Annotated in this window: 72 protein-coding genes, 1 tRNA gene and 4 pseudogenes; 23 read left to right on the top strand and 54 right to left on the bottom strand. The window is 74.0% G+C overall.

The annotated features are described in order from the left end of the window. Window positions 1-248, bottom strand: a 248-nt coding sequence (locus ACZ6AA_RS33765; RefSeq protein ID WP_397622248.1) for a hypothetical protein, incomplete at its 3' end; no start/stop codon positions are given. A 389-nt stretch (window positions 249-637) separates the two neighbouring features. Here ACZ6AA_RS33765 and ACZ6AA_RS33760 point away from each other — a divergent pair. Then, window positions 638-838: a hypothetical protein gene (locus tag ACZ6AA_RS33760; RefSeq protein ID WP_289943839.1), complete on the top strand. Its 201-nt coding sequence runs from the start codon at window positions 638-640 to the stop codon at window positions 836-838. A 210-nt stretch (window positions 839-1,048) separates the two neighbouring features. Here the strand turns inward: ACZ6AA_RS33760 and ACZ6AA_RS33755 are convergent, their stop codons facing one another. From ACZ6AA_RS33755 to ACZ6AA_RS33735, 5 genes are all read right to left on the bottom strand, one after another. After that, window positions 1,049-1,798 (bottom strand): thioesterase II family protein, encoded by a 750-nt coding sequence (locus tag ACZ6AA_RS33755; protein WP_468458790.1) that lies wholly within the window; start codon window positions 1,796-1,798, stop codon window positions 1,049-1,051. A 127-nt stretch (window positions 1,799-1,925) separates the two neighbouring features. Continuing rightward, the gene (locus ACZ6AA_RS33750; protein WP_468458787.1) at window positions 1,926-3,044 is read right to left on the bottom strand and encodes an agmatinase family protein; all 1,119 of its coding nucleotides are present in this window, start codon (window positions 3,042-3,044) and stop codon (window positions 1,926-1,928) included. A 123-nt stretch (window positions 3,045-3,167) separates the two neighbouring features. Continuing rightward, entirely contained in the window at window positions 3,168-4,439 is a 1,272-nt protein-coding gene (locus ACZ6AA_RS33745) for a cytochrome P450 (RefSeq protein WP_468458785.1), read from the bottom strand. Beyond that, on the bottom strand, window positions 4,439-5,392 hold the full coding sequence (locus ACZ6AA_RS33740) for an ACP S-malonyltransferase (protein ID WP_468458783.1): 954 nt from the start codon (window positions 5,390-5,392) through the stop codon (window positions 4,439-4,441). Before ACZ6AA_RS33740 ends, ACZ6AA_RS33745 begins: the two co-directional genes overlap by 1 nt. A gap of 83 nt (window positions 5,393-5,475) precedes the next feature. Beyond that, window positions 5,476-6,912 carry a class I adenylate-forming enzyme family protein gene (locus tag ACZ6AA_RS33735; protein ID WP_468458781.1) on the bottom strand — a complete coding sequence of 479 codons (1,437 nt, stop codon included), beginning with the start codon at window positions 6,910-6,912 and terminating at the stop codon, window positions 5,476-5,478. A 446-nt stretch (window positions 6,913-7,358) separates the two neighbouring features. On the opposite strand from ACZ6AA_RS33735, the gene ACZ6AA_RS33730 reads away from it, so the two are divergent. After that, the gene (locus tag ACZ6AA_RS33730) at window positions 7,359-8,801 is read left to right on the top strand and encodes an ArnT family glycosyltransferase (RefSeq protein ID WP_468458779.1); all 1,443 of its coding nucleotides are present in this window, start codon (window positions 7,359-7,361) and stop codon (window positions 8,799-8,801) included. A 244-nt stretch (window positions 8,802-9,045) separates the two neighbouring features. Here the strand turns inward: ACZ6AA_RS33730 and ACZ6AA_RS33725 are convergent. From ACZ6AA_RS33725 to ACZ6AA_RS33685, 9 genes and pseudogenes are all read right to left on the bottom strand, one after another. Beyond that, window positions 9,046-9,675: pseudogene (locus ACZ6AA_RS33725) on the bottom strand (alpha/beta fold hydrolase); the annotation flags it as partial. A gap of 369 nt (window positions 9,676-10,044) precedes the next feature. Then, window positions 10,045-21,990, bottom strand: a pseudogene (locus tag ACZ6AA_RS33720) (SDR family NAD(P)-dependent oxidoreductase); the annotation flags it as partial. 138 nt (window positions 21,991-22,128) lie between these two features. Next, window positions 22,129-38,166, bottom strand: coding sequence for a type I polyketide synthase (locus ACZ6AA_RS33715; protein WP_471462303.1), 16,038 nt, complete (start codon window positions 38,164-38,166; stop codon window positions 22,129-22,131). 131 nt (window positions 38,167-38,297) lie between these two features. Continuing rightward, window positions 38,298-48,731: a type I polyketide synthase gene (locus tag ACZ6AA_RS33710; RefSeq protein WP_471462307.1), complete on the bottom strand. Its 10,434-nt coding sequence runs from the start codon at window positions 48,729-48,731 to the stop codon at window positions 38,298-38,300. Between the two features lie 30 nt (window positions 48,732-48,761). Next, window positions 48,762-64,574: a type I polyketide synthase gene (locus tag ACZ6AA_RS33705; protein ID WP_471462301.1), complete on the bottom strand. Its 15,813-nt coding sequence runs from the start codon at window positions 64,572-64,574 to the stop codon at window positions 48,762-48,764. A 269-nt stretch (window positions 64,575-64,843) separates the two neighbouring features. Next, entirely contained in the window at window positions 64,844-79,546 is a 14,703-nt protein-coding gene (locus ACZ6AA_RS33700) for a type I polyketide synthase (RefSeq protein ID WP_471462299.1), read from the bottom strand. 125 nt (window positions 79,547-79,671) lie between these two features. Continuing rightward, window positions 79,672-94,794 carry a type I polyketide synthase gene (locus ACZ6AA_RS33695; protein WP_471462297.1) on the bottom strand — a complete coding sequence of 5,041 codons (15,123 nt, stop codon included), beginning with the start codon at window positions 94,792-94,794 and terminating at the stop codon, window positions 79,672-79,674. 150 nt (window positions 94,795-94,944) lie between these two features. Continuing rightward, a complete protein-coding gene (locus ACZ6AA_RS33690) occupies window positions 94,945-104,820 on the bottom strand; it encodes a type I polyketide synthase (protein ID WP_471462295.1) in 9,876 nt (3,291 codons plus the stop codon). Window positions 104,821-104,935: 115 nt separating this feature from the next. Continuing rightward, window positions 104,936-120,697, bottom strand: a pseudogene (locus ACZ6AA_RS33685) (type I polyketide synthase); the annotation flags it as partial. A 530-nt stretch (window positions 120,698-121,227) separates the two neighbouring features. On the opposite strand from ACZ6AA_RS33685, the gene ACZ6AA_RS33680 reads away from it, so the two are divergent. Together ACZ6AA_RS33680 and ACZ6AA_RS33675 are read left to right on the top strand one after the other, a co-directional pair. After that, a complete protein-coding gene (locus tag ACZ6AA_RS33680) occupies window positions 121,228-122,175 on the top strand; it encodes an ABC transporter ATP-binding protein (RefSeq protein ID WP_468458767.1) in 948 nt (315 codons plus the stop codon). Next, entirely contained in the window at window positions 122,172-122,969 is a 798-nt protein-coding gene (locus ACZ6AA_RS33675) for an ABC transporter permease (protein WP_468458765.1), read from the top strand. Before ACZ6AA_RS33680 ends, ACZ6AA_RS33675 begins: the two co-directional genes overlap by 4 nt. Before the next feature lie 124 nt (window positions 122,970-123,093). Here ACZ6AA_RS33675 and ACZ6AA_RS33670 read toward each other — a convergent pair whose 3' ends face one another. Next, a complete protein-coding gene (locus tag ACZ6AA_RS33670) occupies window positions 123,094-124,722 on the bottom strand; it encodes a flavin monoamine oxidase family protein (protein WP_468458763.1) in 1,629 nt (542 codons plus the stop codon). 592 nt (window positions 124,723-125,314) lie between these two features. Between ACZ6AA_RS33670 and ACZ6AA_RS33665 the strand changes: the two genes are divergently transcribed. Continuing rightward, complete coding sequence (locus ACZ6AA_RS33665) at window positions 125,315-125,980, top strand: P-loop NTPase family protein (RefSeq protein WP_468458761.1); 666 nt, start codon at window positions 125,315-125,317, stop codon at window positions 125,978-125,980. A gap of 216 nt (window positions 125,981-126,196) precedes the next feature. On the opposite strand, the gene ACZ6AA_RS33660 is transcribed toward ACZ6AA_RS33665, so the two are convergent. Next, window positions 126,197-129,070 (bottom strand): helix-turn-helix transcriptional regulator, encoded by a 2,874-nt coding sequence (locus ACZ6AA_RS33660; protein ID WP_468458759.1) that lies wholly within the window; start codon window positions 129,068-129,070, stop codon window positions 126,197-126,199. 1,305 nt (window positions 129,071-130,375) lie between these two features. Between ACZ6AA_RS33660 and ACZ6AA_RS33655 the strand changes: the two genes are divergently transcribed. Then, entirely contained in the window at window positions 130,376-131,740 is a 1,365-nt protein-coding gene (locus ACZ6AA_RS33655) for a glycosyltransferase (RefSeq protein ID WP_468458757.1), read from the top strand. After that, entirely contained in the window at window positions 131,737-132,531 is a 795-nt protein-coding gene (locus ACZ6AA_RS33650; protein WP_471462292.1) for a 4'-phosphopantetheinyl transferase family protein, read from the top strand. The genes ACZ6AA_RS33655 and ACZ6AA_RS33650 overlap by 4 nt, the downstream gene beginning before the upstream one ends. Window positions 132,532-132,594: 63 nt before the next feature. On the opposite strand, the gene ACZ6AA_RS33645 is transcribed toward ACZ6AA_RS33650, so the two are convergent. From ACZ6AA_RS33645 to ACZ6AA_RS33635, 3 genes are all read right to left on the bottom strand, one after another. Further along, a complete protein-coding gene (locus ACZ6AA_RS33645) occupies window positions 132,595-133,164 on the bottom strand; it encodes a TetR/AcrR family transcriptional regulator (protein ID WP_471462290.1) in 570 nt (189 codons plus the stop codon). Between the two features lie 136 nt (window positions 133,165-133,300). Then, window positions 133,301-133,819, bottom strand: coding sequence for a helix-turn-helix domain-containing protein (locus ACZ6AA_RS33640; protein WP_468482812.1), 519 nt, complete (start codon window positions 133,817-133,819; stop codon window positions 133,301-133,303). After that, window positions 133,812-135,035, bottom strand: a complete 1,224-nt coding sequence (locus ACZ6AA_RS33635) for an MFS transporter (protein WP_471462288.1) — start codon at window positions 135,033-135,035, stop codon at window positions 133,812-133,814. Before ACZ6AA_RS33635 ends, ACZ6AA_RS33640 begins: the two co-directional genes overlap by 8 nt. Window positions 135,036-135,306: 271 nt before the next feature. On the opposite strand from ACZ6AA_RS33635, the gene ACZ6AA_RS33630 reads away from it, so the two are divergent. Further along, complete coding sequence (locus ACZ6AA_RS33630) at window positions 135,307-136,245, top strand: LysR family transcriptional regulator (protein WP_471462286.1); 939 nt, start codon at window positions 135,307-135,309, stop codon at window positions 136,243-136,245. Between the two features lie 63 nt (window positions 136,246-136,308). On the opposite strand, the gene ACZ6AA_RS33625 is transcribed toward ACZ6AA_RS33630, so the two are convergent. After that, entirely contained in the window at window positions 136,309-138,273 is a 1,965-nt protein-coding gene (locus ACZ6AA_RS33625; RefSeq protein WP_471462284.1) for an ABC transporter ATP-binding protein, read from the bottom strand. 167 nt (window positions 138,274-138,440) lie between these two features. Between ACZ6AA_RS33625 and bglX the strand changes: the two genes are divergently transcribed. Then, window positions 138,441-140,759, top strand: a complete 2,319-nt coding sequence (gene bglX / locus ACZ6AA_RS33620; protein WP_471462282.1) for a beta-glucosidase BglX — start codon at window positions 138,441-138,443, stop codon at window positions 140,757-140,759. 48 nt (window positions 140,760-140,807) lie between these two features. On the opposite strand, the gene ACZ6AA_RS33615 is transcribed toward bglX, so the two are convergent. Both ACZ6AA_RS33615 and ACZ6AA_RS33610 read right to left on the bottom strand, forming a co-directional pair. Further along, complete coding sequence (locus ACZ6AA_RS33615) at window positions 140,808-141,665, bottom strand: GNAT family N-acetyltransferase (RefSeq protein ID WP_471462280.1); 858 nt, start codon at window positions 141,663-141,665, stop codon at window positions 140,808-140,810. A 208-nt stretch (window positions 141,666-141,873) separates the two neighbouring features. Further along, the gene (locus ACZ6AA_RS33610; RefSeq protein WP_468458740.1) at window positions 141,874-142,587 is read right to left on the bottom strand and encodes a TetR/AcrR family transcriptional regulator; all 714 of its coding nucleotides are present in this window, start codon (window positions 142,585-142,587) and stop codon (window positions 141,874-141,876) included. Window positions 142,588-142,742: 155 nt separating this feature from the next. Here ACZ6AA_RS33610 and ACZ6AA_RS33605 point away from each other — a divergent pair, with 155 nt between their 5' ends. Continuing rightward, complete coding sequence (locus ACZ6AA_RS33605) at window positions 142,743-143,924, top strand: medium chain dehydrogenase/reductase family protein (RefSeq protein WP_471462278.1); 1,182 nt, start codon at window positions 142,743-142,745, stop codon at window positions 143,922-143,924. On the opposite strand, the gene ACZ6AA_RS33600 is transcribed toward ACZ6AA_RS33605, so the two are convergent. After that, entirely contained in the window at window positions 143,909-145,366 is a 1,458-nt protein-coding gene (locus ACZ6AA_RS33600; protein WP_471462276.1) for an MFS transporter, read from the bottom strand. The two genes, ACZ6AA_RS33605 and ACZ6AA_RS33600, sit on opposite strands and share 16 nt — an antisense overlap. Before the next feature lie 26 nt (window positions 145,367-145,392). Between ACZ6AA_RS33600 and ACZ6AA_RS33595 the strand changes: the two genes are divergently transcribed. After that, window positions 145,393-145,914, top strand: coding sequence for a CGNR zinc finger domain-containing protein (locus tag ACZ6AA_RS33595; RefSeq protein WP_468458734.1), 522 nt, complete (start codon window positions 145,393-145,395; stop codon window positions 145,912-145,914). Window positions 145,915-146,122: 208 nt separating this feature from the next. Further along, window positions 146,123-148,141 (top strand): ABC transporter ATP-binding protein, encoded by a 2,019-nt coding sequence (locus ACZ6AA_RS33590; RefSeq protein ID WP_471462274.1) that lies wholly within the window; start codon window positions 146,123-146,125, stop codon window positions 148,139-148,141. Here the strand turns inward: ACZ6AA_RS33590 and ACZ6AA_RS33585 are convergent. The 3 genes from ACZ6AA_RS33585 to ACZ6AA_RS33575 all read right to left on the bottom strand — a co-directional run bounded on the left by ACZ6AA_RS33585 (window position 148,101) and on the right by ACZ6AA_RS33575 (window position 152,403). Then, complete coding sequence (locus ACZ6AA_RS33585; protein ID WP_471462272.1) at window positions 148,101-150,059, bottom strand: helix-turn-helix domain-containing protein; 1,959 nt, start codon at window positions 150,057-150,059, stop codon at window positions 148,101-148,103. The genes ACZ6AA_RS33590 and ACZ6AA_RS33585 overlap by 41 nt on opposite strands. Before the next feature lie 36 nt (window positions 150,060-150,095). After that, window positions 150,096-151,526, bottom strand: coding sequence for an MFS transporter (locus ACZ6AA_RS33580; protein ID WP_471462270.1), 1,431 nt, complete (start codon window positions 151,524-151,526; stop codon window positions 150,096-150,098). A 76-nt stretch (window positions 151,527-151,602) separates the two neighbouring features. Then, window positions 151,603-152,403: a 3-hydroxybutyrate dehydrogenase gene (locus ACZ6AA_RS33575; RefSeq protein ID WP_471462268.1), complete on the bottom strand. Its 801-nt coding sequence runs from the start codon at window positions 152,401-152,403 to the stop codon at window positions 151,603-151,605. 203 nt (window positions 152,404-152,606) lie between these two features. Between ACZ6AA_RS33575 and ACZ6AA_RS33570 the strand changes: the two genes are divergently transcribed. Both ACZ6AA_RS33570 and ACZ6AA_RS33565 read left to right on the top strand, forming a co-directional pair. Beyond that, entirely contained in the window at window positions 152,607-154,154 is a 1,548-nt protein-coding gene (locus ACZ6AA_RS33570) for an amidase (protein WP_471462266.1), read from the top strand. Continuing rightward, complete coding sequence (locus tag ACZ6AA_RS33565) at window positions 154,151-154,372, top strand: hypothetical protein (protein ID WP_468458722.1); 222 nt, start codon at window positions 154,151-154,153, stop codon at window positions 154,370-154,372. Before ACZ6AA_RS33570 ends, ACZ6AA_RS33565 begins: the two co-directional genes overlap by 4 nt. Here the strand turns inward: ACZ6AA_RS33565 and ACZ6AA_RS33560 are convergent. The 13 genes from ACZ6AA_RS33560 to ACZ6AA_RS33500 form a co-directional block, all read right to left on the bottom strand. Continuing rightward, on the bottom strand, window positions 154,369-154,782 hold the full coding sequence (locus tag ACZ6AA_RS33560) for a MerR family transcriptional regulator (RefSeq protein ID WP_471462263.1): 414 nt from the start codon (window positions 154,780-154,782) through the stop codon (window positions 154,369-154,371). The genes ACZ6AA_RS33565 and ACZ6AA_RS33560 overlap by 4 nt on opposite strands. Window positions 154,783-154,873: 91 nt before the next feature. Then, complete coding sequence (locus ACZ6AA_RS33555) at window positions 154,874-155,359, bottom strand: phospholipase (protein ID WP_468458719.1); 486 nt, start codon at window positions 155,357-155,359, stop codon at window positions 154,874-154,876. A 220-nt stretch (window positions 155,360-155,579) separates the two neighbouring features. After that, a complete protein-coding gene (locus ACZ6AA_RS33550; RefSeq protein ID WP_471462261.1) occupies window positions 155,580-156,269 on the bottom strand; it encodes a hypothetical protein in 690 nt (229 codons plus the stop codon). 110 nt (window positions 156,270-156,379) lie between these two features. Further along, on the bottom strand, window positions 156,380-157,378 hold the full coding sequence (locus ACZ6AA_RS33545) for a trypsin-like serine peptidase (RefSeq protein WP_468458716.1): 999 nt from the start codon (window positions 157,376-157,378) through the stop codon (window positions 156,380-156,382). After that, window positions 157,371-158,549: an NAD(P)/FAD-dependent oxidoreductase gene (locus ACZ6AA_RS33540; RefSeq protein WP_468458714.1), complete on the bottom strand. Its 1,179-nt coding sequence runs from the start codon at window positions 158,547-158,549 to the stop codon at window positions 157,371-157,373. Before ACZ6AA_RS33540 ends, ACZ6AA_RS33545 begins: the two co-directional genes overlap by 8 nt. Then, window positions 158,549-159,298 carry a thioesterase II family protein gene (locus ACZ6AA_RS33535; RefSeq protein WP_468482798.1) on the bottom strand — a complete coding sequence of 250 codons (750 nt, stop codon included), beginning with the start codon at window positions 159,296-159,298 and terminating at the stop codon, window positions 158,549-158,551. The genes ACZ6AA_RS33540 and ACZ6AA_RS33535 overlap by 1 nt, the downstream gene beginning before the upstream one ends. Beyond that, window positions 159,295-160,620 (bottom strand): L-lysine 6-transaminase, encoded by a 1,326-nt coding sequence (gene lat, locus ACZ6AA_RS33530; protein WP_471462259.1) that lies wholly within the window; start codon window positions 160,618-160,620, stop codon window positions 159,295-159,297. The genes ACZ6AA_RS33535 and lat overlap by 4 nt, the downstream gene beginning before the upstream one ends. A 148-nt stretch (window positions 160,621-160,768) precedes the next feature. Continuing rightward, entirely contained in the window at window positions 160,769-160,972 is a 204-nt protein-coding gene (locus ACZ6AA_RS33525) for an MbtH family protein (RefSeq protein WP_385713736.1), read from the bottom strand. A gap of 88 nt (window positions 160,973-161,060) precedes the next feature. Then, window positions 161,061-162,701 carry a cyclic peptide export ABC transporter gene (locus tag ACZ6AA_RS33520; protein WP_471462257.1) on the bottom strand — a complete coding sequence of 547 codons (1,641 nt, stop codon included), beginning with the start codon at window positions 162,699-162,701 and terminating at the stop codon, window positions 161,061-161,063. Then, window positions 162,698-169,222: an amino acid adenylation domain-containing protein gene (locus tag ACZ6AA_RS33515; RefSeq protein WP_471462255.1), complete on the bottom strand. Its 6,525-nt coding sequence runs from the start codon at window positions 169,220-169,222 to the stop codon at window positions 162,698-162,700. Before ACZ6AA_RS33515 ends, ACZ6AA_RS33520 begins: the two co-directional genes overlap by 4 nt. Continuing rightward, window positions 169,219-172,410, bottom strand: a complete 3,192-nt coding sequence (locus tag ACZ6AA_RS33510; protein WP_471462253.1) for an amino acid adenylation domain-containing protein — start codon at window positions 172,408-172,410, stop codon at window positions 169,219-169,221. The genes ACZ6AA_RS33515 and ACZ6AA_RS33510 overlap by 4 nt, the downstream gene beginning before the upstream one ends. 5 nt (window positions 172,411-172,415) lie before the next feature. Continuing rightward, a complete protein-coding gene (locus ACZ6AA_RS33505; RefSeq protein ID WP_468458702.1) occupies window positions 172,416-173,513 on the bottom strand; it encodes a TauD/TfdA family dioxygenase in 1,098 nt (365 codons plus the stop codon). A gap of 280 nt (window positions 173,514-173,793) precedes the next feature. Next, a complete protein-coding gene (locus tag ACZ6AA_RS33500) occupies window positions 173,794-183,135 on the bottom strand; it encodes an amino acid adenylation domain-containing protein (RefSeq protein WP_471462251.1) in 9,342 nt (3,113 codons plus the stop codon). Between the two features lie 357 nt (window positions 183,136-183,492). On the opposite strand from ACZ6AA_RS33500, the gene ACZ6AA_RS33495 reads away from it, so the two are divergent. Beyond that, window positions 183,493-184,782: a helix-turn-helix domain-containing protein gene (locus ACZ6AA_RS33495; protein ID WP_471462248.1), complete on the top strand. Its 1,290-nt coding sequence runs from the start codon at window positions 183,493-183,495 to the stop codon at window positions 184,780-184,782. Between the two features lie 126 nt (window positions 184,783-184,908). On the opposite strand, the gene ACZ6AA_RS33490 is transcribed toward ACZ6AA_RS33495, so the two are convergent. Together ACZ6AA_RS33490 and ACZ6AA_RS33485 are read right to left on the bottom strand one after the other, a co-directional pair. Then, window positions 184,909-185,649, bottom strand: a complete 741-nt coding sequence (locus ACZ6AA_RS33490; RefSeq protein WP_468458696.1) for a 4'-phosphopantetheinyl transferase family protein — start codon at window positions 185,647-185,649, stop codon at window positions 184,909-184,911. An 84-nt stretch (window positions 185,650-185,733) separates the two neighbouring features. Next, complete coding sequence (locus ACZ6AA_RS33485) at window positions 185,734-187,965, bottom strand: MMPL family transporter (RefSeq protein WP_471462245.1); 2,232 nt, start codon at window positions 187,963-187,965, stop codon at window positions 185,734-185,736. Window positions 187,966-188,194: 229 nt separating this feature from the next. On the opposite strand from ACZ6AA_RS33485, the gene ACZ6AA_RS33480 reads away from it, so the two are divergent. The 3 genes from ACZ6AA_RS33480 to ACZ6AA_RS33470 are packed head-to-tail and all read left to right on the top strand — an operon-like array spanning window position 188,195 to window position 190,979. After that, entirely contained in the window at window positions 188,195-189,427 is a 1,233-nt protein-coding gene (locus ACZ6AA_RS33480) for a sensor histidine kinase (protein ID WP_471462243.1), read from the top strand. A gap of 11 nt (window positions 189,428-189,438) precedes the next feature. Beyond that, window positions 189,439-190,110: a response regulator transcription factor gene (locus ACZ6AA_RS33475; protein WP_405657045.1), complete on the top strand. Its 672-nt coding sequence runs from the start codon at window positions 189,439-189,441 to the stop codon at window positions 190,108-190,110. 44 nt (window positions 190,111-190,154) lie between these two features. Further along, on the top strand, window positions 190,155-190,979 hold the full coding sequence (locus ACZ6AA_RS33470; RefSeq protein WP_468458690.1) for a DUF4097 family beta strand repeat-containing protein: 825 nt from the start codon (window positions 190,155-190,157) through the stop codon (window positions 190,977-190,979). 171 nt (window positions 190,980-191,150) lie between these two features. Here ACZ6AA_RS33470 and ACZ6AA_RS33465 read toward each other — a convergent pair whose 3' ends face one another. The 5 genes from ACZ6AA_RS33465 to ACZ6AA_RS33445 all read right to left on the bottom strand — a co-directional run bounded on the left by ACZ6AA_RS33465 (window position 191,151) and on the right by ACZ6AA_RS33445 (window position 198,335). Continuing rightward, complete coding sequence (locus tag ACZ6AA_RS33465) at window positions 191,151-192,680, bottom strand: aldehyde dehydrogenase family protein (RefSeq protein ID WP_471462241.1); 1,530 nt, start codon at window positions 192,678-192,680, stop codon at window positions 191,151-191,153. A 152-nt stretch (window positions 192,681-192,832) separates the two neighbouring features. Next, on the bottom strand, window positions 192,833-193,117 hold the full coding sequence (locus ACZ6AA_RS33460; protein ID WP_405652595.1) for an acyl carrier protein: 285 nt from the start codon (window positions 193,115-193,117) through the stop codon (window positions 192,833-192,835). Between the two features lie 90 nt (window positions 193,118-193,207). Beyond that, the gene (locus ACZ6AA_RS33455) at window positions 193,208-194,893 is read right to left on the bottom strand and encodes an acyl-CoA dehydrogenase (RefSeq protein ID WP_468458686.1); all 1,686 of its coding nucleotides are present in this window, start codon (window positions 194,891-194,893) and stop codon (window positions 193,208-193,210) included. Then, window positions 194,890-196,575, bottom strand: coding sequence for an acyl-CoA dehydrogenase (locus tag ACZ6AA_RS33450; RefSeq protein ID WP_471462238.1), 1,686 nt, complete (start codon window positions 196,573-196,575; stop codon window positions 194,890-194,892). The genes ACZ6AA_RS33455 and ACZ6AA_RS33450 overlap by 4 nt, the downstream gene beginning before the upstream one ends. Beyond that, the gene (locus tag ACZ6AA_RS33445; RefSeq protein WP_471462236.1) at window positions 196,572-198,335 is read right to left on the bottom strand and encodes a fatty acyl-AMP ligase; all 1,764 of its coding nucleotides are present in this window, start codon (window positions 198,333-198,335) and stop codon (window positions 196,572-196,574) included. Before ACZ6AA_RS33445 ends, ACZ6AA_RS33450 begins: the two co-directional genes overlap by 4 nt. 329 nt (window positions 198,336-198,664) lie before the next feature. Here ACZ6AA_RS33445 and ACZ6AA_RS33440 point away from each other — a divergent pair, with 329 nt between their 5' ends. Continuing rightward, window positions 198,665-200,671, top strand: coding sequence for an AfsR/SARP family transcriptional regulator (locus ACZ6AA_RS33440; protein ID WP_471462234.1), 2,007 nt, complete (start codon window positions 198,665-198,667; stop codon window positions 200,669-200,671). A 14-nt stretch (window positions 200,672-200,685) separates the two neighbouring features. Beyond that, window positions 200,686-201,123, top strand: coding sequence for a DUF6336 family protein (locus ACZ6AA_RS33435; protein WP_468458678.1), 438 nt, complete (start codon window positions 200,686-200,688; stop codon window positions 201,121-201,123). A 91-nt stretch (window positions 201,124-201,214) separates the two neighbouring features. On the opposite strand, the gene ACZ6AA_RS33430 is transcribed toward ACZ6AA_RS33435, so the two are convergent. After that, window positions 201,215-201,288, bottom strand: a tRNA-Pro gene (locus ACZ6AA_RS33430). A gap of 145 nt (window positions 201,289-201,433) precedes the next feature. On the opposite strand from ACZ6AA_RS33430, the gene ACZ6AA_RS33425 reads away from it, so the two are divergent. From ACZ6AA_RS33425 to ACZ6AA_RS33415, 3 genes are all read left to right on the top strand, one after another. Beyond that, a complete protein-coding gene (locus ACZ6AA_RS33425; protein ID WP_468482784.1) occupies window positions 201,434-202,057 on the top strand; it encodes a DUF309 domain-containing protein in 624 nt (207 codons plus the stop codon). 117 nt (window positions 202,058-202,174) lie between these two features. Then, on the top strand, window positions 202,175-202,951 hold the full coding sequence (cobF, locus tag ACZ6AA_RS33420; RefSeq protein ID WP_468458674.1) for a precorrin-6A synthase (deacetylating): 777 nt from the start codon (window positions 202,175-202,177) through the stop codon (window positions 202,949-202,951). Between the two features lie 120 nt (window positions 202,952-203,071). Beyond that, window positions 203,072-205,177 carry an MDR family MFS transporter gene (locus ACZ6AA_RS33415; RefSeq protein ID WP_471462231.1) on the top strand — a complete coding sequence of 702 codons (2,106 nt, stop codon included), beginning with the start codon at window positions 203,072-203,074 and terminating at the stop codon, window positions 205,175-205,177. Window positions 205,178-205,227: 50 nt separating this feature from the next. Here the strand turns inward: ACZ6AA_RS33415 and ACZ6AA_RS33410 are convergent, their stop codons facing one another. From ACZ6AA_RS33410 to ACZ6AA_RS33385, 6 genes and pseudogenes are all read right to left on the bottom strand, one after another. Next, a complete protein-coding gene (locus ACZ6AA_RS33410; RefSeq protein ID WP_471462229.1) occupies window positions 205,228-205,971 on the bottom strand; it encodes a cobalt-precorrin-6A reductase in 744 nt (247 codons plus the stop codon). Between the two features lie 44 nt (window positions 205,972-206,015). Further along, a complete protein-coding gene (locus ACZ6AA_RS33405) occupies window positions 206,016-206,810 on the bottom strand; it encodes a sulfite exporter TauE/SafE family protein (protein WP_471462227.1) in 795 nt (264 codons plus the stop codon). A gap of 98 nt (window positions 206,811-206,908) precedes the next feature. Beyond that, window positions 206,909-208,096, bottom strand: a complete 1,188-nt coding sequence (locus ACZ6AA_RS33400; protein WP_468458668.1) for a thiolase family protein — start codon at window positions 208,094-208,096, stop codon at window positions 206,909-206,911. Between the two features lie 63 nt (window positions 208,097-208,159). Next, a complete protein-coding gene (locus ACZ6AA_RS33395; RefSeq protein ID WP_471462225.1) occupies window positions 208,160-208,852 on the bottom strand; it encodes a class I SAM-dependent methyltransferase in 693 nt (230 codons plus the stop codon). Window positions 208,853-208,941: 89 nt separating this feature from the next. Next, window positions 208,942-216,111, bottom strand: a pseudogene (locus tag ACZ6AA_RS33390) (type I polyketide synthase); the annotation flags it as partial. A gap of 61 nt (window positions 216,112-216,172) precedes the next feature. Then, window positions 216,173-220,198, bottom strand: coding sequence for an SDR family NAD(P)-dependent oxidoreductase (locus ACZ6AA_RS33385; protein ID WP_471462223.1), 4,026 nt, complete (start codon window positions 220,196-220,198; stop codon window positions 216,173-216,175). Window positions 220,199-220,305: the final 107 nt, after the last annotated feature.

Below are 220,305 nucleotides of genomic sequence, written 5' to 3'. Positions count from 1 at the left end.
CCCAACACAAACAACGGCCACACCCGCCGCACCACCAACACCACCACCACAACCACCTGCAACCCCAACCCCGCCCACGGCCCAAACCGCGGATGGCCTTCGTGATGGGTTTCGTTCCAGACGGCCACGACGACGTTGAGGACGATCAGGGCTGTCAGCAGGGTGATGTCGGTCGCCGTCGGGCGGAAAACGGATGGCTTGCCGGACTCGTCGTCGGACTTTTCTCCGGACGTCCTGGCTGGCTGCACGACAAGCCCACCCCCGTACATGTCGGCTTCGCGCTCTGTGGGTCGTCCAGAGCTTAATGCGTGCGGCGGCTGGGCCCTACCCGCAGCCCTGACCTGGGGCTTTAACGTCCCCTTAGCGGCTTTCGCGACCCCTGGCCAACGCATCAGGGGCGAGAGTCGTGCACCTCGCGCCCTCGGCACACCAGGTCCACGAGAGGGGGAACGCCGGAGTCGGTCACTACTTTCGTCGGTAGTGGTACCAACGTTTCCCTCTGCCTCACCACCGGCGTCAACCGGTTGAATAAGTCTTGTTGGCAGCCCGGCAGGAGCAACACACAAGCAACACCGGCCGGGGCGCGGCGCGAGAAGCAACAAGACTGCTCACCCGAACAGATCATTTGAGGAGCGACATGCTGTGGGTCGGCATCGTCCTGGCGGTTCAGGGATTCGGTTCATTCCTGACCGAGCGTATTTGGGACACAAAATTCGGTGTCACGGCACTCCTGGGTGACGACAGCCCCTCGTGGGTGAGCCTGGCGATCGGCGTGGTCGGTCTGGTCATCCTCGCGTTCTGCGCGAGTTCACGTACCCGTAAGTCCGTACACAACTGAAATCCCCCTCCCCCGGGTGTTTTTCACTCCCCTGCTGCCGCAGGGGGACAAGCTCCCGGTGGCCGGTTCTCCCCCGTAACCGGCCACCGGGTTTCTTCATGCCCGAAAACGGCCGGGTCCACGGACGCCCCGGCCCGGAAACGACCCGGAAACGACATGGCGGGTCGGTCCGCGCGATGACACGCGCCGACCGACCCGCCATGTGCTGTTCTACGACGTGAAGTGCGCCTTGAGGACGGCGATGACGTCCTGGGCGTGGTCGGTCAGGTAGAAGTGACCGCCGGGGAACACCTTCATGTCGAAGGTGCCCAGGGTGTGCGGCTCCCAGGCCCGGGCCTCGTCGAGGGTCGTGCGCGGGTCGTCGTCGCCGACCAGGACGGTGATGGGGCTGCCGATCTGCGCGCCGGGCTCGGCGCGGTAGGTCTCGATCGCGGTGTAGTCGCTGCGGATGGCGGGCAGCACCATGCGCAGCACCTCGTCGTCGCCGAGGACCCGCGGGTCGGTGCCGCTGAGCTTGCGCATCTCGGCGATGACGCCGTCGTCGTCGCGCTGGTGGACGTTCTCCGGGCGGTGGCTGGAGGGGGCGCGGCGGCCGGAGGCGAAGACGTGCACGGGGGCACGGCCGTCGCGCTCCAGGCGGCGAGCCACCTCGAAGGCGAGCACGGCGCCCATGCTGTGGCCGAAGAAGGTCAGCGGCAGCGAGTCGTCGTACGCGCGCAGGGCATCCGCGGCGCGGTCGGCCAGCTCGGCGATGGACTCGATGCCCTTCTCCGTGTGCCGGTCCTGGCGGCCCGGGTACTGCACGGCGACGACGTCGGCGACCGTGCTCAGGGCGGCCGACACGGGGAAGTAGAAGCTGGCCGAGCCGCCCGCGTGCGGGAAGCAGACCAGTCGGGCGGTGGCGCCGGGGGCCGGGTGATAGCTGCGGACCCACAGGTCGGCGGAGGCGGCGGTCGTCATGACGGGGTTCCATCCATGGTCTTCGACGGGCTTGAGAAGGGCCTGAGAAGGGCTGGTGAACGGGTCGAAGGCGGGCCGTGGCCCGCCTTCGACGCGTGCGCGGTACGCGCCCGGGATCCCGCCGCGCTCAGCGCAGCGGGAAGCGGACCTCACCGGCCACGATCGGGTTCGCGTAGTTCTTGCTGGAGATCTTGATGCGGTTCAGGGCGAGGCCGGTCAGCGCCTCGAAGACGGCCCTGCGGGCGTTCATGGCGGTGGAGTAGCCCGCGTCCAGGTGCGGGGCGACCTCGACCACGTCCATGCCGATCAGGTCGGTCTCGTGGGCGATCCGGCGCAGGGCCATGAACAGTTCGCGGGTGTTGAGCCCGGCGGGCTCGGGGGTGCCGGTGCCCGGGGCGTACGCGGGGTCGAGGACGTCGATGTCCAGGGACAGATAGACGTGGTCGGCGACCGCCTTGGCCTCCTCGATGACCTTGTCGACGACCGCCGCGAAGCCGATGCGCTCGATCTCCGCCATGAAGTGCGAGCGCATGCCGGCCCGTCGCATCCAGTTGAACAGCTGGTCGTCGGGTCCCGAGATGGTGCGGATGCCGACCTGGATGATGTTCGGGCCGGGCACCATCTCCTCGTCGATGAGGCGGCGGATCGGCGTGGTGTGGGTGGCGCGGTGCCCGAACAGCTCCTCGTGGCAGTCGGGGTGCGCGTCGAAGTGGATGACGGCGATGGAGCCGCGCCCGTGCACCTCCGAGAGCGCGCCGACGCTCGGCCACAGCAGCGAGTGGTCGCCGCCGAGGACGACGGGCCTGGCCCCGACCTCGGCGATCTCGCGGACCAGGCCGCGGATGGGCTCCATGGACCGGGTGATGTCGAAGGGGTCGACGGCCGCGTCGCCGTAGTCGACGACCTTCAGGACGTTGAACGGGTTGACGCGGGTCGCGGAGTGCACGAACCCCTCGGGCGTGGCGTACAGGTAGCGCTCGTCGGCGCGGATGGCGCGGGGGCCGTAGGCGGCGCCGCGGTGTCCGCTGGAGACGTCCACGGGGCAGCCCACCACGGCCACGTCCACGCCGCCCGCGCGCAGGTCCTCCTGGTTGAGGGCCAGGGGGACGCCCATGAAGGTGGGCACGCCCGAGTAGGACGGCTGGACGTAGTAGCGGCGCAGGTCGATGGGGCCGGGGTCGCGCCGCGGGAAGGTGGAGCGATCGACCTCCCGCCGCCAGGCCTCGGACTCGGGTGTCTCGCTCATCTCTCTCCTCGGATACGCGGGTTCGTCCCCGGCGCGGCGACGCCCGTGGGCGCGGCCCCGCCGGTACTGCGGGTGGTCCTCTGGCACCCGGGGGTGCTCACGCGGGGTGGCCGGTGCCCGGTCTCACCCGGGGGTGCCGCTGACGGGCAGCCGGGTGCAGCCGCTGATCACGGGCGAGCTGCGGCGCACCACGGGCCCGGCGACGCGCAGGTCCGGCAGCCGTTCGGCGAGGACGCGCAGCGCGGTCTCGCCCTCCATGCGGGCCAGCGGGGCGCCGATGCAGTAGTGGATGCCGCCGGAGAACGACAGGTGCTCGGCCGGGTTCTCGCGGGTGAGGTCGAAGCGGTCCGGCTCGTCGTACACCTCGGGGTCGCGGTTGGCGGCGCCGATGAGGACGACCACGGAGCTGTTGGCCCGGATGTGGTGGCCGGCGAGCGCGATGTCGCCGTGCGGGACGCGCTGGGCCTGGAGGGCGGGCGAGTCGTAGCGCAGGGTCTCCTCGACGGCGCGCGGCGCCAGGTCGGGGTCCTCGCGCAGCAGGTCCCACTGGGCGCGGTCGCCGGTCATCGCGAGGACGGCGTTGCCGATGAGGTTGGTGGTGGTCTCGAAGCCGGTGACGGCGAGGACGGTACAGAAGGCGAGGAGTTCCTCGGTGCTGAGCTTGCCTTCCTCGTTGGCCACGGTGAGGCGGCTGATGAGGTCGTCGCCGGGGTCCTTGGAGCGCAGCTCGATCAGCTCGGTGAAGACCTGGTCGAGGTCGTCGACGGCGCCGCGGAAGTCCCGTGCCATCTTCAGGGACTTGACTCCGTCGATGACGGGCCCGACCTTGCGTCCGGCGCGGATGAACCGGTCGTGGTACTCCTCGGGGACGCCGAGGAGCTCCCCGATCACCAACAGCGGCAGGGGTCCGGCGAAGTCCTCGATGAGGTCGAAGCCGTCGCGGGTGGACAGGTCGTCGAGCAGGCCGTTGCAGAGCTTCTCCACCTGGACCCGGTACTTGCTGATCATCCGGGGGCCGAAGGCGGGCTGCGCGAGACGGCGCAGGCGGGTGTGGTCGGGCGGGTCGAGACCGAGGATGGAGCTGTTCCAGGGGATCTCGGCCATCATCTCGTGGCCCGGCACACCGCCCTGTTCGCGGTTGAGGAACAGGGTGCGGTCCCGCAGGATCCGGCTGCCCAGCTCGTGGCTGCCGGTGACCCAGGTGCCCAGGTGGCTGCGGTGCACGGGGCCCCGCTGACGTACCTTCGCATACAGCGGGTACGGGTCCTCCTGGCCCTGGAGCAGGCGGGTGAAGGGGTCTCCGAACACGCCGAAGGCGCGCAGGATCGCGCGGGTCGCGCCGAGCTTGGCGCTGAACTTGAACCCGGCCGACTTGCTGTCCATGAGCGTGGTCATCACTGCTCCTTGCGAGAGGCGGTCCTGGCGGGCCGGAGGGCCTGCTCCGGTCCCAGTGCCACCACGTCGAAGGCGCGGGTGGTGACGTCGAGGCGGTGGATGAGCCGGTCCGGGCCGGTGACGTGGACCGTGCGCACGTCCATGCCGCGCAGGGTGTCCACGACCGGGTGCCAGCGGACCGGGTGGTCGAAGGTGTCGAGGAGCAGGGTGCGCAGCTGGTCGGCGCGGGTGATCAGGGAGCCGTCGTGGTCGGCGACCAGGGGCAGTTCGGGGTCGGCGACGTCGAACTTGGCGAGGACCTCCTCCTCGACGCGGGCCCGCAGGCCGGTGAGGACGCGGCAGTGCGCGGGCGGCTTCATGGAGTACAGCGAGTAGCCGCCGACGGCGCTGATGCGGCGCTGGAAGGACTCCAGGACCTGCTCGCGCATCGTGACCATGTGCATGCCCTCGTCGAGGTGGCCGGAGACCTCGTGGAACTCACCGCGCTCGGCCAGCTCGCCGAGGACCTCGTCGAGTGCCGCCGGGGGCACCCGGGTGATGGTGAGCGTCACCAGGTCCTGGTGCTCCTCCTCGAAGAACCGCTGTTCGCACAGGGCGAGTTCATGGGTGAGGCGGACGGCCTCGGCGAACGGCAGGGCACCGCTGAAGGCGGTCGCGGCCTTCTGGCCGAAGCTGAAGCCGACGCAGACGTCCGGGGCGAGGCCCTGGGTCTCGACGGCCCGGTCCGCCAGGGCCACCGAGTTGATGAAGAAGGCGACCTGGGCGAACGCCCCGAAGTCCGTTCCCGCGGTGCGGAATTCGTCCAGGACGGAGCGGCCCAGCGCGTCGTCGGCGGCGGCGAGGCGCTTCCGCACGAAGGGGTCGATCATCATGAACTTGCCCACGTCGGTGAAGCGCGAGGGCCCCATGCCCGGAAACACCACGGCGCTGCGTGCCTGGTCGGTCGTCATCATGTCCGCTCTGTCTGGTCTGGCTGGTCAAGCTGGTCTGGCTGGTGTGGCTGCTCTGGCTGGTCGGTCCGCCGCCCCTGCGGGGCTCAGGCCGAGGTGGCGAGTTCCGCAGTGCTCCGCTCGGCCGCCCGCTGCTCAAGGGCGCGGCGGTCGGGCTTGCCGTTGCGGTTGAGGGGGAAGCTGTCGATGACGACGACCCGGTTGGGGTGTTCGTACGAGGGCAGGGCGTCCTTGATGCGGGTGCGCCACTCGGCGACGTCCCGGCCGCTCGCGTCCTCGACGAAGAAGACGAGTTCGGCGCCGCGCGCGTCGTCCGGCAGGGCGATCACCTTGACGGCGCAGCCCGCAGCGGCGGCCCTCCGCTCGATGATCTCCGGGTAGAGGGTGTAGCCCATGCGGTGCACGGCGAGTTTGCGGCCCGCGACGAAGAGGTTGCCGTCGGCGTCGACGTGACCGAGGTCGCCGGTGCGGTACCAGCCCTGGTCGACGGGGTCGACGGTGCCGTCCTCGGCGAGGTAACCGGCCATCATGTCGGGGGTGTTGACGACGAGTTCGCCCATCTCCCCGGCGGGCAGGGCGTTGCCGTCGTCGTCCTGCACGCTCAGGCGCAGGCCGTTCATGACACGGCCGCAGGCGACGGGGTTGTCGATGGTGGCGAAGGCGATGTTGCCCAGCTCGGTGCTGCCGTAGCTGTCGAGCAGCGGCTGCCCGAAGGAGTCGACGTAGGCGTCGGACAGGGCCGGGTCGAGGGGGGCCGCGCCGCTGCAGAACATGCGGACGCCGCCCAGGGCGGCGCGCACGTCGCTCTGGCGCCGGGCGAGGTTGAGCATGCTGCGGTACGTGGCCGGGGTGGCGTCGATGACGGTGACGCCGCACTGCCCGGCCATCAGCAGGGACCGGTCGAGGCGCCGGTGGGGCGCGACGACGAGGGAGCACTTGGCGAGCCAGGCGATGAGGACCATCGACAGGCCGTACTGGTGGGCGAAGGGCAGCAGCGGAAGCAGGACGTCGCCGGGGCCGTGGCCCATGTGGTCGGCGTTGCGCCGCAGGTTCTCCAGGAAGCGGCCGCCGTTCTTCACCACGCCCTTGGGGGTGCCGGTGGAGCCGGAGGACCACATGATCAGGCCGTCGGGCAGGGCGCACCAGGCGTCGAAGTCGAGGGCCTGCTCGGTCGGGACCAGGCCGGACGCCTCGACGAGCAGCTTGTACAGGTAGACGGCGTCGCGCGTCTCGGCCGGTACGGGGGCGTCGTCGTCGTACAGACAGAGCCGGGCGCGGGTGCGCTCGACGATGCGGCCGGTCTCGCGCGCGTGCTCCTGCTGGTCGACGAGGACGATGGAGGCGCCGACGTGCATCAGCGCGAAGAAGGCGTTCAGCCAGGCCGCAGAGTTGCCGGCCTTGAGCAGGACCCGGTCTCCCGGTCGGACGCCCTCCGCGCGCAGGACCATCGCGACCCGCAAGGTCTCCTGCTCGAATTCGGCGAAGGTCCGCGCCGAATCCCCGGTGAATATGTGAGGTGTCATCAAAGCCGCCCCCTTTCCCAAACTTGAGAATCATCGGGCTCGATAGGCACGATAAGGTCGAGCATTTCTCCCGCCCCGGTCGGCTCCGCGCGCAGCCGAGCCTTCCGAGGACCTACGGTAGAAGCTATTCAGCGTGCCTGAGCAGCAGAACCCCTATCTTCCCCCTAGTCCCCCCTGAGCAGCCAACTTGCCGGTTGCAGGGGCAAGCTGACGGGCCATGTCAAGCGCTACCTTCGACGGTGATTACGCCATGTACCGCATAAGCCGCGGAGGTCCCGGTGGGAGTTCGGACAGAGACCGGTCACGTACCGGAACAGGAACACGAACAGGATATTAAAGACCAGCAGACGCCATCGGTACCCGAGGCGGAAAAAACCGCACGGCGGGAACGGGAGGAAGGTGCGGCGCCGGATGTCGCCACACCGCCGCCGTTCGCCGGGCGCTGGGTGGGCGCGGTCGCGGGCACGGCCGGTCTCGCGCTGCTCCTGGTCAGCACGCGGTACGGGTTCCAGGGCGACGAGCTGTACTTCCTCGGCGCCGGACAGCACCTGGACTGGGGGTACGCGGACCAGCCGGTGCTGCTTCCGCTGCTCGCCCACGGCATCGACGCGGTGACGGGCGGCTCGCTGTTCGCACTGCGGCTGCTCCCGGTGCTGCTCACGGTGGCGGGCGCGCTCGTCGCCGCCCTCGTCGCCCGGGAGTTCGGCGGCGAGCGCCGGGCGCAGGTCCTCACGGCCGCCGCGTACGGCTTCGCCCCCGCCGTCCTGATCAGCGGGCACGCGCTGTCGACGATGGCGCTCGACCTGTTCCTGTGGACGGTCGTCAACTGGCTCCTGATCCGCTGGGTGCGCACCCGCGAGGACCGGCTGCTGCTGTTCGCGGGGCTGGCGACGGCTCTGGCACTGCAGGGCAAGTATCTGATCGTCGGCTTCTGGGCCGTCCTCGCCGTGTGCCTCTTCGTGGCCGGCCCGCGCGAGCTGCTGCGCCGCAAGGCGCTGTGGCTGGGCGCCGCCGTCGCGGCCGTCACGTCGCTGCCGGGTCTGATCTGGCAGGCGCAGAACGACTGGCCGCAGATGGAGATGTCCCAGGTCCTCGCCGACGAGGGGATACTCGGCGGCCGCGCGGGCTTCCTGCCGTATCTGATCGTGCTGTCCGGCGGTGTGTTCACCGTCGTCCTGGTGTACGGGCTCGTCCGCCTGCTGCGGTCGCCGCAGCTCGCCCCCTACCGCTTCCTGGCCTGGACGTTCCTCGGTCTGACGGCCGTGTTCCTGGTCACCGGCGGCCGTCCCGCGTACGTGGTGGGCGCCTTCGCGCCGCTGTGGGCCGCGGGCGCGGTGGAGCTGGCGCGCGGGGGCGGGGCCCGCTGGTGGCGGTGGCTGGCGACGTGGCCGGTGGTGGCCCTGACGGCGCTGGTGTGCGTGGCGCTCTCGCTGCCGGTGTATCCGGTGTCGCAGGTCACGAAGACCGAACAGCCGAAGAACAACCCGATGACCGCCGAGACCCTGCGCTGGCCGCACCTCATCGACGCGGTCGACAAGGCCAACAAGGCGCTGCCCGCCGCCGAGCGGAAGCGTGCCGTGGTGGTCACGCAGTACTACCAGGAGGCGGGCGCCGTCGACCACTTCGGCCCCGACCGCGATCTGCCGCCCGCCTACAGCGGCCACCGCGGCTACTGGTACTTCGGCGCACCGGCCGACTCCTCGGGCCCGGTCCTGTACGTGGGCTCCGACGTCGCGAAGCTCAAGCCGTACTTCACGAAGGTCCGCAAGGCCGCGACGGCCGAGGGCGGCCCCGGCGAGAGCTTCGTCGACGGCGTCCCGGTGTGGATCCTCGAGGGCCGCACCAAGCCCTGGTCCAAGATCTGGCCGGACTACGGCCACTTGTCCTGAGGTCTCGCTGTCTGAGGGCCCGTCCCCGCGGAGGAACGCGGGGGCGGGCCTTCGTCGTGCGTGCGGTGCGGGTGCGCGTGTGTGGGCGTGAGCGTGTGCGCGGCCGGGGTGGCTGGGTGCGTGTGCGGGGGTGCTGGTACGACGACGGGCCTGCCCGGTATGCGGGGCGACGGCCCGCCCTCATCGGTGTACGGCGACGGCCCCGCCCCCCGGTGTGCGGGGGCGGGGCCGTCGTGCCGCTCGGTCAGAGGCGGTCCAGCCACTCCTCGACGGCGCGGGCCGTGGTGTGCGAGTGCTCCTCCATCACCGTGAAGTGCGTGCCGGGCACGTCCACCGCGGTGTGCTCCAGCTTCCAGGAGGGCCGCCAGTCGTACTCCTGCGTCCACTCCATGAGGGGCTCGCTCGCCCGGACCAGGAGCGTCGGCGCCTCGATGGCGTCGGGCAGCAGGCCGAGGAACATGTAGCGGGCCATGGCGGTGACCCAGGCGTCGCCCCAGTCGTCGCCGTCGGCGTCCGCGGCCGCCGTGCCCTCGGCGTCCGGCGCGGAGTCGTAGCGGTCGCTGAGCTGCTTGCCCATGGCGGCGGCCATGTCGCCGAGCGCCTTCTCCTCGACGTACGTGTCCACCAGGACCACGCCCGCCGGACCGGCGCCGCGCTCCTCCAACTCCCGTGCCACGGCGTGCGCGACGAGCCCGCCGGAGGAGTGGCCGGCGAGCACGTACGGCTTGCCTCCGGTGTGCCGCAGCACGGTGTCGGCGTGCAGCCGCACCAGCGCCTCCTTGTCGGCGGGCAGCAACTCGCCCTCCAGGAAGCCGGGGTGGGTGATGACGCTGACGTCGCGCCGGTCGCGGAAGTACGCGCCGAAGCGGGCGTAGTCGTACGCGCTGGAGCGGCCGACGTACGACGTGAACAGGACCACGCCGACCGGCTCCTCGCCGCGCGCCAGCGTGAACGGGGCGCGGGGCGCGTCGAGTTCGGCCTCGCCCGTGAACGAGGCACGGAACTGGGCCATGGTCCGCAGCAGCGGGATCAGGTCGTCGGCCCGGCCCTGCCGCGCGGCCTCGTCGTACAGCTCGGCGAGACCGGTCGCGGGCCGGGGCGCGGCGACGGGGAGCGGGGCCGGGGTGGCCTGCCCCACGGCGGTGGCGGCCGTCGGCGCCGTGGCCGTCCGGGCGGGCTGCGCCTGCCCGGCGGTCCGCTCGCGCGGGGGCGTCGTGTCCTGGCCCGCGGGCGCGGCCTGGTCCAGGTCGGTGGCGAGGCGGTCGGCGAGCGCCCTCGGCGTGCGGTTCTGGAAGACCAGGGTCGCCGGGAGCCGCAGGCCGGTCGCGGCCATGAGGCGGTTGCGCAGCTCGACGCCGGTGAGGGAGTCGAAGCCCAGCTCCAGGAAGCCGCGTTCGTCCTCGACCCGGTCGGCGGACGCGTGCCCGAGCACGGCCGCGGCCTGGTCCCGCACCAGGGCGATGAGCAGCTTCGCCCGCTCGTCGGCGGACGCCGCGGCCAGGCGGCGCGCGAAGGCCTCCGCCTCCGATGCCGCGGCCCCGGCGGCGGCCCGGCGGGCCTGGGCCCGCACCAGGCGCCGCAGCAGCGGCGGCACGGCCTCGCCCTGGCGCGCTCCCGCCCGCAGGGCCGCCGTGTCGAGGCGCACGGGAAGGAGCAGGGGTGCGCCCGACGAGCGGGCCGCGTCGAAGAGTTCGACGCCCTCCCGCGACGACAGCGGCAGGACACCGCCGCGCGAGATGCGGGTGCGGCGTGCCTCGTCGAGGTGGCCTGTCATCTCGCTGCTCTCGGCCCACAGGCCCCAGGCGAGCGCCGTGGCGGGGACGCCCCGGGACCGCAGGTGGTGCGCGAAGGCGTCGAGGAAGGCGTTGGCCGCCGCGTAGTTGCCCTGGCCGGGGCTGCCGAAGGTGGCGGCCGCCGAGGAGAACAGGACGAACTCCGCCAGGTCCTGACCTACCGTCAGCTCGGCCAGGTTGAGGACGGCGTCCAGCTTGGGCCGCAGGACCGTGTCCAGGCGCTCGGGCGTCAGGGACCCCACGAGGGCGTCGTCGAGGACTCCGGCCGTGTGCACGACCGCGGTCAGCGGGTGCGCTGCGGGGACCGAGGCGAGCACGGCGGCCAGCGCCCCCCGGTCGGCGACGTCACAGGCGACCACGCGGGCCTCGGCGCCGAGTCCTTCGAGTGCGGCGACCAGCTCGGCGGCGCCCGGCGCGTCGGGGCCCCGGCGCCCGGTCAGGAGCAGGTGCCGGGCCCCGTGCTCGGTCACCAGGTGGCGGGCGACGAGGGCGCCCAGGGTGCCGGTGGCGCCGGTGATGAGGACGGTGCCGTGGGGGTCGGGGGTGCGGGGCGCGGTGGACGCCGCGCCCTTGGGGATGCCGGCCTCGGCGGCGTCGGCCTCGGTGGCGCCGCCGTCGACGGCCGGTGTCGTCGCCGGAGCCGGGGCGGGCACGAGCCGGGGTGCGAGCAGCACCCCTTCGCGTACCGCCAACTGCGGCTCGTCCAGGGCAAGCCCGGCGAGGAGCAGGGCGGCGGCGGAGGGCCGGTCGGCCGGGTGGGCGTGGCCCTCGGCGCTCGCGTCGCCCTCGGCACCCGCGCTGCCCGCACCGTCGACACCGTGCACCGCGTCCCCGCCGTGCACCGCGTCCAGGTCGAACAGCACGCACCCCGCCCCGTCCGGGCCACCGGCCTGCTCGGACTGGGCCGAGCGTGCCAGGCCCCACAGCGGGGCGTGTGCGAGGTCCGGCACGTCGCCGTCGTCGGCGGCGACCGCGCCCCGCGTCACCAGGACGAGCCGGGTGCCGGAAAGGCGCGCGTCGGTCTGCCAGGTCTGGAGCAGGGCGAGGGCCCGGCCCAGGGCGGCGCGGGCACGCCCGGCGGTGCCTTCGGCGTCCAGGGAGTCGGCCGTCCCGACCGGCCCCTCGGCATCGGCCCCGTCGGTGTCCGACCCTTCCGTGAAGGACACGAGCAGCGTGCCCGGTGCGTCGGCGCCCTCGTCGAGGGCCGCGTACAGCGCGTCGATGTCCTCGTACGCCGCCACGTGCGCGCCGGACGAGGCGAGTTCGGCACCGGCCCGCAGCGGGTCGGGGCCGACCGTCGCCCAGGTGGTGCCGGTCGCGTCGGCCGTGCCCGTGGGCAGCGGTGTCCACTCGACCTGGAAGAGGGCGTCGCGGTGGCCGCCGCCGGAGGCCGCGCGCAGTTGCCCGGGGGCGACGGGGCGCAGTTCGAGGGAGTCGGCGCGGGCGACCGGAGCGCCGGTGTCGTCGGCGAACAGCAGGGCCACTCCCCCGGTGCCGTCGGGGCGTATCCGGACCCGCAGGACGGTGGCGCCCTGTGCGGCCAGGGTGACGCCGCTCCAGGCGAACGGCAGCCGCACCCCGTCGGTCTCCGCGAAGGGCGCGAGGGCGACGGCGTGCAGGGCGGCGTCGAGGAGCGCCGGGTGCACGCCGAACGCGCGGGCGTCCCGGTGCGCGTCCTCGGGCAGGTGGACCTCGGCGTAGACGGCGTCCCCCGCAGGGTCCCGCCAGGCGGCGCGCAGCCCCTGGAACGCCGGGCCGTAGGCGAGCCCGCCCTCGGCGAGGCGCTCGTAGAACCCGTCGACGGCGACCGCTTCGGCGCCCTCGGGCGGCCACACGGCCAGTGTCCCGTCCTCCTGCGCGGACGCGGGCTCGGCCGGCGCCTCGCCGAGGGTGCCGGTGGCGTGCCGCGTCCACGGGGCGTCGGTGGCGCCCTGGGACCGCGAGGACACGGTGAGCGGGCGGCGGCCCGCGGTGTCGGGGGCGCCGACCCACACCTGGAGGGTGACGGTGTCGTCCTCGGCGACGACGAGGGGCGCCTGGAGGGTCAGCTCCTCGACGAGGCCGCAGCCGACCTCGTCCCCGGCGCGCAGCGCCATCTCGACGTACGCGGTGCCGGGCAGCAGCACGGTGTCGCCCACCGCATGGTCCGCGAGCCAGGGGTGGGTGCGGCGGGTGAGCCGTCCGGTGAGCAGGTGCTGGTCGGCGTCGGCGAGTTCCACGCTGGCGCCGAGCAGCGGGTGTCCCGCGGACTCGATGCCGACGGCGGTGACGTCGCCGGTGCCCGCGGCGGCGGGCGCGGGCCAGAAGCGCTGCCGCTGGAAGGCGTACGTGGGCAGGTCGACGACGGTGCGCTCGCCGGGCAGGAGGGCCCGCCAGTCGAGTGCGGCGCCGTGGACGTGTGCTGCGGCGAGTGCGGCGTACAGCTGCTCGGGGCCGCCCTCGTCGCGCCGCAGCGAGCCGAGCGCGATCGCGCCGGTGTGCGGCGTGGCGTCGATGGTCTCCTGCACCGGGACGGTGAGGACCGGGTGCGGGCTCATCTCCAGGAACAGCCCGTGCCCTTCGGCGAGCAGGCCGCGGGTGGCCTGCTCGAAGAGGACGGTGTGGCGCAGGTTGCGGTACCAGTAGCCCGCGTCCATGGGCGTGTCGGCGTCCAGCCAGGTGCCGGTGAGGGTCGAGTACAGCGGGGTCCGGGCGGCGCTCGGCGCCACCTCGGCCAGCGCCTCGTCGATACGGGCCTCGATCTGCTCGACGTACGAGGAGTGGGAGGCGTAGTCGACGGGGATGGCGCGGGCGCGCAGTTCCCGCGCGGCGCACTCGGCGATCAGCTCCTGGAGGGCTTCGGGGTCGCCGGAGACGACCACTTGGGAGGGCCCGTTGACGGCCGCGATCTCGATGCGGCCGTCCCAGGCCTCCAGGAGCGCCGCGGTCTCGTCCTGCGGCAGGACGAGGGAGACCATGCCGCCCTTGCCGGACAGCTCTCGGATGGCCCGGCTGCGCAGGGCCACGACGCGGGCGGCGTCGCGCAGGCTCAGGACGCCCGCGACGCACGCGGCGGCGATCTCGCCCTGGCTGTGCCCGACGACGGCGGCGGGTTCGACACCGGCGGCCTGCCAGGTGGCGGCCAGGGAGACCATCACGGCGAACAGGACCGGCTGGACCACGTCCACCTGGTCGAAGTTGTCCCCGCTCAGCTCGTCGAAGAGATTCCACTCGACGAACTCCGAAAGCGCGTCACCGCACTCCCTCATCCGCTCCGCGAACACCGGTGAGGCGTCGAGGAGTTCACGGGCCATCCCGGCCCACTGGGAGCCCTGGCCGGGGAAGACGAACACCGGGCGGACCGTGCCTCCCTGCGCGCGGCCCGAGGCCACGTTCCGCGCGGTCGTGTCGCCCTGCGCCAGCGCCTCAAGTCCGCTGAGGAGCTCGTCCCGGCCCTGGCCGAGGACGACGCCCCGGTGCTCGAAGCGGGACCGCGCCACCGCCAACGACCAGGCCACATCGCCGAGTTCGAGGTCGGGGTGCGCCAGGAGGTGCTCCCGCAGGCGGGCGGCCTGGCCCGGGAGTGACTCCGGGGTCTTGGCGGTGAGGGTGAGGGGGATGACGGGGGGCTGGGACAGCTCGGGGGTGCCGGTGGATCCGGCAGTCCCCGCGGCGGTCTCCTGAGCAGCCTCGGCCGCCTCGGAGACCTCAGAGACCTCAGAGACCTCGGGGGCCTGCTCCAGGATGACGTGGGCGTTCGTCCCACTGATGCCGAACGAGGACACGCCCGCGCGGCGCGGCGCCCCGTCCTCCCGTGCGGGCCAGTCGCGGGCCTCGGTCAGCAGCTCGACGCCCGCGCCGGACCAGTCGACCTCGGGGGTCGGGGCGTCCACGTACAGCGTCTTCGGCAGGGTGCCGTGGCGCATCGCCATGACCGTCTTGATGACGCCGCCGACTCCGGCGGCGGCCTGGGTGTGGGCGATGTTGGACTTCAGCGAGCCGAGCCACAGGGGCCGGTCCTCGGGGTGGTCCTTGCCGTAGGTGGCGATGAGGGCCTGGGCCTCGATGGGGTCGCCGAGGACCGTGCCGGTGCCGTGGGCCTCGACGGCGTCGACGTCGGCGGGTGTGAGGCGGGCGTTGGCGAGGGCGGCACGGATGACGCGCTGCTGGGACGGGCCGTTGGGGGCGGTGAGGCCGTTGCTGGCACCGTCCTGGTTGATCGCCGAGCCGCGGACGACGGCGAGGACCTGGTGGCCGTTGCGCTGGGCGTCGGACAGGCGCTCCAGGACGAGCATGCCCACGCCCTCGCCCCAGCCGGTGCCGTCCGCGCCCGCGGCGAAGGACTTGCAGCGGCCGTCGGGGGCCAGGCCGCGCTGGCGGCTGAACTCGGCGAACGAGGTGGGTGTCGGCATGACCGCCGCGCCGCCCGCGAGCGCCATCGCGCACTCGCCCTGGCGCAGCGCCTGCACAGCCAGGTGCAGGGCGACGAGCGAGGAGGAGCAGGCCGTGTCGACGGTGACGGCCGGGCCCTCGAAGCCGAAGGAGTACGAGAGGCGGCCGGAGGCGACGCTCGCCGCGTCGCCGGTCATGACGTAGCCCTCGACGCCCTCGGCGCCGTTCAGGGTGGTCGAGTAGCCCTGTGTCGACAGGCCGACGAAGACGCCGGTGTCGCTGGCCCGCACGGACGCCGGGACGATGCCCGCGCGTTCGACGGCCTCCCAGGAGGTCTCCAGGAGGAGCCGCTGCTGCGGGTCCATGGCCAGGGCCTCGCGGTGGTTGATGCCGAAGAAGTCCGGGTCGAACTCGTCGGCGTCGTGCAGGAAGGCGCCGGTCGTGACGTACGTCAGGCCGTCGTCGCCGTCCGTGCCGTCGAGGCCCGCGGGGGCGGCGACGTCCCAGCCCCGGTTGACCGGGAACCCGGACAGGCCGTCCGCACCGGCGGCCACCATGCGCCACAGGTCCTCGGGGGACCGTACGCCGCCGGGGTAGCGGCAGCTCATCGCGACGATGGCGATGGGCTCGTCGGCCGCGTCCCGCGGGGTGTCCTCTCGGCCCGCGGGGGCGGCGCTCGGGGCGGCCGACTCGGGGAGCGAGCCGAGCAGTTCCGTGCGCAGGTGGGCGGCGAGGGCGACGGGCGTGGGGTAGTCGAAGACGAGGCTTGCGGGGAGCCGCAGGGCGGTGGCGCCGCCGAGCCGGTTGCGGAGTTCGACGGAGGTCAGCGAGTCGAAGCCCAGCTCCTTGAACGCCTTGGCGGCGTCGACGGATTCGGGCGACGGGTAGCCGAGGACGGCGGCCACGTTGGCGCGTACGACGTCGACGAGGAACTGTTCGCGGTCCTCCGCGGCGAGCCCGGCGAGGCGCTCGGCCAGGGGCTCCTGGCCGTCGGCGGCCGAGCCGCCCGCCTGCGCGGTGACGGCCTTGCGGACCTGGGCGCGGATGAGGGCGCGGAAGAGCGGGGGCACGTCGGCGCCGAACTGCTGCCGCAGGACGTCCGTGTCGAGCTTCATCGGGACGAGGGCGCCGTCGGGCTGCGCGAGGGAGGCGTCGAGGAGCGCGAGACCTTCCTCGGCCGACAGGGCGGCGACACCGGCCCGGTTCATCCGGTCGATGTCCTCGTCCGCCAGCGCTCCGGCCATACCGCCCTGGTCCGCCCACAAACCCCACGCGAGAGACGTCGCAGGCAGACCCTGAGCACGGCGATGCTGAGCCAGAGCATCCAGGAAGGCATTCGCAGCCGCGTAGTTGGCCTGCCCCGCACTGCCCAGCACACCCGCAGCCGACGAGAACAACACAAACGCCGACAGATCCAGACCCGCCGTCAGCTCATGCAAGTTGACCGCCGCGTCCACCTTCGGACGCAGCACCGTGTCCAACCGCTCCGGCGTCAGCGACGTCAACACACCGTCGTCCACCACACCCGCCACATGCACGACCGCGCTCAGGTCATCACGTACGGAGTCGATCAGTCCGGCGAGCGCCGCACGATCCGCGACATCACAAGCCGCGATCGTGACCGAAGCACCCAACTCCTCCAACTCCGCGCGCACTTCACCCGCACCCGGGGTGTCCTCACCCCGACGCGACACCAGCAGCAGGTCCCGCACCCCGTGCCGCTCCGCCAGATGCCGGGCCACGACCCGGCCGAGACCGCCAAGGGCTCCGGTGACGAGCACCGTGCCCCGCGCGTCGAAGACGGGCGGCAGCGTCAGCACGACCTTGCCCACGTGCCGGGCCTGGCTCAGGAAGCGGAACGCCTCCGGCGCCCGCCGTACGTCCCACGCCTGCACCGGCAGCGGCGTCAGCACGCCCCGCTCGAACAGTTCCAGGACCTCCGCCAGCATCTCCTTGATGCGGTCGTGTCCGGCGTCGATCAGGTCGAAGCTCTGGTACGTGACGCCGGGGTGGTCCTCGGCGACGGCGCTCGGGTCGCGGAGGTCGGTCTTGCCCATCTCCACGAACCGGCCGCCACGCGGCAGCAACCGCAGCGACGCGTCCACGAACTCCCGCGCGAGGGAATTCAGAACCACGTCCACGCCCCGGCCGTCGGTCTCCGCGAGCACCGACGTCTCGAAGTCGAGGGTCCGGGAGGAGGCGATACGGGAGTCGGCGAGGCCGAGGCCCCGCAGGACGTCCCACTTGCCGGTGCTGGCCGTCGCGTGCACGTCGGCGCCGAAGTGCCGGGCGAGCTGCACCGCGGCCATGCCCACACCACCGGCGGCGGCGTGCACGAGGACGGACTCCCCGGCTTCGAGTCCGGCGAGGTCCCGCAGCGCGTAGTACGCGGTGAGGAACACCGTCGGCACCGACGCGGCCTGCGCGAAGGACCAGCCCCGAGGCATGCGTGCCAGCATCCGAGCGTCGGCGACCGCCAGCGGCCCGAAGCCGCCCTCCAGCAGGCCGAGGACACGGTCGCCGACGGCCAGGTCCGTGACGTCGGACCCGACCTCGACGACAACTCCTGCGCCCTCGGTGCCCATCACCGCGTCGCCGGGGTACATGCCGAGCGCGATCAGCGGGTCGCGGAAGTTGACGCCCGCCGCGCGGACCGCGACCCGTACCTCTCCGGCCTCCAGGGCCCGGCCGCCGGACACCTCGGCGTCGTCGGCCACGGGCAGCAGCGCCAGGTTCTCCAGGGTGCCCCGGCCGGTGACGCCCAACTGCCAGGTGTCGCCCGTCGGGACCGGCAGCGCGCCCCCACCGGCACGCACGAGGCGCGGCACCCACACCACGTCCCCGCGCACCGCCACCTGCGGCTCGTCCAGACCGAGCACACCCGGAAGCAGCCCGAGCGCCTGCTCGCCGCCGTCGACGTCCACCAGGACGAGACGCCCCGGGTTCTCCGACTGCGCGGACCGCATCAGGCCCCACACCGGGGCGTCCACGAGGCCCGCCGCCGCCACGACGTCACCGGCGCCGACGCCCACGGCGCCGGAGGTCACCACGACCAGACGGGACTCGTCGCCGCGCTCGAAGGCCAGCCACTCCCCCACGGCGCGCAAGGCGTCGTTGAGGGAGGCGCGCACGTTCCCGGCGACGCCCGGCGCGCGGTCGGCGGCCGTGACGCAGGCGACGAGGACGGACTCCGGGACCGCCGCACCGCTGTCGACCGCCGCCGCGAGGGCGGCCACGTCCGGGTACGCCGCGACCGTCGCTCCGGCGCGCTCCAGGGCCGCGCGCAGCCCCGACTCGTCCGCGCCCAGGACCGCGTAGGACCCGCCCGGCACGGGAGCCGGCGTGGACGCCACGCTCCAGTCGACGCGGTACAGCGAGTCGTGGCGACCGCCCTGTTCGGCGCCCGCGTCCGGCACCGCGAGGGGACGCAGGACGAGGGAGTCGACGGCGGCCACCGGCTCGCCGGAGGCATCGGCGACGACGAGGGCCACACCGTCGGTCCCGGCGGCGGTGAGGCGCACCCGCAGCGCGGACGCGCCCGTGGCGTGCAGCGTCACACCGGTCCAGGAGAAGGGCATGCGGCCCTGCTCGGTGTCGGACACGAAGGTGCCGAGGCCCAGCGGGTGCAGGGCGGCGTCGAGGAGCGCGGGGTGCAGGCCGTACGCGGCGGCGTCGTCCTGGTCGTCCTCCGGCAGCGCGACCTCGGCGAAGAGTTCGTCGCCGCGCCGCCACACCGACCGCAGGCCCCGGAACGCCGAGCCGTAGCTGAATCCGGCGGCGGCGAGGCTGTCGTACAGCGCCTCGGTGTCGGCCCGTTCGGCGTCGGCCGGGGGCCACTGGGTGAGGTCGGCTTCGGCGGGGGCGGCGGCCGGGGCGGGGGCGAGCGTGCCGGTGGCGTGGCGCTGCCAGGGCTCGTCGGACCACAGCTCGTCGGAGGTCGTCTGCTGAGGGCGCGAGTAGAGGTTCACCGGGCGGCGCCCGAAGGTGTCGGCTGCGCCCACGGCGAGCTGCACCTGCACTGCGCCGCGCTGGGGCAGGACCAGGGGCGCCTGGAGGGTCAGCTCCTCCAGGTGGGCGCAGCCCACGCGGTGCCCGGCGTGCAGGGCGAGTTCGACGAAGGCCGTGGCGGGCAGCAGGACCGTGCCGCCGAGGGCGTGGCCCGCGAGCCACGGGTGGGTCGTCAGGGAGAGTCTGCCCGTGAAGAGGTAGCCGTCCATGTCGGCGAGCGCGACGGCGGCGCCGAACAGCGGGTGCTCCGCCGGGCTCAGCCCGGTCGCGTGCACATCACCGGTGCCGCCGACGCCGGGGCGCGGCCAGTAGCGCTCGTGCTGGAAGGCGTACGTGGGCAGGTCGACGCGGGCGCGCGACGCGACGGGGGCGTACAGCGGCGTCCAGTCGACGTCGGCTCCGCGCACGTGCGCCTTGGCGAGGGCCGTCAGGAACGTGTCCGGCTCGGGGCGGTCCTTGCGCAGGGCGCCGATCAGGCCGACCTGGGCGTCCGTCTCGGCGAGGGTGTCGTGCGCCATGGCCGTCAGGACCGAGTCCGGGCCCAGCTCCAGGAGGGTCGCCACGCCGAAGCCGGTGAGCGCGCCCACTCCGTCGTGGAAGCGGACGGCCTCACGGATGTGGCGGACCCAGTAGCCGGGGTCCTTCAGCTCGCTCGCGGTGGCGAGGCGCCCGGTGACGTTGGAGACGACCGGGAGGACGGTGTCCTGGTAGGTCAGGTTCGCGGCGACCTTGCGGAAGTCGTCCAGGATCGGGTCCATGAGCGGGGAGTGGAAGGCGTGGGAGACCTTCAGCCAGCGGACCTTGCGGCCCTCGCCGCGAAGCTTCTCCTCCAGGCCCTCCAGGATGGTGCGGTCACCGGAGAGGACCACCTGGGCGGGGCCGTTCACGGCCGCCACACCGGCACGGTCCTCCAGACCCGCCAGCAGCGGCAGTACGTCCGCCTCGGCGGCCTGGACCGCGAGCATCGCCCCGCCCTCGGGCAGGGACTGCATCAACCGGCCACGTGCGGCGACCAGTCGAGCCGCGTCCTCCAAGGACCACAATCCCGCTACGTACGCGGCGGCCAGCTCGCCGATCGAGTGCCCGCCGACGATCTCCGGCCGGACCCCGAAGGACTCGGCCAGGCGGAACAGCGCCACCTCCACGGCGAACAGCGCGGGCTGCGTGTACCCCGTCTGCTCCAACAGCTCGGCGTCCGAGCCGAACATGACGTCCTTCAAGGGGCGTTCCAGGTGCCCGTCCAGGTGCGCGCACACCTCGTCCAGGGCCGTGGCGAAGGCCGGGAACGTCTCGTACAGCTCACGCCCCATACCGACCCGCTGGCTGCCCTGGCCGGTGAAGACAACGCCGAGACGGCCCTCGGCCACCGAGCCCGACACCACTCCGGGGCCTTCGCCGCCGGAGGCGACCGTCTCCAGGCCGGACAGGAACGCGTCCCGGTCCTGGCCGAAGAGCACGGCGCGGTGTTCGAGGGAGGAGCGGCCGGAGAGGAGGGACCAGCCCACGTCGACGGGCCGGAGGTCCTCGTCTGCGGTGACGTGGTCACGTATCCGTTCGGCCTGGGCGCGCAGGGCCTGGGCGCTGCGGCCCGACACCAGCCACGGTGCGGCGGCCTTGGGCGTCACGGCCGCCGTCGGGTCCGTCGCGGCGGGTGCGGATTCGTCCGTGGGGGCCTGTTCCACGATGACGTGGGCGTTCGTGCCGCTCACGCCGAAGGACGAGACGCCCGCGCGGCGGGGGCGTCCGGCGTCGGGCCAGTCGCGGGCACTGTCGAGGAGTTCGACGGCGCCCGCCGTCCAGTCGACGTGGGTGCTGGGGCGGTCCGTGTGGAGGTTCTCGGGCAGGATGCCGTGGCGCATGGCCATGACCATCTTGATGACTCCGGCGACGCCCGAAGCGGCCTGGGTGTGGCCGATGTTGGACTTCACGGAGCCGAGGAGCAGCGGGCGGTCGGCGGGGCGGTCCTGGCCGTAGGTGGCGAGGAGGGCCTGGGCCTCGATGGGGTCGCCGAGGACCGTGCCGGTGCCGTGGCCCTCGACGGCGTCGATGTCGTCGGTGGCGAGGCGGGCGGCCGCGAGGGCCTGGCGGATGACGCGCTGCTGCGAGGGGCCGTTGGGGGCGGTCAGGCCGTTGCTCGCGCCGTCCTGGTTCACGGCGGAGCCGCGGACGACGGCGAGGACCTGGTGGCCGTTGCGGCGGGCGTCCGAGAGGCGTTCCAGGGCGAGGACGCCGACGCCCTCGCCCCAGCCGGTGCCGTCGGCGGCCTCGGCGAAGGGCTTGCAGCGGCCGTCGGAGGCGAGGCCGCCCTGGCGGCTGAACTCCGCGAACGCGCCGGAGGTGACCATGACGGCGACACCGGCGGCGACGGCGAGGTCGCACTCGCCCTGCCGCAGGGCCTGCGCGGCCAGGTGCAGCGCGACGAGGGAGGACGAGCAGGCCGTGTCGACGGTGACGGCCGGGCCTTCGAGGCCGAAGACGTACGACACGCGGCCGGAGATGACACTGGAGACGTCACCGGTGAGCAGGTAGCCGTCGACGTTGTCGGGCGACGCCATGAGGGCGGGGCCGTAGCCCTGCGCGGTGGCGCCGACGAAGACGCCGGTGCGGCTGCCGCGCAGGGAGGTCGGCGGGATGGCGGCCCGCTCGAAGGTCTCCCAGACGGACTCCAGGAGGAGGCGCTGCTGGGGGTCCATGGCCATGGCCTCGCGGGGCGAGATCCCGAAGAAGGCGGCGTCGAAGTCACCGGCGTCGTAGACGAAGCCGCCGCCGCGCTCGGGCCGCTCCGGGTCGCCGTCGCCGTCCGCCGTGCGGCCGCCGAGGGCTTCGACGTCCCAGCCGCGGTCGGCGGGGAAGGCGGAGAGCGCGTCGCGACCCTCGGCCACGAGCCGCCACAGGTCCTCCGGGCTGCTGACGTCGCCGGGGTAGCGGCAGCTCATTCCGACGATGGCGATGGGCTCGGGCTCCTCCGCCTCGGCGTCGCGCAGCCGCTGGCGCGTCTCGTGGAGGTCGGCGGTCACCCGCTTGAGGTAGTCGAGGAGCTTTTGCTGGTCCGCCATCGGAAACTCACCTGTTCGCGTAGTCACAAGAAAAACCGCACCGGTCGGGCCGACCGGGCCGCTGCACGGCCCGGTCGGACTGATTCAGGCTGTGCTGATTCAAGACATGCCGAGTTCTTTGTCGATGAAGTCGAAGACCTCATCGGCGGACGCCGACTCGAGTCGCGAGGAGACCTCCTCGCCGTCGGCCGGCGTCTCGGCGTCCGCGCCCTTCCACTTCGACATCAGTGCCTCCAGGCGCATCGTGATGCGCATGCGGGCGCTGTCGTCGGGCGCGATGGAGCTGAGGCCCGCCTCCAGGCGGTCCAGCTCCTGGAGGGTGGAGTCCACCCCGGCGGTGTCGTCCTGGAGCAGCTGCGTACGCAGGTACTGGGCCAGGACGACGGACGTCGGGTAGTCGAACACGAGGGTGGCGGGCAGCCGCAGCCCCGTGGCCTTGTTGAGGCGGTTGCGGACCTCCACGGCCGTCAGGGAGTCGAAGCCCAGCTCCCGGAAGGCGCGGTGGGCGTCGACGGACTCCGCTCCGGTGTAGCCGAGCACGGCGGCCGCGTGCGTGCGCACGATGTCGAGCAGGATCACCTCGCGCTCCGGCTCGGTGAGCGGGGCCAGGCGGCGGCGCAGACCGGCGGCCGCGTCGTCGCCGGTGCCCGCGTCGGCCTCCGGCTCGGCGGCCAGGGACCGCGTGTAGCGGCGCACCTCGGGCAGGTCCCCGATGAACGGGCTCGTCCGCGCCGAGGTGAAGGCGGGCGCGAACCGCGCCCAGTCCAGGTCGGCGACGGCCACGAACGTCTCGTCGTGCGCGACGGCCCGGGCGAGCGCGGCGACCGCGAGGTCCGGTGCCATCGGCCGCAGGCCACGGCGGCGGAACTGCTCCTCGCCGTCGTCCCCGGCCATGCCGCCCCCGGCCCACAGGCCCCACGCCACGGAGGTGGCGGTCAGGCCGCGCGCCCGGCGCCGCTCCGCGAGGGCGTCGAGGTGCGCGTTGGCGGCCGCGTAGGCGCCCTGGCTGCCGCTGCCCCACACGCCCGCGTTGGACGAGAACAGCACGAACGCGTCCAGCGCGTCGGTGTCGAGCAGCGCGTCCAGGTGCGCGGCGCCCGCGACCTTCGCCTCCAGGACGGCGGCGATGTCGGCGGCCGTGGTCTCCGCGAGGGGCTGGCCCTGGCCGACGCCCGCCGCGTGGAACACGGAGCGCAGCGTGTGCCCGTCCTCGACGAGTCGGCCGAGGAGCCCGGCGACGGCGTCCCGGTCGGCCACGTCGCAGGCCGCGACGGTCACCTTGGCGCCCAGCTCCTCCAGTTCCGCCTGGAGTTCACCGGCGCCGGGGGCGTCCGGGCCGCGACGGCTGGTGAGCACCAGGTGCTCGACGCCCTCGCGGGCCAGCCAGCGGGCGACATGCCCGCCGATCGCACCCGTACCGCCGGTGACGAGCGCCGTGCCGCGTGCCGTCCACTGCGGTGTCGCGCCCGCGCCGAGCGGCGCCCGCACGAACCGGCGCACGAGGACGCCCGACTGCCGCACCGCGAGCTGGTCCTCGTCCCCGGCACCGGCGAGGATCCCGACGAGCTGGGACAGGGCCCGCTGGTCGGGGTCCTGCGGCAGGTCGACGAGGCCGCCCCAGCGGTCGGGGCACTCCAGGGCCGCGACCCGGCCGAGGCCCCACACCTGCGCCTGCGCGGGCAGGGCGGCGTGGTCGGCGGGACCGGTGGCGACGGCGCCGCTGGTCACCGCCCACATCCGCGCGCCGATCCCGGCGTCGCCGAGGGCCTGCACGAGGGTGAAGGTGCCGGCGAGACCGGCGGATACGCCCGGCTGGTCGGCGGGCGCGGACCCGTCGAGGGCGAGGAGGCTGAGCACACCGGACAGTTCCGCGTCCGGTCCGGCGGCGTGCTCGCGCAGCCGCTCGGCCAGTGCCTCGCGCGTCATCCCGCCTGCGGCGACGCGGAGTTCGGCCGTCTGGGCGCCGGAGCGCGCCAGGGCCTCGGTGACGGCCGCGGTCCACGCGAGCGGCCCGGCGGCACCGGGATCCGACGACTCCTCCGGTACGACGACCAGCCAGCGGCCCGTCGGACCGGCGGCCGGAAGCTCGCCCGCGAGGGGCTCCCAGGCGACCTGGTAGCGCCAGCTGTCGAGCGTGGACCGCTCGCGTCGCTGCCGCCGCCAGGACGAGAGGGCGGGCAGGACCGCGCCCAGCTCGGCGGCGGGGCCGTCGGCCACGTCCAGCTCGGCCGCGAGGCCTTCCAGGTCCTCGCGCTCCACGGCGTCCCAGAACCGCGATTCCACCTCGTCGGTGGCGAGCGGCGCGCCTTCCGGCCGCTCCTCCTCCTGCGGGGCGAGCAGCCAGTAGTGGTCGCGCTGGAAGGCGTAGGTGGGGAGGTCGACGGTGGCGTGGGCGCCCGGGTAGAGGGCTGCCCAGTCCAACTCGGCGCCGTGCACGTGTGCCTCGGCGAGGGAGGCGGCGAGGCGGTCGGCGCCGCCTTCGTCGCGACGCAGGGAGCCGAGGGTGACGGCGGGGCTGTCGGTCGCGTCGATGGTCGCCTGCACCGGGACGGTGAGCACCGGGTGGGGGCTCATCTCCAGGAACAGGCCGTGACCCTCGGCCAGCAGGCCTCGGGTGGCGTGCTCGAAGAGGACCGTCTGGCGCAGGTTGCGGTACCAATACCCGGCATCCATCGGGGTGTCGGCGTCCAGCCACTCCCCCGTGAGCGTCGAGAACAGCGGCACCTCGGCGGCCTGCGGGGTCACCCCGGCCAAGGCCTCGCCGATCTGGGCCTCGATCTGCTCCACGTACGAGGAATGCGAGGCGTAGTCCACCGGGATCGTCCGCGCACGGATGTCCTGGGCCACGCACTGGGCGACCAGTTCCTCCAGCGCCTCCGGCTCGCCCGAGACGACGACCTGGGCCGGACCGTTCACGGCAGCGAGTTCGATCCGGCCGTCCCAGGCGGCGATCAGCTCCCGGACCTCCTGCTCGGGAAGCGGCACGGACACCATCCCGCCCTTGCCCGACAGCTCACGAATGGCGAGGCTCCGCAGGGCCACCACACGAGCCGCGTCCCGCAGCGACAACGCACCCGCCACACAGGCGGCGGCGATCTCACCCTGGCTGTGACCCACCACAGCAGCGGGCTGAACTCCAACCGCCTGCCACGTGGCAGCCAGCGACACCATCACCGCGAACAACACCGGCTGGACCACATCCACCCGGTCGAAGTTGTCCCCGCTCAGCTCCGCGAACAGGTCCCAGTCCACGAACTCGGACAGGGCCTCCGCGCACTCCCGCATCCGCTCCGCGAACACCGGGCTGGAGTCAAGCAGTTCACGGGCCATCCCGGCCCACTGCGACCCCTGCCCCGGGAACACGAACACCGGCCGGACGATGCCACCCAGGGCCCGACCTGACACCACCTGCGTGGCCGCCGCGTCCTCCTGAGTCAGCGCTTCGAGCCCGGCAAGCAGTTCGTCCCGGTCCCGCCCGAGGACGACGCCCCGGTGTTCGAACCGCGACCGCGACACCGCCAACGACCAAGCCACATCGCCCAGTTCGAGGCTGCCCCGCGTGACGAGGTGTTCCCGCAGGCGCGCGGCCTGGTCCCGCAGGGCGCCCTCGGTCTTCGCCGAGAGGGCCAGCGGCACGACCCCGGCCACCACCGGCGACGGCACGGCAGCACCGTCGTCGCTGTCGGCCCCGACGGGCCCCGGCTGCTCGGCGGCCGGGAGCTGTTCCAGGATGACGTGGGCGTTCGTACCGCTCATGCCGAAGGAGGAGACACCGGCGCGGCGGGGCGCGTCGCCCCGTGCGGGCCAGTCCCGGGCCTCGGTCAGCAGCTCGACGGCACCCTCGGTCCAGTCGACCTCGGGGGTCGGCTCGTCGATGTGGAGGGTCTGGGGCAGTACGCCGTGGTGCATGGCGAGGACCATCTTCATGACGCCCGCGACGCCGGACGCGGCCTGGCTGTGCCCGATGTTGGACTTGATGGAGCCCAGCCACAGGGGTTCGCCGGTCTCCGGGCGCTCCTGCCCGTAGGTGGCGAGCAGGGCCTGGGCCTCGATGGGGTCGCCGAGGGTCGTGCCGGTGCCGTGGGCCTCGACGGCGTCGACGTCGGCGGGTGTGAGGCGGGCGTTGGCGAGGGCGGCACGGATGACGCGCTGCTGGGACGGGCCGTTCGGGGCGGTGAGGCCGTTGCTGGCGCCGTCCTGGTTGATCGCGGAGCCGCGGACGACGGCGAGGACCTTGTGGCCGTTGCGCTGGGCGTCGGACAGGCGCTCCAGGAGCACCATACCGACGCCCTCGGCCATGCCCATGCCGTCGGCGGCGGCCGCGAAGGCCTTGCAGCGGCCGTCGTCGGCGAGGCCGCGCTGCTGGCTGAAGGCGATCAGCGCGCCGGGCGACGACATGACGGCGACGCCTCCGGCGAGCGCGAGGGAGCACTCGCCCTGGCGCAGCGCCTGGGCCGCCAGGTGCATGGCGACGAGCGACGACGAGCAGGCCGTGTCGACGGTGACGGCCGGGCCCTCCAGGCCGAAGGTGTAGGCGATGCGCCCGGAGATGACGCTGGGCGCGCTGCCGGTGAGGATGTGGCCCTCGGATCCGGCGGACACCTGGCCGGGGCCGGTGCCGTAGTCCTGGTAGTTGGTGCCGACGAACACTCCGGCGGCCTCGCCGCGGACCGCGCGCGGGTCGACCCCGGCGCGCTCGAACGCCTCCCAGGAGGTCTCCAGGAGCAGGCGCTGCTGCGGGTCCATGGCCAGGGCCTCGCGCGGCGAGATGCCGAAGAAGGCCGGGTCGAAGGCGCCCGCGTCGTGCAGGAAGCCGCCGCCCCTGGTCGTGGTGGTACCGGGGGTCTCCGGGTCCGGGTCGTAGAGGTGGGCGATGTCCCAGCCGCGGTTGGCGGGGTAGCCGCCGACGACGTCGGCGCGCCCTTCCAGGACCTCCCACATGCGCTCGGGGCTGCTGATGCCACCGGGGTAGCGGCAGCTCATCGCGACGATGGCGATGGGCTCGTCGGTGGCCGCGGCGACAGGTGCGACCGGCGCCGCGGTGGCGGCCTTGTCGGCGCCGAGGACCTGGGTGCGCAGGAACGCGGCCAGGGCGGTGCCGTTGGGGTGGTCGAAGACGACCGTGGTGGGCAGCTTGAGGCCGGTGGCGGCGCCGAGCCGGTTGCGCAGGTCGACGGCGGTGAGCGAGTCGAAGCCGAACTCGCGGAAGGCCCGCTCGGGGTCGAGGGCCTGCGCTGACTCGTAGCCGAGCACCGCGGCCGCGTGGGTGAGGACGAGGTCGAGCAGGATCCGGTTCTGCTCGGGTCCGGCGAGGCCGGTCAGGCGCTCCCGCAGCGCGGCCGCCTTGGACGACGTGTCGCCGCCGTCCGCCTCCGCCTCGGTGCCGCCCTGGGCCGCGAGGACGCGCTGGGCGTCGGGCAGGTCGGCGAGGAGCGGGCGGGCGCGCCGCGAGGTGAACACGGGCACGAACTGGTCCCAGTCCACGTCGGCGAGCGCCAGGAACGTCTCGTCGTCGTCGAGGGTCTGCCGCATGCCCGCGAACGCGAGGTCCGGGTCGAGGAACGGCAGGCCCTGGCGGCGCAGTTGCTCCGGGTCGACGTCGATGGGCGCGCTGCCGCTCAGGTACGGGTTGACGACGTTCCACACGCCCCAGGCGATGGAGGTCGCGGTCAGTCCGCGCGCCCTGCGGTGCTCGGCGAGGGCGTCGAGGTGCGCGTTGGCGGCGGCGTACGCGGCGTGGTCGCCGCTGCCCCAGACGCCCGCGATGGACGAGAACAGCACGAACGCGTCGAGCTGCACGTCGTCCAGGAGTTCGTCGAGGACGACGGCGCCCGCGACCTTCGCGGCGACGATCTCGGCGAACTCGTCGAGCGTGGTGGTGGCGATCGGCGCCAGCTCGATGAGCGCGGCCGCGTGGATGACGGCGCGCAGGGTGTGGCCGTCTGCGGTGAGCCGGTCGAGCAGCGTGGCGACGGCGTCGCGGTCGGCGACGTCGCAGGCCGCGATGGTGACCTGGACGCCGAGGTCCTCCAGTTCGGCGCGGAGTTCGGCGGCGCCGGGCGCGTCCGGGCCGCGGCGGCTGGTCAGGACGAGGTGCTCGGCGCCCTCGCGGGCGAGCCAGCGGGCCATGTGGGGGCCGAGGGCGCCGGTGCCGCCGGTGATGAGGACGGTGCCGCGGGGGGTCCACCTGTCCTGCGCGGACGCGGCGGCCTTGTCCTTCGTGGCCGCGGTGGGCTCGGCGCGGACGAGGCGGCGTACGAAGACCCCGGAGCCGCGCACGGCGAGCTGGTCCTCGTCGCCGACGCCCGCGAGGATCCCGGCGAGCCGGGCCGCGGCGCGGCTGTCGGGCGTGGCGGGCAGGTCGACGAGGCCGCCCCAGCGCTCGGGGTGCTCCAGGGCCACGACGCGGCCGAGGCCCCAGGTCTGCGCCTGGGCGGGGCTCTCCACCTGGTCGTTGCGTCCGGTGGAGACGGCGCCGCTGGAGATCACCCACAGCTTCGCGTCGGTCCCGGCGTCGCCCAGGGCCTGGACGAGCGCCACGGAGCCCGCGAGACCGGCGGGCAGCACGGGCTGCTCCGGGTGCGGGTCCTCGGCGAGGGCCAGCAGGGACACCACGCCGACGGGCTCCGACCCGTCGGGGGTGCCGGTGATCTCCTCGCGCAGCCGCCCGGCCAGCGCCTCCCTGTTCAACTCCGCGCCGCTCACGCGGACTTCGGCGACCTCCGCACCGGCCTGCGCCAGCGCGTCGGTGACGCCCGCGGTCCACGGGTGCGCGGCGGCCTCCTCCGGTACGACGACGAGCCAGCGGCCCGTCAGGACCGGCCCGGGCAGCGCGCCGCTCGCCAGCGACTTCCAGGTGACCCGGTAGCGCCAGCTGTCCACGGTGGACTTCTCACGCCGCTGCCGCCGCCACGACGACAGGACGGGCAGGACCTCGCCGAGCCCGGCGGCGGAACCGTCCGCCACCTCCAGCTCGGCCGCGAGGCCCGCCAGGTCCTCGCGCTCCACGGCCTCCCAGAAGCGTGCCTCCACCTCGTCCACGACCGGGGCGGGCTCGGCACCCGCCTCCTGCTCCGGGGACAGGAGCCAGTAGTGCTGACGCTGGAAGGCGTACGTGGGCAGGTCGACGGTGGTACGGGCGCCCGGGAAGAGCGCCTTCCAGTCCAGTTCGGCGCCGTGGGCGTGGGCCTCGGCGAAGGAGGCGGCGAGGCGGTCGGCGCCGCCTTCGTCGCGGCGCAGGGAGCCGAGGGACGCGGCCGCGCCCTCGCGCCCGGCGGCCTCGATGGTGGCCTGGACGGGGACGGTGAGCACCGGGTGCGGGCTCATCTCCAGGAACAGGTCATGGCCCTCGGTGATGAGCCCGCGGGTGGCGTGCTCGAAGAGGACGGTCTGGCGGAGGTTGCGGTACCAATACCCGGCATCCATCGGGGTGTCGGCGTCCAGCCACTCCCCGGTCAGGGTCGAGTACAGCGGGACCTCGGCGGCCTGCGGGGTCACCCCGGCCAGGGCCTCGGCCGTCTGGGCCTCGATCTGCTCGACGTACGCGGAGTGCGAGGCGTAGTCGACGGGGATGGTGCGGGCGCGGACATCGCGGGCCACGCACTGCGCGACCAGCTCCTCCAGCGCGTCCGGCTCACCGGAGACGACGACCTGGGCGGGGCCGTTGACGGCGGCGACCGAGATGCGGTCGTCCCAGGCGGTGATCAGCTCGCGCACGTCGGCCTCGGGCAGCGGTACGGACACCATGCCGCCCTTGCCGGACAGCTCACGAATCGCCAGGCTCCGCAGGGCCACCACACGAGCGGCATCCCGCAGGCTCAGCACACCCGCGACGCACGCGGCGGCGATCTCGCCCTGGCTGTGGCCAACGACGGCGGCGGGTTCGACACCGGCGGCCTGCCAGGTGGCGGCCAGGGAGACCATCACGGCGAACAGGACCGGCTGGACCACGTCCACCTGGTCGAAGTTGTCCCCGCTCAGCTCGTCGAAGAGATTCCACTCGACGAACTCCGAAAGCGCGTCACCGCACTCCCGCATCCGCTCCGCGAACACCGGTGAGGCGTCGAGGAGTTCACGGGCCATCCCGGCCCACTGGGAGCCCTGCCCGGGGAAGACGAACACCGGGCGGACCGTGCCTCCCTGCGCGCGCCCTGTGACCACGTTCTGCGCGCTCGCGTCGTCCTGGGCCAGCTCGGCGAGCCCGGTGAGGAGCTCGTCCCGGTCCCGGCCGAGGACGACGCCCCGGTACTCGAACCGCGACCGCGCGACCGCCAACGACCAGGCCACATCGCCCAGTTCGAGGCCTTCGCCCGCGATCAGGTGGTCCCGGAGGCGCGCGGCCTGGTCCCGCAGCGCGCCCTCGTTCTTCGCCGAGAGCGCCAGCGGTACGACGCCCGCGAGCACCGGCGACGGCGCGCCATCGGCGGCCTCCGGCTCCGCGGCCGCCGGGCCCTGCTCCAGGATCACGTGCGCGTTCGTGCCGCTGACGCCGAACGAGGACACGCCCGCGCGGCGCGGCGCGCCGCCGTCACGCTCGGGCCAGGCACGGGACTCCGCCAGGAGTTCCACGGTGCCCGCCGACCAGTCGACCTCGGGGGTCGGCGCGTCCATGTTCAGCGTGCGCGGCAGGACGCCGTGGCGCATCGCCATGACCATCTTGATGACACCGGCGACACCGGCGGCGGCCTGCGTGTGGCCGATGTTGGACTTCACGGAACCGAGGAGCAGCGGCCGGTCGGCCGGGCGCTCCTTGCCGTACGTGGCGATGAGGGCCTGCGCCTCGATGGGGTCACCGAGGGGCGTGCCGGTGCCGTGGGCCTCGACCGCGTCCACGTCCGTGGTGGTGAGGCGGGCGTTGGCGAGGGCCTGGGTGATGACGCGCTGCTGGGACGGGCCGTTCGGCGCGGTCAGGCCGTTGCTCGCGCCGTCCTGGTTGATCGCGGAGCCTCGTACGACCGCGAGGACCTGGTGGCCGTTGCGCTGGGCGTCGGACAGGCGCTCCAGGACGAGCATGCCCACGCCCTCGCCCCAGCTGGTGCCGTCGGCGGCGGCCGCGAACGGCTTGCAGCGGCCGTCGGGGGCCAGGCCGCGCTGGCGGCTGAACTCCAGGAAGGTGCCCGCCGTGGGCATGACCGTCACACCGCCCGCGAGGGCCAGCGAGCACTCGCCCTGGCGCAGCGCCTGCGCGGCGAGGTGCAGGGCGACGAGGGAGGAGGAGCAGGCCGTGTCGACGGTGACGGCCGGTCCTTCGAGGCCGAAGGAGTACGAGATGCGGCCCGACGCGATGGCGCCGGAGCTGCCGGTGCCGAGGTAGCCGCCGAGGTCCTCGGGGACGCTCGCGAGCTGGGAGCCGTACTCGTGGTAGATGAGTCCGGCGAAGACGCCCGTGGGGCTGCCGTGCAGCGTGGCGGGGTCGATTCCGGCGCGCTCGATGGCCTCCCAGGAGGTCTCCAGGAGCAGGCGCTGCTGCGGGTCCATGGCGAGGGCCTCGCGGGGCGAGATGCCGAAGAAGGAGGCGTCGAACTCGCCCGCGTCGTGCAGGAATCCGCCCTCGCGGGCGTAGCTGGTGCCGACGCGGTTGGGGTCGGGGTCGTAGAGGGACGCGGTGTCCCAGCCGCGGCCCTCCGGGAACTCGGTGATGGCCTCTTCGCCGTCGGTGAGCAGCCGCCACAGGTCTTCGGGGGTGTGGACGCCGCCGGGGAAGCGGCAGCTCATCGCGACGATGGCGATGGGCTCGTCCTGGGCCGCGACCGCCACCTGCGCGCTGCGGCCGGCGGCCGCGCCCGGGGCGGCCGCGAGGTCGCCGAGGATCTCGGTGCCGAGGTACTGGGCGAGGACCTTGGGCGTCGGGTAGTCGAAGACGAGGCTGGCGGGCAGCCGCAGTTCGGTCGCGGAGTTGAGGCGGTTGCGGAGTTCGACGGAGGTCAGCGAGTCGAAGCCCAGCTCCTTGAACGCCTTGGTGGGCGCCACGTCGTCGCCGGAGGCGTAGCCGAGCACGGCGGCCACCTGGGCGCGGACGAGGTCGAGGAGGGCGCGCTCTCGGTTCTCGGGGGCCAGCGCGGTCAGTTGGTCGGCGAGCGAGGTCCCGGCCGCCGCGGGTCCGGACTCGACCACGCGGCGGGTACGCCCGCCGCCGCGGATGAGGGCGCGGAAGAGCGGGGGCACGTCCGCGCCGAACTGGCGGCGGAGCGTGTCGAGGTGCAGCTTCATCGGGACGAGGGCGCCGTCGGGCTGCGCGAGGGAGGCGTCGAGGAGCGCGAGACCTTCCTCGGCCGACAGGGCGGCGACACCGGCCCGGTTCATCCGGTCGATGTCCTCGTCCGCCAGCGCTCCGGCCATACCGCCCTGGTCCGCCCACAAACCCCACGCGAGAGACGTCGCAGGCAGACCCTGAGCACGGCGATGCTGAGCCAGAGCATCCAGGAAGGCATTCGCAGCCGCGTAGTTGGCCTGCCCCGCACTGCCCAGCACACCCGCAGCCGACGAGAACAACACAAACGCCGACAGATCCAGACCCACCGTCAGCTCATGCAAGTTGACCGCCGCGTCCACCTTCGGACGCAGCACCGTGTCCAACCGCTCCGGCGTCAGCGACGTCAACACACCGTCGTCCACCACACCCGCCACATGCACGACCGCGCCAAGGTCATCACGTACAGACCCAAGGAGCGTCTCAAGTGCCGTGCGGTCGGCGACATCGCATGCCGCGATCGTGACCGAAGCGCCCAACTCCTCCAGCTCGGCGCGCACTTCACCCGCACCCGGGGTGTCCTCACCCCGACGCGACACCAGCAGCAGGTCCCGCACCCCGTGCCGCCCCGCCAGATGCCGGGCCACGACCCGGCCGAGACCGCCAAGGGCTCCGGTGACGAGCACCGTGCCCCGCGCGTCGAAGACGGGCGGCAGCGTCAGGACGACCTTGCCGACGTGCCGGGCCTGGCTCAGGAAGCGGAAGGCCTCCGGCGCCCGCCGTACGTCCCACGCCTTGACGGGCAGCGGCGTCAGCACACCCCGCTCGAACAGTTCCAGGACCTCCGCCAGCATCTCCTGGACGCGGTCGGGGGACAGTTCGGCGAGGTCGAAGTTGCGGTACTCCACGCCCGGGTGGGCGTCGGCCACGGCGCTGGGGTCGCGGAGGTCGGTCTTGCCCATCTCCACGAACCGGCCGCCACGCGGCAGCAACCGCAGCGACGCGTCCACGAACTCCCGCGCGAGGGAATTCAGAACCACGTCCACACCCTGGCCGTCGCTGGCCGCGAGCACGGACGCCTCGAAGTCGAGGGTGCGCGAGGAGGCGATGCGCGCGTCCTCGATGCCGGACGCGCGGAGCACGTCCCACTTGCCGGTGCTCGCCGTGCCGTAGACCTCGGCGCCGAAGTGCCGGGCGAGCTGCGTGGCGGCCATGCCCACACCACCGGCGGCGGCGTGCACGAGGACGGACTCGCCCGCTTCCAGGGCGGCCAGGTCCCGCAGGGCGTAGTACGCGGTGAGGAACACCGTCGGTACGGCGGCGGCCTGCGCGAAGGACCAGCCCTGGGGCATCGGCGCCAGCATGCGGGCGTCGGCGACCGCCAGCGGCCCGAAGCCGCCGTCGATGAGTCCGAGCACGCGGTCGCCGACGGTCAGGTCCGTCACGCCGGGGCCGACCTCGACGACGACGCCCGCGCCTTCGGTGCCCATCTGGGCCGCGCCGGGGTAGATGCCGAGCGCGATGAGGGCGTCGCGGAAGTTCACACCGGCGGCGCGTACGGAGACCCGCACCTCGCCCGCCGCGAGGGTCCTGCCGCCGAACTCGTCGGCGTCGTCGGCCACGGGCAGCAGCGCCAGGTTCTCCAGGGTGCCCCGGCCGGTGACGCCCAACTGCCAGGACTCACCGGCGGGCACCTCCAGGACACCGCCGACGGCCCGCGCGAGCCGCGGCACCCACACCACGTCCCCGCGCACCGCCACCTGCGGCTCGTCCAGACCGAGCGCCCCCGGCACCAGCGCGAGCGCCTGCTCGCCGCCGTCGACGTCCACCAGGACGAGACGCCCCGGGTTCTCCGACTGCGCGGAACGCACCAGGCCCCACACGGGCGCGTCGACCACGCCCGCGCCCGACACCACGTCGCCGGAGCCGACGCCCACGGCGCCGGAGGTCACCACGACGAGTCGTGAGTCGGCGCCGTCCTCGAACGCCAGCCACTCCCCCACGACGCCCAACGTGTCGTACAGGGAGGCGCGTACGGATCCGGCGGTGTCGCCGCCGTCGGTGGCGCCGACGCGGGTCACGAAGACGGACTCGGGCAGCGCGGCGCCGTCGCGCACGGCGGCGGCCAGGGCTGCCACGTCGGCGTAGGCGGTGACCGGCGCGCCGGTGGCGGCCAGTGCGGCGCGCAGGCCCAGTTCGTCGGTGCCGAGGACGGCGTAGGGGCCGCTCGTGGCGGGCGCGGGCGCGGACACCACGGTCCAGTCGACGCGGAACAGCGAGTCGTCGTCGCCGGATGCTGCGTCCAGTTCCCCGGCCGCGAGGGCGCGCAGGACCAGGGAGTCGACGGTGGCGACGGGTTCGCCGGAGGCGTCGGCGAGGGTGAGGGACACGGCGCCGGACGCGGCGGGCGTGAGGCGGACGCGCAGCGCGGAGGCGCCGGTCGCGTACAGGGTCACGCCGGTCCAGGAGAACGGCAGCCGGGCGCCCGCCGTGTCGTCGTCGCCGACGGTGGTCAGGGCGAGGCCGTGCAGGCTCGCGTCGAGGAGCGCCGGGTGCAGCGCGTACGCGCTCGCGTCGTCGCGCTGTCCGTCCGCGAGGGCGACTTCGGCGAACACCTCGTCGCCGAGGCGCCAGGCGGCCTGGACGCCCTGGAAGGCGGGGCCGTAGCCGAGGCCCGCGGCGGCGAAGCCCGCGTACAGCTCGGCGGTGTCCACGGCGACGGCGCCGGTCGGCGGCCACTGGGCGAGGCCCGTGTCGGCGCCCGCGGGCCGCGTGTCCGCCGGGTCGGCGGCGGCGAGCACACCGGCCGCGTGCCGGGTCCACGGCTCGTCGGGGACGTCGTTCTGGCGCCGCGAGTGCAGGGTGAAGGGGCGGCGCCCGGTGGCGTCGGGCTCCTCGACCCACAGCTGGAGCTGGACGCCGGTGCCGTCGTCGGGCAGGACGAGCGGGGCTTCGAGGATCAGCTCTTCGAGCAGGTCGCAGCCGACCTCGTCACCGGCGCGCACGGCCAGTTCGACGAAGGCCGTGCCGGGCAGGAGCGTCCGGTCGGCGACGACGTGGTCGGCGAGCCAGGGGTGCGCGTCGACCGACAGCAGGCTCGTGAAGAGCCGGGCGTCGCTCCCGGCGACCTGGACGGCCGCGCCGAGCAGCGGGTGGTCGGCGTCGGTGAGTCCGGCCGAGGTGACGTCGCCGGTGAGGGCCGGGGCGTGCAGCCAGTAGCTCTGGTGCTGGAAGGCGTACGTGGGCAGGTCGACGCGGTCGCGGGACTCGACGGGGGCGTACAGCGGCGTCCAGTCGACCGTGATGCCGCGCACGTGCAGCTGCGCGAGGGCGGTGAGGAAGGTGTCGGGCTCGGAGCGGTCCTTGCGGGCGGCCGCGACGAGTCCGGCCTGGGCGGCCGGGTCGGTGAGGGTGTCGTGCGCCATCGCCGTCAGGACGGCGTCCGGGCCGAGTTCGAGGAGCGTGGACGCCTCGAAGCCGGTGAGGGTGGCGAGTCCGTCGTGGAAGCGGACGGCCTCGCGGATGTGGCGGACCCAGTAGTCGGGGTCCTTCAGCTGGGCGGACTCCGCGAGTTCACCCGTGACGTTGGAGACGACGGGCAGCTTCGGGTCCTGGTACGCGAGGCCCTGCGCGACCGCGCGGAACTCGTCCAGGATCGGGTCCATCAGGGGCGAGTGGAAGGCATGCGAGACCTTCAGCCGGCGGACCTTGCGGCCCTCGCCACGCAGCTTCTCCTCCAGGCCCTCCAGGGCCGCGCGGTCACCGGAGAGCACCACCTGCGACGGCCCGTTGACGGCGGCCAGACCGACACGGTCCTCCAAGCCTTCAAGGAGCGGCAGCACCTCGGCCTCGGCGGCCTGGACCGCGAGCATGCCCCCGCCCTCGGGCAGGGACTGCATCAACCGGCCACGCGCGGCGACCAGTCGAGTCGCGTCCTCCAAGGACCACAGCCCGGCCACATACGCGGCCGTCAGCTCGCCGATGGAGTGGCCACCGACGATCTCCGGCCGGACCCCGAAGGACTCGACCAGGCGGTAGAGGGCCACCTCGACGGCGAACAGCGCGGGCTGCGTGTACCCCGTCTGCTCCAACAGCTCGGCGTCCGAGCCGAACATGACGTCCTTCAGGGGGCGTTCCAGGTGCCCGTCCAGGTGCGCGCACACCTCGTCCAGGGCCGTGGCGAAGGCCGGGAACGTCTCGTACAGCTCACGCCCCATACCGACCCGCTGGCTGCCCTGGCCGGTGAAGACAACGCCGAGACGGCCCTCGGCCACCGAGCCCGAGACAACCGCGGGGCCGTCGGACGCCAGTGCCTCCAGGCCGGTGAGGAACTGCTCCCGGTCCTGGCCGAACACGACCGCGCGGTGCTCGTGCAGGGCGCGGGCCGACATGAGGGTCCAGCCGACGTCGACGGGGTCGAGGTCGGTGCGGGCGGCCACGTGCTCGCGGAGCTTGGCGGCCTGTGCGCCCAGTGCGTCGGCGGTGCGGGCCGACACCAGCCACGGGAGGGCGGTGGCAGGCGTGGGGGCGGCAGGGGTGTCGGGGGCCTCGGCGGGCTCCTCCGCAGGGGCCTGTTCCACGATGACGTGGGCGTTCGTACCGCTCACGCCGAAGGACGAGACACCGGCGCGGCGCGGCACGCCGTCCTCGCGCTCCGACCAGGCGCGGGCCTCGGTCAGGAGTTCCACGGCGCCGACGGACCAGTCGACGTGCGTGCTCGGCTCGTCGACGTGCAGGGTCTGGGGCAGGACGCCCGCCCGCATCGCCAGGACCATCTTCATGATGCCCGCGACACCGGCGGCGGCCTGCGTGTGGCCGAGGTTGGACTTCACCGAGCCGAGCCACAGCGGGCGGTCGGCGGGGCGGTCCTGGCCGTAGGTGGCGATCAGGGCCTGGGCCTCGATGGGGTCGCCGAGGGTCGTGCCGGTGCCGTGGCCCTCGACGGCATCGATCTGCTCGGGGGCCAGGTGGGCGTTGGCGAGGGCCTGGAGGATGACTCGCTGTTGGGAGGGGCCGTTGGGGGCGGTCAGGCCGTTGCTCGCGCCGTCCTGGTTCACGGCGGAACCACGGACGACCGCGAGGACCTGGTGGCCGTTGCGGCGCGCGTCCGAGAGGCGCTCCAGGAGGAGCAGGCCCGCGCCCTCGCCCCAGCCGGTGCCGTCCGCCGCGTCGGCGTACGGCTTGCAGCGGCCGTCGGAGGCGAGGCCGCGCTGCTTGCTGAAGTCGACGAACGTGCCGGGCGTGAACATCACGGTGACGCCGCCCGCGAGGGCGAGGGAGCACTCGCCCTGGCGCAGCGCCTGGATGGCCAGGTGCAGGGCGACCAGCGAGGACGAGCAGGCCGTGTCGACGGTGACAGCCGGGCCCTCAAGGCCGAAGGTGTAGGCGACGCGGCCGGACACGATGCTGCTGGACGCGCCGGTGCCGAGGTAGCCCTCGACGTCCTCGGGCACGGAGTGCAGCCGGGAGGCGTAGTCGTGGTACATGACGCCGGCGAAGACGCCGGTGTGGCTGCCGCGCAGCGAGGCCGGGTCGATGCCCGCGCGCTCGAACAGCTCCCAGGAGGTCTCCAGGAGCAGGCGCTGCTGCGGGTCGGTGGCGAGCGCCTCGCGGGGCGAGATGCCGAAGAACGGGGCGTCGAACCGGTCGGCGTCGTGCAGGAATCCGCCCACGCGGGCGTAGGGGGTGTCGTCGCCGTCCGGGTCGTGCAGCGCGTCCGCGTCCCAGCCCCGGTCGGTGGGGAAGGGGGTCAGGGCGTCGGTGCCCTCGGAGACGAGCTGCCACAGCTCCTCCGGGGTGCGGACGCCACCGGGGTAGCGGCAGCTCATCGACACGATGGCGATGGGCTCCTGGTCCCGCTCCTCCACCTCGCGCAGACGGCGACGAGCTTGACGCAAGTCGGATGTCGTCCGCTTGAGGTAATCCCGAAGCTTCTCCTCGTTCGACATCTGGTCGTCAGCTCCTCGTGGTGTTGATAAAGGCCGCGCTGGTGGCGCTGGTCGTGCGGTCGATTGCTTCGGGTACTGCGGGGACTTCGGCTGCTTGCGGGGCTTCAGGTGCTCCCGGGGATCGAGGCACGTCAGTCGATTCCGAGTTCGTCGTCGAGCGCGTTGAAGAGTTCCTCGTCCGATACGGCGTCCAGGTCCAGGTCGTCGTCCTGCGGGCCCGTGCCCGCGGGGCCCTGGCCCTGGGGTGCGCTCCACCGCGAGAGCAGGGTCTGGAGCCGGATGGTGATCTTCGAGTGGACGATGCCGCCGTCCGCCTCCATCGCAAGGAGCGACGACTCCAGGCGGTCCAGTTCGTCGAGCACCGAGGGTCCGCCGCCGCCCGGTCCCTCGCCCAGGGGAAGGGCGGTGGCCAGGTGGGCCGCGAGGGCGGCCGGGTTCGGGTAGTCGAAGATCAGGGTGGCGGGCAGGCGCAGGCCGGTGGCTCCGTTCACGGCGTTGCGCAGTTCGACGGCCGTGAGGGAGTCGAAGCCCAGCTCGCGGAAGGCGCGGTGGGCCTCCACGGCGGCCGCGGACTCGTAGCCGAGGACCGCCGCGACGTGCGTGCAGACCAGTTCGGTGAGCACCTTGTCGCGCTCGGCCGCGTCAAGCCCGGCGAGCTGGGCGAGGAGCGTGGCCTGGCCGGTGGGGGCGCTCGTCGTGGCACCGGCGGCGGTCCGCCGCAGGGGGGCGCGGACCAGGCCGCGCAGCAGCGCCGGGACCGCCTCGGCGTCCGTGCCCGCGGTGGCCCGCAGGGACGAGGTGTCCAGGCGGAGCGGGACGAGCGCGGCGGGGGCCGTCGCGTGCGGCGGTGCGGTCAGGGTCACTGCGGTGTCCAGGAGGGCCAGGCCCTCCCGCGTGGACAGTGCGGCGACGCCGCCGCGCGCCATGCGCTCCAGGTCGGCGTCGGCGAGCTTGCCGGTCATGTCGCTGCCCTGCGCCCACAGGCCCCAGGCGAGGGAGGTCGCGGGCAGGTCCTGGGCCCGGCGGGTGGCCGCGAGGGCGTCCAGGAAGGCGTTCGCCGCCGCGTAGTTCGCCTGTCCGGCGCCGCCGAGGACTCCGGCGGCGGAGGAGAACAGGACGAACGCGGACAGGTCCAGGCCGGCCGTCAGCTCGTGCAGGTGCAGCGCGGCGTCCACCTTCGGACGCAGGACCGTGTCCAGGCGCTCGGGCGTCAGGGATGTGATCACACCGTCGTCGAGTACGCCCGCCACGTGGACGACCGCCGACAGCTCGCCGCCGGTCCGCTCAAGGAGGGCGCGCAGCGCGTCGCGGTCGGCGATGTCGCACGCGGCCACGGTGGCGTCGACGCCCAACTCGGCGAGTTCCGCGGTAAGTTCCGCGGCTCCGGCCGCGTCGTTGCCGCGCCGCGAGACCAGGAGGAGGTCGCGTACGCCGTGCTCCTCGGCGAGGTGACGCGTCACGACGCACCCCAGGCCACCGAAGGCGCCGGTGACGAGGACGGTGCCCGCGCCGAACGGAGCGGTCACCTCCGCGGCCGGAGCGGCTGCTTCCCCGGCCGGGGCCCCGGCGACGCGCGCCAGTCGCGGCACCCACACCTCACCGCCCCGCAGCGCCACCTCGGGCTCGCCCGAGGCAAGGACGGCGGCCAGGGACGACTCGGCGACCACGCCTCCGTCCGCATCCGCGTCGGCGTCCACGAGCACGAACCGCCCCGGGTGCTCGGACTGTGCCGATCGCACCAGCCCCCACACCGCGGCACCGAGCGGGTCGGCCACCGTGTCCCCGGCGGCCACCGCGCCCCGCGTCACCACGGCGAGCCGTGCGTCGGCGAACCGCTCGTCGGCGAGCCAGTCCTGCACCACGGCGAGAGCTTCGGCCAGCGCGGCGGAAACGGACTCCGGCCGTACGAGGACGTCGCTGCCGTCGACGGCAGCAGAGCCGTCGCGGCCCCCGTCGACCGGCGCTGCCCCGGCCGACCACACCACCGCCTCCGGAGCCTCCTCCCCCGCGTCCACCGCGGCACCCAGCGCCGCGAGGTCCGCGAAGGCCGACGCCCCGGGCACCGTCCCGCCCGTGCCGAGCTGCGCCGACGGCACCTGCTCGGCGGGCGCCACGGCCTGCCGCTGCCAGGCGACATGGAACATCGAGTCGTCGGCGGCCCCCGCGCCGAGCCGGTCCACCTCGACAGGCCGGAACACCAGGGAGTCCACAGTGGCGACCGGGTCGCCGAGTCCGTCGGCGACGGCGAGCGCCACGCCGCCGTTGTCGGCCGGGGTCAGCCGGACGCGCAGGGCGGAGGCGCCGGTCGCGTGCAGCGAGACGCCGGTCCAGGCGAACGGCAGCCGGGGGCCGCCGCTTTCGCCGTCGGCCTCCGTGTCGTCGCGGAGGACGCCGAGACCGAGCACGTGCAGGGCCGCGTCCAGGAGGGCGGGGTGCAGCCGGAACGACTCGGCGTTCTGGTGCTGCTCCTCCGGCAGGGCGACCTCGGCGAAGACCTCGTCGCCGCGCCGCCAGGCTCCGCGCAGTCCCTGGAAGGCGTCGCCATAGGCGAAGCCCAGCTCCGTCAGGTGCCGGTACAGGTCCTCGACGTCGACCTCGGCGGCGTCGCGCGGCGGCCATTCGGCGAGCCGGAACCCGGCCTGCGGCTGTCCGGCGTCGGAGAGGACACCGCTCGCGTGGGCGGTCCACCCGCCGTCGTCCGCGTAGTCGTCACGCTCTTCGCGGGAGTGCAGGGCGACGCTCCGCCGCCCGTCGTCGTCCGCGGCGCCGACGCCGACCTGCAACTGCACGGCGCCACGCTCCGGCAGCACCAGCGGAGCCGCCAACGTCAGCTCCTCAAGGACCCCGCAGCCCACCTCGTCACCGGCCCGCACGGCCAGCTCGACGAACGCGGTCCCCGGCAGCAACACCTGCCCGCCCACAGCATGATCCGCCAGCCACGGATGCGTGGCCACCGACAGACGACCCGTGAACAGGTACCCGTCCGTGCCCGCGAGCGGCACGGCCGCCCCGAGGAGCGGGTGCCCGGCCGAGGCGAGCCCCGTACCCGACACGTCGCCGACCGAGCCGACGGCCGCACTCGGCCAGTAGCGCCGCCGCTGGAAGGCGTACGTGGGCAGGTCCACGCGCCGACGGGTCCCGGCCATGGCGTACAGCGGCGCCCAGTCGACGTCGACTCCGCGCACGTACAGCTGCGCCAGCGCGGCGAGGAAGGTGTCCTGCTCCGGCCGGTCCTTGCGCACCGCCGCGACGAGTCCGGCCTGCGCGTCCGGGTCCGTGACGGTGTCGTGCGCCATCGCCGTCAGCACGGAGTCCGGGCCCAGCTCGAAGAGGCTGGACACACCCTGCGCGGCGAAGGTGGCGAGTCCGTCGTGGAAGCGGACGGCCTCACGGATGTGGCGGACCCAGTACTCGGGGTCCTTCAGCTCGTCCGGGGTGGCGAGCTGACCGGTCAGGTTCGACACCACCGGCAAGGTGGTGTCCTGGTACGTCAGCTTCTCGGCCACCGCACGGAAGCCCTCCAGAACCGGGTCCATGAGCGGCGAGTGGAAGGCATGCGACACCTTCAGCCACCGCACCTTGCGGCCCTCACCGCGAAGCTTCTCCTCCAGACCCTCCAGAGCCGTGCGGTCACCGGAGAGCACCACCTGCGACGGCCCGTTCACGGCCGCCACGCCCACGCTCTCGGAGAGACCATCCAGCAACGGCAGTACGTCCGCTTCAGCGGCCTGCACCGCCAGCATGCCCCCGCCCTCGGGCAAGGCCTGCATCAACCGACCGCGCGCGGCGACCAGTCGAGCCGCATCTTCGAGGGACCACAGCCCGGCCACGTACGCGGCGGCCAGCTCACCGATGGAGTGCCCACCGACCACCTCCGGCCGCACCTCGAAGGACTCGGCCAGGCGGTAGAGCGCCACCTCGACGGCGAACAGCGCGGGCTGCGCGTACTCGGTCCGCTCCAAGATGTCGGCATCCGTGCCGAACATGACGTCCTTCAACGGACGCTCCAGCAGCCCGTCCAGGTGCGCACACACCTCGTCCAGCACATCGGCGAACACAGGGAACGCCTCGTACAACTCCCGGCCCATACCGACCCGCTGACTGCCCTGTCCGGTGAAGACAACCCCGAGCCGTCCCTCGACCACCGAGCCCGACACCACTCCCGGTCCGCCGGAGGCCAGTGCCTCCAGGCCGGTCAGGTACTGCTCGCGGCTCCGGCCGAGGACGACGGCGCGGTGTTCGAGGGCGGAGCGGCCCGAGAGGAGGGACCAGCCGACGGCGACCGGGTCGGCGTCGGTGTGCGTGACGGCGTGCTCGCGGAGGCGGTCGGCCTGGGCGCGCAGCGCGTCGGCGTTGCGGCCCGACACCAGCCAGGGCAGGGCGGTCGTGGGCGTGCCGGTGACCGGCTCGGCCGCGGCCGTGGGCTCGGCCGCCGGTGCCTGCTCGACGATGACGTGGGCGTTGGTGCCACTCACGCCGAACGAGGACACGCCCGCGCGGCGGGGGCGCCCGGCCTCCGGCCAGGCACGCGCCTCGTCGAGCAGCGCCACGGCACCGGCCGACCAGTCGACGTGCGTGCTCGGCTCGTCCACGTGCAGGGACTGCGGCAGGACGCCTTCGCGCATCGCCATGACCATCTTGATGATTCCGGCGACGCCCGCGGCGGACTGGGTGTGGCCGATGTTGGACTTGATGGAGCCGAGCCACAGTGGCTGCTCGGCGGGGCGCTCCTGGCCGTAGGTGGCGAGGAGCGCCTGGGCCTCGATGGGGTCGCCGAGCGTGGTGCCCGTGCCGTGGGCCTCGACGGCGTCGACGTCGGCGCCGGTGAGTCCGGCACCGGTGAGGGCGGCGCGGATGACGCGCTGCTGGGACGGGCCGTTCGGGGCGGTCAGGCCGTTGCTGGCACCGTCCTGGTTGATCGCGGAGCCACGGACGACCGCGAGGACTTCGTGGCCGTTGCGCTGGGCGTCGGACAGGCGCTCCAGGAGGAGGAGGCCGACGCCCTCGCCCCAGCCGGTGCCGTCGGCGGCCTCCGCGAAGGGCTTGCAGCGGCCGTCGGCGGCGAGGCCGCGCTGGCGGCTGAACTCGTGGAAGGCCGCCGGGCTGACCATGACGGTCACACCGCCCGCGAGCGCCATGTCGCACTCACCCTGCCGCAGGGCCTGAGCGGCCAGGTGCAGGGCGACCAGGGACGACGAGCACGCCGTGTCCACCGTCACCGCCGGGCCCTCCAGGCCGAAGGAGTACGAGAGGCGGCCGGAGATGACGCTGGTGGCGTCGCCCGTCATGAGGTAGCCCTCGACGCCTTCGGGCGCGTTGGCCAGGCCCGCGGACCAGCCCTGGGCGCAGGCGCCGACGAAGACGCCGGTGCTGCTGCCGTGCAGGGCCGACGGAGCGATGCCCGCGCGCTCGAACAGCTCCCAGGAGGTCTCCAGGAGGAGCCGCTGCTGCGGGTCCATGGCCAGGGCCTCGCGCGGCGAGATGCCGAAGAGTCCGGCGTCGAACTCGGAGACGTCGTAGAGGAATCCGCCCTGCGCGGCGAAGCTCGCCTCGGCGGCGCGGCCCTCCTCGGGCTGGAAGAGTCCGTCGGGGCCCCAGCCGCGGTCGGCGGGGAAGACGGAGATGGCGTCGGTGCCGTCGGAGACCAGGCGCCACAGGGCGTCGGGGCTGGTGGCGCCGCCGGGGTAGCGGCAGCTCATCGAGACGATGACGATCGGGTCGTCCTCGGCTCCGGCGCCCGTTCCGGCCTGGACGACCGTCCCGCTCGGTGCCGCGCCCGGCTTGCTGTCGCCCGTCAACTGCGCCCGCAGGTGGCCCGCGAGGACGGCTGACGTCGGGTAGTCGAAGACGAGGGTGGTGGGGAGCTTCAGGCCGGTCGCGGCGGCGAGGCGGTTGCGCACCTCGACGGCGGTCAGCGAGTCGAAGCCCAACTCGCGGAAGGCACGCCCGGGTTCGACGGCTTCCGCGCCCGCGTAGCCGAGCACCGAGGCCGCCTGCCCGCGCACCAGGTCCAGCAACAGCCGCTCCTGCTCGCGCTCCGCGAGACCCGTGAGCCGGTCGGCCCACTCCGAGCCCGTGCCCGAGCCCCGCGTCGGCGACGCGACCGCCGTCTCGGGCCCGGCGAGCGCCCGCCGCACCTCCGGCAGGTCCCCGAGGAACGGGCTCGGCCGCACCGACGTGAACGAGGGCACGAACCGCTCCCAGTCCACGTCCGCCACGGCCAGGAACGTCTCGTCGTACGCGACCGCCTGCGCGAGAGCCGCCACCGCACGCTCCGGCGCCATCGCCGTCACACCCCGGCGCCGCAGATGCTCCTCGGCCTCCTCGGCCGCCGCCATGCCGCTGCCGCCCCAGGCGCCCCAGGCGACGGAGGTGGCACTCAGGCCGCGCGCGCGGCGGGCCTCGGCGAGCGCGTCGAGGTAGGCGTTGGCCGCCGCGTACGCGCCCTGACCACCGCCGCCCCACACACCGGAGTTGGACGAGAACAGCACGAACGCGTCCAGCGCGTCGCTGTCGAGGAGTTCGTCCAGGTGCGTGGCACCGGCCGTCTTCGCACCGAACACCTCCGCGATGTCGGCGGGGGTCATGTCCTCGACGGTGTACGCCGGGCTCACGCCTGCCGCGTGGAACACGGAGCGCAGGGTGCGACCGTCGGCGGCCAGGCCCTCCAGGAGTCCGGCGACCGCGTCACGGTCGGCGATGTCGCAGGCCGCGAGGGTGACTTCGGCACCCAGCTCCTCCAGCTCGGCCTTCAGCTCGGCGGCGCCCGGGGCGTCCGGGCCACGACGGCTCGTCAGGACCAGGTGCTCGACACCCTCGCGGGCCAGCCAGCGCGCCACATGCCCACCGATCGCACCGGTACCACCGGTGACCAGCGCCGTGCCGCGCGGCGACCACTCCGGCCCCGCACCCGTGCCGGTCTCCAGGGGGGCGCGCACGAAGCGGCGCACGAAGACACCCGTGTCCCGCACCGCGAGCTGGTCCTCGACGCCGGAACCCACGCCCGCACCGGAATCCGAGTCCGAGCCCGCGTTCGCGCCCGCCAGGGCCGCCGCGAACCGCGATGCGGCACGCTCGCCGTACGCCTGCGGCAGGTCGATCAGGCCGCCCCAGCGGTCCGGGTGCTCCAGGGCCACGACCCGGCCGAGACCCCACAATTGCGCCTGGGCGGGGCTTTCCAGGCGGTCGCTGCGCCCGACGGACACGGCACCGGAGGTCACCGCCCACACGCGCGCCGCTATCCCGGCGTCACCGAGGGCCTGCACCAGGGCGACCGTGCCCGCGAGGCCGACGGGCACGCCCGGCTGCTCCGCGTGCGCGGACGAGTCGAGCCCGAGGAGGGACACGACACCGGCGGGCTCCGTGCCGTCGGCCGTCACCGCCTGCCGCAGGCGCTCGGCCAGCGTCTCACGCGTCAACTCCAGCGAGGACACGGCCAGTTCCGCGACCTCCGCACCGGCACGCGCCAGCGCGTCGACGGCGCCCGCCGCCCACTGCTGCTCCGCGGCGCTCTCCGGTACGACGACGAGCCAGCGGCCCGAGAGCGCGGCGGCCGGAGGCCCGCTCGGCAGCGGCTTCCAGGTGACCCGGTAGCGCCAGCTGTCGAGCGTGGACCGCTCGCGCCGCTGCCGCCGCCAGGACGCGAGCCCCGGCAGGACCTCGCTCAGCGAACGCTCGTCCACGTCGACGAGCGTGGACGTCAGCTGCTCCAGGTCCTCGCGCTCCACGGCCTCCCAGAACCGCGACTCGACCTCGTCCACGCTCAGCGCGGCGGCCTCGTCGTCCGTGTCGTCGTCCGGGGCCACCATCCAGTAGTGGTCGCGCTGGAAGGGGTACGTGGGCAGGTCGACGGTCGTGCGGGTGCCGGGGAAGAGGGCCTTCCAGTCCAGCTCCGCGCCGTGGGCGTGCGCTTCGGCGAGGGAGGCGGCGAGGCGGTCGGCGCCGCCTTCGTCGCGGCGCAGGGAGCCCAGGGTGGCCGCGGGGCTGTCGGTGGCGTCGATGGTGGCCTGCACCGGGACGGTGAGCACCGGGTGCGGGCTCATCTCGACGAACAGGCTGTGGCCTTCGACGAGGAGGCCGCGGGTGGCGTGCTCGAAGAGGACCGTCTGGCGGAGGTTGCGGTACCAATACCCGGCATCCATCGGGGTGTCGGCGTCCAGCCACTCGCCGGTCAGGGTGGAGTACAGCGGGATTCGCGCCGCCTGCGGGGTCACCGAAGCCAGCGTCTGGGCTGTCTGGGCCTCGATCTGCTCCACGTAGGAGGAGTGCGAGGCGTAGTCCACCGGGATCGTGCGGGCGCGAATGTCCTGGGCGACGCACTGGGCGACCAGCTCTTCCAGGGCCTCGGGCTCGCCGGAAACGACCACCTGGGCGGGGCCGTTCACAGCGGCAAGCTCGATCCGGCCGTCCCAGGCGGTGATCAGCTCACGTACCTGCTGCTCGGGCAGCGGTACGGACACCATGCCGCCCTTGCCCGACAGTTCACGAATGGCGAGGCTCCGCAGCGCCACGACACGCGCCGCATCCTGCAGGGTCAAAGCACCCGCGACACAGGCGGCGGCGATCTCGCCCTGGCTGTGCCCGACGACGGCGGCGGGCTCCACACCCGCCGCACGCCACACCTCGGCCAACGACACCATCACGGCGAACAGGACCGGCTGGACCACGTCCACCTGGTCGAAGTTGTCCCCGCTCAGCTCGTCGAAGAGATCCCACTCGACGAACTCCGAAAGCGCGTCACCGCACTCCCTCATCCGCTCCGCGAACACAGGGCTGGAGTCGAGGAGTTCACGGGCCATCCCAGCCCACTGCGACCCCTGCCCCGGGAACACGAACACCGGCCGGACCGATCCGCCCAGCGCCCGCCCAGTGACCACGCTCTTGGCAGTCGCGTCGCCCTCGGCCAGCTCGGCAAGCCCGGAGAGCAGCTCGTCCCGGTCGCCGCCGAGGACAACGGCCCGGTGCTCGAAGCGGGACCGCGCGACCGCCAACGACCAGGCCACATTGCCCAGTTGAAGACCACCCTCGGCGAGAAGCAGCTCCCGCACCTGTCCCGCCTGCGCCCGCAACGCCTCCGGCGACTTCGCCGACAACGCCAGCGGGACCACGCCCGACACGACCGAAGAAGCCGAAGGCGCGACAGCCTCTCCAGCCCCAGCCTTCCCGGGCTCAGCCTTCCCGGCCTCGCCGGACTCCGGCCCGTCCCCCGGCGCCTGCTCCACGATGACGTGCGCGTTCGTACCGCTGACGCCGAAGGACGAGACGCCCGCGCGGCGCGGCCCGCTGCCCTCGCGGCCCGGCCAGTCGCGGGACTCGGTGAGGAGCTCGACGGCCCCGGCCTCCCAGTCGACCTGGGGGGTGGGCTCGTCCACGTGCAGGGTCTTCGGCAGGACGCCCTGCCGCATGGCCATCACCATTTTGATGACGCCGCCGACTCCGGCGGCGGCCTGGGTGTGGCCGATGTTCGACTTCAACGAGCCGAGCCACAGGGGCTGTTCCTCGGAGCGGTCCTTGCCGTAGGTGGCGATGAGGGCCTGGGCCTCGATGGGGTCGCCGAGGGTCGTACCCGTGCCGTGGGCCTCGACGGCGTCGATGTCGCCCGGCTTCAGGCCGGCGCTGGTGAGGGCGTCGCGGATGACGCGCTGCTGGGACGGGCCGTTGGGGGCGGTGAGGCCGCTGCTCGCGCCGTCCTGGTTGACGGCGGAGCCGCGGACGACGGCGAGGATCTTGTGGCCGTTGCGGCGGGCGTCCGAGAGGCGTTCGAGGAGCAGGAGGCCCGCGCCCTCGCCCCAGCCGGTGCCGTCGGCGGAGGCGGCGAAGGACTTGCAGCGGCCGTCCGTCGACAGGCCGCGCTGGCGGCTGAAGTCGACGAAGGTGCCCGCTGTGGGCATGACGGTGACGCCGCCCGCGAGGGCGAGGGTGCACTCGCCCTGGCGCAGCGCCTGGGCAGCCAGGTGCAGGGCGACGAGGGAGGACGAGCAGGCCGTGTCGACGGTCACCGCGGGGCCTTCGAGGCCGAGGGTGTAGGCGACGCGGCCGGAGACGACGGAGCCCGCGTTGCCGGTGCCGATGTAGCCCTCGACGCCTTCCGGCAGGGCATGCAGGCGGGTCGCGTAGTCGTAGTACATGACACCGGCGAAGACACCGGTGCGGCTGCGGCGCAGCGAGACCGGGTCGATGCCCGCGCGCTCGATGGCCTCCCAGGCGGTCTCCAGGAGGAGGCGCTGCTGGGGGTCCATCGCGAGGGCCTCGCGCGGCGAGACGCCGAAGAAGGAGGCGTCGAACCTGGGGGCGTCGTAGAGGAAGCCGCCCTCGGCGGTGGTGCTGGTGCCCTGGTTGTCCGGGTCCGGGTCGAACAGCTCGTCCGTGTCCCAGCCGCGGTCGGTGGGGAACGGGGAGATGGCGTCGGTGCCGTCGGCCACGAGGCGCCACAGGTCCTCGGGCGTGGTCACGCCGCCCGGGTAGCGGCAGCTCATGCCGACGATCGCGATGGGCTCCTGGCGGTTGTCCTCCAGTTCGCGCACCCGGCGGCGGGCGTCGCGCAGGTCAGCCGTCGCCCGCTTCAGGTAATCGAGGTACTTCTCCTCGTCCGCCATTTACAGCGCCTCCTCGAAGCGGCCGGGACGGTCGGTGTCCGAGCCGGTGTCTGAGCTGTTCGGATGTGATTCCGAAGGGGTCTGAAGTTCGTTGTCGAGCAGGTCGAAGAGTTCGTCGGCGGTGGCGCCTTCGAGGTCTTCGCGCTCCCGGTCGTCGTCCGCGGCGGTGCCGCGGTCGGTGGGGCGGGAGCTGTCCCAGGCCGTGAGGAGGGAGCGGAGCCGGTCGGCGACGCGGTCCCTCTCGGTGCCGCCCGCGCTGTCGCCCACGGCCTTGAGGACGCTCTCCAGGCGGTCCAGCTCGCCGTCCAGGTCACCTGGGTCGACGGGGAGTGCGCCGGCCGTGGTGGGCAGTTCCTCCGACAGGTGCTCGGCGAGTGCCGCCGGGTTCGGGTAGTCGAAGATCAGCGTGCTGGGCAGCCGGAGTTCGGTCTCCGCGGTGAGGCGGTTGCGCAGTTCGACGGCCGTGAGGGAGTCGAAGCCGAGCTCCAGGAAGCCCCGGCTGAGCTCGACGGCGTTCGGGGACGCGTAGCCGAGCACTCCCGCCACGTGGGTGCGGACCAGGTCGAGCAGGATCCGGTCGCGCTCGGCGCCCGGGCGGCCCGCGAGGCGGTCCGCGAGGGATTCGGTACGGGCGGCCGCGGGTGCGGTGTCCGTGCCGGAGCGCGCACGCCGGACCGTGGGCCGGACGAGCCCGCTGAGCAGGGCGGGGACGGCCTCGGGCGGCTGGGCGCGCAGCGCGGCGGTGTCGATGCGGATCGGTACGAGGGCCGGGTGCTCGCTCGCCGGGGCGAGGTCGAGCAGCGACAGGGCCTGTGCGGTGTCGAGCGCGAGGACGCCTCCGCGTGCCATGCGCTTGAGGTCCGTGTCGGCCAGGGCGCCGGTCATGTCGCTGTCCTGGGCCCACAGGCCCCAGGCGAGCGAGGTCGCCGGGAGTCCCTGGGCTCGGCGGTGCTGGGCGAGCGCGTCCAAGTAGGCGTTGGCGGCCGCGTAGTTGGCCTGGCCCGGGCCGCCGAAGACTCCGGAGGCCGAGGAGAACAGGACGAACGCGGACAGGTCCAGGTCGGCCGTCAGCTCGTGCAGGTTCAGGGCCGCGTCCACCTTGGGCCGCAGGACCGTCGCCAGGCGCTCGGGCGTCAGGGACGTCACGACGCCGTCGTCGAGGACTCCGGCCACGTGCACCACCGCCGACAGGTCCGCGCCCCGCTCCGCCAGGAGGGCGGCCAGGGCGTCGCGGTCGGCGACGTCGCACGCGGCGACGGTGACGCCGGTGCCCAGCGCGCCCAGTTCGGCCTGGAGTTCCACGGCTCCGGCGGCGTCGAGGCCGCGGCGCGACACCAGGAGCAGGTCCTGGACGCCGTGCCGTTCGGCGAGGTGGCGCACGACGACCCGTCCCAGGCCGCCGAAGGCGCCGGTGACCAGGACCGTGCCCGTCGACCAGGGCGCGGGGGCGTCCCCGGCCGGGGTCAGGGCGGCCCGGGCGAGGCGCGGCACCCATACCTCGCCGTCGCGCAGGGCGACTTCCGGCTCGCCGGAGGCGAGGGCGGCTGCCAGCGGGGACGCGGTAGCCGGGCTGGTGGCGGGGTCGGCGCCAGCGTGCGCGTCCACGTCGGCGTCGGCCAGGACGAACCGGCCCGGGTGCTCCGACTGCGCCGAGCGCACCAGGCCCGACACGGCGGCTGCGACAGGGTCCGGCGCGGCCGCATCGGCGGTGTCGACCACCACCGCACCCCGCGTGAGGACGACGAGGCGGGACGTCTCGAACCGCTCGTCGGCGAGCCATCCCTGCACCACGCCCAGCGCGTCGGCCAGCGTCGCGGAGACGTCCTCGGGGCGGGCCAGGCCGTCACGCCCGGTGGCCCGCGAGCCGCCGGGCGACCACACGACGGCCTCCGGAAGCTCCTCCCCCGCGTCCACGGCCGCGCCCAACGCCGCCAGATCGGCGTACGACGTCGCCGTCGGCACCGTACCGGCGTCGCCGAGCAGCGCCAGGGACACCGGCTCGGCGGCGGTGGCGGCGGTGGCGGCGGGCTGCCGCTTCCACTCGACGCGGAACACCGAGTCCGCGTGCGGGTCGGCCCCGCTCATCCGCTCGATGAGCTCCTTCGACATGTGGCGGAAGAGGAGGGCGGCCACCGAGGCGACCGGTGTGCCGGCAGTGTCGGCGACTTCCAGGGAGACCCCGTCCGTGCCGTTCGGCCGCAGCCGTACGCGGACGGTGGCGGCCCCGGCGGCGTGCAGGGTGACGCCGGTCCAGGTGAAGGGCAGGCCGCCCGCGGCGGGCTTGTCGTCTTCGCTCCGCGTGACCGCGCTCGCGGCGCGGGCGTGCAGGGCGGCGTCGAGGATCGCCGGGTGGAGGCCGAAGGAACCGGCCGTCGTGTGCTCGTCCTGCGGCAGCTCGACTTCGGCGAACACCTCGTCGCCGCGCAGCCAGGCCCCGCGCAGCCCCTGGAACACGGGCCCGTAGTCGAAGCCCGCCTCGGCCAGGTCGCCGTAGAGCCCGTCGACCGCCAGCGGCTCCGCGTCGCGCGGCGGCCAGGTGGTCAGGTCGGCGGAGACCGCGGAGGTCGCGGTCGCGGCCGCGTCCGGTGCGGACTCGGTCAGGGTGCCGGTGGCGTTCTTGGTCCAGGTGTCGGCCGCGAGGCCCCCGGCGGCGGCGCCGGGCTCCGGGCGGGAGTGCAGGCTCAGCGGCCTGCGCCCGGCGGCGTCGGGTGCATCGACGCGCAACTGCACCTGGACGCTGCCCTGTTCGGGCAGTACCAGCGGCGCCCCCAGCGTCAGCTCGTCGAGCGTCCCGCAGCCGACCTGCCCGCCCGCGTACACGGCCAGCTCGACGAACGCGGTGCCCGGAAGCAGCACGCGCCCGGCGACTGCGTGGTCCGCCAGCCACGGATGCGTGGCCAGGGACAGACGTCCGGTGAAGACATGGCCGTCGGTGTCGGCCAGCGGCATCCCGGCCCCGAGGAGCGGGTGCTCCGCGGAGACGAGCCCCGCCGACTCGACGTCGGCCGCCCCCGCGGTCTGCCGGAGCCAGTAGCCCTGGTGCTGGAAGGCGTACGTGGGCAGGTCCACGCGGCGCTGCGGCTGCGTCGACGCGTACAGCGGCGCCCAGTCGACGTCGACTCCGCGCACGTGCGCCTTGGCGAGGGCGGTCAGGAAGGTGTCCGGCTCGGGGCGGTCCTTGCGCAGGGCCGCGACGAGTCCGGCCTGCGCGTCCGGGTCCGTGACGGTGTCGTGCGCCATCGCGGTGAGTACGGAGTCGGGGCCCAGCTCCAGGAGGGTCGCGACGCCCTGCGTGGTGAAGGTGGCGAGTCCGTCGTGGAAGCGGACGGCCTCGCGGATGTGGCGGACCCAGTAGTCGGGGTCCTTCAGCTCGTCCGGGGTGGCGAGCTGACCGGTCAGGTTCGACACCACCGGCAAGGTGGTGTCCTGGTACGTCAGCTTCTCGGCCACCGCACGGAAGTCCTCCAGGACCGGGTCCATGAGCGGCGAGTGGAAGGCATGGGACACCTTCAGCCAGCGGACCTTGCGGCCCTCACCGCGAAGCTTCTCCTCCAGACCCTCCAGAGCGACCCGCTCACCGGAAAGCACCACCTGCGACGGCCCATTCACCGCCGCCAGGCCGACACGATCCTCCAAGCCCTCAAGCAACGGCAGCACCTCGGCCTCGGCCGTCTGCACGGCCAGCATGGCCCCACCCTCAGGCAGCGACTGCATCAACCGACCCCGCGCGGCCACCAGTTGAGCCGCATCCTCCAAGGACCACAGCCCGGCCACGTACGCGGCGGCCAGCTCACCGATGGAGTGCCCACCGACCACCTCCGGCCGCACCTCGAAGGACTCGGCCAGGCGGTAGAGCGCCACCTCGACGGCGAACAGCGCGGGCTGCGCGTACTCCGTGCGCTCCAACAGCTCGGCATCCGCACCGAACATGACGTCCTTCAACGGACGCTCCAGCAACCCGTCCAGGTGCGCACACACCTCGTCCAGCGCATCGGCGAACACGGGGAACGCCTCGTACAGCTCACGCCCCATACCGATCCGCTGGCTGCCCTGCCCGGTGAAGACGACCCCGAGACGGCCCTCGACCACCGAGCCGACCACAACACCCGGACCACCGGAAGCAATCGCCCCCAGCCCGGCCAGGGACTCCTCGCGCCCCTCACCGAGCACAACCGCCCGGTGCTCGTGCAGCGCGCGCCCCGAGAGCAGCGACCAGCCCACTCCGACAGGCTCAAGGTCCTCGTGCCCGGCGACGTGGTCCCGCAGCCGCTCGGCCTGCGCCCGCAGCGCCTCGGCGCTGCGACCCGACACCACCCACGGCACGACCGTGGTCAGCGGCGCGTCGAGCACCGGCTCAGCCGCCTCGGCGGACTCCGTCAACGGTGCCTGCTCGACGATCACATGAGCGTTGGTGCCGCTCACGCCGAACGACGACACACCCGCACGACGCGGCACGCCACCGTCCCGCTCGACCCACTCCCGGGCCTCCGTCAGCAGCTCGACCGCCCCGGTCTCCCAGTCCACGTGCGAGCTGGGCTCGTCCACGTGCAGGGTCTGGGGCAGTACCCCGTGGCGCATGGCCAGGACCATCTTGATGATGCCCGCGACACCGGCGGCGGACTGGGTGTGGCCGAGGTTGGACTTCACCGAGCCGAGCCACAGCGGCTGCTCGGCGGGGCGGTCCTGGCCGTAGGTGGCGAGGAGCGCCTGGGCCTCGATCGGGTCGCCGAGGGTCGTGCCGGTGCCGTGGGCCTCGACCGCGTCCACCTCGGCGGCGGACAGGCCCGCGTTGGCGAGGGCGGCGCGGATGACGCGCTGCTGCGACGGGCCGTTCGGGGCGGTCAGGCCGTTGCTGGCACCGTCCTGGTTGACGGCGGAGCCGCGTACGACAGCCAGTACTTCATGACCGTGGCGCCGAGCGTCCGAGAGCCGCTCCAGGAGGAGCAGGCCGACGCCCTCGCCCCAGCCCGTGCCGTCGGCCGCCTCGGCGAACGCCTTGCAGCGGCCGTCGGCGGCGAGGCCGCGCTGGCGGCTGAACTCGATGAACGCACCGGGGTTGGACATGACCGTGACGCCGCCCGCGAGGGCGAGGTCGCACTCGCCCTGCCGCAGGGCCTGCGCGGCCAGGTGCAGGGCGACCAGGGACGACGAGCACGCCGTGTCCACCGTCACCGCCGGGCCTTCGAGGCCGAACGCGTACGACAGGCGGCCGGAGATGACGCTGGTCGCGCCGCCCGCGAGGAGGTAGCCCTCGACGCCTTCGGGGGTCTCCCGCAGGCCTGAGCCGTAGCCCTGCGAGGACGCGCCCACGAATACACCGGCCTGGCTGCCGTGCAGCGTCGCCGGGTTGATGCCCGCGCGCTCGAACAGCTCCCAGGAGGTCTCCAGGAGGAGCCGCTGCTGCGGGTCCATGGCCAGGGCCTCGCGCGGCGAGATGCCGAAGAAGACCGGGTCGAACTGGTCGGCCTCGTAGAGGAATCCGCCCTGGCGTGCGTAGCTGGTGCCGCGCTGCTCGGGGTCGGCGTCGTAGAGGGCCTCCAGGTCCCAGCCGCGGCCGCCGGGGAAGTCGGACATCGCGTCCGCGCCGTCGGCGATGAGGCGCCAGAGGGCGTCGGGGCTGGTGGCGCCGCCGGGGTAGCGGCAGCTCATCGAGACGATGACGATCGGGTCGTCCTCGGCTCCCGTCGAACCGGCCGAGGTCATGGCCGCGCCCGTGGCGGTGCGTGCGGCGTCCTGCTCGCCCACGAGCTGCGCCCGCAGGTGGCCCGCGAGGACGGCTGACGTCGGGTAGTCGAAGACGAGGGTGGTGGGGAGCTTCAGGCCGGTCGCGGACGCGAGGCGGTTGCGCACCTCGACGGCGGTCAGCGAGTCGAAGCCCAACTCGCGGAAGGCACGCCCGGGTTCGACGGCTTCCGCGCCCGCGTAGCCGAGCACCGAGGCCGCCTGCCCGCGCACCAGGTCCAGCAGCAGCCGCTCCTGGTCCGCCGTCGACAGGGCGGCGAGCCGGTCGGCCCACTCGGAGCCGGTGGCGCCGTTCTTCTCGGCAGCCGACGTGGACTCGGGTTCGGCGAGCGCACGCCGGACCTCCGGCAGGTCCCCGATGAGGGGGCTCGGCCGCACCGACGTGAACGAGGGCGCGAACCGCTCCCAGTCCATGTCGGCGACGGCCAGGAACGTCTCGTCGTACGCGACGGCCTGCGCGAGGGCCGCCACCGCGCGCTCCGGCGCCATCGCCGTGAGGCCGCGTCGGCGCAGGTGCTCGGTGCCGTCGTCCCCGGCCATGCCGCCACCGGCCCACAGGCCCCAGGCGATGCTGGTCGCGGTCAGGCCGCGCGCGCGGCGGGCCTCGGCGAGCGCGTCGAGGTAGGCGTTGGCCGCCGCGTAGGCGCCCTGACCGCCACCGCCCCACACACCGGAGTTGGACGAGAACAGCACGAACGCGTCCAGCCCGTCGGTGTCGAGGAGTTCGTCCAGGTGCGTGGCACCGGCCGTCTTCGCACCGAACACCTCCGCGATGTCCGTCGCGGTCATCCCGTCCAGGGGCTGCGTCTGGCCGACGCCCGCCGCGTGGAACACGGAGCGCAGGGTGCGGCCGTCGGCGGCCAGGCCCTCCAGGAGCCCGGCGACCGCGTCACGGTCGGCGATGTCGCAGGCCGCGAGGGTGACCTCCGCACCCAACTCCTCCAGCTCAGCGCGGAGTTCGGCAGCACCGGGGGCGTCCGGACCACGACGACTGGTCAGGACCAGGTGCTCGACGCCCTCGCGGGCCAGCCAGCGTGCCACATGCCCGCCGATCGCACCGGTACCACCGGTGACCAGCGCCGTGCCGCGCGGCGACCACTTCTTCGACGCCTCGGCCGACTCGGCCCGTACCAGGCGGCGCACGAGGACGCCGGAGCCGCGTACCGCGAGCTGGTCCTCGTCCTGTCCGGCGAGGGCCGCCGTGAGGCGGGCGCCCGCGCGGGTGTCGTACGCCGACGGGACGTCGATCAGGCCGCCCCAGCGGTCCGGGTACTCCAGGGCCACGACCCGGCCGAGGCCCCACAGCTGCGCCTGCGTCGGGTTCTCGACCCGGTCGCTGCGACCGGTCGACACCGCGCCCCGCGTGACCGTCCAGAGCCGCGCGCCGATCCCGGCGTCTCCGAGGGCCTGCACGAGCGCCACGGTCCCGGCCAGGCCGACCGGCACACCGGAGTGCTCGGCGTGCGCGGTCTCGTCGAGGCCGAGCAGCGACACCACACCGGACAGCTCACCGGCGGCGACCTCCGTGAGCCGCACGGCCAGCGCTTCCCGCGTCAACTCGACGGCTGGTACGTGCAGTTCGACGGCTTCGGCACCGGCGCGCTCCAGCGCTTCGACGGTGCCGACGGCCCACGGCTGTGCCGTCACGCCCTCCGGCAGCACGACCAGCCAGCGCCCGGAGAGCCCGGACGTCGGCAGGGCGCCGCCGGTCAGCGGCTTCCAGGTGACCTGGTAGCGCCAGGCGTCGACGGTGGAGCGCTCGCGGCGCTGCCGCCGCCAGGAGGAGAGGACGGGCAGCATCTCGCCGAGTCCGGCGGCGGAGCCGTCCGCCACCTCCAGCTCGGCGGCCAGTTGCTCCAGGTCCTCGCGCTCGACCGCGTCCCAGAACCGGGACTCCACCTCGTCGACGGTCGGCGCCGCGTCCTCGGGGACGGCGAAGTCGGGCCAGTAGTGCTGGCGCTGGAAGGCGTACGTGGGCAGGTCCGCGATGACGCGGGCGCCGGGGACGAGGGCCTTCCAGTCGAGCCGCGCGCCGTGCACGTGCGCCTCGGCGAGGGAGGCGGCGAGGCGGTCGGCGCCGCCTTCGTCGCGGCGCAGGGAGCCCAGGGTGGTCGCGGGGCTGTCGGCGGCGTCGATCGTGGCCTGCACCGGGACCGTGAGGACGGGGTGCGGGCTCATCTCGACGAACAGGACGTGGCCCTCGGCGAGCAGGCCGCGCGTCGCGTGCTCGAACAGCACGGTCCGGCGCAGATTGCGGTACCAGTACCCGGCGTCCATGGGCGTCTCGTCGTCCAGCCAGGCGCCCGTGAGCGTCGAGAACAGCGGGACCTCCGCCGCCCGCGGAGCCACGTCCGCGAGCGCCTCGGCGATCCGCTCCTCGATCTGCTCGACGTACGCGGAGTGCGAGGCGTAGTCGACGGGGATGGTGCGGGCGCGGACATCGCGGGCCACGCACTGCGCGACCAGCTCCTCCAGCGCGTCCGGCTCACCGGAGACGACGACCTGGGCGGGGCCGTTGACGGCGGCGACCGAGATGCGGTCGCCCCAGGCGGTGATCAGCTCGCGCACGTCGGCCTCGGGCAGCGGCACGGACACCATGCCGCCCTTGCCGGACAGCTCACGAATCGCCAGGCTCCGCAGCGCCACCACACGAGCGGCATCCCGCAGGCTCAGCACACCCGCGACGCACGCGGCGGCAATCTCGCCCTGGCTGTGCCCGACGACGGCGGCGGGTTCGACACCGGCGGCCCGCCAGGTGGCGGCCAGGGAGACCATCACGGCGAACAGGACCGGCTGGACCACGTCCACCTGGTCGAAGTTGTCCCCGCTCAGCTCGTCGAAGAGATTCCACTCGACGAACTCCGAGAGCGCGTCCGCGCACTCCCGCATCCGCTCCGCGAACACCGGCGACTCGTCCAGGAGTTGGCGAGCCATCCCGGCCCACTGCGACCCCTGCCCCGGGAACACGAACACCGTGCGTCCGGCGCTCTCGGCGCGTCCGGTGACGACCCCGGCGGCCGTGAGGTCGCCTTCGGCGAGGCGGTCGAGCCCCGCGAGGAAGTCCTGGCGGTCGCGTCCGACGACGGCGCCCCGGTGCTCGAACCGGGACCGCGCCGTCGCCAACGACCAGACGACGTCGCCCAGTTGGAGATCGGTGTCGGCCAGGAGCCGCTCCCGCAGTCGGGCGGCCTGCGCGCGCAGCGCCTCGGGGGTCTTCGCCGACAGGGCCAGCGGCACCGCGGCGAGGAGCGGCTCGGCGCCGTCGGACGTCTCGTCGGGCCGGACCGGCTCGTCGGCCGTCGGGGCCTGCTCCACGATGACGTGGGCGTTCGTACCGCTCACGCCGAAGGACGAGACGCCCGCGCGGCGGGGCGCGCCGCCGTCGCGCTCGGCCCACTCACGGGCCTCGGTCAGCAGCTCGACCGCGCCCGCCGACCAGTCGACCTCGGGGGTCGGCTCGTCCACGTGCAGGGTCTGCGGCAGGACGCCCGCACGCATGGCCATGACCATCTTGATGACACCGGCGACGCCGGCGGCGGCCTGCGTGTGCCCGATGTTCGACTTCAGCGAGCCGAGCCACAGCGGCCGGTCGGCGGGGCGCTCCTTGCCGTACGTGGCGAGGAGCGCCTGGGCCTCGATGGGGTCGCCGAGGGTGGTGCCGGTGCCGTGGGCCTCGACCGCGTCCACGTCCGTGGTCGTGAGGCCCGCGTTGGCGAGGGCGGCACGGATGACGCGCTGCTGGGCGGGGCCGTTGGGGGCGGTGAGGCCGTTGCTGGCACCGTCCTGGTTGACGGCCGAGCCGCGGACGACCGCGAGAACTCGGTGGCCCTTGCGGCGGGCGTCGGACAGGCGCTCCAGGAGGAGCACGCCGACGCCTTCGCCCCAGCCGGTGCCGTCGGCTGCGGCCGCGAAGGACTTGCAGCGGCCGTCGGCGGCGAGGCCGCGCTGGCGGCTGAACTCGATGAACGTGCCGGGCGTCGACATGACGGCGACGCCGCCCGCGAGAGCCATGTCGCACTCGCCCTGGCGCAGCGCCTGCGCGGCCAGGTGCAGCGCGACGAGGGAGGAGGAGCAGGCCGTGTCGACCGTGACGGCCGGGCCTTCGAGGCCGAAGGAGTACGAGATGCGGCCCGACGCGACGCTCGCGGCGCTGCCGTTGCCGACGTAGCCCTCCAGGTCGTCGAGGCCGCCGGGGGCGCTCAGGAGGTGGGTGGCGTAGTCGTTGTACATGACGCCGACGAACACACCGGTCGAGCTGCCGCGCGCGGTGGCCGGGTCGATGCCCGCCCGCTCGAACGCCTCCCAGGTGGTCTCCAGGAGCAGTCGCTGCTGCGGGTCGATGGACAGGCCCTCGCGCGGGGAGATGCCGAAGAAGGCCGGGTCGAAGTCGGCGGCGTCGTAGAGGAAGCCGCCTTCGCGCGTGTAGAAGGAGCCCGCGCTGTCCGGGTCGGGGTCGTAGAGCGCGTCGACGTCCCAGCCGCGGTCGCCGGGCAGGTCGCCGATGGCGTCGACGCCGTCGGCGGTGAGGCGCCACAGGTCCTCGGGGGTGACGACGCCGCCGGGGTAGCGGCAGCTCATCGACACGATCACGATCGGGTCGTCGTCCGTCGAGGCCGTGGCCGCCGTCGGCCGTGCGGCGCCCTGGGCGGGCGCCGAGGCGTCGGCGCCCAGGACCTCTTCGAGGATGTGGCGGGCCAGGACGGTGGCCGCCGGGTAGTCGAAGGCGAGGGTGGCGGGCAGGCGCAGGCCGGTCGCCGCGGTGAGGCGGTTGCGCAGTTCGACGGCGGTGAGCGAGTCGAAGCCGACTTCGCGGAAGGCGCGGTCGGGCGCGATGGCGTCGGCCGACGGGTAGCCGAGGACGGCGGCGGCGTGGCCGCGTACGAGCGTGAGGACTTCCTGCTCGCGGTCCGCCTCCGGCAGGGCGGCCAGGCGCTGGGCGAGTGCGGAGCCCTCCTGTCGGTCCGCGCCGGCGGCGGTGCGCCGCTGGGGTGCGCGGACCAGGGTGCGCAGGAGCGGCGGGACGCCGCTTCCTGCGGCGGCCTGGGCGCGCAGACCCGCGAGGTCGAGGCGGACCGGGACGGTCAGGGGGTGGTTCGCGGCGTGCGCGGCGTCGAAGAGGTCAAGTCCCTCCTCCGAGGTGAGGGGGGCCGCTCCGGCGCGCGTCCTGCGGTCCAGTTCGCCCGCGCCGAGGTGCGCGGTCATCTCGCTGGCCTCGGCCCACAGGCCCCAGGCGAGGGAGGTCGCCGGGAGGCCCTGGGCACGGCGGTGCTGGGCGAGCGCGTCCAAGTAGGCGTTGGCGGCCGCGTAGTTGGCCTGGCCGGGGGTGCCGAAGACACCGGCGGCGGAGGAGAACAGCACGAACGCGGACAGGTCGAGGCCTGCCGTCAGCTCGTGCAGGTTCAGGGCCGCGTCGGCCTTGGGGCGCAGGACGGTGTCCAGGCGCTCGGGCGTCAGCGCGGTGACGACGCCGTCGTCGAGGGCTCCGGCGACGTGCACGACGGCGGACAGGTCGGCGCCGACCTCGTCCAGGAGGGCGGCGAGGGCGGTGCGGTCGGCCGTGTCGCAGGCGGCGAGGCGCACGTGGGCCCCCGACTCCTCCAGGTCCGCGCGGAGTGCGGCGGCGCCGGGCGCGGCGGCGCCGCGACGGGAGACGAGGAGCAGGTCGCGGACGCCGTGGCGGGCGACCAGGTGGCGGGCCATGAGGGCGCCCAGGGTGCCGGTGCCGCCGGTGATCAGGACGGTGCCGTCGCCCCAGGGGCCGCTCTCGGCAGCGGTGGCGGCGTCGGTCTCGGCAAGCGGTACGCGGGTCAGGCGCGGCGCGCGCACGGCGCCGTCGCGGAGCGCCACCTCGGGCTCGTCCGTCGCGAGGGCGGCGGCGACCAGCGCCTCGCCCGCACCGGTGGCGGCTTCCTGGTCCGGGTCGAGGTCCAGGAGCGCGAAGCGGCCCGGATGCTCGGACTGCGCCGAGCGCAACAGGCCCCACACGGCGGCGGCCACGGGGTCCGGGGCGGCGGTGGCGACCGCGCCGCGTGTCACCACGACGAGCCGGGACTCCTCGAACCGCTCCTCGCCGAGCCAGCCCTGCACGACCTCAAGGGCCCGCTCCAACTGGCCCCGTACAGCTCCGAATTCGGCCGCACGGCCGCCCTCGGCGGACGCGTCGGTGGCCGTCAGGAGCGGCAGGAACAGCGTCGTGGGCGGCTCGGCGTCTTCGTCGAGCGCGGCGGTCAGGGAGTCCAGGTCCGCGTACGTGTGGCGTACGAAGGGCAGGGCGCCGCCCGCGTCCGGGGTGCCGTCGCCGAGGAGCGCCGCCGAGGCGAGCTGCCCGGCCCCGTCCACGGGAGTGTCGAGGGTCGTCCACTCCACCTGGAACAGTGCGTCGCGCCGCGCCGAACCGGTCAGCTGCTCCTCGGACAGGGCGCGCAGTGCGAGCGACCCGACGGAGACGACCGGCTGCCCGGTGGCGTCGGCGGCCAGCAGGGTGACGGTGTCCGCCCCGGCGGCGGCGACGCGCACGCGGAGCGTGGTGGCGCCGGTGGCGTGCAGGGTGACGCCGGACCAGACGAACGGCAGGTGCGCGCGGTCGGTGCGGGCGATGAAGTCACCGAGCCCGATGGCGTGCAGGGCGGCGTCGAAGAGCGCCGGGTGCAGCCCGAAGGACTCCGTGTCGGCGTGCGCCTCCTGCGGCAGGTCGATCTCCGCGTACACGTCGTCGCCCTGCCGCCAGGCGGCGCGCAGGCCCTGGAAGAGCGGGCCGTAGCCGTGCCCGTTGGCGGTGAGGCGCTCGTACAGGTCGGACACGTCGACACGCTCGGCCCCGGCGGGCGGCCACACGGACAGGTCGGCGGCGGCCTCGGTGGCCGCGGGGGCGGTCGGCAGCAGGCTGCCGGTGAAGTGGCGCGTCCAGGGGGCGTCGTCGGCGTCGTCCTGCGGGCGCGCGAACAGGCTCAGCTCGCGCCGCCCGGCGCCGTCCGGGCCGCCCACGGAGATCTGCAGCTGGATGCCGCCCTGCTCGGGGACGACGAGGGGCGCTTCCAGGGTCAGCTCTTCGAGGTGGCCGCAGCCGACCTCGTCGCCCGCGCGCAGGGCGAGTTCGACGTAGGCCGTGCCGGGCAGCAGGATCGCCCCGTCGACCGCATGGTCCGCGAGCCACGGGTGCGTCTGCGTCGAAAGGCGCCCGGTGAACAGGTACCCGTCCGCGTCCGCGAGCGCCACGGCGGCCCCGAGCAGCGGGTGCCCGGCGGCACGCAGCCCCGCGAACACGACGTCACCGGCTCCGGCGGGCGCGGCCTTCGGCCAGTAGCGCTCGCGCTGGAAGGGGTAGGTGGGGAGGTCGACGGTGGCGTGGGCGCCCGGGTAGAGGGCTGCCCAGTCCAACTCGGCGCCGTGCACGTGTGCCTCGGCGAGGGAGGCGGCGAGGCGGTCGGCGCCGCCTTCGTCCCTGCGGAGGGAGCCGAGGGTGACGGCGGGGCTGTCGGTCGCGTCGATGGTCGCCTGCACCGGGACGGTCAGGACCGGGTGCGGGCTCATCTCCAGGAACAGGCCATGACCCTCGGCCAGCAGGCCGCGGGCGGCGTGCTCGAAGAGGACCGTCTGGCGCAGATTGCGGTACCAATACCCGGCATCCATCGGGGTGTCGGCGTCCAGCCACTCCCCCGTGAGCGTCGAGAACAGCGGCACCTCGGCCGCCTGCGGGGCCACCCCGGCCAAGGCCTCGGCGATCTGCGCCTCGATCTGCTCCACGTACGAAGAGTGCGAGGCGTAGTCCACCGGGATCGTCCGCGCACGAATGTCCTGGGCCACGCACTGGGCGACCAGTTCCTCCAGCGCCTCCGGCTCACCCGAGACCACGACCTGGGCCGGACCGTTCACGGCAGCAAGCTCAATCCGGCCGTCCCAGGCGGCGATCAGCTCCCGGACCTCCTGCTCGGGAAGCGGCACGGACACCATCCCGCCCTTGCCCGACAGCTCACGAATCGCCAAGCTCCGCAGCGCCACCACACGAGCCGCGTCCCGCAGCGACAACGCCCCCGCCACACACGCGGCGGCGATCTCACCCTGGCTGTGACCCACCACAGCAGCGGGCTGAACTCCAACCGCCTGCCAAGTCGCAGCCAGCGACACCATCACCGCGAACAACACCGGCTGGACCACATCCACCCGGTCGAAGCTGTCCCCGCTCAGCTCCGCGAACAGGTCCCAGTCCACGAACTCGGACAGGGCCTCCGCGCACTCCCGCATCCGCTCCGCGAACACCGGACTGGAGTCAAGCAGCTCACGAGCCATCCCGGCCCACTGCGACCCCTGCCCCGGGAACACGAACACCGGGCGTACCGACCCACCCAGCACCCGACCGCTGACGACGTTCTGCGCGCCCGGGCCGTCCTGGGCCAGCGCCTCGAGCCCGGCGAGCAGTTCGTCCCGGTCCCGCCCGAGGACAACGCCCCGCTGGTCGAACCGCGACCGGGCGACAGCCAAAGACCAGGCCACATCGCCCAGTTCAAGACCGTCCCGCGCAAGCAGAAGCTCCCGCACCTGCCCCGCCTGCGCCCGCAGCGCGTCCTCGGTCTTCCCCGAGAGTGCCAGCGGCACGACGCCCGCCACGACCGCCGAAGCCGAGGGCGCGGTGGCTTCCTCGGGCTCGTCCGACGCGGGCTCAGTGACCGGCGCCTGCTCCACGATGACGTGCGCGTTCGTACCGCTGACGCCGAAGGACGAGATGCCCGCGCGGCGCGGCGCGCCGTCCTCGCGCTCGGCCCACTCCTGGGCCTCGGTCAGCAGCGCGACGGCGCCGGAGGACCAGTTGACCTGAGAGGAAGGCTCGTCGACGTGGAGGGTCTGCGGGAGCACTCCGGCGCGCATCGCCATGACCATCTTGATGATGCCCGCGACACCGGCGGCGGCCTGGGTGTGGCCGATGTTGGACTTGATGGAGCCCAGCCACAGCGGCTCGCGGCCGCCTGCCGGGGCCTCGGGGCGCTCCTGGCCGTAGGTGGCGATGAGGGCCTGGGCCTCGATGGGGTCGCCGAGGGTCGTACCCGTGCCGTGCGCCTCGACGGCGTCGATGTCCGCCGCGGTGAGGCGGGCGTTGGCGAGGGCCTGCATGATGACGCGCTGCTGGGACGGGCCGTTCGGGGCGGTCAGGCCGTTGCTCGCGCCGTCCTGGTTGACGGCGGAGCCGCGGACGACGGCGAGGACCTGGCGGCCCGCGCGGCGGGCGTCGGAGAGGCGCTCGACGAGGAGCATGCCGACGCCCTCGCCCCAGCCGGTGCCGTCCGCCGCGTCGGCGAAGGCCTTGCAGCGGCCGTCGGCGGCGAGGCCCTGCTGGCGGCTGAACTCGGTGAAGACGCCGGGGGTGGAGATGACGGTGACGCCCGCGACGAGGGCCATGCCGCACTCGCCCTGGCGCAGTGCCTGCACGGCGAGGTGCAGGGCGACCAGGGAGGAGGAGCAGGCCGTGTCGACGGTGAGGGCGGGGCCTTCGAGGCCGAGGGTGTAGGCGATGCGGCCGGACTCGACGGCTGCGGCGTTGCCGGTGCTCACATAGCCCTCGACGTCCTCCTCGGCTTCGAAGAGGAGCGGGGCGTAGTCCTGTCCGTTGGTGCCGACGAATACGCCGGTGCGGCTGCCGCGTACCGTCGCCGGGTCGATGCCGGCGCGTTCGAGTGCCTCCCACGCGGTTTCCAGGAGGAGCCGCTGCTGCGGGTCCATGGCGAGGGCTTCGCGCGGGGAGATGCCGAAGAATGCGGCGTCGAATTCGGCGACGCCGGTCAGGAAGCCGCCGTGCGCCGTGGAAGTCGTTCCCTGCTTTCCTGCGGCGTCCGGGTCGTAGAGGGATTCGAGGTCCCAGTTACGGTCCGTGGGGAGGCCCGAAATGGCGTCCCTGCCCTCGGAAAGGAGTCGCCACAGATCTTCGGGGCCACCCACACCGCCGGGGAAGCGGCAGCTCATCGCTGTGATCGCGATGGGCTCCTGAGCAGCGGCCTCGATGTCCTTCAGACGTTGCTGCGTCTGATGCAGGTCCGCCGAAACCCACTTGAGATAGTCGCGCAGCGTCTCTTCATTCGCCATCAAATGTCACCTGTTCAGGACGTGTGCCGCACCCTCTGGCATACAACGGACCTGTCCGCAGCCGTTTTCTCGATGACGCTATGGGGGCCCCATACGACCAACAACCCCTACCCTCCCCCTACTCGCCCCTACGGGATTGCCTCGAAATGAGGCCGGGGGCGAGTGCGTGAGCAAAGGGGGTGGGTAGGGGCTGTCGTTTCAATTAATTACCTTGACGGGCGCTCCTTGTCCATCCTTCGACGAAGACGCGGTTTATCGCTGGGGGGTTGTCAGCCCCTGCCGAGTTGCTTCTTGATGAATTCGAGCATCTCGTCGTCGCTGGCGGCGGCGAGTTGTTCGCCGACGTCAGGGGCGTCGGTGGCGGTTCCGGTTCCCGCGCCCGGCTGCCCGCCCGCACCCTGGGCCGTGCTCTTCCAGCGGTCGAGTGCCGCCTGAAGGCGCACGGCGACCTTGGTGCGGGTGATCTCGTCGGCGGATCCGGCCGCCGCGAGGCTGCCTTCGAGCCGGTCGAGGTCGCCGAGCAGCAGCAGGGCTGGGTCGGCGGCGTCCGGGGCGAGTTCGATGCGCAGGCAGTCGGCGAGTGCCGTGGGGGTCGGGTGGTCGAAGACCACGGTGGCGGGCAGGACGAGGCCGGTGAGGGCGTTGACGCGGTTGCGCAGCTCGACGGCGGTGAGGGAGTCGAAGCCCAGCTCGCGGAAGGCGCGGGTGGGTTCGACGGCTGCCGCGCCGCTGTAGCCGAGGACAGCGGCGACCTGTTCGCAGACCAGGTCCAGGAGCAGCCGGTCCTGTTCGGGCCGCGCGAGTACCGCGAGGCGCGCCGCCAGGTCCTGGCCGCCCTGTCCCGCGGCGGGTCCGCCGACGCCGGTTCCGGTGTCTCCGGTGCCGGACAGGCGTGCCGCTTCCGCTTCCGGCAGTTCGGCGTAGAGCCTGCTGGGCCGGACGGCGGTGAAGGCGGGTGCGTACTGCTGCCAGTCGACGTCGGCGACGAGGACGGCGGTGCGGTCCTGGCCGAGCAGCCGCTGGAGGGCGACGACGGCGCGCTCCGGCTCCAGGGGCGGCAGAGCCCCGCCGCGCAGCCGTTCCGCGGCCACTCCCTCGGCGGCCATGCCGCTGCCCGCCCACGGGCCCCAGGCCACCGAGGTGGCGGTCAGGCCCCGGGCCCGGCGGGCGTGGGCGAGCCCGTCGAGGTAGGCGTTGGCGGCGGCGTAGCTGCCCTGGCCCGCGCCGCCGGCCACACCGGCGAAGGAGGAGAACAGGACGAACGCCGACAGGTCGAGACCGGCCGTCAGCTCGTCCAGGTTGCGGGCCGATTCCGTCTTCGCGCGGAAGACGGTCGCGAGCCGCTCGGGTGTCATCGCGTCGAGCACGCCGTCGTCGAGGACACCGGCCGCGTGGAACACGCCGGTCAGCGGCGCGTCGGCGGGGATCTCCGCGAGGAGGAGCGCGAGCGCGTCCCGGTCGGCGGCGTCGCAGGCCGCGACGGTCACGCGGACGCCCGACTCCTCCAATTCGGTACGGAGTTCCTGCGCACCCGGCGCGTCCAGGCCCCGCCTGCTGGTGAGGACGAGGTGGTCGGCGCCCTCGCGGGCGAGCCAGCGGGCCACGTGGCCGCCCAGGGCGCCGGTGCCGCCGGTGACGAGCACGGTGCCGTGCGGCGCCCACGCGACGGCCGGTTCACCGTCGTGCGGGGCGCGCACCACGCGGCGCCCGAACGCGCCGGAGCCGCGCACCGCCACCTGGTCCTCACCGGCCCAGGCGCCGCCGATGACCCGGCCGAGCCGGGACAGGGCGGCCGTGTCGGCGGTGTCGGGCAGGTCGACGAGACCGCCCCAGCGCTCCGGGTACTCCAGGGCGGCGACCCGGCCGAGACCCCACAGGGCGGTACGGCCGGGCGCGGTCCGCGCGTCGGCGTGGCCGACGGCGACGGCGTCGCGGGTGGCGCACCACAGGGGCGCGTCGACGCCGGTGTCGCCCAGGGCCTGGATCAGCGCCAGCGTGAGCGCGACCTCCGCCGGTACGGCACCGCCGTCACCGGCCCTGTCGGCTTCCACGTCGGCGGCGGCGAGCAGCGACAGCACACCGTCGAACGCGGCCACGTCGGCCGCCGCGCCGAGTGCGGCGCGCAGGGGTCCTGCGAGCGCGTCTCGGGTGGTGGCGTGCGCGGGCACCTCCACTGTCACGACGCGCACATCGTGCTCGGCCATGAGGGCGGCCACGGCCGCGCGCCACGACGCGCCGTCCGCGCCGTCCGCCGGGCCGTCGATCTGCCCGTCGGCCCGACCGTCCGTCCCGTCGGCCGTCCGGCTCTCCGGTACGACGACGAGCCAGCTGCCCGTGAGCTTCCCGGCCGCCGACTCGGTGAGCGGCGTCCAGGACTCGCGGTAGTTCCACTGGTCGAGGGTGAAGGTCTCGCGCCGCTGCTTCCGCCAGGCGGTCAGCGCGGGCAGCACCTCGGTGAGCGGGGCGTCGTCCGGCACCTCCAGGGTCTTGGCCAGCTCGGCCAGATCCGCGCTCTCCACGGTCTCCCAGAAGCGCGACTCCACCTCGTCCACCGCACCGGAGCCCGCCAGGCCCGCCGTGTCCGACGCCGCCTCCAGCCAGTAGTGCTCGTGCTGGAAGGCGTACGTGGGCAGGTCGACGCGGCGCCGCGCCTCGGCCGGTGCGTACAGCGGAGCCCAGTCGGCCTCCGCGCCGCGCACCTGGACCTTGGCGAGGGCGGTCAGGAACGTGTCCGGCTCGGGGCGGTCCTTGCGCAGCCCGCCGATGAGGCCTGCCTGGGCGGCCGGATCAGTGAGGGTGTCGTGCGCCATCGCCGTCAGGACGGCGTCCGGGCCCAACTCCAGGAGCGTGGAGACTCCCTGGCCGGTGAGGGTGGCGAGGCCGTCGTGGAAGCGGACGGCCTCACGGATGTGGCGGACCCAGTACTCGGGGTCCTTCAGCTCGTCCGGGGTGGCGAGCTGACCGGTCAGGTTCGACACCACCGGCAAGGTGGTGTCCTGGTACGTCAGCTTCTCGGCCACCGCACGGAAGCCCTCCAGAACCGGGTCCATCAGGGGCGAGTGGAAGGCATGGGACACCTTCAGCCACCGCACCTTGCGACCCTCACCGCGAAGCTTCTCCTCCAGACCCTCCAGAGCCGTGCGGTCACCGGAAAGCACCACCTGCGACGGGCCATTCACCGCCGCCAGTCCAACGCGATCCTCCAGGCCCTCAAGCAACGGCAGAACCTCCGCCTCGGCCGCCTGCACGGCCAGCATGCCCCCGCCCTCAGGCAGTGACTGCATCAACCGACCGCGCGCGGCGACCAGTTGAGCAGCGTCCTCCAGCGACCACAGCCCGGCGATGTACGCGGCCGTCAGCTCACCGATGGAGTGACCACCCACAATCTCGGGGCGTACGCCGAAGGACTCGGCCAGACGGAACAGCGCCACCTCAACGGCGAACAGCGCGGGCTGCGCGTACCCCGTCTGCTCCAGCGCCTCCGCGTCCGTGCCGAACATGACGTCCTTCAACGGCCGGTCCGACAACCCATCGAGGTGCGCACACACCTCGTCCAGCGCGTCCGCAAAGACGGGGAACGCCTCGTACAGCTCACGCCCCATACCGATGCGCTGACTGCCCTGTCCCGTGAAGACGACCCCGAGACGGCCCTCGACCACCGAGCCGGACACCACGCCCGGCCCGTGGCCGCCGGAGGACAGTGCCTCCAGGCCGGACAGGAAGTCGTCCCGGTCGCGGCCGAAGACCACGGCGCGGTGTTCGAGGGGTGAGCGGCCCGTGGCCAGGGACCAGCCCGCGTCGGCGAGTCCGGCGCGGTCGGCGGCGAGGGCCGGGTCGGCGACGAGCCGTTCGCGCAGGCGGGCGGCCTGGGCGCGCAGGGCGTCGGTGGTGCGGGCCGAGAGCTGCCAGGGGACGGCGGTACCGGTGGTGTGCACCTCGCCGGGGCCCTGGGGGGTGGTGGGCTTGCGCCGGGGGGCCTGTTCCACGACGACGTGGGCGTTCGTGCCGCTGACGCCGAAGGAGGAGACGCCGGCGCGGCGCGGGGCGCCGTCCCGGTCGGGCCACTCGCGGGCGCGGTCGAGCAGTTCCACGGTTCCGGCGGACCAGTCGACGTGGGTGCTCGGCCGGTCGACGTGCAGGGTCTGCGGGAGCATGCCGTGGCGCATGGCCATGACCATCTTGATGATGCCCGCGACACCGGCGGCGGCCTGGGTGTGGCCGATGTTGGACTTCACGGAGCCGAGGAGCAGCGGCCGGTCGGCGGGGCGGCCCTGGCCGTAGGTGGCGATCAGGGCCTGCGCCTCGATCGGGTCGCCCAGCGTCGTGCCCGTGCCGTGGCCCTCGACGGCGTCGATCTGCTCGGGCGCGAGGCGGGCGTTGGCGAGGGCCTGGGTGATGACGCGCTGCTGGGACGGGCCGTTCGGAGCGGTCAGGCCGTTGCTGGCGCCGTCCTGGTTGACCGCCGAGCCGCGGACGACCGCGAGGACTTCGTGGCCGTTGCGGCGCGCGTCGGACAGGCGCTCCAGGAGCAGCAGGCCCGCGCCCTCGCCCCAGCCCGTGCCGTCCGCGGCCTCCGCGTAGGGCTTGCAGCGGCCGTCCGTGGCGAGGCCGCCCTGGCGGCTGAACTCGTCGAAGGCACCCGCGGTCGCCATCACGGTGACGCCGCCCGCGAGGGCGAGGTCGCACTCGCCCTGCCGCAGCGCCTGGGCCGCGAGGTGCAGGGCGACCAGGGACGACGAGCAGGCCGTGTCCACGGTGACCGCCGGGCCTTCGAGGCCGAAGGCGTACGACAGGCGGCCCGAGATGACGCTGCCGGACGTGCCGGTCATGAGGTGTCCCTCGACGCCTTCGGGGACGCTGTCGAGTCCGGTCGCGTACCCCTGGAAGCCGGAGCCGACGAAGACACCGGTCGAGGTGGAGCGCAGGGACTTGGGGGCGATGCCGATGCGTTCGAAGAGTTCCCAGGTGGTTTCCAGGAGGAGCCGCTGCTGCGGGTCCATGGCCAGGGCCTCGCGCGGGGAGATGCCGAAGAGTCCGGCGTCGAACTCGGAGGCGTCGTAGACGAAGCCGCCCTCGGGCTTGTACCGCGCGGCGCCGTCGAGGTCCCAGCCGCGGTCGGCGGGGAAGACGGAGATGGCGTCGGTGCCGTCGACGAGGAGCTGCCACAGCCCCTCGGGGGTGGTGGCGCCGCCGGGGAAGCGGCAGCTCATGGACACGATGGCGATCGGGTCGTCGGCCACGTCGGCGGGCACCGCCACCGGGACGGGGGCCGCTGTCGCGGCGGTGGTTCCGCCGGACAGCTCCGTCAGCAGGTGGCGGGCGAGGACCTCGGGGGACGGGTGGTCGAAGACGGCCGTCGCGGGCAGCTGGATGTCGGTGGCGGCGGTGAGGCGGTTGCGCAGTTCGACGGCGGTGAGGGAGTCGAAGCCCAGCTCGCGGAAGGCGCGGGTGGGTTCGACGGCCTCGGCGCCGCCGTAGCCGAGGGCGGCGGCCGCCTCGGCGCGCACGAGGTCGAGGACCAGGCGCTGCCGCTCGGGCTCGGGGAGCCCGGTGAGGCGGGCGGCCCACTCCGAGACCGGGCCGCTGTCACCCGCCGGGGCGACCGTCTTCCTCTGCTGCGGCCGCAGCGCGGGCAGGCCGCCGAAGAAGGCGCTCGGGCGGGCCGCGGTGAAGGTGGGCGCGAACCGCTCCCAGTCGACGTCCGCCACGGTCAGGCACGTCTCGTCGGACGCGAGAGCCTGGGCGAGCGCGCCGACGGCCAGGTCGGGGGCGAGCAGCGCGACGCCGCGGCGGCGCAGGTGCTCCTCGGCCTCGGCGGTGGCCGCCATGCCGCTGCCGCCCCAGGCGCCCCAGGCGACGGAGGTCGCGCTCAGGCCGCGGGCGCGGCGGCGTTCGGCGACCGCGTCGAGGAAGGCGTTGGCGGCGGCGTACCCGGCCTGGCCGCCGCTGCCCCAGACGGCGGCGATGGAGGAGAACAGGACGAAGGCGTCGAGGTCCGCGTCGGCGAGGAGTTCGTCGAGGTGGGCCGCGCCCGCGGCCTTGGCGGCCAGCGCGTGGGCGAGGTCCGCCGGTGCGGTGTCGGTGAGGGCGACGGCGGGGCTCACTCCGGCGGCGTGGAAGACGGCACGCGGGCCGCGCCCGGCCGCCTCCAGTTCGGCGAGGAGCGCGGCGACGGCGTCGCGCTCGGCGACATCGCAGGCCGCGACGGTGACCTCGGCCCCCAACTCCTCCAGTTCCGCCTTGAGTTCGGCGGCTCCCGGAGCGTCGAGGCCGCGCCTGCTTGTCAGGACGAGGTGGTCGGCGCCCGCTCCCGCGAGCCAGCGGGCGACGTGCGCGCCGAGCGCGCCCGTACCGCCCGTGATGAGCGTGGTGCCGCGCGGCGTCCAGTCCCGTGCCGGACGGGCGGCCAGCGGTGCGTGCGCGAGACGGCGTACGAAGATGCCCGAGCCGCGCACGGCGACCTGGTCCTCGAAGCCGCTCCCGCCGCCGTCCGCCGCCCCGTCGGCGGGGATGCCCGCGAGGGCGGTGGCGAGCCGGGTCACGGTACGGCCGTCCGGAGCCTCGGGCAGGTCGACGAGACCGCCCCAGCGCTCCGGGTGCTCCAGCGCCACGACCCGTCCCAGGCCCCACAGTTGGGCCTGCGCCGCGCTCGTGAGCCGGTCGCTGCGGCCGGTGGAGACGGCTCCGCCGGAGACCGCCCACAGCTTCGCGTCGACTTCGGCGTCCCCGAGGGCCTGGACGAGCGCCAGGGTGCCCGCGAGGCCGAGGGGAAGCTCGGGGTGGGCCGGGTGCGGGTCCTCGACGAGGGCCAGCAGGGAGACGACACCGGCGAGTTCGGTCGCCGCGCCGGACGCACCGGACACGGCGGACGTGCCGGAGACAGCAGCCGCCCCGGGCGTGCCGGACACGTGCTCACGCAGGCGCGCGGCCAGCACCTCACGCGTCAACTCCGCCCCGCCGAGCCGCACTTCGGCAACGCTCGCACCAGCCTGCGTCAACGCGTCGGAGACACCGGCGACCCACGGGTGCGCGGCGGCCTCCTCCGGTACGACGACGAGCCAGCGGCCCGTGAGGACGGGCCCGGGAAGGGCCCCGCCCGTCAACGGCTTCCACGTGACGCGGTAGCGCCAGCTGTCCACGGTGGACCGCTCGCGCTTCTGCCGCCGCCACGACGACAGGACCGGCAGGACGGCACCCAGCTCGGTGGCGGACCCGTCCGCCACCTCCAGCTCGGCCGCGAGACCCTCCAGGTCCTCGCGCTCCACGGCCTCCCAGAACCGCGCCTCCACCTCGTCGGTCGCGACCCCCGGCGCTCCGCTCGGCGTGCGCCCGTCGACGAGCCAGAAGTGCTCGTGCTGGAAGGCGTACGTGGGCAGGTCGACGAGGGTGCGGGCGCCGGGGAAGAGGGCCTTCCAGTCCAACTCCGCACCGTGCGCGTGGGCTTCGGCGACGGCGGTCATGAGCCGGTGGGCGCCGCCCGCGTCCCGGTGCAGGGAGCCGAGCGCGACGGCCGGGGTGCCGGTGGCGTCGGCGGCGGCCCGGACCGCGGCGGTGAGCACCGGGTGCGGGCCCATCTCCGCGAACAGCCCGTGGCCCTCGGCGAGCAGCGCGCGGACGGCCTGCTCGAAGCGGACGGTGTGCCGCAGGTTGCGGTACCAGTACCCCGCGTCCATGGGCGTGCCCGTCTCCAGCCTCTCCCCCGTCAGCGAGGAGAACACCGGCACGTCGGCCGGGCGGGACACCACCGGGGCGAGGACCTGCGCCAGGTGCGCCTCGACGGCCTCGACCTGAGCGGAGTGCGCGCCATGGCCCACGGCGAGGACATCGGCCTTGACGCCCTGCGCGGCGCACTGGGCCACCAGCTCGTCCAGGGCCTCGGTCGCGCCCGAGACGACGGTCTCGGCGGGGCCGTTCACTGCGGCGAGCTCGATCCGGCCGTCCCAGGCCGCGATCAGCTCACGTACCTCCTGCTCGGGCAGCGGCAGGGACACCGTCCCGCCCTTGCCCGACAGCTCACGGACCGCGAGGCTCCGCAGCGCCACGACGCGAGCCGCGTCCTGCGGCGAGAGCACTCCCGCGACGCACGCGGCCGCGATCTCACCCGGGCCGTGGCCGACGACGGCGGCGGGCTCGACGCCGGACGCCTGCCACACGGCCGCCAGGGACACCATCACGGCGAACAGGACCGGCTGGACCACATCCACCCGGTCGAAGTGCTCCCCGCTCAGCTCGTCGAAGAGATCCCACTCGACGAACTCCGCGAGCGCGTCACCGCACTCCCGCATCCGGTTCGCGAACACCGGCGACTCGTCCAGGAGTTGGCGGGCCATCCCGGCCCACTCGGCCCCCTGCCCCGGGAACACGAACACCGGACGGACCGTGCCGCCCTGGGCCTGTCCGACCACGACATGCCCGGCGTTCACACCGGGAGCCGTGCCCTCGCCCCACAGAGTCGTGCCGTCGCCCCGCGGAGTCGGCTGTTCGCCGCGCGCCAGCCGCTCCAGTCCGGCAAGCAGCTCGTCCCGGTCCCGCCCGAGGACGACGCCCCGGTGCTCGAACCGCGACCGCGCCACCGCGAGCGACCAGCCGATCTCGGCGACACCCGACTCGGCCTGGGTCAGCAGGTGTTCATGAAGCCGTCCGGCCTGCTCCCGCAGTGCCTCCGGGGTCTTCGCGGAGAGGGCGAGGGGGGTCACGCAGGTGGGCGGTTCGGCGTGGCCGGAGGGCTCGTCCGGCGCGGCCGGGGTGTCGGCCGGCGCCTGCTCCACGATCACGTGGGCGTTGGTGCCGCTCACGCCGAAGGCCGAGACGCCCGCACGCCGGGGCGTGCCGTCGGCGTACAGCGGCCAGTCGCGTGCCCCCGTCAGGAGCTCGACGGCGCCCGCCGACCAGTCCACCTCGGCGGAGGGGGCGTCCACGTGCAGGGTCTTGGGCAGCACGCCGTGCCGCATCGCCATGACCATCTTCATGACACCGGCGACACCGGCGGCGGCCTGCGTGTGTCCGATGTTGGACTTGATGGAGCCGAGCCACAGCGGTCGGTCGGCCGACCGCTCCTTGCCGTACGTGGCCAGGAGCGCCTGGGCCTCGATGGGGTCGCCGAGCGTCGTGCCCGTGCCGTGGGCCTCGACGGCATCCACGTCGGCGGGCGTGAGGCCCGCGTTCGTCAGGGCGGCGTGGATGACGCGCCGCTGGGAGGGGCCGTTCGGGGCGGTCAGGCCGTTGCTGGCGCCGTCCTGGTTCACGGCAGAGCCGCGTACGACCGCGAGGACGCGGTGACCGTTGCGCCGGGCGTCGGACAGGCGCTCGACGAGGAGCATGCCCACGCCCTCGCCCCAGCCCGTGCCGTCCGCCGCGTCGGCGAAGGCCTTGCAGCGGCCGTCCGTGGCGAGGCCGCGCTGGCGGCTGAACTCCACGAAGGTCGCCGGGGTCGACATCACGGAGACGCCGCCCGCGAGCGCCATGGTGCACTCGCCCTGGCGGATCGCCTGCGCGGCGAGGTGCAGGGCGACCAGGGACGACGAGCAGGCCGTGTCCACGGTGACCGCGGGACCTTCGAGGCCGAAGGTGTACGAGATGCGGCCGGAGGCGACGCTCGCGGCGTTGCCGATGCCGAGGTAGCCCTCGACCTCGTCGGGGACGTGGTCGACCCCGGCGGTGTAGTCCTGGCCGTTGGTGCCCGCGAACACGCCGATCTGGCTGCCGCCGAGCGTCGCCGGGTCGATTCCGGCGCGCTCGAAGGCCTCCCAGGAGGTCTCCAGGAGGAGCCGCTGCTGCGGGTCCATGGCGAGGGCCTCGCGCGGGTTGATGCCGAAGAACTTGGCGTCGAACTGCCCGGCGTCGTAGAGGAATCCGCCTTCGCGGACGTACGAGGTGCCCGCGCGCTCGGCGTCGGAGTGGAAGAGCCCCTCGGTGTCCCAGCCGCGGTCGACGGGGAAGTCGGCGATGGCGTCGACGCCGTCGGCGACCAGGCGCCACAGGTCCTCGGGGCTGCGGACGCCGCCGGGGAAGCGGCAGCTCATGCCGATGATGGCGAGGGGTTCGTCGTCCGCGGCCGCGCCGGTGGTGGCGGGCAGCGGGGTCGCGCTCTGGTCACCGAAGAGTTCGGTGTGCAGATGGGCCGCGAGCGCGGTCGCCGTCGGGTAGTCGAAGACCAGCGTCGTGGGCAGCCGCAGGCCGGTGGCGGCGCCGATGAGGTTGCGCAGCTCGACGGCCGTGAGCGAGTCGAAGCCCAGTTCCCGGAAGGCGCGGGTGACGTGCACGTCGTCCGCGCTCGCGTGGCCGAGGACGTCGGCGGCCTGTCGGCGCACCAGGTCCAGGAGGGCGGCCTCGCGGTCCGCGGGGGCCAGGGCGGCGAGGCGGTCCGCGAGCGCGTTCGCGGGGGCGGTGGCCGTACCGGTGGCGTCGGTGCCGCTCGTGAGGGCCGCGTGGGCCTCGGGGATGTCCGCGAAGAGGCGGCTGGGCCGGGCGGCGGTGATGCCGGGCGCGTACTGGGCCCAGTCGACGTCCGCGACGACGGCGAGCGCCTGGTGGCCGCCGAGTGCCTGGTGCAGGGCGGTGATCGCGAGGTCGGGGTCCATGGGCGGCATCACGCCGTGCCGGAGCCGCTCGGCGGCCGCGCCCTCGGCCGCCATGCCGCTGCCGTCCCAGGGTCCCCAGGCGACGGAGGTCGCCGCGTGCCCGGCGGACCGCCGGGCCTCGGCGATGGCGTCGAGGGCCGCGTTGGCGGCGGCGTAACTGCCCTGGCCCGCACCGCCGACGACACCGGCGAGGGAGGAGAAGAGGACGAACGCCGACAGGTCCGCGTCGCGCGTCAGCTCGTCCAGGTGCCGGGCCGAGGCGACCTTCGCGCGGAACACCGAGGCCATCCGCTCCTCGGTGAGGCCTTCCAGGACTCCGTCGTCCAGGACACCCGCCGTGTGGAACACGCCGGTCAGCGGCGCGTCGTCGGGCAGGTCGGCGAGCAGGGCCGCGAGCGCCGCGCGGTCGGCGACGTCGCACGCCGCGACCGTCACGCGTACGCCCGACTCCTCCAACGCGGTACGGAGTTCCCGCGCACCCGGCGCGTCGATGCCGCGCCGGCTCGTCAGGAGCAGGTGCCCGGCGCCGGCGCGGGCCAGCCAGCGCGCCACATGGCCGCCCAGGGCACCCGTGCCGCCGGTGACGAGGACCGTGCCGCCGTCGGCGGACCACTCCGCCCCCGGCGCGTGCTCGGCGGAGGCCGCGCCCGGCGCCGCGTCGCCCAGGGGCGCGCGGACCAGTCGCCGCGCGAAGACGCCGGAGGCGCGCACCGCGATCTGGTCCTCGCCGGACCAGTCCGACGGGCCCGACGCCCCCGACGGCGAGGCGAGTGCCTGGGTGAGGTGGGTGACCGCCGTGGGGTCGGCGGTCTCGGGGAGGTCGATCAGACCGCCCCAGGACTGCGGGTATTCGAGGGCGGCGACGCGGCCGAGGCCCCAGACGGTCGCCTGCGCCGGGTCACCGGCGGGCTCGGACGGCGTCGTCGCCACCGCGCCGCGGGTCGCGGCCCAGACGGTGGCGGTGCTGCCGGAGTCGCCGAGCGCCTGGAGCAGAACGGCCGTGCGGAGGGCGGCGGTCGGAGCCGCTGCCGTGTCGAGGGCCGATGTCGTGCCAGGTGCCGCGGTGTCGGGCGCCGCTGCCGTGCCGTTTCCGGTCTCGGCGGTGAGGGCGAGGAGCGACAGGGCGCCGTCCCAGGCGGCCGCCTCGTGCTGGCCGAGGAGTGCGGTGAGGGCCGCCCGGTCGGTGGCGGCGGCGGCCGGGACGCGCACCACCGTGACACGGGCGCCGCCTCCGGCGAGGGCGCGCTCGGCCGCGCCGCTCCAGGCGAGGTCGGTGTGCTCGTCGGTGACGAGCAGGGCCCAGGTGCCGGTGAGGGCGGGGGTGTCGCCCGGCTGCCGGGGCGGCAGCGGGTTCCAGGTCACGCGGTAGCGCCAGCTGTCCAGCGTGGACGTGGCCTGTTGGCGGCGGCGCCAGGCGGTGAGGGCGGGCAGGACCGCGGTCAGCGGGGCGTCGTCGGGGACGTCCAGGGCGCCGGTGAGCTCCGCGAGGTCCTCGTGCTCGACGGCCTCCCAGAAGCGGGCCTCGGCGTCGTCGGACAGGGCGGCCCCGGGGGTGGCGGCCGTGGCGGCCGGTGCGGTGGTGTCCAGCCAGTACCGCTGGTGCTGGAAGGCGTACGTGGGCAGGTCGACGCGGCGCCGGGCGCGCGTCGGGGCGTACTGCGGGGTCCAGTCGACGTCTGTGCCGCGCACGTGCAGCCGGGCGAGTGCGGTCAGGAACGTGTCGGATTCGGGCCGGTCGCGGCGCAGCGCGGCGACGAGTCCGGCCTGGGCGTCGGAGCCGGTGAGGGTGTCGTGGGCCATCGCCGTGAGGACGGCGTCGGGGCCGAGTTCGAGCAGGGTGGTGACGCCGAAGCCGGTGAGGGCGCCGAGTCCGTCGTGGAAGCGGACGGCTTCGCGTACGTGCCGCACCCAGTACTCGGGGTCCTTCAGCTCGTCGGCGGCGGCGAGGCGCCCGGTCACGTTCGACACGACCGGGAGCGTCGGGTCCTGGTAGGCGAGCCCCTGCGCGATCTGCCGGAACTCGTCGAGCATCGGTGCCATCAGGGGCGAGTGGAAGGCGTGGCTGACCTTGAGCCAGCGGGTCTTGCGGCCCTCGGCGCGCAGTTGTCCCGCGAGGTCTTCAAGGACGCCGCGGTCGCCGGAGAGCACCACCTGGGCGGGGCCGTTGACGGCGGCGAGGCCCGCCCACTCGGCCACCTCCGCGAGCAGCGGTGCGACGTCGGCCTCGGACGCCTGCACGGCGAGCATGGCGCCGCCCCGGGGCAGGGCCTGCATCAACCGGCCGCGCGCGGCGACGAGTCGGGCGGCGTCCTCCAGGGACCACAGCCCGGCGACGTGCGCGGCGGCGAGTTCGCCGATGGAGTGGCCGCCCAGGATCTCGGGGCGTACGCCGAAGGACTCGGCGAGGCGGAACAGCGCGACCTCGACGGCGAACAGCGCGGGCTGCGCGTACCCCGTCTGCTCCAACAGCTCGGCGTCCGTGCCGAACATGACCTCCTTCAGGGGCCGGTCGAGCAGCGGGTCGAGGTGTCCGCACACCTCGTCCAGGGCCGTGGCGAAGGCCGGGAACGTCTCGTACAGCTCGCGCCCCATGCCGATCCGCTGGCTGCCCTGGCCGGTGAAGACGATGCCGAGGCGGCCCTCGGCGACCGCGCCGGTCACCGTGCCGGGGGCGGCGGGGCCTTCGGAGGCGAGGGCTTCCAGGGCGCGCAGGAGCTGGTCGCGGTCCTCGCCGAGGAGGACGGCCCGGTGTTCGAAGGCGGAGCGGCCGGTGGCGAGGGTCCAGCCGATGTCGGCGCGCGCGGCGCGGTCGGTGGCGAGGTCGGTGCGGTCGAGCAGGCGCTCGCGCAGTCGGGCGGCCTGGGCGCGCAGCGCCTTCGCGGTGCGGCCGGACAAGGGCCAGGGCGTGGGGCCGACGGCGGACGGCAGGTCGGTGCCGGGGGCTTCGGGGGCGCCGTCCTGGGGCTGGTCGGGAGCTTCCTGCGGCTGCTCCTGGGTGACGTCGGCGGGGGCTTCCTCGACGATCACGTGGGCATTGGTGCCGCTGACGCCGAACGAGGAGACGCCCGCGCGGCGCGGCGCGTCCTCGCGGCCGGGCCAGTCGCGGGGCTCGGTCAGCAGCTCGACCGCTCCGGCGGTCCAGTCGACGTGTGACGACGGCTGGTCGACGTGCAGGGTCTGCGGCAGCAGGCCGTGGCGCATCGCCATGACCATCTTGATGACACCGGCGGCGCCCGCGGCGGCCTGGGTGTGCCCGACGTTGGACTTGACGGAGCCGAGCCACAGCGGCCGGGTGCTCGGCCGCCCCTGCCCGTAGGTGGCGAGGAGTGCCTGGGCCTCGATGGGGTCGCCGAGGGTGGTGCCCGTGCCGTGCGCCTCGACGGCGTCGACGTCACCGGCCGTGAGGCCCGCGTTCGCCAGGGCGGCGCGGATGACGCGCTGCTGGGAGGGGCCGTTGGGGGCGGTCAGGCCGTTGCTGGCGCCGTCCTGGTTGACGGCCGATCCCCGTACGACCGCGAGGACTTCGTGCCCGTTGCGGCGCGCGTCGGACAGGCGCTCCAGGAGCAGCAGGCCGACGCCCTCGCCCCAGCCCGTGCCGTCCGCGGCCTCCGCGAAGGCCTTGACGCGGCCGTCGGCCGCCATGCCGCGCTGGCGGCTGAACTCGACGAAGGCGGTGGGCGTCGACATCAGGGACACGCCGCCCGCGAGGGCGAGCCCGCACTCGCCCTGGCGCAGCGCCTGCGCCGCGAGGTGCAGGGCGACGAGGGACGACGAGCAGGCCGTGTCCACGGTGACTGCGGGGCCCTCCAGGCCCAGGCTGTAGGAGAGACGGCCGGAGACGACGGCGGCGGTGTTGCCGGTGCCGGAGTAGCCCTCGGTGCTGTCGGCGGCCTCGGCGACGACGGCTGTGTAGTCCTGGCCGTTGGTGCCGGTGAACACGCCGGTGCGGCTGCCGCGCAGGCTCAGCGGGTCGATGCCCGCGCGCTCGACGGCCTCCCAGGCGGTCTCCAGGAGGAGGCGCTGCTGGGGGTCCATGGCGCGGGCCTCGCGCGGCGAGATGCCGAAGAAGCCCGCGTCGAACTCGTCGGCGGCGTACACGAAGCCGCCCTCGCGGGCGTAGGTGGTGCCCTGGTGGTCGGGGTCGGGGTGGTAGAGCCCGGCCACGTCCCAGCCGCGGTTGGCGGGGAACGCGGACACCGTGTCCACGCCGTCCCTGACGAGTCGCCACAGCTCCTCGGGGGTGCTCGCGCCGCCGGGGAAGCGGCAGCTCATCGCGATGATCGCGACCGGCTCCGCGTCCTTGGACTCGAGTTCGCGCACTCTCCGACGAGTCGTGTGCAGATCCGCCGTCACCTGCTTGAGAAGGCGGCGGATTTTGTCGTCGTTCACCATCTGGCCTAGCTCCTAGAGACAGTTCGGAGAGGGGAGAGTCGTGGGGTGAGGAGAGGGGCGGAGGGGAGCCCCGGGGCGGGCGGAGGGGGCGGCGCGCCCCTACGAGCCCCGGCGCGGGCGGCACGTCATGAGATCCCGAACTCCTTGCTGATGAAGTCGAACATCTCGTCGTCCGTCGCGGACTCCAGCTCGCTCGCGACCTCGGCGTCCTCCTCGCCGTCCTGGCCCCGGGTGCACCGGTCGAGCAGCACCCGCAGCCGTTCGGCGATGGTGGCGAGGTCGGTGTCCGACGGCGTGCTCTCGGCGAGGCCCAGCTCCAGGGTGTCGAGCTGGGACAGGAGAGCCGCCGGGTCGGCCCCGTCGGTGCGCAGTTCGGCCTTGAGGTAGCCGGCGAGCGCGACGGGGGTGGGGTGGTCGAAGACGAGGGTGGTGGGCAGGGGCAGGCCGGTGGCCGTGCCGAGCGCGTTGCGCAGTTCGACGGCGGTGAGGGAGTCGAAGCCCAGCTCGCGGAAGGCGCGGGCGGGTTCGACCTGCTCGGGGCCCCGGTAGCCGAGGACGGCCGCCGCGTGGGTGCGTACCAGGTCCTCGAGGAACCGGTCCCGCTCCGGTTCGGACAGCGCGGCGAGCTGCCGGGCGAGGTCCGTTCCGGTGCCGTCGGCGCCGTCGCCGGGTCCGGCCGTGCGGTCCCGCAGGGCGCGGGCCTCGGGCAGGTCGGCGAAGAGCGGGTTGGGGGTGAGGCCCGGGCCGCCCGCGAGGTACTGGTCCCAGTCGATGTCGGCGATCACCGCGGTCGGCGCCTCGTGGCCGAGGGCCCGGCGCAGCGCGGCGACGGCGAGGCGGGGCTCCATGGGCGGCACGGCGCCGCCCCGCAGCCGCTCGGCGGCCACCGCGTCGGCGGCCATGCCGCCACCGGCCCAGGCGCCCCAGGCGATGGAGGTCGCCGTGAGGCCGTGCGCCCTGCGGTGCTCGGCGAGCGCGTCGAGGGCGGCGTTGGCCGCGGCGTAGCCGCCCTGTCCGGCGCCGCCGGAGAGTGCGGCGAAGGAGGAGAAGAGCACGAACGCCGACAGGTCGAGCCCGGCGGTCAGCTCGTGCAGGTGCCGCGCGGAGCGCACCTTCGCCCGGAAGACGGTCGCGAGGCGCTGTGCGTCCATCCCGTCGATGACGCCGTCGTCGAGGACTCCCGCCGTGTGGAACACCGAGGTGAGCGGCGCGTGCGCGGGGATGTCGGCCAGGACGCGGGCGAGGGCGTCCCGGTCGGCGGCGTCGCAGGCGGCGATGGTGACCTCGGCGCCCGACTCTTCGAGTTCGGCGCGGAGTTCGGCGGCTCCGGGCGCGTCCGGGCCGCGCCTGCTGGTCAGGACGAGGTGCTGGGCGCCGTGGGCGGCGAGCCAGCGTGCGATGTGGCCGCCGACGGCTCCGGTGCCGCCGGTGACAAGGGCGGTGCCGTGGGGTGTCCACGCGGTCCGCCCGTCGGGGGCGTCCCCGCCCTGCCCCTCGCGCACGAGGCGGCGGGCGAACACCCCGCTGCCGCGTACGGCCAGCTGGTCCTCACCGGCCCAGCCGCCACCGAGCGCACCGGCGAGCCCGGCGAGTTCCCGCGCGTCGGCCGCCTCGGGCAGGTCGACGAGGCCGCCCCACAGCTTCGGGTACTCCACGGCCACCACCCGGCCGAGACCCCACAGCGAGGCCTGCTCGTGGCCGGGCACCGGGTCGGTGCCGCTCACGCCGAGCGCGGCCCGGCTGCCGAGCCACAGCGGCGCGCCCAGGTCGGCGGCGTGCAGGGCCTGCACCAGGGTGAGGGTCGCGGCGAGGCCGCGGCTCACCCCGCCGCGTACGACGTGCTCCGACTCGTCGACGGCCAACAGGGAGAGCACACCCGCGAGTTGGCCACCCACAGCATCCGCTTCCTTGCGCAGCCGCTCGGCGAACTCCTCCCGGTCGGCGGCCCCTTCGGTGTCGACGACGACGGTCCGCACGTCGGCTCCGTGCCTGCCGAGCGTGTCCTCGACAGCCGCCGTCCAGGCCGCGTCCGCGCCGCGGTCCGGCACGACGAGCAGCCACGCGCCGTCGAGCCTCGGCGCGGAGGCCTGGCCCAGGGGCTGCCACGAGACGCGGTAGCGCCAGGCGTCCAGCGCGGAGGTCTCGCGCCGCTGCCGCCGCCACGACGAGAGCACCGGAAGCACCTCCCCCAGCGCGGCCACGCCACTGGCCTCGCCCTCGGCGCCCAGTTCGGCGCTCAGCGACTCCAGGTCCTCCCGCTCCACGGCTTCCCAGAAGCGCGCCTCGACCTCGTCGACACCGAACCCGGTGCCACGGGCGCCGGTCGCCGGGGCCGCCTCCAGCCAGTAGCGCTCGCGCTGGAAGGCGTACGTGGGCAGCTCGACGCGGCCGCGGGACCCGGCCCGCGCGTACAGCGGCGTCCAGTCGACGTCGACGCCTCGCACGTGCAGCTGCGCGAGGGCGGTCAGGAACGTGTCCGGCTCGGGGCGGTCCTTGCGCAGGGCCGCGACGAGTCCGGCCTGCGCGGCCGGGTCCGTGACGGTGTCGTGCGCCATCGCCGTGAGCACCGAGTCCGGGCCCAGCTCCAGGAGCGTCGAGACACCGGAGCCGGTGAGGGCGGTCAGGCCGTCGTGGAAGCGGACGGCCTCACGGACGTGACGGACCCAGTACTCGGGGTCCCTGAGCTGGTCGGCTTCCGCGAGTTCACCCGTGACGTTGGAGACGACGGGCAGCTTCGGGTCCTGGTACGTCAGTCCTTGCGCGACCTTGCGGAAGTCGTCCAGCGCCGGGTCCATGAGAGGTGAGTGGAAGGCATGGGACACCTTGAGCCAGCGGACCTTGCGGCCCTCGCCGCGCAGGGTCTCCTCCAGGCCCTCCAGGGCCGTCCGGTCACCGGAAAGCACCACCTGCGACGGCCCGTTCACGGCCGCCACACCCACGCTCTCCGAGAGACCGTCCAGGAGCGGCAGCACGTCGGCCTCGGCGGCCTGTACCGCGAGCATGGCTCCGCCCGCCGGGAGCGCCTGCATCAACCGACCGCGTGCGGCGACCAGTTGAGCGGCGTCCTCCAGGGACCACAGGCCCGCGATGTACGCGGCCGTCAGCTCACCGATGGAGTGCCCGCCCACAATCTCCGGCCGCACCCCGAAGGACTCGGCCAGGCGGTACAAGGCAACTTCCACCGCGAACAGCGCGGGCTGCGCGTACCCCGTCTGCTCCAGCGCCTCCGCGTCCGAGCCGAACATGACGTCCTTCAACGGACGCTCCAGCAACCCATCGAGATGCGCGCACACCTCGTCCAGCGCATCGGCGAACACGGGGAAGGTCTCGTACAGCTCACGCCCCATACCGACCCGCTGGCTGCCCTGCCCGGTGAAGACGACCCCGAGACGGCCCTCGACCACCGAGCCGACCACAACACCCGGACCACCGGAGGCAATCGCCCCCAGCCCGGACAGGAACTCCTCGCGCCCCTCACCGAGCACAACCGCCCGGTGTTCGAGCGCCGCCCGGCCGGACAGCAGCGACCAACCGACTCCGACAGGCTCACGGCCTTCGTGCCCGGCGACGTGGTCCCGCAGCCGCTCGGCCTGCGCCCGCAGCGCCTCGGCGCTGCGACCCGACACCACCCACGGCACGACCGTGGTCAGCGGCGCGTCGAGCACCGGCTCAGCCGCCTCGGCGGACTCGACCACCGGCGCCTGCTCGACGATCACATGGGCGTTGGTGCCACTCACGCCGAACGACGACACACCCGCACGACGCGGCACGCCACCGTCCCGCTCGACCCACTCCCGGGCCTCCGTCAGCAGCTCGACCGCCCCGGTCTCCCAGTCCACGTGCGAGCTGCGCTCGTCCACGTGCAGGGTGCGGGGCAGGACGCCTTCCCGCATCGCCATGACCATCTTGATGACTCCGGCGACGCCCGAAGCGGCCTGGGTGTGGCCGATGTTGGACTTGATGGAGCCGAGCCACAGCGGCTGCTCGGCGGAGCGGTCCTGGCCGTAGGTGGCGAGGAGCGCCTGGGCCTCGATGGGGTCGCCGAGCGTGGTGCCGGTGCCGTGGGCCTCGACGGCGTCCACCTCGGCGGCGGACAGGCCCGCGTTCGCGAGGGCGGCGCGGATGACGCGCTGCTGCGACGGGCCGTTCGGGGCGGTCAGGCCGTTGCTCGCGCCGTCCTGGTTGACGGCCGAGCCCTTCATGACGGCGAGGACTTCGTGGCCGTTGCGCTCGGCGTCGGACAGTCGCTCCAGGAGGAGAAGGCCGACGCCCTCGCCCCAGCCGGTGCCGTCGGCGGCCTCCGCGAAGGGCTTGCAGCGGCCGTCGGCGGCGAGGCCCTGCTGCTTGCTGAACTCGTCGAAGGCGGTGGGCGTCGACATGACGGTCACGCCGCCCGCGAGCGCCATGTCGCACTCGCCCTGCCGCAGCGCCTGTGCGGCCAGGTGCAGGGCGACCAGGGACGACGAGCAAGCCGTGTCCACCGTGACCGCCGGGCCTTCGAGGCCGAACGCGTACGACAGGCGGCCGGAGACGACGGCTCCCGCATTGCCGGTGAGGAGGTAGCCCTCGACGCCCTCCGGGGGCTCCACGCCGTCGCCGTATCCCTGGTAGCCGGAGCCGATGAAGACACCGGTCTGGTCGCCCCGCACGGAGGTGGGTGCGATGCCCGCGCGCTCGAACAGCTCCCAGGAGGTCTCCAGGAGGAGCCGCTGCTGCGGGTCGATCGACAGGGCCTCGCGCGGCGAGATGCCGAAGAAGGCGGCGTCGAACTCGGCGGCGTCGTAGAGGAAGCCGCCCTCGGCCTTGTACGCGGCCGCGCCGGAGTTCTCCCAGCCGCGGTCGGCGGGGAAGACGGAGATGGCGTCGGTGCCGTCGGAGACCAGGCGCCACAGGGCGTCGGGGCTGGTGGCGCCGCCGGGGTAGCGGCAGCTCATCGACACGATGGCGATGGGGTCGTCGGCGGGGACGGGGGCGGACGCCGTGGTCGCGGTGCCTCCCGGCTCGCCGTCGCCGACGACCTCGCGGAGGAGGTGGGCGGCGAGGATGTGGGCGTTGGGGTAGTCGAAGACGAGGGTGGTGGGGAGCTTCAGGCCGGTCGCGGACGCGAGGCGGTTGCGCACCTCGACGGCCGTGAGCGAGTCGAAGCCCAACTCGCGGAAGGCGCGCCCGGGTTCGACGGCTTCCGCGCCCGCGTAGCCGAGGACGGCGGCGGCCTGTGCGCGGACCAGGTCGAGGACCGAGCGCTCCTGCTCGGCCGCGGGCAGGGCGGCGAGCCGCTGGGCCCACTCCGAGCCGGTCGCGGGGGTCCGCGCGTCGGGCGCGGTGGCCGTCTCGGGTCCGGTGAGCGCGCGCCGCACCTCCGGCAGGTCCCCGATGAAGGGGCTCGGCCGCACCGAGGTGAAGGCGGGCGCGAACCGCTCCCAGTCCACGTCGGCGACGGCCAGGAACGTCTCGTCGTACGCGATCGACTCGGCGAGTGCCGCGACCGCGCGCTCGGGTGCCATCGCCGTCACGCCGAGGCGGCGCAGCGCCTCCTCGGCGTCCTCGCCGGCCATGCCGCTGCCGCCGCCCCACAGGCCCCACGCCACGGAGGTGGCGGTGAGGCCGCGGGCGCGCCGGGCCTCGGCGAGCGCGTCGAGGTGGGCGTTGGCGGCCGCGTAGGCGCCCTGGCTGCCGCTGCCCCACACGCCCGCGTTGGACGAGAACAGCACGAACGCGTCGAGGGCTCCGGTGTCGAGGAGCGCGTCGAGGTGGGCGGCGCCCGCGACCTTCGCCTCCAGGACATCGGCGATGTCGGCGGCGGTCATCTCCACGAGCGGCTGCTCCTGGCCGACGCCCGCCGCGTGGAACACGGAGCGCAGGGTGCGGCCCTGGGCGGCCAGGTCGTCGAGGAGCCCCGACACGGCGTCCCAGTCGGCGATGTCGCAGGCGGCGACGGTGACTTCGGCGCCGAGCTCCTCCAGCTCGGCCTTCAGCTCGGCGGCGCCCGGGGCGTCCGGGCCACGACGGCTCGTCAGGACCAGGTGCTCGACGCCCTCGCGGGCCAGCCACCGGGCCACGTGCCCGCCGATCGCGCCGGTACCACCGGTGACCAGCGCCGTGCCGCGCGGCGACCACTCCGGCTCCGCACCCGTGCCGGTCTCCAGGGGGGCGCGCACGAAGCGGCGTACGAAGACACCCGTGTCCCGCACCGCGAGCTGGTCCTCGACGCCGGAACCCACGCCCGCACCGGAATCCGAGCCCGTGTGCGCGCCCGCCACGATCGCGGCGAACCGGGAGGCGGCACGTGCGCCGAACGCCTGCGGCAGGTCGATGAGACCGCCCCAGCGCTCCGGGTGCTCCAGGGCCACGACCCGGCCAAGACCCCACAACTGCGCCGCGACCGGGCTCACGTCCCGGTCCCCGCGCCCGGTGGCGACGGCTCCGCTGGTCACCGCCCACATCCGCGCGCCGATCCCGGCGTCGCCGAGGGCCTGCGCCAGGGCGACGGTGCCCGCGAGCCCGACGGACACGGCCTCGTGCCCGTCCTGCGGGGACTCGTCGAGTCCGAGCAGCGACACCACACCGGCCAGGTCCACCCCGGCGGCGCCCCGCAGCCGCTCGACGAGCGTCTCCCGCGTCAACTCCTGGGCGGACAGGTCGAGTTCCACGACCTCCGCACCGGCGAGCGCCAGCGCGTCGCGTACGCCTGCCGCCCACGGGTGCCGCTCACCGCTCTGCGACCGTACGACGAGCCAGCGTCCGGAGAGTCCGGAGGCCGACAGGGCGCCACTGGCCAGGGGCTTCCAGGTGACGCGGTAGCGCCAGCCGTCGAGGGTGGACCGCTCGCGCCGCTGCCGCCGCCAGGACGACAGGACGGGCAGGATCGCGCCGAGCTCTGCGGCGTTCTCGTCCGCCATCTCCAGCTCGGCCGCAAGCTCCTCCAGGTCCTCGCGCTCCACGGCCTCCCAGAACTTCGCCTCCACGTCGGCCACGGCGGACAGCGGCGTGCCGTCGGGCACCCCGTCGTCCGTCAGCCAGTAGTGCTGCCGCTGGAAGGCGTACGTGGGCAGGTCGACGACGGTCCCGGCACCCGGGAAGAGGGCCTTCCAGTCCAACTCGGCGCCGCGCACGTGCGCTTCGGCGAGGGACGCGGCGAGGCGGTCGGCACCGCCTTCGTCGCGGCGCAGGGAGCCCAGGGCCGTGGCGGTCTCCTCGCGCCCGGCGGCCTCGATGGTGGCCTGGACGGGGACGGTGAGCACCGGGTGGGGGCTCATCTCCAGGAACAGGCCGTGACCCTCGGCCAGGAGGCCGCGGGTGGCGTGCTCGAAGAGGACGGTCTGGCGGAGGTTGCGGTACCAATAGCCCGCATCCATGGGGGTGTTGGCGTCCAGCCACTCCCCCGTCAGGGTCGAGAACAGCGGCACCTCGGCCGCCTGCGGGGCCACCCCGGCCAGCGCCTCGCCGATCTGGGCCTCGATCTGCTCCACGTACGAGGAATGCGAGGCGTAGTCCACCGGGATCGTCCGCGCACGGATGTCCTGGGCGACGCACTGGGCGACCAGTGCTTCCAGCGCCTCGGGCTCGCCCGAGACGACGACCTGGGCCGGACCGTTGACGGCAGCGAGTTCGATCCGGCCGTCCCAGGCGGCGATCAGCTCACGCACATCGGATTCAGGCAGCGGCACGGACACCATGCCGCCCTTGCCCGACAGCTCACGAATCGCCAAGCTCCGCAGCGCCACCACACGAGCCGCATCCCGCAGGCTCAGCACACCCGCCACGCAGGCAGCCGCGATCTCACCCTGACTGTGCCCGACCACAGCAGCAGGCTGAACACCCGCCGCTTGCCAGGTGGCGGCCAGCGACACCATCACCGCGAACAACACCGGCTGGACCACATCCACCCGGTCGAAGCTGTCCCCGCTCAGCTCATCGAGCAGATCCCAGTCCACGAACTCCGAAAGCGCATCCCCGCACTCCCGCATCCGCTCCGCGAACACCGGCGACTCGTCCAGGAGTTCACGGGCCATCCCGGCCCACTGCGACCCCTGCCCCGGGAACACGAACACGGCACGTCCGGCGCCGCCCTGTGCCCGCCCCGCCACGACATGCGCGGCGGTCGCGTCGCCCTGGGCCAGCTCGGCGAGCCCGGCGAGGAGCTCGTCCCGGTCCCGGCCGAGGACGACGCCCCGGTGCTCGAACCGCGAGCGCGCGACGGTCAGCGACCAGCCGAGGTCGGTCAGGCCGATGCCGTCGTCGGCGAGGAGCCGTCCGCGCAGCCGTTCCGCCTGCGCCCGCAGGGCGCCTTCGCTCTTCGCCGACAGGGCCAGCGGGACCACGCCGGGGACGACCGACGGCTCGCCGGTCGGGGCGGGGCTCTCGCCGTGGTCGGCGGGCAGTCGTTCCTCCACCGGTGCCTGCTCCACGATCACGTGCGCGTTGGTGCCGCTCATGCCGAAGGAGGAGACGCCCGCGCGCCGCGGCCGCCCCACCTCCCGCGCGGTCCATTCGCGCGCCTCGGTCAACAGCTCGACGGTCCCCGCGGACCAGTCGACCTCGGTCGTCGGCACCTCGGCGTGCAGCGTCCTGGGCAGGATGCCGTGCCGCATCGCCATGACCATCTTCATGACGCCCGCGACGCCCGCGGCCGCCTGGGCGTGCCCGATGTTGGACTTGACGGAGCCCAGCCACAGCGGCTCCTGGTCGGCGGGCCGGTCCTTGCCGTAGGTGGCGATGAGGGCCTGGGCCTCGATGGGGTCACCGAGTGAGGTGCCGGTGCCGTGGGCCTCGACGGCGTCGACGTCGGCGCCGGTGAGTCCGGCACCGGTGAGGGCGGCGCGGATGACGCGCTGCTGGGACGGGCCGTTCGGGGCGGTCAGGCCGTTGCTGGCACCGTCCTGGTTGATCGCGGAGCCACGGACGACGGCGAGGACCTGGTGGCCGTTGCGGCGGGCGTCGGACAGACGCTCAAGGACCAGCATGCCGACGCCCTCGCCGACGCCGAAGCCGTCGGCGCCCTCGGCGAAGGGCTTGCAGCGGCCGTCGGCGGCGAGGCCGCGCTGGCGGCTGAAGGCGACGAGCGTGTCGGCGTTGGCCATGACGGTGGCGCCGCCCGCGAGGGCGAGGTCGCACTCGCCCTGGCGCAGCGACTGCGCGGCCAGGTGCAGGGCGACGAGGGACGACGAGCAGGCCGTGTCGACGGTGACGGCCGGGCCCTCAAGGCCGAAGGAGTAGGAGATGCGGCCGGAGATGACGCTGGTGGAGTTGCCGGTCATCAGGTGGCCTTCGAGGCCGTCGGGGATGACGCGGACGCTCTCGCCGTAGCCCTGGGACGAGGCGCCGACGAAGACGCCGCCCGCGCTGCCGCGCAGCGTGGCCGGGTCGATTCCGGCGCGCTCGAAGGCCTCCCAGGAGGTCTCCAGGAGGAGCCGCTGCTGCGGGTCCATCGCGAGGGCCTCGCGCGGCGAGATCCCGAAGAACACGGCGTCGAACTCTCCGGCGTCGTGCAGGAAGCCGCCGCCGCGCGAGTACGTGGTGCCCTGGTGGTCGGGGTCGGGGTCGTAGAGGGACGCGGTGTCCCAGCCGCGGCCCTCGGGCAGCCCGGAGGTGGCGTCGGCGCCCTCGCCGACGAGCCGCCACAGGTCCTCGGGGCTGGCGACGCCGCCGGGGAAGCGGCAGCTCATGGCGACGATGGCGATGGGCTCGTCGGTGACCGCCGCGACCGGTGCGGCCGGAGCCGCGGGGGTGTCCGTGTCGGCGCCGGTCAGTTCGGACTTGAGGTGGCGGGCGAGGGCGAGGGGGCTCGCGTAGTCGAAGACGAGGGTGGCGGGCAGGCGCAGGCCGGTCGCCTCGTTGAGGCGGTTGCGGAGTTCGACGGCGGTCAGGGAGTCGAAGCCCAGGTCGCGGAAGGCCCGCTCGGTGTCGACCTGGTCGCCGGAGGCGTAGCCGAGCACGGCGGCGGCCTGGCCGCGCACATGGTCGAGGAGCGCCCGCTCCCGCTCGCCGTCGGGCAGCCCGCGCAGGCGCCGTACGAGCGCCGGGGCGTCGCCGCCGGACGTGTCCTGGCCCGCGGCGGCACGCCGGGCGGTGCCCTGGACGAGGCCGCTGAGCAGCGGCGGCAGGTGCCTGCCGTGCGCGGTGCGCAGGGCGGCGGTGTCGAGGCGCACGGGGACGAGGGCGCCGGCGCCCAGGCCGAGTGCGGTGTCGAGCAGGCCGAGGCCCTGTTCGGTGCTGAGGGGGGCGACGCCGGAGCGGGTCATCCGGTCGAGGTCGTCGGCGCTGATCTGCCCGGCCATGCCGCCGCGTTCGGCCCACAGGCCCCAGGCGAGGGAGGTCGCGGGCACGCCCTGGCCGCGCAGGTGCTGGGCGTAGGCGTCGAGGAAGGTGTTGCCCGCCGCGTAGTTGCCCTGTCCGGCGCCGCCGAGTACGCCCGCGACGGAGGAGAACAGGACGAACGCGGCGAGGTCGGTGTCCCGGGTGAGGGCGCGCAGGTTGAGGGCCGCGTCGGCCTTGGGCCGAAGGACGCGGTCGAGCTGGTCGGCGGTGAGCGAGGAGGTGATGCCGTCGTCGAAGACGCCCGCGGTGTGCACGACCGCGGTGAGGGGGTGCTCGGCGGGGACCAGGGCCAGCGCTTCGGCGAGGGCGTCCCGGTCGGCCGCGTCGCAGGCGACGACGTCGATGGTGGCGCCGGACTCCTCGATGTGCGCGGCGAGTTCGGCCGCGCCCGGCGCGTCGGGGCCGCGGCGGCCGAGGAACAGCAGGTGCCGGATGCCGTGTGCGGCGACGAGGTGCCGGGCGACGAGTCCGCCGAGGCCGCCGGGGGCGCCGGTGACGAGGGCGGTGCCCTGCGGGTTCAGGGCGGAGGTCTCGGGGGCCTCGGGGTCGCCGTCGTGTGCGCCGAGGTCGCGGGTGAGGCGGGGGACGAGTACGGCTCCGGCGCGGATCGCGCACTCGGGCTCGCCGTGCGCGTACGCGGCGGGCAGCGCGCGCAGCGACTCGGGGGCGCCGTCCACGTCGGCGAGGACGAACCGGCCCGGCTCCTCGGACTGCGCCGAACGCAGCAGGCCGAGGACCGCGGAGTGCGCGAGACCGGGCAGCGGCTCGTCGTCGGTGACGGCGGCGGCGCCACGGGTCAGGACGACGAGGCGGGCGTCGGCGAAGGCGTCGGCCGCGGCCAGCCACTCCTGGACGAGGGCGAGGGCGTCGCGGGTGGCGGCGTGCACGGAGTCGGCGTCCGGGTCGGCGTCGGCGACTGTGGCTTCAGAGGCGGCTGTGGCTCCGGCCGCGACGACGACACCCGGGACGGACGCGGTGCCCGCGGCCACCGCCTCGGTGAGGTCGGCGAGTGTCGGGTACGCGGTGGCGTCGACGCCGTCCGCGCCCAGGAGGCGGCACAGCTCGTCGGCGTCGGTGCCGTCCGCGCCGAGCACGGCCCAGGGGACGGCCGTTGCGGTGTCCGCGCGGGCCGGGTCGAGGGCCGACGGCCGCACCCAGTTGACGCGGTAAAGGTGGGCCACCCGGGTCCGGCGGGCGGCGAGGCCCTGCCGGACGTCGACGGGCCGGGACACCAGCGAGCCGATGCGTGCGACCGGGGCACCGGAGTCGTCGGCGAGCAGCACGGAGACGGTGTCGCCGCCGCTGCCCGAGCGGGACAGCCGTACGCGCAGGGACTTCGCCCCGTCCGCGTACAGCGCCACGTCGCTCCACGAGAACGGCAGCCGGGGCGCGCCGCCCTCGTCACCGTCGGAGGGGTCCTGCGCGAGGTGCGCCGCCTGGAGCGCGGCATCGAGGAGGACCGGGTGCAGGCCGAACCGCCCGGCCTCGTCGCGCCGTTCCTCGGGGACGCTCACCTCGGCGAACACCTCGTCGCCGAGCCGCCAGACGCCGCGCAGCCCCTGGAACGCGGGGCCGTACTGGACGTCGGCGGCGGCGAACTCCTCGTACAGGCCGTCGATCGCGACGGCTTCGGCGCCCTGCGGCGGCCACTGCGCGAGGTCGAACTCGGCGGCCTCGGCCGGCGCGGCGCCGAGGACGCCGGTGGCGTGCCGGGTCCACGGCTCCGGCTCCGCGCCGTCCGCGTCGGGGCCGCTCTCCGGCCGCGAGTGGAAGCTGAGCGACCGCCGCCCGGAGGCGTCGGCGTCTCCCACGGTCAGCTGAAGCTGTACACCGCCCGTCTCCGGCACGACCAACGGCGACTCCATGGTCAGCTCTTCGACCAGGTCACAGCCCACCTGGTCGCCCGCGCGCGTCGCCAGCTCCACGAACGCGGTCGCGGGCAGCAGTACAACACCCGCCACGGCGTGATCGGCCAGCCACGGGTGCGTGCGCAGCGAGAGCCGCCCCGTGAGCAGATGCCCGTCCCCGCCCGCCAGCGGCACCGCCGCCCCCAGCAACGGGTGCCGCGTGTCACCGAGCCCCGCAGCGGTGACATCGCCCGCCATGAGGTCCGCGTGCAGCCAGTAGTGCTGGTGCTGGAAGGGGTAGGTGGGCAGGTCGACGGTGGCGTGGGCGCCCGGGTAGAGGGCTGCCCAGTCCAACTCGGCGCCGTGCACGTGTGCCTCGGCGAGGGAGGCGGCGAGGCGGTCGGCGCCGCCTTCGTCGCGACGCAGCGAGCCGAGGGTGACGGCGGGGCTGTCGGTCGCGTCGATCGTCGCCTGCACCGGGACGGTGAGCACCGGGTGCGGGCTCATCTCCAGGAACAGCCCGTGACCCTCGGCCAGCAGGCCGCGCGTGGCATGTTCGAAGAGGACGGTCTGGCGGAGGTTGCGGTACCAATAGCCCGCATTCATGGGGGTGTTGGCGTCCAGCCACTCCCCCGTCAGGGTCGAGAACAGCGGCACCTCGGCCGCCTGGGGGGCCACCCCGGCCAGCGCCTCGCCGATCTGGGCCTCGATCTGCTCCACGTACGAAGAGTGCGAGGCGTAGTCCACCGGGATCGTCCGCGCACGCACATCCCCGGCCACGCACTGGGCGACCAGTGCTTCCAGCGCCTCCGGCTCACCCGAGACCACGACCTGCGCCGGACCGTTCACGGCAGCAAGCTCAATCCGGCCGTCCCAGGCGGCGATCAGCTCGCGCACATCGGATTCAGGCAGCGGCACGGACACCATGCCGCCCTTGCCCGACAGCTCACGAATCGCCAAGCTCCGCAGCGCCACCACACGAGCGGCATCCCGCAGGCTCAGCACACCCGCGACACACGCGGCAGCGATCTCACCCTGGCTGTGCCCGACGACAGCCGCGGGCTGAACACCCGCCGCCTGCCAGGTAGCGGCAAGCGACACCATCACCGCGAACAACACCGGCTGGACCACATCCACCCGGTCGAAGCTGTCCCCGCTCAGCTCATCGAGCAGATCCCAGTCCACGAACTCCGAAAGCGCATCCCCGCACTCCCGCATCCGCTCCGCGAACACCGGACTGGAGTCAAGCAGCTCACGAGCCATCCCGGCCCACTGCGACCCCTGCCCCGGGAACACGAACACCGGCCGGACCTTGCCCTTGGCGCCCAGCGCCCGACCGGACACCACCCGCGTGGCCGCCGCGTCCCCCTGGGCCAACGCCTCAAGCCCGGCGAGCAGCTCGTCCCGATCACCGCCGAGGACGACGCCCCGGTGCTCGAACCTCGACCGGGCGACAGCCAAAGACCAGGCCACATCGCCCAGTTCAAGACCATCCTGCGCAAGCAGAAGCTCCCGCACCTGCCCCGCCTGCGCCCGCAACGCCTCCGGCGACTTCGCCGACAACGCCAGCGGGACCACGCCCGACACGACCGAAGAGACCGAGACCGCGACAGCCTCTCCAGCCTCAGCCTTCCCAGCCTCAGCCGTCCCGGGCTCAGCCTTCACAGCCTCGCCGGACTCCGACTCATCAACCGGCGCCTGCTCCACGATCACGTGCGCGTTCGTACCGCTCATGCCGAAGGACGAGACACCCGCGCGCCGGGGCAGCCCGGGCTCCCGCTCGGGCCACTCGCGGGACTCGGTGAGCAGCTCGACCGTGCCCGCCGACCAGTCGACCTCGGAGGTCGGGGCGTCCACGTGCAGGGTCTTGGGCAGGACGCCCGCCCGCAGCGCCATGACCATCTTGATGACACCGGCGACACCGGCGGCGGCCTGCGTGTGCCCGATGTTCGACTTCAACGAGCCCAGCCACAGGGGCTGTTCCTCGGAGTGCTCCTTGCCGTACGTGGCCAGGAGCGCCTGGGCCTCGATGGGGTCGCCGAGCGTCGTGCCCGTGCCGTGGGCCTCGACGGCGTCCACGTCACCGGCGGAGAGACCCGCGTTGGTGAGGGCGGCGCGGATGACGCGTCGCTGGGAGGGGCCGTTCGGGGCGGTCAGGCCGTTGCTGGCACCGTCCTGGTTGACCGCCGAGCCGCGTACGACAGCCAGCACCTTGTGGCCGTTGCGCCGCGCGTCGGACAGGCGCTCGACGAGGAGCATGCCCACACCCTCGCCCCAGCCCGTGCCGTCCGCCGCGTCGGCGAAGGCCTTGCAGCGGCCGTCGGCGGCGAGGCCGCGCTGGCGGCTGAACTCGACGAAGGTCTCGGGTGACGACATGACGGTCACGCCGCCCGCGAGGGCCATGGTGCACTCGCCCTGGCGCAGGGCCTGCGCGGCCAGGTGCAGGGCGACCAGGGACGACGAGCAGGCCGTGTCCACGGTGACGGCGGGGCCCTGGAGGCCGAGGACGTAGGAGAGGCGGCCGGACATGACGCTGGTGGTGTTGCCGGTGAGGAGGTGGCCCTCGACGCCTTCGGGGGCCTGGCGGACGCCCTCGCCGTAACCCTGGTAACCGGAGCCGACGAACACGCCCGCGCGGGTGCCGCGCAGGGTCGCCGGGTCGATCCCTGCGCGCTCGAAGGCCTCCCAGGCGGTCTCCAGGAGCAGGCGCTGCTGAGGGTCCATCGCGAGGGCCTCGCGGGGCGAGATGCCGAAGAAGGAGGCGTCGAACTGGCCCGCGTCGTGCAGGAAGCCGCCGTGGCGGGCGTAGAAGGTGCCCTGCTTGTCGGGGTCGGGGTCGTAGAGGGACTCGACGTCCCAGCCGCGGCCTTCGGGGAGTTCGCCGATGGCGTCGGCGCCGTCGGCGACGAGCCGCCACAGGTCCTCGGGGCCGCGCACACCGCCGGGGAAGCGGCAGCTCATGCCGACGATCGCGATGGGCTCCCTGGAGGCCGCCGCGAGCTGCTGGTTCTGCCGTCGCAGCCGCTCGGTCTCCTTCAGAGACGCGCGCAGCGCTTCAACGACCGTGTCCGAAGGCCTCGTCATGTCCGGCTCCACATCCGTGCTGCGTCCATTCGTGCTGCGTCGGCTCGCGCCCCGGCTCGCACTGTGTGTCGTTCGGCGGCTCGTGCCGCGTCCTGCGCCGCGTCTCGCACTGCGTCCCACACGGGGTCGTGCGCCGCGTCTCGTACTGGGTCAGGAATCACTGTTGTCCAAGGCCAGCTGGATCAGGTTGGCCACGTCCATGGCGTCGATGGAGGCGTCCGCGTCGTCGTCATCGGCCGGGGCCGCGCCCGCATCCGGGGCGGCCAGGCCGAGGAGGGCGTCCAGGAGGCCCGCCTCGCGGATGCGGGCGATCGGGACTGCCGCCAGGGCACGGCGGACCTCGGCGTCGGCCGGGTCGTCGGCCCCGCCCCCGTCGCCCTCGGCGTCGTCCATGGCGTCGGCGTCGGGCAGGAGTTCGGCAAGGAGCTCCAGGGCCAGCTCGCCGGGGGTCGGGTGGTCGAAGACGAGGGTGCTGGGCAGGCTCAGGCCGGTCGCGGCGTTGAGCCGGGTGCGCAGTTCCACGGCGGTCAGGGAGTCGAAGCCGAAGTCCTTGAACGCGCGGTCCTCACGGACGGCTTCCGTGCCGGTGTGGCCAAGTACGGCCGCGACTTCCGTGCGCACCAGCTTCAGGACGGTCCGCTCGCGCTCGGCGGGCGTCGCGTCGGCGAGTCGGGCGCGCAGGGCGGCCGCCGCGTCGGCGGCTCCCTCGGAGGTGCGTGCGCCCGCGTCGCCGGACGCGGCGTCGAGGGCCCGGCGGGCCTCCGGCAGGTCGTCGAGCAGCGGGCTGGGCCGCCGCACGGTGAAGGCCGGGGCGAACCGCTCCCAGTCGACGTCGGCGACGGTGACGAGCGGGTCGCGCCGGTCGAGCGCGTGCCGCAGGGCCCCGATCGCCGACTCGGGCCGCATGACGGGCAGGCCGCGCTTGCTCAGGTGCGCGGCGGCGTCGTCGTCGCCCGCCATGCCGGAACCGCCCCACGGCCCCCACGCCACCGACGTCACGGCCCGCCCCTGGGCCCGGCGGCGTTCGGCGAGGCCGTCGAGGAAGGCGTTGGCGGCGGCGTACGCGGCCTGGCCGCCGCTGCCCCACACTCCGGCGATGGACGAGAACAGCACGAAGGCGTCCAGGGGCGTGTCGCCGAGCAGGTCGTCCAGGTGCGCCGCGCCCGCGGTCTTCGCGGCGACGATCTCCGCGAAGTCCTCGGGCCCGGTCTCGTCGATCATCCGGTCCTGACCGAGGCCCGCCGCGTGCACGACGGCACTCAGCGGTGCGTCGGCGGGGATCTCGGCGAGCAGCCGGGCGAGGGCGTCGCGGTCGGCGACGTCGCAGGCCGCGACGGTGACCTTGGCGCCCAAGTCCTCCAGTTCGGCGCTGAGTTCGGCGGCTCCGGGCGCGTCCGGGCCGCGCCTGCTCGTCAGTACGAGGTGCTGGGCGCCGCCGCCCGCGCACCAGCGTGCGACGTGGGCACCGAGGGCGCCGGTTCCGCCGGTGATGAGGACGGTGCCGCGCGGTCGCCAGGGGGTGGCCGGTGCGGTGCTCCGGGGCGCCCGGACCAGGCGGCGCACGTGCACACCCGAGGGGCGGACGGCGAGTTGGTCCTCGGCGAAGCCGGGGGTGGCGGTGCGGGTGAGGAGGGTCGTGAGGAGGTCGCGGGCGCGGGCGGGGACGGTGGCTTCGGAGGCGTTCGTGGCGTCGCCGGTGGCGTCCGCCGTCTCCTTGGAGCCCGTGGAGCCCGTGGAGCCGGTGTTGGCGCCCGTGGTGCTCGTGCTTCCCGTCGTCTCCACGAGGTCGATGAGGCCGCCCCACACGTCCGGGTGCTCAAGGCCCACGACCCGGCCGAATCCCCACGCCTGCCCCTGCGTGACACTGCGTACGGGATCGGTGTCGCCGACGGACACGGCGCCGGACGTCGCGATCCACAGCCGCCCGCCGACCTCGGCGTCGACGACGGCCTGCGTGAGCGCGAGGGTCGCGGCCATGCCCCACGTCAGGGCGGGGGCGTCCGGCTCCGGGTGATCGTGCGCGCCCTCGTCGCCGGACGCGGCGTGGCCGTACGGGCGCTCGTCCAGGGCAAGCAGCGACAGCACACCCGTCAGGGCGGCGTCGCCGTCGGAGGCCTCGGCCCCCTCAGCGGACTCCCGCAGAAGCCGTGCCATCGCCGTACGGCCGACGGCTCCGTCACCCACGACGACACGCCGGACGTCCGCACCCGCAGCGGCGAGCGCCTCCTCGGCGGCCGCACTCCAGGGGTGCCCGACCGCACCGGCCGGTACGACCAGCGCCCAGGTCCCGCCGAACGCCGAACCAGCGCCCGACGGCTGCTCGCCGGACAGCGGCTTCCAGGTGACCCGGTAGCGCAGGGCCTCCACCTCGTGCTGTTCCTGCTGCCGCCGTCGCCAGGTCGCGAGCGCGGGCAGGACGGACTTCAGCGAGGCCTCCTGGTCCAGCTCCAGCGTCTCCGCCAGGCCCTCCAGGTCCTCGCGCTGCACGACCTCCCAGAACTCGGAGTCCACACCACCGCTCCGGCCGTCGGCCGACACACCCGCGTCCTTCACTTCCGGCCAGTAGGTCCGGTGCTGGAAGGCGTACGTGGGCAGGTCGACGCGGCGCCGGGCCTGCGTGGTGCCGTACAGGGGTGCCCAGTCGACGGTGGTGCCGCGTACGTGGAGGTGGGCGAGGGCGGTGAGGAAGGTGTCGGGCTCGGGGCGGTCCTTGCGGGCGGCGGCGACGAGTCCGGCCTGGGCGGCCGGGTCGGTGAGGGTGTCGTGCGCCATCGCCGTCAGGACGGCGTCCGGGCCCAACTCCAGGAGCGTGGAGACTCCCTGGCCGGTGAGGGTGACGAGTCCGTCGTGGAAACGGACGGCCGCACGGATGTGACGGACCCAGTACTCCGGGTCCTTGAGCTGGTCGGATTCCGCCAACTCGCCCGTGACGTTGGAGACCACAGGCAGCTTCGGGGTCTGATACGTCAGACCTTGCGCGACCTTGCGGAAGTCGTCCAGCGCCGGATCCATCAACGGCGAGTGGAAGGCATGCGAGACCCTCAGCCAACGCACCTTGCGGCCCTCACCGCGAAGGGTCTCCTCCAGGCCCTCCAGGACGGTCCGGTCACCGGAAAGCACCACCTGAGCGGGCCCGTTCACGGCCGCCACACCCGCACGGTCCTCCAGACCCACCAACAGCGGCAGAACCTCCGCCTCAGCCGCCTGCACCGCGAGCATCGCCCCGCCCTCAGGCAACGCCTGCATCAACCGACCACGCGCGGCCACCAGCTGAGCCGCATCCTCCAGCGACCACAACCCCGCCACATACGCGGCCGCCAGCTCACCGATGGAGTGACCACCCACAATCTCCGGCCGCACCCCGAAGGACTCGGCCAGACGGAACAACGCCACCTCGACCGCGAACAGCGCGGGCTGCGCGTACTCGGTCCGCTCCAAGACGTCGGCATCCGTGCCGAACATGACGTCCTTCAACGGACGCTCCAGCAACCCGTCCAGGTGCGCACACACCTCGTCCAGCGCATCGGCGAACACAGGGAACGCCTCGTACAGCTCACGCCCCATGCCAATCCGCTGGCTGCCCTGTCCCGTGAACACGACGCCGAGACGGCCGTCCGTCACGGAGCCCAGTACGGCTCCCGGTCCGCCCGACGCGACGGCGTCCAGTCCGGTCAGGAGTTCTTCCCGGCCGTGGCCGAGTACGACGGCCCGGTGCTCGTGCAGGGCGCGGCCCGAGAGGAGCGACCAGGCCACGTCGGCGGGCTCCGACTCGGCGCTTGCGGTCAGGTGTTGGACGAGCCGTCCGGCCTGGACGCGCAGGGCTTCGGCGCTGCGGGCCGACACCAGCCACGGCACGGCCGTCGCCGGAGTGGCCGTGCCGGCGGCTGCGGCATCGTCGGCGGGGTCAGCAGTCTTGTCGAACTCGGCGGGCTCCGTCCCCCGCGCCTGCTCCACGATCACATGCGCGTTCGTCCCGCTCACGCCGAACGACGAGACCGCCGCCCGGCGCGGCGCGCCACCGTCCCGCTCGGCCCACTCCCGGGCCTCCGTCAGCAGCTCGACCGAGCCCGCCGACCAGTCGACGTGCGTGCTCGGCTCGTCCACGTGCAGCGTGCGCGGAAGCACCCCGTGGCGCATGGCCATCACCATCTTGATGACGCCCGCGACTCCGGCGGCGGCCTGCGTGTGCCCGATGTTGGACTTGACCGAGCCGAGCCACAGCGGCTGCCCGGCGGAGCGGTCCTGGCCGTAGGTGGCGAGGAGGGCCTGCGCCTCGATGGGGTCGCCGAGGGTCGTGCCCGTGCCGTGCGCCTCGACCGCGTCCACATCGGCGGGCGTGAGGCGGGCGTTGGCGAGGGCGGCGCGGATGACACGCTGCTGCGAGGGGCCGTTCGGCGCGGTCAGGCCGTTGCTCGCGCCGTCCTGGTTGACGGCCGAGCCGCGCACCACCGCGAGGACCTGGTGGCCGTTGCGGCGGGCGTCGGACAGGCGCTCCAGGAGGAGAAGGCCGACGCCCTCGCCCCAGCCCGTGCCGTCCGCGGCCTCCGCGAAGGCCTTGCAGCGGCCGTCGGCGGCGAGGCCGCGCTGGCGGCTGAACTCGATGAACGCGCTGGGCGTGGACATCACCGTGACGCCACCGGCGAGCGCCATGTCGCACTCGCCCTGCCGCAGCGCCTGCGCGGCCAGGTGCAGGGCGACGAGGGCGGAGGAGCACGCCGTGTCGACGGTCATGGCGGGGCCCTCGAAGCCGAAGGCGTACGAGAGGCGGCCGGAGACGACGCTGGCCGCGTTGCCCGTGCCGATGTACCCCTCTGCGCCTTCGGGGGCGTCCTTCAGGAGGTCCAGGTAGTCCTGGCCGTTCGTGCCCGCGAACACGCCGGTGCGGCTGCCGTGCAGGCTCGGGGGTGCGATCCCGGCGCGCTCGAACAGTTCCCAGGCGGTCTCCAGGAGGAGCCGCTGCTGGGGGTCCATGGCGAGGGCCTCGCGCGGGGAGATCCCGAAGAAGTCCGCGTCGAACCCGCCCGCGTCCGGCAGGAATCCGCCCTGGCGGGCGTAGGTGGAGCCGGGCTTCGCCGGGTCGGGGTCGTACAGCGCTCCGGTGTCCCAGCCTCGGTCGGCGGGGAACTCCCCGAGCGCGTCGACGCCGTCGGCGACGAGCCGCCAGAGGTCTTCGGGGTCGCGTACGCCGCCGGGGAAGCGGCAGCTCATCGACACGATGGCGATGGGCTCGTCGTCGACAGGGCCGGTGGGCACGGCCGCCGTGGGCACGGTGGTGTCGGGGCTTTCGCCGGTGAGGAGGAGGCCGGAGAGGTAGTCGGCGACGGACCTCGGCGACGGGTAGTCGAAGACGAGGGTGGCCGGGAGGGTGAGGCCGGTCGCGGCGCCGAGGCGATTGCGGAACTCCACCGAGGTCAGCGAGTCGAACCCGAGCCCCTTGAACGCGCTGTCGCCGGGCACCGCCTCCGTACCGCCGTGCCCGAGCACCGTGGCGGCCTGGGTCCGCACCAGGTCGAGCAGGGCCCGCTCGGCGTCCGGGCGCGGAAGGGCGGCCAACTGGTCCTTCAGGGACGTGACTTCGCCGTCTCCCGCACCGGCGGAGCGCTCCGCGCGGGCGGCCGCCGTCTCCGGCAGGTCGTCGAAGAGGGTGCTGGGCCGGGTGGCCGTGAAACCCTCGGCGAAGCGGTCCCAGACGATGTCGGCGACGACGAGGGCGGCGGTGTCGTGGCTTCCGGCGCGGTCGTTCGTCGCCCGGCGCAGCACGTCGATGGCACGCGTCGGGTCCATGACGGGCAGGCCCGCTTGGCGCATCCGCTCGTCGGAGCCGTCGTCGGCGGCCATGCCGCTCCCGGCCCACGGGCCCCAGGCGAGCGAGAGCGCGGGCAGTCCGGCGGCGCGCCGCTGTGCGGCGAGGGCGTCGAGGAAGGCGTTCGCCGCCGCGTAGTTGCCCTGGCCGGGCGCGCCCACGGTCCCGGTGAGGGAGGAGAAGAGGACGAAGGCCGACAGGTCGGCTTCGCGGGTCAGCTCGTCCAGGTTCCGGGCCGACTCCACCTTGGCGCGGAACACGGAAGCCATACGGTCCGCCGTCAGGCCGTCGAGAACGCCGTCGTCGAGGACGCCCGCCGTGTGGAACACCCCGGTCAGCGGCACATCCTCCGGAATCTCCCCCAGAACCCGCGCCAACGCCTCCCGGTCGGCCGCGTCACACGCCGCGACCGTCACCCGTACACCCAACTCCTCCAATTCCGTACGGAGTTCCGGCGCACCCGGCGCGTCAAGGCCACGACGGCTCGTCAACAGCACATGACCGGCACCCGCACGCGCCACCCACCGAGCCACATGACCACCCAGCGCACCCGTACCACCCGTCACGAGCACCGTGCCACCGTCGGCAGACCACTCCCCCGCCGACGACTCGCTCAACGACGCGTCGCCGAAGGCCGCACGCACCAGCCTGCGTACGAACACACCCGAGCCGCGCACCGCCACCTGGTCCTCACCCGACGAGGCCCCGAGGACCTGGGCGAGCCGGGACATCGCGCGCGCGTCGGCCGTCTCGGGCAGGTCGACCAGACCGCCCCAGCGCTCCGGGTGTTCGAGGGCCACGACCCGGCCAAGGCCCCACACGGCCGCGCCGTCGGTGTGGGCCACGGAGTCGGAGCCGCCGACGGAGACCGCGCCCCGCGTCGCCACCCACAGCGGCGCGGACACGGCCGCGTCACCGAGGGCCTGCACGAGCGCGAGCGTCGGGAGCACGTCGGCCGGCGCGCACGCGAGGAGGGAGAGGACTCCCGTCACGGCCGTACCGTCCCCGGCGTCCTGGCCGTCGTCCGCGAGGGCGTCGGCCACCTGCGCCCGCAGCGTGTCGCGGTCGGCGTCCCGCGTGTCCACCCGCAGGACCCGCGCACGCGCTCCGGCCTGCTCCAGGGCGCGCACGGAGGCGTCGAGCCACGGCTCCTCCGTCGCACCGGCGTGGGCGACGACCAGCCAGGTGCCGGTGAGCCCGGCCCGCGACTGCTTGGCGAGCGGCTTCCACGCGATGCGGTACTGCCAGCGGTCCAGCTCGGACTGCTCGTGCCGCTGCCGCCGCCAGGCCGTCAACGCGGGCAGCACGGACCGCAGCGGCGCCTCCTCGTCGACGTCCAGGGCTCCCGTCAGGGCCGCGAGGTCCTCGTCCTCCACGGCCTTCCAGAATCCCGCGTCCGCGGGGTCGAACCCGTCCCCGGTGAGACCGGGCGCCTGCTCCAGGGGGTTGAGCCAGAGGTGCTGGTGCTGGAAGGCGTACGTGGGCAGGTCGACGTGGCGGCGCGCCTCGACGGGCTCGAAGAAACGGGTCCAGTCGACGGTGGTGCCGCGTACGTGGAGGTGGGCGAGGGCGGTGAGGAAGGTGTCGGGCTCGGGGCGGTCCTTGCGGGCGGCGGCGACGAGTCCGGCCTGGGCGGCCGGGTCGGTGAGGGTGTCGTGCGCCATCGCCGTCAGAACGGCATCCGGGCCCAGCTCAAGCACAGTGGTCGCGCCGAAACCGGTCAGAGCGGTCAAGCCGTCGTGGAAACGGACAGCCTCCCGGATGTGACGGACCCAGTGCTCCGGGTCCTTGAGCTGGTCGGATTCCGCCAACTCGCCCGTGACGTTGGAGACCACCGGCAGCTTCGGGGTCTGATACGTCAGACCTTGCGCGACCTTGCGGAAGTCGTCCAGCGCCGGATCCATCAACGGCGAGTGGAAGGCATGCGAGACCTTCAGCCAACGCACCTTGTGGCCCTCGCCGCGCAGGGTCTCCTCCAGGCCCTCCAGGACGGTCCGGTCACCGGAAAGCACGACCTGGGCGGGCCCGTTCACGGCCGCCACACCCGCACGGTCCTCCAGACCCACCAGCAGCGGCAGAACCTCCGCCTCAGCCGCCTGCACCGCGAGCATCGCCCCGCCCTCAGGCAACGCCTGCATCAACCGGCCACGCGCGGCCACCAGTTGAGCCGCATCCTCCAGCGACCACAACCCCGCCACATACGCGGCCGCCAGCTCACCGATGGAGTGACCACCCACAATCTCCGGCCGCACCCCGAAGGACTCCACGAGCCGATACAGCGCCACCTCTACGGCGAACAGCGCGGGCTGCGCGTACTCGGTCCGCTCCAGCACCTCAGCGTCGGCGCCGAACATGACGTCCTTCAACGGACGCTCCAGCAACCCGTCCAGGTGCGCACACACCTCGTCCAGGGCCGTGGCGAACACAGGGAACGCCTCGTACAACTCGCGACCCATGCCGACCCGCTGGCTTCCCTGCCCGGTGAAGACGACACCGACGCGCCCCTCGACCACCGAACCGGTCACAACCCCCGGACCACCGGAGGCAACGACCCCCAGCCCGGCGAGGAACTCCTCCCGCTCCCGGCCGAAGACAACCGCCCGGTGCTCGTGCAGGGCGCGCCCCGAAAGCAGCGACCACCCCACATCGACGGGCTCAAGGTCCGCATGCCCGGCCGTGTGCTCCCGCAGCCGCTCGGCCTGCGCCCGCAGCGCCTCGGCGCTGCGACCCGACACCAGCCACGGCACCGCACCCGTGGCCCGTGCCCCGGCGCCCGGCTCGACCGGCTCGGACGTCTCCGTGGGCTCCTCCGCGGACGCCTGCTCCACGATCACGTGCGCGTTGGTGCCGCTCACGCCGAACGACGACACACCCGCGCGGCGCGGCGCGCCGCCGTCGCGCTCGGCCCACTCGCGGGCCTCCGTGAGCAGTTCGACAGCGCCCGCCGACCAGTCGACGTGCGAGTTCGGGCGGTCCACATGGAGGGTGCGGGGCAGGGTCGCGTGCCGCATGGCCATGACCATCTTGATGACGCCCGCGACTCCGGCGGCGGCCTGGGTGTGGCCGAGGTTCGACTTCACCGAGCCGAGCCACAGGGGCGAAGTCCCGCCGGTGGTGGCTTCGGGGCGTTCCTGGCCGTACGTGGCGAGGAGGGCCTGGGCCTCGATGGGGTCGCCGAGGGTGGTGCCCGTGCCATGGGCCTCGACCGCGTCGACGTCGGCGGGCGTGAGGCCCGCGTTCGCCAGGGCCGCGCGGATGACGCGCTGCTGGGCGGGGCCATTGGGGGCGGTGAGTCCGCTGCTCGCGCCGTCCTGGTTGACGGCGGTGCCGCGGACGACGGCGAGGACCTTGTGGCCGTTGCGGCGGGCGTCCGACAGACGCTCCAGGAGCAGCAGGCCGACGCCCTCACCCCAGCCGGTGCCGTCCGCGGCCTCCGCGAACGCCTTGCAGCGGCCGTCGGCGGCGAGGCCGCGCTGACGGCTGAACTCCACGAAGGTGTCCGGCGTCGACATCACCGTCACACCACCGGCGAGCGCCATGGTGCACTCGCCCTGACGCAGCGCCTGCGCGGCGAGGTGCAGGGCGACGAGCGAGGAGGAGCAGGCCGTGTCGATGGTGACGGCGGGGCCTTCGAGGCCGAAGGTGTACGAGACGCGTCCGGAGGCGATGCTGCCCGCGCTGCCGTTGCCGAGGTAGCCCTCGAACTCCTCCAGGCCCTCGGGGCTGCTGAGGATGCGGTTGCCGTAGTCGCCGTACATGACGCCGACGAACACACCGGTCCTGGAGCCCCGCACGGACAGCGGGTCGACGCCCGCCCGCTCGAAGGCCTCCCAGGTGGACTCCAGGAGGAGGCGCTGCTGCGGGTCGATGGCGAGGGCCTCGCGGGGCGAGATGCCGAAGAACGCGGGGTCGAACTCCGCCGCGTCGTGCAGGAATCCGCCTTCGCGGGCGTAGCTCTTGCCCGCGCGGGTCGGGTCGGGGTCGTGGAGGTCCGCGTCCCAGCCCCGGTCGTCCGGGAAGGGGGAGATCGCGTCCCCGCCGTCGGCGACGAGCCGCCAGAGGTCTTCCGGGCCGCCCACGCCGCCGGGGTAGCGGCAGCTCATCGCGACGATGGCGATGGGCTCCCGGCTCACCGACTCGGCGTCCTGTAGACGCTGCCGGGTCTGATGCAGATCCGCGGTAACTCGCTTGAGGTACTCGCGGAGTTTCTGCTCGTTCGCCATTTCGGTGCGACTCCTTCAACGCAGAGGGCCGACCCCATCACATCGGCGGGAGGGCAGGGGCAACAACCCCTACCCTCCCCCTACGGACCCCTTGAGGAATTTCCAGGAATTACTTTCAGGAGACGCCGAGTTCGTTGTCGATGAAGTCAAACATGTCATCGTCGTCGGCGTCTTCGAGCTGATCCGCGATGGCGGGACCCGCGGCCGCGCCCGGCTCGGCGGTGTCGAGCCTGCCGAGCAGCGCCCGCAGCCTGCCGCGCACCGCGGTCCGTTCGTCGCCCGCCAGGACGCCCGCGGCCAGCGCCGCTTCCAGCCCGGCCAGCTCGGCGATCACCCCGCCGGGCCGCGCTCCCGCGACCGGCTGCGCCGACTCCGTACCGCTCGGCAGGCTCTCGTCCAGATAGGAGGCGAGTGCCGCGGGCGACGGGTAGTCGAAGATCAGGGTGGCGGGCAGGCGCAGTCCGGAAAGGGAGTTCAGCCGATTCCGGAGTTCCACCGCGGTGAGCGAGTCGACGCCCAATTCCAGGAATCCACGGGTGGCCCCTATTGCCTCGGGCCCGGAATGCCCGAGCACCGTCGCCACATTACCCCGCACGGCGTCGAGCAGGGCCCGTTCCCGGTCCTCGGGGGAAAGTCCCGCCAATTCCCTGACGAGGGCGGGGCCCGTGCCGTTCGGCTCGGCCGACTTCCCGGAGCGCGCGAGCGCCCTGTCGACGCGGCGGGCCGGGGCGGGGACGAGGTCCGCGAACACGGGCTGGACGCCGTCGGGTCCCGCGGAGGCCCGCAGGGACGCGGTGTCCAGGCGCAGCGGTACGAGGACCGCGGGGGCGTCGTCCCGCGGCGGTGCGGGGGTCGACGGGGCCGAGGTCAGGGTCGCGGCGGCGTCGAGGAGCCCCAGGCCCTCCTGCGTGGACAGCGCGGCCACGCCGCCCCGCGCCATCCGTCCGAGGTCCGCCCCGGCCAGCTTGCCCGTCATGTCGCTCTCCTGCGCCCACAGGCCCCAGGCGAGGGAGACCGCCGGGAGGCCCTGGCTTCGGCGTACGACCGCGAGGGCGTCCAGGACGCTGTTGGCGGCCGCGTAGTTCCCCTGGCCGGGGCTGCCGAGGACTCCGGCGGCGGAGGAGAACAGGACGAACGCGGACAGGTCCAGGCCGGCCGTCAGCTCGTGCAGGTTCAGGGCCGCGTCCACCTTCGGGCGCAGCACCGTGTCCAGGCGTTCCGGTGTCAGCGACGTGACCACGCCGTCGTCGAGTACGCCCGCCACGTGGACGACCGCCGACAGTTCAGCGCCCGCCTGCTCCAGGAGTGCGCCCAGCGCCGCGCGGTCGGCCACGTCGCACGCGGCCACGGTGACCCGCGCGCCCGTCGCCGCCAGCTCCGCGCACAGTTCGTCGGCGCCCGTGGCGGCGGCGCCCCTGCGGGACACCAGGAGGAGGTCGCGTACGCCGTGCTGCTCGGCGAGGTGGCGCGTCACGACGCGCCCCAGGCCGCCGAACGCGCCCGTGACGAGGACGGTGCCCGCGCCGAACGGAGCGGTCACCTCCGCGGCCGGAGCGACTCCTTCCCCGGCCGGGGCCCCGGCGACCCGGGTCAGTCGCGGCACCCACACCTCTCCGCCCCGCACCGCGGCCTCGGGCTCACCCGAAGCGAGCACGGCGGCCAGCGCCGACGAGGCCACCGAACCGGCGTCCATGAGGACGTCCACGTCGGCACCCGCAAGCGCGCCCGCGTCCACGTCGGTGCCCGCGTCGATGTCGATGTCCGGGTTGATATCTGCGTCGATGTTCACGCCGGTGTCCGCGTCCACGAGGACGAACCGCCCGGGATGTTCCACCTGCGCCGACCGCACCAGCCCCCAGATCGCCGCTTCCGCCGGGTCGACGTCCGCGTCCGTGCCCCCGGCGGGGACCGCGCGGCGCGTCACGACCACGAGCCGCGCGTCCTCGAACCGCTCGTCGGCGAGCCAGGCCTGCACCACTTCGAGAGCGTCGGCCAGTGTCGCGGAGACGGCCTTCGGCCCTGTGAGCCCGGCACCCCCTGCGGTCGACGTCCCGCCCGCCCGCCACAGCACCGCGGCGGGAAGCTCCTCCCCCGCCCCGAGCGCCGCGCCCAGGGCGGCGAGGTCCGCGAAGACCCGTGCGCCCGGCACGGCCTCCGTGTCCCCGATGAGCGCCAGCGGCACCTCATCGGCGGCCACGGTCCCGGCCTGCGGCTTCCACTCGACGTGGAACAGCGAGTCGCCGACACGGCCGCCGCCGCGGAGCTGCTCGTCCGAGACGGGGCGCGACACCAGCGAGTCGACGGTGGCGACGACCTGCCCGGCCTGGTCGGCGAGCGTCAGCGTCACGGCGTCCGCTCCGGCGCCGCGCAGGTGCACGCGGACCGTGGCGGCGCCCGCCTGGTGCAGCCGTACGCCGCTCCAGGCGAAGGGCAGGCCGAGGCCCTGGCGTTCGTCGTCGCCGTCCTGCGTCCTGGGCAGGAGCAGGGTGGCGTGCAGCGCGGCGTCGAGGAGGGCGGGGTGCAGGGTGAACGCCTCGGCGTCCGACTCCTCGGGCAGGGCCACTTCGGCGAAGACCTCGTCGCCGCGCCGCCAGGCCGCGTGCAGCCCCTGGAACACCGGGCCGTAGCCGTAGCCCGTCTCGGCGAGGCGGTCGTACAGCGAGGCCGCGTCGTCGATCGGCTCCGCGTCGCGCGGCGGCCACTCGGACAGGCCCTGGGGCTCCTCCTCGTCGGCCTCGGCGGACAGGAATCCGGCCGCGTGCCGGGTCCACGGGCCCTCGGGGTCGGCCTCGTCGCGCGAGTGGACGCTCACCGGGGCACGCCCGTCCTCGTCCACCGCGCCGACGCCGACCTGCAACTGCACGGCGCCACGCTCCGGCAGCACCAGCGGAGCCGCCAACGTCAGCTCCTCAAGGACCCCGCAGCCCACCTCGTCACCGGCCCGCACGGCCAGCTCGACGAACGCCGTCCCCGGCAGCAACACCTGCCCGCCCACAGCGTGATCCGCCAGCCACGGATGCGTGGCCACCGACAGACGACCCGCCAGCAGATAGCCACCGGAGTCCACCAATGGCACGGCCGCCCCAAGGAGCGGGTGCTCGGCCGACACCAGCCCCGTTGCCGACACATCGCCCGCGCCCCGCACGGCCGCACTCGGCCAGTAGCGCCGCCCCTGGAAGGCGTACGTGGGCAGGTCCACGCGGCGCCGCGACTCGACCGGGGCGTACAGCGGCGCCCAGTCGACCTCGACTCCGCGCACATGCAGCTGTGCGAGAGCCGCCAGGAACGTGTCCGCCTCGACGCGGTCCTTGCGCACAGCGGCGATCAGGCCCGCCTGCGCTTCCGGGTCCGTGACGGTGTCGTGCGCCATCGCCGTCAGCACCGAGTCCGGGCCCAGCTCAAGGAGGCTGGACACGCCCTGCGCGGTGAGCGCGCCGAGGCCGTCCTGGAAGCGGACGGCCTCGCGGACGTGCCGCACCCAGTACTCCGGGTCCTGGAGCTGAGCGGCCTCCGCCAGTTCACCGGTCACGTTCGAGACCACCGGCAGCGCGAGTTCCTGATACGTCAGGCTCTCGGCGACCTTGCGGAAGTCCTCCAGGACGGGATCCATGAGGGGTGAGTGGAAGGCGTGCGACACCTTCAGCCACCGCACCTTGCGGCCCTCACCGCGAAGCTTCTCCTCCAGGCCCTCCAGCGCGACCCGCTCACCGGAAAGCACCACCTGCGACGGCCCATTCACCGCCGCCACACCCACACGCTCGGAGAGACCATCCAGCAACGGCAGCACGTCCGCTTCAGCGGCCTGCACCGCGAGCATCGCCCCACCCTCGGGCAGCGACTGCATCAACCGACCGCGCGCGGCGACCAGTTGAGCCGCATCCTCCAAGGACCACAGCCCGGCCACATACGCGGCCGCCAGCTCACCGATGGAGTGACCACCCACAATCTCCGGCCGCACCCCGAAGGACTCGGCCAGACGGAACAGCGCGACCTCCACGGCGAACAGCGCGGGCTGCGCGTAGCCGGTCCGGGCCAGCGCCTCCGCGTCCGTGCCGAACATGACGTCCTTCAACGGCCGGTCCAGCGACCCGTCCAGGTGCGCGCACACCTCGTCCAGCGCATCGGCGAACACGGGGAACGCCTCGTACAACTCCCGGCCCATACCGACCCGCTGACTGCCCTGCCCCGTGAAGACGACCCCAAGGCGGCCCTCGACCACCGAGCCGACCACAACACCCGGACCACCGGAGGCCACCGCCCCCAGCCCGGCCAGGAACTCCTCCCGCTCCCGCCCGAAGACAACCGCCCGGTGCTCATGCAGGGCGCGCCCCGAAAGCAGCGACCAGCCCACACCTACAGGCTCAAGGCCCTCGCGCCCGACGACGTGGTCCCGCAGGCGCTCGGCCTGGGTCCGCAGGGCGTCCGCGCTGCGGCCGGATACCAGCCACGGCAGGATGTTCGTCGGTGCCGCCACCGAAGGGGCAGCCCCGGCAGGCTCATCTGCCTGGGCCTGCTCAACGATCACGTGCGCGTTCGTGCCGCTCACGCCGAACGACGACACGCCCGCACGACGCGGCGCGCCCCCGTCCCGCTCGGCCCACTCCCGGGCCTCCGTCAGCAGCTCGACCGCCCCGGCCTCCCAGTCGACATGGGAGCTGGGCTCGTCCACGTGCAGGGTCTGCGGGAGTACGCCCTCCCGCATCGACATCACCATCTTGATGACGCCCGCGACACCGGCGGCAGCCTGCGTGTGCCCGATGTTGGACTTGATGGAACCCAGCCACAGGGGCCGGTCGGCCGACCGCTCCTTGCCGTACGTGGCGAGCAGTGCCTGGGCCTCGATGGGGTCGCCGAGCGTGGTGCCCGTGCCGTGGGCCTCGACGGCGTCCACCTCGGCGGCGGACAGACCGGCGCTCTCCAGCGCGGCGCGGATGACGCGCTGCTGGGAAGGCCCGTTCGGGGCGGTCAGGCCGTTGCTCGCGCCGTCCTGGTTGACGGCCGAGCCACGGACGACAGCCAGCACCTCATGCCCATTGCGGCGGGCGTCCGACAGGCGCTCCAGGAGCAGCAGGCCGACACCCTCGCCCCAGCCCGTGCCGTCGGCCGCCTCCGCGAACGCCTTGCAGCGGCCGTCCGTGGCCAGGCCGCGCTGGCGGCTGAACTCCACGAAGGTGTCCGGCGTCGACATGACGGTCACGCCGCCCGCGAGCGCCATGTCGCACTCGCCCTGCCGCAGCGCCTGTGCGGCCAGGTGCAGGGCGACCAGGGACGACGAGCAGGCCGTGTCGACGGTCACCGCGGGGCCTTCGAGGCCGAAGGCGTAGGACAGGCGGCCGGAGACGACGCTGGCCGCGTTGCCCGTGCCGAGGTAGCCCTCGCCGCGGTCGGGGGCCGTGCGCAGGACGTCTTCGTAGTCCTGGCCGTTGGTGCCGGAGAAGACGCCGGTGCGGCTGCCGCGCAGGGTCGCCGGGTCAATTCCGGCGCGCTCGAAGGCCTCCCAGGCGGTCTCCAGGAGGAGCCGCTGCTGGGGGTCCATGGCGAGGGCCTCGCGCGGGGAGATCCCGAAGAAGTCCGCGTCGAAGTCGGCCATGTCGTGGAGGAAGCCGCCCTCGCGGACGTAGCTCGTCCCGGCGTGGTCGGGGTCCGGGTGGTAGAGCGAATCGACGTTCCAGCCCCGGTCGTCCGGCATGTCGCCGATGGCGTCCTTGCCGTCGCTGAGGAGCCGCCACAGGTCTTCGGGGGACCGTACGCCGCCGGGGAAGCGGCAGCTCATCGCCACGATCGCGATGGGGTCGCCGTCCACCGCGCCCGCCCGCGCCGGGGCGGGCGCCGGGGTGTCGCCGCCGTGCGGCGCGAGGTCGCCGAGGAGTTCGTCGCGCAGGTGCGCGGCGAGGGCCTCGGGGCTGGGGTGGTCGAAGATCAGTGTCGCCGGGAGGTGGAGTCCGGCCGCCGCGCCGATGAGATTGCGCAGTTCGACGGCGGTGAGCGAGTCGAAGCCGAGGTCCTTGAAGGGGCGGGTGGCGTCGACGGTCTTGGTCGCGGGGTAGCCGAGGACGGTTGCCACCCGGTCGCGTACGAGGTCCAGGAGCGTCCGGTCCCGTTCCGCCGCCGGGAGCGCGGCGAGGCGCTCCGCGAGCGGGAGCGTGGAGGTGGCGGGGGCGGTGGACGCGGCCGTGCCACGGGCGCCCGCCGTCGAGGGCTCGGCCTGGCCGCCGGGGAGCGTGAGCTGGTCGAAGAGGTGGTTCGGTCGGGCCAGGGCGTAGGTCGGCGCGCAGACGTCCCAGTCGACGTCGGCGAGCGTGACCGCTGCCGTGACCGGCCCCGCCTGGGCGTCGGGCCGTCCGGCTGCCGCCAGTGCGGCGGCCATCGCGGCGACCGCCAGGTCCGGCTCCATCGCGGGCATGCCGCTGTCCCGCACGCGCTGCTCGACGACGCCGCCGTCGACGGCCATGCCGCCGCCGGCCCACGGGCCCCACGCGAGGGACAGCGCGGGCAGGCCGAGTGACCTGCGGTGCTGGGCGAAGGCGTCGAGGAAGGCGTTCGCCGCCGCGTAGTTGCCCTGGCCGCCGATGCCCATGGAGCCCGCGACGGACGAGAAGAGCACGAACGCTGTCAGCTGTCCGTCGCGGTGTGTCAGCTCGTGGAGGTTCAGGGCCGCTTGGGCCTTGGGCCGGAACACGGTGGCGAACCGGTCCGCCGTCAGGCCGTCGAGGACACCGTCGTCCAGGACGCCCGCCGTGTGGAACACCCCGGTCAGCGGCACATCCTCCGGAATCTCCCCCAGAACCCGCGCCAACGCCTCCCGGTCGGCCGCGTCACACGCCGCGACCGTCACCCGTACACCCAACTCCTCCAATTCCGTACGGAGTTCCGGCGCACCCGGCGCGTCAAGGCCACGACGGCTCGTCAACAGCACATGACCGGCACCCGCACGCACCGCCCACCGAGCCACATGACCACCCAGCGCACCCGTACCACCCGTCACGAGCACCGTGCCACCGTCGGCAGACCACTCCCCCGCCGACGACTCGCCCAGCGCCGTGCCGCCCGAGGGCACACGCGCCAGCCTGCGTGCGAAGACGCCGGAGCCGCGCACCGCAACCTGGTCCTCGCCGGAGGCCGAGGCGGCGGACAGGGCGTCGGCGAGCCGCAGCCGCGACCGCTCGTCGGCGTGTTCGGGCAGGTCGACGAGGCCGCCCCAGAGCTGGGGCTGTTCCAGGGCGGCGACGCGGCCCATGCCCCACACGGGGGCCTGCGCGGGAGCCGTCAGCCGGTCCGAGCGGCCGGTGCTGACGGCGCCGCTGGTGGCGGCCCACAGGGGTGCCGCCACGTCCGCGTCACCGAGGGCCTGGAGGAGGGCGAGCACGCCTTCGAGGCCGACGGGGACGGTCGGGTGCGCCGAGCCCCCGGACGCGTCGAGGGCCAGCAGGGAGAGCACGCCCTGGGGGTGGCCCGCGCCCGACTCGGCCTGTGCGTCCAGGAGTTCACGGAGCTTGCCGCCGAGGATGTCGCGGCGGGTCTCGCCGGGGCGCACCGCGATCCGGACCACGTGCGCGCCACGGGCCGCGAGCCCCTCGGCCGCGGCGGCGACCCACGGGTACGCCTCCTCGTCCGCCGGGGCGACGACCCACCACGTACCGTCGAAGGCCGCCGGGGCGAGGCCGGTCAGCGGCTTCCACGACTCCTGGTAGAGCCACCGGCCGACCGTGGAGGCCTCGCGGCGCTGCCGTCGCCACGACGAGAGCACCGGAAGCGCCTCGCCCAGCGCGGCCACTCCTTCGGCTTCGCCCTCCGCGCCCAGTTCGGCGCTCAGCGACTCCAGGTCGCCGCGCTCCACGGCCTCCCAGAAGCGCGCCTCCACCTCGTCGACGCCGAGCCCGCCGCCTCGGGGGACGGCTGCGGCCGACGCGGACAGGTCGAGCCAGTAGTGGTCGCGCTGGAAGGCGTACGTGGGCAGGTCGACGCGGCGGCGGTTCTCCGTCGGGGCGTACAGCGGCGCCCAGTCGACGTCGTGGCCGCGCGCGTGCAGCTGGGCGAGGGCGGCGAGGAACGTGGCCGGTTCGGGGCGGTCCTTGCGCACCGCCGCGACGAGACCGGCCTGCGCGGCCGGGTCCGTGATCGTGTCGTGGGCCATCGCCGTGAGCACCGAGTCCGGGCCCAGCTCAAGGACGGTCGACACGCCCTGCGCGGTGAGTGCGCCGAGGCCGTCGTGGAAGCGGACGGCCTCGCGGACGTGCCGCACCCAGTACTCCGGGTCCTGGAGCTGAGCGGCCTCCGCCAGTTCACCGGTCACGTTCGAGAGGACCGGCAGCTTCGGGTCCTGGTAGGTGAGCCCCTGTGCGACCGCGCGGAACTCGTCCAGGATCGGGTCCATGAGGGGTGAATGGAAGGCGTGCGAGACCTTCAGCCAGCGGACCTTGCGGCCCTCGCCGCGCAGCTTCTCCTCCAGGGTTTCGAGGGCCGTGCGGTCGCCGGAAAGGACCACCTGCGACGGCCCGTTCACCGCTGCCACGCCCACGCGCTCCGAGATCCCCTCCAGGAGCGGAAGCAGGTCCGCCTCCGCCGCCTGCACGGCCAGCATCGCGCCGCCCTCGGGCAGGGACTGCATCAACCTGCCGCGCGCGGCGACCAGTTGAGCCGCGTCCTCCAGGGACCACAGGCCCGCCACGTACGCGGCCACAAGCTCGCCAATGGAGTGGCCACCGACGATCTCCGGGCGCACCCCGAAGGACTCGACGAGGCGGTGGAGGGCCACCTCGACGGCGAACAGCGCGGGCTGCGCGTAGCCGGTCCGGGCCAGCGCCTCCGCGTCCGAGCCGAACATGACGTCCTTCAACGGACGCTCCAGCAACCCGTCCAGGTGCGCGCACACCTCGTCCAGCGCATCGGCGAACACGGGGAACGCCTCGTACAACTCCCGGCCCATACCGACCCGCTGACTGCCCTGCCCCGTGAAGACAACCCCAAGGCGGCCCTCGACCACCGAGCCGACCACAACACCCGGACCACCGGAGGCCACCGCCCCCAGCCCGGCCAGGAACTCCTCCCGCTCCCGCCCGAAGACAACCGCCCGGTGCTCATGCAGGGCGCGCCCCGAAAGCAGCGACCAGCCCACACCGACGGCGTCGAGGTCCTCGTGCCCGGCCACGTGCTCCCGCAGGGTCTCCGCCTGCGCCCGCAGCGCCTCGGCGCTGCGGGCCGACACCACCCACGGCACGACCGCCGTGACGGGCGTGCCGTCGACGGGCTCGGGCGTCTCGGCGGGCTCGACCGCCTGGGCCTGTTCCACGATCACGTGCGCGTTCGTGCCGCTGACGCCGAACGACGACACGCCCGCACGACGCGGCGCACCGCCTTCGCGCCCCGGCCACTCCCGGGCCTCCGTCAGCAGCTCGACCGCCCCCGCCGACCAGTCGACATGGGAGCTGGGCTCGTCCACGTGCAGGGTCTGGGGCAGTACGCCCTCCCGCATCGACATCACCATCTTGATGACGCCCGCGACACCCGCGGCGGCCTGCGTGTGCCCGATGTTGGACTTGATGGAACCCAGCCACAGCGGCTCGCGCCCGGCAGGGCCCTCCGGCCGCGTCCGCCCGTACGTGGCGAGCAGCGCCTGGGCCTCGATGGGGTCGCCGAGCGTGGTGCCTGTGCCGTGGGCCTCGACGGCGTCGATGTCACCGGCCGAGAGTCCGGCGCTCTCCAACGCGGCGCGGATGACTCGCTGCTGGGAGGGGCCGTTGGGGGCGGTCAGGCCGTTGCTCGCGCCGTCCTGGTTGACGGCGGAACCGCGGACGACAGCCAGCACCTCATGCCCATTGCGGCGGGCGTCGGACAGACGCTCCAGGAGCAGCAGGCCGACGCCCTCGCCCCAGCCGGTGCCGTCGGCGGCCTCCGCGAAGGCCTTGCAGCGGCCGTCCGTGGCCAGGCCGCGCTGGCGGCTGAACTGCACGAAGGTGTCGGGGGACGACATGACGGTCACGCCGCCCGCGAGCGCCATGTCGCACTCGCCCTGCCGCAGCGCCTGCGCAGCGAGGTGCAGGGCCACGAGCGACGCCGAGCAGGCGGTGTCGACGGTGACGGCAGGGCCTTCGAGGCCGAAGGCGTAGGAGAGGCGGCCGGACATGACGCTCACCGCGTTGCCGGTGAGGACGTGGCTCTCGATGTCCTGGGGGACGGCGGCCATGCGGGAGATGTAGTCGTCGCCGTTGGAGCCGACGAAGACGCCCGCGCGGGTGCCGCGCAGCGTCGTCGGGTCGATGCCCGCGCGCTCGAACAACTCCCAGGACGTTTCCAGGAGTTGGCGCTGTTGCGGGTCCATGGCGAGGGCCTCGCGCGGCGAGATGCCGAAGAAGTCCGCGTCGAACTCGCCCGCGTCGGACAGGAAGCCGCCCTCGCGGACGTAGGTCTTGCCCGCGCGGTCGGGGTCCGGGTCGTAGAGGTCGGCGAGGTCCCAGCCGCGGTCGCCCGGGAACTCGCCCATGGCGTCGCGGCCCTCGGCGACAAGGCGCCACAGGTCCTCGGGGCCGCGCACGCCCCCGGGGAAGCGGCAGCTCATCGCGACGATGGCGATGGGGTCGTCGTCGGTGGAGGTGGTGCCGACAGCGGCACTACGGGGCTCCGCGGCGGCCCCGGTCACGTCGGGGCCGAAGGCCTCCTCGGCCAAGTAGGCGGCGAGCAGGGCGGAGTTGGGGTAGTCGAAGACCAGGGAGGCGGGCAGGCGCAGGCCCGTGGCCGCCTGGACGCGGTTGCGCAGTTCCACGGCGGTGAGGGAGTCGAAGCCCAGCTCGCGGAAGGCCCGGCCGGGGTCGACGGCCTCGGGGGCGGAGTGGCCGAGGACGGCGGCGGCCTGGGCGCGGACGAAGGTGACGAGGGCCGCGTCGCGCTCCGCTCCGGGGAGCGGGGCGAGCTGCCGTATCCAGTCGGGTCCTGTGACGGTGTGGCCGCCGGTGGGGTCGGGGGTGGTGTCCGCCGGGGCGGCGGTCCGCTCCCGCACCTCGGGGATCTTGGCGAAGAGGGGGTTGGGGCGGGCCGCGACGAAGCCCGGCAGGAAGGTGTCCCAGTCGACGGCGGCGACGACGACACCGGCGTCGCCGCGCCCGACGGCGTCCCGCAGGGCGGCGACGGCCCGCTCGGGCGGCATCGGCGGCATGCCGTCGCGCCGGGTCCGCTCGGCGCGCACGGCGGTGTCGGCGAGCCCGCCGCCGTCCCAGGTGCCCCACGCGATGGAGGTGGCGGGCAGGCCGTCGGCGCGGCGCTGTTCGGCGAGGGCGTCCAAGTAGGCGTTGGCGGCGGCGTAGTTGGCCTGACCGGCGTTGCCGAGCGCGCCCGACGCCGACGAGTACAGGACGAACGCGTCCAGGTCCAGGTCCCGGGTGAGGTCGTGCAGGGCGGCGGCCGCCGGTGACTTGGGGCGCAGCACGCCCTCGAAGCGTCCGGGGGTGAGGCCGTCGACGGTCCCGTCGTCCAGGATCCCGGCCGTGTGCACGACGGCCGTGAGGGGTGCGTCGGCGGGTATCCCGTCCAGGACCCGCGCCAGCGCGTCCCGGTCGGCGGCGTCGCAGGCCGCCACGGTGACACGCACGCCCGACTCCTCCAGTTCGGCACGGAGTTCGGGGGCGCCGGGCGCGTCGAGGCCCCGCCTGCTCGTGAGGACGAGGTGGTCGGCGCCCGCACCCGCGAGCCACCGGGCGACGTGCCCGCCGAGGGCACCCGTGCCGCCCGTGACCAGGACCGTGCCGCGGGGCGTCCACGGGGTGTCGCGGGTCAGGTCGGCGCCCGCGGCCTCGCCGCGCAGGAGGCGGCGTACGAAGACGCCGGAGCCGCGCACCGCGAGCTGGTCCTCCACGGCGGCGCCGGGGGCGTCCGTCCGGGGGCCGTCGGCGGCCGCGGTGAGGATCGCGGTGAGGCGGGCACCGGCGCGGGTGTCGTAGGAGCGGGGTACGTCGACGAGTCCGCCCCAGCGGTCGGGGTGTTCGAGCGCGGCGGTGCGGCCGAAGCCCCACAGGTGGGCCTGGCCGGGGTGGTCGAGGCGGTCGCTGCGGCCCGTGGAGACGGCACCCTGGGTGAGGGCCCACAGGCGGGCCTCGGCTCCGGTGTCACCGAGGGCCTGTACGAGGGCCAGCGTGGCGGCGAGCCCGGCGGGCACGGCCTCGTGCCCGGCCAGGGGGGACTCGTCGAGGCCGAGGAGGGAGAGGACACCGGCGAGGGGGGCTCCGTCACGGCTCACGTCAGCGGTGGGCCCGGCTCCAGGAAGGCCCGCGTCGGCGCCGAGTCCAGCGCCGTCCGAGCCCGCCTCGGCGGCTGGGGCGCCCTCGGGCCGCGTACCCGCGCCGGACACCCCGCCCTCGCGCCCGGCGGCGGAACCCAGGCCTTCGCCGACGACACCGCCGTCACCGGCCGCCTCCCGCAGCCTCGCGCCCAGCAGCTGCCGCGTCGCCTCGCCCGCCGCCACGCGCAGCTCGACCGGCTCGGCGCCGGAGCGTGCCAGGGCCTCGACGACCCCGGTCGCCCACGGGTGGTCCGCCGCGCTCTCGGGCAGGACGACCAGCCAGCGCCCCGAGAGGCGGGCCGACGGCAACTGGCCGCCGGGCAGGGGCTGCCAGGCGATCCGGTAGCGCCAGCTGTCGATGACGGCACGTTCGCGGCGGCCGCGGCGCCACGCGGACAGGCCGGGCAGGACCTCGCTGAGCGCGCCCTGGGCGACGTCCCCGAGCGTGGTCGTCAGCTGGTCGACGTCCTCGCGCTCGACGGCCTCCCAGAAGCGGGCCTCGGCCTCGTCCGCGGCGGCGGGCGGCGTGGCGCCGGACGCGCGCTCCTCGGTCAGCCAGTAGTGGCGGCGCTGGAACGGGTACGTGGGCAGGTCGACGACGGTGTGCTCGCCGGGCAGCAGGGCGTGCCAGTCAAGGTCGGCGCCGAGCGCGTGGGCCTCGGCGACGGAGGCGAAGAGGCGGTCCGCGCCGCCCTCGTCCCGGCGCAGCGAGCCGAGGGTGGCGGCAGGGGTGTCCGCCTCGTCGATGGCGGCCTGGACCGGGACGGTGAGGACCGGGTGCGGGCTCATCTCCAGGAACAGCGTGTGGCCCTCGGCGAGGAGCCCGCGGGTGGCGTGCTCGAAGAGGACGGTGTGGCGCAGGTTGCGGTACCAGTAGTCCGCGTCCATGAGGGTGTCGTCGGTCAGCCAGTCGCCGGTGAGCGTCGAGTACAGCGGTACGTCGGGCGAGCGGGGCGCGACGGGGGCGAGGACCCGCGCGAGGTGCTCCTCGATGGCTTCGACGTGGGCGGAGTGGGAGGCGTAGTCGACGGGGATGGTGCGGGCGCGGATGTCACGGGCCACGCAGCTCGCGACCAGCTCCTCCAGGGCTCCCGTGGCGCCGGAGACCACCACGTGCGAGGGGCCGTTGACGGCGGCCACGGACAGGTCGTCGCCCCACTGGGCGAGCATGGCGCGCACCTGCTGCTCGGGCAGCGGTACGGAGACCATGCCGCCGCGTCCCGACAGTTCGAGGATGGCCTGGCTGCGCAGGGCGACCACCCAGGCCGCGTCCTCCAGGGACAGCGCGCCCGCGACGCAGGCGGCGGCGATCTCGCCCTGGCTGTGCCCGACGACGGCGGCGGGCTCGACACCCGAGGCCCGCCACACGGCGGCCAGGGACACCATCACGGCGAACAGGACGGGCTGGACCACATCGACGCGGTCGAAGTTGTCCCCGCTCAGCTCCTCGAACAGGTCCCAGTCCACGAACGGGCCGAGCGCGTCCGCGCACTCTCCCATGCGGTCGGCGAACACCGGTGAGGAGTCGAGGAGTTCACGGGCCATCCCGGCCCACTGGGAGCCCTGCCCGGGGAAGACGAACACCGGGCGGACCGTGCCTCCCTGCGCGCGGCCCGAGGCCACGTTCCGCGCGGTCGTGTCGCCCTGCGCCAGCGCCTCAAGCCCGGCGAGCAGCTCCTCCCGGTCCCGCCCGACGACGACGCCCCGGTGCTCGAAGCGGGACCGCGCCACCGCCAACGACCAGGCCACATCACCCAGTTCGAGGTCGGCGTCGGCCAGGAGGCGCGCGCGCAGTCGGGCTGCCTGCGCCCGCAGCGCGGGCTCGGTCTTGGCCGAGAGGGACACGGGGACGAGACCGGGGACGACGCCAGGGGCGGCAGGGGCGACGTCGGGCGCGGCGTCGGCGAACGCGAACGCGTCATCGCCTACGAGAGCGGACACGTCATCGCCTGCGAGTGCGGGCGTGGCGTCCACGACGGGCTCGCCCTGCGGCGCACCCCCGGACTCCCCCGCCGACAGCTCCTCCACCGCCGGAGCCTCCACCGGCGCCTGCTCCACGATGAGGTGCGCGTTCGTGCCGCTCATGCCGAACGACGACACACCCGCGCGGCGGGGCGCCCCGTCGGCCCGCTCCGGCCACGCCCGGGTCTCGGTCAGAAGCTCCACGGCCCCCGCGGACCAGTCGACGTGCGTGCTCGGCTCGTCCACGTTCAGGGTCTTCGGAAGCAGGCCGCGGTCGATCGCCTGGACCATCTTGATGACACCGGCGACGCCCGCGGCGGCCTGGGTGTGGCCCACGTTGGACTTCAGCGAGCCGAGCCACAGGGGCTCCTGGTCGGCGGGGCGGTCCTTGCCGTACGTGGCGAGGAGGGCCTGCGCCTCGATGGGGTCGCCGAGGGTCGTGCCCGTGCCGTGCGCCTCGACCGCGTCCACGTCCGCGGGTGTGAGGCCCGCGTCGGCGAGGGCGGCACGGATGACGCGCTGCTGGGCGGGGCCGTTGGGGGCGGTCAGGCCGTTGCTCGCGCCGTCCTGGTTCACGGCGGAACCACGGACGACCGCGAGGACCTTGTGGCCGTTGCGGCGCGCGTCGGACAGGCGCTCAAGGACCAGCATGCCGACGCCCTCGCCCCACGCCGTGCCGTCCGCGGCCTGCGCGAACGGCTTGCAGCGGCCGTCGGGCGCGAGGCCGCGCTGACGGCTGAAGGCCAGGAAGGACCCCGGTGAGGCCATGACGACGACACCGCCCGCGAGGGCGAGGGCGCACTCGCCCTGCCGCAGGGCCTGCACGGCCAGGTGCAGGGCGACCAGCGACGACGAGCAGGCCGTGTCGACGGTCATGGTGGGGCCCTGGAGGCCCAGGGTGTAGGCGATCCGGCCGGACGCGACGCTGGCGGCGGTGCCCGTGACGAGGTAGCCCTCCAGGCCGTCGCCGGCGTCGCTGAGCCGGGGGCCGTACTCCTGGGTCTCGGCGCCGACGAAGACGCCGGTGCCGGAGTCGCGCAGGGCGGCGGGGTCGATGCCCGCACGCTCCAGGGCCTCCCAGGACGTCTCCAGGAGGAGGCGCTGCTGCGGGTCGGTCGCGAGGGCCTCGCGGGGCGAGAGGCCGAAGAAGTCCGCGTCGAACTCGCCCGCGTCGTGCAGGAAGCCGCCTTCGCGGACGTAACTGGTGCCGGGGCGGTCGGGGTCGGTGTCGTACAGGGCGGCGAGGTCCCAGCCGCGGTCGGCGGGGAAGCCGGAGATGGCGTCCACGCCGTCGGCGACCAGCTGCCACAGCTCGTCGGGGGTCTCGACGCCGCCGGGCAGGCGGCAGCTCATGGCGACGATGGCGATGGGCTCGTCGTCGGCGCGCCGGGCCGTGGCGGGCACGTAGGACGCGTCGGCGCTGTCGAAGAGTTCGGCGCGCAGATGACGGGCGAGGGCGTCGGCGCTCGGGTAGTCGAAGACGGCGGTGACGGGCAGCTTGAGGCCGGTGGCCCGCTGCAGTCGGCGGTGCAGTTCCACGGCGGTCAGGGAGTCGAGGCCGAGGTCGAGGAAGGGGCGGGAGAGGTCGCCGGGCGTGCGGGTGCCGTCCGCGCCGCCGAGGACCGCGGCGACCTGCTCGGCGACCACGGCGCGCAGCCGCCGTTCCTGTTCCGCGCGCGGGCGGCCTTCAAGGGTGTCGCGCAGTTCTTCAGCAGGAGAAGGGGCCTCCGCAGCGGAAGGGGTCTCCGGGTGAGGCCGGGCCTCCGGGTGAGAATGGGCTGCGAATTCCTCGAAGTCGCTCATTGTTCCACTCCGTAGCACCGGCCATGATGGCTTTCAACAAATCCCTGACTGCACTCCGGGCGAAATTCCCTGAAACGGCGCGAAGGGCCCTGCGGACTCCGCGAATCCGAGAATCCTCGACGATTCCCCGATACTCCGCGGATTCCTGCGGCCACGTGGATTCCTGAGATTTCCCAGGAACACCGGCATTCCCGACCCGACTTCAGACAGATTTGCCCACAATACCTGTGCAGGCTAACAGTGCGGCCTTCGTCGCCCCTACCCCTAAGTGGCCCCTATGACGTCCGGGTGCGGGGCGGATATAGGGGTGTTCGGGATTCCCGCCCGGCCCTAGGGTCAGCATCGTGGAAAACGCTGTCCGGGTTGAGAATCTGGTGAAACAGTACGCGTCCAACGCACGCCGCGTGGTCGACGGCCTGAGCTTCGATGTGTATCGGGGCGAGGTGTTCGGACTGCTCGGCCCCAATGGCGCGGGGAAAAGCACCACGGTGGGGATGATGACCACCCGGGTGCGGCCGACTTCGGGCAGCGTCGTGATCGACGGTGTCGACGTGGTCGCGCGACCGAGAGAGGCGAAACGCGTCCTGGCGGTGGTACCGCAGCGCAACAACCTCGACCGGTCCCTGTCGGTGCGTCAGAACCTGCTGTTCCACGCCACGTACCACGGCATCCCGCGCGCCGAGCGACGGCAGCGGGCCGACGAACTCCTCGACCAGATGGGCCTGTCGGACTACCGCAAGTCGAAGGTCGACGACATGTCCGGCGGTCAGGTGCAGCGCGTGATGATCGCCCGCGCCCTGATCCACCGCCCGAACGTGCTGTTCCTCGACGAGCCCGCGACCGGTCTCGACCCGCAGGCGCGCCTGTTCGTGCACGAGCGGGTCGCCGAACTCGCCGAGCGCGGCGTGACGGTGGTCGTCACCACCCATGACATGGACGAGGCCGCCAAGCTGTGCGACCGCGTCGGCATCGTGGACCGGGGCACCCTGCTCGCCCTCGACACCCCGGAAGGGCTCGGCAAGCTGCTGCCCGCGCACTCGACGCTGGCCCTGACGGTGGAGTCGCCGCAGGGCCCCGCGCCGGTGGTGAAGCTCCTCTCCGACCTTCCCGGGGTGCGGCAGGTCGACGAAGTGGACCCGGAGAACCCGCCCGCGGAGGGCGGCTTCCGGTTCCGCATCTATACGGACACGGAGCCGGTGGCGGCGCTCCAGCCGGCGCTCGCGGCGCTGACCGGCGGGGACTTCCGGGTGACGGACGTCGGCGTCGGAAAGGTGTCCCTTGAAGACGTCTTTCTCCACCTCACCGGAAAGAATCTGCGATGACTACGTCGGCCACGGCCGCACCGGCCTCGCGGCAGTTGCACACGTTCGGCGCCATCATGTGGCGCGACGTGTTTGTCGCCCTGCGCCAGTTCCCCACGTTCATCGGCCAGGCCATCATCCAGCCGTTCTTCACACTCTTCGTGTTCGGTGTGCTGCTGAGCGACGCGGGCTATGTGGACGGCGACTACAGCGCGGTCCTTCTGCCCGGTGTACTGGCCCTGAACGGATTCCTCGGCGGCATGCAGAACACGGCACTGCCGCTCGTCGTGGACTTCTCCTACACGCGTGAGATCGAGGACCGGCTTCTTTCGCCGATCTCGCTGAGCCTGGTGGCCGTGGAGAAGATTCTGTTCGGCGCGCTGTACGGGTTCGTGGCGTCCCTGATGATGACGCCCGTCGGCATGGTCCTGCTGGATCTGTCGTGGCCGATCAGCAAGACCGTCCCCGCGCTCGGCATCGCCGGGCTCGGCGCGCTCGCGGGCGCCTCGATCGGCCTGTGCCTCGGCACGTCGGTGAGCAGCGACAAGGTGGACGTGATGTTCACGCTGGTCCTGATGCCGCTGCTGTTCACGGGCTCGACGCAGTTCCCGCTGGTCGCCCTGGACGAGGTGCGCTGGTTCCAGGTGATCTGCGGCGCCAATCCGCTGTCGTACGCCAGTGAGGGCATGCGGGCCGTGACGTCCCCGAACGTGGAGCACGTACCGCTGCCGATCACGCTGATCGTGCTCGTCGGGTCGATCACGCTGTTCGCGGCCATCGGCATCCGCGGGTTCCTGAAGCGCGCACAGACATAAGCACGGACATAAGTAGGCACGGGCACCAGAGGGACGGGCAGGCACAGCGGAGGGGCCCCGGAGCGGTTGCGCTCCGGGGCCCCTCGTCCGTCCTCGCCGGGCCAGGAGCCCGGACGGGTGCCGCTCAGTCCTCGGGCAGGTCGACCGGCGCCAGCTCCGCGAACAGGTCGCCGGGTCCGGGGTTCAACGGCATGGTGGCGCCGCCGAGATGACGCTGCACGCCCCAGACGGCGTTGAGACCCGTCGTGACGGCGCCCTCGGCGAAGCCCGCCGTCCAGGAGACGTCGTCACCGGCGAGGAAGAAGCCGCGCTGACGTGGCGTCAGTTCCTCCTGCATGAAGTGGGTGAACAGCCGCCGCTGGTAGCGGTAGTGGCCCGGCAGGTTCGCCTTGAAGGCGCCCTGGAAGTGCGGGTCGGTCTCCCAGGTCACCGTGCGCGGAGGCGCGATGACGCGGGAGCGGATGTCGACGCCGGGGTAGATGTCGGCGAGCACGTCGAGGACCCCGTCAAGGCGCTCCTCGGGGGTCAGCGGCGCCATCTTCAGGGAGTCGTCGTTCCAGGTGTACGACAGGCACATCACGCCGGGGCGGTCGGGGCCCTCGTCGAAGAGGTAGACGCCGCGCGGCATCCGGTCGGTGAGGGTCGTGCTCATCACGTCCCGGCCGGTGCGCGGGTCGCGTTCGCGCCAGAACGGGCGGTCCACGAGCACGAACAGCTTGGAGGAGCCCATGTAGTGGCTGCGCTCCACGGCCGTCCACACGGGCGTGGGCAGCAGTGCCTGGTCGCAGCGGACGTTGGTGACCAGGGTCCGCTTGTGCGGGGTGAAGACGGCCGCCGCGAAGGCCTGGGAGCCGCCGCCCCGCTCGTGCACGGTGATGCCCCGCGAGGTGCGCTCGATGCGCGCGACGCCACCGCGGGGGCCGCCGCGGTGCAGGGACTCCAGGGAGGTGCCCGCGGGCCAGTGGGCGGCGTCGTCGGGGGTGTGCGACCACAGCCGCAGGGGCAGTTGCTGGGAGCCGCCGACCACGAGCCGGTGGTCGTCCTCGGCGCCGGTGTAGACGACCCGCAGGATCTCCAGCATGGAGTTGGGGAAGTCGGTGTCCCAGCCGCCCGCGCCGAAGCCGACCTGGCCGAAGATCTCGCGGTACTTGAAGGACTGGAAGGAGGGCGACTGCGCGATGAAGCCGTAGAAGGACTGGTCGTCGAGGGCGCGCACCAGCGGGTTCCAGATCGCCTTGATGGCGGCGGTGTCCCGGCGGCGGATCGCGTCGTCCATGGCGAACAGCTCGGCGTGCTCCTGGAGCGTCTTGTCCCAGGCCATGCCGACTTCCTGGTAGATGTCGGGGAGTTCGGTGGCCCGCCGGGCGTAGTGCCGGTCGCCGTTGAGCGCGACGACGGTGCTGCCGCTCGCGGCGGTCAGCGGGTTGGGGAAGGGCCGGGTCTCGAGGCCGACCAGGTCCAGGTAGTGCCGCAGGGCGAGCGCCGATGCGGGGAAGCGCATGGCGCCGAGCTCGGCCACGGCGTCGGGGTGGCTGTCGAAGGCAGCGGAGCGCATGCGGCCGCCCATCTGCCCCGTTTCGTACACCACGGGCCGCAGCCCGAGGCGCAGGAGCTCATAGGCGGCGACGAGGCCCGATATCCCGGCCCCGATCACCGCAACCGGTGTCCCGAACTCCGCTTCCGGTATTTCGCCGAGCCCGTGCGCGCTGGACAGCCATTCTTCGTAGGCGAAGGGAAAGTCCGGGCCCAGCATGGTAATGGATTCTGCCGTGCCGGGACGCGAACTGCCGTTGAGGGCAACCAACGGATACTCCTCTGACCGTGGTGGAGGCCGGCCCGGCGGTACGTTCAGACGGCCGCGGTGAGCCGGGCTGCGGCAGCAGGAGAAGGGTCTGCGACGTACGCGGCCGAGCCTTGCCCCACGGGGCCGTCGGGCTCGCGAATCGCCTCCGATACACGGCGCGTCTGACGGTGCCCTTGATTATGACGACGGCGCACGGGGGCGGAGAAACCCCTCAACATCCCCTTACGCCTCCTACGTTCACGCACCGGGCGCCCCAGGGGCACCGCGGGCCACCGTGACGACGGGGCCGAAAAAGACGCGCGACACGCAATGAGTACTTTAGTAGCCAGGCCTCGATCCTGAAGACTGTACGAAAGTCAGGAGACGCCTTGGAATGATCTATGGTGTCCGCACCACGCACCCCCACACAGTCCCCGTGTACCCAACTGTGCAACATTCGCAATGAAGGAGAGGCTTCATGCATCGAGGGTCGGACGGCCGAAGGTTCGCGGTGCATGATCACCGGCCGGGCGGTACGCCCGGCGGAGCCCGGTCGGAGCCCATGGCCCTGGAGGTACGGCACACGACGGACGGCGGATCGGAGGCGTGCGGCGGCGGATCGGGGGGCCGGGAGCGCGTCCTGCGGATCGAGCCGCACACGTGCGTGGCGGCGGTCTCCGACGACGACGCGGCGGACCGCTTTCTGGCGCGGCTGCTGTGCGACGACAGACCCGGCCGTGCCGTGTCGGTCCACGGCCTGGACCCGCGCACCGATCCGACGGCCGTGCGCCGGCTCGTCGGTGTCGTGTCCGTGGGCATGCCGCTGCCCGAAGTGATGGTCCACGAAGCGCTGGTGGCCGCGGGCAGACACAAGGGGCTCTCGCCGGAGACGGCCACGCAGCGCACGGCGGACTTAACTGACGTCCTCGGGCTGCGGGCCGTCGAGCGGGTGCCCGTGTCCGGTCTCTCCCCAGGGCAGCGCTCGCGCACCGCCCTGGGGTGCGCGCTGCTGCACGTACCGAAGTTGTTGCTGCTGTGTCATCTTCTGGACGACGTGGACAGCACGTCGGAGAAGATCATCTGTCGGGTGCTGAGCCGCTACACGGCATCCACCGGGACCGTGGTGTTCTCCACCCGCTCCTGGCAGATCGCACACGCCATGGCGGACCGCGCCTTCGCGGTCCACGACGGCGAGATGTGCCTCGCCTGCCGGTCGGCCGCTCACTGACCGACCCGGGCCCGCGCGCCGCCGGTCACGCTCCGGGCGGCCGCCCCTTCCGGTTCTCCACGCCTCCCCAGGTCATCGGATACTCAACTCCGTCTCCCCAGCGGATCGTTGACCGTGGAGAACCATCAGCACAACGTTGTCATCGCGCGACGGACCGTGGTCGTTCGCACTTCGACGCACTGTTTCAGCCGTATCGGCGCACTGCGTCAGGGGATGTCAGCACGCCGTGTCGGCGAGCAGATCGTGCGGCAGATCCTTGCGCCGCGACACGTTCAACTTGCGGTAGACCCGCGTCAGATGCTGCTCGACGGTGCTGACCGTGATGAACAGTTTCCGTGCTATCTCCCGGTTGCTGTGCCCGAAGGACGCCAGTGAGGCCACGCGCCGCTCCGCGTCGGTCAGTTCCTCCGAGGGGCAGCTCTCGCCGTTGCCCGTCGGCCGGTCCACCGCGCTCACCTCGCCGTCGCCGTACGGCAGCAGTTGCTCGCACAGCGCCTCGGCCTGGGCGTCGCGCGCGATGCGCCAGGCCCGCCGCGCCATCATGCGCGCCTGGCCCAGTTCGCCCAGGGCGTGATGGGAGCGGCTGAGCGCCCCGAGGACCCGTACCAGTTCGAGCCGGTCCTCGCACTCCTCCAGTTCCTCGATCGCCTCGTGCAGCGCGTGGTGGTGGCGCCGCAGTCCCGCGACCTCGGCGAGCACCCGCAGGGTCAGCGCGCGCGTACGCGACTGTCCCGGGCCGCACTTGGCCAGCTGCTCCTTGACGAGCCGGTCGGCCTCGGCCTCGCCGCCGGTGCGCAGGTGCATCTCCGCGGCGGCGGACCGCCAGGGGATGAGCGCGGGCTGGTCGATGCCCCAGCGCGTCATCAGCTCCCCGCAGGTGAGGAAGTCGTCCAGGGCGGGCCGGACCCGGCCGGTGGCCGCGTAGAGCTGGCCGCGGGCGTGGATCAGCTCCAGGCCGTAGCGCGTCTCCGGCAGGCCGTCGGGGACGTGGTGGTCGAGGTAGGTCATCGCCTGGTCGTACTGCCCCATCGCGGTGTGCGCGGAGACCAGGGTGGCGAGGACCGAGCCGATACCGACGCCCCAGCCGAGCGGTGTCATCCACGCGAGCGCGTTGACGGCGTAGCGGACGGCGTCCCCGGCGTTGCCCTGCCGCAGCGCGATCTTCGCTCTGACCGCGGACAGGGGTGCCTGCCAGCCCGGGCCGCCGAGCTTGGTGGCCTCGCGAAGGAGCGCGTCGCACCAGTGCGCGGCGCGGGTGAGCCGGTCGGAGTAGATGAGGACGTTGAGCGAGCAGGTCAGCGCCTCCAGGTTGGCGTCGTTCAGCGGGGTGCCCTGCAGCACGGCCTCGGCGAGGTCGGCGGCGTGCGGGTCGACGCCGCGGGTGAGCACCGTGTTCAGGGCGGCGCCCGCCCGGCTGCGGGGGTCGCTGCCGCGGCCGGTGACGGCGTCCACGTTGCTGTGCGGGGCGGGCCAGTTGTCGGTGCCGACGCGCTCGCGCAGCACGGGGTAGGTGGTGCGGACGGCACCGGCGGCGAGGTACGCGGAGACGGCGGAGGTCCCCTCGTACGCGCCCTGGCACTTGCGGGCGATCTCGGCGGCCTCGTCGAACCTGCCCTGCCAGAGCAGCCCCGCGAGGAGCGCGGGCACGGCCTGCTCGGCGAGCCAGCCCTCGTCGAACGCGGCGCGCAGGGCGCGCAGATGCGGGCCGACGGTGGACGGGCGCACCCGCCAGACGCAGCGCGTCAGTTCGGCCAGGATCTCGCTGCGCCGGGCGCCGCGCGGGCAGGCCTGGTCGGCGAGCTGGAGGCAGGCGATGGCGAGCGAGACGTCCTCGTCGCGCCGGGCGCGGGTGGCCGTCTCCCACAGCACGTCGAGGGACTCCTCGTCGGTGACCTCACCGGCGGCGACGATGTGCCGGGCGACGACGGGCGGTTCGGCGCCGCCGCGGCGCAGCAGGTCGGCGGCGCGGCGGTGCAGGTCGATCCGGTCGTCGCGGGTCAGGTCGTCGAGGACGGCGGTTCTGGCCAGCGGGTGCCGAAACGTTCCCGCCTCGGCGAGACCTGCCGACTCCAGGACGCGGCGACTGAGCGTGACGGTCTCGTGGTCGAGTTCGAGCAGTCCGGCGAGCGCCGAGTCGGACGCGGCTTCGTCCAGGATCGCGAGGCCGCGGGCGACCGCGAGCACGGAGTCCTCGCCCCGGTGCAGGCAGCTGAGCACGGACTGGCGGTAGGCGTCGCCCACGGTGAGGGCGTGCAGGGCGGGCAGGGAGGGGTCGGTGGGGGGACGGTGGGCGAGGATGTCGTGGGTCAGGGCCCGGATCAGCAGGGGGTTGCCGCCGCTGACGCGGTGGACCTCGGGGGCGAGGCGGCGCGCGGTGGCCTCGTCCAGGTGCTCGCGCAGCATCTCGGCGGTCGCGCGCTCACCGAGGGTGGAGAGGCGCAGCTGGGTCAGCCGGGGGTGGCGCAGCAGTTCGGCGCTGAACATGGGGCGTTCGGCGCGCGGACCGGTGCGCAGGCCGAGCACGATCACCAGGGGCTTGGCCCGCAGTTCCCGCATGGCGTGCTGGAGGCACTGCAGGGACGGGATGTCGGCGTACTGGACGTCGTCGACGAGGATCGCGAGCGGCCGGCCCTGGGCCGTGGCGTGCAGGGCGGCGGTCAGCGACCGCATGACGTGGGCGCGGACGTGCTCCTCGCGTTCGTAGTCGGGGTCGCGCAGCATGGCGGTGAACCTCGCGTCGTCGAGCAGTTGCTCCACGCGCGCGGCCGCGCTGTTCTCTCGCTGGTCCCCCTGCTCGGGCCGCGCCCGGCCGTCCCGCTCCGCCGGGTCCAGGGGCCCCTCGGCCCGGCCCGCGTTCAGGAGCAGTTGGCCGAAAACAGCCATGGGGGTCCTGCGCTCGGCTCGTAAACCCGTCGCCCTGAGGACCGTGAGCCCTCGCGCCTCGGCCTGGTCGGCGACGCCGTTCAGCAACTCGCTCTTGCCGGTGGCCACCGGCCCTCTCACCACAACAACACGGGAAGGCCCCTCCGCGCTGTTCGCCAGAACCTCCTCCAAGAGAGCCCATTCATCGACTCGCTCGACCAGGCTCATTGTGCGGTTTCCTCCCCGTAAGAAATTATCGCAAAGTGCACTGGTGCCTTATTTGCATAACGCACTCTCAAGTATCCACTGGAACCGCTTCGCAGGATACCAGGGCATATTCCAGATATCTCTCCCGTGCTTCTGGCGGCACTCAGTCAACAACACAACTATGACTGAAACTTGACGACGAGGTAGCCCCGAAAGAAGTGAGCCCACCCCCCAAATCCACCATGACTCGCAACGTTCAGCCCTCCCCACTCCGGCCCTGGATGTGGTATTGGGCCGCGCGGAGGCCGCCCGCACATACGGAACTTTGAATTCCAATTGAAAGAAAGGAGAAGAAGAACCAGCCATGAGGCCAACGACACAGTGATCATCCAGCCACCCTGTCCGGAAACGCCCCTGGCCACGCGCGCGGCCAGGGAACCGGCCGACAGACCCCTCGTACCCGCCCCGCGCCGGTCCAGTACCCCCGACCTCCAAGCGGAGCGGCTCATACCGCCCGCCGCGCGCCACGTTCAACACCTCGACGCGCAACCGGCGTTGGCCTCTCGGCGGGTCCGGCGGGCCCGCTCCCCCGGACTCGGCCGTTAAGGATGCGTTAGGCGTTCGTGTCCGGGAAAGTCCCTCGCGGAGACTCCGTAACGGTCCTCTGAAGACAATCCAAAGGCAATTTGACGGCAAAATTCACCAAGCAAGTCCATGGTGTTCAGGCGACTTCGGGAGCTGCACACCTGTTGTGCAACCGGAACCACCAGTGCACACCCGGTCCATACCTGTCGGCGGTGCCAGATGCGTCACATTGTTACGTCGCCGTTTCTGGCCAACGGTCATTTCGTGAGGGTTGTAGGGAGCCCAACTCGCCTTCGGTGTACGCGAACTCGGGAGTACGGCGGCGTCCCGGCCGCGCGCCGCACCGCACCCGCCCGTCGGACGGGCCCTAGGGGACGGATAGGGGTGGAGCGCCGCAGGGGCCGCGGATAGCCTCCGGCAGGAGGAATCGTCGAGGGTCTCCGGCACCGTGGCGCGGGCACGACGGACGCCACCCCCGACCCTCCGGAACGCGGCTCGGCTCCCGGACGACGGCCATCCCCGGCCGACGGCCTTCTCCCCCGCTCGGTCACCGGGGCTCCCGTGCCCAGCAGACAGGTTCACCGCCCGCAGCCGGCCCCGGTCGGTCAGGGCACGCCGATGCGACGCGCAGGCGCGCAGACCGTAGAGGACGACCATGGCGAGAATGCACACCGCGGGCTCCACCACCACCCGGAGCGTGCCGCGGCAGGCGGACGCACCCCACCAAGGGAGCGTGCCCCGATGAGCGCGTCCGGCCCCGGCGCCGAGGAGACGGAAGACCGCGGGGCCATCGCCCCGGAGGAAGTCGCCGTCCCGGAAGAGGGCATCACCCTGGACGAGGCCGCCGCCCTGGACGGGGCCACCGCCCTCGACCCGGCCCTCGCCCCGGACGCACCCCGGACCACCGTCACCGTGATCATCCCGACCTTCAACGAGGCCGGGAACGTCGAGGAGTTGCTGCGGCGCCTCGCCGCCGGACTGCCCGCGCACCTGGAGTGCGAGGCCCTGTTCGTCGACGACAGCTCCGACGACACCCCGGCCGCGATCGAACGCGCGGCCCTCACCTGCCCCTTCCCCGTGAACGTCATCCACCGCGAGGTGCCGACGGGCGGCCTCAGCGGCGCCGTGGTGGAGGGCATGAAGGCCGCCGCGTCCGAGTGGATCGTCGTCATGGACGCCGACCTCCAGCACCCGCCGTCCCTGATGCCCGAGCTGATCGAGACCGGGCGCCGCGCGGGCGCCGACCTCGTCGTGGCCAGCCGGTACGCGGGCGGCGGCAGCCACGCCGGGCTCTCCGGCCGCTACCGCGTCGCCGTGTCCCGCACCTCCACGCTCGCGACCAAGGCGCTGTTCCGCTCCGCGCTGCGGGGCATCAGCGACCCGATGAGCGGCTTCTTCGCGATCCGCCGCAGCACGGTGCACGCCCACTCCGACATCCTCAAGCCGCTGGGCTACAAGATCCTGCTCGAGCTGGCGATCCGCTGTCGGCCGCGCGTCGTCGCCGAGGTGCCGTTCTCCTTCCAGGAGCGGTTCGCGGGCGAGTCGAAGTCGACCGTGCGCGAGGGGCTGCGGTTCCTCGCGCACCTGGTGTCGCTGCGCACCGCGACCCCGGTGGCGCGGATGGTGGTCTTCGGCCTCATCGGCCTGACCGGCTTCCTGCCGAACCTGTGCGGCCTCGCCGCGCTCACCGCCATGGGCCTGCACTATCTGCCCGCCGAGGTGGTGGCCAACCAGTTCGGTGTGCTGTGGAACTTCCTGCTCATCGATCTGCTGCTCTTCCGCGACCGGCGCGGCCACCGCCACTGGGCCGACCGCCTCGGCCGGTTCGCGCTGCTCGCCAACGCCGACCTGGTCCTGCGCATCCCGCTGATCGCGCTGCTCGTCGACGGCGTCGGCATGTCGGTGCTGCCCGCCACCGCGCTGGCCCTCCTGACGACGTTCGTCATCCGCTTCATCGCCACAGAGCTGTTGGTCTATCTGCCCCGGCGCGGCCAGACCAAGGACGCCGACGCGTCACCCACGCACACCGCGTCGGCGCGGGACGGCCTGGGGACGACAGAAGACCTGGACAAGGCGGAAGGCCGGGAGAAGGAAGGCACGCCATGACCCTCGGGACACAGCGGCACAGCCGTACGGGGGCCGAGGCGCCGCACTCCGCCACGGGGCCGCTTCCCACTGAGGCGCCGCACCCCGCCGCGGACCCGCACCCCGCCGGCGCGCCGCCCGCCCTCCTCGCGCGCATCGTGCCCGAGGACGTCGTCTGCTGCGAGGCCTTCGGCGACCCGGACGGCGTCGTCCTGCACCCCGACGAGCAGGCCCTCATCGCCCGGTCGGTGCCGTCGCGGCGCGGCGAGTTCACCACCGGCCGCCACTGCGCGCACCGCGCCCTGGCCGCCCTCGGGCAGCCCGCCGTGTCGATCCTCCCCGACGCGAAGGGCTGTCCGGAGTGGCCCGACGGCGTCGTCGGCAGCATCACGCACTGCGACGGCTACCGCGGCGCGGCCGTCGCCCGTACCGCCCGCGTCCGCTCGGTCGGCATCGACGCCACCCCGGGCGAGCCGCTGCCCGACGGCGTACTGGAGGCGGTGGCGCTGCCCGAGGAGCGGCGGCGGGTGGGTGAACTCCTGGCCCGGTGGCCCGCGGTGCGCTGGGACCGCGCGCTGTTCAGCGCCAAGGAGAGCATCTACAAGACCTGGTATCCCCTGATGCGCGCGCCCCTGGGGTTCGAGGAGGCCGACGTCACCTTCCACCGGTCGCAGTCCCCGGACACGGGCGCCTTCACCGCGCGGCTCCTTCCTCCCGTACGGGAACGGGGCTTCCCGCAGGAGCTGACGGGCCGCTGGCTGGCGCGGGACGGCCTGGTCCTCACCGCGATCACGCTGCGCCCGGCGGCCTGAGCCGAGGCGGCGCCGGGGCAGCGCTCGGGCGTCCGCCGGGCCGGGGACGCACCGGCGGACGCCTCAGCGCAGGACCCGCTGCGCCAGTTCCTCGATGAGCGTGTCCGTCGCGTGCGGCGCGAGCAGGTCGGGCACGGTCAGGTCGTCCACGATCAGGCCCAGCATGCCGAGGTAGAGCAGCACGACGCCGGTGCGGTCGCCGGGCAGGCCCGCGCCCAGGTGGAAGGCGATGTTGGCGTCGAGCTGCTCGGCCATGAACTGGGTCAGCTCGGCGTGCAGTTCGGGGCGGCGGGTGGCCTCCAGGCGCAGTTCGAGCAGCGCGAGGTGGCTGGTCCTGTCGGCCCGTGTCCGCTCCAGGAGCTGCTTGAGGAGCGTCACGACGAGGGCCACGTCCGGCTCCTCGCTCATGGTGTCGGCGAGCGCGGCCTCCTCCGGCGTGAGCCGCTCCAGGATGCGCCGCATGACCTGCGCGAGGAGTTCCGCGCGGTGCGGGAAGTAGTTGCTGGCGGTGCCCTTGGGCACCGCCGCCTCCGCGTCCATGGCCCGCAGCGTCAGTCCCCGGGACCCCTCGCGCGCGAGCACCTCGATCGCTGCGTCCAGCAGCGCGGTGCGCCTGGCCGGGTTCTGTCGCATGACGGTCCTCTCCTGTCCTCTTCCGTACGTCCTGTGCGGCGGCACCCCACCCTAACCACTGCGGGCGGAGTGCCATGCACGGAGCGGTCCCCCTGCCGCCGCGCCGTCGTGGACCTTGGGAAGCGGGGGCCGGAGTTCACGCCCCGCCGCGGTCGCCCACGTTCGCGATCATGCGGCGGAGCACGCGCACGGTGCGGACGTAGTCGTCCTCGGTGATGCCGTCGTGGATCCGCGCCCTGAGCCGGGGCGCGAGGGCCGCGAGCCGGGCGCGGGCCGCGCGCCCGGCGTCGGTGAGGGTGAACCGGCCCGCGTCGTCGGGGGTGATCCAGCCGCGGTCGCGCAGGTCGTCCACCACCTCGGCGTAGGTGGAGGGGTCGCCGACCTGCGGGGTCATGTACGCGCGCAGCGCCTCGGTCAGGCCGTTGCGGGTCAGGCCCTCCTCGGTGACGGCGAGCCGGTTCAGGGTCATCCAGTGCCGCTGGCTGGTGCCGAGGGCGGACTGCTCGGCGTTCATGAAGGCGACGACCGCGGTGTGCGCGGCGCCGGTCCAGTACGCGGCGGGCTGGTCGGCCAGGTGTTCCGCGTCGGGCTCCCGGGGTGGCTCGGCTCCGTGCCCGGCGGGCCCGTGCCGCGGTAACGGCGGCCGGTCAGTCATGGGACGCCCCGGCCCGGTCCTGCCGCGTGCCGCGCCGCGCGCTCCACATCGCCAGAGTGGTGGGCAGGGCGAGGAGCGCTCCGGTGAGCAGGACGCCGGTGAGGGTGACGTGGTCGGCGACGATGCCGCCGAACAGGGCGCCGAGGGCGATCGCCAGGTTGAACACGGAGGTGTTCAGCGCCGTTGCCGCCTCCGTCGAGTCCGGTGCCGACTTCAGGATCCAGGTCTGTACGCCGACGGGGACGCCACCGAAGGCGAGGCCCCACGCGATCAGCAGGATCGTCCCGCCGACCGGGGTGCCACCGGCGAGGGGGAACACCGCGAGGACCCCGGTCAGGGCGACGCTGATGGTGGCGATGGTCGCGCGGACGTCACGCGCGGCGGCGGCGCCCGCGAGGAAGTTGCCCGCGATGCCCGCGGCGCCGAAGCAGAGCAGCAGCGGGCCGACCATCGACTCGTCGATCCCGGAGACGTCCTGGAGGACGGGGCTGACGAAGGTGAACGCGGCGAAGTGGCCGCTCACGAGCAGGAACGTGGCGATGACTCCGGCGCGCACCACCGGGTTCCCGAACTGCTGCGGCAGCGTGCGCAGTTGCACGGCGCGGTCGGCGGGCAGCGGGGGCAGCAGGACGAACAGGGCGACGAGGACGAGCAGTCCGAGCCCGGCGACCGCGACGAACGCGATCCGCCAGTCGCCGAGGTCACCGATCAGCGTCCCCGCGGGCACGCCGAGGACATTGGCGGCCGTGGCCCCGCCGAAGACGATCGAGACGGCCCGGGGTATGTGCCGCTCCGGCACCAGGCGTACCGCGAGCCCGGCCGCGAGGGCCCAGAAGCCGCCGATGCTGACGCCGACGAAGAAGCGCGCGGTGAGCAGGAGCGCGAAGTTGGGGGCCAGGGCCGAGAGCACGTTGGCGGCCACCATCAGCACGATGAGGCCGAGCAGGGCGATGCGCCGGTCCAGGTTCCTGATGAGCACCGGGAGCAGGGGCGCGGTGGCGGCGGCGACCAGGCCGGGGACGGTCACCATCAGGCCCGCCGTGCCCTCGGAGACGTCGAGGGCGCCGCCGATGAAGGGCAGCAGTCCGACGGGCAGGGATTCGACGGTGACGAGGGCGAAGGTCCCGACGGCCATCGCGGCGACGGCGAGCCATCTTCGCAGGGGCACCCGTTCGGCTTCGGGGGCGACGGGCACGGGGGTGTCGACGAGGGTCATGGTGGTGGCTTTCGGTCGGTGGGGGCACGGCGGCGGGGGGTGCGCGGGGCGTGGTCGTCGTCGGGCTCGCGTCCGGCCCGGCCGGACGTGTGCACGGGGACGCCGGTCCCGGGCGGACACCGCGTGCGTGACGGCGAGGGGCCACCCTTCCCAGGTCAGGGACCGGGGCGGGCGCGCTCGCAGGACCACCCTGCTGGTGTGCCGGGGGCGTCGACAAGGTGCGATAGTGACCTGAGCGTTTAGCGGGACTCAACGACCGGGGGGCGTGGCCGTGCTGGAGCGAGTGGAGCTCGAGGCGTTCCTGACGCTGGCCGAGGAGTTGCACTTCGGCCGCACCGCCGACCGCCTGCATCTGACGACCGGGCGGGTCAGCCAGACCATCCGCAAGGTGGAACGCCACATCGGGACGCCCCTGTTCGAGCGCACCAGCCGCTACGTCCGCCTCACTCCGGCCGGACGGCAGCTGTACGAGGACCTCCTGCCGCCCTACCGCGCCCTAGAGGCCGGGCTGCAGAAGGCGGTCAACGCCGCGCGGGACGTCGCGAACGTGCTGCGGGTCGGCTATGTCGGCCCCGCCGTGGGACAGCTCACGATCCGCGCCGCCGAGCTGTACGCGCGGCGCCACCCCGGCTCCCGGATCCAGCCCAGGGAGTTGCAGATCGCCGACGGATTCCCGCGGCTGCGCGACGGCGACGTGGACGTACTGATCGTGACCCTGCCGCACCAGGAGCCCGGCATGCTCAACGGCCCGGTCCTGTTCTCCGAGCACCGGATGCTCGCCGTGCCCGCGCAGCATCCGCTGGCCGAGCGGGACACGGTCTCCCTGGAGGACCTGGCCGCCGTCCGCCTCCTGCAGGCGGCACGGACGCTGCCCCCGTACTGGCGTGCCGAGCGCACGCCCCTGCTGACGCCCTCGGGGACCCCCATCGAGCCCGGGCCCTCCTTCGACACCCTCCAGGAGGCGCTGTCCCTGATCGGCGCCGGACAGGGGGCCTGGGTGGTCGGCGCCCAGGTCACCCGGTACTTCGCCCGCCCCGACGTCGTGTACGTCCCCTTCCGCGACGCGCCGCCGCTGGAGTGGGTCCCCACCTGGCTCGCCGCCACCCCCGCGGCCGCCGTCCACGCCTTCAACAAGGTCGCCCAGGACACCGCGGCGCTGCTCCATCTCGCCACGGTCAGCGCCGACTTCGGCGGCGGAACCGCGCCCTGAACGCGCGTGCCGGTCCGGGGGCATGGAGCCCTCGGACCGGCAGCGCCGGAGACCACCGCCGCGTCAGACGGCCACGGCCACATCCGCGCCTTCGGCCGGGTCGCCGCAGTCCCCCGCGATCACGCAGCCCACCGCGCCCGCACCACCCGCCGCGCCGTCCGCGTCCGGCCTCCCCGCGAACTGCGTCCGGTACAGCTCCGCGTACCGCCCGTCGACCGCGAGCAGTTCGTCGTGCGTGCCGCGCTCCACGATCCGCCCGGCCTCCACGACGAGGATCTGGTCGGCAGCCCGCACGGTGGAGAGCCGGTGCGCGATGACCACCGCCGTACGGTCCGAAAGGGCCTCCGCGAGGGCCTCCTGGACGGCGGCCTCGGACGTGTTGTCGAGGTGGGCGGTCGCCTCGTCGAGGATGACCACCCGCTGCTGGGCGAGCAGGAGCCGCGCGATGGTCATGCGCTGGCGCTCACCGCCGGAGAGCCGGTAGCCGCGCTCGCCGACCACCGTGTCGAGGCCGTCCGGCAGCGACCGCACCAGGGCGTCGAGGCGGGCCCGGCGCAGCACGTCCCACAGCTCGTCCTCGCTCGCGCCGGGCCTGGCGAGCAGCAGGTTGGCGCGCACCGACTCGTGGAAGAGATGGCCGTCCTGGGTGACCATGCCGATGGTGTCGCGCAGCGAGTCGGCCGTCAGGTCGCGCACGTCCTCGCCGCCGACGCGTACGACTCCGGAGTCGGCGTCGTACAGGCGCGGCAGGAGCTGCGCGATGGTGGACTTGCCCGCGCCGGAGGAGCCGACGAGCGCCACGGTCTGGCCGGGTTCGGCGCGGAACGACAGGCCGTGCAGGACCTCGTCGCCGCCCCGGCCGTCGAGGGAGGCGACCTCTTCCAGGGAGGCGAGGGAGACCTTGTCGGCGGAGGGGTAGCCGAAGCGGACGTCGTCGAACTCGACGGCGACGGGGCCCTCGGGCACGGTCCGTGCCTGCGGCTTCTCGTCGATGAGGGGCTTCAGGTCGAGGACTTCGAAGACCCGCTCGAAGCTCACCAGGGCGCTCATCACCTCGACGCGCGCCCCGGCGAGGGACGTCAGCGGCGCGTACAGCCGGGTCAGGAGCAGTGCGAGCGAGACGACGGCGCCCGCTTCCAGCGTGCCGTCGAGGGCGAAGTACCCGCCGAGTCCGTAGACCAGGGCGAGCGCGAGCGCCGACACCAGGGTCAGGGCGGTGATGAAGGCCGACTGCGCCATGGCGGTGCGGACGCCGATGTCACGCACCCGGCGGGCCCTGGCCGCGAACTCGTCGGACTCGTCGGCGGGGCGGCCGAACAGCTTGATGAGGGTGGCGCCGGGCGCCGAGAACCGCTCCGTCATACGGGTGCCCATGGCTGCGTTGTGGTGCGCCGCCTCCCGCTGGAGGCGGGCCATCCGGGTGCCCATGCGGCGTGCGGGCACCACGAACACCGGAAGCAGCACCAGCGCGAGCAGCGTGATCTGCCAGGACAGGGCGAGCATCACGGCGAGGGTGAGGACGAGGGTGACGAGGTTGGACACCACTCCGGAGAGGGTGTTGCTGAACGCCCGCTGCGCGCCGATCACGTCGTTGTTGAGGCGGCTGACGAGCGCGCCGGTGCGGGTGCGGGTGAAGAAGGCGACCGGCATGCGCTGCACATGGTCGAAGACGGCGGTGCGCAGGTCGAGGATCAGGCCTTCGCCCAGGTTCGCCGACAGCCAGCGGCTGAGCAGTCCGAGGCCGGCCTCGGCGATCGCGATGACGGCGATGAGCACGGCGTAGCGGACGACGGTCGAGGACTCGGCCCCGGACACGATGGCGTCGACGACACGCCCGGCGAGGACGGGAGTCGCCACGGCGAGCAGCGCGGTCACGACACTCAGCAGGACGAACTGGGTGATGCGGCGGCGATGCGGAGCGGCGAAGGCGGTGATGCGGCGCAGTGTGGCGCGTGCGAAGGGTCGGCGTTCCTGCTCGGCGTTCATGACGCTGTGCAGCTGGGTCCAGGCTGTGGTCTCCATGCTCATAAGAAGCACCGTAGAACCTGAAGTTATCTTGAGGTCAAGCGTCGCACCCCGTGTCCCGTACTCCCCTGTCGCATCTATTGACCCTCCTGTAACCGGCACGTACTTTCGCTTCAATTCTTGAGCGCATCACTCCGGTTACTCGTGTCCTGACGTGAGAAGGCGAACGCATGCGAGATGTACGAAGGCGCACTGTGCTGTCCGCGATCGGCGGCACCGCCGTCGCGGGCGGTGCCCTGAACTCCACGGTCGCCGAGGCGGCACCGGCTGCACCCGCCCCTGGCGCCGCCCCCGAGGACCGCGCCGGCGCCGACGACGGCAAGGTCCGGCGGCTCCTCGACCGTATGACTGTCGAAGAGAAGCTGGGCCAGCTCCAGCAGCTCGCCTGGTCCTGGGACACCGGCCCGGGCGGCGGTGAGACCAAGGACGTGGAGGACGCGGCGCGCGCCGGACGCCTCGGCTCGGTGCTCTCGATCTTCGGCGCCAAGAGCAGCAACGCGCTCCAGCGCATCGCGGTCGAGGAGTCGCGGCTCGGCATCCCGCTGCTGTTCGGCCTGGACGTCATCCACGGTTTCTGGACGACGTTCCCGATCCCGCTCGCGCAGGCGGCGAGCTTCGACCCGGACGTGACGCGCACGGACGCCGAGGTGTCCGCGAAGGAGGCCCGCTCCAACGGCGTGCACTGGACGTTCTCGCCGATGATGGACGTCACGCACGAGCCGCGCTGGGGCCGCATCGCCGAGGGCTGCGGCGAGGATCCGTATCTGACGGCCGAGTTCGCCGCCGCCAAGGTCGAGGGCTACCAGGGCCCGGGCAAGGGCCAGTTCGCCGCCAAGGACCGGGTCGCCGCCTGCGCCAAGCACTTCGTGGCGTACGGCGGGGCCGAGGGCGGGCGCGACTACAACACGGTCGACGTGTCGGAGTCCCGGCTGCGCAATCTCTATCTGCCACCGTTCAAGGCGGCCCTGGACGCGGGTGCCGCCACGGTGATGGCGTCCTTCAACACCGTCGGCGGGGTCCCCGCGCACGGCAACTCCCACACCCTGACCGGCATCCTGAAGAAGGAGTGGGGCTTCGACGGCGTCGTCGTCAGCGACTGGACCGGCGTCCAGGAGCTGATCGCGCACGGCTTCGCCGAGGACGGCGCGGCCGCCGCCCGGCTCTCGCTGAACGCGGGCGTCGACATGGAGATGGTCAGCACCAACCTCCGCGACCACGGCAAGAAGCTGCTGCGCGCCGGGAAGATCAGCGAGCGCCGTCTGGACGACGCGGTCGCCCGTGTCCTGCGGCTGAAATTCGCCCTAGGTCTCTTCGACCATCCGTACGTCGACGGGGACGCGGCGATCGACGGGCCGACCGCCGCCACCCGCAAGGCCGCCCGCGAGACCGGCGCCCGCTCGATGGTGCTGCTCAAGAACGAGAGCGCCGGGGGCGGCGGCAAGGTGCTGCCGCTGAAGTCCACCGCCAAGTCCATCGCCGTCGTCGGCCCGTTCGGCGACTCCGACGATCTGCTCGGCACCTGGGTGGTCCCGGCCGCCGCGAAGAAGTACCCGTCGGTGAAGGTCCTCGACGCGGTGCGCCGCGCGGCCCCGGACGCGAAGGTCACGTACGCGCGCGGTGTCGACCCCGAGGGCAAGGACACCGACGGCATCCCGGCCGCGGTCGCCGCCGCGAAGGCCGCCGACGTGACGGTCGTCGTCGTGGGCGAGCCGCCGTCGATGAGCGGCGAGGCGGCGGCCCGCAGCGACATCGGTCTGCCCGGCGCGCAGGAACGTCTCGTCGAGGCGGTCGCGGGGACCGGCAAGCCGTTCGTGGTCGTCCTGGTGGGCGGCCGTCCGCTGACCATGGGCGGCTGGCTGGAGTCGGCGCCCGCCGTCCTGGAGGCCTGGCACCCCGGCGTCGAGGCCGGGAACGCCATCGCCGACGTCCTCTTCGGCAAGGTCGACCCGGGCGGCAAGCTGCCCGTGTCCTTCCCGCGCACGGTCGGCCAGATCCCGATCCACTACAACCACGAGTCGACGGGCCGCCCCTACAACGCCGACAACAAGTACACGTCCAAGTACCTGGACCTGCCGCCGGACCCGCAGTTCCCCTTCGGCCACGGCCTCAGCTACACGACGTTCGAGATCGGCGCGCCGAAGCTGAGCCGCACTGCCGTCCCCGCGGGCGCCCTGCGCGACGGCGACACCCTGGAGGTGTCGGTCACCGTCTCCAACACCGGCCGCCGCAAGGGCGACGAGGTCGTGCAGCTGTACGTCCACGACGTCGCGGCGAGCATCACCCAGCCGGTGCGCAAGCTGCGCGGCTTCCGCCGGGTCACGCTCGGCGCGGGCCGCTCCACCGTCGTCCGCTTCCGGCTCGGCGCGGCGGACCTGGGCTTCTGGACGAACGACACGCGCGGCGAGTTCCTCGTCGAGGAGGGCAGGTTCGACCTGTACGTGGGCAACAGCTCCACGGCGAAGAGCAAGGTCACGCTGACGGTGACGTGAGCGGGACGCAGTAGGCGGGGGCGGGCGGCGCCGGGCCGCCCGCCCCTCTCAGCCGAGTTCCAGCGTGGTGATCCCGAAGACCCGCTCGCGCGCGAACTCCCGTACCGGGCCCGTGTACATGCGCGCCGTCTCGAACGACGGCTTCATGCCGCGCCCCTCCGCGAGCGCGACGGCCTGCGTGTTCGTCTCCGGTACGTCCAGGGCGACGGCCGCGCCGCCGGACCCGGCCCCGAGCGCGTCGAGCAGCGCCTCGGCGTCGGCGCGGGTGTCGGCGAACAGCGGGCCGACGCGCGGTGAGTCCCGGCCCGGGCGCAGCACCCCGTACCCGGTGACGCGGCCGTCGACCACGCTCGCCAGCGCGTGATGGCCGGGCGCGGTCAGCCAGACATCGAGGAACCGGGGCCGGTCGGCGGGGCAGCAGGCGCTGTCGTACGCGACGACGGCGTCAAGGCCCACATCCGCCACGGGTTTGATGTGCGCGGGCAGCGGGCCCGACGCGCCCAGGGGGCCGACGTAGCGCAGGCTGCCGTGCTCCCGCCGGAAGCCCGAGCGGCGGTAGTTGTCCTGCTGCGCCGGAACGCCGTCGAGGCCGACGACCCGGTCCCCGGCGTGGGCGAGGGCGGTCCGCCAGGTGGTGCGGCCGTGGCCGCGGCCGCGCAGGTCGGGGCGGACCAGGTAGAAGCCGAGGAAGGCGTACGCCGGGCCGTAGGTGACGACGGAGATCGCCGACACCGGCTCGCCGTCGACGCGGCCCACGAAGAACCCGTCCGGGTCCTGCGCGAAGAACGCCGCCGCGTCGTCGGCACCCGGGTTCCAGCCCTCCCGCGCCGCCCACTCGGTGACCGTGCGCCAGTCGTCGGGGGTCGCCGTCGAGACGACGAGCTGTCCGGGGGCCGCGTTCTCCATCGCCGCACCTTCCTTGAACGGGGGTTCCGCCTGCTCGCACGGGTGGCCCGCCCCCCTGGAACGGGGGTGCGCCCGCTGGACCGCGCGGTCCGCCCGCATGGCCGGGCGGTTGTGCACAGCGGCCCCATCCTGCCCCGCCGGGCGCGGTCGCATCCGGCCCACCGAGCCGATCAAGCCGTCCGTGTCACCGCGCCGACCCCCGGGGGCGTCACCGGGCCGAACCCGGCAGCCCCATCGCGTCGGCCAGCGCCTCCATCTCGGCCTTGAGCAGCGTGCCGGGGCGGTGCCCCATCCCCCCGAACAGGCCCTGCACTTCAAGGCTGACGATCCCGTGCAGCCGGGCCCACGCCGTCACCGTGCCGGCGAGCGCCGTCGCCGGGTCGACGTCCGGGGCCCAGGCCTTGACCCACTCCTCGACGGCGGGAGTCTCGTTCAGCCAGAAACGCATCTCCGCACGCAGTTCGAGGGCCGCGCCCGCGCAGTCCCCCTGCCCGAGCACGCCGAGCAGCGGGCCGAGTACGGCACGGGCCCGGTCGGTGGTCTCCGGGGGCGCCTGGTAGCCGGGGGACGGCGTACCGGCCAGGAGCTGGTAGACGTGCGGCGCCCCGATCGCCCAGTCGCGCAGCGCCGTGCCGAGGGCGAGGAGCCGGTCGCGGGGCGGGGCGTCCGCCACGCGGTCGGCGGCCTCGCGCATGGCGACGGCCGCCGCGTCATAGCCGTCGCAGATCAGCTCGGTGAGGAGGTCGTCGCGGTTGCGGAAGTACTTGTAGAGGGCGGGGCCGGTGAGGCCGAGCCCCTTGGCGACGGCGTTGAGGCTGAGCGCGGGCGCGCCGCCCGCACGGATCTGCTCCAGGGCGGCGGCCTTGATCTCGCCGCGCACCTGGTCGCGGTAGCGCTGGCGCGGGGTTGAGGGGTCTGCCACGTCGGTGGCTCCTTTCCTTGCCGCTCGACTATCACTGCAGTTAGAGACTCTAACTCAAGGAAGAGGGGGCTTGACAGGGCTTCGGGTGCGGGCCATTCTCTAGTTAGAGCTTCTAACCACAGCAATAAGCAATACCTATCGAGAGAGGCAAAATCATGCGCGAGATGCACACGATCGAGAACCACGGAAACCACGGAAACCACGGGAACCAGCCGACGGCCGCGCAGGCCACGACCTCGCAGGCCACAGCGCCCGCCGCCGGAACCGTCGCGACCGAGGTCGTCCTGCCCGGCGTCGTCGAGCCCGACGGCCTTGAGGTCCGGCACGTCGCCGCCCCCACCCCCGGCCCGGGCGAGGTGCTGCTCGCGATGGAGGCCACCGGCGTCTCGTTCGCGGAGCAGCAGATGCGGCGCGGGAAGTACTACGACCAGCCGCCGTTCCCGTTCGTGCCGGGGTACGACCTGGTGGGCCGCGTAGTGGCGACCGGCCAGGGGGTCGATCCCGCGCTGGCCGGGAGGCGGTTCGCGGCGCTGACGAAGACCGGCGGCTGGGCGAGCCACGTCGTGGTGGAAGCGGCGGACCTCGTCGAGGTGCCGGACTCCGTGGCGTCGACGGACGCCGAGACCCTCGTGGTGAACGGCATCACGGCCTGGCAGATGCTGCACCGCACGGCCAAGGTCGACGCGGGCGACACGATCGTCGTGCTCGGCGCGAACGGCGGCGTCGGCTCCGCCCTCGTCCAGTTGGCGCGGATCGCCGGTGTGCGGGTGATCGGCACGGCCTCGCGGCGCCACCACGACAAGCTCCGCGCGCTCGGCGTCACCCCCGTCGACTACCGGGACCCCGACCTGCACGGGCGGCTGCGCGGCCTCGCGCCGCACGGCGTGCGGGCGGTCTTCGACCACGTCGGCGGCGACGGCATCGTGGACTCGTTCCGGCTGCTCGCCCCGGGCGGCACGCTCGTGTCGTACGGCACCGCGTCCACCCGCGACGCCGCCGGGTCCTCCAAGGCCCCCGTCCTGAAGCTCTTCGCACGCCTCGCGCTGTGGAACGCGCTGCCCAACTCGCGCCACGCGCACTTCTTCAACATCTGGGCCGGGCGCCGCCGCGTCGACGCCTTCCGCGCCCGGCTCGACGCCGACCTCGGGCAGGTCTTCGCGCTCCTGGCGGAGGGAAGGCTCGAGCCGCAGGTCGCCGCGCGGATCCCGCTGTCGCGGGCGGCCGACGCGATGCGGCTCGCGGAGTCCGGCACGGTCGCGGGCAAGGTCGTCCTCGTACCGGACGAGGCACGTGAAGAGGTGCGGGGCGAGGCTCGGGACGGTCAGTCCGGGCGATGAGGGGCCACGGACGCGGTCGGCGGCCGAGCCCCGGCAGTGTCCGGCAACTCCCGGACGCCGGGCGGACCTTGCCTCCGGAGGCGGCGGTCGGCGCGGGTGGTGACCACCAGGGCGAGCACGGTCAGCGCGGACAGCAGGCCCCACACCACGGTGAAGCCGCCGGTCAGGTCGCGGAGCAGGCCGAGCACGGGCGGCATGACGACGATGGCGACCTGGTTGCCGGACATGGCGAGGCCGAGGGTGAACCCGGTCCGGCCCGCGGGGGCCGACTCGGTCACGTGGGCGACCCAAGGGCCGTACCAGCCGTAGCCGAAGAAGCCGAGCCAGACGAGCACACCGCAGGCCAGGGCGGGGACGCGGCCCAGCGGAGTCATCAGCACCACCATCCCCGCGACCACGGCGACCATGCAGAGGGCGACGGTGCCGTGCCGACCGGAGGGAGCCCGGTCGCTGCGCACCGCGAGGGCGACGCGGCCGACCACGCCCGCGCCCTGGGCGACCACCAGGACCAGGGCCGCCGTCCCGGCTCCGACCGAGGCCGCCTCGTGCAGGTGCAGGACGGTCAGGACACCCACGGCGTACTGCACCGAGATCAGGCTCGCCCCGGACAGCACGATCGTCACCATGGAGGGCGCGCGCAGCAGCCGCAGCCGGGCGGCGAGTCGCGCGGAGAGCGGGGCGGACGGCTCCTTGAGCGGGGGTGCGGGTGCGGGCCCGGGCGGGGCGGACGAGGGGGCGGACAGGGCGGGCGAGACGGATGCCGTGGATGACACGGACGGCGTGGACGACACGGATGGCGGCCGCCGGTAGCCGCCCACGAAGACGCCCGCCCCGAGCAGCGCGACGAACCCCCCGGCCACCAGCGCCGCGCGCCAGCCGTAGGCCTCCGCGAGGAGCGGCAGTACGGCCGAGGCGAGCGCGGCGCCCAGCGGGAGGCCCGCCTGACGCACCCCCATCGCGAATCCGCGCCGGGACGTGTCGAACCAGGACGCCACCAGCTTGCTGCCGCCGGGCTGGACGGTGCTGTAGCCGGCGCCGACGACCAGCAGGACGCAGAGCAGCGGGACATAGCCGGGCGCGGCGCTCCCCGCGCCCAGGGCCACGGCCACCACGCAGGCCCCGATGCCGACGACCCAGCGTTCGGGGTAGCGGTCGAGCAGCTCACCGGCCACCAACAGGCCGACCAGCGGGACCAGTTGGGACGCCGAGACCAGCATCCCGAGCTGGGCGGTGCTGAGGTCCAGGTCGCGTTGCAGCTGGATGCCCAGGGCGCCGATGCCCTGGACGAAGAACCCGGCGGCGGCCTGCGTGAAGGTGGCGATGCCGAGGACGGCCCACCGGTAGCGCCACGGATCCCGGTCCCCCGCGGCCGGACCCTCGCCCCTCGCGGACGGATCCCCCTCGCCCGCGGCCGGGCCTTGGCCTCTCGTACGTCGTCGCATGCCGATCAGGCTGCTGTAATGGCCTTATGCACCTCAACCCTTACGGCGCGGACGTCGTGAATCTCGCCGCGGACCTGGCCAACCACCGCCCGACGACCGCCGCGGAGCTCGCGGACCGCTGCCGCGCGGCCGGGCTCGCCCTGGAGCGGCCGGTCGTACCGCAGGACCTGGACCGCGCCCTGGAGGCGCTGACCGCGTGGGAGGAGGTCGTCGACGCCGCAGACGAGGAGACCCGCGCCGGACTGCTCAACGGGATGCTGGCGGCGGCCACCGCCCACCCGCGGCTGACCGACCACGCCGGCACGGGCTGGCATCTGCACTACCGGGACGACGAACAGCCGCTCGGCCCGCTGCTGTTCGCGCTGATCTCCGTGGGCACGGCGCTGCACCTGTCGGGCCGGGGCATGCACCGGCTGCGGCGGTGCACCGTGACGGAGTGCACCACGATCTTCGCCGACACCTCCCGCACCGGGCGGCAGCGCTACTGCTCACAGCGGTGCGCCAACCGGGACGCGGTACGCCGCCACCGGGCGCGCACCCCCTCCTGAGCCCCGCTCCTCCCGAGCCCCGCGAGCGCGCACCGCGCCGTCCCCTCACCTCCCTCCCGCCCCCTCAACTCCCGTCAATACAGGACGCTTTCAGACATTCGTCCGAAAGTTTCGTCCGGGGTGCCCCGTCGCGCCGATCCGCCGATGAGGATCGACGGAGCCGTCCGGGGCAGGTTCCGGACGGACGACCCCTGATCAGGGAGGAACTTTGGCATCACTTCCCCCGGCTCCCGGGAAGCGCCGCCCCGGCACCCCCACGCCGCCCGAACAACTGCTCTTCGGCGGGCGGTTACGCGGCTCATGGGGCTGGACCACCCATGAACTGGCGCGCCTCAACGCGTCGTTCCTGTCGATCCTGCGGCAGATCCCGCGCCTGTTCCGGCACACCGTGACACTGGCCTGGCGCGCCGACCCGCTGGCGCTCGTGGTGGTCGCGGTGGCCCAGCTCGGCCAGGCCGCGGCGACGGCGTTCGGGCTGCTCGCCACCAACCGCGTCCTGGTGTCCCTGTTCGCCGCGGGCCCCACGGCCGACCGGGTGCGCGACGCGCTGCCGTCCCTGGTGTGGGTGGCCGCCGCCAGCGCGTTCGCGGCGACGCTGCGCGCCGTGTCGTTCGCGGCGGCGGGCCGCCTCGGGCCGAAGGTGGAGCGCGTGGCGGGGCTCTCCATGATGAAGGAGGTCATCCGGGTGGAGATGGAGCACATCGAGCGCTCCGACTTCCACGCGGTCCTCGACTCCGGACAGCACGGCCAGACCGCGGCCCGCCGCCTCATCGAGCACACCCTCGGCATCGTCGAGGCCCTGATGGCGCTGCTCGCCGTCAGCGGGGTCCTCGCCGTGCTGCACCCCGTGCTGCTTCCGCTGCTGCTCGCGGTGGTGGTGCCCAAGGCCTGGGGCACGGTGCGGGCCGCGCGGCGCACATACGAGTCGGTGCAGATCTGGCTCGAACACGTACGCCAGCAAGGGGCGTTGCGGCGCCTGCTCATCTCGCAGAAGGCGGCGCCGGAGCTGCGGGTGCACGGCGCGGGCCCGTTCCTGCTCGACCAGTTCGACCAGATGGCGGCGCAGGCCGCGGACGAGCAGACGCGCCTCGCGCACCTGGAGGCCCGCACCGAGCTGGCCACGTCCGCCCTGTCGGGCCTGACCGCGGGCGGCACCTACGCCCTGCTCGCCTGGCTCCTGACGACCGGCCATCTGCCGCTGGCGTCCGGCGCCACCGCCGCGCTCGCCCTGACCAGCGGCACGGCGGGGCTGCGCCGGATGGTGTCGCACATCCACCACCTCTACGAACAGAGCCTGTTCATGAACGACTTGATCCGCGCCAGTGAGGAGGCCAAGAAGCGCGCCATCCCCGCGACCGGCGTCCCGGTGCCGCGGCCGCCCGCCGTGATCGAGTTCGACCGGGTGAGCTTCCGCTATCCCGAGCGCGACACCCCGGCCCTCGACAAGGTGTCCCTGACCATCCGCAAGGGCCAGGTGATCGCGCTGGTCGGCGCCAACGGATCGGGCAAGACGACCCTGAGCAAGCTCCTCGCGGGCCTCTATCTGCCCACGTCGGGCTCCCTCACCTGGGACGGCACCGACCTGTGCGCGCTGCGCCGCGACGACGTCTTCGGTCATGTCGCCCTGGTCCTGCAGGACTTCCAGCGGTGGCCGTTCACCGCCCGCGCCAACGTCGCCATCAGCCGCCCCGGCGACATCCACGACACGGCACGGCTCGACGCGGCGGCCGCGTACGCAGACGCGCACCGCGTGCTCGACGATCTGCCGCACGGCTGGGACACCCTGTGCGAGAAGGGCTACGAGGGCGGCGTCGACCTGTCCGGCGGCCAGTGGCAGCGCATCGCCCTGGCCCGCGCCTACTTCCGCGACGCCGACATCCTCATCTGCGACGAGCCGACCAGCAGCATGGACCCCGCCGCCGAGATCGACGCCTTCCGCAAGATCCGCGCGCTCGCGTCGGCCGACCAGACCATCGTCCTGGTCACGCACCGCCTGCACAGCGTCAAGGAGGCCGACGTCATCTACGTCCTCGACGAGGGCAGACTCGTCGAGCAGGGCGACTTCGCCACGCTGATGTCCGCCGACGGACCCCAGCTGTTCCGGCGCCTGTTCGAGCTCCAGTCGCTCCAGTACCGCACCGACACCCTCGACGCCGTGCCCACGCAGCGCCGCCGGACCCGGGACGCTACGCCGGACCAGTCCCCGGCGGGCGGCGCAACCGGTTGAGCCGCAGGGCCAGTTGGAGCTCCAGGGCCCGGTCGGGACAGTTCCAGTCCGGGCCCAGGAGACGGGCGGTGCGGTCCAGGCGCTGCACGACGGTGTTGACGTGGACGTGCAGCGCGTCCTTCGCGCGGGACAGGCTCGCGCCCGCGTCGAAGTAGGCGTCGAGGGTGCGGACGAGTTCGGTGCCGCGCCGGGTGTCGTAGTCGATGACGGGCCCGAGGACGCGCTGGACATAGCCGTCGATGCCGTCGGCGTCCGTGTGGTCGCCGAGGAGCACGCCGACGAACCCCAGGCCGGACAGGCTCGCGCCCTGGCCGGTGCGGCCGAGGACCGTCAGGGCACGCAGACAGCGCAGCGCCTCGGCGTGGACGGCGGGCAGCCGGGCGGGCCCTTCGACGGGTCCGGCGGCGCCGCACGTCACGGGCGCACCGACGGCCCGGCCGAGGTCGGCGGACAGGCGCTCGGCGAGCGGCCCCGGCGCGGCGGCGGGCGCGAGCAGGACGACATGGCCGCCCTGGGGTCCGGCGAGGCCGCGCAGGGTGCGGGCGTGCCGGGCGGCCTCGGTCAGCAGGCGGGAGCGCAGGTCGGGTTCGCAGGTCAGGACGAGGACGGAGGTCGGCTCCGCGAGGTCGACGCCGAGGCGGCGGGCGCGCAGACAGAGGCGTCCGGCGCGGCGCGGGTCGGTGGCGTGGGCGGGCTTGAGCAGGTCGTCGAGGAGTTCGCCGCGCACTCGGTCCTCCGCCTCGGCCACGGAGCGGCGCAGGAGCAGCAGCAACGCCGTGTCCAGGCCCGCGCGTTCGAAGAGGCGCCGGTCGCTGTCGGTGAGGTCGGGGCGGCCGCTGAGCGCGATGCTGCCGAGCGGCTCGGGCCCGGCGAGCACGGCGGACACCCAGACGCCGTCGACGGCCACGGCGTGCCCGCTGGCGCGGGACGCGGCGACGCCCCGGGCGGGCGCGGTCGCCGAGTCGGCGCCGACGCGGGCCAGTTCGGTGCCGTCGGCGTCCTGGACGACGAGGCCGCCGTCGAGGAGCGCGGCTATCTCGGCGGCGAGGTCGGACACGTCGCCGCCGCGGAGGACCAGGTCGGTGAGCCGGTCGTGGGTCTCGGCGGCGCGCCGCATGGCCTCGCTCTGGGCGCGGGCGGTGGCGGTCGCCGCGTTGAGTTCGACCAGGGCGGCGCGGGTCTCCTCCAGGAGGCGCGCACTGTCGATGGCGACGGCCGCGTGGTCGGCGAGCGAGGCGAGCAGCGCGATCTGGTCGGGGGCGAAGTCGCGCGGGGTGCGGTCGGCCGCGTACAGGACGCCGATGACGCGGCTGCCGACGCGCAGCGGTACGCCGAGGATGCCGCGCAGGCCCTCCTCGCCGACGCCCGCGTCGATGACGGCGGTGTGCTTGAAGCGGGTGTCGGCGCGGTAGTCGGCGCTGGCGTAGGGCCGGGCGGTCTGGGCGACCAGGCCGCCGAGTCCCTCCCCCATGCCGAGCCGCAGCTGCTGGAACTTCGCGGACGTGGAGCCGTCGGTGACGCGCATGAACGTGTCGCCCTCGGCGGGGGCGTTGAGCGTCAGATACGCCACGTCGGTGCGCAGGAGCAGCCGGGCGCGGCGCACGATGGCGCGCAGGACCGCGTCCAGGTCGCTGAGCGCCGCGAGGTCGCCCGCGGTGTCGAACAGCGCGGACAGTTCGGCCTCGCGGCGCCGGTGCTGGTCGAGGGTGCGGCGGATGCCGAGGGCGGCCTCGGTGGCCGCCTCGACGCGGACGAGTTCCGCCGGGCCCGCCCCCGCGTCCCGGGCCGCGGCGGAGGCGGCGGCGAAGCTCTCGGCCGGTGCCTGCCGCCCGAGCAGGTCGAGCAGGTGCCACAGGGCGTCGGCCACGGTGTCGCCGGGGGCCGTCGGCGCGGTGGTGCGGGGGCGGGCGGATGCCATGGGTGGCGGCTGCCTTCCGACGTGCGGTGCGGGGCTTCAGGAGGGTTCGCCGGAGCGTACTGCCGTCTCCTCGGTGCGCGCAGCGGGGGCGTCTTCGGTACGCGCGGCGGGTGCGGCGGGCCGTACCGGCGCCGGGTCCGGGCCCGCCGTCGGCAGGTCGCCCGCCTCGGTGCGCAGGTCGCGGCCGCGGGTCTCGCGGGCGAGGGCCACGGTCACCGTCGTCACCACGGCGGCCAGGGACAGATAGAGGGCGACGGGCACGGAGGAGTCGTACTCCTTCAGGAGTTCCACGGCGATGATCGGGGCGAGGGCGCCCGCGACGATCGAGGCGAGCTGGGAGCCCATGGAGGCGCCGGAGTAGCGGACCTTGGTGTCGAACATCTCGGAGATGAACGCGGCCTGCGGCCCGTACATCGCGCCGTGGAACAGCAGCCCCACCGTCACCGCCGCGGTGATCACGGCGAACGACTCCGAGTCGACGAGCCCGAAGAACGCGAAGGCCCACAGCGCCATACCCACCGACCCGATGAGCGTCACCGGGCGCCGCCCGATCCGGTCCGAGAGGGCGCCCCAGGCCGGGATGGTGACGAAGTGCACGGCCGAGCCGATCAGGACGGCGTTGAGGGCGGTGCTCTTGGGCAGGTCGAGGTGTTCGGTGACGTACACGAGCACGAAGGAGGTGAGGACGTAGTACGAGATGTTCTCGCCGAAGCGGGTGCCGATCGCGGTGAGGACCTCCCGCCAGTTCCTGCGGAACACCTCCACGACGGGCGGCTCGTCCTTGGCCCCGTGCGCGGCGGCCGCCTCGGCCCTGGCCTGTGCTTCGAGGAAGACCGGGGACTCGGAGACGGACAGGCGGATCCACAGGCCGACCATCACCAGCACGCCGGAGAGGAGGAACGGCACGCGCCAGCCCCACGCCTGGAACGTGGACTCGGACTGCACGGCGGCGAGCAGCGCGAGCACACCGGTGGCCAGGAGGTTGCCGCCGGGGGCGCCCGACTGCGGCCAGGAGGCCCAGAAGCCGCGGTGTTTGTCGCCGCCGTGCTCGGAGACGATCAGCACGGCGCCGCCCCACTCCCCGCCGAGCGCGAAGCCCTGCACGAGGCGAAGGACGGTCAGGAGAATGGGCGCGCCGACGCCGATCGCGTCGTACGTGGGCAGCAGGCCCATCGCGAACGTCGCGCCGCCCATCAGGAGCAGGCTGAGCACGAGCAGCTTCTTGCGGCCGACCTTGTCGCCGAAGTGCCCGAAGACGACGCCGCCGAGCGGCCGGGCGAGGAAGCCGATGGCGTAGGTGATGAAGGCGATGAGGGTGCCGGTGAGCGGGTCGGCCGTGGGGAAGAAGATCTCGTTGAAGACGAGGGCGGCGGCGGAGCCGTAGAGGAAGAAGTCGTACCACTCGATGGTGGTGCCGACGAGGCTGGCACCGACGATCTTGCCGATGCTGCTGCGGGGACGGGCCATGGGGATCACCGGGTTTCACTCGTGGGTGGCGCAGGCATGAGCGGGCGTGCGGGGAGGTCGTGGGCGGGCGGTCCGGTCAGGTGGCCGCCCAGCCGCCGTCCATCGACAGGGACGTGCCGGTGACGAAGCCGCTGTGGGGGCCGCACAGCCACAGGACGGCCGCGGCGACCTCCTCGGGTTCGATGAGGCGCTTCAGGGGTGAGCGGGCGAGCAGCACCTCGGCGACGACGGCTTCGTCGCTGATGCGGTGGGCGGCGGCCTGGTCGTGGATCTGCCCCTGCACGAGCGGGGTGCGTACGTAGCCGGGGCTGACGCAGTTGCTGGTCACGCCGTGCGAGGCGCCCTCGACGGCGGTGACCTTGCTCAGGCCCTCCAGGGCGTGCTTGGCGGCGACGTAGGCGCTCTTGTAGGCGCTGGCGCGGTGGCCGTGGACGCTGGAGATGTTGACGACGCGGCCCCAGCCGTGCGCGTACATGTGCGGCAGGCTCTGCCGCAGGAGCAGGAACGGGGCGGTGACCATCACCTGCTGGATCAGCGCGAACCGCGCGGGCGGGAACTCGGCGATCGGCGCGATGTGCTGGAGCCCGGCGCTGTTGACGAGGATGTCGACGTCCGTCGGCAGCGCGGCGACGGCGTCGGCGTCGGCGAGGTCGGTGGTGTGGGCGTGGCCGCCGACGGTGTCCGCGACGGCCTTGGCGGCGGCCGCGTCGATGTCGACGACGTGGAGCTCCGCGCCCGCCGCCGCGAGGGCCGCCGCGCAGGCGCGGCCGATGCCGCTGCCGCCGCCGGTGACGAGGGCGACGCGGCCGCTGAGGCCGACGGCGCCCGGGGCGGCCGGAGTCGGGGTGTCCCGGGTGGGGTGAGGTCCGCTGGTCATGGCCGGAAACATAGGCACGGCGCGGGGCGGCGCCCATGTGGCCCGGCACCACACTCCGGCGCGGCTCCATGGCGGCGAACGTCATGGGCTGGGTGCCTCGCGGTGGGGTCGCCGCCTCGGCCGCTTGCGTTCAACTCGGGTTGAGGGGCCAGGGTGGCGTGCCACCGGCCGCCGGTCCTCGGCGGCGTACGCGGAGGTGGAACGTGAGCGAACCCTTGACCCGGCCCCTGGCCCCGACCCTGTCCGGGACCGCGCTCGCGCTGCGGGACGGCACCGTGACCAGCGTCGGCCTCACCGAGGCGGCCATCGCGGCGGCCGAGCGGCACGACGGGGCGCTCGGGGTGTATCTGGCGCGGTTCGACGAGCGGGCGCGCGCGGACGCCCGGCGCGCGGACGAGGAGCTGGCGCGCGGGCTCGACCGCGGGCCGCTGCACGGGATCCCGTTCGGCGTGAAGGACACGATCGCGGTGGCCGACGGGCCGACCACGGCCCAGAGCCTCGTCCACGACCGGGCCTGGTGGGCCGGGCGGGACGCCCCGGTGGTGGCACGGCTGCGCGCGGCGGGCGCGGTCATCACGGGGAAGACGACCGCGATGGAGTTCGGCTGCGGACTCCCCGAGGAGGACAAGCCGTTCCCGTTCCCGCGCAACCCGTGGCGGCCCGACCTGTGGGCCGGGGGGTCGAGTTCGGGCTCCGCGAGCGGGGTCGCGGCGGGTCTCTTCGCGGCCGCGCTCGGCAGCGACACCGGCGGGAGCATCCGGATGCCCGCCGCGTTCTGCGGAGTCAGCGGGTTGCTTCCGACGTTCGGGCGGGTGCCTGCGGCCGGGTGCGTGCCGCTCGCGTACAGCCTCGACCGGGTGGGTCCGCTGGCCCGGGGCGCGCGGGACTGCTCGGCGGTGCTGAGCGTGATCGCCGGGGGACGGGACGGCGGCGGTACGACGGCCAGTGGCCGTGGGGCGGCGGGCAGCGGTGGGGGGAAGGCGGGCCGCAGGAGCCGGGGGGCTCCGGGCGGGCTCGAAGTGCCGTTCGCCGAGCCCCGGTTCGGCGGTGGTCTGGACGGGCTGCGCGTCGGCGTCGCGCGCGAGCACCACTTCCCCGCCGACGGCGACCCCGCGCTGCCCGGAGTGTTCGACGCGGCCGTGTCGGTGCTCGCCGGCCTGGGCGCGGACGCGGTGGAGGTGCGGCTGCCGTACTGGCGGGAGCTGATCACCGCGGTATTCGTGACCGCGGCCGCCGAGGGGCTTGCCCACCACCGCGCCGGTCTGTCGCGCCGCTGGGACGACTACTCCGTGGCCGCGCGCGGGCTCCTCGCGACGGGCGCGCTCGTGTCCGGCGCGGACTACGTCCAGGCGCAGCGCGTGCGGACGGTGGCGCAGCGGGCCGTGGACGCCCTGTTCGCGGACCTGGACGTGCTCGTGTGCCCGACCGCGTCGATCGGGGCACCACCGTTCGACGCCCTGGCGGACGCGGCGGGCCACCAGGACCACGCGGGCGTGTTCGGCAAGGTCCACACGCCGTACTGGAACGCGCTGGCCAACCCCGTCCTCGCGGTGCCGATGGGCGTCACGGGGACCGGGCTTCCGCTGTCGCTGCAGATCGCGGGGCCGGTGGCGGACGAGGCGACGGTCCTGCGCGTCGGGGACGCGTTCCAGGAGCGCACCGACTGGCACCGGCTGGCCCCCGATCCGGCGGCGTACGCGGCGGGGGCGTCGGGCGGCCCGGCGGTCACCGCCGCGGAGGTGCGCGCATGACCGCCGACCACGGCGCGAGCTCCGACCGGCGGGACATCGGCGTCCGGGTGCGGAGCCTGCTGGCCGCCGCCGGACTGCCCGCGGGCGAACGGGAGACCGCCGGGCTCGTGGCGGCGTACGCGGTGCAGCGTCCGGCCGTGGACGCGCTCTTCGACGTACCGGACGCGTCCGACGCGGAACCAGTGCTGCGCCGGGAGGTCGTCGTGCCGCGCGACTAGGGCCTGTCCGACGGGTCGGCGCGGCCCAGGGGGACGGTCGCGCGGAAGTCGGGGCAGCGTTCCAGGTCGTGGCCGTGGGTGCAGGAGAGGAGATGGCCGAGGTAGGTGCGGGCGGCTTCGAGGCGGGCGATGTGGGCCTGGAGCGCGGCGGCGCGGGCGTGCACGGTCCGCTGCCAGTCGGCGGCGGGGTCGTCGCGGCGCAGCAGGGTGTCGATCTCGTCGATGGACATGTGGCCGGTCTCGCGCCACAGCTTGACGAGTGCCACGCGGTAGACCTGCTCGGTGTCGAAGTACCGCCGCCCGGAGCGCCGGTGCGGCGCCACCAGACCGCGCCGCTCCCAGTAGTGCAGCGTGGACAGCGGCAGTCCGAAGCGGTCCGCCACGTCCCGTATCGGGGTGAGGTCGTCCATGACCCCATGGTCCATGGGTCACCGGGCCCGCGCGTGCGCGCGGGCCCGGTGGTGCCGGTGAGGGGCGGTCGCCCGGCCCTCACCGGCGGGGTCAGGCGGCGTTCACGGTGTTCTGCGGGGCGACCTTGCCGAGCTTGTCGACCGCCTGGTAGTAGGTCCAGGCCAGCGCGTCGCAGGAGACCTTCTTGGCGCCGCTGTAGGTGGCACAGACCCGCTTCAGGTCCGCGTAGAAGGCGCTGTCGACGCGGGCCTTGTTGGCGTCGAAGGTGCCGATCTCCTTGTAGTTGCGGTAGCCGAAGTCGTGCCGGGCACAGGCCGTCTGGAACGGGAAGCCGAACGGGTTGTCCGGGGAGGAGGAGCAGTAGTCCGTGGACCAGTTGAACTTGTACGCGCTCCACGCACCCTGGTTGTTGCGGGCCGAGACCCACGTGTTGTAGCTGCCCGCGTCGGTCTGCGTCCAGCGGCTGAGCACCTGCGCCTTGTCCGCCGGGACGGCGGACGCCGGGGCGGCCGCGAGGCCCGTCCCGAGGGTGAGGGCAGCGGCGCTCACGGCCACAGCGGCGAGTCGACGACGCATAGGGATCCTCCTTGTGGGGGTCATGACACAACTCCGGGCCCGAGTGCGCGGAGCCATGGCTTTCATTGATCACCGCCGGCCTGTCGGCCGGTGGTCGTGCGCGCCGCGTGGGGGTGGCGTCCCGATGACGGGTTCTTGACGGCATCTGAGCCATACGCCAGGGGACTTGGCCCCAAACCACCACGCTGACGCTGTCGGGGCACCCGCTCACGCGCGTGCCTCAGGGCTGGGAGTGCTCCTGCCATACGACGGACACGACGCACTCCCCCTCCGGCGGGACGCCCACGTACTCGACGTGCCGCGCCACACCGGACGTTCTTGGTTCCCGGCACCGGCCCCGGGCGAGGGCGCCCGAACCCGCCGCGAGCCGGGCCGGCTTGCGGGCCCGCAGCAGCGCCTCGCGGTCCTGCCCGCCGGGCACCGCCAGGCCGAGGCCCACCGGCGCCGCCGCGAGCGCCAGCACGACGAGGTCGCCGTGCGCCGCGGTGGCGACGTACAGGGGCGGCCTGCCCCGCGCGCTCGCCGTGCGCCCGTGGTCGGCGCCGCAGTGCGGACAGGGTCCCGCGTCGACGGCGATGCCCTGCGGCGCCGCGCCCAGGCACGAGGCCAGGAGCAGCCGCAGTCCGGCGCGCTCGGCCACGTACCGCCGCCGCTCCGCCGCGTCCCCGGGCAGCCGGGCGCGTTCGCCGGCGCTCAGGGTGTCCTCGCGGGCGGGTACGACCGCCGGGTCCTGCGCGGACACCACCAGCGTGCGCAGGACGACCGTGCCGACGGGCCGGGCGACCTGGGGCAGCGGGACGCCGAGGTCGAGGGCGGGCGCGGGCAGCGGGACCTTGGCCCGGCCCCAGCCGCCGTCGGGGTTGGACGACGGCACCGAAGGCACCGCGGCGCCGTCCTCGGCCTCACTCATCGCGTCCCCTCTCGCCGGAAGCCGGGAAGCCCGGAAGCCCGCCGGGAGCCCTGCGCCGCCCACCGGATCCCGCCCGTTCCCGCCCCGTTCGCACCCGTTCCCGCTCATGCTTACGGCCGTGCCGCCGCGATCCGCTCCACCATCGACACGAATTCACCCGTCTTGGCGTCGAACCGGGGTGACGCCATGTAGCCCCGGGTGTCGGAGATGCTGTTGAGGCCGCCGATGTAGCCCGAGCCGCTGTCGTAGTCGTAGTCGAGCAGCCAGGGCGAGCCGCTGGAGCCCGGTGTCATGTTCGGGCACTCGACCTGCCACATGTTCATCGGCGGGACCGTCGGCTCGATCAAGTCCTGGCAGAACTCCTGGTGTTCGCCGTCGTAGGGCGGTCCCGAGTAGCCCATGACCGACACCTCCTCGCCGGTGCGCGCGTCCGGCACGATCTGGTAGCCGCCCGCCGCGTCGAAGACGGTCTCGCCCTTGGCGTTGTCGTTGGTGATGACCAGGCCGTAGTCGTGCTCCCAGTCCGGCTTCGCGCCGCTGCTCCACAGCGCCGAGGTGGCGACGTTCCAGGCGGTGAACCGGCCGAAGGGCTCGCTGCCGCCCTCGCGCGCCGGGATGAACACGACGTTCTTCGTCCAGTTGCCGCCCGGCCCCTCGTGGAGGCAGTGCGCGGCGGTCAGGACGAGGATCTCCGAGTCGCTGTCGACCGCGGTCGCGGTGCAGTGGTCGGGCTTGCCGTTGGCGTGCTCGAACACGAGCTTGCCGACGGCGGTGGAGTGCGGTCCGGCCGCCGCGAGGCGCGGGTCGGCGCGGTCCACGGCGGGTGCCGGGGCCTTCTTCTCGCCGGTGGCGCGGCGGACCCGCTCCGGCGTCCAGTAGTCGAGCAGCGCCTGCTCCCGCTGCGCGGCCGTGCCGCCCTCGGCGCCGGGCACGTCGACGACGGCCGCCCTGCTGACCACGCCGGGGGTGTCGTCCGCGGCCTGCGCGGGCGTGGCCGCGGCGAGTCCGGCGGCGGAGACGGTCAGGGCGACGAGCAGGGTCCGTACGCGGCCGAACCGGGAGCGCCCGGCTCTGTCCCGTCCGCCGGACACGCTTGAGTCCTCAGACACAGTTGAGCTCCTTTCGTGGCGCGCCCTGGGTGAAGCGCTCCGCGGAGAGGGCCGAGACGTCGACGAAGGGCCGTCGTCCCAGGTAGAGATCGCGGACGACCTCGCCGACCGCGGGCCCCTGGAGGAAGCCGTGGCCGGAGAAGCCGGTCGCGTACAGAAAGCGCCCGGGGCCGGGAGCCTCGCCGATCAGCGCGTTGTGGTCGGGCGTGACCTCGTAGAGTCCGGCCCAGCCCGTGACGACCTCCGCCTCGGTGAGCCGGGGCGCGCGCAGGGCCATCGCCTCGGACAGGCGGGGCAGCCAGGCGTCCGAGCGGGACAGGTCGAACCCGGAGGGCTCGTCGGGGTCGGACATGCCGAGCAGCACGCCCCGGCCCTCGCCGTGGAAGTAGAAGCTGGTGGTGAAGTCGATGGTCATGGGCACGCGCTCGGGCCGGTCCGGCAGCGGTCCCGTCACCAGGACCTGCCGCCGGTAGGGCCGTACGGGCAGGTCGACCCCGGCCATCGCGCCGAGCGCCGCCGACCAGGCCCCGGCCGCGCAGATCACCGTGCCGGCCGTGACCGTGCCGCGTTCGGTGACCACGGTGGTGGCCCCGGAGAGGCCCGCCGCCCGCTCCATGCCGATGACCTGACAGTTCGTCAGGAGCCGGGCGCCGTACCGCCGGGCGCCGACCGCGTAGCCGAGGACCACCGACTCCGGCGCGCAGTAGCCGTCGTCGGGCGAGTACGCCGCGGCCAGCACGCCGTCCGTGGAGATCAGCGGGGACAGCGCGCGGGCCTCGGCCGGGTCCAGCATCCGGCTGGGCACCCCGAACTCGTTCTGGACGGCCACGTTCCGCTCGAAGGCCGTCACGTCCTCGGGCCGGGAGAGCAGGAAGAGATAGCCCTCCCGGTGCAGATCGATCTCCTGGCCGGGACGGTTGCCGAAGTCCTGGAACAGCTCCAGGCTGCGGGCGCCCAGCTGGATGTTGACCGCGTCCGAGAACTGCCCCCGGACGCCGCCCGCCGCCTTGCTCGTGGACCCCGAGCCCAGCGTGTCCCGCTCCAGGAGCAGCACGTCGCGGACCCCGGCCTCGGCCAGGTGGAAGGCGATGCTGGTGCCCATCACCCCGCCGCCGACGATCACCACGTCGGCGGCGGGCGGCAGTTCCGCCGCGGGTACGCGCGCCCCCATCAGCCCGCCAGCTCGGCGGCGCCGTCGGGCAGGAACGCGGGCATATGGCGTGGGAGTTGACCCCACACGCGCGGGGTGAAGAAGTGCCCGCCCGGCAGGACCGCCCGTGTGAACGGCCCCTCCGTCAGCTCCTCCCAGCCGTCGTGGGCGGGCGTCAGCTCGTCCTCGCCGACCATGAGGTGCAGGGGCGCGCGCAGCAGGGGCGCGCGCCGGAACTCATAGGCGGCGTACGCCTCCAGATCCATGCGGAGCAGGTCCACGGCCATGGCGAGCAGGTCGGGGTCGCTGACGACCGACTGCGGCAGGCCGCCACCCGCCTTCAGGGACTCGGCCAACTCCTCGTCGGAGGCCGTCGCGAGCTTGGCCGAGCGGACGCCCGTCCAGTGCTGCGGCGCGATGTGCCCGGAGAGGATCACGCTCTCGGGGCCCTGGGCGCCCCGCTCCTGGAGCAGGCGCGCGGTCTCGAACGCGAGCAGGGCGCCCATGCTGTGGCCGTACAGCACGTACGGGGAGCGCACCTCGGTGGCGACGGCGTCCGCGCAGTCCTCGACGAAGCCGTCCCAGCCGCCGGTGATCTCGTCCGCGTACCGGTACTCGCGGCCCGGGTAGCACAGGGTGCGCAGCTCCACTTCGAGCGGCAGCAGCCTGGCCCACGGCCGGAAGGCGACGGTGCCGCCACCGGCGAAGCCCATGCAGACGAGCCTGCGCGCCGCCCAGGGGCGTGGCTGCGGTCGGGCGATGCGGTTCATGCGTGGTCCTCCGCGGCGATCTCCTTCAGGACGGCGCGCAGCGCGCTGACGCCGAGGTCGAGCTCGGTCTCGGTGACCGACAGCGGCGGCCGCCAGCGCAGCTCGCGCACGCCCGAGCCGAGGAAGATCACTCCGTGGCCGCTGTACGCGCGCTGCAGGACGCGGTCACGCAGGGCGCCGTCGGTGAGCGTGATCGCGCACATCAGGCCGCGCCCGCGCGGCTCGGACACCAGGTCGGGGAACTCGGCGGCGATCTCGCGGAGCTGGCCGACCAGATGGGCGCCGGTGCGGGCCGCGTTCTCGAACAGGCCCTCCTCGCGGACGACCTTCATGATCCGGGTGGCCCGGATCATGTCGACCAGGTTGCCGCCCCAGGTGGAGCTGAGCCTGCTCGACGTACGGAAGGCGTTGCCCTCCACCTCGAGCACCCGGCGCCCGCCGATGACCCCGCACACCTGGGTCTTCTTGCCGAAGGCGATCACGTCGGGGCGCAGCCCGAGGGCTTCGCTCGCCCAGCGCTCACCGGTGATCCCGAAGCCGCTCTGCACCTCGTCGGCGACGAACAGGGCGTCGTTCTTCCGGCACAGCTCCGCCATGGCCTGCAGGAACTGCGGCCGCAGGTGGCGGTCGCCGCCCTCGCCCTGGATGGGCTCGAAGACGAAGCACGCGATCTCGTCGGCGAACCGGTAGAAGGCCGCCGCGGCGGCGTCCAGGGCGGCCTGCTCCTCCGGGAACAGCTCCGGCTCGTCCCAGCGGCTCATGTCGTTGACGGCCGGGCTCGGGATGCGCGGCCAGTCGAAGACGGGGAAGTCGCGGATCTTGGACGGGTCGGTGTTCGTGAGCGACATCGTGTAGCCGCTGCGGCCGTGGAAGGCGCGCTCCAGGTGCATGGCGCGCGAGCCGCGCACGGCGATCCCGCGGGCGGCGTTGTGCTGCGTCTTCCAGTCGAAGGCGACCTTCAGGGCGTTCTCGACGGCGAGCGCGCCACCGTCGATGAAGAAGAGGTACGGCATGTCGTCGGAGCCGAGAAGGCCGATGAACTCCTCGACGAACCTGGCCTGTTCGCGGGTGCCGTAGTCGGGGTTGGCGGGCTTCATCCGGGCCGCGGCGAGGAACGCGTCGTCGAGTTCCGCGTCGCCGTGCAGGGCCGGATGGTTGTGTCCGAGCGGCGCCGATGCGTAGAACATCGACATGTCCAGGTAGCGGGAGCCGTCCCGCTCGTCCACCAGCCAGCAGCCCTGGCTGTTGCGGACGTCCAGAATGATGTCACCGAAGTCCCCGCTGACGTGGTCGCGCAGCAGGTCGATACCGGCCTGGCTCATGGCTGTCCCCTTGTCCTGTGACGTGGCGTGTGACTGGTGCTGTGGCGTGGCGTGTGACGGGCGTGGTGCTGTGTGGTGCGGTGCTGCGTGGTGCGGTGTCGGCGCGTGCGGTGCGTGGTCGTTCACGGGTCGCGGGCGGGGCGCGCCGTCAGGCCCGGGCCGTCTGCTGGCGCGTGCGCACGCTGCGCGGCCGGATGTCCGTCCAGACGCGGTCGATGTGCGCGACGCACTCCTCGCGGGTGCCGCTGGTGCCCTCGCGGTGCCAGCCGAGGGGCAGTTCGCGGTCGGCCTCCCAGAGGGAGTACTGCTCCTCGTCGTTGCGGACGACGTCGTAGCGGGGCGCTTCGGACATGGCTGTCTCCTTGAAACGTGGTGAGGCGTGGTGAACGGGTGCGCTGGGCGTGCGTGACCCGGTGCGGTGGGGGGTGGGGTGGAAGCGGTCAGAGCGCGGCGGGTTCCGCCGCGGGGCGGGCCGGTTCCGTGAGCTCGGCGATGGTGCCGCGGTCGAGCTTGAGGATCTGGTCGGCGATGTTGAAGTAGCGGTCGTCGTGGGTGATGGCGATGACGGTCTTGCCGCGCCCCCGCAGCGCGGGCAGGACCTGGGTGTAGAAGAACTCCCGGAACTCGGGGTCCTGGTCGGCGGCCCACTCGTCGAACAGCAGCACCGGGCGGTCCGAGAGCAGCGCCGCCACCAGGGCGAGGCGTTTGCGCTGCCCGGTGGACAGGGAGATGGTGGAGAACTCCCCGTCGCGCACGGTCACCTTGCTGTCCATGCCGAGCTGGGCGAGCAGCCGGTTGGCCTCCTCGTCGCCGTCGGGGTGGGCCGGCAGGGTGCGGAAGAGGTGGACGTCGGCGAAGACCCCGGCGACGCTCCCCCGCAGCTCCTCGACCCGGTCCCCGGCCACGGGCGCCCCGTCGAGGACGATCTCACCCGCGCTCGGCGGGTAGAGGCCGCAGAGCATCTTGGCCAGCGTGGTCTTGCCGCTGCCGTTGCCGCCGATCAGACAGGTGAGGGTGCCGGGGGCGAACCGGGCGTCGATCGGCCCGACCTGGAAGCCCGTCTCGTCCCCGGCGGTGTCGTAGTGGAAGACCGCGCCGCGCAGCCGCAGTTCGGCCCCGGCGTCCTGCTCGGCACCGCCACGCTCGGAGGTCCCGAGGCCGCTCTCGTCGCCCAGGTCGAGCGCGTCGAGGGAGCGCAGCGCCGTCCCGGCCCGGCCGAGCGCCGGGATCAGGTTGAGGACGGTGACCAGCGGGGTGTTGATGTAGATGACGGCGAGGGTGAAGCCGGTCAGGTCGTCGGCGGGGATGTCGAAGTGGGGGCCCGCGAACAGCATGATGCCGATGCAGGCGAGGAAGAGCAGCTGCCCCCAGGAGCCCGCGATGGTGTAGAGGCCCACGCCCCGGGTGGTGTCCCGCACCAGGAGCTTGCCGGTGGCGCCGACGCCGCCGTCGAGGACCTCGTCGCGGCGGCCGCGGTCCAGCTTCAGCTCCTTGGCGCCGCGCGTGACGCTCTCCAGGTGGCCGTGCATGGCGTCCTGGTGCTCACGGGCGCGGCGCAGATGGACACCGGCCCGGCGCACCGGGAGCTGGTAGAGCAGCAGGCCGACGGCGAGCACGCCGATCATGCCGAGCAGCATCTTCCAGGACAGCACCCCGATGTAGACGAAGGCACCGATGACGATCGAGCCGTTCATGGAGAGCAGCGGCACGCTGCTGACCGCGCTGGTGATGATCTGTACGTCGTCGGTGAGGGCGGACTGGAGCCGGGCGGGGCCGATGCGCTCGATGCGGCGCATGCCGCTGTCGAGGATCCGGCGGCACAGCTCCATCCGCAGCTCCTGGATGGAGCGCTGGGCGAGCCGGATCAGCAGGATCGAGGAGACGGCCCCGGCGAGCATCACGGTGAGCGCCGCCGCGATGAACGCGGCGAGCAGCCCGGTGCCGGGGTCGTCGAGCCGTTCGAGCACCCGCTGGAGCACCGCGATCAGGGCCACGGTCGCGCCGCCCGAGAGCAGGCCCGCGACCACCGCGGCGATCACGGTCGTCCGGGACCGGGTGGCGAGGAGGGAGATGAAGTTCATCGACGTCCCGCTCTCCGCGCCGAGGCACCGTCGGTGCTCTCCCGCGCCGACTTGATGAGTTCGGCGAGGCCCGCCACGGTGAAGTCCGCCATGGCCTGCTGGATCCGCAGCCGCACCCCGAACTCGCGCCGCACCCGAAGGAGCAGCCGGGTGGCGAGCAGCGAGTGGCCGCCCGCCTCGTAGAAGTGGTCGCGGATGCCGAGGCCCTCCAGGCCGAGCAGGTCCTGCCAGATCGCGAGGAGTTCGCGTTCGACGTCGTCGCGGGGCGGTTCGGCGCTGCCCGACGTGCCGAGGAAGTCGTCGGCGGTGGGCGCGGGCAGCCGGCGCCGGTCCAGTTTGCCGCTGGGGGTCTGCGGGATCTCCTCGACGAGGCGGATCGCCGCGGGCAGCGCGTAGCGCGGCAGGCGTCCGGCGGCCCGGGTGCGCAGCTCGCCGCGGTCCAGGTCGCCGGTCTCCGGCACCACGTACGCGACCAGGCGCGGGGTGGCACCGGCGGCGCCGTGCACCACCACGACGCAGTCGGTCACGCCCGGGTGGTCGACGAGGACGGACTCGACCTCGCCGAGCTCGATGCGGTGGCCGCGGAGCTTGATCTGGTTGTCGAAGCGGCCGAGGAACTCCAGCTGACCGTCGGCCCGGTGGCGGGCGCGGTCGCCGGTGCGGTAGAGCCGCGCGCCGGGATCGGCGGCGAACGGGTCGGGGATGAAGCGTCCGGCGGTGAGGCCGGGGCGCCGCCAGTAGCCCTGGGCCACCTGGACGCCGCCGATGTACAGCTCGCCCGCGGCGCCGGGCGGCACCGGCTGCATGTGTTCGTCGAGGACCCAGATGGTGGAGCCCGGCACCGGGGCGCCGATGGGGGCCCGCTGTCTGCGGGTGACCTCGGCGGTGAGTTCGGCGACGGTCATCAGGACGGTGGCCTCGGTCGGGCCGTACCAGTTGAAGACGCGGCAGCCCTGCGCGGAGGGCCCCTCGAACCAGTCGGCGAACCGGGCGGGCACGACCTCCTCGCCCGCGAGCAGCAGCGCCCGCAGGCCGAGCGGGACGCCGCCGGTGTCGCCGCTGCCGTCCACGGCGGCCAGCTCCTGCGCGATCGTCGGGGTGGTTGCGAGCATGGTGACGCCCTCGCCCCGCAGATGGCCGTGCAGTTGCTGCGCGTCCGCGGCGACGTCGCCGGGCACGAGGTGGATCCGGGATCCGGCCACGAGGCCCGCGAACAGCTCCCACACCGACAGGTCGAAGGTGAAGGTGGAGCGGACCGCGACCACGTCGTCGGCGGTGGGCGCCACGACCGTGCCGGACGCCTCCAGGTAGGCGAGCAGATTGTGGTGGCTGACGCCGACGCCCTTGGGGGTGCCGGTGGAGCCGGAGGTGTAGATGAGGTACGCCAGGTCGGCGGCGTCGGCGCGCTGCGGGGGCCCGGCGTCGGTGGCCGCGGCCGCCTCGGCGACGGTGCGGACCGTGATGCCCTCGTCGGCGAGCAGCGCGAGCACGGCCGCGTCGTCGTCGGTGAGGTGCGCGGTCACCGCCGTGCGGCAGCCCGAGTCGCGGATCAGGTGCGTGATGCGCTCCAGGGGCAGCTCCGGGTCGACGGGGACGTAGGCCGCGCCCGCCGTCATGGCGGCGAGCAGCCCGGTGACCAGGTCGACGCCGCGCCTGGCGACGACCGCGACCAGGTCGCCGCTGCGCACTCCGGCGGCGGTGAGGCCGTCGGCGGCGGCGCGGGCCCGCTCGGTGAGCTGGCGGTAGGTCAGGGCGCCGCCGGGTCCGGTGACCGCGACCGCGCCGGGGCGGGCCGCGGCGACGGCCTCGATGGCCTCGTGCAGGGTGGTGCCGGGCACCTCCAGCGGGCCGCCGTCGGCGCGGCGGGCCGCGGCCGCGGCGTCGTAGGGCAGCAGGCTGGCCTCGTCGTGCGGGGCGTCGGGGTCGGTGGCGAAGCGGCGCAGGGCCTGCGCGTACATCGTGGCGAGGTCGGCGGCCCACTCGTCGGAGACCCGGTCGCTGTCGTAGGCGAGGATCAGGCCCAGCTCGTTGGCGGGCGGGTGCACCGAATACGTGCTCATGACCGCGTAGTTGGTGTCCTCGGCGGACGCAGGGTGGTGGTCGACGAGTTCGACGACTCCGGTGTCGAGGACCTCGCTGAGGGCGTGGAAGCGCACGAAGTTCACGCCCACGTCGAACAGCGGGTCGTTGCCGAGCGCCTGCTGCACGTTGATCAGCGGGGTGTGCCGGTGCTCCAGGAGGCCGCGCTCCTCGTCGAAGGCGCGCCGGGCGAGGTCGCGCCAGCTGCCGCCGGGCACGGACATCGAGGTCGGCAGCATGTTGATGAACAGGCCGCGCAGGTCCTTGGCGCCGGGCAGGTCGGGGCGGCCGTGCAGCACCATGCCGGTGACCGGGTCGGTCACGGCCAGGGCCTCGGCGAGGACCTTGAAGTGCACGCCCACGGCGAGGCTCTTGAAGGGCAGGCCCTCCTCCTTGGCGAGCCGCGCGAGGCGCTGGGAGGTGTCGGGGTCGATGTCGACCTGGACGCGGCGCACCTGCGGCAGCCCGGCGGGGCGCAGATCGGCGACGGAGCGCGGTTCGGCGTCGGCCATCCGCTGCCGCCACACCTCCGCGACGTCCGCCCCTTCGAGGGCGGCCCGCTCCGTCTTGATGAAGTCGGCGTACCGCAGCGGCAGTTCGGGCCAGCGGGTGCCGTAGTCGGGGGCGTCGTCGAGCAGCGCCGCCTGGCGGCTGAAGATCTCCGTGACGGTGGACGTCCAGCTCCAGCCGTCGAGGATGACGTGGTTCTCGCTGACCGTCAGCTGGAACTCGTCGTCGCCGAGCAGGTGCACGGCGAGCCGTTGCAGCGGGGCACGCTCCAGTTCGAGGTGGTCCTCGCGCTCATGGGCGACGAAGTCGTCGATCTCGGCGCGCTGTTCGGCGGCGTCGAGCCCGGACAGGTCCCGCACGGTCAGGAGCGGCTCCACGTCCCGGTGCACGATCTGCAGCGGCTCGGAGTAGCCGTCCAGGGAGATGCTGGTGCGCAGGACGGGGTGGCGGTCCATGGTGTCGGCGAGGGCGCGGCGCAGCAGGTCCGCGTCCAGGCGGCCGCGCATCCGCACGCTGACGGTGTTGTGGTAGATGCCCGCCTCGGGGTGCAGATGCAGGTGGTAGAGCATGCCCGCCTGGGTGGCGCTGAGCGGGTATGCGTCCTCGGCGTCGGCGGGCAGCGCGGCCCGGTCCTCGGCGCTGATCATCTCGAACGGCTCGGCGCGGGCCAGGGTCTCGGCGCCGCTGTCCGCGAGGTGGGTGGCGAACTCGGCGACGGTCTGGTGCTTGAACACGGCGTGCACGCGGGTCTCGTGGCCGAGGGCGCGCAGCGTGCCGGTGATCTCCACGGCGCGGATGGAGTCCCCGCCGAGGGCGAAGAAGTTGTCGTGCACGCCGATCCGCTCGACGCCGAGGACGTCGGCCCACACCCCGGCGACGGTCTCCTCCAGGCCGGTGCGCGGGGCGGTGTACTCGGTCCCGGCGTCCAGGCGGGCCTCGGCCGGGTCGGGCAGGGCGCGCCGGTCGGCCTTGCCGTTGACGGTCAGGGGCACCTCGGCCAGGGCGGTGTAGACCGCGGGCACCATGTACGAGGGCAGCAACCCCGAGGCGTGCTCGCGGAGTTCGGGCACGTCCGGCAGGTCACCGGCGGCGGGCACCAGCCACACCACGAGCTGCTCGCCGCGTACGTCGGCGACCGCGGCGGCGACGCCGGGGTGGGTGGCGAGGGCGACCTCCACCTCGCCCAGCTCGATCCGGAAGCCGCGGATCTTCACCTGGGCGTCGGCGCGCCCCCAGTACTCGAACTCGCCGTCCTCGGTGACCCGGGCCAGGTCGCCGCTGCGGTACAGGCGGGCGCCCGGCACGTCGGAGAACGGGTCGGGCACGAACCGCTCGGCGGTGAGCCCGCCGCGTCCGGCGTAGCCGAGGGTGACGCCCGCGCCGCCGACGTGGAGTTCGCCGACGAGCCCGGCGGGCAGCGGGTTGAGGGCCGCGTCGAGGACGTACAGGGTCAGGTCGTCGATCGGTACGCCGATGGGGCTGCCGGTGCGGTCGCCCAGGTCGTCGGCGGTGATGACGCGGAAGGTGGAGTGCACGGTGGTCTCGGTGATGCCGTACATGTTCACCAGGACCGGGGCCCGGTCGCCGCGCGCCTCGATCCACGGCCGCAGCGTGTTCGGGTCGAGTCGCTCGCCGCCGAACACGACGTGGCGCAGGGCGAGTTCACGGGTGGAGCCCTCGGCGGCGTCGGCCGCCACCACGCCCTTGAAGGCCGACGGCGTCTGGCTGAAGACGGTGACGCCGAGCCGTTCGACGAGTGCGAGCAGGTCCGCGGGCGACTGGGCGGTCTCGTCCGGCACCAGGGCCAGTTTCCCACCGTGCAGCAGCGCGCCCCACAGCTCCCAGACGGACACGTCGAAGGCGTAGGAGTGGAAGAAGGTCCACACGTCGTGCGGCCCGAAGTCGAAGCGCCGCGCGGTCGACGTGTACAGGCGCAGGACCTGCGCGTCGGCGACCTCCACGCCCTTGGGGCGGCCGGTGGAGCCGGAGGTGTAGATGACGTAGGCGATGTCGCCGGGGTGCCGGGCGGGCAGCGCGACGCCGTTCCTGGCCTCGGGGTCGACCCCGACGAGGGGGCGGCCGTGCCCGTCGACGCACACCTGCGGCAGGCCCGCGCCGAGCGCGCCCGCGCCGTCGGCGCCGCACACGATCAGGCGGCCGCCGCTGTCGTCCAGGACGTGCCGGACGCGGTCCGCGGGATTGCGCAGGTCCAGCGGTACGTACGCGGCGCCCGCGCGCAGCACCGCGAGGATCGCCACGATCTGCGCGGGCCCGCGCTCCAGGTACAGCGGGACGCGGTCGCCGGGCGCCACGCCCTGGTCCACCAGGTGGCGGGCCAGGGTCTCGACGCGGTCGGCGAGGTCCGCGTACGCGATGTCCTCGCCCTCCCAGTGCAGGGCGACGCGGGCGGGGTGGCGGGCGGCCGAGCGCAGGAAGGCGTGGTCGAGGCCGTGCGTCACCAGGGACTCCGCCATCGGGCCCTCCGGGGCGGCGGGCGCGGCGAGCGGCAGCAGCCGCACCTCGCGGTCCGGGGCGGCGAGGCCCGCGGTGAGCAGGTGGACGTACGCGTCGAGGAGGGCGCCCGCGGTGTGTTCGCGCAGCAGCTCCGTGTCGTACTCCAGCATCAGTTCCAGGTCGTCGCCGCGGTGCGAGACGCTGAGGGTGACGTCGGTCTTGGAGGCGGCCGTCTCCACCGGGACGGGGGTCATGACGGCCTCGCCGAGGCGCAGCGCGGAGCGGTCCTCGCCGAGGTAGGCGAACATCGCGCCGAACAGCGGGGCGCCGGTGCTGCCGCCGACCGCCGACACCACCGACGAGGTCAGGACGTGCTGGTGGTCCAGGGAGGCGGCGACGGTGGCCGCCGACTCCTGGGCGAGGTCGCGCAGCGTCGCGCCGTCGCGCAGGCGGCTGCGGAGCGTCAGCGTGTTGATGAACGGGCCGACGGTGGCGCGCAGTTCGGGCCGGACGCGGTTGGCGACCGGCACCCCGATCACCAGGTCGTCGGTGAGGGCGGCCCGGTGCAGTGCCGCCCGCCACGCGCCGTACAGGACCGCGAAGACGGACACGCCGCAGCCCGCGGCGAACTTCTCCACGCGGTCGCGCAGCGCGGGTCCGGTGGGGCGCACCAGATGGTGGCCCTGATGGCCGCGCGTGTCGGGGCGGGGATGGTCGAAGGGCAGGCTCAGACCGCGGGGGGCGCCGTCCAGCTCGGCCCGCCAGTGGGCGAGGGACGCCTCCCGGGAGGGCGCGTCGTCGCTGGTGCGCTCCCACCAGGCGTAGTCGGTGTACGAGGGGCCCTCGGGCTCGGACGGCGGGGCGGCGCCGGTGCGGAACGCCTCGTGGGCGGCGGTGAGTTCCTGGATGAGGACGCTCACCGACAGGCCGTCGACGACCAGGTGGTGGAAGGCGACGACGAGCCGGTGCCGCTCGGGCGCGAGGGCGATCAGCAGGCCCCGGGCGAGCGGGCCGCCGGCGTCCAGGGCGAAGGGGGCGCGCAGTTCGGCGTCGGTCAGCTCGTCCCTGCGGCGCTCGGCGGCCGCGGCGTCGGTGGCGGCCAGGCGGGTCAGGTCGGTGCGGCGCAGCGGGGGCAGCGTGGGCAGCAGCCGGGCGTGCGCCTTGCCGCGGACGTCCTCGGTGACCAGGCGCAGCCCCTCGTGCCGGGCGAGCAGCCAGTCGAAGGCGCGGGTCAGCGCGTCGGCGTCCAGCGGGCCCTCGATGTCGAGGGCGGCGGGGACGGTGTAGGCGCTGCCGGTGGGGTCGAGGGCGTGCGCCGTCCACAGCTGGAGCTGGCTCTCCGAGAGGACGACCTGGTCCTGGTCGGCCCGCCGGGGCACGCGGGAGGTCGCGGCCTTGCGCCCCGGGCGGCGGGCCGCGAGGGCGCGCCGGGCCTGCTCGAGGCGATCAGAACCGTCGGAGCGTTCGGGTGCGGTCATGACTGTTCCTTGGGGGCGTCGTGGGCGGGGCCCTCGGTGGGGGACTCCGGGTCGTCTGCCGTGTCCAGGGCGGCGAACGCCTCCGCGAAGTCGCGGACGGCGCCGTCCTGGTCGTGGGCGAGGAGCAGGTTCGCCTGGTCCGCGACGGTGGGCGCGGTGAGCAGGTCCTGCAGGGGCAGTTCGGTGCCCATCAGGTCGCGGACCTGGGCGACGGTGTGCATGGCGCGGATGGAGTCGCCGCCGAGGGCGAAGAAGCTGTCGTGCGCGCCGACCCGCTCGACGCCGAGGACGGTGCGCCAGATCTCCGCGACGACCATCTCGACGGGTGTGCGGGGCGCGGTGAACTCGCCGCCCTGCTCCAGGTGCCCGTCCGCCGGGTCCGGCAGCGCGCGCCGGTCGGTCTTGCCCTGTGGTGTCAGCGGCACCCGCTCCAGGGCGACGAAGAGCCCCGGGACCAGGTACGCGGGCAGTACGGCGGCGCAGTGCTCGCGCAGTTCCGCCACGGTCGGCGCGCCGTCCGGTCCGGGCACGAGCCAGGCGACGAGGCGGCTCTCGCGCGCGTCGACCACCGCGGCGCGCACGCCGGGGTGGCGCAGCAGGACGGCCTCGACCTCGCCGGGCTCGACGCGGTAGCCGCGCACCTTCAGCTGGCCGTCGGCGCGCCCGCAGAACTCCGGCAGGCCGTCGGCGCCGATGCGCACGAGGTCGCCGGTGCGGTACAGGCGGGCGCCCGCCTCGGTGGTGAACGGGTCCGGCAGATAGCGCTCGGCGGTGCGGCCGCCCCGGCCCGCGTAGCCGCGGGTGACCCCGGCGCCGCCGACGTACAGCTCACCGATCACGCCGGGCGCGACCGGCGCGAGGGCCTCGTCCAGGACGTGCAGCGTGGTGCCGCCGACGGGTCCGCCGAGGCTGACGCGGCCGTCGGCGCCGACGATCCCGGCGGTGGCGTTGGCGGTGGTCTCGGAAGGCCCGTACAGGTTCCACAGCCGCGCCTTCGGCAGCAGCCGGTACGTGCGTGCCACCAGGTCGGCGGTCAGGGCCTCGCCGCCGAGGAGCACGTCCAGGGTCCGCTCGCGCGGCTCGGCCGTGCCGTCGGCGGACTCCAGGGCGCGCAGGGTCTCGTCCCACAGGCGGGGCACGGTGTTGACCGTGGTGACGGTGGCGGCCTCCGCGCCGGTGACGGCCACCGCCAGCGTCTCGGCGGGCCGCTGTCCGGCGGGGGGCAGCACGACCGTGCCGCCGAGCACCAGCGGCCCCCACAGCTGCTTGACGGAGGCGTCGAAGACGGGCGCGGCCGTCGCGGGCAGCACGGTGTCCGGGCCGATGAGGCCCGCGTCGGCAAGCCAGCCGAGGTAGTTGACGACGTTGCGGTGGGTGACGGCGACGGGCTTGGGGCGCCCGGTGGAGCCGGAGGTGAACAGGAGGTAGGCGAGGTTGTCGGGGGCCGCGGGGCCGTCCTTGGCCGCCGCCGTGTCGGCTTCCTCGCCGCCGAGGTCGATGTCGGCGGCGGTGAGGACGACGAGGTCGCGGCCGGTGCCGCTCTTGCCCTCGCTGTCGCCCAGCAGGGCCGCCGTGTCCGCCGTGGCGACGCACGTCCGGACGGACGCGTCGCCGAGGAGCGCCGCGATCCGGTCGGCCGGGTCCTCCGTGTCGACGACCAGGTACGCGGCTCCGGCGCGCAGCACGGCGAGCTGGGTCACCAGGCGGGCCACGGGGTCCGGCACGAGCACGGCGACGGCGGCCTCGGGGCCGACGTCCAGGCGGGCGGACAACCGGTCGGCAGTCGAGAGGAGTTGACGGTAGGTCAGCTCCTTGTCGCCGCAGCGCACGGCGGTCGCGCCCGGGGTGTGCCCGGCGGCGCGGACGATCAGGTCGGGCAGGGTGGACTCCTGCCAGTCGGCGGCCCTGGGCGACACGGGCGCCGCCAGCGGAGCCGCGGCGGCACCGAGGGCCGTCCGGCCGATCCGCGTTCCCGGCTCCCGCGCGCCCTGGTCCACGACGGCGGCCAGGGCGTCCAGGATCCGGTCGGCCACCGGGCCGCCGAGCCCGGCCGCGGCGGCGCCGTCCAGGCGGACCTCGACGCGGTCGCCGTGGCGCACGGCGGCGAGGCGGAGCGCGGGCCCCGCGCCCCGGGCCACGAGCGACTCGACGGACCAGCCGCCGACCTGCCCGGGCACCTCCGCGTACGAGAAGGCGAGCGGCCCGCTCACGGCGGACAGATCGCTGATCAGCTCGACGCTCTCGCGCTGCTCGGCCCGCGCCGCCCGCACCGCGGACACCACGTCCGCGAGGGTGCGCCCGGAGCCGAACTCGTACCGCAGGCCGGGCCAGGCGCTCAACGGGCCGAGCGAGGACTGGAGTTGGGGCACCTCACGCAGGCCGGTGCGCACCCGCACGGTGAGCGTCTCGGCGCCGCCGAAGCGGTGCAGGACCACGAGCCAGGCGGCGAGCAGCAGCGCCTCGGCCTCGACCGTGGGGAAGGTGGCGGCGGGCAGGGTGAGGGAGCGGACGGAGTCGGCCGCGGGTCGGCCGCCCTCCTCCGCCGTCGCCGCGCCCGCCGGGGCCAGCGAGCGCACCCGCGCCACCGCGTCGCCCGTCTCGTCCGCCGCGTCGGCACCGCCGTGGGCCGACTCCTGGCTCGCCCGGGCGGCGGCCGCCTCGGGCTCGGCGAGCATGTCGTGCAGCCACTCGGCGACGTCGGCGTACTGGAGGGACTCGCCCTCGTCCTGGCCCGTGCCGTCACCGGCCGCCCCGGCCAGTTCGCGCTCCAGTTCGGCCGCGAGGAGCAGCAGGCCCTCGGGGTCGAGTACGTGGGCGGACGCGGCGAGTTGGACGCGGCCGCCGGGTCCCGCCAGGGCGGACCAGGGCCGGGTGACGGAGGCACCCGCGGTGCCGTCCGTACCGGCGTCGGCGGGCTCGGGCAGTGCCCCGGCGAACACGTGCTGCGTGGGCGGGCCGCCCGCGGCGGACGCCACCAGCGCGGTGCGCAGCACCTCGTACCGGCGGGTGAGGGCCGCGACGGCGGCGGCCAGGCGCTCCCCCGCCACGGCGGCCGGAGCCTGGAGCACGAGGGTCGTCACCGTGTCGTCGCCGGTGGCGTCGTGCTGCTGCGGTCCCGCGCGGAAGATCTCCGCCGCGGGCGCGGCCGTCCCGTTCGCGGCCGCTGTCTGTGTCGATGCCGAAGTCACCGTGGTCACCGTCTGTCCCCCTGTGTCTGCGTGGTGGTGCCGTCCTGGGCCCGGGCGCCGCTCGGGGCGGGCCGGGTCTCCAGGTCGTTCCAGGTCGCCGCGCCCGCCATGGCGACGCGGATCTGCCGCTTGCCGGTGAAGGGCGCCCGGCCGTGCGAGGCCAGCAGGTTGTCGACGACGAGGACGTCGCCGAGCTGCCAGTCGAAGGCCGTGGACTCGGCGTCGAACGCGCCCCTGATCGCGTCGAGGTCGGCGCGGCTGAACTCACTGCCGTCGCCCGCCCGGCTGGTCTTGGGCACCCGCTCGGGGCCGACCTGACTGAGCAGTTCGGCGGCCAGTTCGTCGCCGAGCGTGCTCAGGTGGAAGCTGGTGGCCTGGTTGAACCAGACCCACTCGCCGGTGACCGGGTGCCGGGCGACGGCGGGCCGCAGGGCCTCGGTGCGCAGGTGGTTGTCGGCGACGCGCTCGACGCGCACCCTGGTCTGCTCGGCGTACGCGTCGAGGCCGCTCTCGTCGCAGCCGAGGGCCTCCTGCCAGGGGATGCCGACGCCCGGCGTGTAGTTGCGCACGTAGCGCACGCCGTGCTCCTCGACGCGGGCCACCAGGTCGGCGGGCAGCCGGCCGAGCACCTTGCGGGAGTCGGCGAGCGGGGTCTGGCCGCCGGTCTCCGAGGGCAGCGCGCAGGAGAAGCCGAGGACGCGCGGCCAACTCCAGCTGTAGCAGGCCTCGTTGTGCATCTCGATGGTCTGGTCGGCGGGGTACTCGGTGGAGGAGTAGATGCCGTCGCCCAGGTCGCTGCGGGGCGTGGCGCCGTCCTGGTAGGCGAGCGCGCCGTCACCGGCGACGGCCTCGACGACGGGGCGCAGCGCGTCGGCGCCCTCGTCGAAGCCGCGGAAGAGCACCGCGCCGTGCTCGTGCAGCTGCGTCCGCACCAGCTCCGCGTTGGCCCGCACCCACACGGTCAGCGGGACACCGGGCCGCTGCGGGGTGGCGAGCACGGGCAGAGCCGCGGGCTCCAGGGGACCGAAGGCGACGACTGACGCATCCGTCAGGGACCGTCGCCTGACCGGCTCCTGGGGCATGCGGGACGTACGAAGGGACATGGGTGCTCCGTTTGCTTGTCGGTAGGGCCCGCGGGGACCTGGGCGTGTCCGGGCGGGCGGGGTGGACCGGCCGCGACGGGGCGGCCCTCCGGGGTGGTGCGGTGCTCGGTGCGCTGCTTGATGCGGTGCGCCGCTTGGTGCGGTGCCGCGCGGTGCACTGCCGTGCCGCGCTGTGCTGAGGTGATGTGCCGAGCTGTGCAGTGCCGTGCTGAGCTGTGCGGTGCGTGCTGAGCTGGGTGTGGTGTCCGGTGCCGTGCGGTGGTGCGTGGCGCGGCCTGGCTCAGGCGCGGGCCCGGGCGGCCGGGCCGAGGCGTGCGGCCCGCCGGGCGCGGCCCGCGGCGCGTTCGCCGCGGGCCCGCTCGCCGAGCGCGGCGCGGACCTCGCCGACGGTCGCGGTGTCCTCGGCGAGCGCCGTCAGGGCGCGACACAGTTGGTCGGCGAGGGCGGCGGCCCGCTCGGTGGGGACGCGGACGGTGTCGTGGTTGAGTGCGATGACGAGCCGGTCCCCTTCGGGGGCGGCGGAGACGGTGACGGGAAGTTCGGTCTGTTCGAGCGCCTCGGACCGGGTCACCGACAGGCCGGGGAGTCCCGTGCCGAGGTCGGCGAAGGGGAAGTTGGCCACGATCACCGAGGTGTCGAAGAGCCCGGCGGAGCTGGTCCGTCCGCTCCACACGGCGATCCGGGCGAGCGGCGTGTGGATGTGTTCCTGTGCCTGGTGCAGTGCCTGCTGTACGTCCCGGGCCCAGGTGCCGACCGGCAGGGCGGCGGGCAGCCGGGTGCGCAGCGGCACGGTGTTGATGAACATGCCGACCGTACGGTCCACGTCCGCGAGGTCGGCGGGCCGCCCGGAGCCCACGCTGCCGAACACCACGTCGTCCGTGCCGGTCTCGGCGGCGAGGGTGAGGGCCCACGCCGCGTGCACCATGCCGCCGAGGGTGACGCCGAGACGGCCCGCGGTGTCCCGCAGGCGCCCGGTGTCCGGCGCGGGCAGCGCCACCTCGTGGTCGCGGTGGACCGCGGGCCGGTCCGCCGCCGGTGCGAGCGGCACCGGGCCGCACCCGGCGAGGCTCCTGGTCCAGAACTCCCGGGAGGCGTCCGGGTCCTGGCGCGCCACCCACCGGGCGAACGCGCCGAAGTCCGGCGCCGGGGCGAACCGCGGGGTCTCGCCCCGGCCGTGCGCGGCGTAGTGCTCCAGGACCTCGCCGAGCAGGATCGGCAGCGACCAACCGTCGAACAGCACATGGTGGTTGGTCCACACGAAGGCCCAGCGGTCGGCCGCGAGCCGGGCCACGGCGAGCCGCGCGAGCGGCCCTTCGCGCAGGTCGAAGCCGGCGTGCCGGTCCTGTCGTACGTAGGCGTCGAGGCGTGCGTCGGCGTCGCTGCGCACGTCGGCGTCGGCGGAACCCGAGGGCTCCCCGGTACCCCGGCCCGCTCTCGCGTCCCCGCCCGCTCGCCCGTCCCCGCCCGCCCGTGCGTCCCCGCCCGCTCTCGCCGCCGTACCGTCCGGCGTGAAGTCCAAGAAGGTGACGGGCAGTTCGCACGCGGCGGGCACCACGAGCAGCGGACGCGGCACGTCCTGCCACACCGGTACGCCCCGCAGCACGGCGTGCCGGTCCACGGCCGCCTGCCACGCCCGCGCGAACGCCTCCTGGTCGAGGTCGCCTTCGAGGACGCAGACGAGCTGCTCCACGTAGACCCCGCTGCCCGCCGCGCCGTCCTCGGCGAGGCTGCGGAAGACCATGCCTTCCTGGGTCGGCGTGAGCGGCCAGACCGCCGTCAGGCCGCCCCGGCGCGCGGCCCAGTCCCGCACGGCGGCGACGGGCGCGGTGCCGTGCCGCAGTCCGGCGGTGAGCACGGGCGCGTCCGACTCGGCGGTGAGCGCCCGGAGTTCGTCCAGGACGGCGTCCGCGAGCGTGTCCGCGGCGTCCTGTCCGGTGTGTTCCACCTCGACGGCGAGGCGGCCGTCGGTGATGAGGCTCTCCACGACGACCGCCGCGGGACGCGTCCCGTGCGGGTCGCGTACCTGGCCGAAGCCGGGCGCGAGGAGTTCGAGCGCGGCCCGCGGGTCGGCGCTGGAGCTGACCCGGCCCAGGTAGTTGAAGTTGACGTGCGGCACGGGCAGTTCAGCGAACCGGCGGGCCAGCTCCTCGTCGTGGGCCAGGTGCCGGACCACGCCGTGGTCGATGCCCCGGTGCACCAGGTCCCGCAGCCGGGCGCGGACGTCCCACAGGGTGCCGAGCGGGTCGGCGTCCGCGGTGGCCACCGGGAACGGCGCGAGGGTGGTGAACCAGCCGACCGTGCGCGACAGGTCGAGGTCGGGGTGCAGGTCCTCGCGGCCGTGGCTCTCCAGCTCCACGACGACCGAGGGCAGCGCGTCGACCCGGGCGAGGGCACGGGCGGTCGCGGTGATCAGACCCTCTTCCAGGGTGCCGCCGAGCCGCCGTACGAGCGTCTGCTGGAGCTGTTCGGTCTCCTCGGCGGTCAGCGCGCGCCGGGCGCGGCGCGCGGCGCCCTCGGTGCCGGGGGCGGGCGCGCCGGTGCTCGGCCCGGCGAGCGCCGCGATCTCGTCGAGGTCGGCGCGGACCCGGTCGAGGACCTGCGGGTCCAGGGCCCGGCGCCGCAGTTCGGCGGTCCACTGCCGGTGCGTTGTGCCCTCCGGCTGGAGGACGGGGGGCTCGCCGGCGCGGACGGCGTCGAGCGCGAACTCCAGGTCCTCCAGGACGATGCGCCAGGACACCGCGTCCATGACCAGGTGGTGGGCGGTGAGCAGCAGCCGCTGCGGCACGTCGGGGCCGAGGTCGGCCAGGTGGGCCCGCAGGAGCGGCCCCCGGGCGGGGTCGACGCGGGTGTTGAGTTCGTCGGCCAGCTCCCGCAGCCGCTCGTCGACGCCGTCTCCGGACAGCTGGCCGTACTCCACCGGAACGTCGACCTTCGGATCGACCACGGCGCGTACGCCACGCCCGTCACCAGCGGCGTCGTCGCCCTCGGCGTCCCCGTCCACGAACCGGGTCCGCAGCGCCTCATGGGCCTCGGCCACGGCGTTGAGCGCCGCACCCAGTTCGTCGGGTTGGACGCGGGTGCGCAGGCCGAGGAGCAGGCCCATGTTCCAGTGGGCCGAGGTGTCGAGGTCGAGTTCGTGGAACCAGCGCTGGATCGGGCTGAGCGCGTCCGTGCTGTCGCCCTGCGCGCGGGACCCGGTGCTCGCACCCGTGGTGACGTGCGGGGCGAGGTCGGCGATCGTGGGGTACTGGAACATCTGGCGCGGGGTCAGGTGGATCCCGGCGCGGCGGGCGCGGGCGACGACCTGGATCGACAGGATGGAGTCGCCGCCGAGGGCCAGATAGCCGTCGTGCACGCCGACCCGGTCCAGGCCGAGCACCTGGCACCACACCTCGGCGAGGCGCCGCTCCACTTCGGTGCGGGGCGCCACGTACTCCTGGTCGTCGGCCTCCCACGTGGGGGCGGGCAGGGCGCGCCGGTCCACCTTGCCGTTGGCCGACAGGGGCAGCGCGTCCAGGACCACGACGGCGGCGGGGACCATGTGCGCGGGCAGCCGCTCCCCGGCCCAGGCCCGGACCGTCGCCGGTTCGCAGGCGGCTCCGGCGCGGGCGACGACGTACGCGACCAGGCGCGGCTCGCCGCCACCCGTGGGTGCCACGGCGGCCACCGCCGCGTCCGCCACTCCGGCGGCGTCCCGCACCACGGCCTCGATCTCGCCCAGCTCCACCCGGAAGCCGCGGACCTTGACCTGCTCGTCCACACGCCCGTGGAACTCCAGGGCACCGGCGCTGTCGAACCGTACGAGGTCTCCCGTGCGGTAGAGCCGCGCGCCCGGCTCGGACGTGAAGGGGTCCGGCACGAACCGCTCGGCGGTGAGCCCGCCCCGGCCCGCGTAGCCGCGTGCGACACCCGCCCCGCCGACGTACAGCTCCCCCACGCCGCCCGAGACCACGGGGCGCAGCGCCTCGTCGAGGACGTACACGGTGCGGCCCGGCAGGGGCCGTCCCAGGGGGACGGTGCCGGTCGCGCCGTCGACGCCGACCTCGTGCACGGTGGCGGTGATGACGGTCTCGGTGGGGCCGTAGGCGTTGATGACGCGGCCGCCCACCGTGCGCCGCCAGATGCCGGTCTCGGCGGCGGGCATGGCGTCGCCGCCGACGACGGTGAGGCGGACGACGAGGGCGGCGGGCACCGCGGCGCCGTCGGCGAGGGCGGTGGCCAGCTGGCGCCACAGGCCGGTCGGCGGGTTGAAGACGGTGACCCGGTGCTCGGCGAGGAAGGCGAGGAGTTCGTCGGTGGCGAGGAGCCCGTCGGGGCGGAGCACGGCCGCGCCGCCGACGGTCAGCGGCGCGAGCAGCTGCTCGGTGCTCACGTCGAACGAGAAGGAGCCGAAGACCAGGACCCGGTCGGCGGCGGTGAGCCCGAAGGCGCCGCCGATCTGCGCGAGGTGGACGGCGAGTTGGCCGTGGGTGACGGCGACGCCCTTGGGGCGGCCGGTGGAGCCGGAGGTGAAGACCAGGTACGCCAGGTCGTCGGCGTGCGCCGCGTCCAGACCCGTCCGGTCGACGTCCGCCGTCAGGTCGAGGCCGTCGATCTCCAGGACCGGGGTGTCGCCCGGCAGGAGGCCGTCGAGGACGTCCCGCTGTGCCGCGCCGCGCACGACGGCCGTGCAGCCCGCCTCGCCGGTCATCAGCCGCAGCCGCTCGGCGGGGTACGCGGGGTCGAGCGCGAGCCACGCGCCTCCGGCCCGCGCGACGGCGAGCATCGCCACCGCCATCAGGGTCCCGCGCGGCAGGCACAGGCCCACCACGCCGTCCGGACCGACGCCCGCCGCGCGCAGCCGCACGGCCACCGCGGCCGAGGCGCGCTCCACCTCCCCGTACGTCCAGGACCGTTCGCCGTCGACCAGGGCCACGTCGTCCGGCTGCCTCCGGGCGTGCGCCACGACCGCCTCGGGCACCAGGCCCACGCTGTCCGCCGCCGGAACCGCGGCGCCGGACCAGGCGAGGAGCGCCTCGGTGTCGCTCGTGCCCAGCTCGCCCAGGGTGACGGCCGGGTCGCCGGTGAGGGCGTCCAGGGCGCGGTCGAGGTCGTCGAGGAGCCGCCGCGCGGTGTCGGCGTCGTACGCTGCGGCGTCGACGCTCAGGCGCAGCTCCAGGTGCTCGCCGGGCATCACCTGGACGCTGACCGGGTAGGTGGTGCGCTCCAGGAGGCGGCCGCTCTCCAGCGTGAAGCCCTCGGTGCCGAAGCCCTCGAAGGGGTAGTTCTCGACGACGACGATGGAGTCGAAGAGCGGGGCGCCCGCGGGGGCCCCGGCCCAGGACGTGACGTCGGCGAGCGGGGCGTGCTGGTGGTCGGTGAGTTCCTGCAGGCCCTGGTGGACGGCGCCGAGCCACTCATCGGCGCGCAGGTCGTCGGCGATCCGCACGCGCAGCGGCAGGGTGTTGATGAACAGGCCGACGGTGCGTTCGATGCCGTCGATCTCGGCGGGGCGGCCGGAGAGCACGCTGCCGACGGCCAGGTCCCTGGCTCCGGTGCGCCGGGCGACGACCAGCGTCCAGGCGGCGTGGACGAGCGCGGCGAGGGTGACGCCGCGGTCGCGGGCGGTCTCGCGCAGGGCAAGGGCGCGCTCGTCGGGCAGCCGCAGCGCGGGCTCGTGGGTGCCGGTGCGGTGGTGCTCGGCCTGGGCGCGGCCGGGGGCGAGCAGCGCGGGCGCGGTGAAGCCGGTGAGCTGCTTGCGCCAGAACGCCTCGTCCTCGGTGCGGTCGCGGTGTTCGTTCCAGCGCACGAAGGTGCCGTAGTCGGGGGCGGGCACCAGTTCGATGTCGGTACCGGCCCGCAGCGCCGGGTAGAGCGTGAAGGCGTCGCCCGCGACGACGGGCAGGGACCAGCCGTCGATGAGGATGTGGTGGTTGGTCCACACGAAGGTCCACTCGTCGGCGCCGGTGCGCAGCAGCGCGAGGCGCACCAGCGGGCCGCCGCTCAGCTCGAAGCCCTCGCCGCGGTCGCGCGCCAGGAAGTCGTCCAGGCGCTCCTGCGCGGTCGGCGCCGCGCTGTCGTCGGCGGCCGTCCAGTCCTCGTACCGCGCGGGTACGTCGATGTCGCGGGGTACGACGAGCAGGGGGCGGTCGGTCTCCTGCCAGGAGCAGCGGGCGCGCAGGGCGGAGTGCCGGGCGATGGCGCCGCGCCAGGCGTCGAGGAAGGCGCGCGGGTCGAGGTCGCCGCGCAGGACGCACACCAACTGCTCGGTGTAGGCGTCCGATGCGGGCTCGGCGAGGGCGTGGTACAGCATGCCCTGCTGGAGGGCGGACATGGGCCACACGGCGTGCAGCGGGCCGAGGTCGCGTTCCCAGGAGGCGAGCAGTCCGGCGGGCAGACCGGTGGTGTCGGCGCCGCCCGGAGCCAGGTCGTCCAGGGTCGATTCGGCAGCGGCGGGCAGGAGTTCGGCCTGCGCGGCGAGCCCGGCGACGGTGGGGTGCTCGAAGAGCTGGCGCGGGGTGATGCGCAGTCCGGCCCTGCGGGCCTTGGCCACCACCTGGATGGACTGGATGGAGTCGCCGCCGAGGGCGAGGAAGTCGTCGTGCACGCCGACGCGTTCGAGGCCGAGCACCTGGCACCACACCTCGGCGAGGCGCCGCTCCTCGTCGGTGCGGGGCGCGACGAAGTCCTTGGCGGCCGTCTCCCAGCGGGGCGCGGGCAGGGCGCGCCGGTCCACCTTGCCGTTGACGGACAGGGGCAGCGCGTCGAGGGTCACGACGGCGGCGGGGACCATGTGCGCGGGCAGCCGCTCCCCGGCCCAGGCGCGCAGGAGGCCGGTGTCCACCGGGGTGCCGTCGGCGGCCACGACGTAGGCGGCCAGGCGCAGTTCACCGCCGCCGGGTGCGGGCACGGCGGCCACGACGGCGTCGGTGACCGAGTCGGCGGACCGGAGCACGGCCTCGATCTCGCCCAGCTCGACGCGGAAGCCGCGCACCTTGACCTGCTCGTCGACCCGCCCGTGGAACTCCAGGGCACCGGCACCGTCGAACCGGACGAGGTCACCCGTGCGGTAGAGCCGCGCACCGGGCACCGTCGAGAACGGGTCGGGCACGAACCGCTCGGCGGTCAGGTCGCCCCGGCCCGCGTAGCCGCGCGCCACGCCCGCCCCGCCGACGTACAACTCCCCCACGCCGCCCGGGACCACCGGGCGCATCGCGTCGTCGAGGACGTACACGGTGGTTCCGGCGATCGGGGTGCCGATGGGGACGGTGCCGGGGTCGCTGGCGGCGCAGAAGTGGCCGGTGGCCCAGACGGTGGCCTCGCTCGGGCCGTACTCGTTGACGAGGGCGCAGTCGGGAAGGGCCGCGCGGTGCTCGGCGACCAGGTCGGCGGGGCAGGCCTCGCCCGCGACGACGACGGTCCGCAGGGAACGTCCGGGCCCGCCGGGCCGGTTCAGCAGGGCCCGGTAGAAGGAGGGGACGGTCAGGGTGTGCGTCAGGGCGTGCCGCTCGACCAGACCGGCGAGTTCGTCGGCGTCCTTGACCTGGTCGGCGTCGGGCACGGCCAGCGCCCCGCCGAGGGTGAGCGTCCAGAAGATGCCCGCGTAGGCGCTGTCGAAGGAGAAGGACGAAAGGAGCAGGAAGCGGGGCGCGTTCGGCCCGTAGAAGGCGGCGCGCGCCGCGGTGGAGCGGGCCAGCGTTCCGTGGGTGACGGCGACGCCCTTGGGGCGGCCGGTGGAGCCGGAGGTGAAGACCAGGTACGCCAGGTCGTCGGCGTGCGCCGCGTCCAGACCCGTCCGGTCGACGTCCGCCGTCAGGTCGAGGCCGTCGATCTCCAGGACCGGGGTGCCCGCGGGCACGACGTCGTCCGCCAACTCCCGCTGCGCCGCGCCGCGCACGACGGCCGCGCAGCCCGCCTCGCCCGCCATCAGCCGCAGCCGCTCGGCCGGGTACGAGGGGTCGAGGGCCAGCCACGCGCCCCCGGCCCGCAGCACCCCCAGCATCGCCACGGCGGTCGCCGCGCCGCGCGGCAGGCACAGACCCACCACGGACTCGGGCCCGACGCCCGCGTCCCGCAGCCGCACGGCCACCACCGCCGACGCGCGCTCCAACTCCGCGTACGTCCACGACCGTTCGCCGTCGATCAGGGCGACGTCGTCCGGCGCGGTCCGCGCGTGCGCCAGGATCGCCCGGTGCACGGGCTGTCCGTCGCCCGCCGCCGGGGCCCCGGCGCCCGAGTGGCGCGGGCCCGCGCCCGGGTCGGCGCCGAGTTCGGCGACGGTGGCGGCCGGGTCGGTGACGGCCTCGGTCACCAGGGTCTCGAAGAGCCGGGCGTATCCGGCGACGGTGTCCGCGTCGAGCCGCGCCGGGTCGAAGTGCAGGACGCCGTACACCTCGCCGTCGACCTCGCCCGCCTGGACCCGCAGCGGGAACTGCGCCACCTGCTGGCGCACCGGCACCGGCTCGGTGTCGTAGCCGGAGAGGTGGACGGTGCCCAGATCGCCGGCGATGGACCGGGTGCCGTAAGAGAGCCGGTCCGACTCGAACTGGAAGCTCACCTGGTACAGCGACTGGCCGGACAGGGCCGAGCCGGGGTTCAGGCGGCCGAGGACGGTCGGGGTGGGCAGGGCCCGGTTCCGGACGGCGTCGACGTGCGCGGTGCGGGTGGCGTCGAGCACGGCGGTGAAGGTGGATTCCGGCCGCACCCGGGTGCGCAGGAGCAGCGAGTTGGTGAAGTGGCCGACGGTCCGCTTGACGGAGGTCTTGCGGCCCTCCACGGGGAAGCCGACGACGAGGTCGTCTCCGCCGGTGAGCTTGTGCAGGAGCACGTTGAAGGCGGCGAGCAGCACGGTGGCGGTGGTGCTGCGGCTCGATCCGGCCAGCTCCCGGACCCGGTCGACGGTCGTGGCGCCGAGGCGGAACGGGACGTGGGCGGGGGCGTCGGGGTCGGTGACCGGGCGGGGCGCGGTCATGCCGGGCAGGTCGAGGGCGAAGCGGCAGCCGTCGAGCCGACGCGTCCAGTAGTCGCTCAGGGCCTCGGCGCGCGGCCCGGCGAGGAAGGCGCGCTCGGCGGCGACGTGACGCGCGTAGGAGGTGTCGGGCCCGGCGGGCAGACCCGGGGTGCCTTCGACTTCGGACCGGTAGGCGGTGAGCAGGTCCTCCAGCGTGATGAACAGGGAGCTCATGTCGCCCGCGACGTGGTGCAGGACGAGGTGCACGGTGGTGGCGGTGGTGTCCTGGTAGACGAAGAGGCGGGCGGGCGCCTCGTGGGCCAGGGCGAAGGGGCGCTCGTAGTCGCGGGTGGCGAGGATCCGCAGCTCGTCGGCGGCTATGCCCGGCGTGTCGGTGACGGCGAAGGGGGCTTCGGCTGCGTACCAGCGCTGCACATAGCCCTCGATCCCCGGGGCGACGGTGCTGGTGAGCACCGGGTGGCGGGCGCAGACGGCGTCCCAGGCGCGGCGCAGCGGCTCGGCGTGGAGGCGCTCGGTGACCTTGACGGTTCCGGCGACGTGGTACGACGGCGAGTCGGGCGCGAGTTCCTGGAGGAAGAAGAGTGAGGCCTGTCCGACCGAGAGTGGAACTTCCCACTCCGTCTCTGGTCGTCTTTCGGCCTGGCCGTGATTTCCCCCGTGCACGACATCCACTGCGACGCCCTCCCCGTGAGCTGTCACAAAAAATGACAGAGCCCGTCAAACGTGTGACAGGGCCTGTCACACGAGGCACAACACTAGACACGGCCCTGTCACACTTCAAGCCAAAAATTGCACGCACCGTGCGGTAGGGCGTTGACCTGCAATGGTGTTAAGAAGTCGCCAAGTTCACGACGCGGCTGCGCACCGGTTCGACAGCCATACCCCCTTCGCCCTACTCTGCCGCCGTAATAGCCGGTGACAGGGCCGCACGTTCCTTGCGGTCCTTGACCAAGAGCGGTGCCACGCGGCGTGCCCGGCGGCATCCGCTTGTCGCCTCCCGGCAAGCCGGGGCGATCCCTGAGGACGAAGATGATCGAACAGCCCGCGTTCGGACGCAGACTGCGGATGCTGCGCGTGCAGCGTGGCCTGTCCCAGACCGAACTGGCGGGCGACGAGGTGTCGGCCAGCTATGTCTCCCGGGTGGAGAGCGGTCGGCGTTCACCGAACGAACTCATCGCCGCCTTCTTCGCACGCCGGCTCGACGTCCCCCTGGACGCCCTCACCAACCCCGCGGCCCCGGACGAGGGCGAGCACCGCAGCCGTCGGCTCGACATCGCGGGCAAGCTCCTCGAGGCCCGCGCCCTGCGCAAGGACGGCGAGCTCACCGTCGCCGCCGAGATGCTGCGCGGCATCGGCGCCGCGGCCACCGGGCACGCCGAGGAGGATGTGCTGTGGGAGGCCACGTGGGAGCTCGCCGACGTCCTGCGCGAGCTGGGCGACACCACCGCCGAGCACCGGGTCCTGGCCGGTCTCGCCGAGACCGCGCTGTCCCAGGAGACGCCCCGGCTCGGCGCGCGCGTCGCCACCGCGCTCTCGGAGAACCTGCGCCGCCAGGGCCGCCTCGGCGAGGCCGTCCGCACCGCCGAGCACGCCGTGTCGGTCACCGTCGCCCTGTCGCCCACCGCCCACGAGCGGGTCGGCGCGATGCTGGCGCTGATCAACTCCTACACCGACAGCGGTGAGCTGGAGAACGCGGCCGGTCTCGCCGACACCCTCCAGGAGACGGCCGAGGACATCCCCTCCCGGCAGCTGCGCGGCCAGGTCTACTGGGCCGCGGGCAGCGCCCGCTTCCTGTGCGGCCGCCCCGAGGACGGCGTCCACCTGCACGAACAGGCCTTCGCGTGTCTGCGCCCCGAGGTGAACCTGGGGGCCTGGGCGCGGCTGTGCCGGGCGTCCGCGGCGCTCCGTCTGGAGTACGACCTCTCGCAGGACGCCACCGGGCACGCGGCACGGCTGCTCGCGCGCGCCCGCCAGGCCCTCGAACTCGTCGGCCGCGACGACGACATGGCCGAGCTGATGCTGGCCGAGGCCCACCTGGCGCTGCGCCAGGGCAAGCCGGAGCGGGTCCTCGAACTGACCACCAAGGTGTGCGACTGCGACGCCGAGCTGCCGCTGGCCGGGCTCGGGCAGTGCCAGCTGCTCGCGGCCCGCGCCCACGCCCTGGCCGGGAACACGGCGGCGGCCCGGGACAGCTACCGGCTCGCGGCCGAGACGCTGGACCGGGCGGGTGCCTATCGCAAATCGTCGGAGGCCTGGCGGCAGTTGAGCGAAATGCTCGCGGCCGGCCCCGGGGACGGGCCGGCCGCGGCCACCGACTGACGGACCGGAGTGCCAGGGGGTTGTCGTCCGTATCCGGTCAGTCGGAGTTCAGCACCACGGGCGCCCCACCGGACCTCGGTGGGCCCGGCCGGACCCCAGCGGGTCCCGGCCCGGCTCCAGCGGGTCTCAGTAGGAGTGCGCCTCGTGGAAAGTCGGGTTGAACGTCCAGGTGTGCAGGGCGGTCACGGGCCCCGCGGCCGCGACGGCCGCCACGGTGCCGCGCCCGCTGGGCAGGTCGCGGACCTGCACCTCGGTCATGCCGGAGCCGTCGGGCAGCGGCACCGCCACCACGCCCGCGCCGTCCTCGACGAGCACGTCCACCTCGTCCGGCGGGACCCTGAGGCCGTAGCCCGCCGCCCGCAGCACCGCCTCCTTGCGGGTCCACAGGCTCAGGAAGAACATCTGCCGGGCGTTCGGGGACAGCCTGCGCAGCAGTCGCTGCTCCCACTCCGTGAGGGCCAGGTGCAGATTCTCGCCGTAGGCCACGTCGCCGTCCTGGATGTCGACGCCGACCTCGCTGATCAGTGAGACGGCGACGAGCTGCTGGTCGCCGACGTACGCGGAGCTGAAGCACACCTCGTGGTCGACGAGGGCGAGGCGCCCGTGCTCGGTGCGGCAGAACTCGACGCTCCTGGGGTTGCGCCCGAGCACCCAGCCGAGCACCCTGCGGGTCGTGGCCCGGGCGCTCAGGAAGGCCCAGCCGTCGCCGGAGCGGCCGAAGGCCTCGGCGGTGGCGCGCTCGGCGTCGGTGACCAGTTCCAGCGCCTGAGCGATGGCCTGACGCGCCGGCTCCAGGCCCACCCGGAACACATGGAGTTCACCCGACCGCACGACCAGACCGGAAGGAACCGCGGCCCACCCACCCATCTACCTGATCTCCTTAGTTCGCTGGCCGCCGGACACACGGAGGGCAGGACCGGGCAGGACCCGGTCCTCCCTCGCGCGGGCCGATCAGTCGTGGGAGGCGGCCGGGACGGTGCGCGGCGATCGCGGCGCGCGCCATGCCTTCGAGCCCAGCAGTTTGAGCGCGGCGGGCAGCAGCACACCGCGGATCAAGGTGGCGTCGAGAAGGATGGCGACGGCCAGTCCCACGCCCAACTGCTTCATTTCCAGGGTCGAGAGCGTCGCGAAGACCGCGAACACGGCGACCATGATCACAGCGGCTGTGGTGACCACACCGGCGGACGTGAGAATGCCGTGCCTAATCGCCTCATGTGCAGAGCCCCCCCGGCTGACACCCTCACGAATCCGGCTCAGCACGAAGACGTGGTAGTCCATCGACAGGCCGTAAAGAACTACGAACAGGATAAGCGGCAGCCAGGAAACGACCGCTCCATTTGAGTCAAAGCCCAGGACGTTTTCGGCCCACTCGTGCTGGAAGACGAGGACGAGCACGCCGTAAGAGGCCGTCACGGAAAGGACGTTGAGGACACCTGTGAGCAGCGCGAGCGCCACGGAGCGGAACGCGAGCAGCATGATCCCCAGGCAGAGCAGCATCACGAAGCCGATCACCATCGGCAGCCGGTCCTTGAGCGTCTTGGAGAAGTCCGTGGAGAAGGCGGTGGCGCCGCCCACGGCCCACTTGTCGACGTCCGCGCCCTTCAGTGCCTGCGGTGCCAGGTCCGAACGCAGCAGCTTCAGCGTGTCCTTGGCCTGCTTGCCGCCGGCGTCGCCCTTGACGTGCAGTTCGAGCCGGGAGACCCGGCCGTCCTTCGACACCGAGAGGTCCGGCTTGTCCGATGCGGCGAAGCGGCCCGTCGCCATGGCCTTGGTGTGCAGGCCGGTCAGGAGCTTCGCCACCTCGCCGGCGCGGGCCTTGTCGGCCTGGACGGCGACGGCGTGCGAGGTGCCCTCGCTCGGGAAGGCCTCGACCACGCGGTCGTAGGTCTGCATGACCTCGTAGGAGCGCGGCAGGTCCTCGTCGCCGGGCATCTTCAGCTTCATGTCGAGCGCGGGCGCGGCGAGCGCCAGCATCGCCACCAGGCCGATGGTCAGGGACACTCCGGGCGCCTTCAGGACGGGGCGCAGGACGGCCCCCCACAGCCTGCTCTCCTTGCCGACGTTGGTGCGCCGCCACAGCAGCGGGATCCGCGGCCGGTCGATCTTGTCACCGAGCCCGGCGAGCGCCGCGGGCAGCGCCGTCAGCGAACCGAGGACCGCCACCAGGACGACCAGGACGGTGCCGAGGGCCAGCGAGGAGAACAGCATGCTGCCGGAGAGGAACATTCCGGCCATCGCGATGGCCACCGTCAGACCGGAGACCAGCACGGCTCGCCCCGATGTCGCCACGGCGATCCGCAGCGCCGCCTCGGGCGACTTGCCGAGGGCCCGCTCCTCGCGGCGGCGCCGGATGTAGAAGAGCGAGTAGTCGACGCCGACGGCGAGGCCCATGAGCAGGATCAGGCTGGCCTGGTTCTCGTTCACGGGGACGAGCAGCGAGGTGATCCCGGCGAGCCCCATGGCGAAGACCACCGCGGTGATGCCGAGCAGCACCGGCAGCCCCGCGGCGAGCAGCGCGCCGAAGGCCACCAGGAGGATCACCAGGGTCAGCGGCAGGCTGATGAACTCCGCCCGCTGGAAGTCGGCGCCCAGCTTGGCGCTCAACTCCTTGGTCACGGAGCCCTTGCCGAGCTGCTCCACGCGCAGGTCCCCGTGGGCCTTCTGCTCCGCCTCGGTGGCCTTCAGCATGGGGCCGACGACGGCCTTGGGCTTCTTCTTGTCGTCGCCGGTGCCGAGGTCGAGGGTGACCGGGAGCAGCACGCTGCGCCCGTCCTTCGACGTGACCGGGTCGCCGACGCGTGCCACGTCCGCGACGTCGGCGTACCGCCCCCGCAGTGACGTGACCACGGAGTCCGCGGTGGCCTCGGAGAGCTTGCCCTCGCGCGCCTGGATGAGCACGCGCTCGACGCCCTCGTCGGCGAAGTCCGCGTCGTCCAGCATGCGTTCGGCGACGGCGGCCTGACCGGTCAGGCTGTCGGCGTCCTCCTGGTCCTCGACGCCGGTGACCATGCTCGCCCCGTACGCGAGGATCACCGCGAGGACCCACAGCAGCAGCGTGGTCTTGCGGTGGGCCATGCTCCAGGCGGCCGTGCGTTCCACGACTCCGCGCGGCGGGGCGCTCCCCGATGGGGCGTTGCGCTGGCGCGCGGCGTCCCTCTGGTGCGATTCCTCGGTCACTGACATCGTCAAAGCTCCTCGTCAGGGGGTACGCCGTGACGCTACGCAGCGGCCCCCCGCACGGTCAGGCGTGCAGCCACCCATCGACCGGTAGTGCTGCCACTACCGGCGAAGGAAGCGCCTGCACGCTCGGAGAACAGCCGATGTGCTGCCTAAGATCCCTGGTAGTCGAGTTGGAGACCGGAGGGGCGCCGTGAGGCTGAGACCACCGCGGATACGTGCGGCCTTGTACCGCGTGGCACGGGGACCGCTCGGCCGGGACACCCGAAACGACCTGTTGCAGTTGCTGACGACGCTGGCGATGACGCCGCTGTACTGCGTGCCCATCATCCTGTTCACGCTGGGCGCGGGCCTCACGCCGCTGCTGCTGCTCGGTCTGCCGCTGCTGCCCCTGGCCATGAAGCTGGCCGGGTGGATCGCCCGGGTCGACCGCGAACGGCTGTACTTCCTGCAGGAGTTGGACATCGACATGCCGCTCACGCAGTCCGGCAGCGGCTGGAAGGACCGCCTGGAGCGGCTCTTCGGGCGCCGGGCCTGGCGCGAGTTGGGCTTCACCGCGGTCATGACGATGTGGGGGCTCGGCGTGGGCGGCCTGGTGGTCGGGCTGCTCGCGGCGGGGCTGCTGCTCGCGGTGCTTCCGGTGCTCGGCTGGTTCCTGCCGAGCGGCGCCTCGCTGCTCGGCGTGGACCCCTCGACCGTCGCGGGGATGGTGCTCGGCCTCGCCATCGGGCTCGCGCTGCTCGCCGCCGGGCTCTGGCTCAGCGGGCCGCTGGCCAGGACCGAGTCCGCCATGGTCGCCCGGATGCTCGGCGCCAACCAGGTCGACCATCTCGTGCGCCGCATGATGGACCTGGAGGACAGCCGCTCGCGGATGGTCGACGCGGCCGAGGTGGAGCGGCAGCGCATCGAGCGCGATCTGCACGACGGGGCGCAGCAGCGGCTGCTCTCGGTCGCGATGAGCCTCGGCCGGGCCAAGTCCCGCTTCGACCGGGACCCGAAGAAGGCACGGCAGCTGCTGATGGCCGCGCACGAGGAGGCCAAGGCCGCCATGCAGGAGCTGCGCGACGTCACCCGCGGCCTGCACCCGTCCATCCTCACCGAGCAGGGCATCGAACCCGCCCTGACCACGATCGTGGCCCGCAGCCCGGTGCCCGTCACGCTCTCCGTCGGCCTCGCGGAGCGCCCCACGGCACGCGCCGAGGCGGTCGCGTACTACGTGGTGTCCGAACTGCTCACCAACATCGCCAAGCACGCCGCGGCGAACCGGGCGGCGGTGCGGGTCTTCCGCGAGGAGAACCTGCTGCGCCTGCTCGTCACCGACGACGGTATCGGCGGCGCCGACGCCGACCGGGGGTCCGGCATCCGCGGCCTGCGGGACCGGATCCACGCGGTCGACGGCCACCTCACTCTCTCCAGCCCCGCCGGTGGCCCCACCGTCGTCGACGTCACGCTTCCCTGGAAGGCCTGAGCATCACCATGTTGCGCGTTGTCATCGCGGAAGACTCCGTCCTGTTGCGCAGCGGCCTCGCCAAGCTGCTCATGGACGAGGACATCGACGTCGTGGGGCAGGCCGGGGACGCGGACGAACTGCTCGCCCTGGTCGCCGACGTCGCGCCCGACCTGTGCCTGGTGGATGTGCGCATGCCGCCCACGCACACCGACGAGGGGCTGCGCGCCGCCCTGACGATCCGCGCGGGCGACCCCCGCCAGCCCGTCCTCGTCCTGTCGCAGTACGTGGAGGCCAGGTACGCCTCCAAGCTGCTCGCCAACGGCAGCGTGGGGCTCGGCTATCTGCTCAAGGACCGCGTGGCCGACGTCGACGAGTTCGTGGCCACCCTGCACCGCGTCGCCGAGGGCGGCACGGCCCTGGACGCCGAGGTGGTCAGCCAGGTCCTCGCGGGCACGCAGAAGCAGGACGGCCTCGCGCCGCTCACGGCGCGCGAGCGGGAGGTGCTCGCGCTGATGGCCGAAGGGCTGAACAACGGCGGCCTCGCGGAGCGCCTGTTCATCACCGAACGCGCCGTGGAGAAGCACATCCGCTCCATCTTCACCAAGCTCGACCTGCTCCCCGACGACCAGGGCCACCGCCGCGTCCTCGCCGTCCTGCAGTACCTCGACTCCCTCGCCGACACACGCAGATCCCCGGAGTGAGCAAGTCTCCGAGCCGGGCTCACCATCCAAGACCGGAGTTGGACATGTACGAGACCCTCACCTCGACCGGCTCGGCGCCGAGCCCGGCGGGCCGCCCCCGGCGCTCCGTCGTGCGGCGCGTCATCCGCGTCATCGCGATCCTCACCGGCATCACGCTCGTCGGCGGGGCCGCCTGGTACCTGCTGCTGTTCCTGGTCACCCGCACCGACACCGGCACCTCCGCGATCGACAAGTCGACCCGCAACGTGGTGGTCGACATCGACAGCGGCGACGTCGACATCGACGTGGCCGGGCAGGGCGAGAAGCCGGAGCTGCACAAGAAGCTGACGAAGTCGCTGCGCTCGCCCGACGAGAAGATCGAGCAGGACGGCGACACCCTGCGCGTCAGCACCGACTGCGGCGAGGGCATGGGCAAGTGCGGCTCCGACTACCGCCTCACGGTGCCGGCCGGCACCCGGGTGAAGGTCCAGACGCGGCTCGGCGATGTGACCGTCAAGGGCGTACGGGGCTCCGTGGACGCCCGTACGAAGATCGGCGGTGTCCGCCTGGAGCACATCACCGGTGCCCGGCTCGTCGGCTTCAGCAAGACCGGCGCGGTCACCCTCAAGCACGTCGACTTCGACTCCGCCGAGGCCACGTCGAAGCTGGGTGACATCCGCTTCGAGGACATCGAGCCGTTCGAGAAGCTCAGGGCCGTCAGCAAGATGGGCGACGTGGAGCTGCACCTGCCCAAGAACTCGGGGCCGTACGACGTGAACGCCTTCACCAAGATCGGCGACCGGAAGGTGGACGTCGACCGGGACTCCTCGTCCGGCACGCCGGTGGAGGCCCGCACGAAGATCGGCGATGTGACCGTGCGCGGCGACTGACGCGCCGACCGACCTCGCCACCGCCGGGACCCCCGCCCGGCGGCGGCGCCCGGGCCCGCGGCACCCCCCGCGCCGCAGGCCACACGAAGGACGCCTCCGACACCGTGGTCGGAGGCGTCCTTCGCCCGTTGCGGGCTCCTGTGGCGGACGGGCCGCGTCGGGACAGCCGGGTCAGGACAGCCGGAACCCGAGGTCCGCGTCGATGTCCTGGACGTCCATCTGCGCGCGCTGGAGCGTGCCCGCGTAGTCCCAGTTCACCGACTGCCACGAGGTGAACTGGTCGATGACCCAGATGCCCGACTGGCGGCTGCCGTTGCCGGACAGGCCGTTGCCGCCGAAGGGCAGGTGCGCCTCCGCGCCGACGGTGGAGTTGTTGACGCTGACCATGCCCGCCGTGCAGCGCTCGCGGAAGGAGAACGCCGTCCGCGCGGAGCCGGTGTAGATCGCGGCCGACAGACCGTACCCGTGGCCGTTGGCGAGGTCGACGGCCTCGTCGAAGGTGTCGTACGCCATGACGGACACGAGCGGGCCGAACGTCTCGGTGCGGTACAGCTCGTCGTCGGGGCGCACCCCGGCCACGATCGCCGGGTGCGCGAACACGCCCGCGTCCGGGTCGCCGACGAAGCCCTTGCGCGGGCTCGCGGAGGTGACCCGGCCGGTGGCGGTGGAGCCGGACAGGGCGTGGTGGGGGCGGACGAGGTCCAGGGAGCCGAGGAAGTTCTCCAGGTACCGCTCGCCGATGAGCGGGCCGTAGAACACCTCCTCGCGCCGCGGGTCGCCGACGGTCAGGTCCGCCACGGCCGCGCTGAAGCGGCGCAGGAACTCGTCGTGCACATCGCGGTGGACGATCGCCGTGCCCAGGGACGTGCAGCGCTGCCCCGCGGTGGCGAAACCGCTGAACACCGCGCCCTGGACGGCGAGTTCGAGATCGGCGTCGTCGGTGACGACCAGCGGGTTCTTGCCGCCGAGCTCCAGGCAGGGCGACTGCAGATACCGTCCGGCCAGCTCGCTCACCTTGCGGCCCGCGGCCGTCGACCCGGTGAAGCCGATCTTCTGGACGAGCCCCTCCTCCAGGGCCCGCTCCAGGCCCGCGTACGTGGCCTCGCCGTCGGCGTGCACCAGGCGAAGCACGTCCTCGGGCACCCCGCCCGCGGTGAACAGCGCCGCGAGGGCCTCCGCGACGGCGACCGCGGACTCCGACGGCTTCCACACCACGGTGTTGCCGCACAGCAGCGCCGGTACGAGGTACCAGGCGGGCACGGCGGCCGGGAAGTTCGCCGCCGTGACGATCACGGCGGTGCCCAGCGGCTTGCGGTAGGTGAACAGCTGCTTGTCGGGCATCTCGCTGGGCACGGTCTGGCCGTACAGGCGCCGCCCCTCGCCGAGGAAGAAGTCGCACGTGTCGATCACTTCCTGCACCTCGCCCAGGGCCTCGCCGTAGGGCTTGCCGACCTCCCGGGTGATCAGGGCGGCCAGCGCCTCCTTGTTCTCGGCCACGAGCCGCCCCACGTTCTGCGCGACCCGGCCCCGCAGCGGCGCGGGCAGCGCCGCCCACGCGGTGCGCGCGCCGTGGGCGGCCCTGGCGGCGGCGACCAGGCCGTCCGCGTCGCTCAGCGCCCGCTCCGCGACGACGTCCCCGAGGTCGGCGGGATTGCGCGACACGGTCTGCCGCGCGGTCGCGGCACTCTTCGACTCAGCCATGTTGGCCAGCCCTCTCTTCACGTGTGAATGCCGACACGCACAGGGACGCGCGTGTCGGCACACGGCCGGAAAGCCGTGTCAATGGACCCTTCGCCACCTTGATTTCCATGTCACAACTTTTGCCGAAGATCGTGACAACGGGTACATCGCCGTCAGGCGGTGGCGGCCCGCTGCTGCTCCCGCTCGGCCAGCAGATAGGTGGCGAGGCGCGCGACCGTCGGGTGGTCCCACACGGCCGTCGGCTCGACCTGGATCCCCAGCCAGTCCTCCACGTCGGCGGCGAAGGCGACCACCGCGACGGAGTCGAGGCCGTACTCCCCCAGCTCCTGCTGGGGGTCGACCGGCGCGTCGAGGTCGGGGACGTACTCGCCGACCCGGTCGACGAGCCAGCGCTCCAGCTCGTCGAGGGTGAGCGTGTCGGAAGCCGTGTTCTCCATCTGATTGCTCCTCAAGTCACTTGTCGCACAGGTCGCTTGCCGCACGGGTCGTGTGCGCGCATGCGGGACGGTCTTGATCGGTCGGGCCGGTCAGCGGTACTGGCGCGCGGAGAGGCCGAAGCTCACCGTGCGGTCGTCGCGGCTCAGGAGTTCGTCGACGAGGGCGCCCTCCACCTCGGCCGGTACGTCCTGGGGCTGACCGGTGGCGATGCCCTCCAGGCGGGTCAGGGCGGCGACGAGCCACTCCGGGCGGGCCAGGAAGTCGTCGCCGGGCGCGTGCCGCCACACCCCGACGCACGCGGCGGCGGCGAGGGCCGTGGTGTACCGGGCGGCGAGGTCGCGGACCTCGACAGTGGCGGCGATCGACAGGTCACGCGGCTTCAGGCCCGCGCAGGCGTCGGTGAGTTCGCGCATCCCGCTGATCTGGCGCTCGATCAGGGGGCGCAGCGGCGCGGGGACGTCGTCGTCGAGGGCGGCGTTGAGCGCCATCACGAGGCCGTCCTTGCCGCCCGCGGTGACGCGCAGTCCCGGCAGGTCGAGCGGCGGGAGTTCGGCGTCGGGGACGAACAGGGCGGCCGGGGCGGGGGCCGCGTCCCGCCACGAACGGCGGGCGAGCACCGGCAGTTGCGGCAGCACTGCGGACAGGCAGGCGGCGCGGGCGATGTGCCCGAAGCCGACCGGCTTGATGTCCCGCGCCATCTTCTGGAACACCCCGTGCTGCCCGTCGCGGCGGTAGAACTCGGAGCCCATCACCAGCGACAGCTGCTCGAACGCGTCGAGCGTCACCCCGGCGATGAGGTACTTCACGGCGGGAGCGTAGGCGCTGCCGGACTCCGGCAGGGCGTGCAGCGACCGGGCCGCGACGGTCCCGAACGCCTCGCTCAGGAGCAGGTCGGCGAAGGTGTTGGCCAAGGTGGTGCGCACCATCGGGATGGACGCGGCGTCACGGCCGTAGAGATGGCGGCGGCGTACGTGGTGCAGGGTGACGCGCAGACCGGTGTCCAACATCGCGGTGCTCATCGCGGGCATGGCGATCCGGGTCAGCTGGAAGGCGCGGTTGGCCGTCTCCAGGCCGGTGCCGGGGGCGCCGAGCAGCGCGTCGTCGTCGACGGGGAAGGAGTCCACGGCGATGCCGCCGAGGCGCACGCCACGCATCCCGACGGAGCGGAACCGCGGCAGGAACCGCACCCGGTCCGGGTCGAGGTCGGCCGTCGGCACGAGCAGCTGCGAGCAGGAGCGGGGGCCGCCGGAGGGGTCGGTGCGGGCCAGGAACACCATGGCGTCGGCCCGGTCCAGGTTGGTGATGGACTCCTTGCGGCCGTTCAGGACGAGGCGGCCGTCGGCGGGCGTGGCCGCGAACTCGACGGAGCCGATGTCGTTGCCGTGCGCGAGTTCGTGGAACGCGCAGGAGACCTTGTTGCCCGCGAGCAGCAGTTCGGCCGTGTCGCGGCGCTGGTCGGGCGATCCGGCGGTCCAGACGTTGACCGCGCCGAGCAGGGAGCTAGAGCAGTGGCCGAGGCCGAGGCTCGGGTCGCGCCGGTAGACGGACCGCATCAGCTCGACGAGGTGGTCGACGCGTTCGAGGCGGCCGCCGAGCGCGCCGGGGACGAACTCGGAGAGGATCCCGAACTCGTCGAGGGCGGCCGCGCCGCCGACGGGGACCTCCTCGCGTTCGTCGGCGGTCAGGACGGCGGCGAACCCGGCGCCGTTCGTGGCGTCGAAGGGGTCGCCGAGGCGTTCCTCGAGCGTTTCCATGCGTGCGTGGACGTCACTCATGCGGACACCTCCACCGGCGTGCCGAACAGGGAGATACGGGCGCCGTCGTCGCTGAGGAGCAGGCGGCCGAGTTCGTCGAAGACGCCGTTCGCCTCCGGGGGCCGGTGGCCGAGGCCTTCGAGCACCAGGGCGAGCGCGCCGCGCAGCCACAGGCCGTCGCGCCACGCGGGGCGGTCGTGGGCCTGTGGGTTGGCGGCCCACACGGCGAGGGCGGCGGCCCCTGCGAAGCACCATTCGTAGTGCTCCGCGAGCCGCATCGTCGCCGTCGCGGGCAGGCCCGCGGCCGGCCGGAGCGCGGCGATGCGCGCGCCCAGCTCGCCGTGGGCGTCGAGCAGACGGGCGGCGAGGCGGTCGGCGCCGCCGGGCGGGTCCGCAGTGACGGCGGCGACGAGTTCGCCGAGGGCGCCGAGGACCGAGTCGCGGCGCGGCATCACGCCGAGGCGGCTCAGGTCGAGGGCGGCGGGCTCGTGGTCCGCGCGCAGCCACTCCCGCACGGGGCGGCCGGTGCCCGGGCGCGGGCGGCGGCCGGGCCTGAGGGCCGGCAGGCTCGTCGCGAGGGCGCTGCGGTTGACCCAGGTGCTGCCGTCGAAGATGCCGACGACCTGGTGGTCCCGCTCGATCTTGGCGAAGCCGCCGTAGCCGTCCACGCCGGTCAGGAAGGAGCGGGCGCCGAGCAGTTCACCGACGAGGCGGAGCTGTCCCTGGACCAGGGTCGGCACCAGCGCCTTGGTGATCGCGGACACGGTGCTGAGCTCTTCGGGCACCTCGTGGGCGGCGCGTGCCGCCGTGAACGAGAGGGCCTCGGCGAGCAGTTGCCGGGCCACGGCCCGGCCCGCGACGGCGCGGGCGTGCGGCAGGTCGGCCAGGCGCCTGCCGTGCAGGCGGCGCTCGGCCAGGAAGTCCCGGCCGATCTCCAGGGCGTGGTCGCCCGCGCCGAGGGACAGCGCCACGCAGGCCACGCGGGTCAACTGGAGCGACTTCAGGACGAGTTCCAGGCCGCCGCCGACGGTTCCGATGAGGGCGTGGGCGGGCACGCGGGCGTCCCGGAACTCCACGCCGCTGATGTCGGCGCTGCGGATGCCGTGCGTGGGCACCTTCGGCAGGTGGCGTACGGTGCCGCGGGGCGTGGCGTCCTTGTCCACCAGGAAGACGCTGAAGCCGCGCGGCCCGCCGCCGGGGTCGGTGCGGGCGAGGACGCAGACGAAGCGGCCGCGGGTGGCGTTGTTCACGGGCCACTTGCGGCCGGAAAGGCGCCAGCCGGAGCCGTCCCTGACCGCGGTGACCTCGCCGGAGAGCAGGTCGCTGCCCCGCTCCGGCTCGGTGAGCCCCCAGGCAACGGGCTCGCCCGCGAGGACGTGCCGGGCGAGGGAGGCCGCCGCCGCGCTGTCGCCCGCGGCCCACACCGACGCGGTGCCGAGGAAGGTCTTGCCGTGCGCGACGGCAACGGTCACGTCGCGGGCCGCCACCGTGCGCAGCAGACTGTGCACCTCGTCCAGGCGCTCCAGGCGGCCGCCGTGCCTGCCGGGGACGTAGTGGTCGGGCAGGCCCCACTGGTCGAGGGCCGCACAGGCCTGGGCCGGGAACGTCTCGGCCTCGTCGTGCGCGGCGAGCAGCGCGGGGTCGAAGGGGCCGCCGGGCCGCGACCAGAGGTCGACCTCCGCGGCCAGCTCGGATGTACTCAACTCAACTCTCCTGTCGCGGATACGGCCGGCTCGGGCCGCTGCTCATAGCCGTCGGACCACAGCGGTTGCAGCGCGCCCTCCAGGTACAGCGCGCGCATCGCGGACCGCTGGACCTTCCCGCTGGTGGTGCGCCGCACCCCGCCGCGCCGCATCAGGAGCACCGAGTGGGCGCGCAGCCCGAACTCGCGGGACACGGTGTTGCGCATCCGCTTGGCGAGCGCGGCCAGTTCGTCGTCGGGGGCGCGGCGGCGGACCTCGTGGATGACCACGAGCTGGCCGTCGTCGCTGTCGTCCGCGGGCACCGACACAACGGAGCCGACGGTGTCGCGCAACGGCTCGTGGTGCAGGCGCAGTTCGTGCTCGATGTCGTGCGGGTAGACGTTGCGGCCCCGGATGATCATCATTTCCTTGATGCGTCCGGTGATGTACAGCTCCCCGGCGACCAGCACACCGAGGTCCCCGGTGCGCAGGAACCCGCCCTCGCCACCGAGCTGTTGGCCGAAGGTCGCGCCGGTCACCTCGTCGTTGCGCCAGTAGCCGCGCACGACCGAGTCGCCGCGCAGCCACAGCTCGCCGATCTGCCCCGGCGGCAGCTCCTCCAGGGTCGCCGGCTCGACGATCCTGGCCTCGATGTCGAGCAGCGCGCCGCAGCTCACGAGCGTGCGGGCCGGGCCGTCGGCGGCGGGTTCCAGGCGGCCGCGCTCCAGGGCGCCGGGGTCGCAGCGCAGTACGACCGGGGTGCGGCGCGGGGAGCTGGAGACGAGCAGGGTCGCCTCCGCCATGCCGAAACACGGCGCGAAGTGCTCGGGCCGGAACCCGGCGGGCGCGAACCGCGCGGCGAAGTCGTCGAGGACGCTTGCCTTGACCGGCTCGGAGCCGCTGACGGCGTACTTCCAGCGGGACAGGTCGAGCCCGGCCACGTCCTTCTCGGCGACGCGGGTGACGCAGAGTTCGTACGCGAAGTTCGGCGCGGCCGAGACGGCGATGTCGAAGTTCTCGATCAGTTCGAGCCAGGCCCGGGGCCGCCGCAGGAAGGCGGCGGGCCGCATCAGGACGGTGCCGTGCCCGGCGAGCAGCGGGGACAGGATCAGGCCCATCAGGCCCATGTCGTGGTAGTTCGGCAGCCAGCCGCCGAACGTCTCGCCCTCGGCGAGGGGGAACGCCGCGTCCGTGGTCGCCGCGTTCGCGAGGAGGTTGCCGTGCGTGACGATGCTGCCCTTGGGGTCGTTCGTCGATCCGGACGTGTACTGGAGGACGGCGACGGCCTCGCGGTCGGCGGCATGGACGGCGAAGTCGTCGGCGCGGCGGGCGAGATCGATGCTCGGGGAGAGGACCGGCGCGGTGATGCCCTGCTGTTCGCTCCAGGCGAGGACGTCGTCGCGCTCGTCGGGCGCGGTGAGCACGCAGCCGATGTCGGCGTCGTGGGCGATGCCGCGCACCCGGCGCTGGTCCTGCTGGTAGCGCCCGGGCATCGAGGAGGGCACCGCGACCAGCCCCGCGTAGAGGCAGCCGAGTACGGCCGCGACGAACTCGGCCGAGGTCGGCTGGAGCAGCAGCACGCGGGCGCCCTGCGGGCACACCTCGCGCAGGTCGCGGGCGAACACGCGGGCCGCCTGGTCGAGTTCGGCGAACGTGAGCCGCTGGGCGGATGCGGGGTCCGTGGGGTCGCTGACGATCACGACGGCCTGCCGGTCGCCGATCTCGCGTGCGTGCCGTGCGAAGACCTCGGACACGCTGGTCGCACCGAGAAGGTCCACCATGCTTCGTGTACTCCTGAGTCGAGGGGTCGAGGAGCCGCTGGTCACCGTCAGGACGGCGGTGGGCACAGGCAGTCGGGGGCGCGGCCCTCGCGGGCGGCCCCCGTACCTGCCGTCCCGCACACCCCACCCATCCGCTCTATGCGGTTTCTATAAGCGGTGCCGCGCGCCTTCTCCGAGCGGTGCCGCACGCCGGTTCGCCCAGGCGTCGGCGCGCGGCTCGATCACCCTTGGACAGCGCCCCGTACACTCGATCTTCCGTTCGACCCGGAGGAGGCGGGCAGCAACCGCCGGACGGCTGGGGGCAGTACGAGCAGGGGGGCTCGCAAGCGATGGAATTCCGCATTCTCGGCCCGGTCGAGGCGAGCGCGCACGGCACCGCGGTCACGCTGTCCGGCGCCAAGATCCACACCGTGCTCGCCACCCTGCTCCTTGCCCGCGGCCGCCCCGTGACGTACGAGCAGTTCAGCTCCCGGCTGTGGGGCTGGGAGCCGCCGTCCTCGATGCACGCGCAGATCCATTCGTACATCCACAAGCTGCGCAAGAGCCTCGGCGAGACCGTGCTCCTTACCCGCCAGCACCGGGGCTACCAACTCGACGCCCCCGACTCGGTGTTCGACCTGACACAGTTCGAGGAGCTGACGGAGGCCGGGCGCCGCGCGGCCGACCGCGGCGACCCGCGCACGGCGACGGCGAAGCTGACGGCCGCGCTCCGGCTCTGGCGCGGCACCCCGCTCGCGAACGTCACCGACCAGCTCGCCGAGCTGGAGCGCCCGCCGCTTGAGGAGGCGTACCTGACCACCATCGAGCAGCGGGTCACGGCCGACCTGGCGCTCGGCGCGGACGCCCGCCTCGTCCCCGAACTGACGAGCCTGGTACGCGAACACCCCCTGCGGGAACGTTTCCGTGCCCAGCTCGTCATCGCGCTCGGCCGCAGCAACCGCCAGGCCAACGCGCTCCTCACGTACCACGAGGGGCGCAGGCTGCTGGCGGAGCAACTGGGGGTGGACCCGGGGCCGGAGCTGTCCGAGGCGTATCAGTCGGTGCTTGCGGAGGGGGCGGCCACTACGGCCGGGGCGGCTGGGGCGATCAGGGCGGCCGGGACCACTGGGACTACCAGGACCGCCGGGGCCACCGGGGCCACCGGGGCCACCGGGGCCACCGGGACGCCAAGAACAACGCCGTCCATGTCCCCCGCACTCACGGGGGCGCCCCCCGGCTGGCCAAGACCCCCGGCGGCGCTCCTGCCGCCGAACCTCGACCCCTTCCTCGGCCGCACGGCGGAACTCCGCACCGTCGAACGGAAAGTCGCCGCGGCGGGCGACGCCGAGGCAACCGCGGGCGCGGACGCAGCCACCCGCGTCCTCATCACCGGCCCCACCGGCTCCGGCCGGACCGCGCTCGCCGTCCGTGCCGCCCACGCCCGCGCGGACCTCTTCCCCGACGGCGTCCTGTTCGCGCGGGCCGCGGCGCCCGACGGCACCCCGCACAGCGCGGAGCACATCCTCACTCTCCTCCTGACCAGCCTCGGCGAGCGTCCGCCGCCGGACGCCGACGTGGCCGAACTGCTCCGCCGGTACCGCCTCGCGTCGTACGACCGGCGCCTGCTCGTCGTCCTGGACGACGTGGTCGCGGAGCAGGACGTCGAGCAGTTCGTGCCGAACAGCCCCCGCGCGGCCGCCATCCTGACCGGCGACCGCAGGCTGCCGACGGTGACCCACGAGGACACGGTGTGCCTCGGCCCGCTGGCGACCGCCGACGCCGTGGAGCTCCTGGCCGCGATCGGCGGCCGGGAGACCGTGCTCGCGGATCCGGAGGCGGCGCGCGAGGTCGTCGCGTACTGCGACGGCCTCCCGCTGGCCCTGCGCCTGGTCGGCGCGCGGCTCGCGGCCCGCCCGCTGTGGACCGTCGCCGACCTCGCGGCCCGACTGGCCGACCCGGCCCGGCGCCTGCGTGAGCTGGGCTACGGCGGGCAGAGCCTGCACGGCACCCTGATGGCGGTGGTACGCCGACTCCCCGAGGACGTACGGGCGCTGCTTCCGCTCCTGGGCGCGCTGCCCGGGCCGGAGTTCGGGCGGGGACCGGGTGCCGGGTCGGAGTTCGGCGCGGCGGACCTCGTCGAGGGCCCGGGTCCGGAGCCGGTCGTCGAGGCGGGGTTGGAGCAGTTGGCCGATGTGTGGCTGGTGGTGCCGTCGGCGCCCGACGAGCGGGGCGGGGCGCGGTTCCGCTGCACCGCGCTGACGCGTCTCGTCGCCGAGGAGCTCGCGGCGGCGGCAAGGGCGGGCGGGACGGGGGGCGCGGGCGCCACGGGGCCCGCGCTGCCGCCTCCGCATCCCTGACGTACGCTGCCGCGATGACTTCTCCTCAGCGGCGTGACCAAGGACCGGCCAGGGACGAGGACGGTGTGCTGCTGCCGCGGCTGCGGTTCACGCACGTGCTGGTGCGGGGCGCCCTGTTCGGGGTCGCCGCCACCGTCGTGCCGCTGGTGGGGCTCGGCTTCGTCGAGGACCACCACGAACGCGGGACGTTCCTCGCCGTCGTGTCCGGTTTGGGGCTGACAGCGGGCGCTTTCTGCCTCCTGGTCGGCCTGTTCTTCTGGTCCGCGTGCGGCAGCGACGTCCGCCGCTGGCGCGACCTGCGCACGATCACCGGCCAGACCGAGGCCGTCACCGTCATGGCCCCGGCCCTCGTCCGCCTGGGCATGACCGGCCTGCTCCTCTTCCCCGGCACCTACGCGCTGTACCACCTCGTCGACAACGCCGCGTACGACAGCTGGCTCTACGGAAGCTGACCGGGCCCGGGGAACGGTCGAGGGGCCGACGAACGACCGAGGGGCCGTACCGGATTTCTCCGGTACGGCCCCTCGCTCACGACTTCATCAGTCGGGACGACAGGATTTGAACCTGCGACCCCTTGACCCCCAGTCAAGTGCGCTACCAAGCTGCGCCACGTCCCGTCGCGATCCTTCGCGGTGCCCCGCGTGATCACGTAGGTAGAACTCTACCGCACGCCGCGGGGTGGTCCGGTGCGTGTGGGGCCCGGCGGGCGCGAGGGGTGTGCCCCGGCCTGCCCCGGAAGGCGGGGCGCGGGAGAATCGGCGTATGACTGGCGCACTTGGACCGGACGGCGCGGGCCGCGGCCGTGACCGTGACGCGGAGGGGCGGGCCCGGAACGCCCGGCCGCGCGACGGGCTCGGGCGGCCGTTGCCGTACGGGTCCGACGGGGTGGAGCGGCAGCCGGAGGGTGTCGTGCGAACCCCCCGCGAGACGGTCGCCGAGGCGCAGGCACTGCTCGACGCCGGGCGGCCCTTCCACGCGCACGAGGTGTTCGAGGACGCCTGGAAGTCGGGCCCCGACGAGGAACGCGGCCTGTGGAAGGGGCTCGCGCAGCTCGCCGTCGGGCTCACGCACTCCGCGCGCGGCAACACCACGGGCGGGGCGCGGCTGCTGCGGCGGGGCGCGGGCGCCGTCTCGGCGTGGACCGAGGAGGCGCCGGGGCGACAGCGACCCTACGGGATCGGCGTACCGGAACTGGTCGCGTGGGCGAGGGAGTTGGCGGCGCGCGTGGAGCGGGACGGGCAGCTCGCGGACGCGGCCGCCTGCGCGCCCACGTTGAGCCCCGGTGGTGCGGGCGGGGCGGACGACGGCGGTGCGGGCGGTGGTGGTGCGGGCGGTGACGGCGAGCGCGCCGCGGACGGCCGTGGTGCGGGCGGCGTCGAGGGCTGAGCGCGCGGCGGCTGTCCCGACCCGACAGCGGGCCCCACGCGACTTCGGCCAGCGCTCGACGGCCGCCCCGCACCCCCCTGCGGCGACCCCCGCGCCCCCGTGCGGCACACTCGCCCCGTGCGAAAGATTCATGTCATCGGCATCGGCGCGGGCGACCCCGATCAGCTGACCCTGCAGGCGGTCAAGGCGTTCGGGGACACCGACGTGTTCTTCATCCTCGGCAAGGGCGAGGAGAAGGCGGACCTCGTGGCGCTGCGCCGGGGCATGCTCGACGCGCACCGGCCGGACGGGGCCTACCGCGTCGTCGAGGCCCGCGACCCCGAGCGCGACCGCAAGGCGGGTGGCGCGGACTACTCGCCCGCCGTCGACGACTGGCGCAACCGCCGCGCCGACATCTACGAGCGGCTCATCGCCGAGGAACTGGGCGCGGACGAGACGGGGGCGTTCCTCGTGTGGGGCGATCCCGCGCTGTACGACAGCACGATCGGGATTCTGGAGGAGGTGCTCGCGCGGGGGGCCGTGTCCTTCGGCTACGACGTCGTCCCCGGCATCAGCAGCGTCGCCGCCCTCGCCGCCCGCCACCGCACCGGCCTGAACCGTGTCGCGCGCCCCGTCCAGATCACCACGGGCCGCCGCCTCGCCGACGAGGGCTTCCCGGCCGGGGTCGACGACGTGGTGGTGATGCTGGACGCCCGGCAGGCCTTCCGGCGGTACGCCGACCGCGACGACGTCGAGATCTACTGGGGCGCCTACATCGGCACCCCCGACGAGATCCTGGTGTCGGGGCCGCTCACGGAGGCCGCCCCGCGCATCGAGCGGCTGCGCGCCGAGGCCCGCGCCCGCAAGGGCTGGATCATGGACACGTACCTGCTGCGCAGGCGCACGGACGGCTGACCCGCCCCGGGCCGCCACTGGCTCCGCCCGGCCCGCGCCCGCGCCCGCCCGCCGTCGCGCCGTCACCGGACCGGACGGCCCCGCATGCACACCCCTGGCGCGGGTGTGAGGGTGAGGGCTGTGACCGTTACCGATCAGCCCGTGGCCGCGGCGGAGCAGGGGCCACCGGTCCTGGACAAGCGCCGGCGCAATGTCGTCTTTGTGACGATCATGCTGGGGGTGCTGCTCGCCGCGCTCGACCAGACGATCGTGGGGACCGCGCTGCCGACGATCGTGTCGGACCTGGGCGGGGCCGAGCACATGTCGTGGGTCGTGACGTCGTACCTGCTCGCGGAGACGGTCGCGACGGTGCTCGTCGGCAAGTTCGGCGACCTGTTCGGGCGCAAGATCGTGTTCCAGGTGTCGGCGATCGTCTTCATCACCGGCTCGTTCCTGTGCGGCCTCGCCACGAACATGACGCTGCTCATCGCCTGGCGGGCGCTGCAGGGCATCGGCGCGGGCGGGCTGATGGTGACGGCGATGGCGCTGATCGCCGATGTGATCCCGCTGCGGGAGCGCGGCAAGTACCAGGGCGCGATCGGCGCGGTCTTCGGTGTGTCCACGGTCATCGGGCCGCTGCTCGGCGGCCTGTTCACGGACCACCTGACCTGGCGCTGGGCGTTCTACGTCAACGTACCCATCGCGATCCTCGTGGTCGCGGCCGCCGCCCGCACGATCCCGGTGGTGAAGTCGGCGTCGAAGCCCGTCATCGACTATCTGGGCATCGCGCTGGTGGCGGTCGGCGCGAGCGCGTTGATCCTGGCGACGAGCTGGGGCGGCAACGAGTACGCGTGGGGCTCGGGCACCATCATCGGGCTGTTCGCGGGCGGGCTGCTCGCGCTCGCGGGCTTCTGCTGGGTGGAGACACGCGCGGCGGAGCCGATGCTGCCGATGCGGCTCTTCGCGAACCCCGTGTTCACGGTCTGCTCCATCCTCAGCTTCATCGTCGGCTTCGCGATGCTCGGCGCGATGACGTTCCTGCCGACCTATCTGCAGTACGTCGACGGGGACTCGGCCACGATCTCCGGCGTGCGGACGCTGCCGATGGTCGTCGGCCTGCTCATCGCGTCGATCTTCAGCGGCAACGTGGTCAGCAAGACGGGCACGTACCGGATCTTCCCGATCGTGGGCTCGCTGGTGATGGCGCTCGGGCTGTTCCTGCTGTCGCTGATGGGCAGCGAGACCAGTACGTGGCTGGAGTCGCTGTACATGTTCGTGCTCGGCGCCGGGATCGGCCTGTGCATGCAGGTGCTCACCATCGCCGTCCAGAACACCGTCGCCTACGCGGACCTCGGCACCGCGACGTCCGGCGTCACCTTCTTCCGCACGCTGGGCAGCTCGTTCGGCACGGCCGTGTTCGGCACGATCTACGCCAACACGCTCGCCCCGAACCTGCGGGACGGGGTCGCGGAGGCCTCCCGTACCGGCGCCGCGCCTCCGGACGTCGTCGCGAAGGCCTCGCAGAGCCCCCAGGGGCTGCACGACCTGCCGGGCGCGGCGGCGGCACCGCTGGTCAAGGCGTACGCGGACACGCTCCAGACGGTGTTCCTGTGGACGGTGCCGGTGGCGCTCGTCGGGTTCGTCGTGGCGCTGTTCCTCAAGCAGGTCGAGCTGCGCGACAGCGCGCGGATGAGTTCCTCCGACATGGGCGAGGGGTTCGCGTCACCGCAGACGGGCGACTCGGCCAGGCTCCTCGAACTCGCCGTCGGCAACATCCTGCGCGCCAAGGGCCCGCAGACCGCGCGCGCCATCATCCAGCGGTCCGACACGCGCCTGGACATGGCCGGGGCCTGGGCGGTGATGCAGGTCGCCCTGTTCACCCGGATGGTCGGCCACGCCAACCTCAACCTCATCGCGGCCCGCCGCCAACTGCCGCCGGAGGTCCTGGTGCCCGTGTTCGACCGCATGGTCGAGGAGGGCTATCTGACCCGCACCGGGACGCTGTTCCAGCACACGGCGGCGGGTGTGCGGGAGGCCGACGTGATCGGTACGGCGTGGGGGGCGTGGCTGCGGGAGCAGTTGGAGAAGGACGGCGGCCGCGCCCTGGAGGGGGCGGCCGGGGGCGACGGGAAGCTGATGGCGGCCGTCGACGCGATCGCGAAGCGGCTCCTCGCGGAGGACCTCGCGCACGGGCTCGCGCTGGACCGGCGGCAGGGGGCGCGCCCGGCGGTGAAGACGTCGGCGTAGGGCGGGCCCGCGTCCCCGCGAGGCGGGGCGGGGCACGCCCCGGACAGGCCCTAGGGCCCGGCCGCCCCGAGCCGCGCGAGCGCCGACTCCACGTCGGCCACCACCGGCATCCCCGGCGGCGGCTCCGGGCGGCGCACGACCACCACGGGCAGGGACAGGGCGCGGGCGGCCGTGAGCTTGGCGGCCGTCGCCCCGCCGCCGCTGTCCTTCGTGACGAGCACGTCCACGCGGTGGTCGCGAAGGAGCGCCGTCTCGCCGTCGACGGTGTACGGGCCGCGGTCGAGGAGGATCCGTACGTCGCGGGGCAGTGGCGGCTGCGGCGGCTCGACGGAGCGCACGAGGAAGTGCAGCGCGTCGTACGGGGCGAAGACCGCGAGGCCGAGTCGGCCGGTGGTGAGGAAGACGCGGCGGCCGAGGGCCGGGAGCGCGGCCGCGGCCTCCTCCAAGGAGGCCACGTCGTGCCAGTCGTCGCCGGGGCCGGGGCGCCAGCCGGGGCGGCGCACGGCGAGCGCCGGGACGCCGGTGGCCCGGGCGGCCCGCGCCGCGTTGGCGCTGATCGCGATGGCAAAGGGGTGCGTGGCGTCGACGAGCGCGGTCACGCCGTGGTCCCGCAGCCATCGCGCGAGGCCGTCGGGCCCGCCGAAGCCGCCGACGCGCACGTCGCCTTCGAGCGCCGCGGGCCGGGTGACGCGGCCCGCGAGCGAGGTGGTCACGCGTGTGTCCGGCCGGGCGGCGAGGGCGGCGGCGAGGCGGCGGGCCTCGGTGGTACCGCCGAGGACGAGCACGTGGGGCATGGGGTCGAGGGTACGTGGGGCCCGGTGTCGGCCCGGCGGGGGCATCAGCGCAGCAGGAGCTGGAGGCCACCGACGACGGTCGCGCCGATGACGAGCTGTTCGAAGAGCCGCTGGTCGATGCGGTGCACGCACGCCTTGCCGATGAGGGCGCCCGGGATCACGAACAGGAAGAGGGCCGCGTCGAGCAGCAGCGAGGGCCCGTCGATGAGGCCGAGGCCGACGCTGAAGGGCACCTTGGAGGTGTTGACGATGAGGAAGAACCACGCCGAAGTGCCGAGGAAACTCAGCTTCTTGAAGCCCGCCGAGAGCAGATACATCGACATGACGGGGCCGCCCGCGTTGGCGACCATGGTGGTGAAGCCGCCGAGCACGCCGTAGCAGGGCGCGGCGATCCCGGCCGTCGCCCGCGCCGTCCCGCCCTCGCCGTCCGCCGCGGGTCCGGGCGCGGCCGACCGGCGCCGCCACATGGTCACGGCGGCCATGAGCAGCAGGATCGCCCCGATCGACGTACGCATCATGGCGTCGTCGGCGAACATCAGGAACACCGTGCCCAGGGCGACGCCCGCGCCGACCGCGGGGAACAGCCGCCACAGCGTGGGCCAGTGGGCGTGTCTGCGGTAGGTGAGGACGGCGAGGACGTCCCCGGCGATGAGGATCGGCAGGAGCACGCCCGTCGACGCGCGGGCGGGCAGGACCGCGGCGAAGACGGCGAGGCTGACGGTGTTCGCGCCGCTGACGGCGGTCTTGGAGAAGCCGACGACCCCGGCGGCGAGGGCCAGGGCGCCGAACTCCCAGACGGTCAGGGCGGATAGGGCCGAGGTGGCGGCTGAGGCGTCCATGCTGGGTACCGATGGTATGCCCAAGCAGTTTGCGCCGGGGCGGGCCCGTTCGGCGGGCAGGGCCGCGGGCAGCCCTGCCCGACCAGCAGGGCCGGGAGTCAGTCCCGTTCGACGAGGAGGGCGGTGCCCTGGCCCACGCCCACGCACATCGTGGCGAGGCCGCGGGTGGTGCCGGTGCGGCGCATGCGGTGCAGGAGCGTGGTGAGGATGCGGGCGCCGGAGCAGCCGAGGGGGTGGCCGAGCGCGATGGCGCCGCCGTCGGGGTTGACCAGCTCCGGGTCGATCCCGAGGGCGTCCACGCAGGCGAGCGCCTGGGCGGCGAACGCCTCGTTGAACTCGGCCTCCTGGATGTCGGCGACGCTCCAGCCGGCCCTGGCCAGGGCCTTCCTGGTGGCGGGCACGGGGCCGATGCCCATCACGTCGGGGTGCACACCGGCGGAGGCGCCCGTGACGTACCGGCCGAGGGACTCCAGGCCCAGGTCGTGCAGGGCCTCCTCGCTGACCAGGAGCAGGCCCGCGGCGCCGTCGTTCATCGGCGACGCGTTGCCCGCCGTGACGGTGCCGCCCGCGCGGAACACCGGACGCAGCCCGCTGAGCTTGTCGTACGAGGTGTCCTCGCGGATGCTCTCGTCCGCGTCGACGACCGTGCCGTCGGGGGTGGTGACGGGGAGCAGTTCGTCGTCGAAGTGGCCGTTCTTGCGGGCGGCGGCGGCGCGTTGGTGGCTGCGCAGGGCGAAGGTGTCCTGGCGCTCGCGGGAGACGCCGTGCCGGGTGGCCACCTCCTCGGCCGTCTCGCCCATGGAGAGGAGTCCGTGCAGGTCCTTCATCCTCGGGTTGACCAGGCGCCAGCCGAGGCGGGTGTCGGCGGTCTCCATGCGGTGCGGCAGGGTCTCGTCGGGGCGCGGCAGCACGAAGGGGGCGCGGCTCATGGACTCGGAGCCGCCCGCGAGCACGATGTCGGCGTCGCCCGCGGCGATGGTGCGGGCCGCGAGGGTGACCGCCTCCAGGCCGGAGGCGCACAGGCGGTTCACCGTGGCGCCGGGGACGGAGTCCGGGAGGCCCGCGAGGAGGACGGCCATGCGGGCTACGTTGCGGTTGTCCTCGCCCGCCTGGTTGGCCGCGCCCCAGTAGACCTCGTCGACGCGGGCCGGGTCGAGCCCCGGCAGGGCGTCGAGCAGGCCGCGGACGACGGTGGCGGCGAGGTCGTCCGGGCGGACGGCGGACAGGGCACCGCGGAGCCGCCCGATCGGCGTGCGGCGGGCGGCGGCGAAGTGGACGGTGCGCACGGGGCGGCTCCGAGACATGAGCGGTTTAATTAGCGCTGCTAGTTTCGGAGTGTACGGGGGACCTCAGGCGGCCGTCCAGGCACGGAAGACACCGACGCAGCCGTGCACGGTCAGTTCGTGGCGGTCGAAGTGCCGGTCGAGCTGTGCGCGGAGGTCGTCGAGGGTGTCGGCGTCGTTGTGGAACGCGCCCCGCTTGTTCAGGGTCCGCATCGCCCGGCGGGCACCGCCGGACACCGGCACCCCGGCCGACAGGACCGTGGTGCCGAAGACGATACCGCCGGGCCGGACCACGGCCGCGGCGTGCGCCAGGGCGATCCCCTTCTCCCGCAGGGTGCCCGGGACGCAGTGCAGCAGATAGCTCATCCCGACCGAGTCGTGGGAGCGCGCCGCCACCGGCAGGGGTTCCAGTATGTTCGCGCGGACCGTCTCGACCTGGTGGCGCCGGAGCCGGTGGGCCGTGTGGGCCAGGGAGTTGCGGTTGAGGTCGACCAGTGTGATCCGCGGGTCCGGCACGGGGAACCGGGCGTGGTGGAGCAGATAGCCGGTGCCCACGCCGATGTCCATGTGGCGCGCGCCGACACAGGTGTCGTACAGCTTCCGCGACACCGCCGACGGGCAGCGCCAGAGGAGGGGCGCCGTGCCCCGGTACACGATCAGGTCGTAGAGGGTGAGGAACGGCTTCGAGTATCCGGACTGCCCGTCGATGACCTTCTGGTCGAGGGGCTTGCCGGCGTGGGCGCCGTCGGACGTCATCATGCTCCTTCAGGGGTGGTGGGCTGCTTGGTCGAGCGCGGGCCGGGGGCGCCCTGCGGGCCGCCGAGCCAGTCGGCCACCGCGCGCAGGGCGGGCCCGCTGTGCTCGCGGATGATCGAGAAGTGGGTGCCGGGGGTGTCGACGGCCGTGTGCGGCAGGTGCCAGTGCGCGCGCCGGTCCGCGGGTGTGCCCGGCTCGTCGGGCGTCCGCGGCTCGTCGTCGAAGACGTCCCGCGAGGCCCGTACGAGCAGGGTCGGCGCGCTGATTCCCGTCGGGGTCCACGCCTGGAACAGGCCCGCGTAGTGCGCCATCGCGGTGAGGTACGCGTCGTCACCGGCCTCCTCGGTCCAGCGTCCGTCCGCAGCCCCACAGGCGCGGGCCCGTTCGACGCGGGCGTGCAGGTGCGGGAGCATCGGGCTGGTGGGCCAGTGGCTGTCCAGGAGGACGACGGCATGGGGGCCCGCGCCGCGCGCTTCGAGCGCGGCGGCGGTGGCGTGGGCGATCCAGCCGCCCGCCGAGTACCCGAGCAGGACGAGGGGGCCGCCGTCGGCGCACCGGGCGGCGCCGTCCGCCAGGAGGTCCGCCAGCGCGTCGACGGACGCGGGCAGCGGCTCCTGCCAGGTGAAGCCGGGCACCGGCTGGACCCAGACGTCGTGTTCGCCCCCGGACGCGGCGGCGAGCCGCGCGTACTGGGAGGCGCCCGCGCCGACAGCGAAGGTCGGGAAGCAGAGGAGGCGCGCGGCGGCTCCGCGCGCGAGCCGGACGTGCGGCGGCCGCAGCCGCTCCTCGGACGTGTCGAAGGTGGGGCGGAACCCCGCGACGTGGCGCACCAGTTCCTGGAACTCCTCGGTGCGGCCGAGGGCGCTCGCGCGGGCGAGCAGGGGGCCGAGGGTGAGGTGCGCGGTGCCGGTGCCGTCGGGTGCCGGGGCTGTGCCGCCCGGGCTCGCACCAGCGGCCTCGTACTCGACCCCGGCTTCACCCACGACCCCTGCCTCGGCCTCGGCCTCGGGCGGTGTCGCCTCCCACCGCGCGACCAGGTGCCCGGTCAGCGCGGCTACGGTCGGGTGCTGGAAGACGAGGGCCGGGGGCAGCCGCAGGCCGGTGTCCGCGCCGAGCCGGTTGCGCAGGTCCACCGCCGTCAGCGAGTCGAACCCCAGCTCGGGCAGGGGCCGTTCGTCGTCGAGGGCATCCGGGTCCGCCAGCCTCAGGACCGCCGCGACGTGAGTGCGGACGAGGGCGGCGACCAGGCCGGGCCGCTCGTCGCCGCCCGCGGCCGCGAGGCGCCGCCTGAGCTGCCGCCCCTGGTCCGCCCGCGCCGCGCCGTGCGCGCCGGGCCGTCCGGCCGCGCCGATCGGCAGCCCGGTGCCCTCGGGCCAGTACCGCTGGTGCTGGAAGGCGTACGTGGGCAGGTCCACCAGGCGGGCGCCGCAGTCGGCGAGCATCCTGTCCCAGCCCACCGGGACGCCCTTGACGTGCAGTCGGGCGAGCGCGGTGAGGAGCCCGCCCAGGTCGGCGCCGTGCTCCTGCCCGAGGAGCGCGGCCAGGGCGGCATCGGGGCCCAACTGGAGCCAGGCGCCCACCCCTTGGGACCCGAGGTGCGCCACGGCGTCGGCGGGCGGGGTGGCGTTCTCCTGGGCGAGGCGCACCCAGTGGTCCGGGGAGGACAGTTCCTCGTACGGCACCGGGCGGCCGGTCGCGGCGGCGACGAGGGGGATCACCGGCGGGCGGAAGGCCAGGTCCTTGACGGTCCGTCGGACGGAGTCCCCCGCGTCGGCCCCTGCCTCCAGTCGCGTTGCCCGTACGAGGGTGACGGCGAGCGCCGCCGCGTCGGCCAGGGACAGGACGCCCGCGCAGTGTGCGGCGGTCACCTCGCCGAGGGAGTGGCCGAGGAGGAAGGCGGGGCCGACTCCCCAGTGTTCGAGGAGCCGGAACAGCGCGACTTCCCCGGCGAACCGGGCGGCGCGGGCGAGCACCGGGTCGCCCGGCGCCCCGTCGCCCGGGCGCATGACCTCGCTCCAGGAGCTGCCCGCCTGCTCCGCGACGGCGGCACCGGCCTCGTCCAGCGCCGAGGCGAACACCGGGACCCGCTCGTACAACTCCCCTACCAGACCCTCCCGTTCACCGTCCCGCTCCCCGACCGGATCCGGGAGCGGACCGGTGCACACGAACGCGACCCGTTCGCGCGCCCGGCCCGAGCCACGCACCACGTCCGGTCCGCACTCGTCCCCCACAAGCCGCGTCAGCGCCGCCAGGAGCGCGTCCCGGTCCCGGCCGATGACCACGGCGCGGTGCTCAAGGCGCGCCCGGGTCGCCGCCAGCGAGCGCGCGATGTCGGCCGGTACGAGGTCCGTGCGTGCTTCGACGAACCGGCGCAGCCGGTCGGCCTGGGCCCGCAGCGCCTCCTCGGTGCCGCCCGAGAGCGGCCAGGGCAGCACGGGGAGGGTGTCGCCCGTCGCCCCCCGCGCCGGGTCCGGCACCGAGTCCCCGCACTCCGGGACGTGTTCCGCCACCGCGCCCCCGTTCCGCGACGCGCCTTCCCTCGCAGGGCCGTCGCCCTCGGACGCCTGACCCCTTGCCTCGCCCTCGCCCTCCGGAGCCTGCGCCCTTGCCGCACCCTCACCTTCCGACGCCTGCGCCCTCGCCGCGCCCTCGCCCAGCGGAGCCCCGTCCGCCCCCTCTCCCCCGTCCCCCTCCGGCGCCTGCTCAAGGACCACGTGCGCGTTGGTCCCGCTGATCCCGAAGGACGAGACACCGGCCCGGCGCGGACGGCCCGTGTCCGGCCAGGGGCGGGGCTCGGTCAGGATCTCCACGGCGCCCGAGGACCAGTCCACGTGCGGGGTCGGCTCGTCCACGTGCAGGGTGGGCGGCAGGACGGCGCGGTCCAGTGCGAGCACCGTCTTGATGACGCCTCCGACCCCGGCCGCAGCGGCGGTGTGGCCGACGTTGGACTTCAGTGAGCCGAGCCAGAGCGGAGCGTGCGCGGGCCGCCCCTGGCCGTACGTGGCGAGCAGGGCCTCCGCCTCGATGGGGTCGCCGAGGGTGGTGCCCGTGCCGTGAGCCTCGACGGCGTCCACGTCCCGGGCGGTGAGACCGGCCTGGGCGAGGGCCTGCCGGATCACGCGCTGCTGGGCGAGCCCGTTGGGGGCGGACAGGCCGTTGCTCGCCCCGTCCTGGTTGATGGCGGTGGAGCGGACCAGGGCGAGGACGGGGTGTCCGGCGCGCCGGGCGACCGACAGCGGTTCGACCAGGAGGACGCCGACGCCCTCGCCCCAGCCGGTGCCGTCGGCCTCGGCGGCGAACGCCTTGCACCGCCCGTCGGTCGCGAGGGCACCCTGGCGGCTGAACTCGACGAATGCGCCCGGGGTCGAGAGGATCGTCGCGCCGCCCACCAGGGCGGCCGTGCAGTCGCCCTGCCGCAGCGCCTGCACGGCGAGGTGCAGGGCCACCAGGGACGACGAGCAGGCCGTGTCGACGGTGACCGCGGGCCCTTCGAGGCCGAAGGTGTAGGCGATGCGCCCCGAGGCGACGCTCGTCGAGGTGCCGGTCATCAAGTGGCCCGCGCCGCCGTCCGGGTCGGCGGTGAGCAGGGGCAGGTAGTCCTGGCCGCTGACGCCGACGAACACGCCGGTGCGGCTGCCGCCGACCGCGTCGGGCGCCAGCCTGGCCCGCTCCAGGACCTCCCAGGCCACTTCGAGGAGCAGGCGCTGCTGCGGGTCCATGGCGAGTGCCTCGCGCGGGCTGATCCCGAACAGGAGCGGGTCGAACTGGTCGGCGTCGTGCAGGAAGCCGCCCCGGCGGACGTAGGTGTGCCCGGGCAGGCCGGGGTTCGGGTCGTAGAGGCCCGCCGTGTCCCAGCCGCGGTTGGCGGGGAATCCGGAGGTGGCGTCCCGGCCGGAGGCGACCAGGTCCCACAGTTGCTCGGGCGAGGCCACGTCGCCGGGGTAGCGGCAGCCCATGGCGACGATGGCGATCGGCTCACCGGCGACGGGCGCCGCCGACACCGCTTCGGAAACCTGCTCCTGAGGGTCTGTCAGAAGAGTCAGCAGGTGCGCGGACAGCTTCTCGGCCGTCGGGTGGTCGAAGACCGCCGCCGGGGACAGGCGGACACCGGTCGCCGTGGTGAGCCGGTTGCGCAGCTCCATGGCCGTCAGCGAGACGAACCCGAGGTCGGTGAAGGCCCGGGTGACGTCGACGTCCCCCGGGGAGGCGAGGTTCAGCACGGCGGCGGCGTGCTCGCACACCGTCTCCAGGGCCAGCCGCTCCTTGCCGCTGTCCGGCAGTTCGGCGAGGCTCCGGCGGAACACGGCGGCCGCGCCGTCGTCGCCCTCGCCGACCGGGGCGGCGGCGGGCAGCGCGTCCGGCCAGTAGCGACGGCGCTGGAAGGCATGGGTCGGCAGGTCCACCAGGCGGGCCCGGGGTCCGAGGCGGGCCGACCAGTCCACGCCGACGCCCTGGACGTGCGCCTCCGCGACGGAGGTGAGGAAGCGCCCGAGGTGCCCCTCGTCGCGCCGCAGCGAGGTCAGCACGGTGCCGGGCGCACCGCCGCTCGCCGGGCTCCCCGTTACACCCGCCCCGCTTCCCGCGCCTGCCGCACGTGACGCAGCCGCCGCGCTTGCCGCGCTTGCCGCGCTTGCCGCGCTTTCAACGATCTCCTGCACGGACATCGCGAGCACCGGGTGCGGGCTCATCTCGACATACGTACGGTGCCCGGACGCGAGGAGTTCCCGGACGGTCGGGTCGAAGCGGACCGTCTCGCGCAGGTTGCGGTACCAGTAGGCGGCGTCGAGCCCGGTGGTGTCGGCCTCGGCGCCGAGGACCGTCGAGTGGAAGGGGATGTCGGCCGGGCGCGGGGTGATGTCGGCGAGCGTCGCGAGGAGTTCGTCCCGCAGCGTCTCGACCTGGGCCGAGTGGGAGGCGTAGTCGACCGCGACACGGATCGCCCGTACACCTTCCCGCTCGGCGGCGTACAGGAGCTCGTCGAGGGCTTCGGCGTCGCCCGACACCACCACGGACGAGGGGGCGTTGGCCGCGGCGACCCCGAGGCGGGGGCCCCACTCCGCGAGGCGGTCGCGCGCCCGCTCCACGGGCAGGGCCAGGAACGCCATGCCCCCGCTGCCCGCCAGGCGTTCGGCGACGAGCCGGGACCGCCGCGCCACGATCCGGGCCCCGTCGTCCAGGGACAGGGCGCCCGCGACGCACGCGGCGGCGATCTCGCCCTGGGAGTGGCCCACGACGGCGCCGGGTTCCACGCCGTGGGACCGCCACAGGGCGGCGAGCGAGATCATCATGGCCCAGAGCGCGGGCTGGACGACGTCCACGCGGTCGAGCGGGGCCGCGCCTTCGACACCGCGCACGACGTCGACGAGCGAGAAGTCGACGTGGGGCGCCACGGCGTCGGCGCACGCGCACAGCCGCTCGCGGAAGACCGGTGCATCGCGGTACAGGTCCGCCGCCATGCCCGGCCACTGGGCGCCCTGGCCGGGGAAGACGAACACCGGCTTCCCGGGGTCGCGCGCGACGCCCCGCACGACGCCGGGGGCGCTCTTCCCCTCGGCCACGGCGGTGAGGCCCGCGAGGTGGGCGTCACGGCCGTCGGCGAGGACGACGGCGCGGTGGTCGAAGTGGGTGCGCGAGGCCAGCAGGGAGTGGCCGATGTCGGCCGGGGCCAGTTCGGGCCGGGCGCGCACGTGGTCGAGGAGCCGGGCCGCCTGTTCGCGAAGCCCTCGGCCGGTGCGGGCGGTGATCAGCCACGGCAGCGGGGTGGGGCGGTCGGGGTCGGGCGCGGGGTTGTCCTCGGCGTCCGGCGCCGGGGCGGGTGCGGGGTCGGTTGCGAGGTTGCCCTCGGCGTCCGGCGCCGGAGCGGGCGCGGGGAACGTGTCGTCGTCCGACTGCTCCAGGATCACATGGGCGTTGGTGCCGCTGATCCCGAAGGACGACACACCGGCCCGCCGCGGCCCGTCGCCCGGGGGCCAGTCGCGGGCCTCGGTCAGGAGCCGCACCGCGCCGGAGGACCAGTCGACGTGCGGGGTCGGCTCGTCCACGTGCAGGGTCGGCGGCAGGATGCCCCGGCGCAGCGCCATGACCGTCTTGATGACACCGCCGACGCCCGCGGCCGCCTGGGTGTGCCCGATGTTGGACTTGAGGGAGCCGAGCCACAACGGCCGGTCCGCGGCACGCTCTTGACCGTACGTGGCCAGCAACGCCTGTGCCTCGATCGGATCCCCCAGCGACGTGCCCGTCCCGTGCGCCTCCACCACGTCCACGAGATCGGCCGAAAGACGGGCCGACGCCAGTGCCTGCCGGATCACCCGCTGCTGGGACGGGCCGTTCGGCGCCGTCAGCCCGTTCGACGCGCCGTCCTGATTCACCGCCGAGCCCCGCAGCACGGCGAGCACCGGATGCCTGTTGCGCCGCGCGTCCGACAACCGCTCCAACAGGACGAGACCCACGCCCTCGCCCCACCCCGTGCCGTCCGCCGACGCAGCGAACGCCTTGCACCGGCCGTCGGCCGCCAGCCCCCGCTGACGGCTGAACTCCACGAACATCCCCGGGGTCGTCATGACCGACGCGCCGCCCGCCAGGGCCAGGGTGCACTCGCCCTGCCGCAGCGACTGCGCGGCGAGGTGGAGTGCCGTCAGGGACGCCGAGCACGCGGTGTCGACGGTGATCGCCGGGCCCTCCAGGCCGAAGGTGTAGGCGAGACGGCCCGACAGGACACTGGCGAGGAAGCCCGTGGAGTAGCCCTCGAAGGTCTCCCGGGCGCTCTGGAGCAGGAGCGCGTACTCCTGGCTGCTGGTGCCGACGAAGACGCCGGTGCGGCTGCCGCGCACCCTGGTCGGTGCGAGGCCCGCGCGCTCGAAGGTCTCCCAGGCCACCTCCAGGAGGAGGCGCTGCTGCGGGTCGAGGGTCAGCGCCTCGCGCGGGCTGACACCGAACAGGCCCGCGTCGAACGACGCCACGTCGGCGAGGAAGCCGCCCTCGCGCGCGTAGGTCCTGCCGAGCCGGTCCGGGTCGGGGTCGTAGAGGTGCTCGACGTCCCAGCCGCGGTCCTCGGGGAAGGGCGCGACGGCGTCCTTGCCGGAGACGACCAGGTCCCACAGGTCCTCCGGGGAGCGGACGTCCCCGGGGAAGCGGCAGCCCATCGCCACGATCGCCACGGCCTCCCCGGCGGCGTCCTCGAGCTCCCGCAGCCGCCCGCGTGTCTCGTGCAGGTCGGCGGTGACCCGCTTGAGGTAGTACCGAATCCGGTCGTCCGTCGCCATGTGCCATCCACCTCGTCGAGACGTCGCCGTGGTCCGCTCGCGCGCGGGCCCCGGCACGGGGTCAGGAGATGCCCAGCTCCTTGCTGATGAAGTCGATGACTTCGTCGTCGGTCGCCAGGTCGAGTCCGTCCGCGACGGTCGTCCCGTCGTCCTGCGCGCCCGTCGGCGCGCCGGGCGCGGGTGCCCGCTCGCCGCACCGCTGGGCGAGCGCGCGCAGCCGGTCCGCCACCCGGACCCGCTCGCCGTCGTCGAGCGGTGCCGTCGCGAGGTGCGTCGCGAGGGCGTCGAGGCGGGCGAGGACGGAGTCGACGGGTGAGCCAAGCCTGGAGACCAGCGCGGCCTCGACGTGCTCGCTCAGGGCGGCGGGCGTCGGGCGGTCGAACACCAGCGTCGTGGGCAGGTTCAGGCCGGTCTCGGCTCCCAGGCGGTTGCGCAGTTCCACGGCGGTGAGGGAGTCGAAGCCGAGTTCCTGGAAGGGGCGCACCGGATCGATGTGCCCGGCTGTCGTGTGGCCGAGGACCAGGGCGACTTGCCCGCGTACGAGTTCCAGTACGGCCGCGCTCCGGTCCTCGGCGCCGAGGGAGGCGAGGCGTTCGCGCAAGGCGTTCGCGGCGCCCGGTTCCGCCGTTGCCGCCGGGAAGGGCACCAGGTCGCGCAGGAGGGTGGGGAGGGTGCCGTTCTCGGCGGCGGTACGCAGTTCGGCCGGGTCGAGGCGGGTCGGCACCACCACCGGGCGGCCGGTGGCGAGGGCCTCGTCGAAGAGGGCGAGGCCGTCCTCGACGGAGAGGCCCGTGGCGGGTCCCGGCCCCCCGGCCGGCCCCGCCGATCCCGGTTGCTCCAGGCGTGCCGCCATGCCGCCGGGCCCGGCCCAGCGGCCCCAGGCCAGGGACGTGCCGGGGAGGCCGGTGTCGTGGCGATGCCGGGCCAGGGCATCCAGGAACGCGTTGGCGGCGGCGTAGTTGGACTGCCCTGTGGTGCCGATGGTCCCGGCGGCGGAGGAATAGACGACGAACGCGGCCAGGTCCTGCCCCTGCGTCAGCTCGTGGAGGTTCCAGGCGCCGTCGACCTTGGGCCGGAAGACCGCGTCGAGGCGCCCGGGCGTCATCGCGTCCAGGAGGCCGTCATCGAGCACGCCCGCCGCGTGCACCACGGCGGTCAGGGGGTGCGCGGCAGGCACCGACGCCAACAGGTCGGCCACGGCGGCCCGTTCGGCCACGTCGCACGCCACGGCCCGCACCGACGTCGCGCCCGCCGCCGTCAGTTCGGCCACCAGGTCCGCCGTGCCCTCCGCGTCCGGCCCCCGGCGTCCCGCGAGGACGAGGTGCCCCACGCCGTGGGTGCGCACCAGGTGCCGGGCGACCTCCGCGCCGAGCGCCCCGGAGGCTCCGGTGACCAGCGCCGTGCCCTCGGGGTTCCACGCCGGAGGCATGGTGAGGACGACCTTGCCCACGTGCCGGGCCTGGGCGAGGAAACGGAAGGCGGCGGGCGCCTGCCGTACGTCCCACGCGGTCACCGGCACCGGCCGCAGCCGCCCGCGCTCGAACAGCCCGACGATGTCCGCGAGCATCTCGGCGATGCGCTCGGGCCCGGCGTCCATCAGGTCGAACGCGCGATAGGCGATGCCGTCGTGCCGGGCGGCGACCTCGTCCGCGTCGCGGATGTCGGTCTTGCCCATCTCGATGAACCGGCCGCCCGGCCGCAGCAGGCGCAGTGAGGCGTCGGCGAAGTCCCGCACCAGCGAGTTCAGTACGACGTCCAGACACCGGGCACCGCCCGCCCCGGTGAACCGTTCCTCGAAGTCGGTGGTACGCGAGGAGGCGAGGTGCGCGTCGTCGACGCCGAGGGCGCGTACCGCGTCCCACTTGGCGGGAGCGGCCGTCGCGTACACCTCGGCGCCCAGATGCCGCGCGAGCTGTACGGCGGCCATCCCGACGCCGCCCGCCGCCGCGTGCACGAGCACCTTGTCCCCCGGTCGTACGTCGGCCAGGTCCACCAGGCCCTCGTACGCGGTGAGGAACGTGACGGGGACGGACGCGGCCCGGGTGTACGACCAGCCCTGGGGGATCCGTGCGAGCAGGCGGTTGTCGACGACCGCGACCGGGCCGAGGCACCCGGCGGCGAGGCCGAACACCCGGTCGCCCGGGGCGAGTCCGGCCACGTCGGGCCCCACCTCGGTGACGACGCCCGCGATCTCGCCGCCCAGTTCCCGCTGGTCGGGCACCATGCCGAGGGCCATGACGACGTCCCGGAAGTTGAGCCCCGCGGCACGCACGTCGACCCGGACCCGGCCCGGCGCGAGCGGCGCCGCGGCCTCCGGGCCCGGGGTGAGGGCCAGGTCGTCGACGGTGCCGCCGCCGGTCAGGCCGACGCGCCATTCCCGTACTCCCCTGGGGGGTACGAGGGTGCCGTGCGGTACACCGCGAGCGAGCCGCGGGACCAGCGTCCGCCCTTCCCTGAGCGCGAGTTGGGGCTCGTCCGCGCCCGCCGCCCCGGTCAGGGCCGCCGTGGAATCGGACTCCCCGTCCGAGTCGACGAGGACGAACCGCCCCGGGTGCTCCGCCTGCGCGGAGCGCACCAGGCCCCAGATCGCGGCGGCGGCGACGTCGGCCACGCGCTCGTCGGCGGCCACGGACATGGCGCCCCGGGTCACCACGACGAGCCGGGCGGCGCCGAGGCGGGGGTCCTTGAGCCAGGTCCGGAGGGTGTCGAGGACGGTGAGGGCCAGAGACCGGGCGACGCCTGCCGGGCCGTGCGCGCCCGCGCCTTCGGCGCCTTCGGTCCCGGTGTCGGGTGCCGCGTCGCCGTGACACGGCAGGAGGACCAACTCCGGTGCGGGCGCGCCTGATTCGAGCGCCGTGGTGAGCGCGCCGAGGTCGGCGTGGGCGGTGGCCGCGAGGCGGTCCGCGAGGGCGGGGTCCCCGAGGACGGCGCAGCGGGCGGCCGGGACCGACGGGCCGGGTGCCGTCCCGTCCGGGGCGGCCCGCTCGGCCCAGTCGACGTGGAAGAAGGTGTCGCGTGTCCGGCCGGACCGGAGTTGGTCGAGGGAGACGGAGCGGGTGACGAGCTTCGCGGCCGACGCGACCGGCGCTCCGCGTTCGTCCCACAGGGCGAGGGACACCGCGTCCGTCCCGGCCGGGGCGAGCCGTGCCCGCAGGGTCGGGGTGCTCGCGCCGTGGAAGGACACCTCGTGCCACGCGAACGGCACCCGCACCTGCCCGGTCGCCGAGTTGCCCCCGGTGAGGAGAGCGGCGTGCAGCGCGGCGTCGAGCAGCGCCGGGTGGAGGCCGTATCCGTCGGTGCGGGAGCGTGCGGTGCCGGGGAGCGCGACCTCGGCGAACACCTCCTCGCCGAGCCGCCAGGCCCGCGAGAGCCCGCGGAACGCGGGGCCGTAGGAGAAACCAGCCGTGGCGAGGCGGGCGTAGAACCCGTCGAGCGGTACGGGTTCCGCGCCGGGCGGCGGCCAGGCCTCGCCGGGACGGGCGGGTGCGGCGGCCGCCTCGGGCGCGAGCGCGCCCCGGGCGTGGCACACCCACGCGCCCTCCGGCGCGCCAGCCGTTCCCGTCAGGGCCTCCTCGGCACGCGAGTACACGCCCACCGCACGGTGCCCCTCCCCTCCCCCTGGCCCCACTGGCCCCACTGGCCCCACTGGCCCCACCCGCACCTGGAGGCGCACGGCGCCCCGTTCGGGCAGGACCAGCGGCGTCTCCTGCGTCAGCTCCACCAGGCGGCGGCATCCGACCTCGGCTCCGGCGCGGACCGCCATCTCGACGACCGCGGTGCCGGGTACGAGGGCGGTGCCGAGCATGACGTGGTCCGCGAGCCACGCCTCGGTCCGCCGGGACAGGGTGCCGGTGAGCACGGTCTCCTGGGAGTCGGCGAGGTCGAGGGACGCGCCGAGCAGGGGGTGTCCGAGCCCGAGGAGACCGGCGGCCGTCACATCGGCGCCGGTGCCTGCCGTCCCCGCCATGGTCCAGGGGAAGCGACGGCGCTGGAAGGGGTACGTGGGCAGGTCCACCCGGCGGGCCCCGGTGTCGGCGAAGAAGCGGGTCCAGTCGACGCGTGCCCCGTGGGCGTACGCCTCGGACACCGCCGTGGGGGGGGGGGGGGGGGGGGGGGGGGGGGGGGGGGGGGGGGGGGGGGGAAGGGGGAGGGGGGGGGGGGGGGGGGGGGTAGGGGGGGGGGTGGGGGCAGGCG

It is taken from the genome of Streptomyces sp. NPDC040610, from assembly GCF_055594065.1.
The sequence above is the reverse complement of the archived record's forward strand: the minus strand, read 5'-3'. Positions and strand labels throughout refer to the sequence as shown.

Excerpts from the sequence above, each read along its gene's own strand:
- ACZ6AA_RS33595 (WP_468458734.1), top strand. The coding sequence starts at position 145,393 with ATGCACCTCAACCCTTACGGCGCGGACGTCGTGAATCTCGCCGCGGAC.
- ACZ6AA_RS33405 (WP_471462227.1), bottom strand. The coding sequence starts at position 206,810 with ATGGACGCCTCAGCCGCCACCTCGGCCCTATCCGCCCTGACCGTCTGG.
- ACZ6AA_RS33540 (WP_468458714.1), bottom strand. The coding sequence starts at position 158,549 with ATGGGGGCGCGCGTACCCGCGGCGGAACTGCCGCCCGCCGCCGACGTG.
- ACZ6AA_RS33585 (WP_471462272.1), bottom strand. The coding sequence starts at position 150,059 with ATGGCATCCGCCCGCCCCCGCACCACCGCGCCGACGGCCCCCGGCGAC.
- ACZ6AA_RS33660 (WP_468458759.1), bottom strand. The coding sequence starts at position 129,070 with ATGAGCCTGGTCGAGCGAGTCGATGAATGGGCTCTCTTGGAGGAGGTT.
- ACZ6AA_RS33650 (WP_471462292.1), top strand. The coding sequence starts at position 131,737 with ATGACCCTCGGGACACAGCGGCACAGCCGTACGGGGGCCGAGGCGCCG.
- ACZ6AA_RS33655 (WP_468458757.1), top strand. The coding sequence starts at position 130,376 with ATGAGCGCGTCCGGCCCCGGCGCCGAGGAGACGGAAGACCGCGGGGCC.
- ACZ6AA_RS33625 (WP_471462284.1), bottom strand. The coding sequence starts at position 138,273 with ATGAGCATGGAGACCACAGCCTGGACCCAGCTGCACAGCGTCATGAAC.
- ACZ6AA_RS33445 (WP_471462236.1), bottom strand. The coding sequence starts at position 198,335 with ATGGTGGACCTTCTCGGTGCGACCAGCGTGTCCGAGGTCTTCGCACGG.
- ACZ6AA_RS33470 (WP_468458690.1), top strand. The coding sequence starts at position 190,155 with ATGTACGAGACCCTCACCTCGACCGGCTCGGCGCCGAGCCCGGCGGGC.
- ACZ6AA_RS33695 (WP_471462297.1), bottom strand. The coding sequence starts at position 94,794 with ATGACGAGGCCTTCGGACACGGTCGTTGAAGCGCTGCGCGCGTCTCTG.
- ACZ6AA_RS33665 (WP_468458761.1), top strand. The coding sequence starts at position 125,315 with ATGGCCCTGGAGGTACGGCACACGACGGACGGCGGATCGGAGGCGTGC.
- ACZ6AA_RS33525 (WP_385713736.1), bottom strand. The coding sequence starts at position 160,972 with ATGTCCGAAGCGCCCCGCTACGACGTCGTCCGCAACGACGAGGAGCAG.
- lat (WP_471462259.1), bottom strand. The coding sequence starts at position 160,620 with ATGAGCCAGGCCGGTATCGACCTGCTGCGCGACCACGTCAGCGGGGAC.
- ACZ6AA_RS33490 (WP_468458696.1), bottom strand. The coding sequence starts at position 185,649 with ATGGGTGGGTGGGCCGCGGTTCCTTCCGGTCTGGTCGTGCGGTCGGGT.
- ACZ6AA_RS33505 (WP_468458702.1), bottom strand. The coding sequence starts at position 173,513 with ATGTCCCTTCGTACGTCCCGCATGCCCCAGGAGCCGGTCAGGCGACGG.
- ACZ6AA_RS33455 (WP_468458686.1), bottom strand. The coding sequence starts at position 194,893 with ATGAGTGACGTCCACGCACGCATGGAAACGCTCGAGGAACGCCTCGGC.
- ACZ6AA_RS33615 (WP_471462280.1), bottom strand. The coding sequence starts at position 141,665 with ATGGAGAACGCGGCCCCCGGACAGCTCGTCGTCTCGACGGCGACCCCC.
- ACZ6AA_RS33495 (WP_471462248.1), top strand. The coding sequence starts at position 183,493 with ATGATCGAACAGCCCGCGTTCGGACGCAGACTGCGGATGCTGCGCGTG.
- ACZ6AA_RS33715 (WP_471462303.1), bottom strand. The coding sequence starts at position 38,166 with ATGTCGAACGAGGAGAAGCTTCGGGATTACCTCAAGCGGACGACATCC.
- ACZ6AA_RS33515 (WP_471462255.1), bottom strand. The coding sequence starts at position 169,222 with ATGACCGCACCCGAACGCTCCGACGGTTCTGATCGCCTCGAGCAGGCC.
- ACZ6AA_RS33700 (WP_471462299.1), bottom strand. The coding sequence starts at position 79,546 with ATGGTGAACGACGACAAAATCCGCCGCCTTCTCAAGCAGGTGACGGCG.
- ACZ6AA_RS33645 (WP_471462290.1), bottom strand. The coding sequence starts at position 133,164 with ATGCGACAGAACCCGGCCAGGCGCACCGCGCTGCTGGACGCAGCGATC.
- ACZ6AA_RS33690 (WP_471462295.1), bottom strand. The coding sequence starts at position 104,820 with ATGGCGAACGAGCAGAAACTCCGCGAGTACCTCAAGCGAGTTACCGCG.
- ACZ6AA_RS33605 (WP_471462278.1), top strand. The coding sequence starts at position 142,743 with ATGCGCGAGATGCACACGATCGAGAACCACGGAAACCACGGAAACCAC.
- ACZ6AA_RS33740 (WP_468458783.1), bottom strand. The coding sequence starts at position 5,392 with ATGATGACGACCGACCAGGCACGCAGCGCCGTGGTGTTTCCGGGCATG.
- ACZ6AA_RS33745 (WP_468458785.1), bottom strand. The coding sequence starts at position 4,439 with ATGACCACGCTCATGGACAGCAAGTCGGCCGGGTTCAAGTTCAGCGCC.
- ACZ6AA_RS33535 (WP_468482798.1), bottom strand. The coding sequence starts at position 159,298 with ATGAACCGCATCGCCCGACCGCAGCCACGCCCCTGGGCGGCGCGCAGG.
- ACZ6AA_RS33735 (WP_468458781.1), bottom strand. The coding sequence starts at position 6,912 with ATGACACCTCACATATTCACCGGGGATTCGGCGCGGACCTTCGCCGAA.
- ACZ6AA_RS33750 (WP_468458787.1), bottom strand. The coding sequence starts at position 3,044 with ATGAGCGAGACACCCGAGTCCGAGGCCTGGCGGCGGGAGGTCGATCGC.
- ACZ6AA_RS33755 (WP_468458790.1), bottom strand. The coding sequence starts at position 1,798 with ATGACGACCGCCGCCTCCGCCGACCTGTGGGTCCGCAGCTATCACCCG.
- ACZ6AA_RS33520 (WP_471462257.1), bottom strand. The coding sequence starts at position 162,701 with ATGAACTTCATCTCCCTCCTCGCCACCCGGTCCCGGACGACCGTGATC.
- ACZ6AA_RS33465 (WP_471462241.1), bottom strand. The coding sequence starts at position 192,680 with ATGGCTGAGTCGAAGAGTGCCGCGACCGCGCGGCAGACCGTGTCGCGC.
- ACZ6AA_RS33565 (WP_468458722.1), top strand. The coding sequence starts at position 154,151 with ATGACCGCCGACCACGGCGCGAGCTCCGACCGGCGGGACATCGGCGTC.
- ACZ6AA_RS33410 (WP_471462229.1), bottom strand. The coding sequence starts at position 205,971 with ATGCCCCACGTGCTCGTCCTCGGCGGTACCACCGAGGCCCGCCGCCTC.
- ACZ6AA_RS33550 (WP_471462261.1), bottom strand. The coding sequence starts at position 156,269 with ATGAGTGAGGCCGAGGACGGCGCCGCGGTGCCTTCGGTGCCGTCGTCC.
- ACZ6AA_RS33460 (WP_405652595.1), bottom strand. The coding sequence starts at position 193,117 with ATGGAGAACACGGCTTCCGACACGCTCACCCTCGACGAGCTGGAGCGC.
- ACZ6AA_RS33575 (WP_471462268.1), bottom strand. The coding sequence starts at position 152,403 with ATGACCAGCGGACCTCACCCCACCCGGGACACCCCGACTCCGGCCGCC.
- ACZ6AA_RS33600 (WP_471462276.1), bottom strand. The coding sequence starts at position 145,366 with ATGCGACGACGTACGAGAGGCCAAGGCCCGGCCGCGGGCGAGGGGGAT.
- ACZ6AA_RS33485 (WP_471462245.1), bottom strand. The coding sequence starts at position 187,965 with ATGTCAGTGACCGAGGAATCGCACCAGAGGGACGCCGCGCGCCAGCGC.
- ACZ6AA_RS33675 (WP_468458765.1), top strand. The coding sequence starts at position 122,172 with ATGACTACGTCGGCCACGGCCGCACCGGCCTCGCGGCAGTTGCACACG.
- ACZ6AA_RS33560 (WP_471462263.1), bottom strand. The coding sequence starts at position 154,782 with ATGGACGACCTCACCCCGATACGGGACGTGGCGGACCGCTTCGGACTG.
- ACZ6AA_RS33760 (WP_289943839.1), top strand. The coding sequence starts at position 638 with ATGCTGTGGGTCGGCATCGTCCTGGCGGTTCAGGGATTCGGTTCATTC.
- ACZ6AA_RS33670 (WP_468458763.1), bottom strand. The coding sequence starts at position 124,722 with ATGCTGGGCCCGGACTTTCCCTTCGCCTACGAAGAATGGCTGTCCAGC.
- ACZ6AA_RS33640 (WP_468482812.1), bottom strand. The coding sequence starts at position 133,819 with ATGACTGACCGGCCGCCGTTACCGCGGCACGGGCCCGCCGGGCACGGA.
- ACZ6AA_RS33580 (WP_471462270.1), bottom strand. The coding sequence starts at position 151,526 with ATGGCCCGTCCCCGCAGCAGCATCGGCAAGATCGTCGGTGCCAGCCTC.
- ACZ6AA_RS33705 (WP_471462301.1), bottom strand. The coding sequence starts at position 64,574 with ATGGCGAATGAAGAGACGCTGCGCGACTATCTCAAGTGGGTTTCGGCG.
- ACZ6AA_RS33555 (WP_468458719.1), bottom strand. The coding sequence starts at position 155,359 with ATGCGTCGTCGACTCGCCGCTGTGGCCGTGAGCGCCGCTGCCCTCACC.
- ACZ6AA_RS33395 (WP_471462225.1), bottom strand. The coding sequence starts at position 208,852 with ATGATGACGTCCGACGGCGCCCACGCCGGCAAGCCCCTCGACCAGAAG.
- bglX (WP_471462282.1), top strand. The coding sequence starts at position 138,441 with ATGCGAGATGTACGAAGGCGCACTGTGCTGTCCGCGATCGGCGGCACC.
- ACZ6AA_RS33425 (WP_468482784.1), top strand. The coding sequence starts at position 201,434 with ATGACTGGCGCACTTGGACCGGACGGCGCGGGCCGCGGCCGTGACCGT.
- ACZ6AA_RS33635 (WP_471462288.1), bottom strand. The coding sequence starts at position 135,035 with ATGACCCTCGTCGACACCCCCGTGCCCGTCGCCCCCGAAGCCGAACGG.
- ACZ6AA_RS33435 (WP_468458678.1), top strand. The coding sequence starts at position 200,686 with ATGACTTCTCCTCAGCGGCGTGACCAAGGACCGGCCAGGGACGAGGAC.
- ACZ6AA_RS33440 (WP_471462234.1), top strand. The coding sequence starts at position 198,665 with ATGGAATTCCGCATTCTCGGCCCGGTCGAGGCGAGCGCGCACGGCACC.